Here is a 211312-nt window from a genome sequence, read left to right as displayed (position 1 = left end):
ATGCCGAGCATCACGCCCACCGGTTCGCGCAGGGCCATGGCGATGGTGCCTTCGTGATCGGAGGGGATAACCTCGCCCGAAATCTGCGTGGTGATCGCTGCTGCTTCGCGGACCATCCCGGCGGCCAGGCCCAGGTTGAACATGGCCCAGCCCGCCGTCGCGCCGATTTCCCCCATCATCGCGGCGACGAAATCGTCCTTCTTCGCCATCAGCGCATCGGCGGCCTTGTTCAACACCGCGCGGTGGGCATTGGGGCCCAGCTTCGACCACTCGGCAAAACCGGCCTGCGCCCTGGCGGCGATTGCGGGAATATCGCCCGGCTGCATTGCCTCGGCACTGGAGGCGACATCGCCGGTCATCGGGTTCAGGCGGGTGAATTCCATGGGTGTGTTCCTCTCGCTTGTCGCTATTCCAGTATCCAGTGAGCGCTCAGCCCACTTGCTCCGGCTTCGTCTGCATTTCCCCGGATAACGGCTTTTTGCGGACCACTTCCAGTCCAAAACCAGCAAGACCGGTCAATTTCCTGCGTCGTTAGTAGCTCAGAGCTCGGCCAGTACCTGCGCGCCGGGACCGTGATCGGCGACTTCGCCAATGCATTGTTGCAGCAGCCCGGACCGGAGCCGGCCTGACCAGCGTGCTGCCCTTGTGGGTTGCCAGCGGAAAGGGCTCGGTGCGGTCGCTGCCACCAAGTCATGGTGAGCCTTCTTGAGCGACCACTCTCGGGAAAGGCCCGGCTTCGAAGCCGCTCAACAATTCCGCTCCACCAGTCCGTCAACGACTCTCCATAATCATCCTTCCAGACATATTAATGAGAATCAGTTGCATTAGCAATTCGATCTGTTAGAGCGCCGCTCGAATCAGATTGGAGATGCATCGATGGACCCGATTACCCACTTCCTTCTCGCCACCGCCGCCGCAGGTGCGGTCGCTGCCAGCGATGACCAGCCGCGTGACGAGATCGTGGTAACGGGCGTACGCTCGGAAGGGCGCGAGGATTATGGGGTAGAGGAACAGCGCACCGCCTTTCGCCTGCCGCTGAGCCAGAAGGAAACGCCGCAATCGGTCAGCGTCGTGACCCGCGCGCAGATCGAGGATTTCCAGCTCAACGACGTGAACCAGCTGCTGACCACCGTGCCTGGCGTCAGCGTTCTCGCCGCGGAAACCGACCGCGTCTATTACTCGGCGCGCGGCTTCGACATCCAGACCTTCCAGATCGACGGTGTAGGCCTGCCCTTCGCTTTCGGCATCCAGACCGGCTCGATCGACACCGCGATCTATGACCGCATCGAGGTTGTGCGCGGCGCGCCGGGACTGCTCTCGCCCACCGGCAACCCGTCGGCATTGGTCAACTTCGTGCGCAAGCGCCCCTATCGCGACTTCGATGCGGGTGCGGCCGCGCAATACGGATCCTTCGATCACTTGCGTTTCGACGCCGATGTCAGCGTGCCGATCACCTCGGACGGCAGCGTGCGTGCGCGCGGGGTCGGAGCTTATCTCGACACGGACAGCCATCTCGACCGCTACAAGCTCAAGCGCTGGACCGGCTACGGTATTGTCGAGGCCGACCTGGGCGAGGATACGGTGGTCAGCGTCGGCTATGCGCACCAGGACCACCAGAGCAGCGGCGCGCAATGGGGCGCCGTGCCGCTCACCTATACCGATGGCACGCGCGTCGAATTCGACCGCTCCGACAGCACCGGCCCCGAATGGGCGGGATGGGGCGTGATCGACCGGCAGATCTTCGGCGACATCACCCACGACATCGACGACAACTGGTTCGTGCGCGCCACCGTAATGCGCCGCGCCGCGAGCGAGGCCGACGAACTGTTCTACGTCTATGGCAATCCCGATCGCGAGACCGGGCTCGGCATCTTCAGCTACCCGGGCAAGTTCTCCGGCGAGACGCGCAACCTGACGTTCGACGCGCATATCGGCGGCAAAGTCACCGTGGGCGGGCGGGAGCATGACGTGATGCTGGGTGCGGTGCGCGGCGACCAGGAGTACGTGCAGTCATCGGCCTACGACTACTCGGTTGTCGGCCTCTCCGTGCCCCTGTCCGAACTGTTCGACGGCACTTTCCCGCGCCCCGACTTCCCGGAGCTTGAAGAAAGCCTCACCATCGATTCCGTGCGAGAGAGCATCTACGGTCTCGTCCGCCTCAATCCGGCGGACGCCTTCAAGATCATGGTCGGCGGCAGCTATTCGCATGCCAGCAGCGAAGGTGTGTCCTATGGCGCGCCGCAGGATTTCGACGAGAGCAAGTTCCTGCCCTTCATCGGCGCTACACTGGAACTGACGCCGTCGATTTCAGCCTACGCAAGCTATGCGACGATCTTCAACCCGCAGACCGAATTCGATGCCGACAATCAGTTGCTCGATCCGGTCACGGGCGACAATATCGAGGCGGGCTTGAAGGGCGAATGGATGGGTGGTCGTCTGTTTGCCAGCGCTGCCGTCTTCCGCGCCAACCAGAAGAACACCGCCGAAGCGGCGGGCTTCGATGCGGATCTCGGCCGCTCGATCTATGCCGGTGTCGATGCGAAGTCCGAAGGCGTCGAGTTCGAGATCGCCGGAAGCCCGGTCGAAGGCCTGCAGCTGACGGGCGGCTTCTCCGCCATGCGCGTCCGCGGTGAGGATGGGGAGCCGGCGCGCACCTTCGTTCCGCGCCGCACCGCTCGCTTCAACGCCGTGTGGTCGCCCCAAGCGCTCGCGGCGCTGAAGCTGGGCGCATCGCTGCAATATCAGAGCGACTTCTACTTCGAACCCGGCAGCGTGTCGGTGACGACCGGCGATCCAATCCGCATCGAGCAGGGCGGCTATGCGCTGCTCGACCTGATGGCGCGTTACGACGTGTCGGACAATATCGGGCTGTCCGTGAATGTGCGCAATGTGACCAATGCACGCTACCTGTCCTCGCTGACTTACGAGCAGAGCTATTACGGCGCGCCGCGTTCGATCATCGGTACGATCAGCGTCGGCTTCTGAGGTGATCGCGCTCCCCCTCTTGCTGCTCCTTCCCGCCGTGGCGCTGCTGCGCGCGGGCTGGGGCGGCGACCGCCGCCTGGCCTATGCCGGTTGGGCGCTGGGCGCGGTCTCGCTCGTCTGGTTGGGCGTGCTGGAGGGAGCCTGGGGCGTCGCGGTGGGTTTCACCCTCGCGATAGGTGCGGCGCTGGTGCCGGTGCTCTACGCCGCTGCCGTTTCTCCAGCGCGGGCGAGGCGCGATGCCAAGGACCCGGCGATTGCACTGACTTCTGACGGCGCAGCGATCGGACGCCGCCTGCTCGTCTTCCTGCTGGTGGTGCCGGTGTCCTTCCTCGCCGCACAATGGTTCGCCTTTACCCTGAACGCATTGATGAAGGGCGATGCGCCGCTGGAAGCCAATTCGGTCGCTACCGCTTTCATGGTGCAGCCGATCGTCTGGACGGGCCTGATGGCCTGGCAGATGTGCCAGCGCGGCCCGGTTGACATGATCAAACCGCCCTTGCTCATCGCGGCGCTGGGCGCATTGCTATGGATCTTCGCATGAGTGCTGCCGCCAAGGACCAGACCCTCGTCCAGCGCGCCTTGTCGGGTCACGCCGCGCTCGGCCTGCTGGCGGGTGCGCTGATCTATCTCATCGCGCTCACCGGAACGATGGTGGTCGTGCTGGAGAAGTGGCAGCGCTGGGAGCAGCCGAATATCGCCGAGAGCATCGTGCTCTCGCCCGAGGCGGCGCAGGCTTCCATCCCCAATGTGCTCGCACGAGAGAGCGAGGCCCCTGCGACCGAGCATCTCTATATCCGCATGCCGACCGAGGACCTGCCTCGCGCAGTCGTCACCACCGACAACAAGGCCTGGTATGTCGACGGTGAGGGCGAAGTGGTCGGCCGGGAGGCGCATACTTGGACCGAATTCGTCGCCGCGCTGCATATCAACCTGACGCTGCCGATCGTGTGGGGCATGATCCTGGTCGGCGTGCTGGGTGTGGTGCTTGCCGCCCTGCTGGTGACGGGCGTTCTGGCCCATCCGAAGATATTCAAGGACGCCTTCCGCCTCCGCTCGCGCCACGATCCGCAACTGGCGCGCGCGGACTGGCACAACCGGCTGGGCGTCTGGACGCTGCCTTTCGCGCTGGCGATCTCCCTGACAGGCGCTTTCATCGGCCTCAGCTATACTGGCGCTGGCACGCTGGCCTACGCCCATACGGATAGCGATCTCGATCGGGTCTACTCCACCATCTTCGGCGACGAGCCCGAGCACGATCCCACGTCTGCGCCGATGGCCAACATCGCCCGCGCAATGGAGACGGTGGCGGAGCGTTTCCCCGAAACCTTCCCGACCTATGTCGTGGTCCACGACCCGATGACCGAAGGCCAGTTCGTCCAGATCATCGCCGAACATCCGCGCCGCCTGATCTATGGCGAGGTCTACAGCTTCAACGGCGCGGGCGACTATCTCGGCAAGGTCGGCACTTCGGACGGCGAAATCGGGCGGCAGGCAGCTGCCTCGACCTACAACCTCCACTTCGGCAACTATGCCGGGCTTCCCGTGGAACTGGCCTATATCGCCTTCGGCCTGGCGCTGTGCGTCATCACCTCGACCGGCACGACGCTGTGGCTGCGCAAGCGCCGCCGCAAGGGCCTGCCGACCGAGCGGATGGCCGCAGCCTGGACGGTTACGATCTGGGGCATTCCGCTGGCATTGCTGGCCATGGCCTGGCTGCGCTTCCTTGGCGGGCCGGACGTGCCCTTGGTGGCCAGCTTCTGGGGGCTGTTGATCGCCGGCCTGCTTGTTGCTGTCCTGCGGCCTTCAAGCATGGCGGACGACTTGGTCCGCCGTGCTCTCGGCATTGCCATGTTGGTGAGCGCCCTTGTTCACGCCACATGGTTCTGGAACGCTCCGATAGAGAACCTCTTGCTCGATGTAGCGATAGCGATCATCGGCCTCATCATCTGGCGGCCGAAGTTGCGCGACACCGCTGCGCTCGCGGCCTAGCTGTTCTCCCAGCCGCCGCCCAGTGCCCGGAACAGGTCGATCTGCGCGCTGGAAACCGCAGCATCCTGCGCGGCGAGTTGCGCTGTGGCTTCGGCCAGTGTGCGTTCGGCGTCGAGCTGTTCGAGCGAGTTGATCGCGCCCTCGCGCTGTTGTGCCCGGGTGATGCGGGCGGCGCGCTCTGCCTGTTCGCGTGCGGAGGAAAGAACGCGGCGGCGTTCCAGCGCATTGCTGTAATTGGACAGCGCCGTCTCGGTCTCGCCCAAGGCGGACAGGACCGTGCCGTCAAAAGCGGCGAGCGCCTGCTGCGTCTCCGCCTCCGCCGCTGCAATGCGCGCGCGGGCGGGTTCCTGATTGGGGAAGGCCCAGTCGATCAGCGATCCCGCCAGCCAGCGCAGCGGACCGCCGGTGAAGAGGTCGCCCAGGCTCGGCCCGGTCGCGCCGATGGAAGCGCCTAGCGTGATGCGCGGATAGAGGTCAGCGGTGGCCACCCCTATCCGTGCCGTATTCGCCGCCAACTGCCTTTCGGCCGCGCGGATATCGGGCCGGCGGGCGAGCAGCTGCGCCCCGTCGCCGACGGGTATCGCTTGTTCCACCTCAAGCGCTATGCTGCGCTCCCCGGCAATGGCGGGCAGTTCCGACGGCGCGCGGCCGGTCAGCGTGGCAAGGCGGAAAAGCGCTGCATTGCGTCCGGCCTGTAGCGAAGGGATCTCCGCCGCGCGCTGGTCACGCAAAGCGGCGACGCGGGCCACGTCGAGCCCGCTCGAAAGCCCGGCATCGTGCCGCCTTTCGGTGAGGGCCAGCGAACGGTCGAGCAGGGCAACGATATCTTCGGCCACGCGCAAACGTGCCGCGCCCGATGCTGCATCGGCATAGGCGCGGGTGGTTTCCGCCACCACGATCACCCGCACCGCATCGGCATCGGCCTGACTGGCGGCAAGGTCGGCTCGTGCCGCTTCGATACCGCGCCCGACGCGGCCGAAGAGGTCCACTTCATAGGCGACGCTCAGCCCGGCATCATGCGTCCAGCCGTCGCGGTCGGCGCCCGGCGCGACCTGCGTTTCAGGAACGCGGCCATAATTCGATCCGGCGGAGATACCTGTCTGCGGCAGGCGCCCGGCATTCGCGCCGCGCAGGCCTGCGCGGGCGCGATCGATCCGGGCAAGGGCCTGGCGGATATCGGTATTGGCGGCCAGCGCCTCCTCCACCAGCCCGTCCAGCACGGGATCGTCATAGAGCCGCCACCAGTGGGCGGGCAGCGGCGCGGCGGCGAAGGCCGGGTCGTCTGCGGAAATGAAGGGGCCGGACGCCGTCGGGGGTGACGAGTGGGGGGTGACATAGTCCGGCCCCGCCGCGCACCCCGAAAGGGCGAGCGCGGAAAGCGATGAAAGGAGGATGCGGTTCGTGATCATGGCTGCACCTATTCCGCCGGCTGAAGCGCGGCATGGCTGTCATTGTCGCCGCTTCCACGCCGCCGCAGCTGCGCCAGGCGATCGCCCAATGCGCGGCTGACGACGTAGAAGGTGGGAGTGAAGATGAGGCCGAAGCCGGTCACACCCAGCATGCCGAAGCACACTGCCGTGCCCAGCGCCTGCCGCAGTTCCGCACCCGCGCCGGTCGCGATCACCAGCGGCACGGAGCCGAGGATGAAGGCGAAGCTGGTCATCAGGATTGGCCGCAGGCGGGCGCGGGCGGCATGGACCGCCGCCTCCGCCGGGCTCATTCCTTCCAGCTCGCCCTGCCGCGCGAACTCCACGATCAGGATCGCGTTCTTCGCCGCCAGCGCGATCAGCACGATCAGGCCGATCTGGGTGAGGACGTTGTTGTCCATCCCCATCAGGTTCACCCCGATCATCGCGGCGAGCAGGCACATCGGCACGATCAGGATGATCGATAGCGGCATGACCAGGCTTTCATATTGCGCCGCCAGCACCAGGAAGACGAGCAGCACGGCAAGGCCGAAGACCAGTGCGGCCGTATTGCCCGCCGTATCCTGCTGGTAGGCGATGCCGGTCCATTCGAAATCGTAGCCGCGCGGCAGCGTTTCGGCGGCGACATTCTCCATCGTCGTCAGTGACTGGCCGGTGGAGAAGCCGGGCGCGGTATCGCCGTCCACCGCTACGGCGGGGGCGAGGTTGTAGCGGGTGACGCGGTAGGGGCCGGTGGTGTCGCTCAGCGTCGCGATCGATCCGATCGGCACCATCGCACCGTTGTCCGAACGGGTCTGCAGATTGGCTATGTCCGCCGCGCTTTCACGGAAGGGCGCATCGGCCTGCGCGGTCACACGATAGGTGCGGCCCAGCAGGTTGAAGTCGTTGATGAAGGTGCTGCCGAGATAGACCTGCAGCGTCTCGAATACGCGCGAGGGCGGCACGCCGAGTATCTGCGCCTTGTCGCGGTCGATATCGGCGCGCACGCGCGGCGTCCCGGTATCGAAGAAGGTGTAGACCCCGGCCAGGCCCTGCTGCTGGTTCGCCTGGGCGATGGAGGCATTGGCCACTTGCTGCAGCGCGCGATAGCCTTCGCCATTCTTGTCCTCGATCATCATGCGGAAACCACCGGCCGAACCGATGCCGCGAATGATCGGCGGCTTGACGATCATCAGGCGCGCCTCGTTGATGTCGGCGGTGGCCGCCTGCGCTTCGGCGATCAGTGCATCGATGGTCTGGCCCTTGCCCGCACGTTCCTCGAAATCGTCGAGCACCCAGTATGCGGCGGCGGCGCTGGCGGACTGGGTCTCGGACGTCCCGTCAAAGCCGGAGAGCATGACGGAGCCGGTGATGCCCTCAATCGGGAGCATGCGTTCGGCCACTTCCTGCATCACCTCGTCGGTGCGCGAGGTTGCACTGCCCGGCGGGAGCTGGATCACGGTAAGGAAATAGCCCTGGTCCTGCTGCGGGATGAACCCCGTCGGCGTCGCGTAGAGTGCCGCGCCGGTCATGGCGATCAGGGCTGCATAGGCCAGCGTCAGCCGCCGGGGCATCGCCACCAGCCGCGCGGTCCAGCGGCCATAGCCGTCGCTGAAACGCTCGAAACCGCGATTGAAGCGGTCGCCCGCTTCCTCGATGACGCGACGCCAGCGCGGCGCATCCTCTCGCACATGCTCATGCGGGCGCAGCAGGATGGCGGAGAGGGCGGGCGACAGCGTGAGCGACACGATCAGCGAGATCACCGTCGCGGTCGAAATGGTGACGGCGAATTGCTGGTAGAAGGCGCCCGAGAGCCCACCGATGAACAGCGTGGGCACGAAGACGGCGCACAGCACCAGCACGATCGCGATCAGCGCGGCGCCGACTTCATCCATCGAAGTGCGCGCGGCCTCCAGCGGGGTCATGCCCTGCTCAAGGTTACGCTCGACATTCTCGACCACGACGATCGCGTCGTCCACCACGATGCCGATCGCCAGCACCAACCCGAACAGGGATAGGTTGTTGATCGAAAATCCCAGCATGGCAAGCACGGCGAAGGTCCCCACCAGCGACACGGGGATCGCCAGCACGGGAATGATCGAGGCGCGCCATTTCTGCAGGAACACAACGATCACCAGCACCACCAGGATGATGGCTTCGACCAGCGTCTTGATAACCTCGTCGATCGACTTCTGGATGAATTCGGTGGGGTTGTAGACGATGCGGTATTCGAGGCCGGCGGGGAAATCGGCGGAGAGTTCCTCCATCAGCGACTGGACTTCCCCGGCCGAGGCGAGCGCATTGGAGCCGGGCTCCTGCAGGACGGGGATGATTACCGATTCCTGGTCGCTGAGATAGGCGGAGGTGCTGTAATTGTCCGCGCCGATCTCCACGCGGGCAACGTCGCCCACGCGCACCTGCCGGCCATCGCTGTCGGTACGGATGACCACGTCGGCGAATTGCGATGGGTCGGTGAAGCGGCCCTGCGTCTCGACATTCAACTGGAAGGCGCTGCCCGGGCTGGGCGGCTGGCCCAACGTACCGGCGGCGACCTGCACATTCTGCGCGCGCAGGGCGGAGACGATATCGCCCGCCGTCAGGTCCAGCGCCGCCGCGCGGCCCGGATCGATCCATACGCGCATGGCAAGCTCACGCTGGCCGAACAGCTGCACGTCACCCACGCCTTCGATGCGTGCCAGCCGGTCCTGGATCCGCGTTTGCGCATAGTTCGACATATATTCGCGGCTGAGCGACTGGTCGGGCGAGATAAGGTTGATGACCAGCAGGAAGTCCGGCGTGGTCTTCAGCGTCACGATGCCGAGCCGCCGCACTTCTTCCGGCAGGCGCGGTTCGGCGATGGCGACACGGTTCTGTACCAGCACCTGCGCCTCGTCGAGGTCGGTGCCCGGCTCGAAAGTGACGGTGATCGTGACCCGCCCGTCGCCGGTGGACTGGCTGGAGAGATAGAGCATGCCGTCGACGCCGTTGATCTCCTGCTCGATCGGGTTGGCGACCGTATCGGCCACGGTTTCGGCCGATGCGCCGGGATAGACGGCGGAGACGGTCACCGTGGGGGGCACCACTTCGGGGTACTGGCTCACCGGCAGGAAGAAGTAGGAGATCGCGCCGACCAGCGTGATCACGATGGCGATCACGGCGGCGAAGATCGGCCGGTCGATGAAGAAGCGGGAAAGGCGCATCGGTTTTGTCCCTGTCTGGGGGTAAGGGGTGCGGCGCTCAGTTGCCGATGGTGATTGCGGAAGCGGGCAGCGGCTCGACATCGGGGCGTGCTGCCGCCTCCTGCGCGGGCGCGATGGTGCCCGGCCTGGTGGTGACCGTCGCGCCGGGGAAGGCGAGCTGCGTGCCGCTGATGATGACGCGGTCCGTCTTGGCAATGCCCGACCGGATCACGCGCAGCCCATCGGCCACCGGCCCGAGTTCGACTTCCTTGGTGGCAACCGTTCCTTCCTCGTCCACGACCAGCAGCAGCTTGCGCGTCTGGTCGGTGACGATGGCGGTATCGGGCACCAGCAGGGCCAGGGTGGTGCCACCGCTGGCAAGGCGCATATTGCCGAACATGCCGGGGGTCAGGAAACCTTCCGGATTGGCGATCACAGCGCGGGCGCGGATCGTGCCGGAGCGCGCGTCGAGGCCGTTATCGGTGAAGTCGAGCGTGCCGGTCCACTGGTAGTCGGCCTCGTCCTGCAGGCGGATCTGCACCTCGGTCCCACGATCCACGCCTTCGCGGCGCGCCTTGAGGAACAGGCCTTCCGAACCGTCGAAAGTGAAATAGAGCGGGTCGATCGCATTGATCGTGGTCAGCAGCGTCGAACCTGCCGCGACCTGGTTGCCCGGGTCGATCCGGCGGTCCGAGATGCGGCCGGATATCGGCGCGCGCACAGTGGTGAAACCGGCATCGAGCGAGCGCGAGGCAACGCGCGCCTGTGCCGCCGCAAGGCTGGCATTGGCGGCATTCACCCTTGCGCGCAGCGTGTCGATCTCGCTCTGCGCGACGGCGTCCTCTTCGACCAGGCGCAGCGCGCGGTCGAGGTCGCTCTGCGCCAGCGCGAGGTCGCTGCGTGCGGTGGCGACGCCCGCCTGCGCCTCGGCCAGCGCGGCGCGATAGGGGCGGGGGTCGATGGTGAAGAGCGGCTGGCCCTGGCGGACGAACTGGCCGTCGCGGAAATGGACCGCGGTGATCTCACCCGAAACGCGGGGTTTCAGCTCGACGCTGCGGCTTGCCTCGAAGCGGCCGATATAATCGTCCCACATCGTCACCTCGCGCTCGATCGGCGTGGCAATGGTCACCACGGGGGAGGGCAGTGCGGCGGCGGGGGCGTCGTCGCTGTTGAGAAGGAAAAAGGCAGCCCCGGCTGTGAGCAGCCCTGCCAGGATGGCCAGGACGGGCCTGCTGAGCCAATTGCGTCTTTGCGGGCGGTCGCCGACCTCGTGGTCCACATCGTCGGCAGTGATGGGCGTCATCTCCGTCATGGCATTTCCCTGCATGTTCCCGGCTCCGCGTCCGGATGATTGATCGAGGGCGTAGACCACCGTTCCCGGAAGCGTGGTGCTCCCGCGGCAGTTTGCGCGAATAGTGATGCTTCCTGGTCCTGCTCAGGCAGGCCAAGTACGCGAATGACCGATGGGACTCGTCCCCCTCAGCCTTCTGTACCGATAAGTATGTAATGTGAGGTTCAGGTCAAGCGATAATTTCATACCGCCCGATATATTTTTTTGCGGCGCAGCAAAATCAGCCGCTTGGAAGGCGAATTATTTGCTCGGCCACATTGCCAAAGCGGCCTTCGCGACCTCCTGCAGTTCTTCCACGCTCGCGCCGGCGCTTGCCTGGACCGACAGGCCCTGCATGACGGTGGTCATGTAGCGCGTGATCGCTTCCGCATCGACCGGGACCAGGAAGTCCCCCTCATCGATGGCGCGCTGCATGCGCTGCCGGATTGCGGCGCGCGATGATTCGGCGCGGGCGAGAACTTCGGCCCGGATCGGCGAATCCGGATTGCTGCAATTCACCGAAGCGATAACGCCAAGGCAGCCACGGCAGCTGCCACCGGCCACGTTGCCGATCGCACCTTCGAGGAACCGTTCGACCACGCCGCGCGCTGTCGGTGCTTCCAGCGCGCCCTTCACATAGCTCAGCTTCTCGCTCTCATAGAGGTCGAGCGCCTGCTTGAAGAGTTCTTCCTTGTTGCCGAACGCGGCATAGAGGCTGGGCCGGGTGATCCCCATCGCCTCGGTAAGATCGGTCAGCGACGCGCCTTCATATCCCTTGGTCCAGAACACGCTCAAAGCCGCCGCCAGCGCCTGGTCGACGTCGAATTCCCGGGGGCGTCCTCTCGTGGCAAGCTTTTCCATATCAAGCGGTATATAATGTGATGGAGGGGCCGGGTCCAGCCCTGCCATGTGATTTCTCGTCTTTGCTCCGAGACTTGCGTGACGGGAGGTAGCGTGCGGAGCACGAGGAACGACGGAACTGCTCGCCGCGGCAGAAAGGCGTCGAGGTCGTCCTCCCTATCCAGAAGGTCCAAATCGTCGAAGCCGCTCATGTCGATATCTCCTCCAGGTATTCACTGGCCAGCCGGACCCGGCCGTCCTCGAGGAGCATCGTCTCAATAAGGAAATGGGCGCGGATAGTCGCCCGCACGTAGTGGTCAGGCTGTGTTCCCCCGAACAAGCTACCCTGTCAGGGTGATGCAAGTGCCTGTTGGAGGGTGATAGGGAAGGGGCGCCGCCCGCGCATTACAGCGCTTGGGCGACGCCCTCATCCTCTCGCGTTCCTGTTGTGCAAAATCGGCGAATTCCGGCGGTATGGAGCTGGTCTTGCCGGCCTTGCCGCAGGCTTATTGCGGCAATGGGATCCGCTGCCGCATCACTCCGTCGCTCCCGTGGGATAGGCGATGCCCAGCTGTTCCAGATAGCTGTCATAGCGCTCGGGATCGTAGTAATATTCCTGCATTTGCGGCCGCATGCGCGCCATGATCTCGGTATTGAGATGGATGCCGGGCATGTCCTCCTCGCTCAGTACTGGGGCATAGGTGTCTTCGGCGAACTGCACTTCCTCCTGGTAGCGCTTGGCTTCGGCGAGCAGTTCGGGCGTGGTCAGTAGGTCGAGCGTGGTCAGCGCCACCGCCTTGGCTCCTGCCACAGCGCCCTTGTGCGCGATCGGGGTTGCCATCGCCATGGCGGCGGTGACGTTGTGGCCGATCATGCTGGGCACGTTGGAAGGGAAGCGGATGGTGATGGTGGGCACGGTCCACATGATGTCGCCGATATCGTCCGAGCCGCCGCCGGTGGGAGTGAACTCCTCATCCGCCTCCATCTCCTCGATCTCTGTGACGAGCGGCTCCACATCCAGTTCGTTGGTCTCCTGCAGCATGAGGGCGAAGGCCTGATCTTCCTCGGTCCACTCGGGCATGCCGACCGCCTGGATATTGGCGAAAGCGGCTTCTGCCATCGGCTTGTTTGCCCATTGCGGCGCGGCATAGCCGAGCGTGCGGCGTTCAACGGTGGTGCCGGTGGCGGCGGCGGCGGCCTCCGAAATCGTGTTGCCGATGTCGTAGAGCTCGCGGATCCCCTCGAACGTATGGTCGCGGAAATAGTACCAGACGGAAGCCTCGCCCGGCACGATGTTGGGCTGCCCGCCGCCATTGGTGATGACGTAGTGGGAGCGCTGCGTGATCGGCAGGTGTTCGCGCCGCATGTTCCACGCGATGTTCATCAGTTCCACCCCGTCGAGCGCGCTGCGCCCGGCCCAGGGCGCGCCTGCACCGTGGGAGGTCTTGCCGTGGAAAGTATATTCGACGGAGACCATGCCATTGCCGCGCCCGCGGCCATAGCTGGTGGAGAAATCCCGGCTGACATGGGTGAAGATGTTGGCATCCACCCCGTCGAACATGCCCTCACGCACGAAGAAGGCCTTGGTCGCCAGCAATTCCTCGGCAATGCCAGGCCAGATCATCAGCGTGCCGGGAATATCCTCTGCCTCCATGATGTCCTTCACCGCCAGCGCGGCGGCGACCATCACGGCCATGCCGGAATTATGACCTTCCCCATGACCAGGTGCACCGGGGATCTGGGGTGTGACTTCCCCTACACCGGGCACCTGGCTGAGGCCGAGCAGGGCGTCGACATCGCTGCCTAGCCCGATCTTGGGGCCACCTTGCCCATGCGTCCAGGTGGCTGTCCAAGCGCTCGGGATGCCTGCCGAACCAAGTTCGATGGTGAAGCCGTTGGCTTCGAGGATTTGCGTGACATAGGCCTGCGTCTGGAATTCCTGGAAGCCAGGTTCCGCGAAGCTGAAGATGGAATCGACCATCTCCTGGACCAGCTCGGCCCTGTCATCGACGCCGGTAATTGCTGCCGCGCGCATTTCCTCCGTAGGTTCGGCCGCCGCCGGAGCGGCGACCATCATGGCCAGTGCGGATGCGACCGGAAGGGCCCGTGAACTGAAGCGTTTCATCTGTTTTCGTTCCTTGTTCATCGCGTGAAGGGACCAGTTGGCCTGGTTCAGTAACGGACGTTCAGGCCGAGGCGGAACGTCCGGCCCAGCGTGTCGTAAAGTCCGCGAGAGGTTTGCGGATAGGCAGGGGTGTTGTTGCCACTCGGCCCGTTGCCCACCAGCACCGGATCGCGATCGAACACGTTCTTGACCGAGAACAGGGCCTGCGCTTCCACGCCGGCCAGCGTGAAGTCGTAAGTGAAGTTCGTATCGACATAGAGGATGCCGTCGATATCGTTCTCGTTGATCGTATGCGCGACCGGATCGTCTGCCGGGCACCCGCTGGCGCATTCGATGAAGTCGTTGTCATAGACGCCATCGCCGAAGCCACGGCCCACCAGGATGACCGAGAAGCCGCTCTCGAAGGCGTAGCCTGCCGAGACGCGGTAAACGAGGCTGGGGATGCCACTCCAGTTGACCCCGGCGCTGTCGTCGATGCCGCCTTCGAACCCGTTATCGGTAACGTTCTCGATAGTGTAGGTCGCCAGCCCACGCAGCGTCAGCATGCCCGGCCCGACTGGCGCACGATAGCTCGCCTCGAAATCGAAGCCGCGCGTCGTCTGGCTGGAGAAGTTCACCGGACTGAGATCGATCGTGTCGATATCGGTCGTGGATCCCGGCACGTAGTTGATGTTGTCGCAGAATTCCTGCTGGTTCAGGTCGAAGCACAGGTCGATCGTCTGCTGCGCGCTGACGAAGGAAATCGCGCCCGTGATGTCGATGTCGAAATAGTCGACAGAGGCCGTGAAGCCGGGCAGGAAATCGGGCGTGAAGATCACGCCGAGGCCCAGCGTCTCCGCCGTTTCGGGATCGAGCATGGTATTGCCCGTCAGGTTCTGGACGAACTGTTCCGCCCGCACACCGCCACCCGGAAGCGGGACGTTGACCGAGTTGGTACGGGCCGTACCCGCATCGAACAGCTCCAGCAGGTTGGGCGCGCGGATGTCGCGAGACAAGGTACCGCGCAATCGGATGTCGTCGATCGGCTGCCAGATCAGGCCGGCCTTCCACGTCGTGACCGTGCCCGAGAGGCTGTAGTCGGTCAGGCGCACCGCACCGTTGAACTCCAGACCCAGGCCTAGCGGCACCAGCGCTTCGGCATAGGCTTCCTTCACTTTCACGCCGCCGGTGGTGACGCGGTAATTGCCGTAGAGGAAGCGTTCGAAGTTGATCGGGTCGACATAGCCGTCGACCGAATCCTCGCGATATTCGCCGCCGATGGCGAAAGATACTGGGCCTGCCCAGGTGCTGAACAGGTCGTTGGTCGAGAAGTTGATCGCGAAGACGTCCTGCTTGATCTCCTGCTGGCGCGAGGGGAAAACCTCGAACAGGAAGTCGAGCGCTTCCTGCGTCACTCCGCCCACGCCGATGCGGTTGATCGGGATACAGCCCGGCAGGTCATTGCTGGGATCGGCATCCACATTCACGCGGCAGACGATATTCGCGCCGTCATAGACAGCGTCCGTCATCGCATCGATGCGGGCGACCTGCCAGGTGTTGACCAGCATTTCATCGGTGCTGGTTTCGCCATGCTGGAAATACAGGTCCCAGTCGACGTCCACGCCGCCAACGCCGAAGAACCCTTTGGCGCCGGCCACGAAGCGGGTCACTTCGCGCGTATTGCTGCCGCCTGCTGCGGAAACGCCGGCATTGGAGGTGCCGATCGTGATCGAGGTGATCGGATCCTCTCCCGGCCCAAGTCCGGCATTATAGGCATCGACCATGGCCACGAATTCGGGCGGCAGGAACGCATTGTCCATCTGGATGGTGTAATTGGTCGTCGGCGTCTGCTGGTAGAAGCTCTCGCCTTCGAACCGGTTGTAGGAGGCTTGCGCGAAGATCTCCAATGCCGGTGAGAACTCGTAGCTCGCCCGTCCGAAGATCCCGATACGCTCTTCGTCATTGGCGAGCGAGTTGGAACCGGCATGGCCAAGGCTGGCATATTCGTAATCGCCGCCGATCATCCACTGGCCGGATACCTGACCGTAATTGAGCTGGCCAAGTGATGCGAGGCCAGTGCCGAGGTCGGTCGTGCCGAAATAGGTGCCCTGGAACGGGCCGCTGACAATCAGGCCGCCCGGGGTGAAGTTCGAAGACCCGATTCCCGACTGGACGATGCGCGCCGGCAGCCCGTTGGTGGGCGTATAGGCCGGGTTTTCGATCTGGAAATAGCCGGACTGGTTCCAGTCCCGATCGTTGCGGGGTTCACCCGTTTGGTGGAAATATTCGCCGCTCACCACAATGTGGCCGCGACCGTCTGCGAAGTCGGTCCCGCCGGTCAGCTGCACCAGGTGGTTGGGAACGTCCGAATAGGTGGTGACGCCATATTCGTAGCTCGCCTCGACCCCGGTGAAATCCTTTTTGAGGATGAAGTTCACCACGCCGGCGACAGCATCGGAACCATAGACGGAGGACGCGCCCCCGGTGACGACCTCAACCCGCTCGATGAGTGCCTGCGGGAAGGTGTTGATGTCGACAAGCCCGCTGGAGGTCGATCCGACCGAGCGTTGTCCATCGAGCAGCACCAGCGTGCGGGCCTGGCCCAGGCTGCGCAGGTTGAGCGCGCTGATGCCCGATTGTCCGTTGGACAGGCTACCCGAGTTCGAGATGGGGGTCTGGCTGCCATTGACCGAGGGGAGCGTGTTCACGAAGTCGGCGATGTTCGCCGGCGCCTCGGCATTGATTTCCGCGCTGCTGATGACGCTGACCGGTGTGGGCGCTTCGGAACCGTCGCGAAGGATGCGCGAGCCGGTGATGAGGATCGTGTCCTCGTCGTCATCACTTTCGGCTGCGGCGGCGGGTGCCTCCTGCGCCATTGCGACGGTTGGAATGGCGGAAAAGGAACCGAGGAAGATGGCGGCTCCGGCCATCAGGCGGCGGCGATAGAAAGAGACGGCCTCCCCGCCGCCAAGCTGGTTTCGTGCTGTCGATTGCATGGATCAACCCCCTCATTTGCAGGTGTGTCGATCCTCCCCATCAAGAGGCATTCTTTCGGGGCAACCGCGATTTGCGACCGATGATTGCCCTTCCCGTGCCTTGAGAGAATTTATAGTTCAAATCGCACTTACATAATCACGAAACTTTGCCATCGATCTGTCGCATTTTGGCGATATCCAAACCATACTTCGCGATTGGTGCAGGATTTCAAACCTGAATGGCCGATGCGATCACGGAATCCTTACTGGCCAAGCCGATCTTCGAGGACAATGGGCGCGATTCGCCTCTGTGAGACTTCGCGCATCAGGAAGCTGCTGCGGATCTTGGCGACATAGGGAAGCTTGGAGAGCTCGCTGCGATAGACGGAATCGTAATGGTCGAACGATCGCACATTGATCATCATCATGAAGTCGTTCTCGCCCGAAATGAAGCTGCAGAATGACATGGAGGGGCAGGACAGCACCGCCTCCTCGAACTCGACCAGTTTACTTTCCTCTTGAGAACTGAGCTCGATCAGCACCAGCACGGTGATCGAATAGCCGAGCCGCGTCTGGTCGAGCTTGGCGCCATAGCCGGTGATGACCCCGGCCTCTTCCAGGATGCGGCGGCGCCGTGCCACGGCCGTGCTGGACAGGTTGACCTGCTCACCCAATGCCACGTCGGCGGCGCGTCCATTGTCGACCAGGGCGCGAAGGACTCGCAAATCGGTGCGATCCAGAGAGTGCACTTCTGATTTCAAACCTTTTCCCCTGATTTTTGCTGAAAAACGTCAATAGCTTCATGAATACGTTTCATGTTTCCCCGGAAATGAAAAGCCTTCGATGATATTCCAAAGTGGAAACGGAAATCGGAGCGGGGGCGTAGCATAATGACCACAGTGGGACGGGGTTCGCGGGCACTTGCTGCACTGACGATTTCGGTATGCTCCTTTGCTCTCTTGCCCACTACCGCATGGGCGCAGGGCGAGGCGGCGATGTTCGATGCGGAGGCCGATGCGAGCGCAGGCCAGGTCCATTTCACGCTCCCGCTCGCCGATGAAGACGGGAAGTTGGGCTGCTATATCTATGCCACCTCGCTGCGTAGCGGGCTGGGTTCGCCCAATATGCGCCTCGATCGCGGCATGCTGGGGAACGAGCAATTGCTCTGCTTCCGCCGCATTGGCCCCAACATTGCGGCGGTCTTCGAGAACCCCTCCTTCCGCGCCACCGGCGATGCCATGACCGAGACGGGTGGCAGGGAGAGCTTTCCCTTCACCGTCGCTGCCATGCTGCCGGTCCTCTCGGACGATGGCGCGGATGGGCTGGTGGTGGATATGACCCCGTTCCTGACACGGGACTCGATCGACATTGCGGGCGCACTCGACAGCGGCGGCGACTATCGCCACGATGCCGGCCTTTCGGGCGTCGATACCGCCTCGCTCCGCGCCTTTCCGCGCAATGTCGAAGTAGACGTTGTGCAGACCTTCACCACCGGCAATCCGGGCCGCGAGATATTCCAGCTGTCGACCGAACCGCGCCAGTTGAGCTTCATCGTCCACCAGAGCTTCATCGCGCTGCCCGAGGACGGCTTTGTCATGCGGCAAGTCGATCCCCGCGCGCCCGTCTCCGGCCCGGTGATCTACGATTTCGGCGCGGAGCTGGGCGAACCGGTGGCGGTCCAGCTCGCCTCGCGCTTCCGGCTTGAGAAGACCGACCCGCAGGCGGAGCGGTCGACCGTGCGCAACCCGATCGTCTTCTACATCGATCCCGCCGCGCCCGAGCCGGTGCGCACCGCGCTGATCGAAGGCGTCAATTTCTGGGCACCCGCCTTCGAACGCGCGGGCTTCATCGATGCCTTCCGCGCCGAGCTGCTGCCCGAGGGGGCGGACCCGCTCGACGTCCGCTACAATGTGGTCAACTGGACCAACCGGCTGACGCGCGGCTGGTCCTATGGCGGCGGCATTCGCGATCCGCGCACGGGGGAAATTCTCAAAGGTAATGTTGTGCTCGGTGCGCTGCGCGTGCGGCAGGATATCGCCATTTTCGAAGGACTTGTGGGAACAGCGCAGAACGGGACCGGTGACCCCAACGATCCGGTCGAGGCGGCGCTCGCGCGCATCCGCCAGCTGGCTGCGCATGAGGTGGGTCACGCGATCGGCTTCATGCACAATTTCGCCGGCAGCACGCAGGATCGCAGCACGGTGATGGATTACCCCGCCCCGCGCATCGGGCTGGTGGACGGACGGATCGACCTGTCCGACGCCTATGCCCCCGGCGGCGGGGCGTGGGACGATTTCTCGGTCGACTGGCTTTATGGCGATCCCGCCCCCGGTCTCGACCCCGAAGCCCATGCCGATGCCAAGGCGCTGGCGGCGGAGGAGGCGGGGCTCGCTTTCCTGAGCGATATCGACGGCCGCGATCCGGCCGACCCTGGCGCACTTGCCAGCATGTGGGATGACGGTCCGGAGCCTCTCGGCGCCCTCGAACATATCCTGGCGGTACGCGAAGTGGCGCTGGCCAATTTCGGCGAGCAGGTGCTGCTGCCGGGCGAGCCTCTGTCCAATCTACGGCGCAAATTCGTGCCGATCTGGCTGTTGCACCGCTACGATGTCGATGCGGCGGGCAAGCTGATCGGCGGGCTTGACTATGAGTACAAGGTGCGCGGCGACAACCACCCGCTGCCCGCGCCTTTCCCCGCAGCGACGCAGCGCGCCGCGATCGACCTGATGCTCGATACGCTGTCGGCCGAGCGACTGACCGTGCCCGACCGGCTGGTGCCGCTTCTCTCCGTCCCGGTGACGCGGCTGCCCGATCCGCAATTCAACACCGAAGTCTTCCGCAATGCCGGGGCCGCTGCCTTCGATCCGCTGGTCGCCGCCGATGTTGCCGCGCAGATCACGCTGGACTCGCTCCTTGCTCGCGACCGCCTGACGCGGCTGGAGGAACAGCACCGCCGCAATGCTGCGCTTCCCGGCGCGGCGGAGCTCGTGGACAGCCTGATCGAAAGCGCGATCCGCCAGCGGTCGGGGGAGGTCGGACGCCGGGTGGCCTGGCGCACGGTGATGGCCCTGGCAGAGACGCAGCGCAGCGAGGATATCTCTCCGGGGGTTGCCGCCATCCTCGACAGCCGCGTCTCCGCGTTGGGCGAAGAACTCGCCCGCGGCGGACGCGGCGCGGATGGCGACTGGGCCGCCTATGTCGGCGGGCTGCTGCTCGATCCGGACAAGCTCGCCCCGCTGCTCTCAGCTGATGAGGCGGTGCCGGAGATCCCTCCCGGAATGCCAATCGGCGGCTTCGGCGGCTGGTTCGATGACTGAGGGCGCGACGAAGGAACGGACAATGGCAGAACAGCCGCCCGCCGAAAGCCCCGTCAAGCTCCCGCTCGATAGTTGGCACATCGCCCTTGGCGCGCGCATGGTCCCCTTTGCGGGCTATTCCATGCCGATCCAGTACGAAGGCATCATGGCCGAGCACGAATGGACACGCAGCCATGCGGGCCTGTTCGACGTGAGCCATATGGGACAGGTCACCATCGCGGGCGAAGGCGCGCGCGAGGCGCTGGAAAGCCTGATCCCCGCCGATCTCGCCGCGCTGGCTCCGGGCCGCATGCGCTATTCTCTGCTGCTGGCGGAGGATGGCGGAATCCTCGACGATCTCATCGTGACAGCCCTGCCAACCGATGGGGGTGAGGCTTTCGGACTGGTCGTCAACGGTGCGATGAAGGGCGAGGATATCGCGCACTTGCGTGCATGTCTGCCGCAGGCCGTCGCCATAACATATCACCGCAATCTGGCGCTGCTGGCGCTGCAGGGCCCGGAAGCGGCGGCCGTGCTCGACGATGTACTGCCTGGTATCGACGCGCAGATCGGTTTCATGCAGTCCGTTCGGACCGAATGGCAAGGTGCGCCGCTACAGGTCGCCCGCTCGGGCTATACCGGAGAAGACGGGTTCGAGATTTCGCTGCCCGCCACCATGGCCGAAGCCTTGGCCGATGCGCTGGTGGCCGACGAGCGGGCTCGCCCCGTGGGATTGGGCGCGCGCGACAGCTTGCGGCTCGAGGCGGGCCTGCCGCTCTATGGCCATGACCTGACGACCAGGACCGATCCGGTCAGCGCGGGCCTCGCTTTCGCGATATCGAAACGGCGGCGCGCGGAAGGCGGTTTCCCCGGCCATGCCCGCATCATGCGATTGCTCGAAGAAGGGCCGCCCGCCTTGCGTGTCGGCCTGGCGCTGGAAGGGCGCATGCCCGCACGAGAGGGCTCGCCCGTCCTCAATAGCGATACCATAGTCGGCCAGGTCACCTCGGGCGGCTTTGCCCCTTCGCTCGGCCACCCGATCGCCATGGCCTATGTCGATGCCGCCCTCGCCGCACCCGGAACCGCGCTGGAAGTGGAAGTGCGCGGCCGCCGCCTGCCCGCGCGCGTCACCCCCATGCCTTTCGTCCCCCATAACTACCACCGCGCAGGAGCCGCTTGATGACTCGCTATTTCACCCAGGAACACGAATGGATCGAGGTGGAGGGGAGCCTCGCGACGGTCGGCATTACCGACCACGCCCAGTCCCAGCTCGGCGATATCGTGTTTGTCGAGGTGCCCGCTGTCGGCACTGAACTCGCCAAGGGGAAGGAGGCCGCGGTGGTGGAATCGGTGAAGGCGGCATCGGACGTCTACAGCCCGGTCTCGGGCACCGTCAGCGAAGCCAATAATGCGATCGAGGAGGACCCGGCGCTGGTCAACAGCGCAGCCGAGGGGGAGGGCTGGTTCTTCAAGGTCGAACTCGCCGATCCGGGCGAGCTCGAGGACATGATGGGCGAGGAGGAATACCGCGCCTTCGTCGCCGATCTCGGTTAGCTCCCAGCAGAAAGCCACCGCACGATGCGCTACCTCCCCCTCCATGACCGCGACCGTTCGGAGATGCTCGCTGCTATCGGCGCGCCTTCCGTGGATGCTCTGTTCAGCGACGTTCCCGCCGATGCGCTGCTGACCGAGCCGATTGCCGAGCTGCCGCCGCATGCCTCCGAACTCGCGGTCGAACGGCATATGCAGCGCCTTGCCGGGCGCAATGTCTCGGCCGGAAGCGTGCCCTTCTTCCTTGGCGCGGGGGCCTATCGCCACCATGTTCCCGCCAGCGTTGACCACCTGATCCAGCGCGGCGAATTCCTCACCGCCTATACGCCCTACCAGCCCGAAATCGCGCAGGGCACGCTGCAGATGCTGTTCGAATTCCAGACGCAGGTCGCGCGCCTGTTCGGCTGCGAGGTCGCCAATGCCTCCATGTATGACGGTTCGACCGCCGCGTGGGAGGCGGTGACCATGGCGCGCCGCATCACCAAGCGGAACAAGACGGTGATCGCGGACGGGCTGCACCCGCATTACGTCTCTTCCATCACCACCATGGCCCGCTTCACGCAGGACCGGATCGACTACGCGCCGCCCGCGCTCTCACCCGATTGCGCGATTGCGGAGCTCGCCGCGCGGATCGACGAGGAAACCAGCTGCGTACTGGTGCAGTATCCCGACATCCTAGGCCGCCTGCCGGATCTCGCTGCATTGGCCGAGGCAGCGCATGAGAAGGGCGCGATGCTTGTGGCTGTGGTGACCGAGCCGGTGGCGCTGGGTGCGATCGCGTCACCCGGAGAGCTGGGTGCTGATATCGTGGTGGGCGAGGGCCAGGCGCTCGGCGTCGGTCTGCAATTCGGCGGCCCCTATCTCGGCCTCTTCGCTTGCCGCGAGAAGCACTTGCGGCAAATGCCCGGGCGCGTCTGCGGGGAGACGGTGGATGCCGATGGCAAGCGCGGCTTCGTGCTCACCCTCTCGACGCGCGAACAGCATATCCGCCGCGAAAAAGCGACCAGCAATATCTGCACCAATTCGGGCCTCTGCGCGCTCGCCTTCTCGATCCACATGACCTTGCTGGGCGAGCGCGGGCTGCGGGCGCTGGCGGCGGAGAACCACCGGCTCGCCTGCATCGCTGCCGACCGGTTGGCGCAGGTGCCGGGCGTGAGCTTGCTGAACGAGAGCTTCTTCAATGAGTTCTGCCTCGTGCTCGACCGCAATGCGCGCCAGGTCGTGCGCGAGCTTGCCGCGAAGGACGTTCTGGCGGGCGTTTCGCTCGGGCGGCTCTATCCGGGTGACGATGCATTGTCGCGCGGCCTGCTGGTGGCGGTGACCGAGACGACGACGGAGGAGGATATCGAGGCGCTTGCCTCCGCGCTCGAGGAGATAGTGGCATGAACGCGAACCCTGCCGGCTGGCGTCCCTCCATGCCCGATCCCGGTCCCTGCGCCGAAGCGGGCGAAACCGTGACCGGCAATCGCGCGCTGATGCTGGAAGAGCGGCTGATCTTCGAGATCGGCGATGGCGAGACCTGCGGCGTCGACCTGCCCGATCCGGCCGCAGACGCCACCAACCGGCTGGGCGGTCTTGCTCGCACTTCGCCGATCGGCCTGCCCGGCCTGAGCGAACCCGAAACCGTCCGTCATTACACTCGCCTGAGCCGCCAGAACTACGCGATCGATTGCGGGATATTCCCGCTCGGCTCCTGCACGATGAAGCACAATCCGCGTCTGAATGAGAAGGTCGCGCGCCTGCCCGGCTTTGCCGACCTGCACCCGCTACAGCCAGAAACCACCGTACAGGGCGCGCTGGCGGTGATCGACGAGCTGGCCACCTGGCTCCTCACGCTAACCGGCATGCCCGCCGTGGCGATGAGCCCCAAGGCGGGCGCGCATGGTGAGTTGTGCGGTATCTTGTGCATTCGCGCCGCTTTGGAAGCGCGCGGGGAAAGCCGCGAGGTGATCCTCGTTCCCGAAAGCGCGCATGGCACCAATCCAGCGACCGCCGCCTTCGCCGGTTTCCGCGTCGAGGCGATACCGGCCGGTCCCGACGGGCGCATATCGCTCGAAGCGCTAACCGGGAGGCTCGGCCCCGATGTGGCGGGGCTGATGATCACCAACCCCAACACTTGCGGATTGTTCGAGCGCGATATCGCGACGATCTGCGATGCGTTGCATGATGCAGGCGGCTACGTCTATTGCGACGGCGCGAACTTCAACGCCATCGTCGGGCGGGTGAAGCCGGGCGAGCTTGGCGTCGATGCGATGCACATCAATCTGCACAAGACCTTCTCCACCCCGCATGGCGGCGGTGGCCCAGGCTCAGGCCCGGTGGTGCTGTCCGAAGCGCTCGCGCCTTTCGCCCCGCTGCCCATGGTGCTGCGCAATGAGGACGGCTCCTACCGGCTGGTCGAGGAGGAAAGCGCGGGTGACGACCTACCTGAGAGCTTCGGACGGATGAGCGCCTTCCACGGCCAGATGGGCATGTTCACCCGTGCGCTCGCTTACATGCTCAGCCACGGCGCGGATGGCTTGCGGCAGGTGTCGGGCGATGCGGTGCTCAATGCCAACTACGTGCTGCGCCAGCTGGAAGACGTGCTCGAAGCGCCTTTCGCCGCCTCGGGCCCCTGCATGCATGAGGCTTTGTTCGGCGACGGCACCTTGGCCAAGGGCGTCTCCACGCTCGACATCGCGAAGGCGCTGATCGACGAGGGCTTCCACCCGATGACCATGTATTTCCCGCTGGTGGTGCACGGCGCGATGCTGGTCGAGCCGACCGAATGCGAGAGCAAGGCGGGCCTCGACGAGTTCATCGCCGCGCTGCACAGTATCGCGGAACGGGCGGCGGCAGGCGACTTGTCGCTCACACAGGCCCCGCGCTACGCCCCGCGCAAGCGCCTCGACGAAGCCCGCGCCGCGCGCTCGCCCGTGCTGACGTGGCAGGAACCGGGGCAAGCGTAGACCGTCCACGGCATCGCCAGCGATTGCTTTCATCCGGGCAGGGCCATAGGCTGCGCGGGCTGCAATGGCAGGAGGGGCTGTGGCGCGCTTGGGGGCATTTCTGGAACGGTTGGGACCGGCACTTGCGGGCTTGGTCGCGCTGGGGCTGGTACTGCTCCTGTTAGCGATCGACCCGGTGCCGATGCAGCGCATGCAAATGCAGTTCTTCGACGCCTATCAGCGGGCGGCTCCCTGGGAAGGGAGTGAGGATGCCGGGGTCGCGGTGGTCGATATCGACGAGGAATCGATTGTCCGTCTCGGCCAGTGGCCCTGGCCGCGTACCGACCTCGCCACGCTGACGCGCCGCTTGGGCGAGGCTGGCGCCGCGGCAGTCGCCTATGACATCGTCTTTTCGGAAAGCGACCGGACGTCGCCCGAAGCACTGGCTCAGCGCTATTCCGGCAATGCGGTGGCGGAGGAATTGGCCGCCTTGCCGAGCCACGATGAGCTGTTCGCCGAAAGCTTTGCCGGGGTCCCGGTGGTGCTGGCCTATTTCCTCGAACGCGGGGAGATGGGGCGCGCTGTCGAGCCGCGCATGGGCATTGCGGTCAGCGGAGGCCCTCCGACCGGCTATGTCGAAACCTATCGCGGCGCCTTGCCGCCGGTGCCGGTTCTGGAGGAGGCCGCCGCAAGCACCGGCTTCGTCAGCCTCAATGCCGATGATGACGGGCTGGTTCGCCGCGTTCCGCTCGTCGCCTATTTCGGCGAGACGCTGGTTCCATCGCTGTCGCTGGAGGAAGTGCGCGTGGCGATTGGGGCGGGCTCTCCCAACCTGCTGACCAGCACAGGCAGCGGCGAGACGAGCTTTGCCGATAGTGCGGCGGCCGTTGCCATGAGGCTCGACAGTATCGAGATCCCGCTCAACAGTGCCGGCGAGATGTGGGTCCACTATCCCGCCGAGGGTTCGCGCGCCATGCTGCCGGCATGGCGGATCATTGGCGGAGACATGACCGACGCCGAACTGGCCGAGGCGGTGGAGGGGAGGATCGTTCTGGTCGGCGGCAGCGCCGTCGGGCTGCAGGATCTCATTTCGACCCCGCTCGCCGAACGAACCGCGGGGGTCAATGCCCATGCGGCGGCAATCGAGCAGATGCTGGCCGGACATTTCCTCGAACGTCCCGACTGGGCGCGCGCGCTGGAAGGGGCGCTTGTCATCTTGCTCGGTGTGATGCTGGCGCTGATCCTGCCAAGGCTGGGCGCCGCCCTGGGTGCACTGGCCGCGCTTGCGGGCGTTGGCGGGGTTATGGCGATGAGCTGGTTCGCCTTTACCAATGCACAGTACCTGCTCGATCCGACCTGGCCGCTACTGGCGATCGTCGCGGTCTATGCGGTGCAAACGGTGGCGGTCTTCTATCGCGAGGAGCGGCAGCGCAGCTATATCCACTCGGCCTTCGACCGCTATCTCTCGCCCGAACTGGTGCGTCAGATCGCCGCCGATCCGCACAAGCTGGAGCTGGGCGGGGAGGAGCGCGACATGAGCGTACTGATGTGCGACATTCGCGGCTTCAGCCGCATTTCCGAACGCTATTCACCGCATGAGGTGATCGACTTCCTGATCACCTTCCTCACCCCGCTCAGCGAGGCGCTGCTCGCCCGCAAGGCGACGCTCGACAAATATATGGGCGATGCGATCCTCGCTTTCTGGAACGCCCCGCTCGACGATCCCGACCATCCCGCCAATGCCGCTCGCGCGGCGCTGGAAATGATCGCGCTGACCGAAGAGTTGAACCGCACCATGCCGGAGAGCGAGGGTACGGTCTGGCCTGGCGAGGTGAAGATCGGCGTGGGCATCAATGCGGGGACCTGCTGCGTCGGCAATATGGGTTCGCGCAAGCGCCTCGCCTACACGCTGATCGGCGACACAGTGAATGTCGCATCGCGGCTGGAGGGGCTGACCAAGCTCTATGGCGTGCCGATCGCGGTGGGTGAGACGCTGACCGGGCGGCTGGAGGAATTTGCGCTGCTGGAGCTCGACCGCGTGCGCGTGGTCGGGCGCGACCGTCCGGCGACGATTTCCGCGCTGCTCGGCGATGAGGCCATGGCTTCGGGTGAGGACTTTCAGCGCCTGCGCAGCTCACACCTTGCCATGCTCGAAGCCTATCGCATGCAGGACTGGGATCGCGCGCTGGCGGCGCTGGAGGCGGGCAAGCAGGATTACGAGGGCTTCGGCATTCCGGGCCTCTACGCGCTGTTCAACGATCGCATCGCGGGGCTGCGCGCCGATCCGCCCGGCGAGGGGTGGGATGGCGTCTATCAGGCAACCAGCAAGTAATCACGCGGTCTGTCAGCAGTCGGTGACGCCGCCGTTCGCGTCGTAGCAAACCTCGTTCGGGCTGGGTGCAGGCACACTAAGGTTGATCCCATTGCCATTGCTTCCGGTGTTCGCAACGCTGCCGGTGGCGCCATTTCCGCCCGTGGCGTCACCGCCGCGATCGTTATTGTTGCGGCGCGTGCCGAGGATAATGCCGATCACTGCCGCTGCGGCCGCGCCGGCAACCACCTCGTCGGGAATGCCGCCATCGCGAAAGCTGCGCGCCCAGCGCGGGGCCATCTCATCCTGCACCTTGGCAAGGCCCGCATTGGAGATACGGAACGGCCCGATCGGGGCGGCGCCTTCGCGCGGGATATAGGCGGCCAGGCCCGGCTCATCGAGCACCACCGTCACCCCGGCGCCGGTCACTTCCGCCAGTCCGGGGGTGAGGCCGCTGAGCGTATTGGCACCCGGGCCGCGCAGGATCACCAGCGTCGCCTCGTCATCGTCGCTGCGTACGCTGCCGACGAAGTCTTCATCCTCGGCAATGTCCTCGGCCTCGCCGCCCACCAGCATGTCGATGGCGGTGCCGCGAATGCCGATACGGCCGGCAGGCGTAGTGACTTCCGCGCTATTCTCACCCTCATCGGCGCCGGAGAAGAAGCGTAGCGCGCCCTTGAAGAAGCTGGCGAGCACCGAGCGTCCCTCATTCGGGTCATAGACATATTCGTCGATCCGCACTTCCGAGCGTGCGCCGATCCCGAAGGTAGAACGATCGAGCAGCAGGATCTGCAATTGCGAATTACGCCCGGTCTCGATCAGATCGCCCCAGGCGATGCGCTGGCGGCGTTCGACGTCGATCGGCCGCCGCAGCTGGTCATTGTCGAGCGTGACATTGCCAACCACGCTGGCGGCATTGCCCACTTCCACACGTTGCGCCGCGACGGGCGTGGCCATGAGTGTGGAGGCCAGCAGGCTGGCGATGGTGAGCGAAGTGACAGTGCGTCCAGGGTTGCGCATGGCCTAGCTCTCCCTTGTGGCGGAGCGGCAATTGTCGCGCGCCTGTTGCAGCGCGCCGGGGGCGTAATCGTCCTCGTCCAGCCGCTCGAATTCGACTTCCGCGCCTTGCGGGTCGTCCACCCAGCACAGCAGCATGGCATGGTTGAAGCGTGCCTCATCCGATTCCGGATAGGCCGCCAGCACACGTTCGAGCGTCGCCAGCGCTTCCAGCAGCTCGCCGCGCGACGACTGCTCCTGCGCGAAGGCGATGCCGGCCGCTTCATCGGCGGACCGGTCGGACAAAGTGTCGAGCGCTTCGAGCGTCTGTGCAGCCAGCGGTGCGCCGGCGGCAAGCAGGACGATCGCCAGCGCGGTGTGGACAGGTCGAAGTGCCATGAGTTTTCCCCCTTTGCCATCTATTATGCCACATGCGCCCTCCACACGGCAAGGACACCACGCTTGCGCAGCCCCGGCGCAGCTTCCCGGGCGAAGAGAATCACCGGCTTCGGCCTCGCCGGGGTCCAGCTTGCTCTCTCCGGCAGGCTCTTGCCGCAGTCGTGTACCGGATCGCCCGATCTTGTTGCAGCGCAGCAACAGTTGCACTTGAAACGGTTTCATATGTCCGTAAAATGACCTCCCAGCCCAGCGCTGTCATTTACCTGCAACGAATCTGTCCTCATGCGCGGCTACCTCACGGTGATCGACTCCTCCGGGTGATCACGGCCCTCCAATCAGGGAACTCTGGACATGAAAATCAGGTATCTTCTTGCAGCCAGCGTCGCGAGCATCGCCGCCAGCGCCGCCATCCTTCCGCAAGCCGCCCAGGCGCAGCAGATTACGTCCGGTGTACAGGGCACGGTTGCCGATACGGACGGCAATGCACTGCCCGGCGCGACGGTAACCGTAATCGATACGCGCACCGGTTCCACCCGGACCCAGACCACCGGTGCGGACGGAACCTTCCGCGTCGGCTCGCTGGTTTCCGGCGGCCCCTACACCGTTACCGTGACGGTCCCGGGCTTCGAAGGCCAGTCGATTGAAGACCAGTACCTGAACATCTCGGGCAACACCGCCTATTCCTTCGAACTCACCGCCGCGGCCAATGCCGACGTCATCATCGTGTCGGGTACGCGCGTGAACGTTCAGCAGCTCGCCGTCGGTCCGGGCATCGCATTCGGACAGCAGACGCTGGAAGACTTCCCGTCGCTTTCCCGTGATATCCGCGACATCATCCGCATCGATCCGCGCGTCAGCCTCGACCGTGACAACGAAGTCGATCGTATTTCCTGCCTTGGCGGCAATGACCGCGGCAACACCTTCACCGTGGACGGCACGATCCAGGCCGACGTCTTCGGCCTCAACGGTACGCCTTTCGCCGCGCGCAACGCGCTGCCGTTGCCGTTCGACGTGGTTCGCGAAACCTCTGTCGAATTCGCCCCGTTCGACGTCGAATATTCCGACTTCACCGGCTGTCTCGTCAATGTCGTGACCAAGTCCGGCACCAACGAGTTCCACGGCAGCGCCTTCTTCAACTATCGCGACTCCGGCCTGCGCGGCGATTCGATCGACGGCGACGATTTCAGCGTCGACTCTTTCCAGGAGAAGCGCTGGGGCGCGACGCTAGGCGGCCCGATCATCCCCGATCGCCTGTTCTTCTATGCCGGCTATGAGGAAACCGATCTTGGCAGCGCCAACGATTTCGGTCCTTTCGGCGGCAACTTCCCCAACGAAGCCGAGTTCGTGACGGAGGAACAGTTCGAACAGTTCTCGCAGATCGCCAGCAGCGTCTACGGCCAGGAAACCGGCGGCTATCCCAGCACGCTGCCCGAATCCTCGGTCCGCTATTTCGGCCGTATCGACGCCTACATCACCGAAGACCACCGCTTCGAGGCGACCTATCAGCGTCTTGAGGAAACCAATGTCGAGAGCGATTTCGGCACCGACAACCTGACCGGGCTCAATTCCTTCGAGGATGAAGGCACGATTTCCGACTATTACGCGGCGCGCCTCTACTCGCAGTGGAACGACGTGATCTCGACCGAGATCCGCATCAGCCGTGCCGATGTGACCGACGTGCAGGGCCCTTTCGGTGGCGGTGAAGCGCAGTCGGATAACCCGATCGTGCGCCTCAATGTCGGCGTGACCGGCCCCGGCGAGGACGGCATCCTCGGTACTGCGGACGACCGCAACGGCATCCTTTCGACCGGCCCAGGCATCTTCCGCTCCGCCAACGAGCTCAACACCAATGTCGACCAGGCGAAGTTCCAGGTGAACCTCAACCTCGACCGGCACCAGGTGAAGGTCGGCGCCGAGGTGAACGACCTTGAAGTCTTCAACCTCTTCGCGGTCAATGCGACGGGTTCGCTCTACTTCTCCAGCCTGGACGACTTCGCCGAAGGCTTGCTGTCCGACGGTTCGGAGCTGTTCCCCGATGCCGACGACCTGGTTTCGGGCGCAGCCTATGGCGCGGATATCAACGCCACCCCGACCGGCGACATCAACGAAGCTGCCGCCAGCTTCAATCGCCGCATCTACTCGGTCTATGTGCAGGACGAGTTCCAGGTGACCCCGCAGCTGAACGTTGCCGCCGGCGTACGCCTGCAGGCCTATGAAGGCGATACGCCGCGCGAGAACCCGGAGTTCTTCAACCGCTATGGCTTCACCAATGCCAATTCCTTCAGCGATCTCGATCCGCTGATCCTGCCACGCCTTTCGGCAACCTATGACCTGGACAATGACGGCTTCTTCCATAACACCAGCGTGACCGGCGGTATCGGCCGCTTCGCCGGTGGCGACCCGGTGGTCTATTTCTCCAACGCCTTCTCCAACAACGGTTTCTCGACCGGGCTGGGTGCGCTCTCCTTCGGCTGCGACACGCCGAACGACAGCGTCCAGGTCGATGTCACGCCGTCGGGCAGCTTCACCGGCTTCCCGCAATGCGTGACCGATGTCGGTTCCGCAACGGCGGCCGCGGGCCTCGCCGATACGCAGTCGACTGATCCGACCTTCAAGATCCCGAGCGTGTGGCGAGCCAATTTCGGCATCTCCACCAATCTGGGAACGCAGGGCGGTTTCTTCAGCGACTGGAACCTGAAGCTCGACTACATCTACAGCCGATATGTCGACACGCTGAACTTCGTCGACCTCGCGCAGTCGCCCAACATCACGCGCGGTATCAATGGCTATACGGTCGATGGCCGCCCGATCTATTCGGCAATCGACCCCACCGATCCCGATGCTGCCGGATGCGACGCGACGCTGGTCTATCCGGGCGGTACCCCGCCGGTCTGGCAGAATGTCACCGCCGAATGCTTCAACCGCATCGGCCGCGATGACGAGATCCAGCTGACCAATGGCCCAAGCTATTCGAGCCACTCGGTTTCGGCGATCCTCTCCAAGGGATTCAATGGCGGCCTGTTCACCGAAACTGGCAGCGCGCGGCTGACCTTCGGCTATGCCTTCACGGACTCGAGCAACAACCGCAATGTCGGCTCCTCGACCGCGACGTCGTCTTATGACGTGACCGCGGCCTTCGACCGCCAGAACCCGGCTGTCTCGACCTCGAACTACGAAACCCGCCACAATATCACCGCGGCGATTTCGCTGACCGAGGAGTTCATCGAAGGTTATGACACCAATCTCGGGATCTTCTTCTCGGCGCGGTCGGGCCGTCCCTACAGCCTGACTTTCAATGGCGGCGGCGTGTTCAACGACAGCTCGTCGGGCAATGACAACGCGCTGGTTTATATCCCCACGGGCATGAGTGACCCGAACCTGTCGCCGCTGTCCGATTCGGATGCAGTGCAGTCACTGATCAGCTATGTCGATGCCAGCGGCTGCGGCTACACGCCGGGCGCCTCGATCGAACGTAACACCTGTCGCAATGACTGGTATTACGACCTCGACCTGCGCTTCAGCCAGGAACTGCCGTTCCTCGGTTCGGTCACCGGCCTGGTGGACGATCGCGTGGAGCTGTTCTTCGACTTCGACAACTTCCTGAACTTCCTCGACGATGGCTGGAACGTTTTCCGCCGTCGTGGCGGTGGCCAGCAGACTGTCGAACTGGTCGATGCAGCGGTGGATCCGGAAGGCCGCTACATCATCAGCAACTTCAACCCGAACGACCAGAACTTCATCACCACCTCCTCCTCGATCTGGAAGATCCAGCTGGGTGTGCGTTACGAATTCTGATCCGGGGCAGTCCGTCACGAGAAGGGGCGGCGGCGTTCAAGAGGACGCCGCCGCCTTTCTTTTTTCGCGCCTTGGATACCGGCTACCGTCGTACCGGAGAGGAAAACTAGCGCAGCGGCGGTTCGTCGAAGCTGCGCAGCTTGCGGCTATGCAGGCTGTCGCCTTCCTTGCGCAGCAGGCCGAGCGTCTCGATACCGATCCGCAGGTGCTGGCTGATCGATCGTTCATAAAAGGCGTTGGCCTGTCCCGGCAGCTTGATCTCGCCGTGAAGCGGTTTGTCGGAGACGCATAGCAAGGTCCCATAAGGCACGCGGAAGCGATAGCCTTGCGTCGCCACGGTTGCGGATTCCATGTCGATCGCTACCGCGCGGCTCTGGTTGAAGCGCAGGGCCGAGCGTGTGTAGTGCAACTCCCAGTTGCGGTCGTCGGTCGTCACCACCGTGCCGGTGCGCAGGCGGCGTTTTAGCACCTCGTCGGTGTCGCCGGTGACCTTGCGTGCGGCCTGGTACATGGCGGTCTGCACTTCGGCGATTGGCGGGATGGGGATTTCCGGCGGCAGGGCGGAATCGAGCACGTTGTCGTCGCGCAGATAGGCATGGGCAAGCACGTAATCGCCGATGGTCTGGCTCGGCCGCAACCCGCCGCAATGTCCGATCATCAGCCAGACCTCGGGCCGCAGCACGGCGATATGGTCGCAGATCGTCTTCGCATTGGAGGGCCCGACGCCGATATTGACCAGCGTGATCCCGGCATTGTCCGGCCCGACCAGGTGATAGGCGGGCATCTGGTGCTTGCGCCACGAGCCTTCCGCGATCCGCGTGCGCGCACCGTCCACCGTGCTTCTGTCGATTTCCGCGCCCGGGCAGATGAAACGCTCATAGGGGCTGTCCGGTTCGGCCAGGGCGGCCAGCGCATAGTCGATGAATTCCTCGACATAGCGGATATAGTTCGTGAACAGCACGTAGCGCTGGAAATGCCTGGGCGATGTGCCCGAATAATGCAGCAGGCGGGCAAGGCTGAAATCGGTGCGCAGCGCGTCGAACAGCGCCAGCGGGCGCGAGCCGCCGGGCGGGCTGGCCCAGACCCCGTCGACCACCTCGTCCCCGATATGCATGAGGTCGGAGGAGGGGAAGTGCCGCGTCAGCTCTGCGCTGCTCGCAAGCTCCATCCCCAGGCCCGCACCGCCGAGGACATATTGATAGGGTATCTCCTGCTGCGATTGCGAGACCTCCAGCGTCACCGCGTAATCGCGCACGAGGTGCCGCAGCTGCTCTTTCAGATAGGGGCGGAACAGCGCCGGATCGGCGATCGAACTGCGATAGGTGCCCGGCTGGTTGAGCCGCGCATAGGCGCGCGCCGGATAGGTTGCCGCCTCTTCCCCGGGATAGTGGAGCACCAGCTCGGGATAAGCGAATATCCCCTCGGCGCGCGCGGCGGGATCGGGCGGGGTCTGGTCACTGGCGTAGCGGCGTAGCGCCGCGATCAGGTTGGCGCGGGAAGCTTCCCAGTCCGCCTCCAGCTGGTCGAGGATGGTATCGATATCGACGCCCGTGCTTGCCACAAAAACTCCGTCTGCTTGATGCCTGTCTATCCGCCCTAGCCGATAACGGTGTCACAGAGGAGTGGCGAGTTTACGGCTCTTCGGCAAACACAAGGTCGAGATAGGCGGCAAGGCGAATGCCTGCCATGGCCAGCCGTTCCTCCACCACCGGCATCCATTCCCAGTGATAGCGGTATTGTAGCACGGCAGGCGCCTCGAACGTGCCCATGCCCGCTTCGCCGCCGGTCGCGGGATAGATGCGGTCGCGCAGAGCGGCGCTTTCGGTGATCCAGCTTTCGGGGCGCGGGTCCCACCAGGCGATGGTCTCCGCCGGACCGATCCGCCCTTCCAGCCGCTCGGCATATTCGGCGGCGGACAATTGCTGGCGCAGGATCATGCCCTCGTCCCACACCCAGTGCAGGTTGGTTGGTGTGTCGAACCAGCTCACGATGAAGTCATTGCCGCCGCGATCGGTGCCACTGCCGGCGTGGAGCGGCTGGTGGAGGTCGGCCACCAGATGGACGATAAAGCGCAAGGCCACCGCTTTGTCTTCCTGCGAGGCATTGTCGTCGCGCAGTGTCGCCGCGAAGCGGTCGAGCGCGGTCAGCGCATCGCCTTCGGGCGGATGCACGATGTCCTCGGCCACCTGCCCCGGCGGCAAGGTCACGTAATGGAAAGGCGAGGCGACCTCCTGCCAGAAGACATCGGGGTTCGACCGTTCCTCGTCGGGCGCGGTGCTCGCTTCGGGCAGGCCCTCATGCCCAAGGATCTCGGCGATCTTGGCGCGCGTGTGACCGCTGATATTGTTCTCGGCGATCTCTGCACTGGTGCGGTGGCCGATGGGCCCCCAGGCGAGCGCCGGTTGCGCGAGGAGCAAAGCGGCGAGGGCAGAGAGCAGTGCGGTGTGGCGTTTCATGCCGCAATCCTATGCATGCAAGATGTCACGGCTGTGAAGCGAAATCGCGCCCATCCGCCTCTGTCAGAGCCAGCAAGGGCTGGCCCATGCGCACCTTCTGACCCTCTTGCAGCGCCAGTGGGCGGCATTCAGGAGGGGCGAGCACGACGATGGTCGAGCCATGTTCGAACCAGCCCATCTCCTCACCCTTGGCAAAGCGCGCCGTTGAGCGGCGGACGCCTTCGCCGCCTTCGCGCACACCTGCCTCTGCATCGAGGAAGGGCAGGCGGATGCTCGCGACGAGCACGGCGGCGACCGGCACCAGCACCAGCCGCGCTCCCGATTGAACAAGGCGCACGGTGACCGGCGCGCGCTCATTCTTGCAGAACAACCGTTCGATCCGCTTCAGCGCGATCGGATTCACGTTCCACGTATCGCCGGAGATGTAGCGCACCTCTTCGACTGCAAGGTCGTGAGGCGCATGGAAGCGGTGATACATGCCCGCCGTCAGCCGCAGCGTGATAAACCAGCCATCGGCGAATTCGCGCGCCAGTTCGGCATCGTCCAGCAGGTCCGCGAGCTCATAGGGAAAGCCCTTGATCTGGAAGGCGCGGCCCTGCTCCACGCGCCCGAAGGCACCGACAATGCCATCACAGGGCGAAGAGACGGTTGCCGAATCCATCGCGATTTCGCGCGCACCGGGCCGCAAGGGGCGGATAAATGCAGCGTGCAGGCTGCGAAAACGCATTTTCGGGCTGTCTGTCGAATCTATGTCACAGAAGAAGCGCCATAGGGCGATCGAAGGTATCCGCACCAGCGGGTGCTCGATCTTGCTGAACCAGCCCATGAAGCGCGTCAGCGCGTGGCGGGGGATGCGGTTGGTCAGGAGGAAGTTGATGTCCTCCTGCGCCAGGAAACGCATGATGGCGGAACGGGCGCTCATGACTGTGCGCTCCCGCCGGGACGGGAGTGCTTAGAGTGAAACGAAGCAATTGGTTCCTGGCGGCCTGCGGCACTGCGGCAGGGCTCGTGAGTGCGCGGGCCGTGCGCCGCCGCGTGCAGCTTTCGCGCGCCAAGCACCGCTCGCTGGCGGGCCATTCGCGCATGGCGCGCCGCGCTGCGCGGCTGGTGCCGAGCTATTCCTTTGCGGAAGAGGAGTTCTTCGCCGCCGACGGCGCGCCCGATGCGATCGTGCAGCAGCGCCGCGCCGGGTTCGAACAGCTGGCTGCCATCTACCGGGAGCGCTTCGCAAAGACCGCCGCCTATACTGCCGAGATCGCCGACGGCATTCCCGATATCCGCTTCACCAGCACCTATCGCGTGCCCTTCCAGTTCAGTCCGATTGTGCGCGAGAACCTTTCCGCCGGGTCCTTCTACCAAGCGTCCTCCGGCGTCATGCTGACCGACCTCGACGGGAACGAGTTCTACGATCTCACCGGCTCCTACGGCGTGAACCTCTTGGGTGTGGACGCCTATCGCGAAACCATTGCCGAGGGCGCCGAAACGGCCGCCGACCTGGGCCCGACGCTGGCGGGACTTCATCCGGTGGTGGCCGACAATGTCCGCCGCCTGCAGGCGATCTCCGGCCTTGATGCGGTGTCCTTCCACATGTCGGGGACGGAGGCGGTTATGCAGGCCGTGCGGCTGGCGCGCTATCACACCGGGCGCACGCATCTGGTGCGCTTCGCCGGGGCCTATCACGGCTGGTGGGACGATGTGCAGCCGGGTGTTGGCAACCCGCTGCCGGCCGAACGGACCTATACGCTGGCCGATATGAGCGAGAAGACCCTCAAGGTACTGGCGAGCCGGAAGGATATCGCCTGCGTCCTCGTCAACCCGCTGCAGGCGCTGCACCCCAATGCCAATGCGCCGGGGGATTCTACGCTGATGGGCGCGCGCGAAAAGCCGCTGGCGGAACGGCAGGCCTATGCCGATTGGCTGGCACGGCTGGCGCAGACCTGCCGCGCCAACGGCATCGTGCTGATCATGGACGAGGTCTTCACCGGCTTCCGCCTCGCCGCGCGCGGCGCATGCGAATATTTCGGCGGGATCGAGCCCGACATGATCACATACGGCAAGACGCTGGGCGGCGGGCTGCCGGTCGGCGTGTTGTGCGGCAAGGCGGATCTGATGAAGCGCTTTCGCGAGGACCGACCAGCGGATATTTGCTTCGCCCGCGGTACCTTCAACTCGCATCCCTATGTGATGGGGGCGATGGATGCCTTCCTCCGCCGCATGGAAAGCGATCAGGGCAGGGTGCTCTATGACGGCCTGGACGAGAACTGGAACGCCCGCGCCGCCGCTCTCAACGAGCGGCTGAAGGCTGCGGGGCTGCCCTTGCGCGTGGCCAATCTCGGCACGATCTGGACCGTCCATTACCTGCAACCGGGACGCTATCACTGGATGCTCCAGTATTATTTGCGCGCCGAGGGGCTGGCGCTGAGCTGGGTTGGCACGGGCCGCTTCATCTTCAGCCTGGCCTATGGCGAGGCGGAGTTCGCCAAGGTTGCCGACCGCTTCATGGCGGCGGCTCAGGCGATGGACGATGACGGCTGGTGGTGGCTGCCCGAAGGCGATGCGCGCAAGGTTCTGCGCAAGCGCGTGGTGAGCGAAATGCTGCACCACGCGCTGCGCTAGGGAACCACTCAGCGCGCCCGCGCCGGGAGCCGCGCCAGCGCCCGGCGGGTCAGTTCCGCAGGGGCCTGGCGATAGAGCCGGAAGTCGTTGAATGGATCGGTCAGGATTTTCGTTGCCCAGACCAGCCCGGTATCGACATCGCGGATGAAGAACAGCTGCACCGTGCGGAAGACAAGGCCGCCGACACCCAGTACGAGCCACAATTTGCCGAGATGGTCGAGGAATTCGAGCACGCCAACATGTGGCACGAAGATGCCGAAGAAGGTGGGGTCCAGAAGCAGGACCAGCGGGATCGCCGCCCACAGCGCCATCAGGATGACCTTGCGCACCAGGTTGTAGCCGACCTTGATCTCTTCCTTGTGCTCATGCGTGCAATCGTTGACCTCGTCATAGCCGCGCGGCTCGAAAAAGAAGTGCCCCGCCTGGCGCGAGGTCATGGCGACGCCCCAGCCCAGCAGCGCGGCGATCGCGGGCTCCCGCCAGACGATCAGGTAGGCGACAATGAAAGTCACCGCGCTTACGAAGTGCAGGCTCTGATTGATCACGCTGTGATGGTAATAGCGGTGGTCGTCCCAGCGCTGTTCGTGCAACTGGCCGCGCAGCTCGGACAGCTTGGCGCGTGGTGCTGCGAATTTCTGTGTCATGCCGGTTTTCCTGCGAGTTTGCGGTAACGAACGAGTGAGAAGTGGCCGAGAGGCGCCAGCGGGCGCTGTTCGAGCAGAAGTGCCTGGGGATTGCGGGACGCCCAGTTTTCGTAGCGTGCCCAGGGAAAGTCGGTGCGGAATCCCAGCCTTGTAGTGAGCGGCATCAGCGCCTTTTCGATCTTTCCGCGCATGCCGTGGCCGGCCCCAACCCTGGTGGTGATGATGATCTCGCCACCCGGGCGCGTCACGCGCACCAGCTCATCCATCGCCTTTTCCGGATCGGGTACGGCGGTGATGACATATTGAGCGACCGCCACGTCGAATGTCTCGTCGCCATATTGCAGGTCCTCGGCATCCATCCGGGCAATTTCGCGCACGCTCGTGAGGCCAAGGCGCTCGACGCGCTCGCGGGCCTTGTCGAGCATGGCATCGGAGATATCGACACCGTAAACCTGGCTGTCCGCGCGGTAGAGCGGCAGTGAAATGCCGGTTCCTATGCCGATTTCCAGGATTGCGCCGCCAACGCGTTCGGCAGCGTCGATCGCTTCCCGGCGCCCGCCGGCGAAGACGTTTCCGAAAACCAGATCGTAGATCGGTGCCCACCTGTCGTAAGCGGTGGCTACCCCAGTAGTATGCATGTCAAATCCGTCATGCGATTTCCGTCGCAGCGGATTTGGGGCACAATTGTTGAACTAATGCGACACGTGGCAGGATTTGGTCACGAACCCGACACTGTTGGCTCGTGTTTGCCGGTCTGGCGATCGAGAAAGCTGTCGATCCGGTGCAGGCACTCATGGCGCGGTAGATCCTGCTCGCGCAGCAATTCGTGCCCGGCATTGTCGATCACGCCATAGTCCCAATGCGGGAGCTCCCGATGGGCGGCGCGGATCGACTGCAAGTCGATAACCGGGTCGCGGCGGGCGGAGAGGATGAGCCCCGGGACCTCCAGTCGGCGGGCGCGCAGGAGCGGATCGAGCGTCGCCATGGAGCGACCGGCGGCCGCCACCCATCCCCAGCTCGGGGCACCGCGCGCGAGGTCGGGGTGGTGCGCCTTCCACCACAGCTTTTCCGCGTGCCGGACCGGGCAGGAGGTTATGCGACCCGGCATGGGGCTGCCGCTTCCTTTCCACACCGGCCGGTGGCGCAGGCCCGGGACATTGCCGATCCGCGCGATCCGCCGGGCAAACTGCGCGCCGACAGGACCTGCCCGGATGCCGATCATGGGCGATAGCAGCACGATCCCATCGGGTGCGATCCTCTCCTCCGCCGCCGCGCGGAGGAGGATGTGCGCGCCCATGGAGTGGCCGATCGCGATATGCGGCCCGCTGGACGAGGAGCGCCAGTCGGCCCAGAAGTCGCCGAGATCGCCAAGGAATTGGGCAAAGTCGTCGATATGGCAGAGCCCTTCAGGATGCAGTCGTCCCGAACCGCCCTGCCCGCGCCAGTCGAAGCCGGCGACATTCCAGCCGCGTGTGGCCCAGTGCTCTATCGCCTCGACATATTTTTCGAAGAAATCGCCCCTGCCGCCAAGGAACAAAAGGCTTCCGGCCGCATGACCGTGGGCGGGGAGGGCGAAGGAGCGCAGCGGCCAGTCATCGGCGGCGGACCACTGCCCGATCGTCATGCCATTTGGAAGGCGGCAACGGGGTGAGCGCGATACTGTGTGATCGGTCATGGAGGCCATTGAAAATCGAGCTTCCTCTCGTCGTACCGCCAGCGCGACATGGCACGAGGTCCCAATTCGCCCAAGGATCGCTTGAACTTGTCACACAAGCAAGGAAATCACCTGCGCGAGCTCGTCCGGGTAAGCGGTCAGGCCTTGTCGGGCGCGGTAAACTGCTTTGCTTCGGCCAGCAGCTCGACCACTTCGGAATCCTCGACCTGGTCGAAATCGTCATAGCGCGCGCCGACGGCATAGAAGGGATCGGGCATGGTCAGGCACACGACCTCGTCGCACAGCTCTTTCATCTCGTTGATCGCGGAACGCGGGGCGACCGGGACGGCGAGCACGATATGCGCCGCGCCCGACTTGCGTAGCGCCTGTAGCGCCGCTTTCACCGTGCCTCCCGTGGCGATGCCGTCATCCACCACGATCACGTTGCGGCCCTTGGGCGAATTCGCCATGCTCGAGCCATAGGCGGCGCGGCGGCGCTCCACTTCGGCCAGCTGCCTCTGCACTTCTTCCTCGATATATTCGGGCGTGGCGCCGACCATTTCGGCGTGCTCCTCGTCGATCACCACTTGCGGGGAAGCGCCGTCCACCAGCGCCCCGATCCCGTATTCCTTGTGCCTGGGCGCGCCGATCTTGCGCACCAGCAGGATGTCGAGCGGGGCCTTGAGCACACGCGCCACCTGGAAACCGACCGGCACTCCGCCGCGCGGCAGGGCGAAGACGATCGGGTCCTCGATATCGAGTTCGGCCAGTGCGTCGGCCAGCTCGCGCCCGGCTTCGCGTCGATTGGCGAAAAACCTGCTCATGCCCTCTCTCCTTGAAGATGGTGAAGGAACCAAGCGGCGGCGAGTTGCACCACCTCGTCAAGCGTACCCGGCTCCTCGAACAGATGCCCCGCACCTTCGACGATCGCCAGCCGCTTCTCGCAATGCATGGCGCTGGCGGCATCGCGGTTGAGCTCGATCACGATGCCATCAAGGCTGCCGACGATCAGCAGCGTCGGCGTCTTGACCGTGGCCAGCGCATTGGCGCCGGCAAGGTCGGGCCTGCCGCCGCGCGAGACGATGGCGGCGATCCTCTCATCGCCTGCCGCCGCCCGGATCGCCGCGCCGCCGCCGGTGCTCGCTCCGAAATATGCGGGCCGCAAGTGCGCGATATCCTCCCGCTGCGCCGCCCAGTCGACCGCGAGGCGCAGGCGCGAGGCGAGCAGCGGGATATCGAAGACATTGCGCCGGTCGGCTTCCTCTGCAGGATTGAGCAGGTCGAGCAGCAAGGTCGCCAGCCCCGCCTCTCGCAGACGCCCGGCCACGTAATTGTTGCGCGGGCTCAGGCGTCCGCTGCCGCTGCCATGGGCGAAGATCACCAGCCCCTTCGCATCCTCCGGTACACCCAGATAGGCGCCCAGTTCCAGCGGCCCGCTCAGCGTGACCTCGCTGCATCCGGGAGGGGGTGCGGGCGCGCTCATAGCCCGAACGGCCAGGTATCGGCCGCCCCGCTCGGTTTTTCCGGCCCCAGTGGTGTCACCGCGCGGCTTTCCTCGAACCAGACGAAGGCATCGAACTGGTCGGCCATGACCGCTTCGAAATAATGGTTCGTGAGTTCTGAATGCGGGCGGTAGACGACGCCGATCGCCCGTTCGAGCAGCACTTCGGAGAGGGCGGAGACAAGCTCTGCATCCTTGCGGGTGCGCCAGTCGGTCAGCGATCGGGCGAGGCCGGTCAGGCGGAAGGCCTTCTCCCAGCTATCGTCGCGCGCCGGGCGGACTTTCATCACCTGCATGTGCTCGCCCCAGTCCGATGCTGCGGCCACTGTGCCGCGATCGGTGCCGAAGCCGATCAGCACCGCCTGGTCGCCATAGGACTTGCGGACCAGCTCTCCGATGTTGAATTCGCCCTGCCAACCCATCGCTGTCGCCGAGGCATTGCCGATATGCGAGTTATGCGCCCACACCACCGCGCGCGCTTCCTTGTGATGCGCCATCAGCTGCTGGAGCGTATCGAACATGTGCCGGTCGCGCAGGTTCCAGCTCTCCGTCGCGCCGCGATACATGGAGCGGTAATAGCGCTCCGCCGCGCGCACGATGCGGGCATTCTGTTCGGCATCGAAATAGCGCTCGCCATCCTCGGCGATGAATTCCATCCGCCGCTTGAGCATCTCGTCGAGCTGCGAGACGACGATGTCCTCGCACTCTGCAAGGCCCGAATATTTGACCGCGCGGCCATAGAATTGGGGCTCGTCCTGCCACGGGGTCAGGCAGCCATAGCGGCGGCGCGCCTCGGCGGCTTCATCGGCGCAATGCTCGTCGAGATAGGCGATCACAGAATGCATGGATTCGCGCAGGCTGTAGATGTCGAGGCCGCGCATGCAGGCGCGCTGCTCTTCGGGCAGCTCGGCATTGTGGCCGCGCAGCCAGTCGGCAAAGGCGAGCACTTCCTTGTTGCGCCACATCCATGTGGGGAAGCGGGCAAAGGGTTCCCCGGCGCGCGGGCGTGCGTCGCCATGCCGCACATATTCGTCGAGCCGGGCGATATCGGGCCAGTCGCCTTCGACCGCGATAATGTTGAAGCCGTGCTCCTCGATCAGACGCCGGGTGATCTGTGCCCGCGCGGTGTAGAACTCATGCGTGCCGTGAGTCGCCTCCCCCAAGAGCACGATCCGCGCATCGCCGAACCTGTCGAAAGCCTTGCCGAAATCGGGCGTGTCGGGGGAGGGGAGCAGCTCTGCCCGTGCCCGCAGCGTATCGGGCAGGTCGGATGCGATGGTCCGGATCGGGCTGTGGGCTGTCATGTCTCCGCTCCAAAGGCAGCGATTGCCAAGATTACGGATAGGGCCGCGCGATGGGTAGCGCATTGATCCGGGTCAACCACCTGTTCGCGTGCGGAGGCTTGACGCGCATCAAGGCTGTCGGGCGGATGCGGGCTTAGGCTTGTGTCGGAAATGGCGGCCTTTCACCACGGCTGCGCTGTGTTATCCTCGCCATTCGCAGGAGGCCCATCATGTATAGTCGCATCCTGATACCCGTCGACCTCGACGAGCCCAGTTCCTGGGGCAAGGCGGTGCCGGTTGCGCAGGCCATGGCCGCGTCCTTCGGTGCCTCCATCACCCTGTGCACGGTGGTGCCCGACAGCGTGGCGCGAATGGAAGCGCAGTGGTCGAGCCTCTCCTACAAGGCGCTGGTCGACAAGGCGGCGGCGCGGCTGCTGTTGCTGGCTGGCGAGTTGGGGGCAGAGGATGCGGCGACCGAAGTCGGCATGGGCAGCATTCCCGGCGGCATCCTCGATATCGCCGACCAGATCGATGCCGACCTTATCGTCCTTTCCTCGCACCGGCCCGAAATGAAGGACTGGCTGCTGGGCGCCAATGCTGCGCGCGTGGCCCGCCATGCGAAATGCTCGGTCCTGATCGTGCGCGATTGAGCGGGATGAAGCGCCCCGACCGCGATCTCGCCGACGAGCATACGCTCCACCGTATCCACAAGCGGCTGGAACGGCCGCGCGGCCAGAGCCCGCTTGCAGATTTCATGTTGGGCGGCGTCGACGGTGTCGTCACCACATTCGCCGTGATCGCGGGCAGCGCCGGCGGCCAGCTGACGGCGACCACCGTCATCATCCTCGGCGTCGCCAACCTGATCGCGGACGGCTTCAGCATGGCAGTGAGCAATTTTGCCGGGACCCGCGCGSGCCAGCAGGAGATCCGCCAGAGCCGGGCGGACGAGGAATGGCAGATCGAGGAATTCCCCGATGGCGAGAAGCGCGAGATCAGGGAGATTTTCGCGCGCAAGGGGCTGGAGGGCAGCACGCTCGACGAAGTCGTCGAGGTAATCACCTCGGACCGAGAGGTCTGGGTCGATACGATGATGAACGAGGAACTGCAGCTCAGCGCCGCCTCCGCCCGTCCGTTACGCGCGGCCGCGACCACCTTCACGGCCTTCACGCTGTGCGGGCTGATCCCGCTGCTCCCCTTCCTCTTCGCCATCGGCGATTTCGACACGATGTTCCTTGCCAGCACCGTGCTGGGCTCGACCGTCTTCTTCCTGCTGGGGACGGGGAAGGGGTGGGTGCTGGGTCTGTCGCCCGTGCTGTCGGGCCTGCAGACGCTGGCGATAGGTGCCGCCGCCGCTTCGCTGGCTTATTTCGCCGGCCACCTGCTCCATGCCACTTTCGCATCATGACAGGCGTGCCCGCCATGGTGAGCCCGCAACCTCATAGCGAGACCGTAGAACGCCTGCTCGCCTCGCATGAGGTGCGGATGGAAGGCGGGCTGGAGGAGGCGGAGGTGCGGCGCCGCGCGCAGCAATACGGCCCCAATCTGATCGATGCCCCGCGCAGCATGCCTGCGCTCACCATATTGCTGCACCAGCTGATCAATCCGGTCGTCTACCTGCTCACGGCCGCTGCGATTGTCGCCTTTGTCTTCGGGCAGGTTCTGGAGGGTTCTGCGGTCCTGTTCGTGCTGCTGGTCAACACCACCATCGGCTTCGTGGCGGAAAGCAAGGCCACGCGCTCGATGGAGGCGCTGCGCCTGCTCGGCCACCGCTCGGTGCGCGTGCTTCGCGAAGGACGACAGCGCATCCTTCCGGCAGAGCAGCTGGTGCCCGGCGATATCGTGCTGGTCGAGGCGGGCGACATGGTTTCCGCCGACTTGCGCATCATCGAGGCATCCAACCTCGCATGCGACGAATCCACTTTCACAGGGGAGTCGGCTCCGGTCGAGAAATCCGAGTCCCAGGTTCCGGCCGATGCGCGGCTGGCCGACCGCTCCAGCATGCTGTTCAAGGGCACCGCGGTTACGCGAGGGACCGCCACCGGCCTTGTCGTCGGCATCGGGCGTGATACCGAGCTGGGTGCGATCTCGCAATTGGTGCGGGAGGCTAGCCCGGCCCGCTCGCCGCTGGAGAAGCGGCTGGCTAAGACCGCCGGCCAGCTGGTCTGGCTCACGCTGGTGCTGGCGGGTGCGATCATCGTTGCCGGGCTGGTGCGCGATGTCGATCCCTTCCTGATGGTCACCACTGGCATTGCGCTGGCCGTCGCCGCCATTCCCGAAGGGCTGCCGGTCGTTGCGACGCTGGCGCTGGCGCAGGGCATGTGGCGCATGGCGAGGAAGAATGCGCTGCTGCGTCAGCTTTCCGCTGTCGAGACTTTCGGTTCGGTTTCGCTCATCCTGACCGACAAGACCGGCACGCTGACCGAGAACCGGATGGCGGTGGCCACGGTCTGCCTGCCTACCGCCACGCTGATGCCCAAGGATATCGTGGCCGGTGCGGCGAATGGAGCGGATGCACCGCTATTACAGGGCCTGCTGACGATCGGCGGGCTATGCTCGTCCAGCGACTATGACGCGCAGAAGGATGAAGGGGTGGGCGATCCGATGGAGATCGCTCTGCTGCGGGCGGCGGCCAATGCGGGCGTTCCGCGTGACCAGCTGTTGGCGGAGATGCCGCTGGAGCTGCAACACGCCTTCGATACCGAGACGCGCATGATGGCGACGGTCCACCGGCAGGCGGATGGCTTCCTCTATGCGGTGAAGGGGGCGCCCGAAGCCGTCTTCGCCCATTGCACGCTGGTTCACTTTCCCGATGGCGATGCGCCGATGGACGCGGAGGGGCGGGAGGATTGGCAGCAGCTTGTCCGGCGGCTGGCCGATGATGGGCTGCGTGTGATTGCGCTGGCGAGGAAGAGCGCCGCCACTTCCACCGAGGAGCCCTATGCTGAGCTGGTCCTGCTCGGCGTCGTGGGCCTGCGCGATCCGGCGCGCGCCGATGTGAAGGAGGCGATCGCGGCCTGCCGCAGCGCGGGGATCGAGGTGGCGATCGTGACCGGGGACCATGCCGTGACCGCGCTCAGCATCGGGCGGCAGGTGGGGCTGCCGGTCAACCAGTCCGGAGCACTGGAGGGCCACAGCCTCGCCCGCATGGACTTCGACGGCGCCCTGCTACGATCGACGACCGTCTTCGCTCGCGTCAATCCGACCGAGAAGCTGGGGCTGGTGCGCGCCTTCCAGGATGCGGGCGAGATCGTGGCGATGACCGGCGACGGGGTGAACGATGCACCCGCGCTGCGGCAGGCGGATATCGGCGTCGCCATGGGCAAGCGCGGAACCGATGTCGCGCGCGAGGCGGCAGCGATGGTGCTGCTCGACGATTCCTTCAGCACCATCGTGGCGGCCATTCGCGAAGGGAGGATCATCTTCGAGAATATCCGCCGCTTCGCCACCTACCTGCTCGCCTGCAATCTGAGCGAGGTGATGGTGATCGGCCTTGCCGTGCTGCTGGCCCTGCCGCTGCCCCTGCTGCCTTTGCAGATCCTGTTCCTCAACCTTGTCACCGACGTCTTCCCGGCCTTCGCGCTGGCGACGGCCAAGGGCGACGATACGATCATGCAGCGCCCGCCGCGTCCGGCGAGCGAAGCCATGCTGGGTTCACCGCAATGGAAGCGCATCATCCTCCACGGGTTGGCGCTGACCGGGGCGACCTTCGGCGCCATGGCCGTGGCCGGAGGGCCGCTCGGTCTTGAAGGTTCCACATTGGTGACGGTGACCTTCCTGACGCTGGCCTTTTCGCAATTGTGGCATGTCTTCAATTTGCGCCATCCGGACTCCGCCATGCTGCGTAACGAGATTACCGCCAACCGCTGGATCTGGGCGTCGATTGCGCTGTGCAGCGCGCTGCTCGTCCTCGCCGTCTATGTGCCGCAACTTGCCCATTTGCTCGGCCTCGTCCGGCCCGACATGATGATGTGGACGGTAGCGCTTTTGGCCAGCCTTGCGCCGCTGGTCGTGCTCCAGCTTGCCAGCCTGGTCCTGCGCGTTGCGAGGGGGAGGGCAGCGATATGATGGCCGCGCTGATCCCCTGGCTGCAACTTGCCGCCTGCGCACTGGCGATCGGCTTCGCGGGCGCGAAGCTGACGCGTTATGCGGCGGTGATCTCCGACCGGACAGGGCTGCCCAGTTCGTGGATCGGGCTGGTGCTGCTGTCGACCGCCACCTCGCTGCCAGAGCTGTTCACTGGCATCAGTTCGGTTGTCCTGTTCGATGCGCCCGATATCGCCATGGGCGATGCGCTGGGCAGCTGCATCCTCAATCTCGGCCTGCTGGTGGCGCTCGATGCGCTGAGCCGGGATGAATCGATCTATTGCCGGGTCGACCAGCGCCATGTCCTGACCGCCGGTTTCGGGCTGATCCTGATCGGTATCGTCGGCGCGACTATCCTGACGTCGGGCACCATGATCGGAGGCGCGCTCTATCACGTCAGCGTCTATTCGCCGCTCATCATCATGATCTACCTCGTGTCGGTTCGGGCGAGCTTCATCCATGAGCGGCGCCTTGCGATCACCTCGCCCACCGTGGGCGAGCCCGACCCGCTGACGTTGCGGCAAGCTGCGATGCGCTATTTGGCTGCTGCCGCGGTCGTCGCCATTGCGGGCAGCCTGCTCCCCTCTGTCGGCCTGCAGATCGTGGCCCTGACCGGCTGGCAAGTGAGCTTCGTCGGCACCTTGCTGGTGGCCATGGCGACATCGTTGCCCGAATTCGTGGTGATCGTCACCGCCCTGCGGCGCAATGCGGCGGACATGGCCATCGCGGCGCTGCTGGGCAGCAATCTGTTCGACATATTGGTGATCGCGCTCGACGATATCGCCTATAACAAGGGCAGCATCTTCGCGGCTGTCTCCCCCGCCAATGCCGCATCCGCCCTCGCCGCGGTGATCATGTACGGGATCTTCATCGTCGCCTTGCTCTACCGCCCGCGCAACCGGTTCTTCGGCACGCTGAGCTGGGCCAGCCTCTCCCTGCTGACGGTCTATTTCTTCAGCGCCTATTTCATCTATCTCTACGCTGCCTGAGCGAATTGATCTGAGACCCAATTGATTTGAGACAAGGCCAGCGGGGCCGTCTATTCCCTAGGGAAAGGCCGAGAACGACAATGGATGGGAAGAGAGACCAATGCTGCGCGTGAAGCGCCTCCCGATAGATACCTATCCCGACAACACGGCCTTCATCCTGCGCCGGAGCGACGGCTATTCGGCGGAACAGTTCCAGGCCCTGCGCAAGATTCGCGTCACTGGGGATAGCTGCGAAATCCTGGCGACGCTCGCCGTGGTCGATGACGACAAGATAATCGGCAATGGCGAGATCGGGCTGGGGGAACAGGCCTTCCGCCGGCTTGGCCTTCCTGAAGGTGCCGAAGTGGAAATCGCCCAGGCCCGGCGGCCCGCCAGCCTCGAATTCGTGCGCCGCAAGATCGATGGCGACAGCCTCGGCGAGGCGGAGATCGGCGCGGTGATCCGCGATATCGCCAATTACCGCTACTCGCCGATGGAGATCGGGGCCTTCCTCGTCGCCTGCGCCAGCTTCATGAGCACGCAGGAAACGCTGGCGCTGACCCGCGCCATGCTGGATGTCGGCAGCCGCCTCAGCTGGGATTCCCCGCTGGTGGTCGACAAGCATTGCATCGGCGGCATTCCCGGCAACCGGACGTCGATGATCGTGGTGCCCATCGTGGCCGCGCACGGGCTGATTTGCCCCAAGACCTCCTCACGCGCCATCACATCTCCCTGCGGCACGGCGGACGTGATGGAAGTGCTGGCGCAGGTGGACCTTTCCTCCGAGCAGATGTCTTCGATCGTGAAGAAGGAAAACGCCGTACTCGCATGGGGCGGGCGGATGAACCTGTCGCCTGCGGACGATGTACTGATCTCGGTCGAACGACCGCTGCGGCTCGACCAGTTCGAGCAGATGGTCGCCTCGATCATCTCAAAGAAGGTTGCCGCGGGTTCCACGCACCTCGTGATCGACATCCCGGTCGGCCCCACGGCCAAGGTGCGCACGCAGGGTGACGCGGTGCGCCTGCGCAAGCTGTTCGAATATGTCGCGCGGCATATGGGACTCGTCACCAAGATCGTCTTCACCGACGGTTCGCAGCCGGTCGGGCGCGGTGTCGGGCCGGTGCTGGAAGCGCGGGACGTGATGGCCGTTCTGCGCAACGAACCCGATGCGCCGGAAGATCTGCGCGACCATGCCGTGGCGCTGGCGGGCCATATGCTCGACTTCGATCCGGCGCTCGAAGGCGGCAAGGGCTATTCGCGCGCGCTCGAACTGCTCGCCTCGGGTGAGGCGCTGGCCGCGATGGAGCGCCTGATCGATGCGCAGGGACGCAACCCAGCCAAGCCCGAACTTGGCCGGCTGCGGCGTGAGGTCGAGGCCACGAAGGCAGGCACGGTCACATCGATCGATTGCGAAAGGATCGCGCGGATTGCCCGCCATGCTGGCGCGCCGATGGACCAGGGGGCGGGGATCGACCTGCTGCACAAGGTCGGCTCCACCGTGCGCGAGGGCGATGCGCTCTATCGCATCTATGCCAATTCGGCGACCGGCATGGGCTTCGCGTGCGAGTTCGCGGGTGAGGGCTCGGGCTACGAAATCGGCTGATGGCGGCAGTTCACGCCTTTCCCGAATGTATGGGACCAGCAACGCGCCTGGCCGGTGAGCTGGATGTGGAATGCCGCGCCGTGGAGGTGCATCGCTTTCCCGATGGCGAAAGCCGTGTGCAGGTGCAGCCCGGTGCGGGAGCCGCGATCCTCTACCGCTCGCTGAACGATCCAAACGCCAAGCTGGTGGAGCTGCTGCTCGCTGCCTCCACCCTGCGCGAGAACGGGGCGGAGCGCGTAGTGCTGGTAGCACCCTATCTCGGCTATATGCGGCAGGACATTGCCTTTGAGCCCGGACAAGCGGTGAGCCAGTGCGTTGTCGGCAAGCTGCTGGCCGAGCATTTCGACGCCGTGCTGACGGTCGATCCGCACCTCCACCGCATAAGCGCGCTCTCCGAAGTCATGCCCGGGTGCGATGCGGTGAGCATTTCCGCCGCGCCTGCGCTCGCCGGATTCATCGGGACCGAAGGCGACCCTGTGCTCGTCGGCCCCGATGCCGAATCCCGCCAATGGGTGGAGGGCATTGCCGGTCCGCTCGGCCTCACGGTCCTTATCGGTGAAAAGCGGCGGCTGGGGGACCGGAAGGTGGAACTCGGCTTTGCGGACCTCTCTTGCGTCGCGGGCCGTCGTGCGGTGCTGGTGGATGATGTAATCTCCAGTGGTCGCACACTGGAAGTCGCGGCGGCGCAACTGCTCGACGCAGGGGCGACAAGCGTAGAGGCGCTCACCGCTCATTGCCTCGCCAGCGATGAAGACCTCGAACGCCTGCGCGCGGCGGGCATTGGGAACATCCGTTCGACCGATTCCGTTGCCGGGCCGACAGTCGCCATCCCGCTCGCCGGATTGCTGGCCGATGCGATCATGGAGCGCGGCTGGCTGGAGGAGAAAGCATGAGCAAGGATTTGACGGTGCGCTTCCACGGCGCGGCGGGGACGGTGACCGGCTCCTGCATGGAATTCGCCTATGACCACCGCCACGTGCTGGTCGATTGCGGCATGTTCCAGGGCTCGCGCTCGCTCGAGCACCTGAACCTGGAGGAATTCGCCTTCGATCCCGCCCTGATCGACGCCGTGGTGCTGACCCATGCGCATATCGATCACAGCGGGTTGCTGCCCAAGCTGGTGAAGGACGGGTTCAAGGGGCAGATCCACTGCACCTTGCCCACCGCCGACCTTCTCGAACACATGCTGGCCGATTCCGGGCGTATCCAGGAGTACGAGGCCGAACGCCGCAACCGCCGCCGCGACCGGGCAGGCGAGGACCCCTTCGTCCCGGCCTATACCAGCGCCGATGCGCGCGATGCGTGGGAGCAGTGCCGCCCGGTCGAACTGGAGCAATGGTTCGCGCCCGCGGAGGGTTTCCGCGCGCGGCTGTGGAATGCGGGCCATATCCTCGGCTCAGCCTCGGTGGAGCTGGAGGTGGACGGCGTTCGCGTGATCTGTTCGGGCGATGTGGGGCCGGACAACAAGGCCTTCCAGCTCGACCCGGAAGGGCCATCGGGCTTCGACCATGTCGTGTGCGAGGCGACCTATGGCGACCGCGAGCGCGAGGCCGTGACCATCGCTGAGCGGCGCCTGCTGCTGCAATCGGAAGTGGAAGCGGCGATAACTCGGGGCGGTAACCTCGTCATCCCCGCCTTCGCCCTCGAACGCACGCAGGAACTGCTGCTGGACCTGCACCACCTGTTGCTGTCGGGTGCGATCCCGAATGTGCGGGTCTTCGTCGATTCACCGCTCGCCAACCGCGTGACCGAGGTGTTCGAACGCCATGCGAAGGAGCTGGAGGATACGGGCGAAACCAACATCTTCGACAATCCCTCCTTCCATTTCGTGACGGATGTTTCGCAATCGATCGCCCTCAATTCAGTCTCCGGCGCGATCATCCTGGCGGCCTCCGGCATGTGCGAGGGCGGGCGCATCCGGCACCATTTGATCCACAACCTCCACCGCAAGGATTCGACCGTCCTCTTCGTCGGCTTCCAGGCGCAGGGCACTTTGGGCCGCGTGATCCTGGAAGGCGCCGAGCGCGTGCGCATCAGCGGCAACGATGTGCGCGTGCGGGCGCAGATCCGCCACATCCACTCCTATTCCGCTCATGCCGATCAGCGCGAACTCCTCGAATGGGTCGAGGAACGGTCCCCCATTTCGGGCAGCCTGTTCCTGGACCATGGCGAGCCGGCGGCGCTGGAGGCGATGCGCCGCGAATTGCAGCGGCGGCAGCCGGACCTGAACGTCAAACTGCCGCAGATCGGGGAGAAGTACCTGCTGTCGCCCTCCGCACCCGCCAAGCGGCTTGAAACGGGCCGCTCCGACCTTACCGAGGTGCTGGGGCATGACTGGCAGAACACCTATGCCGACTTCGCGACCTCGCTGAAGGCTGATCTCGCGAAGCTGCGCAGCGACCGCCAGCGGCAGGAGGCGCTGGAGCAGATGCGCCGTGTGCTGGCATCCTATAATGCCCATATGGCGCGCAAGAACGGGCGCTAGCATCGTGCGGTAGTCGGCTTGATCCCAATCAAGGCGGTTTGGGTGGAAATCGCGAGGATGGCATTATGAGCAATCGCTTCGTCATTCCCTTCGAACAGGTAGGCATCGCCGATGTCCCCTCGGTCGGCGGCAAGAACGCCTCGCTGGGAGAGATGCTGCGCGAACTCGGCGCGAGCGGCGTGCGCGTGCCCGCCGGCTTTGCGACCACCGCGGAGGCCTATCGCCATTTCATTGCAGCCAATGCGATCGAGCCAGCCATGGCGGACTGCTTCAGCCGCTTCTGCTCGGGCGAGGCGAATTTGCAGGAAACCGGTGAGGCCATTCGCGAACTGGTTCTGGGCGGCACCATGCCGGAGGAGCTCTCCAAGGCCATCGCCGCTGCCTACGCCGAACTCGGCAAGCAATTGGGCAAGGCCGAGCCCGCCGTCGCTGTGCGCAGCAGCGCGACTGCCGAAGACTTGCCCGATGCGAGCTTTGCCGGGCAGCAGGAAACATTCCTCAACGTGCGCGGCCAGCGCGCGTTGGCCGATGCCTGCCTGCGCTGTTTCGCCTCGCTCTTCACCGACCGCGCCATCGCCTATCGCGAGGCCAAGGGCTTCGACCACCTCTCCATCGCGCTTTCCATCGGCGTGCAGCAAATGGTCCGCTCCGACCTTGCTGGGTCGGGCGTCGCCTTCACCATCGATACCGAAAGCGGCTTTCCGCATGTTGCCATCATCAGTGCCGCCTGGGGGCTGGGGGAGACGGTGGTGCAGGGCTCGGTCGATCCTGACCGCTACATGGTCTTCAAGCCGTTGCTGGAGGTGCCGGATGCCTGCCCCGTGATCGAGAAGACGCGCGGGGAGAAGGCGATCAAGATGGTCTATGCGGTGGGCGGCAGCAAGCGCACGCAGGTGGTTGAGACCGAACCGGCTGAGCGCGAGCGCTTCGTGCTCAGCGATGCCGAGATCGTCGAACTGGGCCGCTGGGCTGTCGCGGTCGAACGCCACTATGGCCGCCCGATGGACCTCGAATGGGCGAAGGACGGGGAGAGCGGGCTGCTCTACCTCGTGCAGGCGCGCCCCGAGACGGTGCAATCGCAGGAAAGCGGGTCGAGCTTTCGCAGCTGGCGGTTGAAGGAGGAGGGGACGCCGATCCTCTCCGGCAGCGCGATCGGAACCGCTATCGCTTCGAGCGAGGCCTGCATCATTCGCGATGCGGCGGATATCGCCAGCTTCCGCGACGGGGCGATCCTGGTGACGGGCAATACCGATCCCGACTGGGTGCCGGTGATGAAGCGCGCATCGGGCATCGTCACCGATCATGGCGGCAATACCAGCCACGCCGCCATCGTCAGCCGCGAGCTGGGCGTGCCCGCCGTGGTCGGCTGCGGCAATGCGACCGAAGTGCTGCGCGATGGGCAGGCAATCACCCTGTCCTGCGCGAAGGGCGAGGAGGGGATCATCTACGAAGGGCTGCTGCCATTCGAGAGTGAGGAGATCGACCTCGGCTCGCTGCCCGAAACGCGCACCCATGTGATGGTGAACATCGCCGAACCCTCCGCCGCCTTCAGCTGGTGGCGCCTACCCGCAAAGGGCGTCGGTCTCGCGCGGATGGAATTCATCATCAACAACCTCATCAAGGTGCATCCGATGGCGCTCCTCCACCCAGACAAGGTGAGCGCGGAGGATCGCAGCCGCATTCGCGAGCTGACGTGCGGCCATGCCTCGGCGGAGAACTATTTCGTTGAGCTGCTGGCGCGCGGCATCGCCAAGCTGGCCGCGCCTTACTACCCGCATCCCGCCATCGTGCGGCTGAGCGACTTCAAGACCAATGAATATGCCCATCTGATCGGCGGCGAGGCGTTCGAGCCGGAGGAAGAGAACCCGATGCTCGGCTTCCGCGGCGCATCGCGTTATTATGACGAGCGTTATGCCGAGGGCTTCGCGCTCGAATGCCGGGCGCTGAAGCGTGTGCGCGAGGAGCTGGGTTTCACCAACCTCGTGGTCATGGTGCCCTTCTGTCGCAGCCCTGCGGAAGCCGACCGCGTGCTCGAGGCGATGGAGAAGAACGGCCTAAGGCGTGGCGAGAACGGCCTACAAGTCTACATGATGTGCGAGATCCCCTCCAACGTCGTGCTGGCTGACCGCTTCGCCACCCGCTTCGATGGCTATTCGATCGGGTCGAACGATCTGACCCAGCTGGTGCTGGGGGTGGACCGGGATTCGGACCTGCTGGCCGGCCTGTTCGACGAGCGTGACGAGGCCGTGCAGCGCATGGTTGCGCAGGCGATCACGGGTGCGCATGAAGGCGGCATACCCATCGGAATTTGCGGTCAGGCGCCGAGCAACTATCCCGAATTCGCCGCTTTCCTTGTCGAGTGCGGGATCGATTCCATCTCGCTCAATCCCGACAGCTTCGTGCGCACGATCCATTCGATCGCGGAGGCCGAACGGCGGCAGTAGCTGCTTTCCGTTCAGTCGTCGTGGAGGTCGATAGCCAGCACTGCGTGGTCGCTCGCATGCGGGCGATGCTCGCCCACGCCGGGGAGGTGCCGTCCCTCGTATCGGGCGATGTCCCGCTCCAGCCCGCAGCGTAGGTAGAAGGGCTTGGCCGTGGCGTAGCGCGCGGCGAGGGCGGGGGAGGCGAGCATGGCATCGGGATGCGAGTATGCGCCGCTGCCCGGGTCCCGGAATGACCAGCGCTCCTCCCCTTTGAGTCGCCCGAGCAAATCGACCGAGAACGTAGGATCGGTCAGCGGGGCGATGGCCTCTTCGTCCCCCTCTCCGCCATCCGGCTCGTTGAGATCGCCCAGCACCAGCCACAGCGGGTTGTCCTCACCGGCTGAATAGCGCTCCACCAGCATCCGCACCGCCTGCGCCTCGCGCCGCCGCAGGAACCATGAGCGTTCGGCATCGGGGTAGGGCGCCTTGAAATGGCAGACGTAGAGCGTGATCCCGCCCACCGTCGCGACCAGGCAATCGCGCCGGAAGATGCGTTCATCGGGGCCATGTCCGGGCTGCGGCTCCAGCCCCAGCTCGCCGCAGGTCAGCTCCGCATGGCTGCGAATATCGCGCGGGGCCTCGCGGCTCATCAGCGCGACGTCGAAACCGCGCCCGTCATTTCCGGGCAGGCAAATGCGATGGGGCCAGGGTCGCAGATTTTCCGCCAGCAGGAAGTTGTCGTGGAAGTGATCCAGCGTCGCCTGGTCGAAGACTTCCTGCAGCGCCACCACATCGGCATCGAGTTCCGCCAGCACGCGCGCGGTCAGGACGCGGTCCATCCGGTCGAGCGCGGGGGTCTCACCCTCGCCTCCGGGCCGCCAGTCACCCTCGCGTGCGCCGTCCAGCCGCTCCCCGCCGTCGGTGCTTCGCAGCCGCATGCGCTGGACGTTGAAACTCGCAATCCGCATAATCGCATCATTGCATAGATGTCCTTGGCACAGTTTGACACGGGTCAGTGACCCATGCGCAGTGCGGGCTATCAGATATGCAGGTTCGAAGCCTTGGCCGCCGCTGGATGGAGGGAATTGTCGATGGAAGCGGGGCAGGCCGAACTGGCGTTCCGCGGGGTGGGCCTGCGCAAGATCTATGTCACCGGCGAGACGGAGGTCCATGCCCTGCGCGGTGTCGACCTTGCCATCCATCCCGGCGAAATCGTGGTCCTGCTCGGCCCCTCGGGCAGCGGCAAGTCGACGCTGCTCAACATCATTGGCGGGCTCGACCGGCCGACAGAGGGTGAGCTCTTTCATTTCGACACCCAGCTGACTGGCATCGCCGAAGCCGACCTCACCCGCTATCGCCGCGAGAATATCGGCTTCATCTTCCAGTTCTACAATCTCATCCCCAGCCTGACCGCGGAAGAGAACGTGAGGCTGGTGACCGACATCGCGCATGACCCGATGGAGGCGCGCGAAGCGTTGGCACTGGTAGGCCTGAGCGACCGGGCGGACCATTACCCGGCGCAGCTTTCCGGCGGCGAGCAGCAGCGCGTGGCGGTGGCTCGCGCCGTCGCCAAGCGGCCCGGCATCCTGCTGTGCGACGAGCCGACCGGCGCGCTGGATTCGCAGACCGGCGTGCGCGTGCTGGAAACGCTGGTGCGCGCCAATCGCGAGCTGGGAACGACAGTGCTCATCATCACCCATAATGTCGGTATCGCCGCCATTGCGCACCGGGTGCTGCATTTCCTCGACGGGCAGATCGCCCGGGTGGTGGAGAACGACACGCAGATCGAGCCGGTGGAGATCACCTGGTGAACGCGCTCGACCTCAAGCTGACGCGAAACCTGTGGCACATGCGCGGCCAGGTCTTCGCCATTGCGATGGTGCTGGCCGCCGCCACGGCGACCTTCGTGCTTTCCATGGGGACCTATCGTTCGCTGGTCGACACGCGCGATGCCTATTACGCGCAAAGCCACTTCGCCGATGTCTTCGCCTCCATGACCCGCGCACCGCGCTCCATAGTGGACACGGTCGGCCAGATCGAAGGCGTGCAGCGGGCCGAGGGGGTGATCCAGCAATATGCGACGCTCGATTTTCCGGACCGCAACATTCCGGTGCGCGGGCTAATCAATTCGGTCGACGAAAATGGACGGACTCGCCTCAACCAGATTGTGCTGCGCGAAGGCCGTATGCCGCGCGCGGGCGAGCCGGGCGAAGTGGTGGTGGACGAGCTTTTCGCCCTCGCCAACGGGTTGGGACCGGGGGACAGCGTGGAGGCGCTGATCTACGGCAGCAGGCAGCGGCTAGACATCGTGGGGACGGGGCTGGCCCCCAATTTCATCTATGCGCTTCCACCGGGCGACATCATCCCCGATGACGAGCGCTTCGGCATTTTCTGGATGGGGCGCAAGGCGCTGGAAGCAGCGACCGACCGGACCGAGGCGATCAACAGCATTTCGATCACGCTGGAACGCGGGGCTTCGGAACCGGAGATCATCCGTGCGCTCGACCGGATTCTCGAACCCTATGGCGGCCTTGGTGCCTATGGGCGCGAGGATCATCTGAGCCACGCCTTCCTCGACAATGAGCTGATGCAGCTCGATGCGATGACGCGGGTAATCCCGCCGGTCTTCCTGCTGGTGTCGGTCTTTCTGGTCTACATCGTGCTGGGCCGCATGATCCGGACCGAACGCACGCAGATCGGCCTGCTCAAGGCCTTTGGCTATTCGAGCCGGCAGGTCGGCATGCACTATTTCAAGTTCGCGCTTGTCATCGCCATGCTGGCGACGGTGCTAGGCTCGCTGGCAGGGATCTGGATGGGGCACGGGATGACCGAGCTTTATGCCTCCTACTACCGCTTCCCCTTCCTCAACTACAATATCTCTCCCGGTGTGTTCCTGGGCGCAGCGGCGCTGTCCACCGGATCGGCGGCGCTGGGCGCGCTGGCGGGGATGCGCTCTGCGATCAGGCTCGCGCCCGCCGTCGCCATGTCGCCGCCGCCACCGCCGGTCTATCGCGCGGGTATCGTCGAGAGGCTGGGGCAGCGGGCGGGCTTTTCCGCCATCGGCCACATGATCGTGCGCCACATCGCCCGCTGGCCCGGCCGCTCGGCCATGACGATACTGGGCGTCGCCCTCTCGCTCGGCCTGCTCTTCTCCACCGTCCAGTTCATCGATTCCAGCCGCAACATGCTCGATTCCTACTTCTTCCGCGCGCAGAAGCAGGACCTGAGCGTCAGCTTCACCGAAGCGCGCAATGAGGACGTGCTGTTCGAACTGGCGCAGATACCCGGCGTGCAGCGGGTGGAGGGAACACGGGCGATTGCCGCGCAGATGAGCAACGGGAACCTCACCGAGCGCACCGCGCTGGAGAGCGCGCCGGAGAACTCCATCCTCACCGCGCGCATCGATTCCAGCGGGGCCGAGATCGATATGCCGATCTCCGGCCTGATGCTGAGCCGCCAGCTAGCCGACCAGCTGAAGGTCGGGGCGGGGGATAGTGTCTATGTGGAAATGCTCGGTGGAAGGCGAACCGCGCGGATGATGCCGGTTGCCAGCATTGTCGACGAGTTCATCGGAGCGCGTGCCTATGCCGGACCTGCCACGCTGGAGGAGCTGGTGCGCGACCGGGCGCCTTTCGCCACGGCGCTGTTGCGGATCGATCCTCTCTTTCGCGATGACATTCTGACCGAGCTCAAGGAAATGCCGGTGGTACTCGGCGTAACCGAGCGCGATGCCGCGCTGGTCAAGTTCGAAGAGATGATCGACGACAACATCTTCACGATGATATTTTTTTACATTGCCTTTGCCTCGGCCATCGCGGTCGGCGTGGTCTATAACAGCGCGCGCATCCTCTTCTCCGAACGCGCGCATGAGCTCGCGACGCTGCGCGTGCTCGGCTATCACCGCACCGAAGTCGGCATTGTCCTGCTGGGCGAGCTGGCGCTGCTGGTGATCGCCGCCGTGCCGTTGGGCTGCGTCATCGGCTACTGGCTGGCGCAGCTGATGACGACGATGTTCAGTTCGGACCTCTTCCGCCTGCCGTTCGCGCCCAACCGCGCGACCTATGGCTATGCTTCGCTGATCGTCCTGTTCTCTGCCTTGGGTACCGCCGCGCTGGTGGCGCTGCGGGTCTTGCGGCTGGACATGGTTCGGGTACTCAAGGCGCACGACTGATGATGGATCTTGTGAAACGCTGGCGCTGGGCGCTTCTGGTCGCGGCCCTCCTTCTGCTGGGGCTGCTCTATGCCTTCTGGCCCGCTTCCACGCTGGTGGACATGGGCGAAGTCGATCGTGGCCCGATGGCGGTGGGCGTCACCGATGACGGCGTCACAAGGGCGGAAGAATACTATTCGGTCTCGGCCCCGGTGACCGGCTATCTCGACCGGATCGAGCTGGAAGCGGGGGACCAGGTCGAGCGCGGGATGCTGATCACCCGCATGCGTGGCCGCCCGGCAACGCCGCTCGACCGGCGTAGCCTGCAGGAATTGCGCGGTGCGCTCTCCTCAGCCGAAGCCGCTGCCGCTTCCGTCACCACTTCGCTGGAGCAATCGCGCCGCGACCTTGCACGGGCGGAGCAATTGTCGGAGCGTGGCTTCCTCGCCAGGGCGCAACTGGAAGCGGCGCAGACCCGCGTCGCCACTGGCGAGGCGAATTTGGCGCAGGCGCGGGCGGAGGCGGTGCGTATCCGTGCCCTGATGGCCCAGCCCGGCGGCGAGACGGGCGGCGCACCTGTTCCCGTGCGCGCTCCCGCGAGCGGATCGGTCATGTCGGTCATCACCGAAAGCGAAGGCGTGATCGCGGAGGGAACGCCGCTCATGACCATCGGCGATTCCGAGCAGATCGAAGTGGTCGTCGACCTCCTCTCGCGTGAGGCGGTGCGGGTCTCGCCCGGCGATCGCGTGGAAATCCACCAGTGGGGCGGGCCGGATGCGCTGATCGGGATTGTCGACCGGATCGAACCCTACGGCCGGCTGAAGATCTCGGCGCTCGGCATCGAGGAGCAGCGCGTCAATGTCATCATCCGCTTCGCGCCCGAAGCGCGGTCGGAAGCGGCGCGGCTGGGCCATGGCTACCAGCTCGATGCCACGATCGTGCTCGAACGGCGGGACGACGCGCTGCGCGTCCCGATCGGCGCGCTGTTCCGGGGCGGCGATGGCGGCTGGCGCGTCTTCGTCGACGATGGCGGCCGCGCGCGCGAAAGGGCGGTGTCGCTCGGCCTCATCAATGATGAGCATGCCGAGGTCCTCGACGGCTTGGCGCAAGGTGATACCGTGGTGCTCAATCCCGGCAACATGCTGGAAGACGGCATGCGCATCAGCCGGCGGTGAGGACGGGCGGGCCCCGCTCGCTCACCTGACAAGACGCCGCGCACGGCCTGTCGCTGTACTGGTGACAGCATGCGCTTCCGCGCTATCAGGCCCGCCATGCATATCTTTATCGTGACGCGCGGTTATCCCAGCGCAGAGCGTCTCTACAACCATGCTTTCGTCCATCGCCGCGTCCTCGCCTACAGGGAGCGCGGCCATCGGGTGACGGTGATCTGGCTGCATCGCCGTCCGCCGCAGGCCGAGTACGAATTCGATGGCGTGCCGGTGCTGATGCGCACCGCCGACGACTGCGTGGAGGTTATCCGCCAGCAGCGGCCCGATGTCGTGGCCTTGCATGCCCCGGCTGATGACTTTGCGCCGGTGATCGAGAATGTGCCTCTGGACATCCCGGTCAATGGCTGGATCTACGGCTCGGAAATCATGCCCTTCTACGAGGTTACCGAGAGGCGCGAACATAATGAGAAGCGCTGGCTGAAGGCGAAGGCCGTTTTCGAGCGCCGAATCGCCTATTGGCGGCGGCTCGCTGCGGACTGGCCCGCCAATTTCCGCATGGTCTTCGTCTCGCAATTCGCCGCCGACGAGGCGTTCCGGGCGGTGGGCCGCGAATTGCCGCGCTGGACGGTCTCGCCAAGCCCGGTCGATACGGAGCTGTTCCGCTACAGCGAGAAGCAGGCGGACGACCGCTTCAAGGTCCTCTCGATCCGCCCTTTCAGCGACTGGCGTTATGCGAATGACCTTTCGGTTGAGGCGATCCTGCTGCTGGCCGAAAAACCGGGCTTCGACCGCTTCCACTTCCATATTCTGGGCGAAGGCTACCTGTTCGAGGAAATACTCGCCCCGATCCGCCATCTGCCCAATGTGCGGGTCGAGCAGCGTTTCCTAACTCAATTTGACGTTGCAAAAATGCATCAGGCGGCCGGAATTTTTCTCTGCCCCACACGCAATGACGCCCAAGGTGTCACACGTGACGAAGCAATGAGCTCGGGCCTTGTGCCGGTGACCAACGCCGCTGGAGCCGTGCCTGAATTTGCTGATGAGAGTTGCGCCTGGCTCGCTCTGCCCGAGGAAAGCGGGACAATTGCCCGCGGGCTGCAGGCGCTTGCTGACGATCCAGCTCTCTTCCTTCGATTATCATCAGCGGCGGCGCGGCGAGTCCGGGCAAGGTTAAGTATTGGCAAGATCGTGGCGCATGAAGAAGTGTTGATGAAATCTTAGAGTGTGGGTGCTCAGCTTTGACATGGCCGCCGCCCATGGTAGGTGCCGATCATCCGATTGGTGGGGCTCAAACACCGGGCAAGTGGGTGCCGGGTGTCTTGCGTTGAATGCTTCAAGGGTCTTTTTGTTTTGCTCCAAACTGAATGTATTTGTGTGGTGGGCCTTGGTTATGTTGGCTTGCCGCTTGCCTATTCCTTTTCCCGCAAATTCGAGAATGTCGTGGGCTTGGATGTTTCCGCCAGGCGCGTGGAGGAGTTGAAGGCCGGTATTGACCGGACGGGCGAACTGTCCGCTGGGGAGCTGCGTGACATGCGGCTGCAGGTCACCTGCGACCCCAAGGTGATTGCCGATTGCGGTATCGTGGTCGTCACTGTGCCGACGCCGGTCGATGCAAACCGTGCACCCGATCTCTCCATACTAACCGGCGCATGTCAAACCATCGGTGAGCATCTTGCCAAGGGCGCAATCGTGATCTTCGAATCCACGGTATTCCCAGGTGCGACAGAGGAGATTTGCGCGCCCGTGATAGAGAGTGCCTCGGGCATGGTGGCGGGAACGGATTTCAAGCTTGCCTACAGTCCCGAGCGGATCAATCCGGGTGACAAGCAGCACCCGGTCGAAAAGATCACCAAGGTGGTCGCCGGTCAGGATGAGGAGACGCTCGAGAAGGTCGCCGCGCTTTACGGTGAGATCGTCGAGGCGGGCATCTACAAGGCCGCCTCGATCAAGGTCGCCGAAGCTGCCAAGGTGTTGGAGAACACCCAGCGCGACATTAACATCGCACTTATGAATGAAATGTCGAAGATCTGCCGCATGGCGGGTATCCGGACTGCCGACGTACTCGATGCGGCGGCGACCAAGTGGAATTTCATGCGCTTCACGCCGGGTCTCGTTGGAGGGCACTGCATTGGCGTTGACCCCTATTATCTCACCTCCAAGGCGGAGCAGCTGGGCTATCATCCGGAAGTGATCCTGTCGGGGCGTCGGATCAACGATTCCATGCCGCGCTACATCGCAACAGAGATCCTGCAAATGTTGGCGACTGGGGGCTACTTCATCCGCCGTTCACGCGTGGGGGTGTTGGGGGCAACATTCAAGGAGAACGTGCCTGATATCAGGAACAGCAAGGTGCTGGAAATGATTAGGGAGCTTGCAGGCTTTGGAATTCGCGCGGTGGTGCACGATCCCTTGGCCGACGCCGAAGAGGTCATGCAGGAATATGGCATTGCGCTGCAGGACAAGGCCGAATTGAAGGACCTGGACGCGCTGATCCTGGCGGTGCCGCATGAAGTTTACCGCGACGAGGTGGATACCTTCATCAAGGAGCACCTCAAGCCGGGAGGAGTGTTGGTGGACCTGAAGTCCGAGCTGGACCCGGTCCAATATCGTGAGAAGTACAAATATTGGTCATTGTAGGGTTTGCCGCAGGAACAAATGCTTACCATTTGCCCGATCGGAACATGCAGGATCCACACGCCTTTCCGGCGCGCGCGCGAAACGCACGAATTCGTTTTCATGAAGGCGCGCAACTACGGGTTCACGCACACTGCCTATGAGGCGGTCCAGCAGCTGCGCTTCATGCGTGGTGTGCTGGATGTTCCCGAGGCCGTCCGCGCGGTGATTTTTCGTCATGGTACACAGACTGACTTTGCCGATGAAACTTTCATCGAACCCGATCTCTATTTCGTTGAAGTTTCCTCGGCGAAGCTCATTAGGGTCGGCGAAGATGCGATCCAGATAAACTATCTGTATGCCCGCTATCCGGATTTCTTTGCCGATCATGATCGCAAAGTGAAATACTGGGACCTTGCGAGTCCGAGCAATGCGGCGGGCCTTGATCAGTGGCTGGAACAACAGCCTTCATTCGTCGCACTGGCGGAGTGCGACCGCGAGATTCTGCGCAACGCGCGGGTTACCGTCGAGAGTGCGCAGAACGTCGTCGACTCGCTGTCGCAGTTTGTCGACATGGTCGGTCGCGACAGAATGATCGTGACAACGCATGTCAATGCGCGCTCGCAGCTTGGTTCTACCCTTCCGCGTCGCGAGCAGCTGATTGCCGATGTAGAGGCGGCTTGCGAACAACTGGACTTGCGCTGCTACAATCCCACGGCACTGATGAACCAGCTGGGCCAGCATAAGGCGTTGAAGGATCAGGGGCGCGACCTGACCCATTTTACGGACAGCTTCTCCGACGCGTTATTTCGGGACTGGAATGCCCATTACTTCGCAGTTCCCGCGTTCGCGGTTGCCGACTTCGGGGATGGCTCGATCTTCGATCCTGCTCGCCTTGATGAACTGCTCAAGAAAGGCGCAAGACAGCAGGCCGTTGAATATCTGCGTGATGCGGTCGAGGTCTATCCGGCGAACGCGCGGTTGCAGCGCCAGCTGGCCAAGCTGGAGTTTGAGCAGGGCAGCCTCGACAAGGTTGCCGCCATCTTCGGTGCGACCGGAGCGGGCGAACAATTGGCCCAGAGCGATCCTGAAGCCTTTCTCCTCGCCACTTTCGCTGTGGGCGATCATGTCAGGGCGCTGGAGTATGGCGAAGGACTGCTGGCGGACGAGCTGGAAAGTCCAACGATCTACGCGGTCATGGTTCAATGTGCCGAAGCACTGGAGCTGGAGGACAAGGCGCTCGGCTATTGGAAGAAGCTCTTCTTCTTCGGTGGCGAACAGGCAGGCAAGGCCGTCAGCAAGGTCTTCGCCCTGCTCGATGCCACGGGCGCGGATCGGCAGGTGGTGCGCGAATGGGCCGAGCTAGTGCATGAACGCTATCCCGAACAGGAAGGTGCGCTGTTGGTGCTATGGCAGAATGCCATTGCCGACAAGGCCAGCGCGAAGTTGGTGGCGCTGCGCAAGCATTCGCGCAATCTCTCGGGCGAAAGCATGCGGGTTCTGGCGGAGGCCTGCGATGAAGCTGGATTTGAGGCGCTTGCGGCCGATCTGATGAGTGGAGGCGCGGACGAGACAGCGGCGAGTGGCAAGCGCCATTCCTGGCTCGCCGCCCATCGCGATGGCTGGCGCAGACGAGGTCTCGCGGCTTTGGAAAAGGGCGACAAGCCGCACTCCCTTCAATGTTTGCGCGCGGCTGAAATCGCTGGCGACCGCACTGTGCGCAGCCACCTTGCCAAGCTTGAAGAAGCTTACCTGGTCGATGCCCGCGCAGCCTATAAGGAACGCGATCTGGACCGCGTACTTGGTCTTTTCGACGAAGCTGATGGCAGCCTCGTCAGCTTCTACCAGATGGACCTACTGGCCGGACGTACGCATTACATTCTCGGGGATTTCGAGAAGGCGACCGATCACCTGCATGTGGAGGTCGAGAAGAGCGAGTTCGACATCCGGATTTCGCGCCAGCTGGCGCGCGCCGCGTTCCGCGCGGGCCGCTATGGCTTGGCCATCGACCAGTTCATGCTGGTGAGTGATCGGGCCGATGGCGATGAAGAGATTGTTGCTGACTGTAATGACAAGTTGCAGCGGCTTGTTGCCCGCAGCATCCGCCATGCACGCGACATGATCGACCGTGACCGCGTTGCCGAGGCTCAGGAACTACTGGTAAAGGTTGCCAGGATTGATGGTAGCGCAGCACGGCTGGAAAAGGAGTACGGGCGCCTTGCCTCGATACTGCGCAGGAAGATCAAGACCTTGTCCGCTAGCCAGGTGGAAGAACGCTTCGATCTCGGCAAGCGCCTGTTCGCACTCGATCCTGACTCCGCACTAGCAGCGAAGGCCGTGGCCGATGCGGCGATCCGGCTGGGGCTCTATGCAGAAGCGATCGAGTATTTCGAGGCCTTGCGTCCCCTTGCCGGGAATACGAGGCAGATCGATCGCCAGATCGAAATGTGCCGGTCGCGTTTGATGCAGGCTGCGGCATGACCGCATCGCCGCTCACTCTCCTTCCCCCAGTAACCCCTATCAAGAGTACCCCCCTATGAGCAGTCTTGCCCACAAAGCAGAGCCAGATCCCATCGATCCTGCAGAACTGATCGCAGCTCTTACCGAACTGTACGAGTTCTCCACCAAGCCCGGGCTGCGGCCAGCTCTCAAGGCAGCCGAGATGGCGCGCCGCTATGCGGATGACGTGGCCGGTGACTTGAAGGCCAGCATATTGCTGCTGCAGATCCTGGACAACGCGATGCTGGTCTCCGAGACCGCGCCGAAATGGGAAGCACTTTACCGCGCCAATCCCGACCACCCAAAGGTGATCCGCCACCTCGTCTCCTCCTTCTGGAAGCGCAGCATGAAGGACGAAGCGATGGCGATCATCGACCGGCATTATCCGGCCGATAGCGATGACCGCAGAGAGCTGGCGCGGCGCGCGGCACTTTACGATGCAATCTACCACTACGACGATTGCTTCGCACTTTTCCGGAAAATTCTCGCCGCGCATCCGGACTACCTGTCCGCGCGTCTGGATCTCGCCGTTCGCCTGGCCAAGGTGGGCTTCCTGGTCGATGCACTTGAAGTTCTGGAGCCGGCCGCTGACGAATTTGCGCCAGACAGCCGTGGGGGCCTGCTGCTGGTGCAAGTGCGCCACCAGGTTGAATGTCTCGAACGGCTCGCGCCGGGACGCGCAAAACACGGTGAGGACTGCCGCCTTCTTGCGCTCGAATGCCTGCTGCGATTCTTCGAGAACCGGCCGCTGCGTCCCACCAAGGACCCGCAAAAGATCTCGCTCGTTACCGGCGGTCTGGGTGCGGGCGGCGCGGAACGGCAATTGTCCAAACTCGCCTGCCTGCTGGCCGAAAATCTCGGTTCACCCGACCTCGTCAGCGTGGCGGTGAAGACGCTGGGCGTTGAACACAAGCCTAACGATCACTTCCTGCCCGACCTGCTGGACAACGGGATCGAAGTAGTGGAGCTGGAGGAAGTGACGCCCACGCCTGTGAGCGACCATCTCGACCTTGATCCGGACATGGCGACCTTGTGTACCATGCTCCCGCCACAGGTGAATTACGGTGCCACCCGCCTGACCTCCTATTTCCTCGACCGCGATTTCGACGTCGCCAGCATCTGGCAGGATGGCGCTACGCTTTATGGTGCACTGGCCGCACTGCTTGCGGGTGTGCCCAAGATCCACCTGGTTTTCCGCGGCCAGCCGCCCATCGTGCGCACCGATCGCAACCAGCCGGAATACGAAATTCTTTACCGCGCCATGGCGCGAATTCCGGGTGTCACACTGATCAGCAACTCCAGTCTCGTGGGTAATGTTTATGCGGATTGGCTCGACCTGCCTTCCGAGCGGGTAAGGACCCTCTACAATGCGGTTTCCCCCTGCGTGGAGCCGCCGCTGGAGGAGGAGATCGAACGCTGGGAACGCTTCGTGGCGCAGACCGCCGACGCCGAGACCACGATCGGCGGTGTTTTCCGCCTAGAACATGTGAAGCAGCCCCTGCCATGGGTAGAGTTGGCCGCAGTCTACAGCCAGCGCTACCCCGCCTCGCGCTTTGTACTCGTCGGCGACGGGCGCGCCCGCGGAGAGATCGAGGAACTGATCGCACACCACGGCCTGACCGACCGCGTACTGATGGTCGGCCGCTCGCGTAGCGTCGGATACTGGTATGAGAAGATGGATGTGAAGGTCCTGCTCTCGCGTTTCGAGGGCCTGCCCAACGTGCTCATCGAGGCGCAGGCCGCCGGCTTGCCGGTGGTCGCGACGCCTGCGGGCGGCTCGGTCGAATGCTTTATCGAGGGCGAGACCGGTCATGTGCTCGATTGCACCGAGAAGCCCGACCTCGTCGCCGCGAGCGAGAAAGTCCATCGCCTTGCCAAGCGCTTCCAGGCCGATCCCACGGCTAGCGACCGTGCGCGCGATTTCGTGGGCGAGCGTTTTTCGGACGAGCAGTCGCTGCGCACCTTCCTGCACATCTGCTCGACCTGATTTTGCTTCACCGGTCCCGGAAACTGGCATACTGATCGCAGCCCATGACCCCGTTTCGTATCCTGACTGCCGCCCTCCTTGCCTTTGTCACCTCCGCCTGCGCCCTGCCGCGCGGCGGACCTTCGACGGGCGAGGTGGTGGAGGCCGGCCAGTATGACGTTGAGGTGATGCCGCTTGCGCAATGGCAGGCCGAACCGATCGAGATGCCGGCGGCAGCCAGCGTGCCGGTGGAGTTCCTGTCCGGCCCATCGACCGATTTCGAGGAGCTACGCCGCGGCGACGTGCTGACTGTGACGCTGACCGAATCCGCTGGCAACGGCCGCTTCCCGGTCACCATTGCTTCGCCGGTCACCGTCCCTGCGGTCCAGATTGCCGAGGACGGTTCGATCATTTTGCCCTTCGCCGGGCGGGTGGAGGCCGTGGGCCTGACGACCGCAGAACTGACCGAGCGGATCCGCCAGAAGCTGGTGCGGCAGATCTACGGCCCCGAAGTGGTGGTGACTCGCACGGGGGCAACGCAGCGTTCGGTGACGGTGATGGGCGACGTCGCGCGCGGCGGTGCTGTCGAGCTGACCCCGCAATCCTCGCGTCTCGGCGCGGTGATCGGCGGGGCGGGCATCCAGCGTGAGCCGGGATCGGAGTATATCGTGCAGGTGCATCGCAACGGCGTGCTGGCGGAGATCGGCCTCGACCAGCTGTTCTCCGATGCCGCCTATGACATTGCCCTACAGCCCGGCGACATCATCTCGCTGCGCCGGGACGATCGCTACTATGTCATCATGGGTTCGGTGGGACGCCCGGCGCGTGTTCCGCTGCCGCGCAGCGAGTACATGTTGATTGACGCGTTGGGCAATGCCAGCGGGCTGGATGAGCGCACCGCCGATCCCACCGGCGTCTTCGTCTTCCGCCAGCGCGATGCAGGGCAGCGCGACGTGATCTATCGCATGGATATGAGCGATCCGGCCAACATCCTTATTGCTGGCGATTTCCCGCTGCTGCCAGGTGACGTGGTCTATGTCAGCTATGCGCCCTTCACCCAGACGCAGAAGGTGCTGCAGGCGATCGGTTCGGTCACGCGCCTTACCAGCGATATAGAGCGCATCAGCCGATGAATGATTGGCCTCCGGTCCGCGTGCTAGAGGCGGCGCCGCGCTGGCTGCGCAAGGTCAAGGCTATCATCCTGCGCGAGATCGGCTCGCGCTATACCGGGGATGCGCTCGGCTATCTCTGGGCCTACCTCGTGCCGTTGGCCTGGGTGCTGGCCGTTTACGTGATCTTCCTGCTGCTTGGCCGCCGGATACCGATTGATACCGATATCGGCAGCTTCATCTGTTCGGGTGTCGTGCCCTATGTCTGTTCGCGCTATGCTGTGAATGCGATCCTGCGTTCGAGAACCGCCTATCGCCACATCCTCTCCTTCCCGACAGTCAGCCCGAACCTGGTGGGCGGTGCGGTCTTTGCGCTGGAGATGGTCAACAGCCTGCTGATCTTCGGCTTCCTGCTGCTGCTCAATTATTCGGTCTTCGGCTTCTTCGAGATGCACGATCCGGTGCTGGCGTTGTGGGGCTACTTCCTCGCGGTGACTAGCGGCGGGGCCTTTGGATACCTGATGGCATCGCTATCCACCATTGTACCCGCCCTGTCGCGTGCGACGCCGATCTTCCTGCGTCCGTTGTTCTACATTTCAGGGGTCTTCTACACCGCCAACGAGCTGCCGCCCACGCTGCGCGACCTGTTCGTCTGGAACCCGCTCTTTCACGGGATCGAGATCCTCAGGAACGGTCTTTTCATCGGCTATGAATCGCTGTTCGCCATGGCTTGGGTGCCGATCACCTTCATCCTCGTCTGTGTCGCCACCGGCTATATCGTCCAGCGTCGCCGGCTGTCGGGCGCGCCGGTCGAGGGCGATGCCTCCTGGGCGATCTGATGATCGGTTTCGAACAATGCACCAAGCACTATGTGCTCGATGATGAGGAGCGCGTGATCCTCCGCGAAGCGACGCTGTTGTTCGAGCCTTGGGACCGCATCTGCATCCTAGCGCCGCCGGGCGTTGGCAAGACGACGATTGCGCACCTCTTGGCGGGCTTCACTCGGCCTACGGAGGGCAATGTCCACCGTAGCGGACGCATTTCCTGGCCGCTGGGCTTCACCGGCGCGCTGCATCCTTCGATGACGGGGGAGCGCAACGTCGAGATCATTGCAGACCTCGCCGAAGCGCCGCGTAACCGCGTAAGCGCCTATGTTGCGGAGTTTTCCGAGCTGGGCGAAGATTATCACCGCAAGGTGGAAACCTATTCCTCCAGCATGCGCGCACGGCTCGGTTTTGCGCTCAGCATGGCGATCCCGGCGGATACCTATGTCGCCGATGGCAATATCGGGACCGGCGCACCCTCCTTCCGCACGCGCTGCGAGGTGGCGCTGGAGCAGAAGCTGAACGAGGGTGCAGGCCTGTTCTTCCTCACTCATTCGCCGCGGCTGGCCGAGCGCTTCGGCCGTCGCTTCGCGGTGCTGCAAGGGGGCAAGTTCGTCCTCACCGCCGATGCCGAGGAGGCCAAGGGAATTTTCGAGACGCAGCTGGTCGAACAGGACAGTCTGCAGCAACTGGTGGAAGGATTTTCCAGTGAGTAGCGGCTGGGGCATGATACCGCTAGGTAGCCGATATGGATAACAAGCAACGCCTGCAGGCATGGCGCCGCTCACGCGCGTCCGGAAAGGGGGCGGACTATGTCACGCCCGATGCGGATACTAGCGCCAGCGAGGACGTGTCCGACCTGATCGGGGAGGGCGATGCCGAGGTAGACCTGCTGAAGGAGGCGACCGACAAGATGGCCGAGCAGGCGCGTGAGGCCGAGCTCGAAGCCGAGCTTGAGGCGGAGGCGAAAGCTTCTGCAGCCGTTGCTGGATCTGCCGCCGCTGCCCCAACCGCTCGCGCCTCCGCTTCCGGCACGCAGGTTCAGCACGCCGCGCGCTTGCGGGCCGCGCGCCGGGACGAGGAAGACCGGCGGCGAGAGATCGAGGCCCTGCTGCCCAGCGAGGCGGACATTTCCGCGCGTCTCGCCACGATCAACCAGCGCGACCATGAACGGCGCGTGCGAAGGCTACGCAACCTCGCGCTCTTCGCTTTCCTGCCGGTACTGTTGGCGCTCGGCTATTTCGCCTTCATCAAGTCCTATTACTACCAGACCGAAACCTCCTTCGCGATCACCACGGTCAGCCCCAGCGAGGGGATTTCGGGCGCGGCCATGCTGGGCGTGAGCACCGGCGGCGGCGGGATGACGGACGGTTACCGTGTGCGCGACTACCTGCTGTCGGAAGAAGTGCGCCGGATCATGCAGGGCGAACATGCCTATCTCTCGCATTTCGACGGGCAGGATATGCCGGGAGCTTCCGACGCGGGCAGGGGGCTCGGCTTCTATCGCGACCGCGTGCAGGTGATTGCCGACCAGCAGGAAGGCATCATGACGCTGCAGGTCGAGGGCGTCACGCCGGAGATGGCGGTGCGCTATGCCGAAATCCTCCTCGACCTCGGTAAGCAGAAGGTGCGCGATATCTCGCAGGCGATCGACGAGGACCAGATGGCAGACCTTGTGGTAGCCGAGCAGGAGGCGCGCGACCGGCTGGCGCAGGCACAGGGGCGCGTGGTCGAAGTACAGCAGCGCCAGGCAGAGCTCGATCCGCGCATGTCGGCGCAGGGCATTTACACGATCATCAACGGGCTGGAAGTCGAACTGGCCGAGTATGAGGCGCAGCGCAGCGCGCTGCTCGCCAACGGGCTTAGCGAAAGCGCCTTCCTGCCGCGTATCAATGCCCGCATCCAGGCGCTGGAGCGGCAGATCGCCCAGCAGCAGGAGCGGCTGGTCAGCTCGCGCGAGGACGGGACTGTCGGTCGCACGCTGGCGCAGTTCGAAGCCGCGATGGCCGAACGCGAGGCGGCGCAGGAAGAACTCGCCGCCGCGCGTACGACGCTCGAACAGGCACGGCTGCGCGGGTTGGAACAACGTAAGTACCTGGTCGTGATCTCGCGGCCGATGGAACCGCAATCGCGCAATGAGAGCCGTTTCCTCGGCATCCTGACGGCGCTGGCCATTGCGCTGGCCGCCGTGCTGGCGCTTGGCTGGCTTACGCTGCGACGCTCCGCCACAGAAGAGAACTAGTCTATGGAATTGAAGGCTATTGACCGGATCGCGGCGAAAATCCGCGCCGGGGCAGAGATTTCTGCAGGCGATCTCGACACGATCGACGTTACGGATGCGCTCGCCTGCGAGGAAGTGCGCTTCGCCATCCTGCGCCCTCTGGTCGATCGCGGCGAGGACCGGTTGGCTGCTGCCATCCTCGACCGGATGGTGCAGGGCCCGCACGCCACGCAGGCGGACCGCGTGTTACTCGCGCGGCTGGTGTGGGAATTCGATCCCGACCGCGCCCGCTCGACGTTCGACGATCTGATGAAGGATCACCGCGGCGATCCGCGCGGACTCTCCATGGTGCTCACCCGGTTGATGATGGCGGGCGAGGTCGACGCAGCTGCCGACTATGCCGAGAATTACGCCGACTGGCCTGCCGATGCGCGCCTGACGGGCCTCGCGCTCAAGGCGCTCACCCGCGCTGGGCGGGAGGATACCGCGATGGCGATGCTTGAAGCGCGCGACGCGGGCGCGGGCGAAGAACAACTGGAACAGCGCCTGCAAATGCTGAACGCGCGCGGTGAATTCGACAAGGCGATCGCAATCGCGCCCGCCACTACGGACGACACGATCACCAGCCCGGCGATCCATATCGAGGTGGGCGATGCCATGCTTGGCCGCCAACGCAGTGTGGAGGCGGTGGAGCATTATACCCGCGCGTTGGAGCTGGAACCGGGCAACCTCCGCGCCCTTCTGCGGCGCGGAGAGATCTTGCTCACCAAGGGTGACCACCAAAATGCACGGGCGGATTTGGAACAGGCGCTGGAACAGGCGCCGCACCTGCCGCATCTGCGCGTCTGGCTCGCGCGCGCGTTGAAGGCAACGGGTGAATATGATCGCGCGGCCGAGTTGATGACCGAGGCGTGCCTTGCCGATCCGGAGAACGAAACGCTGCGCCGTGCTGCCGCTTCCGCGCTCAACCAGGCCGGGCAGCAGGAAGCCGCGATCCGGCTCTACGACCACCTGATCGATGCACGCCGGCGCCGTCTGCCCAATGATTTCGAGAGCGGGCTCGATGCGCTGTGGGACCGGCTGGAGGATGCCAATATCCCCAAGGCGCGGTTCGATTGGGCCTGGCGTTTCCGCGATCCGGAAGTCTGGCCCGATTCTCGTCGCGCCGAGTGGGAAGACCGCGGCCGCTGGGGCCTGCTGGCTGACCGGCTGATCTATGATTGGCTGGAATGCCGCATGGACCAGGCCGAACAGCTGGTGGAGCGTGTCGCCGAGCTCGACCCGCTGGAAGCCATGGTCCGCCCGCTGGTGGAGCAGGGGCGGGGGCTGGTCTTCGCCTCTGCGCATATCGGGGCAATGTTCTCCGGCCCGCTGGCGCTCGAATTGCTAGGCTTAGAAAACCGCTGGCTCGCTTCGACGCCCGGCCTGCCGACGGTCGATTTCGCCCGCCAACTGATCAGCACTAGCGACCAGACGGAGGCCCAGGTAGCCCGCCAGGCCATGCGCGTGCTCGGTCAGGGTTGCACGCTGACCATTGCCATTGACGGGGCGATGAATGTTGCTGCGCCGCGTATTCCCTTCGAAGGGCAGGAAATCACCTATTCCAGCTTCGCCGCGCGGCTCGCCTACAAGCAGCGTGCGCCTTCGATCTTTGCAGTGCCGCAGTGGCATGGCAAGACGATCGAATTCCACCTGACGATCATGCCTTACCCTGAGGAGGGCGAGACGATGGAGCAGTATACAGCCCGCTGGCGTGAGGCTTACCTCGAGCAGTTGCGCATTGCCATTTCGGGCGCGCCGGAGAACCTGCGCCTCGCTGGTGGCATTTGGCGCCACATCCAACCGGGATAGCAAGACCGGTGGCCTCCACCGTACCGGTTTTGCGGGACCTGCGCTTCGCAGTTTCGGGTTTTGCCATCCTGCTCGGCCTTGCAGTAATCGCTGCCTGCGCGTCGGTGCCGCCGGGCACGTCACGAGCCGTAGAGCGCTGCGAGATTGGGCTCACCATTGCAGATGGCCGGGTCACTGCGGCGCGCTACATGGCGGCGATGGAGGGGTTTGCGCGGCAGGCCGGGACGACCGGCGGCGTCGGACAGCGCCTCTGGCGCGTCACCAATGCGAAGGACGACCGACGCTCACCACCGGAAGGATCGCTACGCCACGCTATCGCAGGCGCGCGTGCGGCGGGTGGGGGCTATATCCTCTTCGATCTGCCTGCGGATGAGCGCGAACTGGTGCTGGCAGCGCCGCTGCGGCCGGGCTCCAATGTCACGCTCGATGGCGGGTGCAGCCAGCCGCGTATCATCGATCCGAGCGCGGGGTCGGCCTTCTATCTCGCCGGTGTCGCCAACCTCGTCCTGACGGGCTTCGCGATCACGCAGACTGGTTTCGAGGACCTTGAGGAGAGCGGCGATTGCGTGACCGTGCGCGGCGGTGCTGACCGCATCTGGTTCGCCTTCATGGCGCTTTCGGCCTGCCGCGACGGGATGATCGACATCACTGGAAGTGAGGGAAGGGGGCAGGGACGTTTCACCATTTCCGACAGCCGCTTCAGCGAGCATGACAAGGTCATGCTGATCGATGGCGGTGGAGCGTCGGGCGAGAGCTGTTTCGCCCTGCCGGACAAGCCCCTCCAGGTGCAGCTTAGCGTGCTGCGCAACAGCTTCACCGAGGTCGCCCAGCGCATCCCGCGCGTATCGGGTAGCGCCTATGTCCACTTTTACGGAAATGACGTCGCCTTCGCGCCGCGCCAGCGGGCAAGCGGGGCATGGAGCGGTGCCTATGGCTCGCTGGTCACGCAGGGCGGGCGGTTGCTGGTCGAACGCAACCGCTATCGCAGCCCCGACAGCGCGCGCCGCTATCGCGCTACCGCTTCGCAGGCACTCGAGCGTGCCGATGCGCCCGGCTGTGCCGCCGATGGCGCGCTGCGCGGCGTGGCGAACGATGTGGGCGAGGGCCTGAGCGTGCAGGACATGCGTGTCGAGGAGGTGCCTTCGCCTACCTACACACTGGCGGAGAGCGCAACTGCGTGGGGCCGGGAGCGCGCCCCCGGCCACGCCTTGCGTGGCGGCCCCTTCATCCAGCCCTAGGGCTTACTTCCCCTTCGCGATCGCCGGATATTCGTTGACGTACCAGGGCATGGCCTTGGTCAGCCCTTCTGCAATCGTGTGCGTGGGTGCATAGCCGATCATATCGCGCGCCTTGTCGATCGCTGCGAGCGAATGGCGCACGTCGCCCTTGCGGAAATCGCCATGCACCGGATCGCGGTCGTAATGCACCTGGTAGCCTTCCAGCTCGCCGCGGATCATGGCGAACAGGTCATTGAGGCTGGTCTGCTGACCCACAGCGACGTTGAACACTTCGTTGCGACCTTCCAGCTCCGCCATCGCTGCGCGCAGATTGGCCTGCACGGCATTATCGACATAGCAGAAGTCACGGCTGGTAACGCCGTCGCCATTGATCATGATCTCCTTACCCTCGATCATCCGGTCGGTCCATTTGGGGATCACCGCGGCGTAGGCGCCCTGCGGGTCCTGTCGCGGGCCAAAGACGTTGAAATAGCGCAGGCCGACCGAGCCGAAATCATACACGCGGCGATAGATATCGGCATAGATCTCGTCGAACAGCTTAGTCGCTGCATAGGGCGACAGCGGGTTGCCGATGCGGTCCTCCACCTTGGGCAGGTTAGGCTCGTCGCCATAGGTGGAACTGGAGGCGGCGTAGACGAAGCTTTCGACACCCGCGAGCCTCGCGGCGTCGATGATGTTGAGGAAGCCCGTCACGTTCACGTCATGGCTGGTGCGCGGATCGTCGATCGAGCGCGGGACCGAGCCCAGCGCGGCCTGATGCAGCACGATCTGGACCCCGTCCATCGCTTCGGCGCAGGCATCACGGTCGCGGATATCGCCCTCAATTAGGCGGAAGTTCTGCCATTGCTCGCCCACACGGGCCGCCACATGGTCCAGGTTGAAGCGATGGCCGGTGGCGAAATTGTCGAAGCCCGTCACACTCTGGCCGAGGCGCAGGAGCGATTCCACCAGGTTGGACCCGATGAAGCCAGCCGCCCCTGTGACCAGCCAGTGGCGGGTTGTGGAGGTGATGCGGTTCTTGAGATAGGCCTGCTGCTGATCGTCGAACCAGAAAGTGTTGTCCATTGGTGGGTACCAGCTGTTTACATTGCGGCGCTGACGCGCCTTGCGGTCCCCTTGCCTTCGCGCGCGCAGTTGCGCAAGCAGGGGCAACCCTCAACGCACAGGCGCGCTCGCCAAAGCACCCTGCATGGCGGCCAGCATCGGCTTGGCGGCCAGCTGCTGGTCGAAGGGGTGGCCGCGCAAGGGCAGGCCGTCGGCCCGGCGGCGGCGGCGGGGATAGCTCCTGCGGTTCATGTAGCTCGGCCCGTCGGCCAGCGACCATACGAGTAACTCGCGCACATTGGTGAAGCTCAGCGTCAGGTCGAGATAGGCGCGCACATGCGCCGCGACTTCGGCATCGCGCTGCTCCCTGCTGCGCGCGGCAATGTTACGGTCGCTGCAATCGAATTCGGTCAGGATCACGTCGACCCCCATGCCCTCGACTTCCTCCAGGAAGCGCCGCCAGGCCCGCTCGTCACGCCTGCGGCCTAGCGTCTTGCCGATGTGGCTCTGGATTCCCAGCGCATGGATCGGCACGCCGCTGGCGAGCGCGCGTTCGAGCACGCGCAGCACCCCATCGCGGTGCGTGGGGTCTGCCTCCCAGCTCATCGTTTCATTGTAGACCAGGTTTGCGGAGGGAAGCCGCTCGGCCATGATGTGGAAGGAGAGGTCGACGTAATCTTCGCCCAGCAGGCGGGTGAATTCGGTTTCGCGCAGTTCCCCGGTCGTGGGATCGACCGCTTCGTTCATAGCATCCCAGCAGGCGATGTCCGGGAAGGTTCGCGCCAGGAACGCGCCATGGCGCCACATTTGCCGGGTCAGTTCGCCATGGTCGCGCGGGGCGAGACCGGCTGCCTTGTCGACCAGCCAGCGGGGCATGCGGTCATGATGGTTCCAGCAGAAGCAATGACCGCGCAATCGCTTGCCGCTGTTCTGCGCATAAGCCGCGATCCAGCGCGCTTCAGCGACCTCCCGCTGGTTCTCGCGCCGTTCCATATGGCGCCACTTGAAGGCATTTTCACCCACCAGCATGTCGCACTGGTGGTCTACCAGTTGCCGGTAGCTGCGATCGCCCAGCACGCGCTGCGATACAGCGCTGCCGAAGGAAATTCCCCGGCGCGCAGCGTGTTCCGCAAGGGGTATACTCGCTGGTGCTGCCGCATCTGCGGGAAAGGCCGCCGCTGCGATTCCGAAGCCGGCCAGACTGACGAATGCCCTTCTGTCCATATCAACAGACTCGCATTAATTTGCCCAATTCTCAAGTTTTTCAGTCGAATGACAATAGCACTTGGTAGAGCGGGAGGGCGCTTGGACGCGCGGGAGCCATCATTCGTCGCAAGCTATGGTGAATAATTTCTTTTCCGCATGGGTATTCGTCTAGAGTGCCGGGAGGGGGCCGAACAGTTATTGGATCGGCACATGAAAGTTATTGTTTTTGGCGGCGACGGCTTCTGCGGCTGGCCAACCGCATTGCACCTTTCCTCCCTTGGCCACGACGTCACGATTGTCGACAATCTCTCGCGGCGCCGCATCGACGATGAGTTGGGGCTCAAAAGCCTCACGCCGATTGCCAGCATGCCCGATCGCCTCCGTGCATGGCAGGAACTGCAGGGGCGCCCGATCGAATTCGTCGAAATGGACATGGCGCGCGACATTTCCGGCCTCGACCGGCTGCTGGGCGAAACGCAGCCCGATGCGGTGGTCCATTTTGCCGAACAGCGCGCCGCGCCCTATTCGATGCGCGGCCCGGAGGAGAAGCGCTACACGGTCGACAACAATATCAGCGCCACGCACCACTTGCTGGTTGCGCTGGTCGAGCGGTCTCCCGATACGCACCTTGTCCATCTCGGAACCATGGGCGTCTATGGCTATAGCGGGGGCGGTTTCTCCATCCCCGAAGGCTATCTCGATGTGGCCGTGCGCGACGAGGAGGGGGAGCTGCAGCAGCGCGAGATCCTGTTCCCCACCAGCCCGGGCAGCGTCTATCACATGACCAAGTCGCTCGATCAGCTGATGTTCCAGTTCTATGCCCGGAATGACAGGCTGAAGATCACCGATCTGCACCAGGGTATCGTCTGGGGTACGCAGACCGATCTCACCATGCGCGACGAGCGGCTCATCAACCGTTTCGATTATGACGGTGACTACGGCACCGTGCTCAACCGCTTCCTGGTGGAATCGGCAATCGGCTATCCGCTCACGGTCCATGGCTCGGGCGGGCAGACGCGCGCCTTCATCAATATCGGCGATACGGTGCGTTGCGTTGCGCTGGCGATCGAGAACCCGCCCGAGCGCGGGGAGCGGGTGAACATCCTCAACCAGGTGGCAGAGACCTTGCGCGTCATCGACCTTGCCGAGCTGGTCTCGAAGCGAACGGGCGCAGAGATCGCCCATGTGCCCAATCCGCGCGCCGAAGCGGACGAGAACGAACTGGTCGTCAGCAATGAAGGGTTCCGCTCGCTGGGCCTTGATCCGATCCTGCTCGATTCCAGCCTGCTGCAGGACACGATCGACCTGTCGCGCCGCTATCGCGACCGGATCGACCGCGAGAAGATCCCTGCGCGTTCGGCCTGGAACGCCGAACGCCAGCGCGAAATTGACGGGGACATGGCCATCGCCTGACCGGCGGCGCGAAATTAGGGGGCACAGATGCGCATAATCGGAATCGGCCTGCTGGCACTGCTGCTGATCGGGACACTGGTGGTACTCGGCCAGCGCGGCGCGTTCGACGATGCCTGGCAGCGCGTGACGGGCGAAGAGGCACAGGAGTACCAGGATCAGGACCGGGCGGCGGCCGATAGTTTCGACACCAGCGGCCGCGACGTCTTCGCCGCGCCCGCCAGCGTGGATGGCCCGATCATCCTTTCCGGCTTGCCGTCCTTCGCCAATATGACCTTCCACATGCCGAGCGAGCAGCGGCCCGTTTCAGGGGCGCTGGAACTAGGTTTCTCCTCGCGCGTGGCGGACGGGGTCGAAGGCGCATTGCGGGTCACGGTCAACGGCTCGCGCCGCGCGGAGTACCTGTTGCGAGAAGGCTCGGCGACGGGCGAGCTGGTGATCGGGCTGACGGCGCAGGACCTCGCTTCTTCGGTGCTCGATATCGGCGTCAGCCTGCAGGGCAGGGGCGTGATCGCGGAATGTTCGAGCGATGACTCCATCGCGGCGGTGGTTGAGATCGAGCCGGCCACGGGCCTGCGCCTGAGGCTCACGGGCGAGCCGACATCGGTGGGTGACCGGCTGGCGCTGTGGGGCGGGCGCGTGCCGGTCGAATGGTCGGCAGGAATGGCGGATGGGGAGCGGACCAGCCGCATCCATCAGGCAGCCATATTGTTTGGCAAGGGCTATCGGCCGCTCTTCGTCGAAAGCGGCCTTGCCGGGGAAGAGCTGGACAATCTGGCAGGACAGGCCGGCACAAACCGCCTCTTCGCCTTCCCGGCGGACGCACCCGTGGTCTTGACCAGCGACCCGGCCAACAGGGGAGTGCGCCGGTTCGGTCGCCGTATCAACTGGCGTTACAGCTACAACGATGGCGAGCTGCCCGAAGGCATGGTTACCTCCGCGCTCGACCTGCGCCTGCTCGCCAGCCCCGCGCGCGGCGGCATGGACCGCGACTTGACGGTGACGCTGAACGACCGCCTGCTCCTGTCGCGCCGGGTGCCCGGCGACATGGAGCGGATCAATCAGTCGATCGTTATCCCGGCGGGACTTCATGGCTGGGACAATACGCTCGACATTACCCTGTCCGCCGATGACGGCGCGACCCAGCGTTGCGGTGAGGTTGCTCCGTCAAGTGCCGAACTCCTCCCCGAGACCGTGCTGCGGCTGCGGCCAGCGGCGGAGGGTGACTTGGGACCGCTGCTGCAATTGCGCCGGGCGCTGAGTGAAGCTGGGCAGATCACGCTGGAGGTGGATGAGCTGACCGCCGTCGACGCCGAAGCCGCAGCCCGCCTGCTGGCGCGGGTGGGCGCGGCGGACTGGGTCGCTGCAGCGAGCGGCGGGGAGGCGCGCGTGCACATCCTTTCCGGCGCCGATGTATCCGCCACTGTGTCCTCTGGTGGCGATGCCACGGGCCGGCAATGGCTGGTCTATCTTGAAGCTGGTAGCAACGGCACTGTGATCGCGCGGCGGCTCGACAACCCGCCGCTGGGCCAGCCGCCAGCCCTTGCGCTGCTGGTCACGCTTCCATCTGCCTTGGCCGGGCCGCAGCTACAGACGGGTCAGTCAGCCCCGTGAGCCCGTCGCACGACATCGATACGCGGCAAACGGTCAATTTCCGGTCCGTCGACAGCCAGCCGCGCGGCCTTTCGGCGCCGGTTTCGCGCCTGCGCGCGCCGGCTCTCTTGCTCACCTTCTGCATCCTGGCGCTGATCCAGCTGGCGGTGTTCAGCACCGGCAGTCTCGACTGGCTGTTCCCCCAGCGCGACTATGTCTTCACGCCCTATGTTGGCGAGCATTCGATTGCGGTGAGGACCTATATCGTCTCCTTCTACGTCGCCTATTCGATCTACGGCTCGGGCTCGGCCACGGCGCGCGCACTGTTCGCGCTGGAGCTGGTTTTCCTTTTCCTCACCATCTGCGCGCTGCTCGATGTCGCCAACACGCTGTTCCTGGTGCTGTTCGGTTCGCCCTATCCGCTCACTTTCGTGCAGATCCTGGCCGGGCTGATCGGGTTCGGCTTGTTTTCGTTGATGCTGGTACAGCGCGGGGTCATGCCGCCCACCAAGCCGGTGGAGACGGGCGAGCAGCACAATCTGCGCATGCTGTTGCGCATCGTGGCAGTCGCGACCACGGCCGGGGCCGCTTCTGCATATGTCGGCTTGCAGGACTGGCGCCTGATCGAAGGCATGCGCGAGCTGACCCTGCTGGGCGGCATCGGGCCGGGCATCCTGCTGTTCCTGCCGACCTTCTTCCTGCAGCTCTATATCATCGGCCTTCTCGAGCGGCGCCTATCGGCGGCCAGCGGCCACGCCGAGCCGATCAGCGTGATCGTGCCGGCGCATAACGAGGCTCCGATCATTGCCGAGACCATTCGCCACATCGACGAGGCAGCGCAGCAATTTGCCGCAGAAGTGGAGCTGATCGTGCTCGACAACAATTCAAGCGATGACACCGCCGAAATCGCGCGCACGGCGATTGCCGAGGGGAGCGCAATCACGGGGAGGGTGGTCGCCGTCCCCCGCCCGGGCAAGGCGCATGCGCTCAATCGCGGGATCGAGGAGGCGAAGCACGCGCTGGTCCTGCGCATCGATGCCGACACGCAGATCGGACCGGACAATATCAGGCTTGCCGTGCAGAACTTCCACGAACCGCATATCGGCGTGGTCGGCGGCGTTCCCCTGCCGCCCGGCGGCGGGATGTTCGATCGCGCGCGGCTGGTCGAAGTGCTGGTCAAGCACGGCTATTACTCGCCCGCGCTCAGCGCTTTCTGGGGCCTGATCGGCGTGCCCGGCATGTTCGCCATCTACCGCGCTGAGGCGCTGCGCAAGGCAGGCCGCATCGCAACCGGCATGAATGGCGAGGATACAGACATGTCCTTCCGCATTTCCGAGCTCGGCTATCACTGCATCGTCGACTATCGCGTCAGCTATGTTTCGGAGGTGCCCGCCACCTTCGCCCATATGCGCGAACAGCGCATGCGCTGGTTCCGCTCGGTCTATCACGTATCGGCGCGCGGGCGTTCGGCGATCCTGTCCAATTCGACCACTATCAGGGGAAAGCTCGTCCTGCCTTATATGCTGCTCAATTCCGGTCGCCGGGCGATGATGGTGCCGATCCTGTTCTTCGGCCTGCTGCAACTGCTCACCGCCAGCGGCACGGACAATGTACTGGTGTGGCAATCGATCATCGCCGTGCTGGTGGGCGCGCCTGCGCTGGTGGCTGTCGGGGCGATCCTGCTCAACCGCCACCCGGCTGCGCTGCTGGCGATGCCCGAATACCTTGCCTTCCGTGCGCTGCGTTCCTGGTACACGCTGGAATCGGTTCTCTCGATCCAGATTTCGCGCCGGTCACGGCGCTATAGCGAGATGATGGAGCGGGTGGCATGAGGACGCGGTGGATCGCTGGCCTGCTGGCATTGCTCGCCCCGGCTCAGGCGCGGCCACAGGATGATCCGGCGGAGCTTACCCTGGAGGTCTTCGGAGGGGCCGATGTCGTCCCGCCCGACGTCGTCGAGAGCGGCATTGCGCAGGACCGCATCGAGGGCGTCCTGGGCGCCAATGCGTTGGTGACCTATTCCATTGGCGACACGCGCATCGTGGTCGGGGCGGGGACGGAGATCTATCCTGTCGACGGGCGCTTCGATCGTCACACGATCGGCGCGGCGCTGCGTCATGACATCCGCCTGTCATCTGACGGACGCACGAGCCTGCGCCTGGGAGCTGGCTACGATTACGTCTTCGGAGAGGACGGGCGCGTGTTCGACCGCGTGGAGGGTGAGGTCCAGCTGATCCGCCGCCACAGTCGCGAACATGCCACGACAGCCCGCATACGCTACGGCTATCGTAACCAGAGCGAGGAGCGCTTCACGGGCTTCGACCAGGACGAGCTGCTGGTCGAGCTGCGGCACAACTGGCGGCCGGGCGGCGGGCGCGCCGCCTTCAATGGCTCGCTGATCTGGCTGGAGCACGATGCCGAGGCGGAGCGGTTCAGCTACAGCGGCTATGGCGCGCGGCTGACCGGGCGGTTCGAATTCTCTGACAATCTCGCACTCTATGGCCGGGCATCCTGGGTGGTCCGCGACTACAAGGCACCGTTTAGCGCGCAGTTCCCGGTCGAGCGTGAGGATGAGCGCATCCAGCTGAGCGCGGGCGTTGAAGCGGGCGTAGCCCCGGGCCTGCAACTGTTCGGAGAAGCGGGCTATGTCGGCAATCCCTCCAACATCCCGGTGCGCGATTTCTCGGGCGTGACTGGCCGTGGGGGACTGCGTGCCGCTTTGTGAGTGCGTCGCGGCACGGCGGCGATCCTGCAAATACCGCGAAACGCTGCCTTCTCTCGTAATCGCGCGATTGGCGCTTGCCGAAAGGTTAACGACGTGCGCCGGTCCGCGCCGTTCATGACCTCTTTTTGACTGAATATTCTATGCTCGTGCAATTGGCCAGAATGTGTTGCATTGTCGCATCACCCCACTGAATATGGCGTTTGCCGCGCAGCATTCCCGTGGGCTCGCGGCGGCCCTTGGCGTTGAGCTTGTGAACACCTTGTCAAAGGACCCATGCGGCCACGCCGGAATTGGCAATTCTTGTATGAATGCGACAGGCAGCTTGTATGAATGCGACATGTCGATTGCGTGCTCCCCTCGGTGGAGCCTGTTTGGCCAATTGCGCGACAAAAATCGCCTCCGGGATCGAAAAACATCGTTCGGGCCAGTTCCCGCTTTGCTTTTGCAGGATGCAAAAGTGGCACTTTTTGCCATCGGCAAAACGGACCTGTTGAGCGCTGGCAATAGTAAAGAGCATGTTAGGTTTTTGACCTGCTTGCGGCTTTAGGTCCGAAAACCTCTTTGTCCGGATGTGGAACACATTGTTCGCGGGTTGACCGGCGTTGCAGATTCGGCAATTACCGCCCCAAACAAGCTTTTGTTTGAGGAGGTAATTCACGTGAGGAATTCGAAAGGCGCTCTAACTATAGGCGTTTCGGCGATTGCCTTGGCAGTCGCCGTTCCGGCCATTGGCCAGACAGAGCCCGGCATCGACCAGGTAAACACCAATGCGGACATCAACGCCACGCTGACCATCAGTCAGGTGGACAATGACTTCGAATTTGGTGTTACGGATGAGGGGGCTACCGCTACCGCGAATGTCATCTCTGTCCCGACCGGCCAAGTGCTCCAGAGCGCAAATGCCACCGGCACTGCCACCGGTGAAGGCGATGCCAATATCACCCTCTTCAATGAAGGTTCGGTCGCTGTGCAGGCGATCGCCACCGGCACCAACGGTGGGGCAAATGCCGCGATCGATTCCGACGCTGGCCTGCGCCAGACCGGTATCGCGACTTCGGACGCCGATCTGCTGCTGGACAATACCGGCAACCTCGAAATCAACGCGATTGCCAATGCCGCTTCGGGCACTGCCAATGCATATGTCAGCCAGGGTGTAGTCCAGTCTGCGGATGCGGTTGGTAATGCCAATGTGACGCTTGCGAATACGGCAACCGGGGCCTTGGCTGTTTCGGCGCGTGCTAACACCACCGGTGAAGATTCCGCCGCTTACGCGCAAATCAGCGACGGCATTATCATTAACGCTTCTTCGGACGAGGGCGAGGCAAATGCCACGCTCGCCAATGATGGTGCTCTGTCCGTGCTGGCGGAAGCCGATGCCGTGGCAACCGATGGCTCGGCCTATGCTTCTGCGTATCTCGGCAATGGCATCTCTGTTGGGGCCAGTGTTGAGGTTCTTGGTGATGCTGTGGCGACCGTGGCCAACACCTCCACGCTGTCGGTCGCGGTTGACGCCAATGCCGGCGCCACGGAAAGTGGCTGGGGCTATGCTTCCATGCAGAACGGCTTGCTGATCGGTGCTGGTGCCGCTGACGGTTCCGCGACAGCCAGCCTTACCAATTCGGTTGATGGCGTTCTTTCGATTTCCGCCACTGCCGTGGGTGCAGGTGACACCGGACAGGCTTATGCTGACATCGTGCAAGGTGCCTACATGAGTGCGGGCGCTAGCGGCGAGGGTAACACTGCTTCGGTCACTGCGACCAATGACGGTGTGCTGTCGGTGACTGCTTTGGCCGATGCGGATGGCGCGTCGAGCGGGGCAAATGCTCAGGCCCGTGTCGATGGCATCAGCCAGCAGGCCTATGGCTATGCCGGCGCCGATGCCATCTCTTCGGTTGCCAACTCGAATTCGATCGTGGTTTCCGCTACGGCTGATGCTGCGGCCGTTGCTCCGCCCGCCTCTGAGGGGGATGAGCCTACGCCGACCGGAGAGGCCATTGCAGATGTCAATGTTACTGATGGCATCTATGGCTATGCGAGCGCCGTAGACGGCGGCGATGCTACTGCCGCTATCACCAATGATGCTACGATCGACGTCATGGCCAATGCGTCGGCTGCGGGTACGGAAGCGGAAGGCGAGGCTGACCTGTATCGCGGGATCGCTGGTTATGCCAATGTCGGGCTGAGCACGCTGACCGCGTCTGAAGGCGCGCCCGGCATTGCCTCTGTCGTCTTTACCAACAGCGCTACGGGCACGGTGGACGTCGGTGTCGACGTCACCGCTCTGGGGACTGGTACTGCCGATGCCTTGGCGGTCCAGGGTTCGGCCATCTGGCAGGTTGCGCAAGGCAACCAGGGTGGTGATGCGACCGTGCAGGTGGACAATTCCGGCACGATCAACTTGCATTCCGCCGCCTCCGCTGAGGCGACCGATGGTGATGCATATGCCGACAGCAGGCTGTTCAATGGCGTTTTTCAGTCAGCCAATACCAATGGCGGCGGTGATGCTACGGCCGCTGTCGTCAATGGTGGCCTCATCGACGTCCTTTCATCCGCTAACGCAGAAGGTGCCGGTTCCGGCGCGGCGTTTGCCTATGTGGGCCGTGTCGTAGAGCAGAATGCGAATGCATACCCCGCCAGTTCGCTTGAATCGGGCGATGCTTCGGTTTCCTTCGCCAATGCGTCTGAGGGTGTGCTTTCGGTTACTGCCGATGCCAATGCGCTCGCAGGTGGAACCAGTGCCTCCTTCTCCTTCGTCGGAGAGGCCGATGCCTCCGTTCACGTTGTCGACCAGTATGCATTCTCCGTCGACGGCTCTGCTGCGGCTAATGTAACCAATGACGGCGCCATGAGCGTTATGGCCACTGCCGCGGTGACGGCACACAATACCTCTTCTTCCGCGGACTACGCCCGGGGCGAAGCGGATATTGATGTTGTCCGTCAGTATGCGCAGACCGCCAATGGCGGTGACGCTTCGGCCGACTTTGCCAATAATGGCAGCCTGGACGTTGTTGCCAGCGCCGATGCTGTGTCGGACACCATTGCCTTGGGTGAGGCTGACGTCGACCTTGTCGTCGAACAGGATGCCTATGCCAGTAATGGCGGCAACGCCTCGGCAGGCGTCAACAATGCTGGGGCGATCGCCGTAACCGGTGCGACTACCGCTTCCGGTGCCAGCGCCCAGGCTCTGGCTGGAAGTTCGTTCTTCTCTTCGGGTGGCGCGATCATCGATCAGGATGTGTTTGCCTATGGTTCCACCAGTGCTACGACATCGGCCGTTGGTGGTATTGCATCGGCGAACGTGACGAACGCCTCGAGCGGCGTCATCGATGTCAATCTCAGTGCTACTGCCGAAGCCTCTGAGATGGTCGGTGTTGCGATCGCCAATGCTACTCTTGTCGATCAGTACGCATATTCCGAAGCTGGCGACGCTTCCGCAGTGCTGCAGAATGACGGCTCCCTTGCACTTACCGGAAGCGCGACCGCCGATGGTGGCGTGTTTGGCGAGGCCGATGTTGGCCTGACTGGTATTGAGCAGTATGCGTCGGCCCCCGACGGTGCCGCTCTTGCATCGGTGACCAATGCCGGATCGATCAGCGTTACCGGCTCGGCATCGGCTTCGGGTGCCCTCCCGACCGGCACGACCACGATAATGGCCCCGCCTTTCGCGTTTGCCTTCGCGGAAGTCGCTGGCGCATACCAGGATGGCTATGGCGTTGCCGTGGAGTTCACGAACTCCGGTTCGATGACTGTCAGCGGTTCGGCTACGGCCACCCAAGATGAAATCGCCGTGGCCTATGCTTCTGCGCTTGGTGTGGGGCAGGATGTTGGAGAGGACGACCTTTCGGCGACCTTCGTCAATGACGGCTCCTTCAGCGTTTCCGCGGATGCCAGTGCCGTTGCAGGTGAAGGTGATGTTACTGCACGCGCCCAGGGCGTCTACCAGTACAACAGCATCACTTCGGAAGGTTCGAGCACTTTCAGCAATACCGGGGACTTCTCGGTCACTGCGACGGGTACGACGACCTTCGATGATCCGGTTGTCGGCACGAGCGTGTCTGCGCCTCCGGCGCCGGTGGACCTCTACGTCATGGCTGGCGGCTATCATCTTGATGACTACGGCAGCTCGCCCTTCGATGCCTCCAACTCGGGCACGATGGACGTGACTGCGGTTGCATCGGGCGGTGGCGTGGCCCTTGCTCGCGGCATCTCGATCTACGACTCCAACGGTTCGCCTTCGGCTACGGCTGAGGCCGTGCCCAGCCTGAACGGCACGGTGGCGAACAGCGGTACGCTCAACGTTGCAGCCGTCGCGACCGGCGGTACGGCTGATGTCGCTTCCGCCATTGGTGTCCTCGTGGAAAGCTACGAGACCACGGGTACCACGGTCACGAACAGCGGCACGATCAATGTCATGGCCACGACGGTTGACGGTGACTCGTCCGCTACCGGTATCCTGGTCACCGCACCGGGAGTATTGATGGTGCCAGGGCCGGGTCCGGTCTCGATCTTGGCACTCGATCCGGCTGACTCGATGGTCATCAATAATGACGGCGGCACCATCTTCGCCGGCGTTAGCACCGATGGCGGTGCAACGACGACCTGGGGCACTGCGATCGATGTCACTACGGCGCCCGAACCGGTGCAGATCAACCTGACCAATGGCGGGTCGATCTACGGTAACATTCTCCTGTCGGACAATGGTGCCGAAGAGCCTGACACCATCAGCGTCTTCGATGGTGAGACCGCCTTCGACGGTACGGTCAATCCGGGAACCGCTGGTGCCATGATCGGTGTGCTCGAGATTCTCGATGGCGGCACGTTCTACATGCTGACCGATCCGACGAGCCCGAACTACTCGGGTCCGTCGCAGGTCTACGTCGATGACTTCCTCGTCGCGCCCGGCGGTACGCTTGCGATGCAGGTTCCGGCTAGCCCCACGCTGGTTGGTACCTACCCGCAGGTCTTCGCCAACACGGCAGACATTACGGACGCGACCCTGCTGGTCCGTCCGATGTCGGAAAGCGGTCTCTTCGTGGAAATCTACACCGCGCAAGACATCATCGATGCGGAAGACCTGACCGGTACCTTCGGTTCGGTTGCGGTTGACTCGCCCACGCCGTTCCTGGTTGCCTCGGCGACCTACGACAATGCGGACAATGTCGACCTGACGATCCAGCGTCTGGCGTTCAACTCGCTGCCTGGCATGACGGTCAACCAGACTGCCGTGGCTACCGATATCGAGCGGACCTACTCGCCGACCATGACCGGCCCCTATGCCGCCATGGTGGCTGACCTGTTCACGCTCGATGCGGCAGGCTATATCGGCGCGATCGACCAGCTGACTGGTGCTGACTATGCGAGCTACATGCAGAGCCTGCGTAACAACAGCATGCAGGTGAACTCGCTGATCTCCGACCAGATCGATTGTGCGATCTCGATCGAGGGCGTCCAGAAGTGCGGTGAGCGCGACGGCGAAGTCCGTCTGTGGGCACACGGCACCTATAACGACGTCGAGGTCGATACGGACATCAATGCCGCCGGTTACGACGGTAAGGGTCTGAGTCTGCTGGCTGGTGTCGATTATACCTTCGGTCAGTTCACCGTCGGCCTGTTCGGTGGCTATCGCGAGATGGAAACCGAATTCGACCGCTACGGTTCGGAGATCGAAGGTGACGGTTGGCAGATCGGTGGTCTGGCCGCTTATGATACGGGTGACTACTACGTCCGTGCCATCGGCAGCATCTCCGACATGTCGGCCGATGCGATCCGTCAAGTGAACTTTGCCAACACCGTGGGCACGATCACCGCATCGCCCGATGCCGACATCACCTCGCTTTACGGTGAAATCGGTGCCCGCCTGGGCTTCGGTGGCAGCGCATGGTTCACGCCGTTCGTCGCGATCGACTACACCGATGTGAACTACGATGCCTTCGATGAGACCGGCCTGCCGGGCGCCAACCTGGCGCTGGGTGACCAGGGCTTCGATCAGACGGCCCTGCTGGGTGGTATCAAGTTCGCCGGCACCATGGGCAGCATCATTCCGGAAGCGAAGGTCGCGTATCGTTACGACCTCGATGATGAGCCGTTCTCGGTTCTCGCGAGCTTCATCGGTGCACCGGCGGGCAGCAACTTCCGCGTCTATGCTCCGGAAACGGATCGTGGGTCGCTGGTTGCGGGCCTGAGCCTCGCGGCTCTGCTGGGTGAACAGATCACCGGCCGGCTCGGCTATCAGGGTCGTTACAACGACCAGGTTGAGGATCACGCTATCTACGGTAGCCTGACCTACACCTTCGGTGGACGTGAAGCGGCCGCGCCGCCTCCGCCTCCGCCGCCGCCGCCGCCTCCCCCGCCGCCCCCGCCGCCTCCGCCCCCGCCGCCGCCGCCTCCGCAGGCAGTGTGCAACGAGGGTCCGTACATCGTGTTCTTCGACTGGGATCAGTCGGACATCACGCCGGAAGCGGCCACGGTTCTGGACTCGGCGATCACCGCCTACGGTGATTGCGGCTCGGCAGCGATCATGCTGGCAGGCCACGCCGACCGCTCCGGTACGGTGACCTACAATATCGGCCTGTCCGAGCGTCGTAACGAATCGGTCCAGGGTTACCTGACCGAACGTGGTATCCCCCAGGCCCGCATCTCGAGCGAAGCCTTCGGCGAAAGCATGCCCCGCGTGCCGACCGCCGACGGTGTGCGCGAGCTGCAGAACCGCCGCGTGGAAATCACCTACGGCCCCGGCTCCGGCAACTAAGACCGGGCCCAGACCGAAACTGATAAAGGGGAGGAGCAATCCTCCCCTTTATTGCTTTTGATGACCTGAAATTTTTCGCTAATGGATCTGGAATGGCACTGAAGAACAAGACCGAAGCGACCGAGGAAATGATCAAGCGGGTCCAGAAGGGCTCGCAGAAGATGACCGAGCCGCAGGCGCTGGACATGGCCGGCAAGCTGTATGGACGGGGTCAATTTCAGCAGGCCGAACGGGTCTGCCGCCAGATCATCCAGCACAAGCCGTCTCTGGCCGATGCGCACAATATCCTCGGCGTGGTTCTCAACGCCCTGGGCAAGCGCGACGAAGGGATCGCCAGCCTCCGCAAGGCGATCGAACTGTCGCCCCGCAATGCCAATTACCATTCCAATCTCGGCGAAATCCTGCGGATGGGCGGTGACCTGGAGGAAGCGCGCAAGGCGCTTGAGATTTCGCTCAAGCTCAATCCGGACAACCCGCAGGCGCTCAACAACCTTGGCATCGTCCATTACGAGAACAAGGAATATGAGGAGGCGACCGGGCTCTATCGCAAGGCGCTGAAGTTCAATCCCTCTTTTGCCGAAGCTTACAACAATCTCGGCAATGCGCTGCGCCTGATCGATGAGCGTGACGAGGCGCGCAAGGCCTATCAGGAAGCGCTCGCCATCCGCGAGACCTATCCCGAGGCATATAACAACCTTGGCACGCTTTTGCGTGAAGAGCGCAAGGTCGACCAGGCCGAACATGCGATCCGAAAGGCGATCCAGCAGAAGCCGAATTACATCGACGCCTACAACAACCTGGCCACGCTGCTGCATATCGAGGGACAGGATGTTGAAGCTCTGCGGCAGATGACCGAGGCGCTGAAGATCGAACCGCGCAACTCCAAGTCATTGCTACTCACCGCCCGCATCCAGCTCAAGCGCGGTAACCACGAAGCGGTCGAGAAGGCCTGCAAGATGGTGCTGCATGACGATGCGGACAACGCGGAGGCGCGGCACGTGCTCGCCCAGCTGGCCCATGAGCGCGACCATTTCGATGCCGCGGTCAAGCTGATGGAAAGAGCAGTTGAGCTGTCGCCCGAAAATCCCGAACTGCGCAACTTCTATGGTGTCACCCTGAAGTCGGTCGGCCGCCTCGACGAGGCGCGGGACCAATTGCGCAAGGCGATCGAGCTCGAGCCGAACAATTACGGTAGCTATTCCACGCTGAACGATCTCGTCGACTTCTCCGAGGAGAAGGAGCTCTACGAGAAGCTCCAGGAACTGATGAAGGATATCGATCCCGAAACACCCGAACGCAACATCCCGCTTTATTACGCCTATGCCAAGGCGCTGGATGACAACGGCAAGAAGGCCGAGGCGCTGAAATACTACATTTCCGGCGGCAAGATGAAGCGCGAGCAGCTCGCCTATGATGAGGCGGAATCGGCCAAGTTCTTCGACGATATCAAGAAGGCCTTTCCGGCCAAGCTGTTCAAGAACCGCCCCTTTGCCGGTAACGACATCGATCGCCCGGTCTTTATCGTCGGCATGCCGCGTTCAGGCTCCACGCTGGCGGAGCAGATCATCTCGGCCCATCCCGAGGTCCATGGCGCGGGCGAGGTGAAGCATTTCAGCAAGGCCGTGCACCAGCTGCGCGACCGTTTCCCTTCTCTCTCCGCATATCCCGCGATCATGGGTGAGATGGACGAGCGGCAATATGCCTTGCTTGCAGACACTTATCTCAAGGCCATTTCGCAAGGAGCGGGCAATTGCTCGCGGGTGACCGACAAGCTGCTGACGAACTACTTCTTCTGTGGCCTGATCAACATCCTGTATCCCAACGCCAAGATCATCAACACGCGGCGCAACCCGGTGGACACCTGCCTGTCGGCCTTCACCAAGCTGTTCAAGGACGACATGCCGCACAGCTATGATCTCGGCGAGCTGGGCCAATACTACCAGCGCTATGCAGCCCTGATGGACCATTGGCAGAAGGTCCTGCCCAAGGGCGCGATGATGACTGTGCAGTATGAGGACGTTGTTGCCGATACCGAGGCGAAGGCCCGCGAGATCATCGATTTCATCGGGCTGGAATGGGATCCTGCATGTCTGGAATTCCACACTTCGAAACGCCCGGTGAAGACGGCCAGCGTCGCGCAGGTACGTAAGCCGATCTACAAGACGGCCGTCGAACGCTGGCGCAAATATGGCAATGGGCTGAAGCCGCTGATCGATATCGTCGGATAGCGTAACGGTCCTCTGAGACAACAAGGCGGCCGCGCGGAAAGGTATCCTGCGCGGCCGTTTTCTTGTCCGGCTATCTAGCGAGTGCCTTAGCTGCCCACATCGCCGGAAAAGGCGAAGGGCATGCCGCTATCGCGGAAACGCGCAGGCAGCAGCTCGCGCCCGATCGGCGGGGCGGAGCGCGCGACGCAATTCGGCCGGTGGCAGATGCGGCAGGAAATGCCGATAGGCGTCGGCTCTCTGTCGGTCAGGGCATCGCCATAGACCAGTTCGCCCATGCGATCGGCCGAGCAGACCAGCGCAATGGCGCGCATCGCATTGGGCGCACCAAAGGCGCGTGGACCAGCCGTGACCGTACGCACCACCGACAGGAAATGCTCACCGTCGGGCAGGGAGATCAGCTGCGCCTGTGGTTCGCCTGGCGTGGCGAAGACAGTGTGGATGTTCCACAGCGGGCAGCCGCCGGCATGGCGGGCGAAAGGGAAGCCCGCTCCATCGAGCCGCTTGGAGACATTGCCCGCTTGGTCCACGCGGAGGAAGAAGAAGGGTACGCCCTCCGCGCCCGGCTTCTGCAGGGTGGTGAGGCGATGCGCGGCCTGTTCGAAGCTGACCGAGAAGCGCGCAGCGAGGAGCTCCACGTCATAGCGCAACTCGATGGCCGCCTTGCGGAAGGCATCATAAGGCATCAGCAGCGCAGCGGCCCAATAGGCCTGCAGCCCGCGCAGGACCAGCGCCCGCGCATCTTCGCTGGCGAAGCGCCCTTGGTCGAGCAGTGCTTCTATCGCGCCGCCCTGCTCGAGCAAGGCCAGTTGCAGGCCAAGCTGGAAGCGCCTGCCTGAATGATCGAGCCATTCGCCGATTGTGATGCGGCCGCGGTGAAAATCGTACCAGCGCACCGCTCCGGCGAGCAGCTTCGCGTCTGAATAGCGGACCTCCAGCCCGTGCTTTTCCGCGATCCGCGCTTCCATATCGACGAGCGATGCGACCTTGCGCGCCAGTACGCCGGCGCTGTCCTCCAGCGTGGGGAAGAAATTGCGACGCGCGGCCAGGAAGGCGCGCGCTTCTGCCACAGGATCGGCGGGGCCGTCCGTGCTTGCAACGGTACCTTCCGCCGCGCGATCGGCCAGCGCCATCCGCTCTTCGCTGAAGGCGGTGTGCAGGCGGATCATCGCCTCCGCCATACCGGGGAAACTGTTGGCGATATCGGCCTGGTCGAGTGTGGGCAGGTCGATATCGGCAAAGAGAGGGTCATTCATGACACCCTGCAGCCGTGACGCCAGTTCGTCACCGTCGGAGGAGGCAAGATCCGCGATGTCCACGTCATAGGTGGTCGCCAGCTTCATCAGCAGCTCGGCTGTGACGGGCCGCTGGTTGCGCTCCATCAGCGCGATATAGGATGGCGAAATCTCCAGGTCGGCGGCCATATTCGCCTGTGTCAGACCCAATTCGCGCCGCATCGCCTTGAGGCGGGGGCCAAGATAGAGCGCCTTGCGCGCCATGGGAATCTCCCTCGTCAATCGGCGTTCGTGAACCTCCTTACAACATTACAACCAATAATTGTAAAGTTTGACAACATTACACCAGGCGCCATTCCGCGCGCAGGGCTCCGGTGCGAAAAGGTGGGCATCACCCATCTCACTCAATTTTGCACCGGGACACTGCCTGAATGACCTATTTCTCCGAAATCCACCGCCAGACCGCCATCCGCAAGGAACATGGCGGTAACTGGAAAGCTATCGACTCCGAATTTGCCGCGCGCCTGCGTGTGCAGAACCGCTTCGCCACGGGCCTCGACATTGCCCGCTACACCGCGAAGATCATGCGCGCCGACATGGCGGCCTATGATGCGGACCCGGCGGCCTACACCCAGTCGCTCGGTTGCTGGCACGGCTTCATCGGCCAGCAGAAGATGATCAGCATTAAGAAGCATTTCGGCAGCACCAAGAGCCGCTACCTCTACCTCTCAGGCTGGATGATCGCCGCCCTGCGCAGCGAATTCGGGCCGTTGCCTGACCAGTCCATGCATGAGAAGACCAGCGTTCCCGCGCTGATCGAGGAACTCTACACCTTCCTGCGCCAGGCCGATGCGCGCGAGCTGGGTATGCTGTTCCGCGATTTCGACAAGGCCCGCGAGGCTGGCGACGAGCTGGAGGCCCAGCGCATCCAGCAGGCGATCGACAGCCACGAAACGCATGTGGTGCCGATCATTGCCGATATCGATGCCGGTTTCGGCAATGCGGAGGCGACCTACCTCCTCGCCAAGAAGATGATTGAAGCGGGCGCTTGCGCTCTCCAGATCGAGAACCAGGTGTCGGACGAGAAGCAGTGCGGCCACCAGGACGGCAAGGTCACCGTGCCGCATGAGGACTTCCTGCAGAAGATCCGCGCGATCCGCTATGCCTTCCTCGAACTGGGCGTTCCGGAAGGCGTGATCGTTGCGCGCACCGACTCGCTCGGCGCGGGCCTGACCAAGCAGATCGCCTTCTCGAAGGAGCCGGGCGACCTGGGCGACCAGTACAACAGCTTCCTCGATTGCGAGGAAGTGGACGCCTCGCAGATCGGGAATGGCCCGAATGCAAATGGACAGGTGCTTATCACCCGCAACGGCAAGCTGATGCGCCCCAAGCGCCTGCCGTCCAACCTCTACCAGTTCCGCAGCGGAACGGGCGAGGATCGGTGTGTGCTCGACTGCATCACATCGCTGCAGAACGGCGCCGACCTGCTGTGGATCGAAACCGAAAAGCCGCATATCGAACAGATCGCCGGCATGGTCGATCGCATCCGCGAAGTCGTTCCCAATGCCAAGCTGGTTTACAACAACTCGCCCAGTTTCAACTGGACGCTGAACTTCCGCCAGCAGGTCTTCGATGCCTGGGAAGCCGAAGGCCGCGACCTGTCGGCATACGACCGGGCGAAGCTGATGAGTGCCGATTATGACGGCAGCGAGCTGGCCGATGTGGCGGATGAGAAGATCCGCACCTTCCAGCGCGATGCCGCGGCCCGCGCCGGCATCTTCCACCACCTGATCACGCTGCCGACCTATCACACGGCCGCGCTCAGCACCGACAATCTCGCCCGCGAATATTTCGGCGAGCAGGGCATGCTGGGTTACGTCAAGAACGTCCAGCGCCGCGAGATCCGCGAAGGCATCGCCTGCGTGAAGCACCAGAACATGGCCGGTTCCGATATCGGCGATGATCACAAGGACGCCTTTGCCGGTGAAGCCGCGCTGAAGGCCGGTGGTGCCGACAACACCATGAATCAATTCGCCGCATAATAATTAGAATTGCAACTATTCACAGGAGAAGTATCATGTCCGAACCAAGGAGTGCTCGTCCGGTTTTCTCGACCGAGGATTTCCGTCTGGTCCGGCGCGCGGTGGCCGATTTCATCCGCATGCATCAGGACGATCCGGAGGCGAGCAAATATGTCAGCCTGCACCACCGCCTGGGCCGGTTGGGGTAAACAATGGCCAGCCTGCCCACGGAGGATGAGACGGCGATGACCGGCGATGCGATGATCGAACGAAAGGGTCTCCAAATCGCCGCGAGCCTTGCCGCGCTGGTGGAGGATGACATCCTCCCCGGCACCGGCATCGCGCCCGATCACTTCTGGGGCGGGCTGGCCAGGCTGGCTGCACGCTTCACCGGGCGCAACCGCGAGCTGCTTGCCGAACGCGAGCGCTTGCAGGCTGAGATCGATAGCTGGTTCGCCGCGCAAGCCCGGGGAACGCAAATGCCCGAAAGCGTGCTGCGCGATATCGGTTACCTGGTCGATGAGCCGGCACCTTTCACCATCGGCACCAGCAATGCCGATGCGGAAATCGCCACGATGTTCGGCCCGCAGCTGGTGGTGCCCGTGCTCAATGCGCGCTTCCTGCTCAATGCCGCCAATGCGCGCTGGGGCAGCCTCTATGATGCGCTCTACGGCACCGATGCGCTGGACGGCTCGCAGCCGCCAGCCGGGCCGCTCGATTCCGCCCGCGCTGCCAAGGTCGTTGCCTGGGGCCGCGACTTCCTCGACGAGGTGGCTCCGCTCGCCGATGGCAGCTGGCACAGCTGGCAGGGCGGCATGCCGGTGCTCGCCGATACCTCGCAGCCGGTCGGCTGGGCGGGGGACAATATCCTCCTGCGGCACAATGGCCTGCATATCGAGATCCTCGTGGATCGCGCGCATCCGGTGGGGCGCACCGATCCGGCGGGGGTAGCCGATATCCTGCTCGAAGCCGCGCTGACGACCATCGTCGATTTCGAGGATTCGGTTGCCGCTGTCGATGCCGAGGACAAGGTCGCGGCCTATCGCAACTGGCTTGGCCTGATGCGGGGCGACCTGCAGGCGAGCTTCATCAAGGGCGGGCACGAGATGACCCGCGCGCTGGAAGAGGACCGCATTTACAGCGGGCGCGACGGGCAGGAACTTGTCCTGCCTGGCCGTAGCGTGCTGCTGGTGCGCAATGTCGGCCACCTGATGACCAATCCCGCGATCCGGCTGCCCGATGGCAGCGAGATTCCCGAAGGCATCATGGATGCGGCAATCACATCCGCAATCGCTTTGCACGACCTCAGGGGCATCGGCCGCTTCAGGAACAGCCGCGCGGGCTCGGTCTATATCGTGAAGCCCAAGATGCACGGCCCCGCCGAATGCGCTTTCACCAACGATCTGTTCGATGCCGTGGAGGATATGCTCGGCCTCGCGCGTCACACGATCAAGGTGGGCGTGATGGACGAGGAGCGGCGCACCAGCGCCAACCTTGCCGCCTGCATCCACGCCGTGAAGGACCGCATCTTCTTCATCAATACCGGCTTCCTCGACCGTACGGGGGACGAGATCCATACGGCGATGGAAGCAGGCCCGGTGCTGCGCAAGGGCGATATCAAGCAGACCGGCTGGATCGCCGCCTATGAGGATCGCAACGTCCAGATCGGTCTCGCCTGCGGCTTTGCCGGGCGCGCGCAGATCGGCAAGGGCATGTGGCCCGCGCCCGACCGGATGCAGCAGATGCTCACCGAGAAGATCGGCCATCCGATGAGTGCGGCAAGCACCGCCTGGGTCCCGTCACCCACCGCCGCCGTGCTCCATGCGACGCATTACCACCGCTGCGACGTGGCGGAACGCCAGCGTTTGCGCGCGGCAGAGCCGGTCGAGGGCCTCGACCGGCTGCTCACCGCGCCGCTTGCACCCGCCGCCGACTGGAGCGCGGAAGATATCCGCGCCGAGGTCGACAACAATGTGCAGGGCCTGCTCGGCTATGTGGTGCGCTGGATCGATATGGGTGTGGGCTGTTCCAAGGTTCCCGATATCAGCGATGTCGGCCTGATGGAGGATCGCGCGACCTTGCGCATCTCCAGCCAGCACCTCGCCAACTGGCTACGTCATGGCGTCATTGATGAAAGCATGCTTGACGCCGCTCTGGAGCGGATGGCGAAAGTGGTCGACGCGCAGAATGCGGGCGATCCGTCATATCGCCCGATGGCAGGGCGCAATGATCCATGCCTGCCGCTGGAGGCTGCGCGCGCGCTGGTGGTGGAAGGGACGAAGCAGCCGAGCGGCTATACCGAACCGCTGCTCCATGCCTTCCGCCAGCGCGCCAAGCTCAGTAGCCGAGGATAGCCTTGGTCTCGAGGTAATCCTCGAGGCCATAGACCCCGTATTCGCGGCCATTGCCCGACTGCTTGTAGCCGCCAAAGGGGGCGAAGCCGCTCCATGCCGGATAGTTGATATGTACCTGCCCGGCGCGGATGCGCCCAGCCACGCGGCGCGCGGCCTCCTGGTCTGCCGACTGGACGTGGCTTGAGAGGCCATAGACAGTGTCATTGGCGATGCGGATCGCGTCTTCCTCATCCTTGTAGGGCATGATGCAGAGGACGGGGCCGAAGATCTCCTCCTGCGCGATGCGCATGTCCGGGGTTACTTCGGAGAAGACGGTCGGCTTGACGAAATAGCCTGCGTTGAGCCCGTTCGGACGGCCCGTGCCGCCGCAGACCAGCTTCGCGCCGCCATCGATGCCCGCCTGGATCAGGTCCTGCACCTTGGCGAATTGCGGGCCGTTGGCGAGCGGGCCGAGCACAGCCTTCTCGTCCAGCGGGTTGGCAACCACGACGCCCTCTGCCGCTTCCGCCGCCAGCAGCTCGACATCGGCGAGCCGGTCGGCGGGAACCAGCATGCGCGTGGGCGCCGCGCAGGACTGGCCGCAATTGCGCATCGCGCCGAGCACGCCCTTGCCGACCGCTTCTTCGAAATTCGCATCGGGCAGGAAGATATTGGGCGACTTGCCGCCCAGTTCCTGTACCACGCGCTTGACCGTGGGCGCGGCGGCCTTCGCCACGAGCACGCCCGCGCGGGTGGAGCCGGTGAAGCTCACCATCTCGACATCCTTGTGCGCGGACATCGCCTCGCCCACTTCCTCGCCCGTGCCGTGCACCAGGTTGAACACGCCTGCGGGCGTTCCCGCGTCATGCATCACCTGCGCGAAAAGCTGCGCGGTGAAGGGCGACATCTCACTCGGCTTCAGCACCACGGTGCAGCCCGCGGCGATGGCGGGCGCGACCTTGGCGGTAATCTGGTAGAGCGGCCAGTTCCACGGGGTGATCATGGCGACCACGCCGATCGGCTCTTTGCGCACGGTGATGCCATTGACCTCGCTCCGGAAGGCGAAGTCCTCCAGCACCTTGATGGCGACGCGCACATGCTCGATGCCGAAATAGACCTGGCCCGCGCGGGCAAAGCTGATCGCCGCGCCCATTTCCTTGACCACGGATTGCGCGAATTCCTCTGCGCGCTCCTCCAGCAAGTCCCGGATACGCTTCAGCAGCGCGAGCCGCTCTTCCACCGGTGAATAGCCGAAGCCGTCAAAAGCGCGCCGGGCGGCGGCGACCGCGAGATCGACATCGGCAGAGGTCCCGGCGGCGATCTGGCCAAAGACCTGTTCGCTCGCTGGATCGATGACGTCGATCAGCTTTGCGTCGGGCCGGTCGGTCCATGCGCCGTCGATGTAGAAACGCGTGTCTTTTTGCACTGGCTGAAGTCCTCTCCTTATGTGCCGCCATACCTGCGGATGGGGAGCCACGCGGTCAAGGTCGCTTCGTCGATAATCATGGGCCATTGCCCGATGGCGGGGGGCGGTGTTAGCTTCCCCGCCAGAGGCCGAAAATGGCCCAGCCTCTTGGGAGAGGGACACTATGGCATACCAGACCCGCACGGGTTCGCTCGACGCTTACGAAAAGGGCGTGATCGAGCTCGACGACGACCTCAGGAAATACGCCTTTTCCAATATCTTCGAGGTGGCCAACGCCTCGCAGCCCTTCGAGCGTGTGGCGGTGGTGCAGAACCTCGAATACACCGCCGAAGTGGTACGCAGCGAAGGCGAATCCGGCTGGTACGCCGCCCCGCATGACGAATTCGCCATTGTGATGGACGGGGAGATCACCTTCCATTTCGTGAAGCTGGAGGATGACCAGGTCCCCTCGCACGAAGGCGGCGCGGTACGGCTGGGTGCCAAGCCCAATGGGCCGAACATGGGCCGGGTAACCGCGCGGCGCGGACACCAGGTGCTGCTGCCCAAGGGCGCGGCCTACCAGATCACTTCCGCCAGCCCGGCGGTCGCCATCCTGCAGACCTGCGACGGGCCGGAAACGGTGAAGCGGTGGTCCGAAATCTGCGTGACGGGAAAGGAGAAGGCGTGATGAGCAATGTCCTTGAAGCGAAGGTCGCCAAGGTCGGGACCGATGAGGTCACCGGCTATTCCAGCTACCAGCTGGGCAGCTTCACTTTCCGCCGCGACGAATATTTCGCCCATGTGAGCTGGCCCAAGGGCAGCCATATCATGGAGGTGGACCGCTTCCTGCGCGCGATGGTGCGCGATATCGGCTGGGGCTTCTTCTACGGCTGGATCTTCTTCGACGATATCTTCGGCACCACCAACCATTACGGCACGGTCGATATCTTCGCCGGCTCCTACGACCGGGGCTGCAAGGAAGCGGGGATCGACTTCCTCGAGACCTTCAAGGCGGAAGCCGTCTCCGAGGCCTTCGAGACGATCAGCCGCGACTGGATCAGCGAGGGCTATGACCCGCTCAACGCGCCGCTCGAAACCGGCACGCCGATCGGGCCCAAGGGCAAGGAGCGGACCGACCCGCTGCTGCGGGCCTTCATCGCGGCGGAGCGCATGCTCGGCCTGGAAGGCGATACGCCGCTGCGGTCAGAAGGGGCGGGGCAGGGCATCAATCGCGCCTTCGCCGATCTGGAAATGAGTGAGCCGGATATCGAATGCGAACCGGGCTTCGAAGGCCAGCTGCATGCGATCAACCTGTTCGACCATATCGCCCGCTCGGACGTCACCTGGAACCCGTCCATCAGCGCGGTGACGCGCGCGAATATCTGCTGCGTCACCAGTGAAGAGCACATGCTGCCGGTGATCCACGGCAATGACCGTAACGAGTGGTTCATCCAGCTCACCGACGAGATCCACTGGAATATCGCCGACAAGGAAAGCGGCGCGCCGCGCGGTCGCGTGGTGATGAAGGCGGGGGACGTCTGCGCCATGCCTGCCGATATTCGCCACCAGGGCTTCTCGCCCAAACGGTCCATGCTGATGGTGATGGAGAACGGCACGCCCGACCTCGAGAAGCGCTATGCCAGCGGAGAGCTGAAGCCCTATCCGGTCGATTTCGGCTGACCGAACGCGCGAGTCCCGATCCGGATGATGGCAGCCTGTTCGTCGAAGTGACGGCAGTTGGCCTCGATGGCACCACCGGCCTGCCCGAAACGCTGACCCTGTCCGATTGCCGCGATGCTGGCAGAAAGGCACGGGCTGGAGCTGGAATTGCTCCCGCGCGGATCTCCCGGCACTTCGATCGCGCTAGTCATCGGGCGCCGCAAACCTGTTACAATTGAGCATATTGATTAACTTGCATTGGCAGGCTTGCGCTGGCGATATGCTTCGCGGCAAATTGAGAAGAAGGTACAACACTCTTGAGCACCGCAGGCGAGCAGACCCGTGCCAGGCTTCTGGCAGCAGCGGAAAGCATACTCGTCCGGCACGGTATGACCGCGCTGTCGGTGCGCAAGGTGGGAGAAGTAGCCGGTCTCAACCCCACGCTGGTCACCTATCATTTCGGCAGTATCGGCAGGTTGCTCGAAGAGCTGTGCCAGAGCAATCTCGACATCCTGCAATCGGGCTGGGACGGCTTGGAAGAGCAGGACAATCTCGACGACATCCTGCGGACCTGGCTGGAGCCCATGTTCCTGCCGGCCGCCTTCACCTCAGAAGGTCGTGCGCTACTGGTACTCGATGAGATCGGCGCACATGGTGAAGGGGCGTTGCGGCAGATTGTGCTCGATACCACTCTCGCTCTCGCCCACCGACTGGTTGCCCTGGTGAAGCCCTATTGCCCTCATCTGGAGGAGGTCGAAGTGATCGCGCGCCTGCGCCTGATCGCCGGGGCAGTCCTCGGCCCTCCGCCTCGGAATCGTGGCGAGCCGCTGATGCAGGATGGCACATCGCTGGTGGACATGCGCTTCGTCCTGCCCTTCGCCCGCGCCGCGCTGGGGTGCTGACCGGCTGAGCCAGCGAGTGGTTGCGTAAACGGCTTGGTAGCGCAATCTATTCGTCAGTCAGCAGGATTGCCGGGGATAAGGAGTACATGTGAACATTCCGGCGCCGCCTCCCGATGCCCGACCCGATGTTCCTGGCTATCGTATAGAGCGACAGCTTGGCAGCGGGGCGAATGCGGCTGTGTTTCTTGCTCTGGACAGGCAGCAGCAGGTCGCAGTCAAGATCGTGCGGCCGAGGATTGCGGACAAGCACCTCCATGATCGCCTGCGCGATGAAGTCGCCGTGCTGCGCCGGCTGCAACATCCCGCGATCATTCGCCTTGTCGACAGTGTGGAACTGGCCGACGGCCAGCCTGCCGCGATCCTCGAATATGTCGGCGAAACCGACTTGCGCAGCTGGCTGAAGCGCGAGCGGCCCGGCCTCAAACGGCGCCTGCGGCTATTCGCGCAAATCGCCGATGCGCTCTCCCACGCCCATGCGCGCGGGGTGCAGCATGGCGACCTTGCGGCGAGCAATATTCTCGTCGACGGGGACGACCGTGTGACCGTGATCGATTTCAGCCTCTCGCGCGCCTTGAGGCCCGGACACGACATTCCGCGGGCGGACATCTTCGCGCTTGGCGGCATGCTGGACTTGCTGGAGCAGGACGCTGGCAAGCCGGAGCTTCGCGCCATTATCGAGCGGGCAAGGTCAGGCGGCGAGGGACTTGAATTCACGAGGATCGAGGCGCTGGCGCAGGAAGTCCTGCGCTTCCGCAAGGGCAAGCCGGTGGATAGCTATTCCACGCGTTTCTTCTATCGCCTGCGCAAGCATCTCTGGCGCCTCAAATGGTGGCTTCTGGGGCTGGCGGCTTTGGTTTTTGCAAGCGAGGGGCTGGCGCTGCTGGAGGCCCTCAGTCCAGCGCCCGAGACGCCAGTATCAGCGCGCCGGTGATCCCGGCATCGTCGCCCAGCTGCGGCAAGCAGATTATGCCGGTGAGGTCGCGATCATAGGCGGGGATGTAGCCCGCCAGCTTCTCGCGGGTGAGGCGGCGTATCGCCTCGATCAAGCCCCGCGCCTTGCTCACGCCGCCACCGAAGATCATCACTTCGGGCATATGCGTGAGCGCCAAGGTCATCGCATATTCGGCGAGGTAGGAGGCGACGAGTTCCACCTCCTCCACGCTCGCGCTCGACAGGTTGTGTCCCCAGCGCGCGGCAATGGCGGGGCCGCTGGCGAGGCCTTCGAGGCAGTCGCCGTGATAGGGGCAATGACCCGGCCAGTCGTCGCCTGTGGGGCGGGCAGGGCGGATATGGCCGGCTTCGAGATGACCGATGCCGCCCAGCGTGCGGCCATCGCTGATCACGCCTGCGCCGATGCCGGTGCCGACAGTCGTGTAGGCCACGCAGCTCTTGCCTGCTCCTGCGCCGGCCTTCCATTCGCCCAGCGCGGCGCCGTTCACGTCGCTGTCAATGGTGACGGGCACATTCAGTGGAGCGAGCGCCTCGCGCCATGAAAAGCCGCTCCAGCCCGGCTTGGGCGTGGTCGTGATCGTGCCATAGGCTGGCGAGGCGGGATTGGTGTCGAGCGGGCCGAAGCTGGCGACGCCGAGGGCCGAGATCGCGCCTTGTGCCGCGAACCAGTCCCGAATGTCCGCCAGTGTCTCCGCTGGATCGCGCGTGGCAATGCGCTGGCGGGCGAGGATCGTCCCGTCCTTCCCCGCCAGCGCCAGGATCATTTTGGTGCCGCCCGCCTCGATGGCACCGATCAGCATCGCTCGCGCCTCAATGCGCCGTTGTCGCTTCGGCCACGCGCACAGGGTTCGCCTTGCGTGCCGCATAGGCAAAGACGCACAGCAGCGCATAGCAGGCCGCGGGCAGCACCAGCGCGGTGACGAGGCCCAGCGCGTCGGACAACATGCCTGTCAGAAGCGGGATGAAGGCGCCGCCGACGATGGCGGTGCATAGCAGGCCCGATGTCGCCTGCTCGCTGGCGGTCGAGCGCTCCAGCGTCAGGGTGAAGATCACCGGGAACATGATCGAGTTGAACAGGCCGATCGACAGCGCGACATAACCCGCGCTCACGCCGCCGACGGAAACGACATAGAGGACCATGGCGCATGCGATCGCGGTGAACAGCATGAGCAGCTTCGCCGCATCGAAACGCGCAAGCAGCAGCGACCCCACCGCGCGGCCCACCATGGCGCCGCCCCAGTAGAAGGAGACGGCCTTCCCCGCTTCTTCCAGCGGGACGCCCCAGATGCCGTCGGAATTGAGGAACAGCGCCATCTGCGTGCCGATGGCGACTTCCGCGCCGACATAGAGGAAGATGGCCGCTCCGCCGAGCAGGCACCATTTCGAGGAGAAGGCATCGGCGATCATCGCGCCGACGCCCTTCGCCGGCGCAGGTTCGGGCGCGGCGGCAGCGACCGTTCGGCGCGAAAGGAAGAAGAAGGCGAGGAGCAGCAAAAGCAGACCGCAAATCCAGAAATAGGCCTTGTCGATACCGAGCAGCGCGTTCTGCCGCACCTCCTCGGTCACCACCGTGCCTTCCGCGACTTCGAGGCCGCCGAGGAACAGTACCGCGCCAAGATACGGGCCGATGAAAGTGCCGAAGCTGTTGAAGGTCTGCGCCAGCGTCAGGCGGAAATGGCTGCCCTTGGGATCACCCAGGGCGGCGGCGAGCGGGTTGGCCGCGACCTGCAGCACTGTGATGCCGCTCGCCAGCACGAACAGGCCCAGCAGCACTATCGAATAGTCGGCGATGTTGGCCGCGCCCAGCATGATCAGGCAGGCCACGATCATCATGCCCAGCGCGACCAGGATCGATGGTACTGCCTTCCACCGCGCAATCAGCACCGCCGCCGGGAAGGACACCACGCCATAGGCGATGAAGAAGGCGAAAGCGGAAAGCTGCGCCTCGGTATTGCTGAGCGTGAAGATGCCCTTCACCGCCGCCACCAGCGGGTCGATCAGCGAGGTGATGAAACCCCATGCGAAAAACAGCGTGGTGACGGCAATGAAGGCGGCTTTCACGCTGCCGCTTTGCGGTTGGCTGGCCAATCTCGATCCCCTCTCAAATCCCTTGGTGCGCGGGTCGTTTCGTTCGACCTATGGTAGCGCTCCCATGCGGCATGCAGGAGGAGCGCGGACGTGCCGGAAAGTCAATCCCCCAAGCGGCGGGCGATGGCAAGGGGGTGTGGGTTCAGCGTACGGTTCGCACGAACTGGAGGGCGACGCCGCTCGCGAGCGCCAGCGCCGCGCAGATCATGAAAAGCGCGCTCAATTGCTGCTGCAGGGCGGCTTGCTGGTAGGCGACCAGCGTTAGCCCCGGTGCGATCATCGAAGGCAGCGTGTTGGTGAGGTTCATGATGCCGAGCAGGGCGCCGCGATTGGGATTGCCGGATACCAGTTGCGCCACCAGCGCCGCCTCGATCGAGAGGAAGGTGGAAAGGCCGGCGGAAAAGGCGATATAGCCCGCCATCAGCATCGCGAGGCCGTCAGCCTGGGCAAGGGCTGCGAGCCCGGCAGCGACCGCCAGCGACGCGGCCAGCAGCGGCAGGCGGCGCAGTCCCATCCGGTCCGACACGACGCCGCAGGCCAGCGTGATGACGATCGCGATCACCGCTGCCGGACCGGTAATGGTAGACAGCAATCCGGTCGATGTCCGGTCCGGCAAGCTCCCGCCATTCGCCGCCACCTCGACCAGCAGGGCTCCAAGATAGAGGTAGATATAGCCATGCACGAAGGCTGCCCCCAGCTGCATGGCAAGGCGAGCGGACCAGCAGATTGCGAAGTCGCGACTGGCGTGGCGGGGCTTTTCTGCGGGCGGGACTCGCTCCGTCACATCGGCCTGCTGCAAGGCACCCATGTCCCAGCGCATCAGCAGCGGGAGGAAGCAGGCGATCGCCAGCGCCCCGGCGAAGAGGAAGGCGCTCGCGCTGTCTTGCGGGAAGAGCCAAGCGATGAACACGACCGAGAGGTTGGATGCCGGCAACGCAGCGAAAATTGCGCTGCCCATGCGGCCTTTCTGCTCATTGCGGAAATGGTCGGAGAGCAATGCGGCCAGCGGAGCGAAAGCGATATTGAGCGCCACCTGGAAGACCAGGATCGCCGCCAGCGTCTGCCAATAGGTGACGGTAATGGCCAGCAGCACATAGCTTGCCGCCAGTGCGCCTACCCCGACGGCGATCAATCCGCGCCGGTTGCCATGCCTTGCCAGCCAGCGATCGCTCATATGGCCGGCATAGATATTGGATGCGGCGGCAACCACCGCGCCCAGCAGCAGCAGCCAGCTCAGCAGCTCCGCGGCGGAGGCAGGCGCGAACCCCTCTATCCGGCGCGGGACCAGCAGTACCAGCAGGGGCATGAAGCCGAGGTGCACGCCCAGGTAAGCCAGGCAATATTGCGCCATGGCAACACGGGGCAGCGGACCTGGCATGGCTAGATGCCGGATCCGGTCATTAACGGCGCGCCTCGATCCGGTCCGTCGCCTCGGCCTCGATCTGGCGCAATTCGCGCATGGTCTCTTCCAGCGCCGCCTTCTGCGCGCGCAGTTCGGCCAGCTTCTCGCGCACCTGTCCGCGCAAGTGTTCCATCTGCTCGATGTGGCTGGGATCGGAATCGTAGAGGTCGAGGAATTCGCCGATCTCGCGCAGAGAGAATCCCAGCCGCTTGCCGCGCAGGATCAGCTGCATGCGCCCGATATCGCGCTTGGAATAGATGCGCGTGCTGCCGACGCGCTGCGGGCTGATAAGGCCGTTATCCTCGTAGAAGCGCAGCGTGCGATGGGTAACGCCCAGCATCGCGGCGACTTCCTTGATTCCCTTGTGATCGCCCGAAGCGTTGTCGTCATTCGCGGCGGCGGGAGAAACGGCAGGTGCGTTGTCGGCGTCAGCCATTGCGTTTTGCTTCCTCCTCCTCGACCAGTTCCTTCTTCGACAGCTTGCCGACCATGGTCTTGGGCAGGCTGTCGCGGAATTCTATTTCCTCAGGCATTTCGATCTTGTTGAGACGGATCTTGAGGAATTCTTCCAGAGCCTCGGGCGTGAGGTCGGAATCGCCGCTGATGGCGACGAACAGCTTGGGTGCCTGTCCGCGATATTCGTCGGGAATACCGATGGCGATCGCCTCCTTCACATCGGGATGCTGGTAGGCGGCATCCTCGATTACGCGCGGATAGACATTGTATCCGCTGCACAGGATCAGGTCCTTGATGCGGTCGACGAGGAAGAGATAACCGTCCTCGTCCAGGTAGCCGATATCGGCGGTGCGCAGCGCGCCCTTGTAGAAGGTCTTCTCGGTCGCTTCGGGATTGTTCCAATATCCCTTCATCAGCTGCGGCCCGCGCGCCATCACTTCGCCGCGCTCTCCCTGCTTGCACAGATGCTCCGGGTTTTCAGGATCGCGGATCTCGATCGTGGTGCCGGGGAAGCGGGGACCGGCGCTGTTGTTTTTCACCTGGCCGAATAGCGGGTTGCAGGTGATGATCGGACTAGCTTCGGACAGGCCATAGCCTTCCACCACGCGCGTGCCCGAACGCTCCTCGAACGCCTGGCGCACTTCCAGCGGCAGTGGCGCGCCGCCCGAAATGCAGCATTGTACGCTGGACAGGTCGGGCATCTGGCCCTTGGGCAGGTTGTTGAAGGCGCTCCAGATCGTCGGCACGCCATAGACCTGCGTCGGCGGCTTGCGCTTGATGGTGGCGAGCACCTGCTTCATCTCGAAACGCGGCAGCAGCACCAGTTCCCCGCCCATCTCGATCGCGAAATTGAGCACGGAGGTGAGGGCGAAGACGTGAAACATCGGCAACACGCCAAGCGTGCGCTGCTGTTCCTCCACCATGCCGCCGAAATGCGCCAGCATCTGCCCGCAATTGGCGGCCAGGCTGGCATGGGTCAGCATCGCGCCCTTGGGAATGCCGGTAGTGCCGCCGGTATATTGCAGCACGGCCACGTCATCGGGATCCATCTGGACCGGATCGGGCTTGCCGCCATTGGCGATGAGGTCCGCCATCTCCAGCGTGATCTCCGGATCGGATATCTGGATATGGTCGGCGCGGCGGAACAGGCGGAAGCCGATGTTCTTGGCGAAGGGCAGCATGTCCTTCATCCGGCACACCAGTACCTTTTCGACGCCCGCCTTGCGCGCGGCATGCTCCACCTTCTCATGCACGAAGCGCACTTCGGGCACGGCGACGATCTTCATGCCCGCATCGCGGAACAGGTGGTCGAGCTCATATTCGGTGTAGAGCGGATTGAGGTTCACGACGATACCGCCGACCTTCAGCACCGCGAAATAGAGCACCACGTGATAGGGCGAATTGCCCAGGCACAGGCCCAGCCTGTCGCCCTTGCCGAAGCCGCGATCCTGCAACCCGCGCGCGGCCTTGTCGACCAGCTCGCCCAGCTCCGCATAGGTCCAGCAGCGGCCGAAATAATCGATCGCCGGCCGCTCGGGCCAGCGCGTCACCGCATTGTCGATCAGCGAGGTCAGGAGGCGCGGCGGGAAAACATATTCGCCCGCATCGTCCACGTAATAGGGCAGCGGATAATCGGGGATCGGCGTCGCCTCGCGCGCGAAAATCATCTCACCCGGTGGATTGACCTTCCAGGCCAGCGCCTGATCCATCGAACCTCTCTCCTTTGTCACGGCCCGGTCTTGCGGGTCCGTCATCATCACTGCGACTTGCCGGAACTTTCTCCCGTCCGGCTCGCTTCTCGACTCATAGAAAGCACAAAAATCAGTTGACGTATAGGGAAATTTGGTCACCATTAGGGAAACGAAACGCCGAGGACCCGATTCCCGGCATTATGGAGAGGCAGATTCATGCGCGAAGTCGTTATCGCGGGCTATGCCCGGTCCCCCTTCCACCTCGCACACAAGGGCGCTCTGGCCCGTGTTCGCCCGGATGACATGGCAGCGCAAGTTATTCGTGGCCTTGTCGAACGCACTGGGGTGAAGGCGGAGGATGTCGAGGACCTGCTGATGGGCTGCGCCTTTCCCGAAGGCGAGCAGGGTTTCAACATCGCGCGCCTCGTCGTCCTGCTGGCCGACCTGCCGATCTCCATCGGCGGAATGACGATCAACCGCTTCTGCGGTTCGTCGATGAGCGGCATTCACTATGCAGCCGGCCAGATTCAGATGGGCGCGGGCGAGGTGTTCATCTGCGCTGGCGTAGAGTCCATGAGCCGCGTGCCGATGACCGGCTTCAACCCGATGCCGAACCCCAAGCTCGCCGAAAAGAGCGCCGCCTATATCTCCATGGGCGACACGGCGGAAAACGTCGCCAAGAAGTACGGCCTCAGCCGCGAGGAGCAGGAAGCTTTCGCCGTGCTGAGCCAGCAGAAGACCGCCGCCGCCGTGCAGGCGGGTAGGCTGAAGGACGAGATCGTGCCGATCGATACGGGCAAGGGTGTGGTGGATGCAGACGGAACGCCGCGTCCGGACACTACGGCTGAAACACTCGCCGGGCTCAAGACTGCTTTCCAGGCCGATGGCACGGTGACCGCGGGCACCTCCTCCCCGCTGACCGATGGCGCGACCGCCGTGCTGGTTTGCAGCGCGGAATATGCCGCGGCCAACAATCTCGAAGTGATGGCCAAGATCAAGTCGGTCGCAATCTCCGGCTGCCTGCCCGAAATCATGGGCATCGGCCCAGTCGGCGCATCCGAAAAGGCGCTGTCGCGCGCGGGCATCAAGGCGGCCGACATCGACGTGGTCGAACTGAACGAGGCCTTTGCCAGCCAGTCGATCGCCACGATCCGCGACCTCGGCCTCGACATGGACAAGGTGAACATCGATGGCGGTGCGATCGCCATCGGCCACCCGCTGGGCGCCACCGGCGCGCGCATCGTGGGTAAGGCTGCTGCGCTGCTGAAGCGTGACGGCGGTAAATATGCGCTCGCCACCCAGTGCATTGGCGGCGGGCAGGGCATCGCCACCGTGCTGGAGGCCGCATAATGAGCGGCGACATCAAAAAGGTCTGCGTTATCGGCGCGGGCACCATGGGTGCGGGCATTGCGGCGCAGGTCGCCAATGCCGGCGTGCCCGTGCTGCTGCTCGATATCGTGCGCGACCCGGAAAACCGCAATGCGGTGGCTGAAGGCGCCGTTGCCAAGATGCTCAAGACCGATCCCGCGCCCTTCATGTCGAAGGCGGCGGCGAAGCTGGTCGAGACCGGCAATATCGAGGATGACCTGGGCAAGGTCGCCGAATGCGACTGGGTGGTGGAAGCCATCATCGAGCGGCTCGACATCAAGCAGGATCTCTACGCCAAGCTGGAAGCGGTGCGGAAGGACGGCACGGCCGTTTCCTCCAACACCTCCACCATCCCGCTGGCGCAGCTGACCGATGGCCGGTCCGACGCGTTCAAGCGCGACTTCCTGATCACCCATTTCTTCAATCCGCCGCGCTACATGCGGCTGATCGAGATCGTCTCCGGCCCGCAAAGCGACAAGGCGACGGTTGCCAAGGTCACCGAATTCGTCGACCGCAAGCTGGGCAAGACCCCGGTCGATGCCGAGGATTCCCCCGGCTTCATCGCAAACCGTATCGGCACATTCTGGCTGCAAGTTGCAACCAATTCGGCTGTCGACATGGGCGTGACCGTGGAAGAGGCCGATGCGATTGCGGGCAAGCCGATGGGCGTGCCGAAGACCGGCATTTTCGGCCTGATCGACCTCGTCGGCATCGACCTGATGCCTTACCTGCAGAAAAGCCTCACCGGCACGCTGCCCAAGGACGATCCCTACCAGGCGATCGCCCGCAGTGAGCCGCTGATCGAGAAGATGATTGCCGAGGGCTATACCGGCCGCAAGGGCAAGGGCGGTTTCTATCGCCTCAACCGCGAAGGCGGGCAGAAGGTCAAGGAGGCTATCGACCTCAAGACTGGCGAATATGCTCCCGCCGCCAAGCCTCCGCGTATTCCGGGTGCGGCCGCCAAGGGTGACCTTGGCGCGCTGATCGAGCTGAAGGGCAAGATCGGCGAATATGCCTGGGCGATCCTGGGGCCGACGCTGTCCTATTCCGCCAGCATCGTTCCCGAAGCGACGGCGACGATCCTGGGCGTCGATGACGCGATGAAGCTCGGCTACAACTGGAAAGCCGGCCCGTTCGAGATGATCGACAAGATCGGCCCGGCCAAGCTGCGGTCTAAGCTGGCCGAGAGCGGCCTACCGGTACCCGAGCTGCTGGAGAAGGTCGGCGAAGGTACCTTCTACCGCGTCGAAAACGGCAAGCGGCAGTATTTCGGCCTCGACGGCCAGTATCACGATGTGGAGCGCGCCGATGGCGTGCTGCTGCTGGAGGATATCAAGCTCAATTCCGAGCCGCTGCTGAAGAACGCTTCTGCCGCGCTGTGGGATGTGGGCGATGGCATCGCCTGCCTCGAATTCACCGGCAAGATGAACGCGCTCGACACCGACGTGATGAAGCTGATCGGCGATGCGATTCCGCTGGTGGCCGAAAAGTACAAGGGCCTCGTCGTCTATAACGAAGGTTCGAACTTCTCCGCCGGCGCCAATCTCGGCCTTGCAATTTTCGCGGTGAACATCGCTGCATGGAGCGAGATCGAAAAGCTGATCAAGGGTGGTCAGGATGCCTACAAGGCGCTGAAATACGCGCCTTTCCCGGTCATTGGTGCACCCTCCGGACTGGCGCTGGGCGGCGGCTGCGAAGTCCTGCTCAATTCCGATGCCGTGCAGGCGCATGCCGAAAGCTATATCGGCCTTGTCGAATGCGGCGTGGGCCTGATCCCCGGCTGGGGTGGCTGCGGCGAAATGATCGAGCGTTGGCGTGACATGCCCCGCCAGCCGCAGGGTCCGATGCCCGCCGTCGCCAAGGCGTTCGAGATCATCTCCACCGCTACAGTGGCGAAATCGGCGGCCGAAGCGAAGCAATACGGCTTCCTGCGCGCCAGCGACGGTGTGACCATGAACCGCGACCGGCTCCTCTCCGATGCCAAGGCAAAGGCGCTGGAGCTGGCCGATGGCTATACTCCGCCCGAACCGCCCGAATTCCGCCTGCCTGGCCCCGCCGGCATGGCTGCGTTGCAGCTGGCGATCGACGGCTTCCGCGCACGCGGCCTCGCCACCGAATATGACGAGGTGGTCTCCGGCCGCCTTGGCAAGGTGCTGACCGGGGGCGACACCGATCCGACCGAGGTCATGACCGAGGAAGAACTGCTCGAACTCGAACGGACCGAATTCATGCAACTCGTGCGCGACCCGCGTACGCAGGCACGGATCGAACACATGCTGGAAACCGGCAAGCCGCTGCGCAACTGATCGCAGCGTAACAAGAATACAACTCGCGACCGGCCGCCTCCTCCCCCCTCTCTCAAGCGGCCGGTCGCAACCTAAGGAGTGGATGCGACATGCAGGTCTATGAAGCCCCCTTGCGCGATATGCGTTTCGTGCTGGACGAGCTGTGGGAAGAAGACGGCTTCGGCAAGCTGGAAGCGCTGGAGGAATTCGATTCCGACCTGACCAGCGCGATCCTGGAAGAAGCGGCCAAGTTCAGCCGCGAAGTGCTGCTGCCGCTCAACCGCTCCGGCGATGAGGAAGGCTGCACGCTCGAAAACGGCGTGGTGCGGACGCCCGAAGGCTTCAAGGACGCTTACAAGCAGTTCACCGAAAGCGGCTGGTCCGCGCTCGCTTCCGATCCCGAATATGGCGGGCAGGGCCTGCCCGAACGGGTGAACAAGCTGGTCGAGGAGATGACCTGCTCCACCAACCTCTCCTTCGGCCTCTATCCGGGCCTGACGCATGGCGGCTCCATCGCGATCGAGGCGCATGCGACCGAGGATTTGAAGAACTTCTACCTGCCCAAGATGATCAGCGGCGAATGGTCGGGCACCATGTGCCTGACCGAAGCGCATTGCGGCACCGATCTGGGCCTGCTGCGCACCAAGGCCGATCCGCAAGACGATGGCAGCTACAAGATCAGCGGAGCCAAGATCTTCATCTCCGCCGGCGACCACGACTTGTCGGACAACATCATCCACCTGGTGCTGGCCCGCCTGCCCGATGCGCCCAAGGGCGTGAAGGGCATCTCGCTGTTCCTGGTGCCCAAGTTCCTGCCCAAGGACGATGGCTCCGTCGGGCCGTCGAATGGCGTGACCTGCACGGCCATCGAACACAAGATGGGCATCAAGGCCTCCGCCACCTGCCAGATGCAGTTCGAGGAATCGACCGGCTGGCTGGTCGGCGAACCGCACAAGGGCATGGCGGCCATGTTCACCATGATGAATGCCGAGCGCCTGTCGGTCGGTATCCAGGGTCTGGGCATTGGCGAAGCCGCCTATCAGTCCGCCGTCTGGTACGCGAAGGATCGCCTGCAGGGCCGCTCGCTTTCGGGTGCCAAGCACCCGGACAAGCCGGCCGATCCGATCATCGTCCATCCCGATGTGCGCCGCATGCTGATGACCATGCGGGCCAATAATGAGGGCTGCCGCATGCTCGGCGCATGGGTTGCCCGTGCGCTGGATGCGGAAAAGCATGCGACGGACCCCGAAGTGCGTCAGCGCGCTTCCGATTTCGTCGCACTGATGACGCCGGTGGTGAAGGCGCTCTTCACCGATCTCGGCCATGAAAACGCGAACCTCGCTGTGCAGGTCTATGGCGGCCACGGCTACATCCGCGAAAGCGGCGTGGAGCAATATGCCCGCGATGCCCGCATCGCGATGATCTATGAAGGTACCAATGGCATCCAGGCACTGGACCTCGTCGGCCGCAAGCTGGGCGCGCATACGGGACGTTACCTGCGCAGCTTCTTCCACCCGGTCTCCGACTTCATCGAAGCGAGCAAGGGCGACGGGCCGATGAAGCCGATGATAGAAGGGCTGGAAAAGGCCTTCGGCGCGCTGCAGCTCTCCACCGCGACCATCGCCCAGCGCGGGCTGAAGGATCCGGAAGAGGCGGGCGCCGCCGCGACCGAATATCTGCGCCTGATGGGCCTTGTCGCCATGGGCTACTGCTTCGCCCGCGCGACGATGATCTCTGGCATGAAGCTCGCCTTCGGGACCGAGGAGAAGGAATTCTACGACGCCAAGATCAAGACGGCGACCTTCTACTTCGAGCGTATCCTGCCGCAGGTTTCCGCGCACTTCCTGTCGATCAAGGCCGGCAAGAAGTCGATGATGGCGCTTGAGGAACACGCGTTTTGAGCAAGGCGAACGCCCTGTTCGAAGAGCTGGCGATCCCCGCGATCGTCGCGCCCATGTTCCTGGTTTCGGGGACGGAGCTGGTGGTGGCCTGTTCATCGAACGGGCTGCTCGGCACTTTCCCGACGCTCAATGCGCGCACGACCGAGGACCTCGATGCGTGGTTCGGCGAGATGAGGGAGCGGCTGGACGGCAAGCCCTTCGGCGCCAACCTGATCGTGCACAAGAGCAACCCGCGGCTGGAGGAAGACCTGGCGCTGGTGGTGAAGCACAAGGTGCCGCTGGTCATCACCTCGCTGGGCGCGGTGCCCGATCTGATCGAGGCGGTGCATTCCTATGGCGGCGTTGTGATGCATGACGTGATCGGTATCCGCCATGCCAAGAAGGCTATCGGTGCCGGGGCGGACGGCCTCATCGCCGTGGCGGCGGGCGCGGGCGGCCATGCCGGCACGCTCAGCCCCTTTGCGCTGACCAGCGAGATCCGCGAATTCTTCGACGGGCCGCTGGCCCTGTCAGGCTGCATCACCCATGGCCGCCAGGTGCTGGCCGCCAAGGCGATGGGGGCGGATTTCGCCTATGTCGGCTCCCACTTCATCCCCACCGTCGAAAGCATGGCCTCCGATCCGCAGAAGCAGATGATGATCGAGGCGAAGGCGACGGATATCGTCTACACCGACAAGGTCACCGGCGTCGGCGCCAATTTCATGCGCGCCAGCCTGGAAGCCGCCAGCCTGCCCGATGGCGGCCACGGCGAAATGGCCTTGTCTGACGAAGCGAAGGCATGGAAGAATATCTGGTCCGCCGGCCATGGCGTTGGCGCGACCCATGCGATACGGCCTGCCGCGGAAATCTGCAGCGAGTTGATCGCACAATATAACGAAGCCCTGAAGGAACTGACCGCATGAAGATCCTTGTCCCCGTAAAGCGGGTCATCGACTACAACTTGAAGCCGCGCATCAAGGCGGATGGCTCGGGTGTGGACCTCGCCAATATCAAGATGAGCATGAACCCGTTCGACGAGATCGCACTTGAGGAAGCCGTGCGAATCAAGGAGGCAGGTAAGGCCGAGGAAGTCGTCGCCGTCTCCATCGGCCCGGCGAAGGCAGGTAGCGATACGCTCAAGAGTGCCCGCGCCATAGGTGCCGACCGTGCGATCCATGTCGAGACAGACGAGGAGGTTGAGCCACTTGCGGTCGCCAAGATCCTTAAGGCCATTGTGGACGAGGAGCAGCCGCAACTCGTCATTATGGGCAAGCAAGCCATCGATGACGACAACAACCAGACCGGCCAGATGCTCGCCGCGCTCTTGGGGCGGCCACAGGGCACTTTCGCCAGCAAGGTGGAGATCGACGGCGACCATGTGGCAGTTACACGTGAGGTCGATGGCGGCCTTGAGACGGTGCGGCTGGCTCTGCCCGCCGTGGTCACCACCGACCTGCGGCTGAACGAACCCCGCTTTCCTGCGCTGCCTAACATCATAAAGGCGGCTAAGAAGCCAATGTCTACCAAGAGCCCCGCCGATTACGGTGTCGATACCGCACCCCGCCTGAAGACGCTGAAAGTGGCCGAGCCGCCCGTGCGCCAGGCGGGCGAGATCGTGCCCGATGTCGATACGCTGGTCGCCAAGCTCAAGGCCATGGGCGCCGTCTGAGCGCCGCCTTCACCCGTAGAAATCTGATTTTGGAAGAATGACATGACTTCACTGGTTCTCGCAGATCATGAAGGCGGCACGCTGAACCCCGCCACGCTCGCCACTGTTACCGCCGCTGCCGCGCTGGGCGGTCCCGTGCATGTGCTGGTGGCAGGGGGCGGTGATGCCACCGCCGCAGCCGATGCCGCGGCCAAGGTCGCCGGCGTCGAAAAGGTGCTGCTGGCGTCCGACGCTGCCTACGCTCACCAGCTGGCCGAGAATGTCGCGCCGCTCGTGGCGGGGCTGATGGATGGCTATGATGCCTTCCTCGCTTCGGCCACCACCACCGGCAAGAACATCGCCCCGCGCGTTGCCGCGCTGATGGACGTGATGCAGGTCTCCGACATTATCGGCGTGGAAGGCCCCAAGACCTTCACCCGCCCGATCTATGCCGGCAATGCCATCGCGACGGTCGAAAGCTCCGACGCCAAGCTCGTCATCACTGTGCGTGGCACCGCCTTCGACAAGGCTGCCGCAGAGGGCGGTTCGGCTGCGGTCGAGAATGTCTCCGGTGCGGGCGATGCGGGGCTTTCCAGCTTCGTCGGCCTCGAAGCTGTGAAGAGCGACCGGCCCGAACTGACCAGCGCAGGCACGATCGTATCCGGTGGTCGTGCGCTGAAGGACGGCCCGACTTTCGAGCAGGTCATCACCCCGCTCGCCGACAAGCTGGGCGCCGCCATCGGCGCATCGCGCGCCGCGGTCGATGCGGGCTATGTGCCCAATGACTACCAGGTCGGTCAGACGGGCAAGATCGTCGCGCCTGAGCTTTACATCGCCGTCGGCATTTCCGGCGCGATCCAGCATCTGGCGGGCATGAAGGATTCCAAGGTGATCGTCGCGATCAACAAGGACCCCGACGCGCCGATCTTCCAGGTCGCCGATCTCGGCCTTGTAGCGGACCTGTTCCAGGCCGTGCCGGAACTCACGGAGAAGCTGTGACAACCGCCATCGTAACCGGCCTCGACAAGCTGAAGGCCGGTATGGACAGGGAACAGCCCCACGGCCTGACCAAGTTGCTCGGCATCGAGCTGGTGGAGGCGGAAGAGGGCTATGTCGTGCTCACCGGCACGGCGACGCCCGACGTCTACAACATGCTTGGCATTGCCCATGGCGGTTTCGCCGCAACGCTGCTCGATTCCGCCTGCGGCCTCGCGGCGACGTCGGCGCTGCCCGATGCTTCGCATTGCGTCACGCTGGAAGTGAAAGTCGCCTATCACGCGGCGATCACGGAGGATGCGGGCGAATTGCGCGCGATCGGGAACGTGCTGTCGCTAACCAGGCGCACCGCCTATGCCGAGGCCAAGCTGGTCGATGCGAATGGCAAGCTTTACGGCTCCGCGACGTCCACGCTCTACATCGCCCCGCAGCGGACATAAGAGCCACCGGGCATGCCAGCGTCGGTAGCCCGCTAGCGGCCCGACGTCCTGCCCCGCATCGCATCGCGCCGCCATTGCGCGGGCGAGGAACCGCATTTGCGGGTGAAGAAGCGCGAGAAATAGGCCGGGTCGCCAATGCCCACCGCCTCGCCGATTTCGGCAATGCTCATCGCCGAAAAAGCGAGCAGGCGCTGCGATTCCAGGATCGCGCGCTGGTCACGCATGGCGATGGGGGGCTGGCCCATGGCGGCGCAAGCCTCTCGCAAGGCGGTCTGGCTCACGCCCAGCTCGCGCGCATAGGTATCGACCGGCTCGCGCTGGCGATAGCGCTTTTCGAGCAGCTGGCGGAAGCGCGCCACGATGTCGCGCTGGCGCGTGGTCCCCTGGATCTCACCCTCGACATGCTGCAGCCGCCTTGCCGCCTGCACCATCACCATCAGCAAGCCGGCCTGCAGGGCTGCGGATTGTCCAAGACCTTTCCATGACAGCTCGCGCGCAATCAGCGTCATGCTGTCATCGATCGCCTCGCATTCCCCGGGCTCGAGGGCGATGCAGCGCGATGTCTCGAACAGCTTGGCGAACTCGCCATGTTCGGAGCACAGCTGCTGCAATTGCACATCGGCGATGGTCAGGACCTGCCCGCCGGATTCGGTGTGCCATTCGAAGCCGTGGATGGCCCCGGCCGGGACGACCAGCAGGGCCGGGGCAATAAATTCCGAAAAATCAGATTCATACTGGATCACGCCGCCGCCGCTGGAAATCAGGATCAGGTGGTTGAGATCGGCATGTTTGTGCGGCGAGATGCTCCAGCCGCTGGGGCGCGAACGCGCGGCTAGGTCCTCGATATGGACGAAGTCGGGATTAGCGACCTGCTCGGCTTCGCCATAGAGGAAGAAACTGGGTGGAAGCTGCGTGGCCATGCATTCCCTATAGCATCAGGCTTGGCGAAAAAGCCAAGTCCTGCGTTGGGATTGCCATTGGGTATGCGCGCGCGCGTTCCTAATGTGCTTGCGAAATCGAACGATCCGGGACGCCCATGACAACACAGGTTTGCATTATCGGGGCAGGGCCTGCGGGCCTGCTGCTGGGCCATTTGCTGAAGGCCGAGGGCGTGGACTGCGTGGTGCTGGAGCGGCGCGCGCCCGACTACATCCTCTCGCGCATTCGCGCCGGCGTTTTGGAGACGATCACGGTCGAGCTGATGGAGCGGCTTGGCCTCGACGCCCGGATGAAGTCCGAGGGTCTGTGGCATGACGGTTTCAACCTCGCCGATGGCGACCGGCTGATCCGCATCGACATGGCGGACCTCGTGGGCAGCCGTGTGATGGTCTATGGCCAGACCGAGATTACCAAGGACCTGATGGATGCCTGCGACGAGCGCGGACTTGAAGTCGTCTACGAGGCCGAAGACGTGGCGCTGCATGATGTGGAGGGCGATGCTCCTTACGTCACGTATAGCAAGGACGGCGCCGAGCACCGCGTGGATTGCCGCTTCGTTGCCGGTTGCGACGGCTTCCATGGCCCCAGCCGCAAGGCCATCCCGGCCAGTGTCGGTAAGGAGTTCGAGCGCGTCTATCCCTTCGGCTGGCTCGGCATCCTTGCTGATGTGCCGCCCTGCAATCACGAGCTGATCTACGCCAACCATGAGCGTGGCTTCGGGCTTGCCTCCATGCGCAGCGAGACGCGCAGCCGCTATTACGTGGACGTGCCGCTGACCGATGCGGTGGAGGATTGGGGCGACGAGCGGTTGTGGGATGAGCTCGCCATCCGCCTCGGTCCTGAGGCTGCCGCGAACATCACCCGCGGCCCGGCGCTGGAGAAGAGCATCGCCCCGCTTCGCAGCTATGTCTTCGCGCCGATGCGGCACGGCAGGCTGCTGCTATGCGGTGACAGCGCGCATATCGTCCCGCCGACCGGTGCCAAGGGGCTGAACCTCGCCGCATCGGATGTGCATTATGCCTCGGCCGCGCTGGCGGCGTTCTTCAAGGCGAACGATCATGATGCGATCGCTGGCTATTCGGACAAGGCGCTCGCCCGCGTGTGGAAATCGGAGCGCTTCAGCTGGTCGCTGACCAAGCTGATGCACCGCTTCCCGGAGGACGGCCCCTTCGAACGCGCCATGCAGGTGGCGGAGCTCGACTACATCGCCTCCAGCCGCGCGGCCCAGACCAGCATTGCCGAGAATTACGTCGGCCTGCCGGTCTGATTCTGGCCGGTCTGACCGCTAGGCCTCAGCGCGGGCGCATGCCGTAGGGCAACTCGCTGGTGAAAGCCTCCACCCGCGTCACTCGCCCATCCTCGAACCGGTAGAGTTCGATGACCTGGTAAGTGAGCGGATAGCCCTCTCCGCCCGCGGCAGGCAGGTCCTCGAAGAACTTCACCACGGCAAGCCCGCGCTCCTCGTCAATGGCGAGAATCTCGCGGTCGCGCGTGCGCTCCACGCGGGCGAGGATCGGGCCGCCAAAGGGGGAGGTGCAATCGCCGACCGGCTGTCCGTTGACGAACCACTGGCAGTCATCCGCCGCCGCCTCTGGAGCAGGGCCATTGTCGCTGATCGCAGCCATGAAAGCGCCGGCAGCCTGCACCATCGCCTCGCGCGGGGTGCGGCGATTGGCGGGCAGCACGCTGAAGTCGCTGGCCGAGACCGGCTCCGCCCAGGGCGCGCCATATTCGCTGCGGCGGATCGTCGCATCGACGCTGCCGACCGCATCGCCATCGGCGGACACGGTGAAGGCCGCCCAGGCGGGCTGGCCGTGTTCTTCGATCCGGCCGATCCACACGCCCTTGCCGGTTGCCGCATCGGCGACGACCAGCGGCGCGCTGTCGATCGCGGTCACGGTCCGCCAGATGCTCTCGCCCACGCGGATGCCGACGCTGTTCTCGGTGTATCCGACCTGCTCGCCCCAGTTCACCGATTGCCAGTCATCCCCGACCATGCCCTGCGGCACCGAATTGGTGAGGCCGGTCAGGCAGGCACTGTCGCAGGCATCCGCATCGGGTGCGAAACGCGGCATGGGCGCGGCCTCGCTCCAGAACGGATTGTGCATGAAATAGGGGACGTAGGTGAACGTCGCCTCGATCCGCTGGATCTCCGCATCGCGAATGCGGAAGGCTTCGATCAGCGTGATGGAATTGGGCCATTTCAGCGCGGTGCGCATCTCGCGCCCATTGGTGAGGAGATAGCGGTCGAATTCGTTCGCATGGTCGAAGAAGCCGGTGCCGACGACCACACCGCGCCGCTCGTCCACCAGCGGCAGGTCGCGGCGGATGCGCTTGTTGATGCGGTAGAGGCCCAGCTCGAACTGCGCGCGGCAGCCCGAAGCTATGGAAGCGGCGCTTTGCTGTTCGCCGGGTCGCGGAGCCGTGGTGGTGATGCCGTTTTCGAGCCGGCTGCAATCCTCGCTGAAGGGCGCGAAGACCTGCCCGTCATTCAGTTCCACCGTGTCGAAATAGGCGTCCGCAATCGCCAGCATCCGCTCGCGCGGGCGGCGCTCTTCCTCTGGCAGCACTTCGTAGAATTCGGCGAAATGCTCCATGTTCTCCCAGTCGCCGAAGGGCGCGGGCAGGCCGGTGCGGCGGTGGACCACGGTCTCGATCTCGTCGATCAGCCCGTCCGAGACATGGATGCGCAGGGCGTAGAAGGCGGCGGTGCCGTTCTCCCGCACCGATCCGAACCATGCGGCATGGCCGGTGCTCTCATCCGCCACGGCGAGGCCATTGTCATCGACCTCGTCCACCGTGCGCCACAGGCCCTGGCCGATTTTCAGCGGGACATTGTTCTCGGTGAACATGACATCGGTAGCGAGCGGGAGGCTGCCATAATTGCGGCTCTCCAGCGCCGCCATATGCGCGCGGACCGTCTCGATCAGGCAGTCATACTGGCAGCTGGTGTCGGGTACCGCGCTGTCCTCTCCCGGTGCCTGCGCCAGCGCGGGCATGGCCAAAGACAGGGACGTTGTGGCGGCCAGCGCCAGTGCGGCGGCGGATGTCAGCAGTTTCATGTGGTTGTCTCTCCCCTTGTGCCCCGCGCCCTTACGGATGGGCGGCGTCGGCATAATCCTCATTCGCGCGGGCGATCAGGAAGGCGTGGATGGCACTCGCATCCTCTTCCGACAGCACGTCGCCAAAGCCGATCATCCCGCGATCGGCATAGATGCCGCGCAGCACGATATCGTTGAACTGGGCGCGGGTTTCCTGCGTCATCCAGCGCAAGTCCTTCATCCCGCCTACGGCGTTCTCGCCATGGCAGCGTACGCAGCTATCGCCATAGAGCGCGCGGCCGCGCTCCACCTGGTCCTCGGTGGCGGTCAGCCAGGGCGGGCGCGGCAGGTCGCTCGGCGGCGGGGGCGGGGGCAGTTCCACGCCCGTCGCGCCGAGGCGGAAGACCAGCAGCTTCGCGCTCGAGGTGCTGAACGGGCCGAGATTATAGACCGGCGATCCGCCCCAGCCGGCATTGATGGCGATATATTGCACGCCGTCGACCATATAGGTGATCGGCCCGGCGACCGGCGCCTGGTCGATATCCATCTCCCACAGCTTCGCCCCCGTATCGGCGGCATAGATCGCCAGCGTCTTGTCGATCGTTCCCTGCACCAGCAAATTGCCCGCTGTGGCCAACACGCCGCCGCTGCCCGGCACGCGATAGGGCACGCGCCATGCCTCGCTCTGCGTCACAGGGTTCCATGCGAGGAGGTAGCCCTTCTCGGCCGCGTTGATCTCTTCCTGCAGCTGCGCGCGCAGTTCGGGCATGTTGGTGCGCTGCATGCCGGAATTGCTGCGGTGGCGCACGAAGGTGAACTCGCCATCCTCGGCATTGGCATAGACCGATCCCTGCTCCTGCGCGGAGAGATAGACGAGGCCGGTATCCGGGCTATAGCTCATCGGGTGCCAGGTATGCGCGGCGAGCCAGCTGGGATTCATGATGTGCGGCGTGGTGGTGTTATGCGCGCCCGGCTGCAACACGGGGCGGCCCGTCGCCATGTCCACATGGCTCGCCCAGGTATTGACCGAGACATAGCTCTCCGCGCTCACCAGTTCGCCCGTGGCGCGGTCGATCACGTAGAAGAAGCCGTTCTTTGGTGCCTGCATCAACACCTGCCGCGTCTCGCCGCCTATCTCGAGGTCGGCGGTCACGATCGGCTGGGTGCATGTGTAGTCCCAGTCCTCCTCGGGTACCATCTGGTAGTGCCACTTGTATTCGCCCGTCGTCGCATCGACCGCAACGATCGAGCATAGGAAGAGGTTGTCGCCCCTTCCGTCGCTGCGGAAATGCCACATCTGGGGCGAGCCATTGCCGGTGCCGATATAGACGAGGTTGAGGTCCGGGTCGTAGGCAAAGCTGTCCCACGCCGTGCCGCCGCCGCCATAGCGCCACCATTCCCCATGCCAGGTGGGCATGGCGATTTCCATCGCGCTGTCCGACGCCTCGCCATCGGGGCCATCCGCCGGATTGCCAGGGACCAGGAAGAATTTCCACAGCTGCTCGCCGGTCTCGGCATCAAAGGCCGAGACAAAGCCGCGCACGCCGTAATCCGCGCCGCCATTGCCGATCACCACCTTGCCGTCATAGACGCGCGGCGCGCCGGTGATCGAATAGGCGCCCAGCAGGCCTTCGGTGCTGAAGGTCTGGGTGGTCCAGACTTCCTCGCCTGTAGCCGCGTCCACGGCGATCAGCCGCCCGTCGAGCGCGCCGATAATGATCTTGCCGTTCCACGCCGCGATCCCGCGAGAGGAGGGTCCGCAACAGGCCAGCCGCGCCCATTCGGGGCCGACTTGCGGGTCGTAGGTCCACAGCTTTGCGCCCGTCGCCGCGTCATAGGCGGTGACGATGTTGTAGATGCTTTCGTTGTAGAGCACCCCGTCAATCACCAGCGGCGTCGCCTGCACGCCGCGTGTGGTGGCGAGATCGTCATACCAGGCGAGGCCGAGCTCGCCGACATTGCCGTCATTGATCTGGTCGAGCGGGCTGAAGCGATCCTCGCCCCAGGTGCGGCCGTGGCTCATCCAGTTGCCGATGTCGGCGGTGCTTTCGGTGGCGAGCATGCGCGCGGTATTGACCGCAGCGGGACCGGCAGGTGCGCTTGCCTGCTGCGCGACCTCCACCGGCGGCGCCGACATTGTGCAAGAAGCCAAGGCCAGCGCGGCCCCGGCGGACAACAGATGCATGTGACGCATGATGATGCGGCTCTCCCCTCCCAAATCCCTCAACTCCCTCGCTAACGCGAAACCATGGGCGGGGACAAGGGCAAGCTGCCAACGCCCCGCCAATCATGCGGCTGAGAGGCGACATGGCCCATGCACGGTTGATTTTGTTCGGTCGAACGAATATCGACCCGAATCATGAGGGAAAAGCTCATCCACGTGGCGATCGAGAAGTTCGGCAAGCGCGGTTTTGACGCGGTTGGCACGCGTGAGATCGCGGCGGCAGTGGACACGCCCATGTCCTCCATCACCTATCATTTCGGAGGCAAGGAAGGCCTCTATCTCGCTGCGGCCGAACATATTTTCGATCATTTGAAGACCCATGTCGCTCCCCCGGTAGAAGACCTGCCGTCAGAAGGAGCTTCAGATGAAGAGCGGGTGGTTGCCATTTGCGATGCACTGCGCCGGATTGGCGGCTTCATGCTCAGCGATGAAAGTGCCCCCTTTGCGCTCTTTATCGGACGCGAACAGCAGGATCCGACACCGGGCGTGCTTGAGTTGAAGCGCGAACGGATCATGCCGATCATGATCCATCTCGCGGCGCAGGTACGCGTCCTGCGTCCTGAACTCTCGGAAGAAGAAGCGAAAGCCGTGGCCGTCTATCTCTTCGGCATGGCGATCACATTGCGTCACGCCCGCGCCTCGCTCGGCATGCTGCTGGAAAAGGAGACGCTGGACGATGCGACCAAAGCCATGTTGCTAGACCAGCTCGAACAGTCTGCCCGCGCGGTGCTGGCGGGGAACGGCAAATGAGCGCGCGCTACTTCGCCATCCCGGCCATGGCGCTGCTCGTTTCCGGCTGTATCTCCATGGCGCCCGAGGCGCAGGTTTCGCCGCAAGTGGAGGCGATGCCGCAGGCCTTCGACATGGCCGAGGTGGAGGGCGATTACCGCCCCGCCGCCTGGTGGAGCCACTTCGAGGACCCGGTGCTTGATGCGCTGGTGGACCGTGCACTCGACGCCAATCTCGATATCGCGCAGGCCGCAGCCCGCGCCGAACGCGCCGCTGCGCAGGCCCGTGTCAGCCGCGCGGGCCTCTTGCCTGCGCTCGAAGCCACGGCAGGCGCGAGCTATTCGGACACGCCGCTTTCGGGCGGGGCCTTCAGCAATTTCCCCGGCGCGCCCACGCGGCTGTCGAACGAGACCTATTCGCTGGGCCTCGGCGCCTCCTACGAACTCGACCTGTTTGGCCGTGTACGCAACGATTACGCCGCCGCACGTTCCGATGCGCTGGCGGCTGAGCAGGATTTTCGCGCCACCCGCCTTGCCACGGCGGCGGAGACCATCTCCGCCTATTTCGACGTGGTCGATGCGCGCTACCAGATCGCCAACAGCTTGCAGTCGCTCGACGTGCTGAGCGACCGCGTGGCGCGCACGGACGAGCGCTATCGCCGAGGCCTCGCCCAGAGTTTCGAGCTCTACCAGGTGCGCCAGGAACTGCGCGGGCTGGAAGCGAGCCTGCCGCAGCGCGAAACCGCGCTTGCGGCGGCGGAAGGGCGGCTGGCGCTGCTGCTTGCGGACTATCCGCAAGGTGTGGATGCGCTGCTTTCCGAACCTCTGCAACCGCGCCTCACTTTCGATCCGGTGCCCATGGGCCTGCCGGTCGAACTGCTTGCGCAGCGCCCCGATGTTGCTGCTTCGTGGGAGCGGCTGGAGGCGGCGCGGCTCAGGATTGGCGCACGCCGCGCCGAACGTTTCCCCGCGCTGCGCCTGTCGGCCTCCACCGGTACGCAGGGCGGTGCGGTGGACGATGTGCTGGACCTTGGCCAGAACTGGCTGCTGCAGCTCGCCGCCAATGTCACCGCGCCCATCTTCGATGGCGGGCGTATTTCCGCCAATATCCGCGCCGCGCGTGCGACTTATGACGAGGCCGCTGCCGCCTATGGCCAGAGCGTGCTCAATGCCTGGCGCGAAGTGGATCTTGCCGCGACCGATTACGAGGAACAGCGCCAGCGCTATCGCCTGATCGCCGCGCAGCTGGCCGAAGTACAGGCCAATGCCGATTTGCAGGCCGAACGCTATCGCGCGGGCGTGGCCGATTACACCGCCTATCTCGATGCGCTTCGGGCGCTCTACCAGGTTGAAAGCTCGCTCTCCTCCGCCGGGCGCGACGTGGCGCTGGCTCGCTTGGGCCTGCACCGTGCGCTGGGCGGCGATTGGGACAATGAAGGGAATACGCCATGAACCGTCAGTTGCTCTGGGTCATCGGCCTGCTGCTGGGGGCGGTTGCCATTGCGGCGATCATGATCGGCCTGCGGCCGGAGCCGGAGGAGCAGGAACTGGTGGCGACCGTACCGCTGGTGGAAGTGCAGCCCTATCAGGTCCAGTCGGGCGCGCTGGAGATCCTCGGCACCGGCACGGTCGGCCCGCGCGAGGAAGTCTCGCTCGGCGCGGAAATTGCCGGGCGGCTGGTCTGGGTCAATCCTGCCTTCCGGGAAGGCGGAACGGTGGGGCAAGGGCAGGTGCTCTTCCGCATCGATGCCAGCGACTACCGGAACCGCGTGCGCAGCGCGCAGGCCGATGTGGCGGCGCAGGACGTTGCCGTGCTGCAGGCACAGGAAGAGGTCGCGATCGCGCAGGCAGAACTGGAGCGCTTCGCCAATCGTGAGAGCGCCCGCAGCGCGCTGGGCCGGGCATTGGATAGCAGCGACTACGCCGCGCGCATCCTGCCGCCCGATGGGCTGGACGTTGCCACCGCACCTCCAGGCACGACCGTCGAACCCAACATCCTCGCCACGCGTGAGCCGCAATTGCGCTCTGCCAGAGCAGCGCAGGAGCGGGCGCAGGCGCAGCTCGCAGACGCGCAGCTGGCCCTGAGCCGCACGGCGGTTCGCGCGCCGTTCAGCGGGCTGGTCCGCAGCGAAAGCGCCTCGGTCGGAACGTTGGTGCAGCCGGGGCAGGCGCTTGGCTCGGTGGTGGCGACCAGCGCTTACGAGGTGCGGGTCTCACTCTCTGAACAGGAGGCGGCTTTGATCCCCGGCCTGTTCCGCGTGGGTGGAGCCAACATCCCGGCGAGCGTGGAAATGGAATATGGCGGCAGGATGTGGCGCTGGTCCGCCGTGGTGGACCGGGCCGATGCGATCCTCGATCCCGAAACGCGGACGATCGACGTCTTCCTGCGCGTGCCCAACCCGCTGCGCGGCGGCGTGGCCGTGGACGATGCCGCAGCAGGTGCGGCGCCTCCACTGCTGTTGGGCAGTTTCGTTAGTGCCAGTATCACCTCGGGCGCGGCGCAGCCCTATGCGACCATCCCGCTCGAAGCATTGCGCGAGGGGGATACCGTCTGGCTGCTGGCACAGGGCAAACTGCGGATTGTTCCGGTCAACGTGATTCAGCGCACCGACCGGCTTGCTTTCGTCTCCGGCGAAGGGCTGGGCGAGGGCGGCCATGTGATCACCAGCGGCCTGCGCACCCCGGTCGAAAGAATGGACCTGCGCAGCGAAGCCGCCAATGGAGGCAATGCGGGTGAGTGACGAGGCCACTCCCGACGCTCCCGAAGGCGACGGCGCCGCGCTCGACCGCTTCGGCAAGCCTGCCGACCGGGCGCGCGACCGCAAGGGCGTGATCGCCTTCATGGCGCGCAATGGCGTTGCCGCAAACCTGCTGATGCTGTTCATGATCGCCGCCGGGATCGCGTCCTATGGCAGCATCGTGCAGGAGGTGTTTCCCGAAACCAGCCTCGATGCGGTCACCGTCTCCGTCGCCTATCCGGGCGCCACGCCGGAAGAGGTGGAGGAATCCATCGTCCAGAAGGTGGAAGAGGCGGTCCAGTCCATAGAGGGCGTCAAGCGCATCACCGGCACCGCCTCCGAAGGCCAGGGCAGCGTGCGGGTTGAGTTGGAGCTTGGTGAGGATCTCGACAAGGCGCTCGACGATGTGAAGGGCGAGGTCGACCAGATCCAGACCTTCCCGCTCGATGCCGAGGAACCTTCCATCACCGAGGCGACCACGCGGCAGAGCGTGATGCGTATCGCGCTGTTCGGCGATGTGCCGGAACGCACGCTGAAGGAAAGCGCCTATGCGCTGGAGGATGCGCTGAGCGCGATCCCGGAGATCAGCTATGTCGATAGCAGCGCGGTCAGGCAGTACCAGGTCTTCATCGACGTGCCGCAGGAACGGCTGCAGGCGCTGGGGCTGTCGCTCACCGATATCTCGCGCATCGTCGGGCAGAGCAGCCTCGACAGTCCGGCCGGCTCGATCGAGACCGACCGCGAGCAGATACGCGTGCGCACGGTGGGGCAGAATTACAGCCAGCACGATTTCGAGAATATCGTCCTGCGCACGCGGCCGGATGGCACGATCCTGCGGCTGGGCGATATCGCCACCGTCACCGACGGCTTCGAGGATTCAGACCTCATCACCCGCTTCAACGGCAAGCCTGTCGCCTTCGTCGATGTCTATCGCACCAGTGACGAGCGTGTGCTCGACGTGGCCGATGCGGCATTCGCCTTCCTTGACGAGAATGCTGCCAACATCCTGCCTCCCGGGATCGAATATGCGATCTGGGACGATACGTCCGAATTGTTCGACGATCGCCTGTCCATGCTGCTGAAAAACGCCGTGATCGGCCTCATCCTGGTGCTGGCGGCGCTGACCCTGTTCCTCGACGTGCGGCTGGCCTTCTGGACCGCTGCGGGCATCGGCGCGACCTTTATCGGCGCGATTTACGTGGTCGAATTGTTTGGCTCCTCGATCAACATGATGTCGCTCTTCGGCTTCATCATCGCGCTGGGCCTGGTGGTCGATGATGCGGTGGTCGTGGGCGAGAATATCTATGCCGAGCGAGAGCGCGGGCGCAGCGGCACGGGCGCCTCCATCGCCGGCGCGCAACGCGTGGTGGTGCCGGTGATCTTCGCCGTGGCGACCACCGTTGTCGCCTTCTCTCCGCTGCTGGCCGTGGGCGGCACGATCGGCAAGGTGCTGGCGGATATCCCCATCGTGGTGATCGCCGTTCTCGGCCTCTCGCTGGTCGAGGCGCTGCTGATCCTGCCCTACCACCTCAGCCACCTGCCCGCCGCCGGGGCGCATACCAAGAACCGCATCTTGCAGCAGTTCGAGCGGGTGCAGCGCGGTTTCGACAAGCGCTTGCAGGCCTTTATCGACGGGCCGCTGGATCGCGGGCTGAAATTCGCCGTGACCATGCCCTATGTCGTGGTCGCCGCAGGCATGGCGCTGCTGATCGTGATGGTCGCCATGATCCCGGGCGGTCTGATCAAGACTGAATTCTTCCCCGAGATCGAGGCTGACGTGGTCTCCGCCACGCTTGAAATGCCTTCCGGCACTTCGGTCGAGCGTACGGCTGCCGTGGCCGGACGGATCGAGGATGCGGGTGCGCGCGCGGCTGCGCGTTTCGACGAAGGCCTGCCCGAGGACGAGAGCTATCTCGAGGCGAGTTACACCACAGTTGGCCTGCAACAGGGCAACCAGGGCCCGCTGGGCGGCAATGACCGCCTGCAGCCCAATATCGCCAGCGTGCAGTTCAGCTTCATCAGCTCCGCCGAGCGTGATTTCTCCGCCGGTGACTTCGAGCAGGCCTGGCGCGAGGAACTGGGCGAGCTGGGCGAGGTTCGCTCCTTCTCGATCAGCGCCAGCCTTGTTTCCGCAGGTGACCCGATCAATGTGCGCCTGTCGCATCCGGACGAGGAGGTGCTGCATGGCAGCGCGCAGCGGATGATCGAGGCGCTATCCCGTGTCACCGGCGTCTACGATGTCGAGAGCGACCAGGATGAGGGCGTGCGGCAGGTGGACCTGACGCTCAAGCCCTCGGCCCGAACGCTCGGCATCACGCTGCAGGACCTCGCCGGACAGGTCCGCGCGGCCTTTTTCGGCGCCGAAGCCGTACGCGTGCAGCGCGGGCGCGAAGATGTGCGCGTCTATGTCCGCCTGCCCGAGGACCAGCGCGATTCCGTGACCGATATCGGCGATTACCGCGTTCGCGTGCCGGGCGGTCAGGTCCCGCTGTCCAGCCTCGCCAATATCGCCATCAGCAATGCGCCAACCGCGATCAATCGTGAGGATGGCTTCCGCATCGAGACGGTGACCGCCGATGTCGATACCGATGTGATCACCAGCCAGGAAGCGGCGAACCTGATCTCCGGCGAGATCATGCCCGCGATCCAGGCCGATTATCCCGCGCTGGTATACGAATTCGGCGGTGAGCAGGAACAGCAGCAGGAAAGCTTCGGCGATATCGGCACCGCCTTCTTGCTGGCGCTGGCGGCGATCTATGCGCTGCTGGCGATACCTTTCCGGTCATACATCCAGCCGATGATCATCATGGCGGCGATCCCCTTCGGCATGATCGGTGCGCTGATGGGGCATTTGCTGCTCGGCATATCGATCGGCATCGTTTCCATGTTCGGGATCATCGCGCTATCGGGCGTGGTGATCAACGGCGCGCTGGTGCTGATCGACTTCATGAACGAGAACCTCGCCAACGGCATGGCGCGCGAGGATGCGATCATCGATGCTGCCAAGTCGCGTTTCCGCCCGATCATCCTGACTGCTATCACCACTTTCCTGGGCGTCGCCCCGATCACTTTCGAGACGAACCTGCAGGCGCAGTTCCTCATCCCCATGTCGGCGAGCCTGGGCTTCGGCATCCTGTTCGGCACGGCAATGCAGCAATTGCTGATCCCTTCGCTGGCGATCCTGCAGATGCGCGCGGTCGACCGGATCAAGGGCTGGCTGGGCCGTGACAGCGGGGAAGCGGAACCGGCGGAAACGGCCTTGCCGGCGGAGTAACTGCTTACCGCTCGAGAGTTGCCATCATCGCATCGATCAGGCGGTGCATCTCGGCCATGTCCTCATCCGACAGATTGCCGAGGAAGCTCGTGCGCGTTTGGTCGTAGATGGTGAAAATCTCGCGCAGCGCCTTTTCGCCCTCCGGCGTGATGGAGAGCAACTTCACGCGCTTGTCGTCCGGGTTGGGCTTGCGTTTCACCAGCCCCTCGCGGCTCAATATATCGACCATGCGGGTTACCGTTGCGCCTTCCACACGCAGCCGCTTGGCGATGTCGCTCTGCGACTTCGGGTCGGGCATGTTCATGATCGCGCCCAGCGTTTCCATGCGGCTGACGCTCTGGCCGATCTTGCGCAAGCGCTCGTCCAGCAGGCCGCGAAAGCTGCGCACGGCCAGCACCATCTTGATCATCAGGCTGATATCGGGCGTCGTACCGCCACGGCGGTAGATCTCGAAATTGCCGCCGTCGGTGCCCATCAGCGGCCGTCCTCACCCTCGACACAGGCTGCAATCGCGCGTTCAAGCGCGGCAATCAGCTGCGCATAGTCTTCCTTGCCCAGTGCCTCCCGGATCGGTGTTTCAATGGCGTCGACGGCGGTAAACAGCCGTTCGCTCATCGCCTTGCCCTCATCGGTCAGTACCAGCATGTTGCGCCGCCTGTCGGTGGGGGAGCGTTCGCGCCGGACCAGCCCGCGCTTTTCCAGTTCATCCAGTATGCCAACCAGGCTGGGCCCCGTGATGCCGGCTTGGGTGGCCAGCGCGGCTTGCGAGCTGCCGGGATTGGCTTCCACCAGCGCCATGACGGTGAGCGATCCTGTGGGCAGGCCAAAGGGCTCCGACACATTGATCGAACCTGCCGCCAGAAGGTTTCGCAAGAGGCGGATACGCGGCCCCACCGAATCGTCGAGTTTACCCCAGTCCAGCGTCCCATCTCCCGGTTTACAAAATGTGTCCTTCCCCTTTGGTCACCAGAAAAGGCCGGAGGATGCAAGCATTTGGCGAGCGACCTTCAACCTGTGGGCACTTCCCGCAGCGCTTCAATGCGGTATGATCGCTTGCGAGAAGGCGCGCGGAGAGATGCGCCGGGGAGAGGGGAGAGATAATGGCAAGCGAAGCCTTGCAGGAAATCATTGCGGGCATGCGCGCAGGCGGACCCGACTTTTCAGGCGATCCGATCAAGGCGCGCGGCGACCTGGAGGAATTGCTGGCGACCATGCCGGCTGATCCGGCGCTGACCTACAGCCAGGTGGACCTTGGCGGCGTGCCGACGCTCGCCATCGATAGCGGCCCTGCCAATGCGGGCGCACTGCTTTACCTCCATGGCGGGGCCTATGTCGCGGGCAGCCCGCAGGGCTATCGCGGGCTGGTGGCGGAGATCGGCAAGGTGGCGGGCCTGCCTGCCTTTGCGCCCGATTACCGGCTCGCCCCCGAACACGTCTTCCCCGCTGCCGTAGAGGATGCGGTGGCCGTCTATCGCGCGTTGCTGGCGAAGGGCGTTCCGGCCAATCGCATAGTCATCGCGGGCGATAGCGCCGGTGGCGGGTTGACGCTGGCGGTGCTGGTGAAGCTGCGGCAGGAGGGCGATCAGCTCCCGGCCGCCGGCTATCTGCTTTCGCCATGGGCGGACCTTGGCTGCACGGTTGCTTCGATGGAGAGCAAGGCGGCGGCCGATCCCTCGCTCGACCCGCCCAGCCTTAAAGCGATGGCGGCGCTCTACCTCGCGGGACAGGATGGCGCGCATCCGCTTGCCTCCCCGGTTAATGCCGACCTGACTGGCCTGCCGCCGCTGCTGGTGCAGGTGGGCTCCTCGGAAATCCTGCTCGACGATGCACTTGTCGTCGCCGCGCGGGCAGGCGCCGCCGAAGTGCATGTGCAGCTGGAGGTCTGGCCGGAGATGATCCACGTTTTCCAGAGCTTCCATTTCCTGCTGGAGGAAGGCCGCGCCGCGCTCGACGGGGCGGGGGCATTCCTGCGCGCGCAGCTGGGTAAGGGATGATGGTGCGCAAGCTGGACGCGCTGGTGGTTGGCGCGGGGTTTGCCGGGCTCTACATGCTGATCAAGCTGCGCGAGGAGGGCTTTTCCGCGCAGGGCGTGGAGGCCGGATCGGGCGTGGGCGGTACGTGGTACTGGAACCGCTATCCCGGCGCGCGCTGCGACATTCCCAGCATGGAATATTCCTACTCGTTCGATCCCGAGCTGGAGCAAGAATGGGAATGGACCGAACGCTACGCCGCGCAAGGAGAAATCCTTTCTTATCTCGACCATGTGGCGGAGCGATACGATCTGAAGCGCGACATCGCCTTCGATACCAAGGTCACTTCGGCGCACTGGGACGAGGCGATGGGCCGCTGGCTGGTGGAGACCGACAAGGGCGAGAGCTTCGACGTGCAGTTCCTGATCCTCGCGACGGGCGCGCTGTCCGAACCCAAGCTGCCCGACTTGCCCAATCTCGATGCCTTCGAAGGCCAGGTGCTATTCACCGCCAAGTGGGATGACAGCGCGGACCTTGCCGGAAAGGCGATCTGCCATTTCGGTACTGGCTCCAGCGGCATCCAGGCGGTCGCGGCGATGAGCGAATATGCCGGGCAACTGACCGTGTTCCAGCGCACCCCCAGCTATGCAGTGCCCGCCAACAACCGCCCGCTGCTGCCGGGCGAGCAGGAGGAGCAGAAGGCACGTTACCGCGAAATGCGGGAGGCGGCGAAGCATTCGCCATTGGGCTTCGCTGCCCCGCCGCGCCCCGGCAAGGCGAAGGAGTTCGCGCCTGCCGACCGGCACAAGCGGCTGGAAGAGGCGTGGAATGCCGGGACCACCGGCCTGCTCAACGCTTTCGAGGACTTGCTGTTCGACGAGACCTCCAACGAATTCGCCGCCATCTTCGCCCGCGACAAGATTGCCGCCTCGGTTGACGATAAGGAAATGGCCCGCAAGCTGACGCCCGACTATCCGCTCGGCTCGCGCCGCATGTGCGCGGAGATCGGCTTCTACGATGCGCTCAACAAGCCGAATGTCGCGCTTGTCGATGTGCGCGAGGAGCCGGTGGTGGAGATCACCGCGAACGAAGTCGTGACCGAGAAAGGCCGCTACCCCGCCGATGCGATCACCATTGCCACCGGCTTCGATGCCTGCACCGGCGCGATCAAGGCGATCGACCTGGTCGGCCGCGACGGCCAGCGGATCGGGGAGGAATGGGCGGACGGGCCGCGCGCCTATCTCGGGCTGACCGTCTCCGGCTTTCCCAACATGTTCGCGATCACCGGTCCCGGTAGCCCCTCGGTGTTGTCCAACGTGGTCGTTTCCATCGAACAGCATGTCGAATGGGTGGCCCGCTGCCTTGCCGACTTACGGACAAGTGGCAAGGCGGTGATCGAGGCCGATGCAGAGGCCGAACAGGCATGGATGCGCCATGTCGACGAAGTCGCGCAGGCCACGCTCTTTCCCCGTGCCGACAGCTGGTACAAGGGCCGCACGCGCGACGGGGGAGAGGTTTTCATGCCCTATGTCGGCGGGGTCGGCGCCTATCGCGCCAAATGTGACGAAGTGGCCGCGAAAGGCTATCAAGGTTTCAGCTTGGGAGAAGCTTCATGACGTTCCGCAAATCACTGCTCACCGCCGCTGCCGTGCTGGCGCTGGCGACGCCCGCCACGGCGCAGGACGATCCGCGCGGTATGGCAATCAATGCCGGGGCCAGCGTGGGCGAGGCCGGCTGGCAGGCGCCGCGCACGCCATGGGGCGATCCGGACCTGCGCGGCACCTGGCCGCTCGACCGTGTGGGCCGCACGCCCACCGAACGGCCCGCGCAGCTGGGCGACAAGGCCTATCTCACTGACGAGGAATATGCCGAGGCGATGGCGCAGGCGGATGCGGTGGCCGCGAACTACGAGGAAGAGGATGCCAAGGACGAGATTGGCTCCGGCCACTGGTTCGAATGGGGCACGCCGCTGAAGCAGACCAGCCTGATCATGGCGCCTGCCAATGGCCGCATCCCGCCCTTGACGGAGCAGGGGGAGGCGATGTCCGCCGCCATGCGCTCCAGCTGGAACGTCACGCAGTTCGATGCGATCGCCGATTTCAACACGCTGGACCGCTGCATGTCGCGCGGGCTTCCCAGCTCGATGACGCCGTTCCCCTACAATAACGGCATCCGCGTATTCCAGGCGCCGGGCTATGTCGTGCTGAACCTCGAGCTGGTGCACGAGACGCGCATCATCCCGATCGCCGACGGGCAGGATTTGCCCGGTCACATGCGGCAATATCTCGGCTCGTCCTGGGGCGAGTGGGACGGCGATACGCTGGTGATCCACACCACCAATTTGACGGGCGAAACGCCGATGAACATCGTCGGCCCCGGCAACAAGCCGATCCCGACCAGCCGGCAGCAAACCGTGGTGGAGCGCCTGACGCCGGTGGGTCCGGACACGATCTTCTACGAAGCGACAGTGAGCGATCCGGTGGTGCTGACGGAGCCGTTCAAGCTCGCATTCCCATGGACGCGGGATGACGGGTACGAGATGTTCGAATATGCCTGCCACGAGGGCAATACGGTGGTGAGGAACTACATCCAGACGACCAGCCCGCGTTTCGTGGGCGAGCTTGAGGATCCCTCCGACCCGGCGGAATGGGTGCGCGATACGGTGGAGCGCTGAGGCAGCGCGGGCGCGCCTGCCTGTCCGACCTTACTGCGTGTTCATCGCGAAGATGGCGACTGCGCCGGCGAGGCCCAGCAATGCCAGAATGATGCGCTCGCGGTCGAACCGGCTGCGGCGCTCCTCCTCTCCATCGGGCGACATCTCGCGCCAGGCGCGGCGATCCCTCATTGTTTTTCTCCCGTCTCCGAAGCGGCGAGACTGCCACATGCGGCCCGCGAGTCAAGCCGGGGTGCGGACCTAGGGCCATGCTTGTCCCGGCAGCGGCACTCCCTATCTCGGTCGCGAAAGGAGCCTATCCCATGATCGAAGTCCGTCCGTTCGATAGCCTGGGCAAGGCCGACCACGGCTGGCTCAAGGCCAATTTCCACTTCTCCTTCGCCGGCTATTTCGACCAGCGCCGCATGCACTGGGGCAAGCTGCGCGTGTGGAATGATGACATCATCGCAGGCAAGAGCGGCTTTCCCCCGCATCCGCATGAGGACATGGAGATCATCACCTATGTCCGCAAAGGCGCGATCAGCCACAAGGACTCGCTCGGAAACGAGGGGACCACCGTGGCGGGCGATGTGCAGGTGATGAGCGCCGGGACCGGCATCGTCCATGCCGAGTACAACCTCGCCGAGGAGGAGCTGCAGAGCTTCCAGTTGTGGATCATGTCCGATCGGAAGGGCCTGCCGCCCAGCTGGGGCACCAAGCCTTTCCCCAAGGAGGCGCGCGAGGGCCAGTTTGCCGTGCTCGCGAGCGGTCGCGAGGAGGCGATGGATGAAGATGCGCTGCGCATCAGCGCTGATGCCCGCGTGCTGGGCGCAACGGTCAAGGCGGGCGAGAGCGTGCGCTACGACCTCGGCGGCCGCAAGGGCTATCTTGTGCCTGCGTCAGGCAAGATCGAAATCGCAGGCGAGAGAGCCAATGCGCGCGACGGTGTGGCTATCGCTGATCTCGATGTGCTGGAGGTCACCGCGCTGGAGGATGCCGAGCTGGTGCTGGTGGATAGCGCGTAATTCTTTCTTGCCTCAAGCGCCGACGGGGCCATCCGGCCAGTTCGGGAATGATCCTTCGAGGTCGTCATTGCGAGCAAAGCGACGCAATCCAGGGCGGGGTGGCTCAGCGCTGGATTGCCGCGTCGCTACGCTCCTCGCAATGACGAGGGAATAGCCCGAGGACGCATCCGCGGATGCGGATGCGAAAGACTATTCGTGCCGCAGCGCCTCGATCGGGTCGAGCTGGCTGGCGCGTCTTGCCGGGAAATACCCGAACAAGATGCCGATCAGCGCCGAGATCACGAAGCTGAGGATGTTGATGAAGGGATCGAAGATGAAGGGGAAGCCCAGCGCTCCGGCCAGGCTGTAGCTGAACACGAAGCCGAGGATCATACCCACAAGCCCGCCGAAGCAGCATAGCACCACCGCCTCTGTCAGGAATTGCAGCCGCACCTCTTTCGCCAAGGCGCCGATGGCGAGGCGTATGCCGATCTCGCGCGTTCGCTCCGTCACGCTCACCAGCATGATATTCATGATGCCGACGCCGCCCACCACGAGGCTGATCGCGGCGATGGCGGCGACCATGATCGTCATCGTGCCGACCGTGCTTTGCACCGTTTCGTTGATCTGCGCGGTATCGACGATGTCGAAATCGTTGGCCTGGCCTTCCAGCAGCACCCGCCGCTCGCGCATCAGGTCTACCAGCGCATTGGTCATGGTGGCGCTGTCATAGGCGCTGTCATAGCTCACCGCCATGTAGCCGATATTGTCATTGCCGGTGAAACGGCGCTGGACGTTGGTGAGCGGCATGAATACCGAATTGTCTTCATCCCCGCCGCCGCCTACGCTGCCGCGCGAAGCGAATACGCCGATCACCTGGCAGCTGACATTGTTGAGGCGCATGCGTTCGCCGATCGGGCTCTCGCCAGTGAGGAACAGTTCTTCCTGCACGGTCGGGCCGATGATGCAGACATTGGCGCCGGAGGTTTCCTCCGCTTCAGTGAAGCGGCGGCCGACATCCATTTCGATCCCGCGCGCATCCATGAATTCGCCGGAAACGCCCTCGACCGTCGTTTCCCAGTCCTGCCCGTTATAGATGGCAACGACATTGCTATCGACCTGGCCGGCGGCGGATTTCACCCCGGCGATCTGCTCGCGCACGGCGGTCACGTCATCCTCGTCGAACGGGCGGAACTGGCCGCGCTCGCCCTGGATGGGGAAGACGAAGAAGACGTTGGAGCCCAAGGAGCTGATCTGCTCCTCGATATCGGCGGTCACCCCGCGGCCCAGCGTCACCATGGTGATGACGGCGGAGACGCCGATGATGATGCCCAGCGTCGTCAGGAAGCTGCGCATCAAATGGCGGCGGATCTCGCGAAAGGCGAGCATGAGGGTGGTGCCGAACATTAGCCGTTCACCCCGCTGCCTGCATGCGCATGGTTGCGCGCGCCGTTTTCGATGCGTTCGACCAGCCCGTCCTTGAAATGGACGATGGTCTTGGCGAATTCGGCCATTTCCGGCTCATGCGTCACCATCAGGATGGTGATGCCCTGCCCGTTCAGCTCGGAGAGGAATTCCATGATTTCGATCGAGCGTTCGGAATCGAGATTACCGGTCGGTTCGTCCGCCAGCAGCACTTCGGGATCGGTCACCAGCGCGCGGGCGATGGCAACGCGCTGCTGCTGACCGCCCGACAGTTCCGCCGGTGTGTGGTCCGCCCAGGGCCGCAGCCCCACACGGTCGAGCGCGCGCAAGGCTGCCTCGCGGCGCTCCGCCTTGTGTTCGCCGCGATAGAGCAGCGGCAGTTCGACATTCTCCACCGCCGTGGTGCGCGCCAGCAGGTTGAAGCCTTGAAACACGAAGCCGAGATAGCGCCGGCGCAGCAGGCTGCGCTGGTCCTTGTTCAGCGATTGCACCTCGGTGCCGAGGAACTTGAACACGCCCGAGGTCGGCACGTCGAGGCAGCCGAGGATGTTCATCGTGGTCGATTTGCCTGAGCCCGAAGGCCCCATCACCGCGACGAAATCGCCGCGCTTGATGGAAAGGTCCACCCCCTTCAGCGCCTGGAACGCGGCCGCGCCCTCGCCAAAGGTCTTGGTGATGCCCTTCAGTTCGATGATCGGCTGTTCGCTCACCTGCTCAGTGCTCACTGGTTCCCGGCGCGGATGGCGGTGACCACCTGCATGCCCGGCTGCAATTCGTCCGAGCTCACGATGGTATGCCGCCCGTCGGAAAGGCCGGTGGTGACGATGATCGGGCGCAGCTCGTTCTCCTCGCCCAGCACATAGACCGTCTGGCGGCTGCCCGCGCCGATGGTGGCACGCTCTTCCTCGCGCGCGAGGCCGAAGTCATCGCCGCCAAGGTTCACGCCGCCGGCTTCCTCTTCCTGCGGCGGTTCGAAGCGCAGCGCGCCATTGGGCACCACCATTTGCGCGGCGGTGTTCTCGGTTTCGACATTGGCGGTTGCGGTCATGCCGGGGCGGAGCAGGCCGCTGGCATTGTCGACCGTCAGCCGTGCCTCATATTCCACCACATTGCTGCTGCCCTGCGTCTGGCTGGCAGTGGAGATATTGCCCGAGGCAAGGTCCACCCGTTCCACCGAGGCGGGGAATTCGCGGCCTGGATAGGCGTCCACGGTAAAGGTCGCGGTCTGGCCCGCTTCCACCTGTCCGACATCGGCTTCGTCCACCTTCACCCGCAACTGCATGACCGAGAGGTCCTCGGCGAGGATGAACAGGGTCGGCGTGTTGAAGCTGGCGGCCACGGTCTGGCCCGGCTCCACCTGCCGCGCGAGCACCACACCCGATACGGGCGAGCGGATCACCGCGCGATCGCGATTGGTCTGGGCGCTTGAGAGCGAGGCCTGCGCGCTCGTCACATTGGCTCTGGCAGAGGCGAGCGCCGCCTGGTCGCGCCGCACGGCGCCTTCCGCGGCCTGCATCTCCTGCTGCGAGGGAACGCGGCCGTCGGAAAGGCGATAGACTTCCTGCAAGCGCGCCAGCTGCGCTTCGTCCACTTCGAGAGTGGCTTGCGCCTGCTGCACTGCGGCGCGCATGGCGTTGAGGTTAGCGCGGCCTTGCGTGATCTGGTCGTCGATCACATCGGTATTAATCAGCGCCAGCACCTGTCCGCGGCGGACCACGTCGTTCACGTCCACCAGCACCTCGTCGATGCGGCCCGACACTTCGGAGCCGACCTCGACCTGGTTTGTCGGGCGCAGATTGCCGGTGGCAGTCACCACCAGGTCCAGCGAGCGGGTTTCCACCTCCTCGGTGATATAGTCGACCTGGTCGTCTCCGCCGCCGAAGATCGACCACAGAAGCAGCAGGGCAAGCACCACCAGCGCCGGGATCCAGACGATCTTGCGCTTCCAGAAGGGCTTCTTCTTCTCGCCCAGGAAGTCTTCGATATCCTGCATATTATCCATCGTCTGGTTCATCATTGCGTCCTGTCACTGGCAGGAAGGGGAAAATCCTCTGCGCTCCAGCCGCCGCCCAGCGCCTGTGTCAGGCGGACGAAGGCGCTGGCCCGGTCCGCCTCGGCGGAAACGAGCTGGTTGCGTGCCGACAGCAGGCTGTTTTCCGCTGTCAGCAGGGTACGAAAATCGGCGAGACCGGCCTGGTACTGGCTGCGCGCGAGGATGGCGGAATTGGTCGCCGCATCCACCGCTTCCTCGGTAATGGCCACCCGCTGGCGGGCGCTGCGCTGGTCCACCGCGGCGCTTTCGACATCTTCGAGAGCGTTCAGCACCGACTGTTCCCAGGCGGCATAGGCGGCGCGTGCGCCGGCCTCCGCACTATCCACCTGCGCCTGCGTGCGCCCGCCGTCGAAGATCAGCTGGCTGACCGAGGCGAAGACGCTGCCGGTGACGATATCGAACAGATCGTCGATGCCTAGCGAGCTGGTGCCCACTGAACCGGTCAGCCGCAGCAGCGGGAACAATTGCGCCCGCGCCACGCCAATGCGCGCGCTGGCGGAATAGAGGCTTGCCTCCGCACCGCGTACGTCGGGGCGGCGGCGGAGCACTTCGGCCGGAGCTTCGAAACCTGCCAGCGCGACCGGCTGCGGGATTTCCTCGGGCGCCATGAAGGCATTGCGCACGCGGCCCGGCGGTTCGCCGATCAGCGTGGAAATCGAATTGGCCGTCGCGGCAAGGCTGCTTTCCAGCGCCGGGATGGTCGCCGCGGTCTGTGCGCGTTGCGTGCGCGCCTGCTCGACATCGAGGCTGGAGACGAGCCCCGCCTGGTTGCGCCAGCGCGCGATCTGCAGGTTGTCCTCCTGGTAGGCGAGCGTGTTCTTCGCGATCTCCAGCTGCTGCGAAAGCGAGCGGGCATTGATCGCGGAAATCGCCACCTGCCCCACGATCAGGCGCTGCAAATCGGCAAGACTGTATCCGGCGGCGGTGTAGTCGGCGCGGGCGGCAGCGACATTGCCGCTGATCTGGCCGAACAGGTCCATTTCCCAGCTGGCGTCGGCGCCAAGGTCGAAAGTGAAATCGCCCGGGTCGTTGTCGAGGAAGCTGCGCCCCGCACCGCCGCTGGCGGTCAAGGTGGGGAACCAGCTGGAACGTGCCTGCACCAGTTGCGCGCGCGACTGGTCCAGCCGTGCTACGCTCTGTTCAAGGTCGAGATTGTTGGCAATTGCCGCCTCGACCAGTTCGCTCAGCAGCGGATCGTCCAGCAGCGTCCAGTATTCGGTAATGTCGAGCGTGATCGGCGCAGGATCGCTCTCGGCCCAGTCCTGCGGGATGTCGAAGCTCGCTTGCGGAGGCGCGATATCGGGCCGCGCGCAACCGGCCAGCCCCAGCGCGAGCGCCAGCGGCAGGGCGGTTCTACGCAGAACGCGTGCAGTCTTTTGGCAAGTCGACCCCAAGATCACCCCTCTCGATTCAGCAAAACTCACTTGTGCTGCCTATCCCCCGATAGAACGGCATCCAATTGCAGGCTTGTATCAAAGGGTAATAGGCTCGATAGCCGCATTATCCACTGCATGCCGTTCTTCATGAAACTTTCTGTCTTACCTGTCCCGTCGCTGCAACGCCGCTTGCTTGGCATTCTTGCCATGCTGGCGGTGCTGATTCTCCTCACCTTTCCGGCGAATGCCCATCCTGCCCCCTTCAGCTATCTCGACCTCCAGCTGGAGGAGGAGGGGATCGAAGGCACTGTCACCGTGCATGTCATCGACCTTGCGCATGAACTCCAATTGGACGAACCGGCGATATTGCTCGACGAAGGTGTATTAGAAGCGCAACACAGCAAAATTTCCCAGCTTTTGCAACAACGTTTCCGCATTGGCGAGGCCGGAGAGCTTCCCGATCCCGTTTGGCGGGACATCACTGTGGTTCCGGATGACGATGCGGTGCGCCTCAACTTCACCATCCCCTCCGCTCCGCCTTCCGCGCTGGAAGTGGAGGCTCAGCTGTTTACCTACGACCCGATCCACCAGACCTTCGTTAACGTGTGGGAGGGTGGCGAAATCCGCCAGCAATGGATCCTTGGCGTCGGAGCCGGACCGCGCACCCATTTCGCAGGGACCACGGCGGGGGTCTTCGCCGTGCTGGGGACCTTCATCCCTTCCGGCATCCACCACATCGCGATCGGTCCCGACCATATCCTTTTCATCATCGGGCTGATCCTGTTGGGCGGCAGCTGGCAGCGGCTGGCGATCATCGTGACCAGCTTCACCATCGGCCATTCGGTTACCCTCTCGCTCGCCGCGCTCGATATCGTGATGGTGCCCGCCCATGTGATCGAGCCGCTGATCGCGCTGTCCATCGTGGTGGTCGGCGCTGACAACTTGATGCGCGGGGAGGGGAAGGACTTTCGCGCCGTGATCGCCTTCGTCTTCGGGCTGATCCACGGCTTCGGCTTTGCCTATGTGCTGAAGGAATTCGGCCTGCCCGATGCGCAGCTTGCCTGGAGCCTGTTCGCCTTCAATTTCGGCGTGGAAATCGGCCAGCTCCTCATCGTTCTGGTGGTTACTTTCGCGCTCCACCTCGTCCGCCAGAGGTCCGAAAAGCTGGCGCGACGGATTGCGACAATTGGTTCGCTTGCGGTGATCGCGGCCGGTGCCTATTGGTTCATAGACAGAGTATTCCTATCGGGAGCGGGATGATGAAAAGAATTGCGGTGCTGGGCGCACTGGTCGTGAGCGGCTTGGCCGCGGTTGGCGTTACGGCGCAGGGCCTTCCGGGCATTACCGAGATCGAGCAGGTCAACGGCAATGTTTACAAGATCTGGGGCGCGGGCGGGAACACTACCGTGTTCGTGCGCGAAAACGACGTCGTTCTGATCGACACCAAGCTGCCCAATAGCGGCGAGGCGATCCTGGCCGAGGTGCGCAAGGTGACCGACCTGCCGATCGGCATGATCATCAACACCCATTCGCATCCCGACCACATGGGGTCGAACAATGAGCTGTCGGGCGACAGCGTGGAAGTGGTTGCCCATCTCAACTCGAAGAACCGCATGGAAGCGGAGGGCGGGCCCTTTGGCGTTTCTGAAGTCGACACCGCATTCTCCACTTTCATGGAAATTGGCGAAGGCGACGATCGGATCGAGCTTTACCACTTCGGCGCCGGCCATACCGATGGCGATGCCTTCGTGGTCTTCCCGAACGATCGCACCATGGCCGCTGGCGACATCTATGCCTGGCATATGAGCCCGCTGATCGATCCCGGCTCGGGCGGCTCCATGCTGGCTCTGCCGACCACGCTGACCGCCGCCTATTATGGCATCGACGGGGTCGATCACGTGATCCAGGGCCATGGTGACGTCTCCAGCTGGGAGGAATTCGGCAGCTTCGTTCAGTTCAACCGCGCGCTGGTGCAGACGGCCGAACAGACGCTGCAGTTTGGCGGGGACGAGCGCGCCGCGCTCGATGCGCTGGACGACAATCCGGGCTGGGCGATCTTCCTCGGCACCGAGGTGAAGCCGGGCCTCGAATATGGCGGCAGCCCGAAATCGCGCGCGCTGATCAACATCATGGTGGCCTTTGCCGAATTGCGCGGCGAGGAAGCGCCGCTGATCATGGGCCTGCCGCGGGAAGAATGGCCTGAATAGGGCAACCTCCACCGGCTTGCTGGCAAGCGATCATGACGCCCTGCGTGCGGCCTGCACGCAGGGCGTCGGCTTGTGCACCATAACCGGCATCGAAGGCAGCTTCTCGCGCCGTCTGGGCGCGCAGCTGGCGGTATCGCCCGATGGAAGCGTGACCGGCAGCCTGGCAGACGGGTGCCTGGAAAAGCAGCTGGCGACCGAGATCGCCTCTGGCGGCGAGCGGCGCGTGATGCGTTTCGGCGCGGGCTCGCCTCTCATCGATTTCCGCCTTCCGTGTGGCAGCGGGCTCGATATCCTTGTCGATCCTGCGCCCGACCATGTGGCCTGCCGCGAAGTGTTGGCCAAGCTGGAGGCGCGAGAAGAAGCGAGCCTCTCGCTGCCGCTCGGACCGCTGGCGGAGCGGCATTATGTCCCTTCGCTCAGGCTGGTGCTGTTCGGCGAGGGGCCAGAGCTGGATGCGCTTGCGCTGCTCGGCCGTTCGGCGGGGCTGGAGGTGGAGACCTTCAGCAAGGACGGATCGGACGGGTTGTCGCTCGGCAAGGCACCGGGCGGTGTGTCGGTCGATCGCTGGACCGGTGTGGTGCTGCTCTTCCACGATCACGAATGGGAGCAGGCGATCCTGCAATGGGCGCTCCAAACGCCTGCCTTCTTCATCGGCGCGCAGGGCGGCAGGTCGGCGCGTGAGGAGCGGGCCGAGCGGTTACTGGCCGCAGGCGTGAACGAAGATGCACTCGCCCGCGTCGCCAGCCCGATCGGCGTAGTGCAGCACAGCCGCGAGCCGATGGCGCTGGCGCTCTCCATCCTCGCCAGCGTCGTGGGCGAATATGAGGCGATCCATCCGCATCACGGGGTGAGCCGTGGCTGAGGGCGGCCTGCTGGTCGCGGTGCTGGCGGCAGGTGAGGCTGCGCGCTTCGGCGGCGGCAAACTTGACGCAGCGGTAGCAGGCAAGCGGCTGGCCCAATGGGTGCTCGATGCCGTTGCAGGTGCGGACCTCGATCCGGGTATCATCGTCGTGGGGGACAAGGTGCCCACGTTCGCCGCGGAATCCGGCTGGGAACTCTGCGTGAATGCCAAGGCGGCGGAAGGTCTGGGCACTTCGCTGGCCCTTGCCGCGCGCGAGGCACAGGCACGCGGCAGCGCTCTGCTGGTGGTGCTGGCGGACATGCCGCTGCTCGACCCCGACCACCTGGCCGAGCTGGCCGAGGTGGATGGCCTTGCCGCGACCACCTGGCCCGGCCACAGGCTGGGTGTCCCCGCGCTGTTCCCGGCAGATGAATTGCACGCGCTGATCAAGCTCAAGGGCGACCAGGGCGCGGCCGCGCTGCTCGCCGCGCGCGAGGATGTGCAGGCGATCCCGCCGCCGCCGCTGATGTGCCTGGATGTCGATACGCCCGACGACCTTGCGCGGGCCGAAGCGCTGCTCAGCCGGCGCGGGTGAAGACCGGCTCCCCGCCGCGCCGCGTGCGGATGTGGCAGATATATCCGTCGCGCAAAGTGTAGCTGGCAAGGATGGGGACATCGACCCAGTCCCCTTTGGCGAGCGCGCCGACCACGAAATCGGGCGCATCCTCAACAGCGGTAAAGCGGCTGGTGCAATCGACCTCGATCCTCTCGTCGCTCGCCTCGATCGAGTGGATCGTAAGCGTCTCGCGCACGCTCTTGAACATCGTGTCGTAGAATTCGGCAATGCCCTGAGCGGTCGCGATGGGAGGCAGGCTGGAGAGGTCAAGCACCACGTCGTCGGTATAGAAGCGCGTGAAGCGCTCCGCATCGCCATTGGAAAAGGCGGCGGCGTAGGCGTGATAGGCGGCAAGCTGGCTGGGATGCCCGCCCAATGGGGAAAGCTTCGTCACCTCCTGTTCGGGTGGCCACGCGGCGGTGACCAGTTTCGTGATCTTTCCTTCACCATTCAGGTCATATCGAGCGAGAAACTTAACCGTTTTGGTATCACCCGGATGCATCTCGCCGAAAGGGAAGTTGGGGCGATGCTCGGTCGCATGGAAGTCCATGTCGATATCGGCAAACACCACGTCCGCTTCCTGCACATAGCGCTGGATGCGCGGGCATTCGCGCACACCGTCATGCGCCCAGGCGAGGAATTCACGCATGCCCTGCTTCCCGCGCCTGACGCCGGAGCCGGAATGCATCTCGCAATCCTCGGCAAAGAAGCGCTCGACCAGCACCTCGTCATCGCCGGTCAGGAAACAGTCGATATAGGCCTCGTAGTCGAAGCTCACAGGGTGGCGAGCGCCGCGTCGATATCGGCGATGATATCGTCGATATGCTCGATGCCGACTGAGACGCGCACCACGTCGGGCCCAGCACCCGCGGCCACCAGTTCCTCGCCTTCCAGCTGGCTATGCGTGGTGGAGGCAGGGTGGATGATCAGGCTGCGCGTGTCGCCGATATTGGCAAGGTGGCTGAACAGCTTGACGCTGGAAACCAGCTTCACGCCAGCCTCGAACCCGCCCTTCACACCGAAGGTGAATACCGCGCCGCCCTTGCCGCCAAGATACTGCTTCGCCAGCGCATTGTAGTCGTTGGACTCGAGGCCGGAGTAGAACACCCAGTCGATCTTCGGATGCGCCTCAAGGTGTTTCGCCAGCGCCAGCGCGTTCGCACAATGCCGTTCCATCCGCAGCGCCAGCGTCTCCATGCCGGTGAGGGCAAGGAAGGCGTTCATCGGCGCCATGGCGGGGCCGAGGTCGCGCAGGCCCAACACGCGGCAGCCTATGATGAAGGCGATGGGACCGACTGGCGCCAGCGCATCGACCAGCACCGCGCCGTGATAGGAGCCGTTGGGCTGGGTCAGGCTGGGGAACTTGTCACCTTGCGCCTTCCAGTCGAACTTGCCGCTATCGACGATCAGCCCACCAATGGAATTGCCGTGGCCGTTGAGAAACTTGGTCGCCGAGTGCACCACGATATCCGCGCCATGTTCGATCGGGCGGCACAGCGCCGGTGTAGCCATGGTATTGTCCACGATCAGCGGCACGCCCGCATCATGCGCGACCTTGGCGATGGCGGCGATATCGCTGACCACGCCGCCCGGATTGGCGAGACTTTCGATAAAGACGCAGCGCGTCTTGTCATCAATGGCAGCGGCGACATTGGCTGCATCGTCCGCATCGACAAAGCGCGTTTCCCAGGCGAATTTCTTGAAGCTCTCACCCATCTGGTTGAGCGAGCCGCCATAGAGCTTCTTCGCCGCGACGATATTACAGCCCGGCTCCATCAGCGTGTGAAAGGCGATCAACTGCGCCGCATGGCCCGATGCCACGCCCAGCGCGCCGACACCGCCTTCGAGCGCCGCGATCTTCTTCTCCAGCGCATCAGTGGTGGGGTTCATGATGCGGCTGTAGATGTTGCCGAATTCCTGCAGGCCGAACAGCCGCGCGGCATGGTCCGCATCGTCAAACACATAGCTGGCCGTCTGGTAAATTGGCGTGATCCGCGCATTGGTCGTCGGATCAGGCTCACACCCGGCGTGAATAGTGAGTGTTTCGAGCTTCTGATCGGTCATGGGTTCTTCTCCGCTTGCGAAATGGACAGGGGGTCTGTTTCTGAAAGCCCTCCTGGAGCTGCGAGCCTTCTAAGATAGCTCTCTATATGAACAACGCGCTCCGCGTTCATCCGCGCGCGGCACGCGAGAAAGGCAAGCCGCGAGTCTATTTCTTGCAATATCGTCTCGAAGCGGCAGCTGGCGTTGCGGCTGTCGATCCATGCCGAGGCGGAATCGATAAACGCCTCCTGCGCTGCATTTTCGGAATCGGTTCCGTCCGGCTGGCCAGTCCCGTCCCATTCGCCCAGCACATTCACTAGTTCGAAATTGCGTGCGCCCATTGCCTCCCCGGTGCTGCCCTCCACACTGTAAACACATTCGAGAGCGGCCAGATCGTCAGGTAGCGCAATGCAGCGCTCAAGCTCGGTTGCGACGGCCTGTGCATATGCGAGGGAGGCAATCAGAAACATCATTGCGCCTTCTCCACAGCCTTGCACGCCCGAGCGGGTTCTTCGCCTTCGAGCGGCTTCATGCCGAGGCGCGCGAGCATGGCCGCATCCTCGTCGTCACCCGCATTGGGCGCGGTCAGCAGCTTGTCGCCGGTGAAGATCGAGTTCGCGCCCGCCATGAAGCACATGGCCTGCGTCGCTTCGGACATGCTCTCGCGCCCGGCTGAAAGGCGCACCATGCTCATCGGCATGGCGATGCGCGCAACGGCCACGGTGCGCACGAATTCGATATCGTCGATCTTCGCAAGCGGCGTATCGGCCAGCATGTCGCCCAGCACGGTGCCTTTCACGGGCACCAGCGCATTCACCGGCACGCTTTCGGGGTGCCGCTCCAGCGTGGCGAGCGTGTGGACGAAGCCCACCCGGTCCTCGCGCGTTTCGCCCATGCCGACGATGCCGCCCGAGCAGACATTGATGCCCGCCTGGCGGACATTGGCAAGCGTATCGAGCCGGTCTTCATAGGATCGCGTCGAGATCACGCGCTCGTAATATTCGGGCCCCGTGTCGACATTGTGATTGTAATAATCGAGGCCCGCTTCGGCGAGTTGCTTGGCCTGATGCGGCTCCAGCATGCCCAGCGTCATGCAGGTTTCCATGCCCATGGCGGAGACGCCTTTCACGATCTCGACGATCCTGGGCATGTCGCGATCCTTGGGATTGCGCCATGCGGCGCCCATGCAGAAGCGCTGCGATCCGGCATCGCGGGCCTGCGCCGCGCGCTGCAGCACCTCGCGCACATCCATCAGCTTGGTCGCCTCGACCCCGCTATCGGCCTTCACGCTTTGCGAGCAATAGCCGCAATCCTCCGGGCAACCGCCGGTCTTGATCGAGAGCAGCGTGCACAGCTGCACCTCGTCCGGCCGGTGGTGCTGGCGATGCACTTCTGCGGCGCGGAATAGCAATTCGGTAAAGGGCAAATTGAACAGCGCGGCGATTTCCTCGCGCGTCCAGTCGGTGCGGATGGTCTCGGTCATGCGCGCGGTGTTAGCCCAGTCCGCAGGCCTCCACCAGTTCGCCGATATTGGCGATCACCAGATGCGGTGTCTTTTCGGGCGGCTGCGAGCCGCCGCCGCGCGCGGGACCATTTCGTTGATGGAATAGCAGAGGGTCAATCCACACCTTCGCCGAGTTCGTCCTCGGTCATGTTCTTTCGGGCGATGCCAAAGCGGCGCAACTCGATCTCGCCCGTATGTTTGACGTGGCATGCCTGGATCAGTGCCCACATCGGCGTCTCTTGGTCGTAATATTCCCAGACATTGCAGTGATAGGATGAATTCTGGAGCAGGAACTCCTCACGGCCTGGCAGGGAGGCGATGAAGCCCGCCTCTTCGAGCTCAGCCACGAACAGGTCGGCATCACTGCTCAGATAGGTAAGCCTGTCGAAGTAGGCATCAATCAATTCATCGCCGGAGAGGTCCGATGCGAGGACATCCTCCAGTGGAATCGTTTCCCTGGATGCGCAGGCGGCAAGCGATAGCAGCACTAAGGTGGGCACAACAAGGCGCACAACTGCGTTCATGCCGCTGGCTTAACCCAGTCCGCAGGCCTCCACCAGTTCGCCGATATTGGCGATCACCAGATGCGGTGTCTTTTCGGGCGGCTGGGCGGCCCATTCCTCGGCGCTGGTGGAGCCTGAGGTGACGGCGATGCCGATCGCGCCAGCCTCACGCGCCATCAGCATTTCCGCCGTCGCATCGTCGCCCACCACGCCGACATCTTCCTTGGCGATGCCTAGCGTGTCGGCGATCACTTCCATTGCGTGTGCGGAGGGCTTGCCGGTCGGTTCCGGCTCTACCCCGGTCACGCGGTTGATCGCGCCGTTGATCGCGCAGGAATAGCCGAAGCTGCGGCCTTCCTTGGTGGCGAAGAAGGGCACGTCGCTGGCGGATAGGAAGGCGGCGCCGTCCATCACCCGCTCGCAGCCGAGGTGGATGTGGTCCATCACGCAATCGGGATGCCAGGCGACATAGACGGCGTCGGCATGCTTCGCGTCGTCATCGCCGAGCATCGAGCAGGAGACGCCCATTTCGGTGAGCGCCTCCGCCACGCTTTCGAGGCCGAGCACGAGGACGTTGGAATAGCCGCGATCGGCGATCACTTTGGCCGCTACGGAGTTAGGCGTGAACAGCTTCTCGTCCGGCACGGGCACGCCCGCATCGCGCAGGCGCGGGCCTTGCACGCGGGACGGATAGGCGCTGCCATTGGTCAGCGCGAGCCATGGGATGCCGAGCCGGTCCAGCTCGCCCAAGGCCTCCGCCGCGCCTTCGATGGGGTCATAGCTGCCCAGCTTGCGGTTGGAGAGGATCAGTGTCCCGTCGAGATCGAACATGAAGCCTTTCGGCTTGCGGATGGTCATGCAGTGTCTTCCCAATTCGTCATTGCGAGGAGCCGCAGGCGACGCGGCAATCCGGGGCGTCGCGCGCAACCACTCTGGATTGGTTGCCTACGGCGAGCTTCGCCGCCGCCGTTTCACTCCACACAATGACGGGAGTGGTGGGTCTCACGCGGAGACCTCAAGTTTGAAGTCCTCTTTCTCCAGCCCAAAGCTGTCGACATCGCGGCGGGAGAGGACGGTGCGCAGCAGTTCCATCACCGCCACCGTATCGGGATCGTATTCGCGTGGGGCAGGACCGGCGTCCTGCATGGCGTTCACTAGCTCAGCAGGCATGGTGGCGCGCAGCAGGAATTCTTCGTCGGACAGGGTCTCGCCGATCTTCTTCCTGAGCGTCTTCAAGTCCGCCATGCCTGTTTCGGCTTCCAGCTCCTTGGTGCGCGGATTAGACATGATGCGGTCCATCACGTCGGGATCGACGGGCGCATTGGGGCGGCCGAACTTGCCGATGGCGAAGCGGATGATCTCGTCCGGGATAATCTCCCAGCGTCCCTTGCCGGTCACGTTCATCATCGCCTGCGTCTGCAGCATCTGGGCGAAGGGCGTCATCACGATGGGCCAGCCAAGCTCCTGCCGAACGCGGCCCATCTCCTCGATCACCGCCTGTTCCAGATGCGGCACATTCTGGTCGGCGAGGTGGCGGCGCATGGTGCCGACCATTCCGCCGGGCAGGTTGTGCTGGAAATAGGCGGCATCGAAAGCCATCGGGCTGCCGGTGGGCAGGCCTTCCGCCTCAGCCGCAGCGGTCCAGAAGTCGGCGACTTCCTGCGCTGCCTCGTCGTCGATTTCCACCTCATGGCCTTGCGCGCGCAGGTTGCGGATCATGCGCATGATCGGCGGGTTGCTGGTCCCGTCCGCCGCGCCGCCGCTGGCGCATTGCATCGCCGCCACGCCGAGGTCCGCCGCCTCGAGGCAAGCCGGTTCGGCAAGGCCGATGGTGCAGTGATTGTGCAGTTCGAGCGGCTTGTCACCGATCTCGGCCAGGATCGCAGGGATCAGCGTCTGCGCGCGCTTGGGCGTCAGCAGGCCGCCGGGGTCCTTGATGTAGAGCGCGTCGATATCGGGGCTGGCGGCCATGATGCGGGCCGCCTCGGCATAATGCGCATCGTCATGGATCGGGCTGATCGAATAGACGAGCGCCCCCACCACCTGATCGCCGCCCGCGCGCTTGACCATCTTGGCGACGTCGGCGTTCGCCTGCGCATCGTTCATCGGGTCCGCCAGTGCGAAGCGGCGAATGCCGTTGGTGGCGAGCGTGCGGAAGGCCAGCTCCATGAATTCGGGCGTCGCCGTTTCCCATGCGATGAAGCGGAAGCCGGTGGAGAGGAACTGCAAGGGCGTGTCCTTGCAGATCTCCGCCATGCCGCGGATCCGCTCCCACGGGTCCTCCTGCTTGTAGCGCACCGCCACGCCCATATGAGTGGAGGTGGTGAAATCGATAGCGCGATAGCCTGCTCGCTCCATCGCAGGCGCGATGGTCAGCGTCTTGGCGGTATCCACACCCAGCGCGCCCCACAGGCACTGGTTACCGTCTCGCAGCGACGTTTCAACGATGCCAATCTTAGCCATGGCGCGAGTACCTTTCCGACCCGTTCGTCATCCCCGCGAAGGCGGGGATCCAGCGCGGAGCCACGAGCGCCTCAATCTGGATTCCCGCCTTCGCGGGAATGACGAGGAAAGAAACAATCGCCATCAGCCGTCCACCTTCACGCGGATGAGCGCCTGGCCTTCCTCCACCGCCGTGCCGTTTTCGGCGAGGAGTGCGGTGATCGTGCCCGCAACGCCCGCGCGGATCGGGTTCATCAGCTTCATGACTTCGATAATGCCGATGGTGGTGTCGGGGCCGACCTTGTCCCCCACGGCCACGAAGGGCGGTTCGCCCGGACGCGGCGCGGCGTAGAAATTGCCGAGCAGCGGGGCGGGGACGTCAACCTCGTCGCTGGCCGCAGCAGCGGGTGCAGCGGCAGAAGGTGCAGGCGAGGGAGCAGGCGCGGGAGCCGCTTCCACCTCGTCCACCTCGCGCTCGGACCAGCCGCCACCGCCGCCGCCATCGCGGCGGATGCGCAGCTTGAACTCGCCCATCTGCAAGTCGAGCGAGGTGAAGTGGCTCTCGTCGAGCAGCTTGGCGATTTCGGCAATGTCCTTGCCGGACAGACGGCTCACTTGCGCCCTCCGAAGATGTTCATCACATGCGCCATCGGATTGTCGACTGGCGCCGCGACGGGCTTGGCCTCGGCATCTTTCATCGACCATACGGTCTCCGGGCGGGATTGCAGCAGCAGGATGTTGCCCTCTTTGTCGAGAGCCCATTCGATATCCTGCGGCTTGCCGTAATGCCGCTCGATCCTGCGACCCACTTCGCGCAGGCCCATCAGCTCATCGTCGGTGAGGCAGGGCGCCTTGCGCATGTCCTCGTCATTCTCCAGCTCGACAATTCCGCCACTGTCGGCGGGTACCTGCCGCGCATGCTTGTCGGAGATGTCGCGCTGGCTGATCTCGCCGGTGATCTTGCCGAGCACCCATTTGTCCGGCGTCACCTCGCCCGAGACGACAGAGGAGCCGAGGCCCCATGCACCCTCGATAGTGATGACAGACTTGTCGCCCGTGGTGGGTGAACGAGTGAACATCACGCCAGCGCATCTGGCATCGACCATCTGCTGCACAACCACGGCCATCGCCACCTGGTCTTCAGGGAAGCCCTGCTTGCGGCGATAGGTCATGCTCTCGACCGAATAGAGGCTGCCCCAGCATTCGCGCACCTTGTGCGCCATGTCCTTCGGCGTCAGCACCCACAGGAACGTGTCCTGCAGGCCGGCAAAGCTCGCATCTTCGGCATCTTCCGTGGTGGCGGAGGAGCGCACGGCCACCGGCTCGCCATCCGGGCAGAGCTGGCGCATGGCATCGGTGATCGCCTGCTCGACTTGTGCCGGCATTGGCTCTTCCATCACGCGGGCGCGCAATAGTTCGGACAGCTTGGTCGCCGCGCCATGGTCCTGCGGGTCGAGCGCTTCCACCAGCGGGCGGATCGGCTCACGCGCTTCGAGAGCCGCAAGGAAAGTTTCGAAGGCTGAAGTGGTCACCACGAAGCCGGGCGGCACGGCAATGCCCGCGCTGGTCAATTCGCCCAGCGAACCGCCCTTGCCGCCCACGGTAGGGCGATCGGCAATGCCGACATCGGCAAACCAGGCGACGGCGTTGAAACTGCTCACAGCAACGACCTCAACCAATAGAACGCCCCATAGACCAGAGCAATCACTGTGCCGAACGCAATCAACCAGCCGACCCCTTCTATTAATGCGGTTAGATAGAGCGGAAAAACCCGTCCTCGAAATGCCCTAACCAAGTTGAAAAGGTTTATCGAAGCATGAAAGCGAAAGCCTCGATCCACCGGCGTTACAGCGTAAGCGTGAACTGGAATCACGGGCAGCCACAACGCAGTCAAAAAATATAACTTCACATGGCCGGCTGGAATTCTCGCATCATGGAGCCAGCCGTATAGTCCCCCTCCGAAACCCATCACCCTAAACAGCGGCGGCGGCGTTGAGACGGACGAGAAGAATCGAACGACATCAGGAGCCGATCCTCGAAGGGCAATCGAAGGGTTTCCCCTTCTCGAATCAACTTCGGTTCGAGAGCTGACCTTCCGCATCTGCCGTTCGGACCAGCCAGCCCCATCAGACGAGTCCTCGTCGCGTGTCATCACGCGTCCTCCAGCACCGGCTCATTATCGAGGATGCTTACCGTGCCCTTACCGCCATCGACACGGATGCGCGCGCCGTCCTTGATCTTGAGCGTGGCGGAGCCGGTGCCAACCACGGCGGGCAGGCCATATTCGCGCGCGACGATGGCCATGTGGCTCATCGATCCGCCGATATCGGAAACCGCCGCGCTGATCTTCTGGAACAGTGGTGACCAGGTGGGATTGGTGACCTGGCAGACGAGGATATCTCCCTGCTGGATACGGCTGATTTCAGCGACGGACTTGATCACGCGCGCCGTGCCTTCGACCACGCCGGAGCAGGCGGCAAAGCCCTTCAGCTCGTTGGGATCGCTTGTCCCATCGGACAGCCAGCTGTCGAGATTCTCGCGGGTGATGCCCCACAGCATTACGATGGCCGGATCGTCGATCACGTCGGGCACATGGCCCAGCGCCGGGGGCACGGTGTGTTCTGCCCAGGTGGCGATGGCTGCTTTCCGCTGTTCGACGATCGCGGGCCAGCGCTGCGGGCCGATCGGAGCGGAGCCGGAGGACCAGCTCAGCATCAGATCCACAATCGCGCTTTCGAGCTCGTAATGGGTGAGGTGGAACACGTCCTCCTCGCGAGCGAAGAAGCCGTGTTCCACCAACAGGGCACCGAATTCCCTGATCTTGTTGAAGAACAGGTTCGTGTACCAATGTTCGCAATAGAACTTGTGACCCTCGACATAGGGGAAGACGCGGTGCGCGAGCTCGATCAGCTGGTCATAGGTCGCCCTGTCCTCATCGGTATCGAGGAGTTCGCGATAGTCGGCGACGAGCTGCTCGCGCTCCTCCACCAGCCTGTCCATCGGGCGTTCGATATTCTCGCCCGCCTTGATCTTCTCGATATAGCCGGGAAGCGCCGCGAAAGGCATGGAGAGGTCATCGTTCCAGCTGCGGTGATAGTGGTAGAAACCATCGCCGACATTGACGTTGAACCACGGGTTGCGGCTGGTCTCCAGCTCGCCCAGCCATTCCTTGCCGCTGTTTCCAACCGCATCCAGATCGGCCAGCACCTTGTCGATATCCATGTCATCGGTGAAATGCTGATCCACGCCCAGTTCCACGGCGCGGCGGGCGAGGCGTTTCACTTCCTCGTCCGGCTTGAATATCTCGGCTTCCATACCGGCGACCATGCGGCTGATCGCCTGGTCGGAAATCTCCGGGAAGGCCTTCTTGCAGAAATCGAAGAAGGTCAGATAGGCGCCATATCCGAGCAGCAGGAACTCGAAATGGTGGTGCCACATGCGGAAGTAGCCTTCGAGCGTCTTCCGGTATGTGTCGATCAGCTCGTGATTGGCGGCCACGCCCTTGCCGGTATGGGTGGTTTCGATGGGCTCGAGATCGGGTAGATGCGGCGTCGGAAGCGCCTGCGCATCGGCGATCAGCGCCTTCATCTTGTCCTTCCACTGGTCGTAGAGCTTCTCCCAGTGCTCGTAATAATAGAAGGCGCGCTGCTGGAATTCGGCCGTGCGTGCCTCGATCTCGGCCGGATCGGTTACCGGCACGCCGCCGATAAAGACGCGGCCGTTGATGACGCGATGATCGATGCCCTTGGTGGTGGGCAGCACGTGTACACGGGTGTTGAAGCTCCCCAGCGCGCAATAGGCGGCTTCCGCCGTGATCATGTCGAAATGATGCATCGGCTCGGGGAAATGCATCGAATTGTAGAACCAGAAGCGCTCGTCATCGCCGGGCTGGAACTGGGTGTAATAGGGGTAGGCGGCCTGCGCCTCCTCCGTACCGGGGACGACCTTCACCGAGCTGGGAAGCGGGAATCCCTTTTGCGCATCGCTCATGCTGATACCTTTCAGACGGGTTTTGACGCGCCGCCCCGTCTCTGATGGACGGTGGCGGCGCGTGCAGGCTCCTCTCCAAGCCTTTTACTTATTGCGCTTCACGACCCGAAGCGCACGCGGACACGTTGTACTTGCCAGCAGAATACCGCGCTCTTCACGCCGCCCAAAGGATTCGGGCGCATGGCAAATGGGACAAAAGCGCATGATGTTTTGTCTTGTTTCTTCCGAAACAACATTGTTTCCAGCTAACCGACGGGGCCGGATCGACATTGCGTCCGCATTTGATTAGCCTTGCTAACGGTTTTTCGGGAGAGGGAAAATGCGATTCTGGAAGGATGCACGGCGTCTTGCCGCAGGGGTAGTGGCGGGTTTTCTGGGGGCTTTTGCCATGGCCCCCGCAGCACAGGCGCAGGATTGTGACAGGGCCTGCCTGTCGAACCATATTACGGCGTTTGCAGAGGCACTTGAGGCGCGTGACCCCTCGCGCCTGCCGGTAACCGATGACGTCCGCATTACCGAGAATTCGCGCCTCGTCGAACTGGGTGAAGGCGCTTGGGAGATCGTGACCGAACGGCTGGATTTCCGCCACGATTACATCGACACCGCCCACCAGGTCGCCGCCGCCCACCTCGCCTATCGCGATGGCGATGTGCCCGTGCTGGTCACCGTGGTGCTGCGCGCGGAAGGCGACATGCTCTCCGGCATCGAGACGCAGGTGCATCGCGTGACGCCCGACTCGCCTTTCCAGCCCAACCAGCTGCACACGCCCGTGCGCGGCATGGACCGGGCCGTGCCCGAAGGCGAGCGCATGTCGCGCGAGGACATGGTGGCGATGGCGCTGCTCTACACCGAGGGGCTGCGCATCGGCAACTTCACCGATGCCGGCGTGCCCTTTGCTCCGGAAACCTATCGCGTCGAGAACGGCGTGATCACCGCGGGCGAGGGCTGCGGCTGGGGCAATTGCGGCATGTATGAAGGGCGCATCATGTTGCACCCGGAGATCATCCCCAGCGTGGTCGCGGTGGATGAGGAGTACGGCACCGTCCTCCTCTGGATGAATTTCGGCGACACCGGCTCCTATGGCGAGGATATCGCTCTCATCACCTATGAGGCGTTCAAGATCTGGGGGGACGAGATCCACGCGATCAACGCCTTCTTCGATTTCCAGGCGTCGAGCACGCCGCGCTTCTGGGCCAGCGAGGATCCCGTCGCGCGGCGGTAATTCCGGACACGGCCGCGCATGAGGCCATGACGCCGGGAAAGGGCGATTTCCCTGCTTCCCATCGCCGGGTTTCTGGCGCATCTGCGCATGTCGGCCCGGTTGTTCGCAACCGGCGCTGCATGGGGAGAGTGGCTGACGCCGATGCCAAATACCGTCGAGACGTTTCTCGTCGCCCTGCTGGTGATTTTCGCGGTTCCGTGGAGCCTGTGGCGTTTCTTCAGGACGGACTATTTCGCGCCCCTCGTCGTGGTCCAGATCCTTGTCGGCATTCTGCTGGGACCGGGGGCGCTGGGGGCAGTCTATCCCGCATATTACCAGGCGATCTTCACGCCCGATGTGGTGACCGCGCTCAACGGCATTGCCTGGTGGGCCGTGATGCTGTTCGTCTTCGTTGCCGGGATCGAGCTGGACCTGAAAGCCGCGCTCGACGGCTGGCGCGACACGGCGGTCACCGCGGGCTTCGCACTTGCCACGCCCTTCCTGTTCGGCGCCCTTGCGGCGGCCGCCATCCTGCAGGCGCCCGGCTGGCTGGGAAGCGATGGCAGCTATGTGCAGGGAGTGGCGGGTATCGGGATGGCCTGCGCGGTAACGGCATTGCCGATCCTGGTGCTGCTGATGGAGCGGATGGGCATCTTTCGCCAGCCCCTCGGCCAGCGCCTGCTGCGCTATGCCAGCCTCGATGACATAGCGATCTGGGCGGTGCTGGCCCTCATCCTTCTCGACGGGGAGCGGATCGCGCGGCAGGCCGCATTCCTGCTGGTGTTCGCCTTGCTGGCATGGGCCTTGCGCCAGCTCATGCGCCGCGTGGCGGAAAGCGACCGCTGGTATCTCGGCCTGGTATGGCTGGCATTATGCAGCCTGGCAGCCGACTGGGCCGGGCTGCATTTCATGGTCGGCGCTTTCCTTTCGGGCTGCGTGCTGGAATCCGACTGGTTCGACCGCCGCAAGCTCGATGGTTTTCGCGAGATCGTCCTTCTCACCATCATGCCCGTCTTCTTTCTCAGCACTGGCCTCAGGACCGATTGGAGCGGTGGCGGATGGGCAGTCGCCGGTGTCGCGGCCATGCTGCTGGTCGCGGCAGTAGCGGGCAAGCTGGCTGGGGTTCACATCGCCGGAAGGGTGCTGGGCTGGCGTTCCGGTGAGGCATGGGTCATCGGCTGGATGTTGCAGACCAAGGCGCTGATCATGATCATCTTCGCCAACGTCCTGCTCGATCGCGCGATCATCGCCCCGCAGACATTCACCGCCCTGTTGCTGATGGCCATCGCCAGCACCATGCTGACCGTCCCGATGGTGACGCCCCGCCTGGCGCGGCTGGGGCAAGGCTAGCCAGCTCTAGCTCCTCGGCGCATTACCCGCGCGGAACTCGCGGGGGGTGATGCCGAAGCGCTTGCGGAACAGGCGGGTGAAATATCCCGGATCGAGGAAGCCGGTGCGAAAGGCGATATCGGCAATCGCCAACCCCACCGCGCGCGGGTCGGCCAGCAGCTCGCTCGCCCGGTCGAGCCGCGTGGCGTTGAGTTCCTGCACGAAGCTGGTGCCGCTCGCCGCCAGCAGCGTCTGGAGGTAGCGCTTGGAAATCCCCACCTGGCGCGCGACCAGTTCAGGCGAAAGGTCCGGGTCGGCATAGTCGCTTTCGATCCGCCGCAGGATGCGCGCGGCCAGCTGGTTCCTGTGCCGGGGAGCCTTGTCCGTTTCCTCCATGCCCGTCGCGAGCGCCAGCAGGCTGCCGAACTGCTCGGCAATCAGCGGGCGGGGCAGGGGGGCATCGTCCAGCCCGCCGTCGAGGATCGTCTCGATCAAGGCACCCAAGGGTGCACCCCATCCGGCGCTGGCGGAAACCGGCCTGGCAAGCAGGGTGGAGGGGTCGGGCAAGTATTTCTCCAGCCAGCCCTGCGGCATCATCAGGTCGATGCATTCGTGTTCGGTGGACATTTCCATCTGGTAGAAGCGGGTGTTGTCGAGCAGCACGAATTGCCCTGGCGCCACGTCGAACGTACGCCCGGCCATGGTGGTGCGCAGCACGCCGTGGCGCGCATAGACCAGCTGGATCGATGGGGAGGCGCGCATTGGTGCGCCTTCCTCGCCAATATGGGTGACGCGCTGCGCGGGTGCATTGATATGCAGCAGGCGCAGCTGGCCGATCCCGTGGCTGACCCATTGCGCCGCAAAGGCATTGGGGTCGAACAGCTCCACCTCGATCGGGGCGATCGTGCTCGCCGCCCAGTCACGCCAGGCGCTGATCGCATCGCGTTGGGCGAGCCCTTTCGAGCTCCAGCTTTCGTCCTTGGTCACGGCGGCGGGGCGGTTCATGCAGGCAAGGCTAGGCCGGGCGGAGGAACGGGGCAAGGTGTCACCGCCGGGGACCATTGCCTCGCCACTGCAAGGCGCTAATCTGCCGGACGGGGAGAAGAGGATATGGCCACCGCATCCACAGCCGGTGCCGCGCAGGATAAGTCCGTGCGGCGAGGTTTTCGACGGAGCTTCCACTTCTGGATGGTCCTGCTGATGTGCGCCTTCGTCTTCGCGGGCTTCGGCATGAGCTATCTCTACCCGACGGCCGTGGGAACGCGATCGGGCGATCCGCCTGTCGTCCACCTGCACGGGCTGGTCTTTTTCGCCTGGATGGTGCTGCTGCTTGTCCAGTCCGCACTGGTGAATGCGAAGAATTTGAAGCTGCACCGGTCGCTGGGCACTTTCGGCATCTCGATCGCCACGCTGGTCGTGGTCATGGGCGCGATGATCACGATCGTGGGAGCATCGGGCGCCATGGTGACGCGGTCGCTGGATGATCCGACCACCGCCAAGGTGTTCTTCCTGTCGGTCGTCGCGCCGCCCAGCTTCGCCGCCATCTTCGTCATGGCCATCCGAGCCGTGAAACGAAACATCGCCGAACACCGAAACCTTGTCCTGATCGCGACGATTGCCGTGCTGATGCCGGGGATCAACCGCACATATATGCACGGGCTGGGTGCCGAAGGCGTGCCTGTCTTCGCGACCTATATGACGATGAATGCGATGCTGGCCGCCGTGCTGTTTCGCGAATGGCGGGCATCGGGAAAGGTCGGCATTGCCAGCTGGATCGCAGCGGCCATCGTGGTCATCCCGCAGCCGGTCAACTGGCTGGTTTCCTCCACGCCGCAGTTTCACGAATTCGTCTACTGGCTCGGATCGCTGGTCTATTATCGCTAGGCCCCGCAGGTCAGCTGACGGGTAGCGGGGCGTCGCCGAAGCGGAAGCTGGAAGCGGTGATCGCCCCGAAGAAATCTTCCTGGTGGTAGGAGAGGTGCGCCTCCTCCTCCATCGCCGCGCCGACAGCCGCGTGAAGCGGCATCAGGTGATCCTCGCGCGGGTGGACATGGCGGGCGGCAGGGGCCTTTTCCCAGTCTAACAAGTTGCTGGCGCGCGGCTCACCCGTCGCGCCCAGCAGCGCTTGCTGCAACCAGCCGTCGAATGCGCGCGAGGCATCGCGACCCACCGGCCCCATGGCGCGCAGGTTGTGGAAGCTCAAACCGCTGCCAACAACCAGCACGCCCTCGTCGCGTAAGGGTGCCAGCAGCTTTCCGGCTTCGACATGCAGCGCCGGATCGAAGTCCTTGCGGATCGACATCTGCACGATCGGCATCGCGGCTTCCGGATAGATCGCCTGCATCAGGCTGAAGGTGCCGTGGTCGAAACCTCGCGCCGCGTCGATATTCGCGGTCATCCCGCCATCGCGCAGCAGGCCGGCTGCACGCGCGGCGAGCGAGGGCAGGCCCGGGGCCGGATAGGTGATCTCGTAGGTCTCCGGCGGGAAGCCGTAGTAATCGTAGATCATGCCCGGCCGCTCGGCGGCGGAGAAGGTAAAGTCCTCCGTCTCCCAATGCGCCGTCACCACCAGCACCGCCCGCGGTTTCTCGTCCAGTTCGCGGCGCAGCGCCTTCAGCGAAGCGTCGAGCACGGCATAGGCCGGAGCCATATTGGGCATCCACGGCCATGGTCCGCCGCCATGGCTGAGATAGTATGTCGGGAGCGTAGAGGCGGTCGTCGTTTCGGTCATGGAATGCAAATGGTGAGGCTGGCCGCATCCGGCAATACAGGAGGACTTTGGCGCACCCCACGAAAATGTTTGCGGCAGACCCATGCTCCGCCTTAGGCTCGCGCAAAAGAGGAGGGGGAGAGTTTAATGGGAAGCAAGTGCCGTCTGATCGCATGCGAGGAAGCATGGTCGATCCCCGAAGTCGCAGAGGAATTGCGCAAGGTTGCGCGCGGCCCCTCGCAAAGCTCTGACAAGCTGCTGGTGGGCGGGATCTACGACGCGGACCATGACACCACCGGTTATGGCAAGATGAACTTCCTCGAAGGCCTGAAGGACATCGAGAATCAGCGCCTGCCGCAAATGGACGAGTATGGCGTGGACATGCACCTGCTGACGCTGACGGCGCCGGGGGTGCAGATGTTCGATGCGGATACCGCCACGGAGCTTGCGGCGCTCAGCAATGACCGGATGGCGGAAATCTGCCGCAAATATCCGTCGCGTTTCGCCGGCCTTGCCAGCTTCGCCCCGCATTCGCCCAAGCGCGCCGCCAAGGAGGTTGAGCGCGCGATGACGGAGCTGAATCTCAACGGCCTGGTCGTGAACAGCCACACCAATGGCGAATATTTCGATGATCCCAAGTTCTGGCCGATCTTCGAAGCGGCAGAGGCGCACAATGCCACGATCTATATCCACCCGCGCGGCCCGTCAGACACGCTGAAGGGTCCGCTTATGGACTATGCGATGGATTCAGCCATGTGGGCATACGGCGTCGAAGTCGGCACCAATATGCTCCGCATGATGGCAGGCGGCGTGTTCGATCACTTCCCGAACCTGAAGATCTGCGTCGGGCATATGGGCGAGATGGTGCCCTTCTTCATTTGGCGCATCAATTTCATGAATTCCCGCGCGCAGGAAGTTGGCCGTGCCCCCAAGACGAAGCGCAGCATGGAAGAGTATTTCAAGGATAATTTCGTCTTCACCACCAGCGGCGTGGAAGACCCGCTGGCCCTGCGCTATGCGATTGACCGCATGGGCGTGGAGAACGTGATCTGGGCGATCGACTATCCCTACCAGCCGATGAAGCCGGCCGTCGATTTCATCAATGATTTCGAATGCACCGATGACGAAAGGCACGCCCTGTGTCATGGAAATGCCGAAAGGGTGTTCCATATAAATCCCGAATAGGGAGGTCCGTATGGTTGCATTTCTGGGTTTCGTGGCGGCGATTACGCTGGTGATGTGGCTCGCGCCGCAATCGCCGGCGGCCAAGGCGCTGAACGAGCAGCTGGTGGCACGGCCGCTTGCCGCGCTCGAAAAGGTCGAGCGGCATCACCTGCTCTATGCCGTGTTCCTGGGTGTGCTGATGCTGGGCGGCGGCGAGATGCTGGTCATCTTCGGGCCGGAATTCATCGCCGCCTATGCGATGGAAATGGCGATTTATTTCGATGCGGTGATCGTCACCTATGCGCTGTCGGCATGGGCAGAGATGCGCAAGGGCTTCGGCTATCTTTCGCGGCCCATGGCGGGCCTTTCCCGGTCGATCCGGCCACGCCGCAAGCGCACTGCGCGCAAGCCTGCGGGTGTGCGCAAGGCCTCCAATGACGATGACCCCGCGCCTGTGGAGATTGCAGCGTGAGCGGCGGCGAACCCCCTCTGAAAGGCATCAAGGTCGTCGAACTGGCGCGCATCCTTGCCGGGCCATGGGCGGGCCAGATCTTCGCCGACCTTGGCGCGGAGGTGATCAAGGTGGAAAGCCCCGAAGGCGACGATACGCGCCGCTGGGGGCCACCCTTCGTCGTCAATGCCGATGGCAGCAAGGAAGCCGCCTATTTCCACGCGGCCAATCGCGGCAAGACCTCCATCGTCGCCGATTTCAAGGATGCGGACGACCGGGCGAAGGTGCTCGACCTCATCCGCGAGGCGGACGTGGTGATCGAGAATTTCAAGACCGGCGGCCTTGCCAAATACGGCCTCGATTACGAGAGCTGCGCGAAGATCAATCCGCGCCTCGTCTATTGCTCGATCACCGGCTTCGGCCACACCGGCCCTTATGCGCCTTTCGCGGGCTACGATTTCATCGTGCAGGGCATGAGCGGGATCATGGACCTGACGGGCGAGAAGGACGGGCCGCCGACCAAGATCGGTATGGCCTATGCCGATATCATGACCGGGCTTTACGGCGTGATCGGCATCCAGGCCGCTTTGCACCAGCGGGAGAAAACCGGGCGCGGGCAGCATATCGACATGGCGCTGCTCGATACGATGGTGGGCACGCTCGCCAACCAGGCAATGAACTACCTCATCGGCGGGATGGTGCCGCACCGCATGGGCAATGCCCACCCCAATATCGTCCCTTACGAGGCTTTCCCAACCTCCGACGGCTGGCTGATCATTGCAGTCGGTAATGACCGGCAATTCGGCCGTCTGGCGGAACTGCTGCAACTGGTCCTCGAACCCGGATGGGAAAGCAATGAGGGCAGGGTGACCGACCGCGAGGACGTCTCCGCCGAAATCGCCTCCAAGACCCGCCGCTGGGAACGCGACAAGCTGCTCGTCCTGCTGGAGGAGCATGGCATTCCCGCAGGGCCGATCAACGATGTGGCAGAGGCGCTGAACGATCCGCAAGTGCAGGCGCGCGGCATGGTGATCGACATGGAACGGCGGGACGGGACCAAGGTGAAGGGCATTCGCACGCCGATCACCTTCTCCGATGCGGAGCTGGCATTGGGAACGCCATCGCCGCGCATGCCGAAACGCGGTGAATAGGCGCTAGCGTTTCGCCAGTGCCTCTCGCGCGGCCTCGACCAGCCAGGCAGGAGCACTGACGCCCGGTCGATCGGGGAGACAGATGAGGTCGATCGGGCCGTCCAGCTCCAGCTCCTGCCACTTGCCGGTCGCAATGCTCGCCGCGCGGCGGTAGTCCTTCCCGTCGGGACCGCGATAGGTGAATGCGATGCGTTTGCCGCTGGGGACGCCGCCCGTGCTGCCGGTGCGGAACTTCTTCACCACCGTGCCCGTCACCGGAACGCCGCGCCGGGCAAGCTCGCCGAACTGGCGCCCGCGCCACACCACGACCGCGATGATCGCGGCGAGGATGAGGGCAATGGGGAGGATGACGCTCATGCCCCCTCATAACTTCCGGAGCGGCAACTGGCGAGGCGCTTCACCGCCTGTCCTTCGCCGTTGGCGAAACCGCCCGGCCCCGCTAGGACATCGGGCAAGAGAGGGACAGGCATGGCTGGCCACACCAATATCCTGGGCGCAGAGTCCCGCCCCCGCTTTTTCGCGGTGGCTGGCGGTACGGCGAAGCTGTCCCCGCCGCCCAACCGCAAGGGCATTGCCGTGCGCTTTGCTGCCCGTTCGCTCTCCGTGATGCAGAAGGAAGGGCTGGTCGCCTCTAGCAATGGCGACACGGTCTGGCGGCTGGTTTCGGACGAGGGTGCCTATCTCGACGGTTTCGATGAGGCGCCTTGTCCGCTGTCGTTCCTCACCACCGGCATGGTCTCAAGCTACATGACCGAACTGCTGGCGCTGGCCGAACAGCGCGGGATCGCCATTCGGGATGTCACGCTGGTGCAGGACAATTTCTACACGATGAAAGGCTCCGCCCTCAAAGGCACGATGACGGGCGGGGCGAAGGATATCGAGCTGGAAGCGCGGATCGATAGCGATGCCGATGCCGAGGCCTTGCGCGCTCTGGTCTGCGATGCGGTAGCCGCTTCTCCGCTCAACGGCCTGATGCGCGGAGAGAAGGAGAGCCTCTTCACGCTCACGCACCACGGCAGGCGGGTAGTCCCCGACAAGGCGAAGCCGGTGATCGGTGATGTGCCCGATGATCCGGCAAAGCTGATCGAGGGCGTGGAGCCCGCCACAAACACTGAGTTGATCCGCCGCGCCGGCATGAGCCCGCTGACCGAGGAGGCGACCAGCTCGCAAGGTTCGTCGCTTGCTGAGGAGCAGGACCGCGTGCTGCATATTCGCGGCATCTGCACATTGCGCGATGACGGGGTGAAGAGGATCGAACAGCAGCTGTTCAACCCGCACGGTTCGATCTTCCATTACCTCTGCGACGAGCATGGCCGCGCGCCCGATGCGGCAAGCTATATCGCTGCTGGCATCGGCTTCTGCTTTATGACCCAGCTGGGCCGCTATGCGAAGATCGCGAAGAAGGACCTGGCGGCCTACAACATCGTGCAGGACGTTCACTTCTCGCTGGGCGGCGCGAGCGGCGGCACCGGACAGGCGGGAAGCGCCGATCCGGTGGAAACGCATGTCTATTTGCATTCATCCGAGGATGACGAATTCGCCCGCGCCGCGCTCGACATGGGGGAGCAGACCTGCTTCCTTCATGCCTTCTGCCGCACCGATCTGAAGGCGAAAGTGCGGGTGGTGAAGGCCTGAACTGGTCGGGTCGCGCAGGGGAGGGGCACAATTCGCAATCCGGCCAACCTGCTGACGGCCTATCGCATCGCCGCCGCCCCGGTCATCGCGGTGATGGCGCTTGCTGGATATCGCGACGCCTTCTTCATCCTGCTGATCGTCAGCTACATCACCGACCTGATCGACGGGCCGATCGCCCGACGTATGGGGCTGGCTTCGGACAAGGGTGCCAAGCGCGATTCCTTCGCTGACGGATCGACCGTTCTGGCGGGGCTACTGGGCCTGTGGCTCTTCGAATGGGAGACGGTGCGAGGCGAGCTGGCGTGGATCCTCTCCTTCCTTGCGATCTATGCGACCTCCGCGGGGTTCGGCTTGGCGAAATTCCGCGTCCTGCCCGCCTACCACCTCTATTTGTCGAAGATCGCTGCGAGCGGCGCGGGCCTGTTCGTCGCCTCGCTCTATCTCTTCGGATATTCGCGGATTTTCTTCATTGCAGCGCTGGTCCTCGGCATGCTGGCCAATCTGGAGACGATCCTCGTCACGCTCAGGCTCAAGACCTTCCGTGCCGATATCGGTAGCATCTTCCGGCTTCGCGAGGGCGAATAGGCGCCGCCGTCACCCGATCGCGCGGCGATAGAGGTGCCATGAGGCATGGCCCAGCACGGGCAGCACCACCAGCAGGCCAAGGAAGGCGGGAATGCTGGCGAGGAACAGCGCCACCGCGATCAGCAATGCCCAGCCGAGCATCACGGGCTTGTTAAAGCCGACCGTCTTCCAGCTCGCGATCATCGCGGTGATCAGGTCCACGTCGCGGTCGATTAGCGTCGGCAGGCTCATGACCGTCAGGCAGAAGGTGAACAGGGCAATCGCCGCGCCAACCGCTCCGCCGACCACCAGCATCGTCATCCCGGCAGGCGTCCAGAGCATCGCGAGCGATTCCGTGGTCAGCCCGGCCTGCGCCAGGAAGATGTAGAAAATACCGTGCGCCAGGATCACCCAGAAGGCCACGATCACGAAGATGATGACGCCAAGGCCCATGATCTGGTCATCCCCGCGCCCGCGCAGCGCGCCCAGCACATGGATCCAGCCGATGGGCAGTCCCGCCTCACGCCTGCGGCTGACCTCGTAGATCCCGACAGCGGTGAAGGGCGCGATCAGCGGGAAACATGCGACGGCCGGGACCAGCCACACCACCTGCCCATGCGTGACCAGCGCATAGGCGATGCCGATCCCCGCCAACACGTAGACCGCAGAAATCGCCAGCGCATATTGCGGACAGGCGGCGAAATCGCGCCAGCCAGCGGCGAGCGCGGTCGTAATATCCGACCATGCCAGGTCGCGTGCGATGGTGACGGGCTGTTTCGCCCGCTCGCTGTTTTCCATGACACCTCTCCCCCAAAGCGAAGTGCTCCAGTCTTGCCGACTACCCGGCAAGTCCCATGCAGAGAATGATCTGGCGCAAAATCGCGCACATTGCTTTGACTCGTGCCGGAAAGCGGCGATCATGCGGGCGTGCATCTTCTTGGGGAGGATCGATCATGTTGAGAATGGCTTTCGCGCTCGCGCTGTCCACCTGCCTTGCCACCCCGCTGGCGGCCGCTTCGGTGGAGGACCTGCCGATCAAGTCCTCCGTCATGGGGAGGGGCGAGACGGTGATCTTCGTCCATGGCTGGACTTGCGACGAGACCGCATGGGATGCGCAGGTCGAGTATTTCAGCGAGAATTACCGCGTGGTGACGCTCGACCTTCCGGGCCACGGCATCAGCGCCTCCCCCGCCAAGGAGGACTTCTCCATGGACCTCTTCGCCGCCGCCGTGGAAGCGGTGCGCAATGAAGTGGGGGCGGACAAGGTCGTGCTCGTCGGCCATTCCATGGGCGGCGCGGTGATCCGACAATATGCGGTGAACTATCCCGACCACGTGGCAGGGCTGGTCGCCGTCGATGGCCCGCTCGACATGCGCACCATGGCGGGCGTGAATTTCGGCGAGCTGACGCTGGAGCAGCGTGGCCAGTTCGTCGACAGCATGTTCGTGGAAGGCACCAGCGAGGAATTGCGCGCCGAAATCCGCGGCGTGATGCTCTCCGCCCCCGCCGACACCGCACATGGCGCGATGAATGCGATGCTCGATCCTTCGCTGCAGACCGACGATGTGATCGCCGCGCCCGCGCTGACCGTGCTGGCGGGCCAGACCAATTTCCCCATCGATGACAGCCAGCGCGAAGTCCTCACCGACTGGCAGCACACCAGCGTGCCCGGCACAGGCCACTTCCTGATGATGGAGAAGCCGGACGAGTTCAACGCGCTGCTGGAAAGCTTCCTGACCGAGCGCGCACAGTTCTGAAGGCGCGGGTGCGGATTACGCACCCGCGCCTTCAGTCGTATCAGCGGCTGGCGATGCGCACGCCGTCATGTTCGGCGCGGGCAATGGCGGTGAGCAGCGGGCTGTCGATCGCCGCGACATATTGCTGCACCAGGTTCCGCGCGCATTCGTGCTCCATGCGGATTTCCCAAACGGTGCGCGAGGGGTTGGCGCAATTGCGGCGGCTGTGCAGCTCGATCCGCTCGAACAGGGCCTGCGCCGCATCGGGCGTCGCCAGCTCTGCCTCGTGATAGCGGAAGCCGACTTCGACCTCCGAACCGGCCGAAACAGGAGTGGCCGCCACGAAAAAGGCCACTCCGGCCAGGGTAATAAGGGTACGCATTTATTCCTCCATCAATCTGTCTTGATGGAGCGCGAACTGGCTGTCTCTCGTGGTAGCTGCAGTGGTAACTATCGTGGAAAGGCCGCCAGCCAGCGTGGTATTTGCGTGGGATTGTGGGGGCTGGGCCTAACTCCGCGCCTCATAGACCACATGGCCCACTGCCGTATTGCTGGCGGGCACGCGGTAGAAGCGGTGCTTCTCTTCGACACCATAGCCGAGCGCGGCGCGCATGATCAGCCACATGATCAGCTCGATCCCCTCGGTGCCGGTCTCGCGCAGATATTCGAGGCGGGTGATATATTTCAGCTCCTCCGGCTCATGCGCGAGCAGGTCGATGAAGCGCTGGTCGAATTCGGCGTTGATCAGGCCGGCGCGCGTTCCCTGCAGCTGGTGGCTCATGCCGCCAGTACCCCAGACCTGCACGTCGAGGTCTTCGGGGAAGGTCTTCACCGCATTGCGGATCGCCTCGCCCAGCTTCCAGCAGCGCTCGCCACTGGGCGTCGGGAACTGCGTGACATTGACCGCGAGCGGGATGACCTTGCAGGGCCATTCCTCCGGTTGGCCGAAGACCAGGCTGAGCGGCACGGTCAGGCCGTGATCCACGTCCATCTCGTTGATCAGCGTGATGTCGAATTCGTCGATCACCAGCTGTTCGGCGATATGGGCGGCGAGGTCGAGGTGGTTCTTCACAACCGGCACGGGGCGGCGGCCCCAGCCTTCGTCGGCGCTCAGGAATTCTTCCGCAAAACCGATTGCGAAGGTCGGCACGATGTCGAGCATCAGCGCGGAGGCATGATCGTTATAGGCCAGGATCACCACGTCGGGCATGTTGTCCTTCACCCATTCCTTGACGAATTCATATCCGTCGAAAACGGGCTTCCAATAGGGATCCTGCGTCTTGCCAAGGTCGATGGCTGCACCGATGGCGGGGACGTGGCTGGTGGCGATACCGGCGGTGATACGGGCCATTTACTTGGCTTCCTTCTTGGAGCGGAGGCCTTCGGGCGAGCGGCCGCCTTCGAGCATCATTTGCGCATATTCGTCGGCCGACATGCCGGACATGGAGCTGACCGCCTTCTGCGCGCTCCAGCCGTCGGTGCTGGCGATCTTGACGAGGAAATACATGTTGCCGCCCAGCTCGATCAGCTTGGCGAGGTCGCGGTCGAGCACGGCCTGCTTCTGGTCCTCGGTCATCTTGAACTGGTCGAGATAGGTGCGTTCGTCCGCCTTGAACGCCTCGCGGTTCTCCGCTTTCATCAGGCTCATGCAGAACTTGTGCAGGTGATAGGCTTCGCGGCTGCGGCGCGCGTTGAACACCTTGGTGCCGGGAATGTCATCGAGCTCATCGAGCGAATAGAGCCTGGTGCGGGGCATGGGACGACCTCTTGTAGTTGGGCGCCCGCCCGTATCAGCCGGCGCGAGATACCTCCATATACGCGAAGTTGCGAAGATTGCATAAGCGCGTGCAAAAAACGCTGCCGGTTTTCGGGCAGTTAGATCTGGCGAGAGTTCAGGTACCAGTCGCGCGCGGCGCTGAAGGCGGCCTGCCGGGTGTGTTCCACCTGGCCGCTGTCGATGATCTGGCGGGTGCCGGTGACCACTTCTGGATCGAGCGGTTCGTCGAACTCAACCCCAGCCTGTTTCCCCAATGTCCAGACGACGCGTCCGAAGGCTTCGAATTCGAGCCAATTGAGCACGACGTCCTCACCCCTGACGAGCGCTTCGTCGCATTCGATATGCGCGCCCGTGCGCGACAGGTCGCGCAGGTTCATGCGGGGATTGGCACGCAGCGTGATAAGCTGGGCCGGGATCTCCGTGTGCAGGCGCGAATTGGTTCGCCTGCCGGTAGGGATGATGCGATCGTCCGCCATGGCCGGCCTGTATCGCCGGCCATGGGGAAACGTGGCGCGATGATGGAACTCGGTATTCCTACCTAACCTCCGCCGCTATTCGCTCAATCGGCGTTCGGATCCCTCCCGATCGGTGCGCCGCGCTCATCCACCTGCGGTCCCGGAATGGCGGTCAGCGTGTGGATCTGGCGGAACTTGCCGTCGATATAGCGGAAGGTGTGCACATCCGGACCGCCTGATTCCGAGCTGCCGAAACGCATGAACACGTTGATGACGCCCTTTTCCTCATCGATCAGGTAATCGCGATTGGTGAGGTAGAGGACGCCCGGCGGCATGCCCAGCTCGCAGGAGGCATGCGGATCGCCCGAGCGATTGGTGTAGGCACCGCCTTCCAGGCGCGCGCAGGGCGTGCCCCAGGGAATGTCCGTGAACTTGTCCATGAAGCCGTCGAGATAGGCGTTGGCGCCGCGGATCATCTCGGCCGGATCGGTCAGCTGGTACTTGAACAGGTCGGTCCAGTCTTCCTGCTGCGTGTAATAGAGATAGGCATCGGCGTTGAAGAGCCAGTCGCCTTCCTTGGTCACGATGGAATCGACCCGATAGACATCGCCTTCGTTCACGAACAGCCGGGTCCCGATCACATAAGGGACCGGGCCGGTGACGATGATTTCGGTGAAGGTCTTGCAGCGAACCGGGTCGTGGAAACTCATCGCATGGTCGATTTCCAGCGCCGTGTTCCACAGGCCTGCCGACGCATCCACCGTCTCCATATTCTCTAGGTAATGCGCATTGGAGACCAGCGGCAGGCCCGACAGGCTGCCGGAGCGCTGACCTTCGACATAGGCATCGGTCAGCGCCTTGAGCTCATCCTTCGTGCAGGTCGGCCGATCGACGCGCGTGGCGAGGCCTTCCACGCCGGGGCGCGCCTGTGCGAGCGCCGGACTTGCGGTGATCATCGTGCCGATGGCGGCGGCGGCGAGGGTAATTGCTTTCAGCATCGGTTTCTCTCCTCTCATCAGGTGTCAGCGCACGTCCATCGGTTCTTCGCTGCGGCACTGTTCGTAAGTGCTCCAGCCCGAGCAGATGCCGTAGGGACCGCGGATGAAGATCGCCTCGATCCGGCTGATGTCGCCATTCTCCACCTTGAACAGCTCGCCCAGCTGCCAGCTCCAGTTGATCGGGCGATGGTCGAAGAAGGCGAAGGCGAAGACCACGCCGCGTTCGACATCGACGGCAACGATGCGGCGGTCGCGGATCGAGGTGACCGCGCCGATCAGCGTGGTCTGCAGCTGCTCGCGGCAGCCCGCGCGCGCGCCCGATCCTTCGGGGCCAGCTGTGATGATGCCGTTTTCATAACGCAGGCAATCGTCGGTGAAGGGGTAGTAGTCATTGCCCGTATTGCGCTCCACCGCCTCGAAATAGGCGCTGGCGACTTCGACCAGTTCGGCGCGCGTGTGGCGTTCGGCTTCGGGCACGGCTTCGAGATAGCCGGGCCAGGGGCTGCCGAGTGCTTCCACAGCCTCGCCCGTTGCGGGGAAGGGGCTGGAGGGCGGGCCGGCATTGGGGCCAAGCGGGCGTTCGGGCCGCGCGGCGATCTGCTCGACTTCGGAGATCTTGCCATCGGTATCGATGCGCAGGCGCAAGGAAATGCCGACCGGATCGGATTCGAGCGTGGGCCCGGTGGCGGAGCTTCCCGCAGCCTCCTGCACGGTGACTAGCGCGGCGACCTGTCCGGTCACCACATCGGGCACGATCAGGCGATAGCCTTGGGGAGAGGACGTGGTTGCCCACAGCCCCTCATCGCCAAGCGGCATTTGCACGCCGTTTTCGGTGAAGCGGACGTTGCGGGCGAAGAGGTCGTCCGACACCTCGCCATCGCTCATCGCCTGCAGGTAACGCTCGACATAGCTTTCAAGGCAGGCGCGGTCACAAGACCGCGGTTCCATGTCGAGCGGTACGCCCGCCACCTGCGCGGCGGCCGGTGCGGCGAAAGCCGTGGTGGCGGCCATGACGGCGAGCGCACTCGCCAGACGAATCTGTCGGATCATCAATCCCCTCCCTATTTCCCGGGAGCGAATAGACCATGCGATCCGCGCTTAGGCCAGAGTGTTAATTGTAATGTAATGTGCCAGCGAGGCGCGCCTCACGCAGCCTGCGTGCGCTTGAAGGCAGGCCGCGCCTGCAGCCGCTGCCAATAGGCCGCGACATGGGCAGGCAGCGCCACTTCGCACTTCGTGAACTCGGCCAGCAGGAAGGCATAGCCGATCGAGATATCGGCGATGGTGAAGCGCTCCCCCGTTACCCATTCGCGCCCGTCGGCGAGGTGCCTGTCGAGAAAGGCGAGGCGCTTTTCTAGCTGGGACAACTGGTCCGCAATCGTGTTGTTGGTCTGCTCCCCAGTGAAGATGCGCGTGCGGAAAATCGTGCCCACGGGCGTCGCCAAATCCGCCTCCCCGAAATGCAGGAATTGCAGGTGTTCGGCATAGGCGGCGGGATCGGGCAGCGGGCCGGTGGTGAGCGCTATCGCCGCCTCGTTGCCCGCCACCAGCCTGCGCCCGGTGAGATATTGCAGGATCGCCAGGCTCTCGAACTGCGTGATCGGTGCATCGGCATCGTCGTCCACGATGGTGGGGACAGAGCCGAGCGGGTTCACCTTCAGGAAATCCTCCGGCACCGGAATGCCGAAGGTCTCGAGTTTATAGGACTCGCCCATCTCCTCCATCAGCCAGACCACGCGCTGGCTGCGCGAATTGGGCACGTGGTAGATCGTGATCATCGGCTGCAGTCCCTATTCGACCGGAAGCAGCTTGCCCGTTCCGCAATCGTAGATGAAGCCCCAGACCGGCACGTCCTTGGGCGCGAGCGGATGGTTGCGAATGCGTTCCACATCGTCGCGCACGCTCTGTGCCAGGTCGGTGAAGGTGAGCCATGCCATGTGATGGCCTTCGGGCGATCCGCCCTCTTCCTTCTGGTTGGCCCATTTCGTACCGTCGAAAGTCGCGGTGGCGCGGCTCTTTTCGAGCAATCCGGCCATCGTGTTCCCGTCGAACAGCAGCATGCCGCAATCGGTGTGGTGGATCACGAACCATTCCTTCGTGCCCAGCAGCTTGTGGCTGATCACGAGCGAACGGATCGCATCGTCGCTGGCACGGCCGCCGGCATTGCGGATCACATGCGCATCGCCTTCTGCGAGGCCTGCATATTTCGCCGGGTCGAGCCGGGCGTCCATGCAGGTGAGGATGGCAAAGCCGCGCGCGGGGGGCAGGGCAAGGTCACCCTTGTCGCCGAAGCTGGTGGCATAGTCGGAATTGGCCGACATCACCTCGTCATAGGTGGCGGTCGGCTTCGGTTCGCTGTGACGGTCGGACATGTTCTCTCTCTCCCTCGGGATCGGTCATAGCCGTTTGCACTTCGGGTGGCGAGCGTTGCGGACAGTTCCTAGCCTGCACCCTCTTCGTAGCAGGCGAGGTCATCGTCGATGGTGTCCCAGGCGGCTTTCGAGCCAGTCCAGACATGGGCGGTGATTTCCGCCTGCGCGCCGCGTTCCAAAGTGCCAAGCCGGACGCGGATGTGGTCCTTGTCCCGCTCGACGTCCGCATAGGCAGGAGACCCGCAAGTGCCGCAGAAGACTCTCCACGCACCCGGCGAGGATTCGTAGCGGCGCAGAGTGCCTTCATCCTTGGTTATGCAGAACATTTCGCGCGGGACCCTGCAGTTTGCCGAATAGGCGCTTCCGTTTGCCTTGCGGCAGAGGTCGCAATGGCACAGGCGGACATTGGTGAGCGGGCCCTCCACCTCGAACTGGAAGGCTCCGCAGAGGCAACCGCCCGCATATGTGCGGCCCTGTCCCATCACCCTTTCGCGTGCGGGCTGTTCGCCAGCAAATCGTCCACCACGCTCGGATCGGCCAGCGTCGACGTATCGCCAAGGTTGCCCGTGTCGTTCTCGGCGATCTTGCGCAGGATACGGCGCATGATCTTGCCGCTGCGGGTCTTGGGCAGGCCGGGGGCGAATTGGACGACGTCCGGCGTGGCGATGGGGCCGATTTCCTTGCGGACCCACTGGATCAGCTCCTTGCGCAGCTCCTCGGTATTCTCGACGCCTTCCATCGTGGTGACATAGGCGTAGATGCCCTGTCCCTTCACGTCATGGGGCATGCCGACCACGGCGGCCTCTGCCACGGCGTCATGGTCCACCAGCGCGCTTTCGACTTCGGCCGTGCCCATGCGGTGGCCGGAGACGTTGATCACGTCGTCGATGCGGCCGGTGATCCAGTAATAGCCGTCCTCGTCCCGACGGCAGCCATCGCCGGTGAAATACTTGCCCGGATATTGCGAGAAGTAGGTCTGGATGAAGCGGTCATGGTCGCCATAGACGGTGCGCATCTGGCCGGGCCAGCTGTCGAGAATGACGAGCGCGCCTTCGGTCGCGCCTTCGAGCACATGGCCGTCCGCCGGATCGACCACGGCAGGCTGCACGCCGAACATGGGGAAGCTGGCGCTGCCGGGCTTCAGCGCATGCGCGCCGGGAAGCGGCGTGATCATGTGGCCGCCAGTCTCAGTCTGCCACCACGTATCGACGATCGGGCAGCGTTTGTCGCCCACCACGTCATAGTACCAGTCCCATGCCTCGGGATTGATCGGCTCGCCCACGCTGCCGAGCACTTTCAGGCTCTTGCGGCTGGTCTTCTTCACCCATTCATCGCCCTCGCGCATCAGCGCACGCAAGGCGGTGGGGGCGGCATAGAATTGCTCGACCTCGTACTTGTCGACCACCTGCCAGAAGCGGGAGAAATCCGGGTAATTGGGCACGCCTTCGAACATCAGCGTGGTCGCGCCGTTCATCAGCGGGCCGTAGACGACGTAGCTGTGCCCGGTGACCCAGCCGATATCCGCCGCGCACCAGTAGATCTGGCCGGGCCGGTAATCGAAAGTGTATTCATGCGTCATGCTGGCCCACACGGCATAGCCGCCGGTGGTATGCAGCACGCCCTTGGGCTTGCCGGTGGAGCCTGAGGTGTAAAGGATGAAAAGCGGGTCTTCGGCGTTCATTTCCTCGGGTTCGCAATGGGCTGACATGCCAGCTACCGCCTCCGCCCAGTCCACATCGCGGCCTTCCACGAAGGGCACATCCGCGCCGGTGTGGCGCAGCATGATGACCGTATCGACCTTGGCCTTGGCACATGCCGCATCGACATTGGCCTTCAGCGGAACCTTCTTGCCGCCGCGCAGCCCCTCGTCGGAGGTTAGTACGATCGTGCTCTCGCAATCGGTGATCCGCTGGGCGAGGGCGTCGGGAGAGAAGCCCGCAAATACGATCGAATGCACCGCGCCGATCCGTGCGCAGGCGAGCATGGCCACCGCCGCTTCCGGCACCATGGGCAGGTAGATCGTCACGCGGTCGCCGCGCTTGACGCCCTTGTCCTTCAGCAGGTTTGCGAACCTGCACGTTGCCTCGTGAAGCTCGCGATAGGTCAGCTGGCGGTTCGGCGTATCGGGATGGTCGGGCTCCCACAGGATCGCCACATCGTCGCCGCGCGTGGCAAGATGCCGGTCAAGACAATTGGCGGCGAGGTTGAGCGTGCCGTCCTCGAACCACTTGATGCGGAAATTGTCCGTGTCGAAGCACGTATCCTTGATCTTGGTGGGTGCGCGCATCCAGTCGATCCGCTGCGCCTCTCCCAGCCAGAAGCTGTCCGGATCGTCCACGCTGGCGCGATATTTCAGCGCATAGGCGTCGGCATCGATCTTGGCATTGGCGGCCCATTCGGCCGGGACCGGATGGGTGACGTGCTCGTGCATTTTAAACGCTCTCCCCAATTCGTCGTCATTGCGAGCGGAGCGAAGCAATCCAGAGCGGTTCGCGGTAACGCCCTGGATTGCCACGGCGACTTCGTCGCCTCGCAATGACGAGGGTTAGAGAAGCGCGAGGCCTAGCGCCAGAGGGCATTCAATGCGGGCAGCAGGTGATCGCGATGTTCGGGCGGAATACGCTCGAGCAGTTCGGCCTCGAAAGCCTCGATGATGTCGCGCGCCTCGCGCGTCTTGGCCTCGCCGCTTTCGGTCAGCGCCAGGCCCTGCGACTTGCCGTCCAGCGGCTCGCGGAAAATCCACCCCTCATCCTCCAGCCGTTTCAGCAGCGGGACCATGTTCGCACGCTGGATATCGAGCTGGCGGCCGAGCGCGCTGGCGGTGACGTCGCGGTTTTCGCCGACAAGGATCAGGATCGAGGCATCGACCTGCTTGAGGCCGATATCCGACAGGCGCGAAGCCAGCTCCCCCGCCGTCGCATTGGCGGCACGGCGTAGCGAATAGCCGGGAAAGGCGGGAAGCGGATCACGCATGAATGATTCCTAGCGATTGTTGTTGTCTATAGCAATGCATATCGCTATGCGCGATAGCAATTCAAACGCGCGCGCGACTCGTGCGCCCAATTGTGGAGAGCCCCCATGGCCATGCCGTCCAAGCCCGATCCCCGTCCGCAGGAAGAAACCGTCAAATACGAGATCGTCGATGGCGTCGCCTGGGTCTCGCTCAACCGTCCCGACAAGAAGAACTGCCAGAGCCCGAAGCTCAACCGCCAGATGAAGGTGGTGCTGGACGAGCTGGAATTCCGTGACGACGTGCAGGTGCTGGTCCTTACCGGCGAAGGCGATGCCTGGTCTGCCGGCATGGACCTGCTCGAATATTTCCGTCACGCCGAGCAGGAAGGCCTGCACAAGGTCCGCCAGCACCAGCGTGAGGCCTATGCCTGGTGGGAACGCCTGCGCTGGTACGAAAAGGCGACTGTCGGCATGATCAATGGCTGGTGCTTTGGCGGTGCCTATGGCCCGCTCTTCGCCTGCGATATCGCCATTGCTTCCGACAAGGCGCAGTTCGGCCTGTCCGAAATCAACTGGGCGATCCTGCCCGGCGGCGGCGCCTCCAAGGTCGCGGCCGACCTCATGCCCTATCGCAAGGCCATGTATCACGCGATGATGGGTGAGAACCTGACCGGCAAGCAGGCCGAAGAGCAGGGCCTCGTCACCGAATGCGTGCCGCATGACCAGTTGAAGGCGCGCGTGCAGGAAGTGGCCGACAAGCTGAAGGCCAAGGACAGCCAGGCCCTGCGCGCCACCAAGTGGGCGATGCGCCGGGTCATGGAAATGACCTATGACAATGCCGAGGATTACCTGATCCGCACGCAGGAAGCGCTCAACGACTTCGGCGGCTGGGAAACCCGCAAGGAAGCTACCAAGCAGTTCCTTGACGAGAAGACCTTCAAGCCCGGCCTTGGCGCTTTCGACAAGAGCAAGGTCCAGAAGGACGATTGATCCAAATTATCGAAGCGGCGCGGGCAGTCTTGTTCGCGCCGCTTCTTCTTTCTAGGCACACTGGCAAAAGAACCGCCCCGGTCCCGCCGGGGCTTCGCATGTCCGAGGGGATGACAGCATGACCACCCGCCGCTTCACCAATGAACAGATCGACCGCCTGTTGCGGCCCAAATCCGTCGCCGTCATCGGCGCATCGGATCGCCATGGCGCGCTGGGCTGCACGCTGCTCAACAACCTCGTGCAGTACAAGTTCAAGGGCGACATCTACCCGGTGAACCCCAAGCGGGACGAGCTGCAGGGGCTGAAGGTCTATAAGGGCCCGCAGGAACTGCCGCACGGCGTCGATTGCGCGGTGCTGGCGATCCCGCGTCCTTTCGTGGTCGATACCGTCCGCGCGCTGGCAGAGAATGGCTGCGGCGCGGTGGTGATCTATGCCGCCGGCTTCTCCGAAGCGGGTGAGGAAGGCGCGAAGGACCAGGCCGAACTGGCGCGCATTTCCGAAGAACACGGCATCATCATCGAAGGCCCGAACTGCCTCGGCTGCACCAACTATGTCGAAGGCATCCCGCTGACCTTCGTCGAAACCAACATGAAGCAGCCCGGCCCGAACGACCGCGCCGTGGGCGTTGCCAGCCAGTCCGGCGCGCTCGCCGCCGTGCTCGCCACCACGCTGCATCCGCGCGGCTGCTATGTCTCGACCTCGGTTTCCACCGGTAACGAGGCGGCATCGGGCGTGGAGGACTATGTCGAATGGCTGGTCGACGATCCGGCCACCCATGTCATCGCCATGTATGTCGAGAACCTGCGCAATCCGCAGGCCTTCATCGCCGCCGCTCGCCGTGCGCGCGCGGCCGGCAAGCCCATCGTCATGCTGCACCCGGGCAAGAGCGACAAGGCGCAGGAAAGCGCCGCCACGCATACCGGCGCGATGGCGGGCGACTATGCGCTGATGAAGGCGAAGCTCAGCCGTGAAGGCATCATCTTTGCCGATACGCTGGAAGAGCTGGCCGATATCGCCACCATAGCGGTGACCTGCGAAAGCCTGCCCGGTGCCAACATGGCGGTGCTGGGTGAAAGCGGCGCGCTGCGCGGTCTTGCCTTCGACATTGCCGAGGATATCGGCCTCGACCTCATCGACCTCAATGACGAGAACAGCCCGAAGATCCGCGCTGTGCTGCCCGATTTCGTGCCGGTGTCGAACCCCACGGACATCACCGCGATCGGCCTGTCCGAACCGGAAATCTACACCAACCTCCTGCGCGCGCTGCTGGAGGATGACCGGATCGGCAGCGTCGTCGCCTCGATCATCCAGTCGGACCCGATCACTTCGAAGATCAAGTTCCCGCCGATCCAGAAGGCGCTGGAAGGCGGCGACCTCGGCAAGCCGCTGGTGTTTGCCGGCGTGGATGAAGGCGCGAATGTGCCGCAGGAATATATCGATGGCCTGGCCTCTGCCGGTATCCCCTATTTCCGTTCGACCGAGCGCGCCTATCGCGCCATCGCGCGGCTGGCGGACCTCTCCAAGCGCGACCTGAGCGACAACTCGGTTGCGCCGGTGACGCTGGCAGGCCTGTCCGATGAAAGCGGTGTGATCCCCGAATACAAGGCCAAGGCGCTGCTCGCCCCCGCCGGGATCGCTTTCCCCGAAAGCAAGTTCGCCGCCACCGCCGAGGAAGCCGCCTCTGCGGCCGAGGCCATCGGTTATCCGGTGGTGATGAAGGCGCAGGCCGCCGCGCTCGGCCACAAGAGTGATGCGGGCGGGGTGATCCTGAACCTCAAGAGCCGCGAGGACGTGGCCGAGGCCTTCGAGCGGATGTTCCAGAACGTCGCCAATTACGATGCCTCCATCGCGCTCGACGGCGTGCTGGTGGAGAAGATGGGCCGCATGGGCACCGAGATGATCGTCGGCGCCAAGTCCGATCCCCAGTGGGGCCCGGTCGTGCTGGCAGGCTTCGGCGGCGTGACCGCGGAAATCCTCAAGGACGTGAAGCTGTTCACGCCCGACATGGGCAAGGAGCAGGTCGTTGCCGGCCTGCTCTCGCTGAAGCAGGCGCCGATCCTCAAGGGCTATCGCGGCAGCCCCGCGCTGGACGTGGAGGCGCTGGCCGACCTGATCGTGCAGATGGGCGCGGTGATGACCGGCAATCCCGGAATTCGCGAGATCGACCTCAACCCGGTGATCGTCCATCCCAAGGGCGAGGGTGTGGTTGCGCTCGATGCGCTGATGCTGGTCGACTGAACGGTGACAGGAATATGACCGGCAAATGTGACCGGCATGGCAGAGTCTCCGAACTGTAACATTGACTGACCAGACCCTGTCCTTCGCCCGCATGGGCAAGGGGCAGGGAATGGAAGAGACAATCGATTCGCCAGACTGGGTGATGCAGGCTCACGGGCTGAGCGACGACGTCACCAGCGATGAAGCCGAATTGCTGGCGGAGCTTGCGGGCGTGGTCGACAGCTGGCCGGCCCGCAATATCGTCACCCGCAGGGCCCTGCACGAAGCGGCGATGGCGCTGCTTAACCTCGCATCGGAGAATGGCCAGCCGGCGGCCTGACGCTCCCGCCCGAAAGCCTAGGATCGGCCGTAGCTGATCCGGATGCGCACCCATGACCCGACCAGCGTTTCCCCGCCGCGCCGGGGCGGTCGGACCTGGAACTGCCATGCCGCTGCCAGCACCGCATTCATGATGTTGGAGCTGGCCGGATATTGGTCGATCGGGACGCAATCGACCACTGCCCAGCGCGGCGCCGTCTTGCAGGCGATCAAGGCCCATGCCGGGGCCTCTACGGTGGAAAGATAGCCCGACATTTCCTGCCGCGTGGGCTTGCGGAACCATTGCGCGGCATAGAGCGGCTCACCATCCGGCGCGGTGCCGACGATCTCGCTGTCCCCGCTTCTGCTGCGGCCACCGGTGTCGGGCGGGCCATAGGTGCGGTCTGCGCGGATGACGGCACGCGGCCGGTCGTCGGGCGGGGTGTCCACCGGTTCGGGGATCGGCGGCTGCACCGGTATGGGCCGCAACACTGGGCGCGGCAGCGGAACGATGTCGAGCGGGGTCGGACGGACCGGCGCAGGCCGGACTTCTGCAGGCTGCGGCTGTTCCTGCGCCGCATCGGGAGGCGTCTCGCCGCTATCCTCCTCCGCCGGAGCGGGTGATTGTGACGTGTCGAAGGTGGTGATCCGGCTCGCAGGCTGCACTTCCGGTGCATCGCGATACATGCCGAGCGAGAGCAGCACCGCCAGGAAAAGCAGCTCCAGCGCTATCGTGGCGACAAGTGCGAAGGTGCGCTCGCCCAGGCGGTCCCCCAGCCGCTCGCGCCACGCTCGGGTGACGCGGACAAGTGAAGGTAACGCGCTGCGAATGGAATCGGCCCCTGCGGTATCCGGCCGGTCGCGGTTCGCAGAAAGACTTGTAACGCCAGCTGAACGAGAAAGGGCGGCAGGTTTCCCTGCCGCCCTCTTCATTCCGGGATGCTGCGGCCGGTTGATCAGAGGCCGACCACGCCTCCCGTGTCCTTGGTCACCACGACCACGCCCGAACGCGGGCGGCCGGTGGCATTGCCCTCCTGGCTCTGCGGCCAGTTGCTGGTGATGTTTGCGGGATCGCCATTCTCGCCCGGATGCTGGATGCCCACGAACAGCGTGCGGCCGTCGGGAGTAGTGTCGACGCCGGTGATCTCGCATTCGAGCGGCCCGGTGAGGAAGCGCTTGAGGTTGGCGCTCGTCGCCGGCTGACCGGCAAAGGTCGCTTGCTGCGCAGTGCTGGTGTCCGCGGCGACATTGGTGATCGTCTTCGCCTCGCCATCGCCGACAAAGCCCGGCAGCGCGGCCAGCATCTGGTTGTTGGTGCGATCGGTGAAGGCGCCATCGTCGGTCTGGATCCACAGCAGCGGGTTGATCTGCCCGGCCGGGTTCTGTTCGCGGCTGAACCACAACCCGTCGGGAGACGAGAAGTCGTTATCCGCATCGAGGCCGGAGATGTTGACCGATGCGCCGGCATCGATCGAGTCCGCGCCGAACAGGTAGATGTCCCACAGGAAGGACGTGGCGGCACTGTTGTCACCCCCTTCGCGCAGGCGCAGGATATGGCCGTTCGGATTGCCCGTAGTCGTGCCGCTTCCGCGGGGTTCGACATAGTGGCGCGGATTGGCCGCATCGGTGCCGTCGATCGGGCGGTTGGATGCGTTGTTGTTGGTCAGCGTGAGATAGATCTCGCCGGTGACCGGGTTGAGCGCGGTCCATTCCGGACGGTCCATCGGCGTCGCGCCCACCGCATCGGCGGCGAGGCGGGTGTTGACGAGGATGTCGGCCTGGTCGGCAAAGACATATTCGGGCTCGCTGCCGACTGCCGGGCGGTTGGGGACCGAGCCGAAGACCAGCGGCAGCCAGGTGCCGCTGCCATCGGCGTTGAAGCGCGCGACATAGAGCGTACCGCTGTCGAGATATTTGTCGCCCACGGCCAGGCGGTCGGTACGGTGCGCGTCGGCCGGATCCCATGCCGCATCGGAGACGAACTTGTACATATATTCGCGGCGCGAATCGTCGCCCATATAGACGGCGACCTTCTGGCCGGAGACCAGCTTGCCCAGCCATGCACCCTCATGGCCCATGCGGCCCAGCGCCGTGCGTTTGCGCGGGGTGGAGGCCGGGTCGTAGGGATCGATTTCGACCACCCAGCCGAACTGGTTCATCTCGTTGCGATAGTCATCGGTTGCCGATGCGCCGGTTGCGCGGGCATCCCAGCGGCGGAAGATGTCCTGCGAGGGTTCGGCGCTCGACCAGGCATAATTGCCGGTGGAGGAGCGGACGCCGTAGCGGCGCAGCGCCGTCAGCTCGCGGGCGGTGCGGTTGGCGTTGTCGCTGCCGGGGCCATCGTCGTCGCGGCGGAAATAGCCCGCCCAGTTTTCCTCGCAAGTCAGCAGCGTGCCCCATGCGGCATAGCCATTGGCGCAATTGTTGATCGTGCCCCGGCCATCGGTACCGTTGGTGGAATACTGGGTGGCCAGCATTGCGCTGCCGCGAACCGGTCCGTTGATGGCCATCGGTGTCATCGGCGTGATGCGGCGGTTGAAGGCCGAGTTCTGGACATATTCCCAGTCGCGCGCGCCGGTGGTGTCCTGCACCTCGACCACGCTCAGGCCATGCGCTTCGATCTCCTTCAGGGCCTCGGCAGCGGGGCGCGGTCCATCGGAAACATTGGTCGGGCCGGCGGGGTGCAGGTACTGCTCGTTGAGGTTCTCGTGGTTCTGCACCAGCAGCCCGCGAACGGAGCTGTTGTCATCGCGCGAACCTCCCGCGTCGAGGCCGAAGTAATAGAGCGCATCGCCATGATCGCCGATGCGGGTGGCGAAATTCGCGTCGCTGCCATCGTTCACATAGTCGGGCGTGGCCGCATCGATCGGGTCGCCGAGGCGAGTGAGCACGGTGACCGAGTATCCGGCGGGGACGGTGACGATATCGTCCAGGTTCTTGGGCACGGCGCTGAAGGTGAGCGCAGCCGGATTGACCGTGATGACCGTCGAATCCGACACGCCGCCAGCGGTCAGGGTGAAGGTGAGGGCGGTGGGAGCGGCAACGGCTGGCGCGATGAACGTCGCCGTGTTGCCGGACCCCGTGGTCAGTTCCACTGCAGGCCCACCGGTTTGCGCGAAGCTGGCCGGGTTGATTGCACCCTGCGTGGCCGATCCCTGCAGGGTCACGAAAGCGCCGGTGGATACGGTCGCATCCGTGCCGGCATCGACCACCGGGTCGCCAACGACAACGTCGTCATCGTCACATGCCGCCAGCATGCTGGTGCCGACAAAGGCCAGCGCACTGGCGCGCAGGCCGCCAAGGATCGTCTGGCGGCGGTTGGCGACCAGCACGTTGAGGGAAGGGTTGTCGGTATGGTTGGTGTCGATATCCCCGTCGGAATATCCATTGAATGCGCGGTCCATGAGGGCCCCCGAGGGTGAGTGTTGTCTGAGGCCTCGCTGGATAGGTGGGGATCGTGACAGCGCCGGGTATGCGGTGCGACCGGGTCGGGTCTGACTTGTGTCAGTCAGAGCTGCCTTTTCGGACTGGCGCGTGCCGGATGTCACAAGGTTTCAATCGCAAGACAGCCGGTGCGACCGCGAATCTCCCAGTGTGTCGCTCATCTAATACAGTCATCCGCTCGTCTATCGCCGCTCGACCGGCACGGCGGCCCGTTCCAGCTTCCCGGCAGTGGGAGGTGAGGAGATGATGACATGGACAGGATGGCAAGGGGCGGGATCAGCCGCCGCACGTTCACAACCGGGGCAGCACTCGGCGCCATGGCCGCACCCGCAATGGCGCGCGCACAAATGAGCGGTTCCGTGGCGACCAATCCTGCTGCGGCGACCGTGCTCGACGCGCTGCTGGACGAACATCCAATCCCCGCCATTTCCGGCGCGGTCGTTCGCGATGGAGAGCTGGTCTGGGCCGAGGCGCGCGGTATGGCGGATCTCGAGCACGAAGTGGGCGCGACGCCGGAGACGATCTTCCGGCTCGGCAGCGTCTCCAAGGTCGTCACCGCCGCCATCGGCGCGCGGCTGGCGGCGGCGGGCGTAGTCGATCTCGACGCGCCGATCGGTACTTTGCGGCCCGAATTGCCCGAACATCATCGCGCCACCACGCTACGCCAGCTCTACAGCCATCAGGGCGGCGTGCGGCATTACACCGCGCTCGACCTCAGCCCCATGTCGCCCACCGGCAGCGTCGATGCGAAGATCTTTCCCAGGACGGAGGACGCGCTGGCGATCTTCATCGCGGATCCGCTGGTGGCCGAACCGGGGACTTCGGTGAACTACTCCACCTTCGGCTACACGCTGATCAGCGCGCTGCTCGAAAGCGCCAGCGGGGCGAGCTTCGTCGAACTGATCCGGCGCGAGGTTGCCGCGCCCCTGGGCCTTGCCACGCTGGCGGCGGAGGACGGGTTTGCCATCGTGTCCGACAGGGTCAGCTTCTACGATCCCGCCGCCATGTATCGCGCGGTGGTGCCCGACCTGCCGCTGCCCGAGGATGCCACGGTGATCAATTCGCTGCCGAGCATGGCGAGCTACAAATATGCAGGTGGCGGGATGCAGGCGACTGCCGCCGACGTCGCCAGCTTCGGCGCTGCGCAGCTGGCGGGAAGTTTTCTTGGCGATGGCGCGCGCGACACGCTGTTCACTGCGGTGACCGAGGCCGACGACCGCATGCCCGCATTGGGCCTCGGCTGGCGGATCGACAGCCACGACATGCTCGGCCGCCGCTTCCACCATGCCGGCAATATGCAGGGCTGCCGGGCGCAGCTGGCGCTCTACCCGGACCACGGCCTGTCGGTGGCGCTGATGAGCAACCTTGGCGGAACGCCGGGCCCGATCCTCAACTACACGGACCGGATCGCGGCGGGCTTCATCGCCTGATCAGAAAGCCGCAATCCCGGTGATCGCGCGGCCGAGGATGAGGGCGTGCACGTCATGCGCGCCTTCATAGGTGTTGACCGTCTCCAGGTTCAGCATGTGGCGCATCACCTGGTATTCCTCGGAAATGCCGTTGCCGCCGTGCATGTCGCGCGCGAGCCGCGCAGCATCCAATGCCTTGCCGACATTGTTGCGCTTGACGATGGAAACCATCTCGGGCGCGAACCGCCCTTCGTCCATCAGGCGACCGACACGCAGGCTGCCCTGCAGGCCCAGCGCAATCTCGCTCATCATGTCGGCGAGCTTCTTCTGGTAGAGCTGGTTGGCGGCGAGCGGCCTGCCGAACTGCTTGCGTTCCAGGCCATATTCGCGCGCGGCGTGGAGGCAAAACTCGGCCGCGCCCATCGCACCCCAGCTGATGCCGTAGCGCGCGCGATTGAGGCAGCCGAAGGGGCCCTTGATCCCCTCGACATTGGGCAGCAGCGCATCGCCGGGCACGGCAACCTCGTCCATCATGATCATGCCGGTGGTGCTGGCGCGCAGGGACAGCTTGCCGCCGATCTTGGGCGCTTCCAGCCCCGCCATGCCCTTGTCCAGCACGAAGCCGCGCACCTTGCCGCCATGCGCCTCGGACTTGGCCCAGACCACGAAGACATCGGCGAAAGGGGAGTTGGAAATCCACGTCTTGGAGCCTGACAGCTTGAAGCCGTCGCCATCCTTCTTCGCGACCGTGCGCATGCCGGCGGGGTCAGAGCCTGCATCGGGTTCGGTCAAGCCGAAGCAGCCGATCAGTTCGCCGCTGGCAAGGCCGGGAAGGTACTTCTGCTTCTGCTCCTCCGAGCCATAGGCAAGGATCGGATACATGACGAGGCTGGACTGGACCGAGGCCATGGAGCGGTAGCCCGAATCCACCCGCTCGATCTCGCGCGCGACCAGGCCATAGGCGACATAGCTTGCGCCCGCGCCGCCATATTCTTCCGGCACGGTCACGCCCAGAAGGCCCGCTTCGCCCATCATCGGGAACAGCTCGCTGGCGTCGCGCTCCTCGCGGAAATCGTCGATCACGCGCGGTTGCAGCACGCCTTGCGCAAAGCCATGCGCGGCATCGCGCACCATGCGTTCCTCATCGGTCAGCTGGTCGTCGAGATTGAAGGGATCCGCCCAGTCGAAAGGCACCATTCCGGCCATGAAAGAAGTCTCCTTTGAAACCGCCTTAGCGATCTCAAGGAGACTAGCCAATGGGAGTTCTAATGGTAGCCATTAAGGGCTGCCGGACGCTTCAATGTGTGGTGCCGATAGCTTTCCGGATCATGTCGATCAGTTCGCTGGGCGGGCATGGCTTGGACGCAGCCTGCGCATTTGGATAGCGTTCGCGCACCTCGGCGGGGGGCACATGACCCGAATGGAACACGATCGGGACGCCAGCCGCGGTCAGCGCGTCGGCCAGCGGATAGACCTCGCCATCGTCGGTGAAAATGTCGAGAATGGCGAAATCGGGCATATGCTCGCCGATGGCGCGAAAGGCGCCTTTGTTGCCGCTATGCGGGCCGTCTACCTTATAGCCCAGATCGCTCACCGTTTCGGCGAGGTCGAGGCCGATGATGAACTCGTCTTCCACAACAAGCACGCGCGGGTGCTCGTTCGGCGGGTGTTCTGTCTGTGCTTGCGTTGCCACGGGCGGCTCTCCTGCGTCTTGTGATTCTTTCGTTCGTCTACACCAGGTAAACGAGCGAAAGCGTCTGCAGGTTCCCGGCAGGCGCTCAGCTGCGGCCAAACTGGCTTTCATAGGCAGCACGATCACCGGCGGCGAGCAGGCGCGCCTGTTCCACCCAGTTGTCGCGCCGGATGCGGCCCTGGAAGCGGCCCAGCTGCGCATCGACACGGTCGATCTCCGCATCGTCCCAGGCAGCGATCTGGGCGAAGCTGGTCACGCCCATTTCCGCCAGCTGCATCTTCAGCTTGGGGCCCAGGCCCTTGATCTGGGTGAGATCGTCCGCGCCGGAAGGGGCAGGAGCGGGGGCGGGAGCTGGTGCAGGAGCAGGTGCCGGGGCGGGAGCGGGTTCCGCCACGGGCGGGGCAGGGGGTGGCGGGGCCCTGTCTGCAGCTGGCGTGGCGTCGATCAGCGCCTGGTTGCGCTTGGCCACCGCGGCATCCTCGTCCTTCGGTTCGAGCTCCACGGTAGTCTTGCGATTGGCGGCGAAGATCCACCAGGCGACCAGAATGCCGATCGCCAGCGCGATAACGATGAAGATCCAGTTGTCCTGCAGCAGTTCAGCCATGTCCCTATCCCGATAATTCGCGTGTCAGTTGCGGCCCCATATGGCCCAGCCAATGCCGATGCCGATCGCATAGGCGATCAGCAGGAGGACAAGCAGTTCGAGCCAGATGGGCATGGGCGCTCTCTAATCGCGGGTGGGGGTTATTGGCAATGGCGCTAGTCTGTGTGACCTAGCGCGGACCCGGCGTATCGACCGGTGTCGGCATGATCGGTTCGGTTTCGAGCACGGTGAACTCGATCCGGCGATTGGCGGGATCGGCGGGGTCGAGCCCTTCCACCGGCAATCGCGAGCCCACACCGCGTATCCGCAAGCCGTCAGCCGGGATGCCGCGCTCCACCAGCTCGTTGCGCACGGCGGCGGCGCGTTCGCGCGAGAGCGAGAGGTTGCCCGGCTCGGTGCCCGAACTGTCCGTATGGCCGGTGATTTCAATGATCGCGCCGAGGCAGGGGCGCAAGGCGGTCGCCACCTCGTCGACCAGCGGCTCGCTGCCGGGAACAAGGCGATCGGAACCTTCCTCGAAGCGGATCGAGCGGGCGCGCAGCAGCGCCTGCACGTCCTCCTGGCAATGCAGCGGCCTGAGAGGCGGTGCCTCGCCCTCGCTCAGCATGGTGCCATCGGCCCAGCGGATACCGCCGACGCCGGGAATGGCGGCCACAGCGCGGGCGATGCGGGCGCGGGTGGAATCGTCCAGCCCCTCGCCGCCCACCAGCAGCGGATGGCGGCTGGCAAGGCCGTTGGGAGAGCGGAACTGCGCTTCCACCGCGTTGCCGCCGCCGGCTTCGGCCACCACGGGCACGGTGCGCTCGGCCAGCCTGTCCGCCAGCGCGGGCCCGGTCATATTGCCGCCGATAATTGCCAGCGCGACCATGGCGGCGGCTCCGGCGGCAAGGGCGATGCGGGGGTTCTTGAGGATCCTCATCCCGCCCCCTTAGCGCGGCTTAGCGCCGTCCGTCGAGGGCATCTGCCAGCTGTGCGAGCTGGACGAATTCCTCGCGCCAATAGCCATCCTGCCGCCCGGCCAGCTCCACCGTATCGTCAAAGCCGAAGCCGTTGAGCAGCGTGTCACCCCGCAGGATCTGGCCATAGGCGGCCACCGCGCTGGCAAAGGCCATGTCGCCGCGGGCCGTACCGGCACGATCCATCAGCGAGGCGGAAACCGGCTGCTGCAACAGGATCGAGCTGTCGCGGCCCGGCAGCTTGTAGCGCAGCTGGACGAAGGCGACTTCGTCCGCCGACTGGCCGTTAGCGGTATTGGCAGGCGCGCTGTAGCGGCGGCCCTGCATCCAGCCGGAGGCCCCGGCAGGCACGATCTCATAGAGTGCAGTGACCTGGTGCCCCGCGCCGATCTCGCCGGCATCGACCGCGTCATTGTCGAAATCCTCTTCGCGAAGCGCGCGGTTCTCATAGCCGATCAGGCGGTACTGGCTGACCTTGGCGGGGTTGAATTCGACCTGGATCTTCACGTCATGCGCGATGGTGAACAGCGTCGATGCCATCTCCTCGGAGAGCACCTTGCGCGCTTCCATCGCGCTGTCGATATAGGCGTAATTGCCGTTCCCGTGATCGGCGATCTGCTCCATCATCGCATCGTTGAGATTGCCGGTGCCGAAGCCCAACGTGGTGAGCGTGACGCCCGAGCGCCGCTCCTTCTCGATCAGCTCCACCAGCGCGTCATGGTCGCTGACGCCGACGTTGAAATCGCCATCGGTGCACAGGATTACGCGGTTCACGCCGCCTTCGATGAAGCTGCCGCGCGCCACGTCATAGGCGAGGCGGATGCCCGCTCCGCCTGCCGTCGAGCCGCCCGCGCGCAGCGATTCGATCGCGCGCCGGATGTCGCATTCGTCATTGGTCGGCTCCAGCACAACGCCCGCCGCACCGGCATAGACGACGATGGAGACGCGGTCCTCGTCGCCCAACTCGCCCGCCAGCATGTGCATGGCCGTCTGCACCAGCGGCAGCTTGTCGCGGCTATGCATCGAGCCTGATACGTCGAGCAGGAAGACGAGGTTCGCTGCAGGGCGTTCCGCACGCGGCAGGTCGTAACCGCGCAAGCCGATGCGCAGCAGGCGCGTATCCTCGTTCCACGGCGTTACCGCCATGTCGGTGGTGACCGAGAAGGGCGCTTCGTCGTCTGCGGGCTCCGGATAGTCGTAACGGAAATAGTTGATCAGTTCCTCGGTCCGCACGGCGGCCTGCGGAGGCAGGTTGCCGTCCGACAGGAAGCGGCGGACATTGGCATAGGCGGCCGTGTCGACATCGACGGAGAAGGTCGAGACCGGCTCCTCATGCGCCCACAGCGCTGGCGCGACGTTCTCGCCTTCATAACGCTCGCGGCCCGGGTCGATGGCGGGGCGCACGGCGGGAATGAAAGTGGGGCCGGGACCGGCGACTCGCGCACCCGTGACGACGATGCTTTGTTCTGCAGAAGAAGCAGGCGGGGGCGGAGGTGCGGGCGGGTTCGGCCCGCTACCCGGCCTCCTTGCATAGGCCACAACGGGAGGGGGGCGGGTTTCGTCGGTCTGGGTCAAGGGCGATGGCCCGCAACGCTCGGGCCAAGCCGGTGCGGCGAGCGGCGCGCGTTCGAGATTGGCCAGCGCCGGTTGCGCAGGCGCGCTGCACAGAGCCGCTGCCAGCAGCGCGGTGGTGATCTTGCGATGTGTCGATGTCGGCATGCCTCTTCCCCCTCAAGACTCATGTAACACTGTCACGCGATCCTGCGCGAAAGCCGTGAACCGATTGTGAACGGGGGATTTGGGTGACGTTTAGCCAGCTATGAAGCAGGCGGCGTACCGGCGGCCTGCGCCTGCTTGTCCTTCTTGCTCATGCCGCGGAACAGCACGCGATCTTCCTCGCCAAAGCCGCGCGTCCAGATGACCCAGCCATAGACGGCGAGGATGGCGGGAACGCCGAAGGCCAGCTCCATCCATTCGGGCAGCATGATCGCGATCTGGCCGACGATCACCGCCGCGCCGATCGCCCAGACCAGCGCCCAGCGCCAGTTGTTGATCGAATGGCCGAGGATGCGGGACAGCATGACCGCCTTCACCACCGATGCCGCGCCCAGCGCCAGCATCAGCGCGCCCGCAGCGGCTGCGGCGCGGAAATAGTCGGCACGTTCCGGATCGGCGAAGTCGAGCTCTTCGATGCCGATCATCACCGCCACCGTCAGCAGCGCCTGCAGGCCGATCGTGCCTATCGAGATCCACAAATTGCGAACGCGGGCGACATAGATCAGCGCCGCCTCGGAAACGACTGCCGTGGCCGCCACAACCTCTGCCGCCAGCAGGAAGGCGAGCGCGCCCGTGCCGGGGACGAACTCGCCCCCGTCGCCGAACAGGCCCATCAGCGCTTCGCCCGGTATGCCCAGCGCCAGCGCGATGCCTGCCTGCATGGCGATGATCCAGAAGCCCACCTGGCACACCTGCCGGGCTATCGCGGCATAGTCCTTTTCCTTGAGCTTGGCGGTGATGACCGGGCCCAGGATCGGCTCGAAACTGGTCTTCAGCTTCTGCGGCAGGCTGGCGACCTGCTGCGCCATGTAATAGATGCCCACCGCCACTGGACCTGCAAAAAAGCCGAGGATGAACAGGTCGATGCGCCGCGTGCCCCATTCGATCGCATCGGCCACCGCCAGCGGCAATGCGCGCACCACCATCCGCCCGATACGGGCCGGGTTTGGCACCCAGCCATTGGGCAGGCCATAGGTTCGCATGAACGGGATGAGCGCGGTGGCAAGCCCGGCATAGATCGAGGCGAGATAGGCCATCGCAAGGCCCGATTCGGATATGGCGGGCACGAAATAGAAAGCACCGGCCAGGATGGAGATCGTCCACGGCTCCACCACCGCCCTTGCGCGCACGGTGGTGGCGATATCGAATTTATAGGCTTGGGCCGCCAGCACTATCTCGGTCAGCGCGTAGCCGGGGATGGCGAGCACGATCCAGCGGTCGAGCGGGCCGTCCATGCCATTGGGGAAGAGCGGTGCGGGCCAGATATAGAGTATCGCGGCGACGGCGGATGAGAACACCAGCGCCACCAGCATGGAATCGGCGATCAGCGGCGCCTGCTCGCCATCGCCATCGGTCAGCCGCTGCGCCAGCCCGCGCTTCTCACCGATCGAGCAGACCAGCGCTGTGAGCTCCACCACGACCAGCGCATAGGCATAGATGCCGACGCTCTCGGCGCCATAGAGCTGGCCAGCGATGAACAGGAAGGGCAGGCGCGCCAGCAGGCGCAGCAGGAAGCCGAAGAAATTCGTGCGCCCACCCTTGGCGAGCGCGGCCATGTCGCTGCCGGCGTCCTCGGGTGGTGCTGGGGTGCTCAACTGGGCGGCCCTTCGGCTTTCAGCGGGCGGGTGAGCAGGTCCTGCGCCACCGCGGCGACGTCGCCGCCTTCCAGCAGGGTGCAGACCGCATCGACAATGGGCATGTCCACGCCGTGCTTCGCGGCGAGTTCGCGCAGCACGGGCGCGGTATGCGCGCCTTCGGCCACGGTGCGCCGGTCGGTCATCAGCGCGGCGGCGCTCTGCCCTTCGCCCAGCGCCTTGCCGAGCGAGAAATTGCGGCTGGAAGTGGAGGAGCAGGTGAGCACGAGGTCGCCCAGGCCGCACAGCCCCGCCAGCGTATCGCGCTTGGCGCCGAGCGCCTCGCCGAAACGCAGCATTTCGGCATAGCCGCGGCTGATCAGCGCGCAGCGGGCATTGAAGCCGAGGCGCAAGCCGTCGACCACGCCGCAGGCTATGGCGAGCACGTTCTTCACCGCGCCGCCCACTTCGGCGCCGACAAGATCGTCGGAATAATAGGGGCGGAAGGTCGGCCGGGCGATTTCGCCAACCAGCCGGTGCCACTGTTCCTCACCGCCGCCACAGGCCAGCGTTACGGCGGCGGGAAGACCCGCTGCCACTTCATGCGCGAAGGTCGGGCCGGAGAGCACGGCGATATCGGAGCCGGGCGCAATCTCGCGCGCGACATCGTGCATCATCCGTCCGGTCGAAGCCTCGATCCCCTTGGAACAGAGCACGAGGTCGCGCGGGTGGGACGGCATTTGCCGCATCACGGTGCCCAGGTGCTGTGCCGGGGTGACCAGCAGCAACATGTCGAGCGCGGCCATTTCGGAAAGGTCGCTGGTCGCGCGGATCGAGGGCGCGAGCTCGGCGGAGGGGAGGTAGAGATCGTTGCGGTGCGTGGCGTTGATCGCGGTGACCAGCTCCTCCTCCAGCACCCAGAGCAGCACGTCGCGCCCGTCGCTGGCGAGCATTTGCGCGAGCGCGGTGCCCCAGGCGCCTGCCCCCACGACGCCTACTTTTGCCCCCTCACTCATGCCTTCACTCCTGCCCCGCGAACGGGTGCTGCATCGGGATCGAGCGGCCAGCGCGGGCGGGCCGAAATGTCGAGCGGGTCCGCGCTGCCGCCAGCCGCCAGCCGCTCTATACCCGCCCAGGCGATCATCGCCGCATTGTCTGTGCAGAGCGGCAAAGGCGGGGCGGTGAAGGCGAGGCCGTGCTCGGTGGCCAGCTCCTCCAGCGCGGCGCGGATGGCCTTGTTGGCGGCGACACCGCCCGCGACGACCAGCGCATTGACCGGGCCCATATTGCGAAGCGCGATCCGCATCCGGTCGAGAATGCAGTCGACGGCGGCCTGCTGGAAACTCGCGGCGATATCGGCGGGCTTGTGCTCCCCGCTCTCCGCCGCGCGCAGCACCGCGCTTTTGAGGCCCGCAAAGGAGAAATGTGGTTCGCCGCTGCCCACCAGCGGGCGGGGCAGGGGAACGGCCTCAGGATCGCCTTCCAGCGCCAGCTTCTCCATCGCCGGACCGCCGGGATATCCGAGACCGAGGATCTTGGCGCTCTTGTCGAAAGCTTCACCCAAAGCATCGTCGATCGTAGTGGCGAGGCGCTGGTACTTGCCGACGCCTTCGACGCGCAGGATCTGGCAATGCCCGCCGCTCACCAGCAGCAGGGCATAGGGAAACTCAAGCGAGGCATCGGCCAGCCGCGGGCTCAGCGCATGGCCTTCAAGATGGTTGATTGCGAGCAGCGGCGTGTCGCTTGCCATGGCGAGCGCCTTGGCGGAAACGAGGCCGACCATGACCCCGCCGATCAGACCCGGCCCGGCGGTCGCAGCTATCGCGTCGACCTCCTTCAACCCCAGCTCGGCCTCTTTCAGCACCTTCTCGATCAGCGGCGCCATGCGTGTCGCATGGGCGCGTGCGGCGATTTCCGGCACCACGCCGCCATAGGGGGCGTGCTCGGCCTCCTGGCTGGCGATGGCCTGCGCCAATATGCGCCTGTCCCCGTCCACCAGCGCGGCGGCGGTTTCGTCGCAGGAACTCTCTATGCCCAAGACAATGGTCATTGCGCGGCTTCCACTGGACGCAATTGCCATCTAGGGCAAGCGCCACGCTTATGAATACAACTGTCAAATTGAAGCTCGGGACCCGCCGTTCGCCGCTCGCCATGGCGCAGGCGGAGGAGACGCGCGCCCGGCTGTGCAAGGCGCATGGCTGGGATGAAAGCGCCGTGGAACTCGTCCCCGTGATCGCCAGCGGGGACAAGGTGCAGGACCGCCCTCTGTCCGAAATCGGCGGCAAGGCGCTGTGGACCAAGGAGCTCGACCAGTGGCTGGCCGAAGGCGCGATTGATGCCTCCGTCCATTCGCTGAAGGACGTGGAGACGGTGCGCCCCGAAGCTTTTACGCTGGCTGCAATCCTGCCGCGCGCGGACAAGCGTGACCGGCTGGTGGGGGCAAGCTCGATCTCGCAGCTGAAGCCCGGCGCGGTGGTCGGCACCAGCGCCCCGCGCCGCGCCGCGCAATTGCTGCACCAGCGGCCCGATTGTTCGGTGGTGATGTTCCGCGGCAATGTCGCCACGCGCCTGTCCAAGCTGGCGGCGGGCGAGGCCGATGCGACATTCCTCGCCGCCGCCGGGCTGGAGCGGCTGGGCGAGCATGGCGTGGGTCACGCGCTCGATCCCGCCGGCTGGCTCCCTGCGCCCGCGCAAGGGGCGATTGCGGTGGAATGCCGCGCCAATGATGCGGAGACGCGCGAATTGCTCGCCGCCATCGACCACGAGCCGAGCCGGGCGGAGGTGACGGCCGAACGCGCGCTGCTGCTGGCGCTGGGCGGCAATTGCCACTCGGCCATCGCGGTGCGTTGTGACTGGGAGGAGGGCGAGCTGGCGATGGAGGCCGCGCTCTACAGCCCGGACGGAACGCAGATGGTGCAAGGTGAGGCGCGCTTCACAGCCGAGGATACGGAAGCTCCCGCAAGGCTTGCGCATGACCTCCTCTCGCGCGCCAGCACCGCGATCCGCAGCCATTTTGCAGGCGAATAAGCGATGCACGTCATTACCATCCGCCCTGAACCCGCAAGCAGCGAGACGGTCGCCAATGGCGCCGCACAAGGCCTCGCAATCAGCGCATTCCCGCTCTCGAGCATTGAACCGCGCGCATGGCAGGGACCCGATCCCGCCGAAGTGGACGGGCTTCTCGCCGGCAGCATGAACGCCTTCCGCCATGGCGGCGAGGAACTCGCTCGCTACCACGGCAAGCCCGTGCTGGCGGTGGGCCCGACCACCGCCAAGGCGGCGCGCGAGGCGGGCTTCGAAGTGGAACTGGTGGGCGAGGGCGGCTTGCAGAAGCTGCTGGACCAGATGGATGAGCGCCCCTTGCGGCTGCTGCGGCTGGCCGGGGAGCGGCATGTCGATCTTGCTCCGCCCGACGGCGTGACGGTCGAAATGTGCATAACCTATGCTGCCTGCGACTGCGAAATGCCGCCAAAACTGGTCGAGACACTGCAGGCGGGCGATGCGCTGGTGCTGCTCCACTCGGCAGGGGCGGCCACGCATTTTCGCAATGAATGCGAGCGTTTAGGGATAGAAAAGGGCGGTATTGCCCTCGCTGCGCTGGGGCCGAGGATTGCCGATGCGGCCGGTTCAGGCTGGGGAAAGCTCCGATCCGCCCAACGTCCCGCTGCGGGCGCATTGTTGGCCTTGGCGAAGGAGATGTGCCAAAAGGCTGACTGAACCCGGAAGCGAGAGGCGCTGACAAGGTGCCCGTGAATGGATGGTCGGCGGGCTCGCAAAGGATAGTATGGACGAAGGTTACACCTTTCCCACGCAGGACAAGATGCGCCGCGGCATCGGCATGCGCGCGCTGGTAATCGCGGTTCTGGCCGCTTTCCTGCTTGGCGTATTGGCCGTGATGCTCTTCTCGCGCGGGGATGGCCTGGGCGTGGGCGACATGTTCCGCCTGCGCAGCGATACCGCGCCAGAAGCCACCATGCCGCTGGGCGCCATCGGCGATCCCCAACCTGTTACCGTGCCTGCAGGAGCCGCCGAAGTGGTGGTGCAGGAAGCGCGTGCGGCGGTGGAACGCGTCGAGCAGGTGGAAGTGCAGGCGGGCGGCATCGACCAGCGCGTTGCGGCCATGGAACAGCGGCTCACCAGGCTCGACCTGCAATCGCAGGCCGCCGCCGGCAATGCCGCGCGCGCCGAAGGCATGCTGATCGCCTTCGCCTCGCGCCGGGCTCTGGAACGCGGCCAGCCGCTGGGCTTCCTGGAGGACCAGCTGCGCCTGCGTTTTGGCGATGCGCGGCCCAATGCGGTGCAGACGATCGTCAACGCCTCGCAGGACCCGGTCACGCTGGACCAGCTTATCGTGCGTCTGGATGGCCTCGCGCCCGAACTCACCGATATTCCCGAGGGGCAAGGGATGATGACGCGGCTGGGGCATGAGCTGTCGCAGCTCTTCTCCATCCGTACCGACGATACGCCTTCGCCCGTCGCCGAGCGGCGGCTGGAACGCGCACGCATCGCGCTCGAAAGCGGGCGCACCGAACGCGCGATTGCCGAGGTGTCCGCGCTCCCCAATCCGGCGGCGGCGGCGGACTGGCTGGCAGATGCCGAACGCTATCGCGCCGCGCAGGCCGCGCTGGAAGTGCTGGAGACAGCTTCCGTGCTGGAACCGCGCGAGTTGCGTGACGCGGAAGGCCAGCGGGTGGAACAGCCGAGCCCCGCGAACTGATCTGGCGGCAAGGGCCTCAGCCCTTCAGCAGTTCGGGAACCTCGCCGCTCACGCCGCGCGCCTCATCCATGAACCAGCGCTTCAGCGGTGGTGTGCGCTGGACCATGCCCATGCCGAGGCGGCGGATCGCGCTGGGTAGCTTGCCGGGAATGCCGAACAGGCGGGTCAGCCCGTCGGTCGCGCCCATCACCATCAGCGAATCGAGCGCGCGCCACTTCTGATAGCGGGCGAGCATCTGCGCATCGCCGAAATCGAGGCCGAGCCGCGCGGCTTCGCTCATGACTTCCACCAGTGCACCGACATCGCGCAGGCCCAGGTTCAGGCCCTGTCCGGCAATCGGGTGCATGCCGTGCGCGGCATCGCCCACCAGCGCCAGGCGGTCGCCGGTGATCTGCACCGTATGCTGGAAGGAGAGCGGGTAGGCGCTGATATCGCCCTGCAATTCGATCTCGCCCAGCACGCCATGCATGCGCTTGGCTACTTCGGCGCGGAACATCGAACGCGGCATGGCGAGCACGCCGGCGGCATCCTTTTCCGCCACCGTCCACACCAGTGCGCTGCGATGCGAGCCGTCCTCGTCATCGAGCAGCGGCAGCAGGGCGAAAGGCCCGGCGGGATAGAAGATCTCCCACGCGACATTCTCATGCGGCTTGGAGTGCGTGAGGCCGACGATCATCGCACGGTGCGAATAATCCCAATGCGCCATGGTGATGCCCGCTTCCTCGCGTGTCGGGGAAAGACGGCCTTCCGCGCCGACCATCAGCGAGGCTTCCAGCACCGTCTCATCCGCCAGCATGGCCGTGACGCCATGGTCGCCGCGATGGCGCGTCAGCACATTGGTCTTCGGGCGATAGGAGATGAGGTCCTCGCCCTGCGCCGCCTCGAACAGGGCGAGGCGCAGGCGGCGGTTGGGGAACATGCGGCCAAGCGTGCCTTCATGCTCCTCGGGCTGGAAATCGATCCGGCCCGGCTTCATCCCGTCGGTCACCGCGATGCTGGCGATGGGGCAGCCGAACGGCTCCAGCGCATCGGCAATGTCGATATTGCGGAACAGGTTCCAGCTGGCCGTGGAAATGGCCGAGGCGCGCCCGTCAAAGCCCTCCGCAGTCAGTTCCGCCGGGTCGGCCCGGTCCACCACATGGCTGGAAATGCCCTTCTTCGCCGCTGCTATGGCCAGCGTCATGCCAACCAGGCCGCCGCCGAGGATCAGGAGATCGCGCTTGTCGCTCATGTCTGAGGCTCCTAGATCGTGCGCCATCATGCGCGCAAGAGTGATGGACCATTTCCGGTATCTGCTGGCCGTAATGCTGCTGGCCGCCGCGCTGCCCGCGCAGGCACAGCAGCAGAACCATATCGCGGCCGACCTCGTGGCGGAAGCTGCACCCGTGGCTGGCGAGGCGATGCAGGTCGCCTTCCTCTTCCGGCCGGAAGAGGGCTGGCACGGATACTGGTCGAACCCCGGCGATGCGGGGCTGGGCATGCGGCTCGACTGGAACCTGCCTGAGGGCTGGGAAGCGGGCGAGCCGCAATATCCGGTGCCGCAACAGCTGGTGATCGCCGGGCTGATGAATCATGTCTACGAGCATGATTACGCCGTGCTGGTGCCGATAACGGTGCCGGAAGGTGCGGCACTGGCGAACTGGGCGCCGGTCACCGTCGATGCCGAATGGCTCGCCTGTACCGACCAGATCTGCGTGCCCGAAAGTGCTACGCTGACGCTGCGCGTGCCGCAGGTGGAAGGCGCTGCCGAGGCGTTCGACAGCTACCGCGCGGCGCTGCCTCCGCTGATCGACAGCGCGGCGAGCTTCGCGCTGGCGGGAGATACCCTGCGCATTGCCATCCCGCTGCCCGCCAGCATGGATATCGCCGCGCCGCATGTGTTTGTGGCGCAGGACCGCATCAGCGCGGACCGCCGCGTTGCCTATGCCGAGCCGCAAGTGTTTCGCCGCACTGGCGACATGCTGGTGGCCGAGGTGCCGCTTGCCGAGCTTATCCTGCCGCCGGGTTCCGAATTCTCCGCTTTCGATCCGCTGGAGGAAGTGACCGGCATCCTCGCCTTCGGAGAGGTGGGCAACGGCATCCGTTTCGAGGCGGTACCTGGTGAAGTCCCGGCCGGCGGCGAACTGATCGGAGGTGCTTCGGGCCGCACGATCCCGCCGCTCTGGTCGCTGCTGCTGGCGGCGCTGGCGGGCGGCTTGCTGCTCAATCTTATGCCATGCGTCTTCCCGATCCTCTCGCTGAAGGCGATGACGCTCGCCCGCGCAGGCGAGAGCGAGGCGCAGGCGAAGCGCGAGGCTTTGGCCTATACCGCCGGCGTGGTGCTCGCCTGCCTCGCGCTGGGCGGCTTGCTTCTGCTGCTCCGCGCCGGGGGAGAGCAGGTGGGCTGGGCCTTCCAGCTGCAGGAACCGGGTGTGGTGGTCGGCCTGCTGGTGCTTGCCGTGCTGATCACCGCCAACTTCGCCGGGGTTTTCGAGCTGCCATCGCTCGCGATCACGCGTAAGGGCGGACAGGCGTCCTCTTTTGCCACCGGCTTGCTCGCGGCATTCGTCGCGACGCCGTGCACGGGCCCCTTTATGGCCGCTGCATTGGGAGCCGCATTGCTGCTGCCTCCGCTTCCCGCGCTGGTGTTATTCGCCGCGTTGGGCTTGGGGCTGGCGCTGCCCTTCCTCCTGCTCGGTTTCGTCCCTGCGCTGAGGAACCGCCTGCCCAAGCCGGGACCGTGGATGGAGCGCTTCCGCAAGATCATGGCGATCCCGATGGGGCTGACCGCGCTGGCGCTGCTGTGGTTGCTGGTGCAGGTCGGCGGGCGGCCCTTTGCGCTCGTCGCGCTCGCGCTGGCGGCAGGTTTGGTGCTCGGCCTGATGATCACCGGCCGCCTGCAACGCGCAGGCAAGATGGCATGGCCTGCCTTTGCTCTCATCGCAGCGCCCTTTGGGATCTTCGCGGCCTTTGCCCTGCCAGCGACATTCGATAGCGCTTCGCGTTCCGCTGAAAGCCTTCTCTCGCCCATCGACTACAGCGAGGCGGCTCTCGCCGAAGCGCGCGCATCGGGCCAGCCGGTGTTCCTCTGGTTCACCGCGGACTGGTGCGTCACCTGCAAGGTCAATGAGGGCGTCGCTCTGGAACGCGAGGCGACGCGCGAGGCGTTTGAAGCAGCGGGCGTGATCGCCATGCGCGGCGACTGGACCGTGCGCGACGAGGAGATCACGCGTTTCCTCACCCAGCAAGGCGTGGCGGGTGTGCCTCTTTACATGTGGTATCCGGCAGGTGGCGTGGGCGAGCAATTGCCGCAGGTGCTGACGCCGGACATGCTGGTGGAGCTTGCCGCGCGCTAAGCTACTCTGCGTCCTCGCCCTCTTCCGCCTCCACCGCAACCGTCTCACCGCCCGCGCGGCACCAGGTCACGAATTCGCCGGGAATACGGCTGCCGCGAATTTCCAGCATTCCGCGCCCCGGCAGGGTGGCGGTCAGGGCGCGCGTGCCGGTGAAGACGTCGAGCTGCGGGTCGTCGGCAGGCAGCACGCCTTCCCAACGCCACTCATTCTCCTCCAGCACCGCATCGACCATGAAGCGGCTGCGCATGCCGTTGCCGATTACCGGGAACAGGGCGGAGAGGCCGGGGCGCGCGGCGGCATGGCGGATCACTGCCATTTGCGGTTCCTCCCCGCCGAGGCGGCAGGCGAGGGTGAGCAGCGGGCCCTCCCCCAGATTGCCGAACTCGATCGATTGCCCGTCCTCATCGACGCTCCACGTGGCTTCGGAGGTGTCGGGAGAGACCGCCATCACCTCGGGCGCGGCAGGACGCGGCTCGCCCAGATCGACCCGCTGCTGCGGTGCAGGCGCCTCCTCGCCACAGGCGGCGAGAACAAGAACGGCTAAAGCCAAGGGAATTGCCCGCACTACCGCTTCCACTTCTTCTGCACCTTGCCGTAGCGCGTCTTGCGCGTGCCCGGCTTGCCTTCGTTAGACCGCCCCACAAGCGGCGCCTTCTTCTCGCCGTCGGGCAAGCCCAGTTCCTCGTTCTCCAGCCGGCGGATCTCGTCGCGCAGCCTTCCGGCTTCCTCGAACTCAAGGTCTGCCGCGGCGTTGCGCATCTTCTTTTCCAGGTCCTCGATATAGGCGCGCAAATTGTGGCCGACGAGGTTGTTGCTGCCGTCTTCGGTCTCGATCTCCACGGTCACGCCATCACCGGCGGCGGAGTGGGCGACGATATCGGCGATGGCGCGCTTGATCGTGGTCGGCGTGATGCCGTGTTCTTCGTTATAGGCGCGCTGCTTTTCGCGGCGGCGTTCGGTCTCCGCCATCGCGCGTTCCATGCTGCCGGTGATACGGTCGGCATAGAGGATCACCTTGCCGTCCACGTTGCGGGCGGCGCGGCCGATGGTCTGGATCAGCGAGGTCTCGGAGCGCAGGAAGCCCTCCTTGTCGGCATCGAGGATCGCCACCAGCCCGCATTCGGGAATGTCGAGGCCTTCGCGCAGCAGGTTGATGCCGATCAGCACGTCATAGACGCCCATGCGCAGATCGCGGATCAGCTCGATACGTTCGAGCGTCTCGACGTCCGAATGCATGTAGCGAACGCGCACGCCCTGTTCATGCATGAACTCGGTGAGGTCCTCGGCCATGCGCTTGGTGAGCGTGGTGACGAGGGTGCGATAGCCCTTCTCCGCCACCGCCTTTGCCTCGGCAATGCAATCCTGCACCTGGTCTTCGGTCGGGCGAATTTCCACCGGCGGGTCGATCAGGCCGGTGGGGCGGATCACCTGTTCGGCGAACACGCCGGCGGTCTGTTCCATCTCCCAGCTGCCGGGAGTGGCGGACACCGCAAAGGTCTGCGGGCGCATCGCGTCCCACTCGTTGAAGCGTAGCGGGCGGTTGTCGATACAGCTGGGCAGGCGGAAGCCATATTCGGCCAGCGTCAGCTTGCGGCGATGGTCACCCTTGGCCATGGCGCCCACCTGCGGGATGGTCTGGTGGCTCTCGTCCACGAAGAGCAGCGCGTTTTCGGGGAGGTATTCGAACAGCGTTGGCGGCGGTTCGCCCGGCAGGCGGCCGGTGAGGAAGCGCGAATAGTTCTCGATCCCCGCGCAAGAGCCGGTGGCAGCGATCATCTCGAGGTCGAAATTGGTGCGCTGTTCCAGCCGCTGGGCTTCGAGCAGGCGGCCCTCGGCATGCAGCTCCTTCAGCCGCTCCTCCAGTTCGAACTTGATGGCCGCGCTGGCCTGCTTCATCGTCGGGCCGGGCGTCACATAGTGCGAATTCGCATAGATGCGCACCTTGTCGAGGCTCTGGCCCTTCTTGCCCGTCAGCGGGTCGAATTCGCTGATTTCCTCGATCTCGTCGCCGAAGAAGCTGACGCGCCAGGCCATGTCCTCATAGTGGCTGGGGAAGATTTCGAGATTGTCCCCGCGCACACGGAAATTGCCGCGCGCAAAGGCGGCATCGTTGCGCTTGTATTGCAGGGCGACGAGCTTGCGGATGATCTCGCGCTGGTCGACCGTCTCGTCCTTCTTGATGTCGAAGATCATCGCCGAATAGGTCTCGACTGATCCAATACCGTAGAGGCAGGAGACCGAGGCTACGATCAGCACATCGTCCCGCTCCAGCAAGGCACGTGTGGCCGAGTGGCGCATCCGGTCGATCGCCTCATTCACCGAGCTTTCCTTCTCGATGTAAGTGTCCGACCGGGGGACGTAGGCTTCGGGCTGGTAGTAGTCGTAATAGCTGACGAAATACTCGACCGCATTCTCCGGGAAGAAGCTCTTGAACTCGCCATAGAGCTGCGCGGCGAGGATCTTGTTGGGCGCGAGGATGAGGGCGGGGCGCTGCAATTGCTCCACCACCTTGGCCATGGTGAAGGTCTTGCCGCTGCCCGTCACGCCCAGCAGAACCTGCGTCTGTTCGCCATCCTTTGCGCCTGCCACCAGCTCGGCAATGGCGGTGGGCTGGTCGCCAGAGGGTTCGTAGTCGGAGACGAGCTTGAACGGCCTGCCCGGCATCGACTTTTCGGGCCGTTCGGGCTTGTGGGGCTTGAAGCTGTCGGAAGTATCGGGCTCTTCGAGTCCGCGTCTGATCACGAGTTCGGCCATGCGGGAACATATGGGGGACGAATGGCCTATGCGCAATCGCATTGGCACACGGGATAACGCCTGATAGTCTCGGCGCATCTTTCGGGGGCGCGTTCGCCCCCATTACTTTGGGGGAATTCCATGCGAAAGACGATTGCACTTGCCACGCTGGCCAGCCTGGCGCTCGCCGCCTGCGGCAATGACGCCGGCGACGGGGAAGCGATGACGGCGGACGAAATGGCCGATGCCGTGGAGGAGGGCGATATGCCCCAACCCGGCCTGTACAGTTCCACGCAGGAACTGATCGAGCTGAGCATGCCCGGCGTCGAGGACGACATGCTCAACATCCTGCGCTCCGCTTTCGAGGAAGGCGCGCAGGAGGAAAGTACCTATTGCCTGACGCCGGAAGAGGCCGCCAATGCGCGCGAGGAAATGCTCAAGGGCATGGCCGAAAGCGATTGCACTATCACCCGCATGAACATGTCCGGCGGCAATATCGATGCTGCCATGTCCTGCCCCACGGGTCAGGGCGTAACGGGCGATGTCACGCTGACCGGCACCATGGCGTCCGACGGGGCGGATATGGAGATGGCCTTCGTAAGCGAGCTTCCCGGCATGGGCGATGCCCGCATCCGCATGCGCGTGAAGACCGAGCGTATCGGCGAATGCTCATAAGCAGGCGGCGCCGATTGGCGATCGCTGCCCTGGCGGGGCTGGCCCTGGCCGGCCCCACCGGCGCGCAAGTCGAGGGTGAAGGGCTGTCGGATGCGGAGGTCCATGCGGCGCTTGCCGATGCGCCGTTCCCGCAGGCGGGACGCTATTCCGGGCAGGTGCGCGAAACCGGCATCCTGCTCGATAGTCTGAACCCTCGCGAGCCCGATCCCAAGGTGTCACAGGCCACCCGCCAGCTCGACGGTTTTTGCCTGACACCGGAAGAGGTGGAGGCCGACAGGGGCGTCTTTCTCGAGAAGATGCTCGAGAGCGAGTGCGACTATCGCGGCATTTCGATCGATGGCAACGACTTCACGGCACAGCTAAGCTGCCGCGCCGGGGGCGACATCGCCGCCATCAGCCTCGACGGGGAGCTCTTTGAAACCGGTTCGCGCGTGAACATGGACGTGCGGCTCGATAACGATGATAGCTACGCGCGCTTCAGCTATGACGTGATCCTTAAACGCGAAGGCGAATGTTCCTGAAAGCTGCGACGTACTGAGCGATCCGGGCGATAAGAGGCGGAAATATGACCGCCTGAACGCGTTGCTGGCACAACAAGTCAGTTGTGTTACAGTATCATTATGAACGTCGCGAAATTGAAATATACCACTCCCGCCCGGGCGCTGGCCGACAAGCTCGCGGCGCTGGGCGACGGCACGCGTCGCCGCGCGCAATTGCTGCGCAGCCAGGCGCCGTACAATGCGGCGCGGCCCCCGATTGGCCTGTTCCTGGCGGAATCGGGCGCATTTTTCGAGCCGATCCTGCGCCACACCCGCGCTCCGCTGCAGGTGCCGGCGGCCGCCACCCGCAAGGTGGTGATCCTGCTGCCGGGCTTTGCCACCCATCCGCTGCGCATGCGCTACATGGCGCGGAAGCTGGAGGAAGCGGGCCACAAGGTTAAGCGGTGGGGCATGGGCTATAATTTCGGCCCGACGGAGGAGAATTTCGAATTCCTCTCCCGCCGCGTCGCCGCGGTGCATGAACGCTATGGCCAGGAAGTCGTGCTGGTCGGCTGGAGCCTTGGTGGCATCTTCGCGCGCGAGATTGCCAAGCGCCATCCGCAGCTGGTGGAAAAGGTCGTGACCATGGGATCGCCCTTCAGCCACACGCCCTATTCGAACAATGTCTGGCGCATCTACCAGCTGATCACCGGCCATTCGGTGGAGAAGCCGCCGGTCGAAGCACGCCTCAACGAAAAACCGCCGGTGGAGACCGTGGCGCTGTGGAGCCCGCGCGACGGCGTGGTGGCGGCACGCAGCGCCTGCGGCTGTGTGGGCGAGCGCGACCGTGCGATCGCCCTGCGCTGTTCGCATATGGGCTTTTCCAACTCGGCCGAAGCTATTCTGGCGGTCGCGGCGGAACTCGAACGCTCCTGAACCTTTGGTATTGCAAACGGGGTTGGCGGGGCTTGCCAATCGTGCAATGTTGCACCGCAACACAAAGGTGACGATTGAGCAGCGCGACCAGCGACAAGTTTGACGAAATGCACCGGGCCGACGGAAGCGTCCGGCCGGCCTACCGCGGCTACCAGGAGTGGCTTGAGGAGCAGGATCCGGCGCTGATGCGGCGCAAGGATAGCGAGGCGGAGAGCTTCTTCCGCCGAACCGGCATCACCTTCAACGTCTATGGCGATGACGATGCCGAGGAGCGGCTGATCCCCTTCGACATGGTGCCGCGGATCATCACCGGCAGCGAATGGCGGCGGTTGTCGCGCGGGATCGAACAGCGGGTGAGGGCGCTCAACGCCTTCATGCACGATCTCTATCACCGGCAGGAAATCATCCGCTCTGGTCGGCTGCCGGAACGCCTGTTCCGCAACAATGCCGCCTGGCTGCCGGAAATGGTTGGCTTCAGCCCGCCCGGCGGCGTTTACACCCACATCACCGGTATCGATCTGGTCCGCACCGGTCCGGACGAGTTCATGGTGCTGGAAGACAATGCCCGCACGCCCAGCGGCGTTTCCTACATGCTGGAAAACCGCGAGACGATGATGGCCATGTTCCCCGAGCTGTTTACGCGCATAAAGGTTCAGCCGGTCTCCAACTACCCGCGCCGCCTTGCGACCAGCCTTGCGGCCTGCGCGCCGGAGGGAGCGGGCAGCAAGCCCAGCATCGCGGTGCTGACCCCTGGCATCTTCAATTCGGCCTATTTCGAACACGCCTTTCTCGCCGACCAGATGGGTGCCGAACTGGTCGAGGGTAGCGATCTGCGCGTGGTCGGCGGCAAGGTGCAGATGCGCACCACCGACGGCTTCCGCCCGATCGACGTGCTCTATCGCCGGGTGGACGACGAATATCTCGACCCGCTGACCTTCAACCCCGACAGCGTGCTGGGCATTCCCGGCATCATGGACGTCTATCGCGCGGGGAATATCACCATTGCCAATGCGCCTGGAACCGGTGTGGCGGACGACAAGGCGATCTATTCCTTCATGCCGGAGATCGTCGAATTCTATACCGGCGAGAAGGCGCTGCTGCCCAATGTGGACACCTGGCGCTGCGCCGATCCCGACAGCCTGAAATACGTCCTCGACAACCTTGAGGAGCTGGTGGTCAAGGAAGTCCACGGATCGGGCGGCTACGGCATGCTGATCGGCCCGACCGCCAGCAAGAAGGAAGTGCGTGCTTTTCGCGCAAAGCTGGAAGCGATGCCGGAAAACTATATCGCCCAGCCCACGCTTGCGCTCTCGACCTGTCCGATCTTCACCAGGGCCGGACTCGCGCCGCGCCATGTGGACCTCAGACCCTTCGTGCTCTGCTCGCCAGAGGGGATCGACATCACGCCTGGCGGGCTGACGCGAGTGGCGCTGAAGAAGGGATCGCTCGTGGTCAATTCCAGCCAGGGCGGCGGCACCAAGGATAGCTGGGTGCTCGATGACTGATCAGGATATCACCTTCGCCATCGAAAAGCCGATGCTGGGGCGCGTCGCCAACGGTATCTTCTGGATGTACCGCTATCTCGAGCGGGCCGAGAACACCGCGCGCCTGCTGGCTGCCGGGCATCGCATGGCGCTGACCCGCGGGGTGGATGAAGCGAGTGAGGAATGGCGCTCCGTTCTCACCACGCTCGGCCTGCGCACCGGCTATGACGAGCATTATGACGATTATACCGGCGCGCATGTGTGCGATTTCGTGCTGCGGTCGAAGAACAATCCGGAAAGCGTGCTGTCGATGTTCGAACGCGCGCGTACCAATGCCCGTGCCTGCCGATCGGCGATCACGCTGGAAGTGTGGGAAGCGATCAATGAAGGCTGGATGACGCTGTGCGACCTCCTCGCCCGTCCGGTGCGGGAGAGCAATCTCAACACCGCGCTTGGCGCGATCCGGCGCGAGAGCTCGCTGGCGCGCGGGGCCACCCATGGTTCAATGCTGCGCAACGAGACATACAGCTTCGCGCGCGCCGGCACTTTCCTGGAGCGGGCGGACAACACGGCGCGTATCCTCGATGTGAAGTATTATCTGCTGCTGCCTTCGCTCGCTTATGTCGGCACCGCGCTAGACACCGGGCAGTGGGACAATGTCCTGCGCTCGCTTTCGGCGGAGCGCGCTTATCGCTGGCTCAATGCCGGGCGCATGGATGCGCGATCGATCGCCGACTTCCTGATCCTCGACGAACGCTTCCCGCGCAGCCTCGCCTTCTGCTACTCCGCCATGCGCGAGAACCTCTCCGCGCTATCCCGCCTGCATGGCAAGGAAGGAAGTGCGCATGAAGCGATGCGCATCGCCGACCAGCAGCTGACGGGCAAGTCGGTGGAGGACATTTTCGACCAGGGCCTGCACGAATTCCTGCTCGATTTCATTGGCGGGAATGCGAGCATCGCCTCGGCCATTGCGGAGGATTACCGCTTCGTTTCCTGAAGCACTGGACACCTGATCATGCGCCTCTCCATTCGCCACACCACCCGCTACAAATTCGCCGAACCGGTCGCGCATGGCATCCAGCGCCTGCGCCTGGCGCCGAAGGAGACGCAGGGGCAGAAGGTCCTCGACTGGACGATGGAATATAAGGGCGCGCGCGAGGAGCTGTCCTATGATGACCAGAACGTCAATCACGTCACGCTGGTGTCGGTAGAGGAAGGCGTGAAGGAAGTCGTGGTTTCCTGCAAGGGGACCGTCGATACGGAGGATTATGCCGGGGTGATCGGCCATCATGCCGGGCACATGCCGCTCTGGGCCTTCCTTGGCACCACCAGGCTGACCGAACCGGGAGCGAATATTCGCGAACTGATCGGCAAGGTGGAGCGCAGCGATGAGGGCATGGTCGCCACGCTGCACCGGCTCTCCGCCGTTATCCGTGAGGCGGTGGATTACGATACCGACGTCACCCATGTGCATACCACCGCTGAAGAGGCGGTGGCCGATGGCGGCGGCGTGTGCCAGGACCATGCGCATATCTTCATCGCCGCTGCCCGCGCGCTGGAAATCCCCGCACGCTATGTCAGCGGCTATCTGATGATGAACGACCGGATAGAGCAGGAAGCGACGCATGCCTGGGCGGAAGCCTGGGTGCAGGGGCTGGGCTGGGTCGGTTTCGACATTTCCAACCAGATCAGCCCCGATCCGCGCTATGTGCGCGTTGCCACCGGCCGCGACTATCGCGATGCGGCGCCGATTACCGGAATCAGCTTCGGCGCCGTGACCGAGGACCTGCATGTCGATTTGGCGGTGGAACAGCAGATGGTGGAACAGTAAGGCCGCCCATGGCGCTCGCCGCTGCGAATCTTAACTCACTTGGGCTAACGAATACTCGATCATGACCTATTGCGTTGGAATGATGCTGGACAAGGGGCTGGTGTTGATGAGCGACACCCGCACAAATTCGGGCGTCGATAACATCTCCGTCTTCCGCAAGATGTTCCACTGGAGCATCCCGGGCAACCGCGTCATCTCGGTAATGACGGCGGGCAACCTTGCCACCACGCAGGCGGTGATCAGCAAGCTGGAGGAGCGCAACAAGGCGCCCAGCGAGCGCCAGAATTCGCTGCTGGAACTGCCCACCATGTTCCAGGTCGCGGTCGAAGTCGGCAAGCTGCTGCGCGAGACGGTGCAGGCGACGCAGGAAGACAATGGCCCCACCGCAAGCAACCGCTTCACCGCCAGCATCATCGTCGCCGGTCAGATCGCCGGAATGGAGCCGCGCCTGTTCCTGATCTACCCCGAAGGCAATTTCATCGAAGCGAGCTTCGACACGCCCTTCTTCCAGATCGGGGAGACCAAATACGGCCGCCCGATCCTGATCCGCGGCTACGACCGCCATATGAGTTTCGAGGATGCGGTGAAGCTGCTGATGGTCAGCTTCGATTCCACGCTGAAGGCGAACCTCTCGGTCGGCCTGCCGCTGGACCTGATGGTGATCGAGGCGGATACGTTCGAGCCCAAGCACGAACGACGGATCGAACATGCCGATCCCTATTTCGATTCCATCTCCTCAAGCTGGGGCGATGCGCTGAAGACGGCATTTCATTCGCTGCCCAATTACAGCTTCTACCAGAAGACGGACTGATCCTGCCTGGAGGGCGACTGGACCGTCGTCCGGCCAGCCGGCAGCCATGTTCGCGCGCCTTCTATCGAGTCGTGCCTACCTTATCCCATTGGGATATAGGTATTAATCCATAGGTATATGGTTACTAAGAGGTAACCACCTAAGGGCAAATCCTGAAGTTCACTCCGGTTTGGATGGAATTTCAGCATGGATTTCTGCGGGTCGCACCACAACTCCCACGTAAAATTGCTTGGTTTCGGTTCTTGTCCGGCTCGCGTCGCGATCCGCTTGGGTTCAGGAATCTGAGCCATGGAACAGCGCCTCAAACTTCACATCGCCGGTGGCGACAGCCGCCTCAGGGCCGAACAGGCCCGCCTTGCCTTCGATCTCGGTCATCATGCCGAAGTCTATTCCGACTTTGCCGAATTGCTGGCGGTCGGACCTTCAGACGGCGTGATCATCGCCTGCGGGGACGTGCTTGCCCTGGGCATGGACCGCCTGCTCGAACGGCTTAGCAATGCTGGTATATGGCTGCCCGTTGTGGCCGCCTCGCATACGCCGGACGTCGACGAGGTCGTGCAGGCGATCCGCGCCGGCGCGCTCGATTACCTGCGCCTCCCGCTGACGAAGGAAGAATTCGCCCGCATGGCCACCCGCGTGCTGGAAGATGCCGGCCGCCATGCAGAGGCGCGCCGCCGCCTTGTCGAAGCACGCCAGCGGATCGGCACCCTCTCTCGCCGCGAGCGCGAAGTGCTCGACTGGCTCAGCGAAGGCTGCTCGAACAAGGCAATAGCCCGGGCGCTGGAAATCAGCCCGCGCACGGTGGAAATCCACCGCGCCAACATGATGGACAAGCTGGGCGCCAGCCATGCCGCGGAGGCCGTGCGCCTGCGGCTGGAAGCCGACTTTCGCGAAGAGCGTCCCCAGGTCGCGGACGAAGAAGATGCGCAAGATGTCCAGCGCATCGGACAAACTGGCGCTTGAGCGAGGCGAGTACGCCCGCAATCGCTAGCGGCAGAAGGAACTCCCCTCGATCACGCCTTCCAGGTGGAAATGGTCGCGATGGGCGGCATCGTATTCGGGTCCCAGTACCGTATCGAAGCGGCGGCATGCGCTGCGCTGGATAACCCGGAGGAATTCACGTTCCGCCGAATTGCCACCGTGCCAGCCCTCCGCCACCGACACGCGCCGCCCGTCCTCTAGAACGAAAGCGGCAATGTCGATTGCCCCGGCAGTGGCATGGGCGGACCGGCGTCCCGATCCCGCGACATTACGGCAGGCATAGCTGCCATAGGTTTCGATCCGCTGCAGCCGCGCGCCCAGATATTGCTGCGCCGCGCGGTCAACGCCGAAGCGCGCCCAGGCTGCGAAGGCGGCCCCCACGGCGCATTGCACCGGCCCGATATTGCTCACCGCCAGAGTCGAGCTGTCGCCGCGCAGCGCGCTCATCTGCACCGTGCCGATTGTGGAGCATCCCTCACCAGTATAGCTGTCAGGCACGGCGGAGAATTGCGCGCCCGCCTGTCCCAGCTCGGCCAGGCATTGGCCCGCCGCCGGTGACCGCGCGATGGGAGCCTGCGCCGCCGGGGCAGGGCTCGCGCTGCGCCGTTCCTGCGACTCGGGCAGGACCGAACAGCCGCTGGCCAGCAGCGATGCGATAAGGATGGCCGCGAAGCGTTTCATGGCGTGCAGTCTCACGCAAACATACTTAATATTTGCCGAACCCAAGGCGTAAACAGCCTGCCTCGTTTCAGCTGAAACTGCAAAGCTTCTTGACTAAGTCCGCCGCGCCACTAGTGCCGCCGGCGGGCCACGCGGTCCCAACGCCGCGCGTGCTCTCTGTAAGGAGAGAATACAGTATGACTACCGAACCTACGCTCCGTCCGGAGCGCCCTTTCTTTTCGTCCGGCCCCACCTGCAAGCCTCCGGGCTGGTCGCTCGAAAAGCTCGACATCAAAAGCCTCGGCCGTTCGCACCGCTCCAAATATGCCAAGGGGCGCCTGAAGTATGCGATCGACCTGACCAAGGAACTGCTCGGCATTCCCGACGATTACCTGGTCGGCATCATGCCGGGTTCCGATACGGGTGCCCTGGAATGCGCGATGTGGACCATGCTGGGCGCGCGCCCGGCCACCGTCGCTGCGTGGGAAAGCTTCGGTAACGTCTGGATCCAGGACGCGGTCAAGCAGCTGAAGCTGAAAGACCTGCAGGTGCTGGATGCCGGTTACGGCGAAATTCCCGATCTGACGCAGATCCCGCAGGAAAACGATGTCGTCTTCACCTGGAACGGCACGACCAGCGGCGCGAAGATCGCAAACACCGATTGGCTCGCACCGGGCCGTGAAGGCCTGGCCATCAACGACGCCACTTCCGCCGTCTTCGCGATGGAGATGGACTGGTCGAAGCTCGATGCCACCACCTATAGCTGGCAGAAGGTGCTGGGCGGCGAAGCGCAGCACGGCATGCTGATCCTCAGCCCCAAGGCGGTGGAACGCATCGAAAGCTACGATCCCGCATGGCCGCTGCCCAAGCTGTTCCGCCTGAAGAAGGGCGACAAGATCAACCGCGGCATCTTCGAAGGTGCCACGATCAACACGCCTTCCATGCTGGCGACCGAAGATTACATCGCGGCGCTGGAATGGGTGAAGTCGATCGGCGGTCGCCAGGCCATGTTCGATCGCGCCGATGCCAATGCCAAGATCGTCAAGGACTGGATCGAAGCGACGCCGTGGATGCGCAACATGGTTGCCGACCCGGCGCAGCAGACCAATACCGGCGTCTGCATGGTCTTCCAGGGCGAGTGGTATGACAGCCTGTCTGACGAGGACAAGGCAGCCGTTCCGAAGAAGATCGCTTCCAAGCTGGAAGAGATGGATATCGGCTACGATTTCAACGGTTATCGCGATGCCCCGCCGTCGCTGCGCATCTGGTGCGGCGGCTCGCTGGAAGCGGAAGATATCCGCCGCCTGCTGCCGTGGATCGAATGGGCTTACGAAGAGCTCAAGGCCGGCAATCTCTGATTGCCTGACAGCGTAGCCCCGCCGCCATGGCGGGGCGCGCAAGTCACCGACTTTTTTAAGAAACTTTAGCCGGTCGACGCCCGAAAACCATCTGCGCACCGGCACACCAAAGGGGAGAATTCCCATGACCAAGCCCAAAGTCCTCATCTCCGACAAGATGGACCCCAATGCCGCCCGCATTTTCGAAGAGCGCGGCTGCGACGTCGATGTGATCACCGGCGAAACGCCCGAACAGCTGAAGGCCCGCATCGGCGAATATGATGGCCTCGCGATCCGTTCCTCGACCACGGTGACGGCCGAGATCCTCGAAGCGGCGACCAATCTCAAGGTTATCGGCCGCGCCGGTATCGGCGTCGACAATGTCGATATCCCTGCCGCCTCCGGCAAGGGCGTGGTGGTGATGAACACGCCGTTCGGCAACTCGATCACCACCGCTGAACATGCCATCGCGCTGATCATGGCGGTTGCCCGCCAGATTCCGGCAGCCAATGCCCGCACGCAGGCTGGCGAATGGCCGAAGAGCGATTTCATGGGCGTGGAAGTCACCGGCAAGACGCTGGGCCTGATCGGTGCGGGCAATATCGGCTCGATCGTCGCATCGCGCGCGCTGGGCCTGAAGATGAAGGTCGTCGCCTTCGATCCGTTCCTGACTGAAGATCGCGCTGTCGAAATGGGCGTGGAAAAGGCCGATCTCGACACGCTGCTGTCGCGCGCCGACTTCATCACGCTGCACACACCGCTGACCGATGAGACGCGCAATATCCTCTCGGCCGAAAACCTCGCCAAGACCAAGAAGGGCGTGCGTATCGTCAACTGCGCACGTGGCGGCCTGATCGACGAGGCGGCGCTGAAGGAAGGCCTCGATTCCGGCCATATCGCCGGTGCCGCGCTGGACGTGTTCGCCAAGGAACCGGCCAAGGAAAGCCCGCTCTTCGGAACGCCGAACTTCATCTGTACGCCGCATCTTGGCGCATCGACCACCGAAGCGCAGGTCAATGTCGCGCTGCAGGTGGCCGAGCAGATGGCCGATTACCTCGTCAATGGCGGCGTCACCAATGCGCTCAACATGCCGTCGCTTTCGGCAGAGGAAGCGCCGAAGCTGAAGCCGTACATGGCGCTCGCCGAAAAGCTCGGCTCGCTGGTCAGCCAGCTGGCGCATGGCAACCTGACCGAGATCACCATCGAGCGTTCGGGCGCTGCCGCGGAACTCAACGGCAAGCCGATCGAAGGCGCTGTGCTGGCGGGCTTCATGCGCCGCTATTCGGACACGGTGAACATGGTCAACGCACCCTATCTCGCCAAGGAGCGCGGGCTGCAGGTGCGGTCGGTCCGCTTCGAGGGCGAGGGCGTCTACCACACGCTGCTGCGCGTCACCGTCGCCACCAGCGCCGGTCCGCGCTCGGTTGCCGGTACGCTGTTCGGCGAGAACGCGCCGCGCCTGGTGGAGATCTTCGGCATCGGCATCGAAGCCGATCTCGACGGCCACATGCTCTATGTCGTCAACCAGGATGCGCCTGGCTTCATCGGCCGCATGGGCGGCCTGCTGGGCCAGCATGACATCAATATCGGCACCTTCCATCTCGGCCGCCGCGAAGCCGGTGGCGAGGCGATCGTGCTGCTGTCCGTCGACCAGCCCATTCCCGCCGAGGTCATTGACCAGGCCGGCAAGCTGGAAGGCGTGAAGCTCGTGAAGGCGTTGTCTTTCTGACGCGTTAGGCGCTAGGGGCAGCATCGTTATGAGCGACCCGACTTCAGACCTGCTGCCCGAAGGGCTCGAAGACCGCCTGCCGCAAAGCGCGGCGGCGGCCGCCCGTATCGAACGCGATGCAATGGCGGTGATGGGCGCGCATGGTTTCGACCGTGTGCGCCCGCCGCTGATCGAGTTCGAGAAGAGCATGGCCACCCGCACCGACGGGCTGATGACGCGGCACATGTTCCGCTTCGTCGATCCCCGGAGCTTGCGCACGCTGGCCTTGCGCAGCGACATCACCGCGCAAGTCGGCCGCATTGCCGCCACCGGCCTCTCCGATGCGCCGCGCCCCTTGCGCCTATGCTATGCGGGGCAGGTCGTGCGGATCGCCGGCGACCAGCTGGAACCGCGCCGCGAGAACCTGCAGATCGGCGCCGAGCTGATCGGCAGTGACAGTGCTGCTGCTGCGGGCGAGATGGTGGAACTCGCGATCACCGCACTGGAAGCCGCGGGCGCGACGGGCATTTCGGTCGATTTCACGCTGCCCGACCTGGTGGACACTTTGGCCGCAGAGACTTTCCCGCTGGCCGAGGAAAAGCGCGATGCCGTTCGGCGCGAGCTCGATGCCAAGGATGCGGGCGGGCTGACCGATGCAGGCGGCGAGGCCTATATCCCGCTGCTCTTCGCCACCGGCCCGTTCGATGACGCGCTGGAGAAACTGCGCGCGATCGATGCGGGCGGGGCGCTCTCCAGCCGCCTTGAAGGTCTGCAGCAGATTGCCGACCGGGTGCGTGGCCGGGCGCGACTGACGCTCGATCCGTCCGAACGCCACGGTTTTGAATATCAGAGCTGGTTCGGCTTCACGATTTTCGCCGATGGCGTGCGCGGCGCGGTCGGTCGCGGCGGCACTTACCTGATCGGCGGGACGGGCGAGCCCGCCACCGGCTTCTCTCTCTACCCTGAAGAGCTGGTCGAAGCGGTCAAGGCGCAGGAGAGCCTGGGCAACAAGCTGTTCCTGCCGCTGGGTCACGACCGGTCGGCGGCAACGCGCCTACGCGGGCAGGGTTGGCGCACGGTTGAGGCATTGTCCGACGCCGACGATGCTGCGGCGCTGGGCTGCAGCCATTTGCTCGACGGCGGCGAGGCGAAACCGGTCTAGCCCCCCGGCACCCAGAGCGGGTGCTTGCGCATCACCTCGGCAAACAGGTCCGAGGCGAGATAGTCCGACAACCAGCGCTGCATATGCGGCCAGTCCTGTGCATCGAACCATTCCCGATCGGTATTGGCGAACTGCCGGACGAATGGCGCAATGGCCGCATCGGTGAAGCCGCGCGTCTGACCTGACAAGAAGGGCTGGGCGGCAAGGTGATTTTCCAGCCCTTGCAGGATTGCTGCACAAGCCGCGCGATGTTCCAGCGGGT

The 211312-nt window shown here is 64.3% G+C and carries 175 protein-coding genes (1 of these 175 running past the window's edge); 93 read left to right on the top strand and 82 right to left on the bottom strand.

What is annotated here, in order from left to right; genetic code table 11:
- The coding region (locus E5222_RS10915) for an aldehyde dehydrogenase family protein (protein ID WP_136693765.1) at positions 1–383 on the bottom strand (383 nt) is incomplete at its 3' end.
- Positions 384–876: 493 nt separating this feature from the next.
- Here E5222_RS10915 and E5222_RS10910 point away from each other — a divergent pair.
- Genes E5222_RS10910 through E5222_RS10900 form a run of 3 tightly spaced genes read left to right on the top strand, consistent with a single transcriptional unit; the run spans position 877 to position 4974 of the window.
- Entirely contained in the window at positions 877–2985 is a 2109-nt protein-coding gene (locus tag E5222_RS10910; RefSeq protein ID WP_136693764.1) for a TonB-dependent siderophore receptor, read from the top strand.
- Position 2986: 1 nt separating this feature from the next.
- A complete protein-coding gene (locus tag E5222_RS10905) occupies positions 2987–3526 on the top strand; it encodes a hypothetical protein (protein ID WP_136693763.1) in 540 nt (179 codons plus the stop codon).
- Positions 3523–4974, top strand: coding sequence for a PepSY-associated TM helix domain-containing protein (locus tag E5222_RS10900; protein ID WP_246021700.1), 1452 nt, complete (start codon positions 3523–3525; stop codon positions 4972–4974). The genes E5222_RS10905 and E5222_RS10900 overlap by 4 nt, the downstream gene beginning before the upstream one ends.
- Here the strand turns inward: E5222_RS10900 and E5222_RS10895 are convergent.
- The 7 genes from E5222_RS10895 to E5222_RS10865 all read right to left on the bottom strand — a co-directional run bounded on the left by E5222_RS10895 (position 4971) and on the right by E5222_RS10865 (position 17557).
- The gene (locus E5222_RS10895; protein ID WP_136693761.1) at positions 4971–6383 is read right to left on the bottom strand and encodes an efflux transporter outer membrane subunit; all 1413 of its coding nucleotides are present in this window, start codon (positions 6381–6383) and stop codon (positions 4971–4973) included. The genes E5222_RS10900 and E5222_RS10895 overlap by 4 nt on opposite strands.
- A gap of 8 nt (positions 6384–6391) precedes the next feature.
- Positions 6392–9580, bottom strand: a complete 3189-nt coding sequence (locus E5222_RS10890) for an efflux RND transporter permease subunit (RefSeq protein ID WP_136693760.1) — start codon at positions 9578–9580, stop codon at positions 6392–6394.
- 37 nt (positions 9581–9617) lie between these two features.
- Positions 9618–10871 (bottom strand): efflux RND transporter periplasmic adaptor subunit, encoded by a 1254-nt coding sequence (locus E5222_RS10885; RefSeq protein WP_425456248.1) that lies wholly within the window; start codon positions 10869–10871, stop codon positions 9618–9620.
- Positions 10872–11150: 279 nt separating this feature from the next.
- Complete coding sequence (locus E5222_RS10880) at positions 11151–11750, bottom strand: TetR/AcrR family transcriptional regulator (protein ID WP_246021697.1); 600 nt, start codon at positions 11748–11750, stop codon at positions 11151–11153.
- Between the two features lie 514 nt (positions 11751–12264).
- Complete coding sequence (locus E5222_RS10875; RefSeq protein ID WP_246021696.1) at positions 12265–13854, bottom strand: amidohydrolase; 1590 nt, start codon at positions 13852–13854, stop codon at positions 12265–12267.
- A gap of 47 nt (positions 13855–13901) precedes the next feature.
- Positions 13902–16829 (bottom strand): TonB-dependent receptor domain-containing protein, encoded by a 2928-nt coding sequence (locus tag E5222_RS10870; protein WP_246021694.1) that lies wholly within the window; start codon positions 16827–16829, stop codon positions 13902–13904.
- A gap of 242 nt (positions 16830–17071) precedes the next feature.
- Positions 17072–17557: an Lrp/AsnC family transcriptional regulator gene (locus tag E5222_RS10865; RefSeq protein ID WP_281276772.1), complete on the bottom strand. Its 486-nt coding sequence runs from the start codon at positions 17555–17557 to the stop codon at positions 17072–17074.
- A gap of 210 nt (positions 17558–17767) precedes the next feature.
- Between E5222_RS10865 and E5222_RS10860 the strand changes: the two genes are divergently transcribed.
- From E5222_RS10860 to E5222_RS10835, 6 genes are all read left to right on the top strand, one after another.
- A complete protein-coding gene (locus E5222_RS10860) occupies positions 17768–20125 on the top strand; it encodes a zinc-dependent metalloprotease (RefSeq protein ID WP_246021690.1) in 2358 nt (785 codons plus the stop codon).
- Between the two features lie 22 nt (positions 20126–20147).
- Positions 20148–21284 (top strand): glycine cleavage system aminomethyltransferase GcvT, encoded by a 1137-nt coding sequence (gene gcvT / locus E5222_RS10855; protein ID WP_136693756.1) that lies wholly within the window; start codon positions 20148–20150, stop codon positions 21282–21284.
- Positions 21284–21658 carry a glycine cleavage system protein GcvH gene (gcvH, locus tag E5222_RS10850; RefSeq protein WP_136693755.1) on the top strand — a complete coding sequence of 125 codons (375 nt, stop codon included), beginning with the start codon at positions 21284–21286 and terminating at the stop codon, positions 21656–21658. The genes gcvT and gcvH overlap by 1 nt, the downstream gene beginning before the upstream one ends.
- A 24-nt stretch (positions 21659–21682) precedes the next feature.
- Positions 21683–23041 carry an aminomethyl-transferring glycine dehydrogenase subunit GcvPA gene (gene gcvPA / locus E5222_RS10845; RefSeq protein ID WP_136693754.1) on the top strand — a complete coding sequence of 453 codons (1359 nt, stop codon included), beginning with the start codon at positions 21683–21685 and terminating at the stop codon, positions 23039–23041.
- Positions 23038–24603: an aminomethyl-transferring glycine dehydrogenase subunit GcvPB gene (gene gcvPB / locus E5222_RS10840; RefSeq protein ID WP_136693753.1), complete on the top strand. Its 1566-nt coding sequence runs from the start codon at positions 23038–23040 to the stop codon at positions 24601–24603. The genes gcvPA and gcvPB overlap by 4 nt, the downstream gene beginning before the upstream one ends.
- A 64-nt stretch (positions 24604–24667) precedes the next feature.
- On the top strand, positions 24668–26914 hold the full coding sequence (locus E5222_RS10835) for a CHASE2 domain-containing protein (RefSeq protein ID WP_136693752.1): 2247 nt from the start codon (positions 24668–24670) through the stop codon (positions 26912–26914).
- Between the two features lie 12 nt (positions 26915–26926).
- Here the strand turns inward: E5222_RS10835 and E5222_RS10830 are convergent, their stop codons facing one another.
- Positions 26927–27913 carry a FecR family protein gene (locus tag E5222_RS10830; RefSeq protein WP_136693751.1) on the bottom strand — a complete coding sequence of 329 codons (987 nt, stop codon included), beginning with the start codon at positions 27911–27913 and terminating at the stop codon, positions 26927–26929.
- A 3-nt stretch (positions 27914–27916) separates the two neighbouring features.
- Positions 27917–28288: a hypothetical protein gene (locus E5222_RS10825; RefSeq protein WP_136693750.1), complete on the bottom strand. Its 372-nt coding sequence runs from the start codon at positions 28286–28288 to the stop codon at positions 27917–27919.
- Between the two features lie 351 nt (positions 28289–28639).
- Here E5222_RS10825 and E5222_RS10820 point away from each other — a divergent pair, with 351 nt between their 5' ends.
- Positions 28640–32083 (top strand): TonB-dependent receptor, encoded by a 3444-nt coding sequence (locus E5222_RS10820; RefSeq protein ID WP_136693749.1) that lies wholly within the window; start codon positions 28640–28642, stop codon positions 32081–32083.
- A gap of 106 nt (positions 32084–32189) precedes the next feature.
- Here the strand turns inward: E5222_RS10820 and E5222_RS10815 are convergent, their stop codons facing one another.
- The 3 genes from E5222_RS10815 to asd form a co-directional block, all read right to left on the bottom strand.
- Positions 32190–33644: an AMP nucleosidase gene (locus E5222_RS10815; protein ID WP_136693748.1), complete on the bottom strand. Its 1455-nt coding sequence runs from the start codon at positions 33642–33644 to the stop codon at positions 32190–32192.
- Between the two features lie 70 nt (positions 33645–33714).
- A complete protein-coding gene (locus E5222_RS10810) occupies positions 33715–34539 on the bottom strand; it encodes a S1/P1 nuclease (protein WP_136693747.1) in 825 nt (274 codons plus the stop codon).
- Positions 34540–34564: 25 nt separating this feature from the next.
- The gene (gene asd, locus E5222_RS10805) at positions 34565–35461 is read right to left on the bottom strand and encodes an archaetidylserine decarboxylase (protein ID WP_136693746.1); all 897 of its coding nucleotides are present in this window, start codon (positions 35459–35461) and stop codon (positions 34565–34567) included.
- Positions 35462–35496: 35 nt separating this feature from the next.
- Here asd and E5222_RS10800 point away from each other — a divergent pair, with 35 nt between their 5' ends.
- Positions 35497–37155, top strand: a complete 1659-nt coding sequence (locus E5222_RS10800; RefSeq protein WP_246021688.1) for an aminotransferase class III-fold pyridoxal phosphate-dependent enzyme — start codon at positions 35497–35499, stop codon at positions 37153–37155.
- Between the two features lie 8 nt (positions 37156–37163).
- Here the strand turns inward: E5222_RS10800 and E5222_RS10795 are convergent, their stop codons facing one another.
- The 6 genes from E5222_RS10795 to E5222_RS10770 all read right to left on the bottom strand — a co-directional run bounded on the left by E5222_RS10795 (position 37164) and on the right by E5222_RS10770 (position 42258).
- Positions 37164–37799, bottom strand: a complete 636-nt coding sequence (locus tag E5222_RS10795) for a DUF962 domain-containing protein (RefSeq protein WP_211196130.1) — start codon at positions 37797–37799, stop codon at positions 37164–37166.
- Positions 37796–38437, bottom strand: a complete 642-nt coding sequence (locus tag E5222_RS10790; protein ID WP_136693745.1) for a class I SAM-dependent methyltransferase — start codon at positions 38435–38437, stop codon at positions 37796–37798. Before E5222_RS10790 ends, E5222_RS10795 begins: the two co-directional genes overlap by 4 nt.
- A gap of 80 nt (positions 38438–38517) precedes the next feature.
- Positions 38518–39423 carry an alpha/beta fold hydrolase gene (locus tag E5222_RS10785; protein ID WP_169053557.1) on the bottom strand — a complete coding sequence of 302 codons (906 nt, stop codon included), beginning with the start codon at positions 39421–39423 and terminating at the stop codon, positions 38518–38520.
- A 188-nt stretch (positions 39424–39611) separates the two neighbouring features.
- The gene (locus E5222_RS10780; RefSeq protein ID WP_136693743.1) at positions 39612–40277 is read right to left on the bottom strand and encodes a phosphoribosyltransferase; all 666 of its coding nucleotides are present in this window, start codon (positions 40275–40277) and stop codon (positions 39612–39614) included.
- Positions 40274–40936, bottom strand: coding sequence for a dienelactone hydrolase family protein (locus tag E5222_RS10775; RefSeq protein ID WP_136693742.1), 663 nt, complete (start codon positions 40934–40936; stop codon positions 40274–40276). The genes E5222_RS10780 and E5222_RS10775 overlap by 4 nt, the downstream gene beginning before the upstream one ends.
- Positions 40933–42258 carry an erythromycin esterase family protein gene (locus E5222_RS10770; RefSeq protein ID WP_136693741.1) on the bottom strand — a complete coding sequence of 442 codons (1326 nt, stop codon included), beginning with the start codon at positions 42256–42258 and terminating at the stop codon, positions 40933–40935. The genes E5222_RS10775 and E5222_RS10770 overlap by 4 nt, the downstream gene beginning before the upstream one ends.
- 209 nt (positions 42259–42467) lie before the next feature.
- On the opposite strand from E5222_RS10770, the gene E5222_RS10765 reads away from it, so the two are divergent.
- The 8 genes from E5222_RS10765 to ppsA all read left to right on the top strand — a co-directional run bounded on the left by E5222_RS10765 (position 42468) and on the right by ppsA (position 53823).
- On the top strand, positions 42468–42887 hold the full coding sequence (locus E5222_RS10765) for a universal stress protein (RefSeq protein WP_136693740.1): 420 nt from the start codon (positions 42468–42470) through the stop codon (positions 42885–42887).
- Positions 42888–42892: 5 nt separating this feature from the next.
- Positions 42893–43642, top strand: coding sequence for a VIT1/CCC1 transporter family protein (locus E5222_RS10760; RefSeq protein ID WP_136693835.1), 750 nt, complete (start codon positions 42893–42895; stop codon positions 43640–43642).
- Positions 43639–46302, top strand: coding sequence for a cation-translocating P-type ATPase (locus tag E5222_RS10755; protein WP_136693739.1), 2664 nt, complete (start codon positions 43639–43641; stop codon positions 46300–46302). Before E5222_RS10760 ends, E5222_RS10755 begins: the two co-directional genes overlap by 4 nt.
- A complete protein-coding gene (locus E5222_RS10750; RefSeq protein WP_136693834.1) occupies positions 46302–47309 on the top strand; it encodes a sodium:calcium antiporter in 1008 nt (335 codons plus the stop codon). Before E5222_RS10755 ends, E5222_RS10750 begins: the two co-directional genes overlap by 1 nt.
- A 100-nt stretch (positions 47310–47409) precedes the next feature.
- The gene (locus E5222_RS10745; RefSeq protein ID WP_136693738.1) at positions 47410–48894 is read left to right on the top strand and encodes a thymidine phosphorylase family protein; all 1485 of its coding nucleotides are present in this window, start codon (positions 47410–47412) and stop codon (positions 48892–48894) included.
- Entirely contained in the window at positions 48894–49787 is an 894-nt protein-coding gene (locus E5222_RS10740) for a ribose-phosphate diphosphokinase (RefSeq protein ID WP_136693737.1), read from the top strand. The genes E5222_RS10745 and E5222_RS10740 overlap by 1 nt, the downstream gene beginning before the upstream one ends.
- The gene (locus E5222_RS10735) at positions 49784–51379 is read left to right on the top strand and encodes an MBL fold metallo-hydrolase (RefSeq protein WP_136693736.1); all 1596 of its coding nucleotides are present in this window, start codon (positions 49784–49786) and stop codon (positions 51377–51379) included. Before E5222_RS10740 ends, E5222_RS10735 begins: the two co-directional genes overlap by 4 nt.
- Positions 51380–51444: 65 nt before the next feature.
- On the top strand, positions 51445–53823 hold the full coding sequence (gene ppsA / locus E5222_RS10730; protein WP_136693735.1) for a phosphoenolpyruvate synthase: 2379 nt from the start codon (positions 51445–51447) through the stop codon (positions 53821–53823).
- A gap of 11 nt (positions 53824–53834) precedes the next feature.
- On the opposite strand, the gene E5222_RS10725 is transcribed toward ppsA, so the two are convergent.
- On the bottom strand, positions 53835–54740 hold the full coding sequence (locus E5222_RS10725; protein ID WP_211196128.1) for an endonuclease/exonuclease/phosphatase family protein: 906 nt from the start codon (positions 54738–54740) through the stop codon (positions 53835–53837).
- Between the two features lie 123 nt (positions 54741–54863).
- On the opposite strand from E5222_RS10725, the gene E5222_RS10720 reads away from it, so the two are divergent.
- The 13 genes from E5222_RS10720 (at position 54864) to E5222_RS10660 (ending at position 73442) form a co-directional block, all read left to right on the top strand.
- Positions 54864–55613 carry an ABC transporter ATP-binding protein gene (locus E5222_RS10720; protein ID WP_246021684.1) on the top strand — a complete coding sequence of 250 codons (750 nt, stop codon included), beginning with the start codon at positions 54864–54866 and terminating at the stop codon, positions 55611–55613.
- Entirely contained in the window at positions 55610–57973 is a 2364-nt protein-coding gene (locus E5222_RS10715) for an ABC transporter permease (protein WP_136693732.1), read from the top strand. The genes E5222_RS10720 and E5222_RS10715 overlap by 4 nt, the downstream gene beginning before the upstream one ends.
- Complete coding sequence (locus E5222_RS10710) at positions 57973–59127, top strand: efflux RND transporter periplasmic adaptor subunit (RefSeq protein ID WP_136693731.1); 1155 nt, start codon at positions 57973–57975, stop codon at positions 59125–59127. The genes E5222_RS10715 and E5222_RS10710 overlap by 1 nt, the downstream gene beginning before the upstream one ends.
- A gap of 96 nt (positions 59128–59223) precedes the next feature.
- Entirely contained in the window at positions 59224–60342 is a 1119-nt protein-coding gene (locus tag E5222_RS10705) for a glycosyltransferase family 4 protein (protein WP_169053556.1), read from the top strand.
- Between the two features lie 60 nt (positions 60343–60402).
- On the top strand, positions 60403–61758 hold the full coding sequence (locus E5222_RS10700) for a nucleotide sugar dehydrogenase (RefSeq protein WP_425456254.1): 1356 nt from the start codon (positions 60403–60405) through the stop codon (positions 61756–61758).
- Positions 61759–61857: 99 nt separating this feature from the next.
- Positions 61858–64215, top strand: coding sequence for a hypothetical protein (locus E5222_RS10695; protein WP_136693729.1), 2358 nt, complete (start codon positions 61858–61860; stop codon positions 64213–64215).
- 55 nt (positions 64216–64270) lie between these two features.
- Positions 64271–66220, top strand: a complete 1950-nt coding sequence (locus tag E5222_RS10690; protein ID WP_136693728.1) for a glycosyltransferase — start codon at positions 64271–64273, stop codon at positions 66218–66220.
- A 44-nt stretch (positions 66221–66264) separates the two neighbouring features.
- On the top strand, positions 66265–67332 hold the full coding sequence (locus E5222_RS10685; RefSeq protein ID WP_136693727.1) for a polysaccharide biosynthesis/export family protein: 1068 nt from the start codon (positions 66265–66267) through the stop codon (positions 67330–67332).
- Entirely contained in the window at positions 67329–68147 is an 819-nt protein-coding gene (locus E5222_RS10680) for an ABC transporter permease (RefSeq protein WP_136693726.1), read from the top strand. The genes E5222_RS10685 and E5222_RS10680 overlap by 4 nt, the downstream gene beginning before the upstream one ends.
- Complete coding sequence (locus tag E5222_RS10675) at positions 68147–68848, top strand: ATP-binding cassette domain-containing protein (RefSeq protein WP_136693725.1); 702 nt, start codon at positions 68147–68149, stop codon at positions 68846–68848. The genes E5222_RS10680 and E5222_RS10675 overlap by 1 nt, the downstream gene beginning before the upstream one ends.
- Positions 68849–68880: 32 nt before the next feature.
- On the top strand, positions 68881–70374 hold the full coding sequence (locus tag E5222_RS10670; protein WP_136693724.1) for a KpsE/RkpR family capsule polysaccharide export protein: 1494 nt from the start codon (positions 68881–68883) through the stop codon (positions 70372–70374).
- Positions 70375–70377: 3 nt separating this feature from the next.
- Complete coding sequence (locus E5222_RS10665; RefSeq protein WP_136693723.1) at positions 70378–72204, top strand: tetratricopeptide repeat protein; 1827 nt, start codon at positions 70378–70380, stop codon at positions 72202–72204.
- Positions 72205–72212: 8 nt separating this feature from the next.
- Positions 72213–73442, top strand: coding sequence for a pectate lyase family protein (locus E5222_RS10660; protein ID WP_136693722.1), 1230 nt, complete (start codon positions 72213–72215; stop codon positions 73440–73442).
- 3 nt (positions 73443–73445) lie between these two features.
- Here E5222_RS10660 and E5222_RS10655 read toward each other — a convergent pair whose 3' ends face one another.
- Entirely contained in the window at positions 73446–74507 is a 1062-nt protein-coding gene (locus tag E5222_RS10655; RefSeq protein ID WP_136693721.1) for an SDR family oxidoreductase, read from the bottom strand.
- Positions 74508–74597: 90 nt separating this feature from the next.
- Positions 74598–75710, bottom strand: coding sequence for an endo-1,4-beta-xylanase (locus tag E5222_RS10650; protein ID WP_136693720.1), 1113 nt, complete (start codon positions 75708–75710; stop codon positions 74598–74600).
- Positions 75711–75902: 192 nt separating this feature from the next.
- Between E5222_RS10650 and E5222_RS10645 the strand changes: the two genes are divergently transcribed.
- From E5222_RS10645 to E5222_RS10630, 4 genes are read left to right on the top strand one after another with little or no spacing between them, the layout of a single operon-like run.
- Positions 75903–77105: an NAD-dependent epimerase/dehydratase family protein gene (locus E5222_RS10645; protein WP_136693719.1), complete on the top strand. Its 1203-nt coding sequence runs from the start codon at positions 75903–75905 to the stop codon at positions 77103–77105.
- Between the two features lie 27 nt (positions 77106–77132).
- Entirely contained in the window at positions 77133–78716 is a 1584-nt protein-coding gene (locus tag E5222_RS10640; RefSeq protein WP_136693718.1) for a cellulose biosynthesis cyclic di-GMP-binding regulatory protein BcsB, read from the top strand.
- Positions 78713–80527 carry a glycosyltransferase family 2 protein gene (locus E5222_RS10635; RefSeq protein WP_136693717.1) on the top strand — a complete coding sequence of 605 codons (1815 nt, stop codon included), beginning with the start codon at positions 78713–78715 and terminating at the stop codon, positions 80525–80527. The genes E5222_RS10640 and E5222_RS10635 overlap by 4 nt, the downstream gene beginning before the upstream one ends.
- Positions 80524–81420 carry a porin family protein gene (locus tag E5222_RS10630; RefSeq protein WP_136693716.1) on the top strand — a complete coding sequence of 299 codons (897 nt, stop codon included), beginning with the start codon at positions 80524–80526 and terminating at the stop codon, positions 81418–81420. The genes E5222_RS10635 and E5222_RS10630 overlap by 4 nt, the downstream gene beginning before the upstream one ends.
- A gap of 262 nt (positions 81421–81682) precedes the next feature.
- Here E5222_RS10630 and E5222_RS10625 read toward each other — a convergent pair whose 3' ends face one another.
- Complete coding sequence (locus E5222_RS10625) at positions 81683–82078, bottom strand: hypothetical protein (RefSeq protein ID WP_136693715.1); 396 nt, start codon at positions 82076–82078, stop codon at positions 81683–81685.
- Positions 82079–82972: 894 nt separating this feature from the next.
- Here E5222_RS10625 and E5222_RS16880 point away from each other — a divergent pair.
- A complete protein-coding gene (locus E5222_RS16880) occupies positions 82973–88168 on the top strand; it encodes an autotransporter domain-containing protein (protein ID WP_342773179.1) in 5196 nt (1731 codons plus the stop codon).
- 92 nt (positions 88169–88260) lie between these two features.
- Positions 88261–90396 carry a tetratricopeptide repeat-containing sulfotransferase family protein gene (locus E5222_RS10615; protein WP_136693713.1) on the top strand — a complete coding sequence of 712 codons (2136 nt, stop codon included), beginning with the start codon at positions 88261–88263 and terminating at the stop codon, positions 90394–90396.
- 86 nt (positions 90397–90482) lie between these two features.
- Here the strand turns inward: E5222_RS10615 and E5222_RS10610 are convergent, their stop codons facing one another.
- Positions 90483–91892 carry a helix-turn-helix domain-containing protein gene (locus tag E5222_RS10610; protein ID WP_136693712.1) on the bottom strand — a complete coding sequence of 470 codons (1410 nt, stop codon included), beginning with the start codon at positions 91890–91892 and terminating at the stop codon, positions 90483–90485.
- Between the two features lie 167 nt (positions 91893–92059).
- On the opposite strand from E5222_RS10610, the gene E5222_RS10605 reads away from it, so the two are divergent.
- From E5222_RS10605 to E5222_RS10600, 3 genes are read left to right on the top strand one after another with little or no spacing between them, the layout of a single operon-like run.
- Complete coding sequence (locus E5222_RS10605) at positions 92060–93670, top strand: isocitrate lyase (protein WP_136693711.1); 1611 nt, start codon at positions 92060–92062, stop codon at positions 93668–93670.
- A gap of 35 nt (positions 93671–93705) precedes the next feature.
- A complete protein-coding gene (locus E5222_RS16545; protein ID WP_169053555.1) occupies positions 93706–93858 on the top strand; it encodes a hypothetical protein in 153 nt (50 codons plus the stop codon).
- A 3-nt stretch (positions 93859–93861) separates the two neighbouring features.
- The gene (locus tag E5222_RS10600) at positions 93862–96003 is read left to right on the top strand and encodes a malate synthase G (protein WP_425456246.1); all 2142 of its coding nucleotides are present in this window, start codon (positions 93862–93864) and stop codon (positions 96001–96003) included.
- On the opposite strand, the gene E5222_RS10595 is transcribed toward E5222_RS10600, so the two are convergent.
- Positions 95987–97408, bottom strand: a complete 1422-nt coding sequence (locus tag E5222_RS10595; RefSeq protein WP_246021681.1) for an aldehyde dehydrogenase family protein — start codon at positions 97406–97408, stop codon at positions 95987–95989. The genes E5222_RS10600 and E5222_RS10595 overlap by 17 nt on opposite strands.
- Positions 97409–97571: 163 nt before the next feature.
- Between E5222_RS10595 and E5222_RS10590 the strand changes: the two genes are divergently transcribed.
- Together E5222_RS10590 and E5222_RS10585 are read left to right on the top strand one after the other, a co-directional pair.
- Positions 97572–98075, top strand: coding sequence for a cupin domain-containing protein (locus E5222_RS10590; RefSeq protein ID WP_136693709.1), 504 nt, complete (start codon positions 97572–97574; stop codon positions 98073–98075).
- Positions 98075–99067, top strand: a complete 993-nt coding sequence (locus tag E5222_RS10585) for a hydroxyquinol 1,2-dioxygenase (protein ID WP_136693708.1) — start codon at positions 98075–98077, stop codon at positions 99065–99067. The genes E5222_RS10590 and E5222_RS10585 overlap by 1 nt, the downstream gene beginning before the upstream one ends.
- Here E5222_RS10585 and E5222_RS10580 read toward each other — a convergent pair.
- On the bottom strand, positions 99046–99258 hold the full coding sequence (locus tag E5222_RS10580; RefSeq protein WP_136693707.1) for a hypothetical protein: 213 nt from the start codon (positions 99256–99258) through the stop codon (positions 99046–99048). The genes E5222_RS10585 and E5222_RS10580 overlap by 22 nt on opposite strands.
- A 105-nt stretch (positions 99259–99363) precedes the next feature.
- Between E5222_RS10580 and E5222_RS10575 the strand changes: the two genes are divergently transcribed.
- Positions 99364–99948, top strand: coding sequence for a TetR/AcrR family transcriptional regulator (locus E5222_RS10575; RefSeq protein WP_136693706.1), 585 nt, complete (start codon positions 99364–99366; stop codon positions 99946–99948).
- Positions 99949–100036: 88 nt separating this feature from the next.
- Positions 100037–100879 carry a protein kinase domain-containing protein gene (locus tag E5222_RS10570; RefSeq protein WP_136693705.1) on the top strand — a complete coding sequence of 281 codons (843 nt, stop codon included), beginning with the start codon at positions 100037–100039 and terminating at the stop codon, positions 100877–100879.
- Here E5222_RS10570 and E5222_RS10565 read toward each other — a convergent pair.
- From E5222_RS10565 to E5222_RS10545, 5 genes are all read right to left on the bottom strand, one after another.
- Complete coding sequence (locus E5222_RS10565) at positions 100839–101699, bottom strand: ROK family protein (RefSeq protein WP_246021677.1); 861 nt, start codon at positions 101697–101699, stop codon at positions 100839–100841. The genes E5222_RS10570 and E5222_RS10565 overlap by 41 nt on opposite strands.
- A gap of 10 nt (positions 101700–101709) precedes the next feature.
- On the bottom strand, positions 101710–102987 hold the full coding sequence (locus tag E5222_RS10560; RefSeq protein ID WP_136693704.1) for an MFS transporter: 1278 nt from the start codon (positions 102985–102987) through the stop codon (positions 101710–101712).
- A gap of 142 nt (positions 102988–103129) precedes the next feature.
- On the bottom strand, positions 103130–104365 hold the full coding sequence (locus E5222_RS10555; protein ID WP_136693703.1) for an MFS transporter: 1236 nt from the start codon (positions 104363–104365) through the stop codon (positions 103130–103132).
- Positions 104366–104387: 22 nt separating this feature from the next.
- On the bottom strand, positions 104388–104825 hold the full coding sequence (locus E5222_RS10550) for a MerR family transcriptional regulator (protein WP_136693702.1): 438 nt from the start codon (positions 104823–104825) through the stop codon (positions 104388–104390).
- Positions 104818–106554, bottom strand: a complete 1737-nt coding sequence (locus tag E5222_RS10545; protein ID WP_246021676.1) for a long-chain-fatty-acid--CoA ligase — start codon at positions 106552–106554, stop codon at positions 104818–104820. The genes E5222_RS10550 and E5222_RS10545 overlap by 8 nt, the downstream gene beginning before the upstream one ends.
- 198 nt (positions 106555–106752) lie before the next feature.
- Here E5222_RS10545 and E5222_RS10540 point away from each other — a divergent pair, with 198 nt between their 5' ends.
- From E5222_RS10540 to E5222_RS10510, 7 genes are all read left to right on the top strand, one after another.
- Positions 106753–107886, top strand: coding sequence for a thiolase family protein (locus E5222_RS10540; protein ID WP_136693701.1), 1134 nt, complete (start codon positions 106753–106755; stop codon positions 107884–107886).
- Complete coding sequence (locus E5222_RS10535; RefSeq protein ID WP_136693700.1) at positions 107886–110210, top strand: 3-hydroxyacyl-CoA dehydrogenase/enoyl-CoA hydratase family protein; 2325 nt, start codon at positions 107886–107888, stop codon at positions 110208–110210. The genes E5222_RS10540 and E5222_RS10535 overlap by 1 nt, the downstream gene beginning before the upstream one ends.
- A gap of 89 nt (positions 110211–110299) precedes the next feature.
- Positions 110300–112090 (top strand): acyl-CoA dehydrogenase C-terminal domain-containing protein, encoded by a 1791-nt coding sequence (locus E5222_RS10530; protein ID WP_136693699.1) that lies wholly within the window; start codon positions 110300–110302, stop codon positions 112088–112090.
- Complete coding sequence (locus tag E5222_RS10525) at positions 112087–112992, top strand: NAD(P)H-dependent flavin oxidoreductase (protein ID WP_136693698.1); 906 nt, start codon at positions 112087–112089, stop codon at positions 112990–112992. Before E5222_RS10530 ends, E5222_RS10525 begins: the two co-directional genes overlap by 4 nt.
- Complete coding sequence (locus E5222_RS10520) at positions 112989–113738, top strand: electron transfer flavoprotein subunit beta/FixA family protein (protein ID WP_136693697.1); 750 nt, start codon at positions 112989–112991, stop codon at positions 113736–113738. Before E5222_RS10525 ends, E5222_RS10520 begins: the two co-directional genes overlap by 4 nt.
- 42 nt (positions 113739–113780) lie before the next feature.
- A complete protein-coding gene (locus E5222_RS10515; RefSeq protein WP_136693696.1) occupies positions 113781–114716 on the top strand; it encodes an electron transfer flavoprotein subunit alpha/FixB family protein in 936 nt (311 codons plus the stop codon).
- Positions 114713–115153: a PaaI family thioesterase gene (locus tag E5222_RS10510; protein ID WP_246021675.1), complete on the top strand. Its 441-nt coding sequence runs from the start codon at positions 114713–114715 to the stop codon at positions 115151–115153. Before E5222_RS10515 ends, E5222_RS10510 begins: the two co-directional genes overlap by 4 nt.
- A 32-nt stretch (positions 115154–115185) precedes the next feature.
- Here the strand turns inward: E5222_RS10510 and E5222_RS10505 are convergent, their stop codons facing one another.
- Entirely contained in the window at positions 115186–116073 is an 888-nt protein-coding gene (locus E5222_RS10505) for a helix-turn-helix domain-containing protein (protein ID WP_136693695.1), read from the bottom strand.
- 116 nt (positions 116074–116189) lie between these two features.
- Between E5222_RS10505 and pobA the strand changes: the two genes are divergently transcribed.
- Positions 116190–117359 carry a 4-hydroxybenzoate 3-monooxygenase gene (gene pobA / locus E5222_RS10500; protein ID WP_136693694.1) on the top strand — a complete coding sequence of 390 codons (1170 nt, stop codon included), beginning with the start codon at positions 116190–116192 and terminating at the stop codon, positions 117357–117359.
- Positions 117360–117384: 25 nt separating this feature from the next.
- On the opposite strand, the gene E5222_RS10495 is transcribed toward pobA, so the two are convergent.
- Both E5222_RS10495 and E5222_RS10490 read right to left on the bottom strand, forming a co-directional pair.
- Positions 117385–119154 (bottom strand): DUF8021 domain-containing protein, encoded by a 1770-nt coding sequence (locus tag E5222_RS10495; protein ID WP_136693693.1) that lies wholly within the window; start codon positions 119152–119154, stop codon positions 117385–117387.
- A gap of 31 nt (positions 119155–119185) precedes the next feature.
- Complete coding sequence (locus E5222_RS10490) at positions 119186–121270, bottom strand: PQQ-dependent dehydrogenase, methanol/ethanol family (RefSeq protein WP_136693692.1); 2085 nt, start codon at positions 121268–121270, stop codon at positions 119186–119188.
- 222 nt (positions 121271–121492) lie between these two features.
- Between E5222_RS10490 and E5222_RS10485 the strand changes: the two genes are divergently transcribed.
- Genes E5222_RS10485 through E5222_RS10470 form a run of 4 tightly spaced genes read left to right on the top strand, consistent with a single transcriptional unit; the run spans position 121493 to position 128097 of the window.
- Positions 121493–122107: a CerR family C-terminal domain-containing protein gene (locus tag E5222_RS10485; RefSeq protein ID WP_136693691.1), complete on the top strand. Its 615-nt coding sequence runs from the start codon at positions 121493–121495 to the stop codon at positions 122105–122107.
- Positions 122104–123537 carry an efflux transporter outer membrane subunit gene (locus E5222_RS10480; RefSeq protein WP_136693690.1) on the top strand — a complete coding sequence of 478 codons (1434 nt, stop codon included), beginning with the start codon at positions 122104–122106 and terminating at the stop codon, positions 123535–123537. The genes E5222_RS10485 and E5222_RS10480 overlap by 4 nt, the downstream gene beginning before the upstream one ends.
- Positions 123534–124826 carry an efflux RND transporter periplasmic adaptor subunit gene (locus tag E5222_RS10475; protein ID WP_136693689.1) on the top strand — a complete coding sequence of 431 codons (1293 nt, stop codon included), beginning with the start codon at positions 123534–123536 and terminating at the stop codon, positions 124824–124826. Before E5222_RS10480 ends, E5222_RS10475 begins: the two co-directional genes overlap by 4 nt.
- Complete coding sequence (locus E5222_RS10470; RefSeq protein WP_246021674.1) at positions 124819–128097, top strand: efflux RND transporter permease subunit; 3279 nt, start codon at positions 124819–124821, stop codon at positions 128095–128097. Before E5222_RS10475 ends, E5222_RS10470 begins: the two co-directional genes overlap by 8 nt.
- 4 nt (positions 128098–128101) lie before the next feature.
- Here E5222_RS10470 and E5222_RS10465 read toward each other — a convergent pair whose 3' ends face one another.
- A complete protein-coding gene (locus tag E5222_RS10465) occupies positions 128102–128572 on the bottom strand; it encodes a MarR family winged helix-turn-helix transcriptional regulator (protein ID WP_136693688.1) in 471 nt (156 codons plus the stop codon).
- On the bottom strand, positions 128572–128970 hold the full coding sequence (locus tag E5222_RS10460; RefSeq protein ID WP_211196127.1) for a MarR family winged helix-turn-helix transcriptional regulator: 399 nt from the start codon (positions 128968–128970) through the stop codon (positions 128572–128574). Before E5222_RS10460 ends, E5222_RS10465 begins: the two co-directional genes overlap by 1 nt.
- Before the next feature lie 227 nt (positions 128971–129197).
- On the opposite strand from E5222_RS10460, the gene E5222_RS10455 reads away from it, so the two are divergent.
- From E5222_RS10455 to E5222_RS10445, 3 genes are read left to right on the top strand one after another with little or no spacing between them, the layout of a single operon-like run.
- On the top strand, positions 129198–130091 hold the full coding sequence (locus tag E5222_RS10455) for an alpha/beta hydrolase (RefSeq protein ID WP_136693686.1): 894 nt from the start codon (positions 129198–129200) through the stop codon (positions 130089–130091).
- The gene (locus E5222_RS10450; protein WP_246021672.1) at positions 130091–131683 is read left to right on the top strand and encodes a flavin-containing monooxygenase; all 1593 of its coding nucleotides are present in this window, start codon (positions 130091–130093) and stop codon (positions 131681–131683) included. The genes E5222_RS10455 and E5222_RS10450 overlap by 1 nt, the downstream gene beginning before the upstream one ends.
- A complete protein-coding gene (locus tag E5222_RS10445) occupies positions 131680–132741 on the top strand; it encodes a hypothetical protein (protein ID WP_136693684.1) in 1062 nt (353 codons plus the stop codon). The genes E5222_RS10450 and E5222_RS10445 overlap by 4 nt, the downstream gene beginning before the upstream one ends.
- A gap of 30 nt (positions 132742–132771) precedes the next feature.
- On the opposite strand, the gene E5222_RS16540 is transcribed toward E5222_RS10445, so the two are convergent.
- On the bottom strand, positions 132772–132912 hold the full coding sequence (locus E5222_RS16540; RefSeq protein ID WP_169053553.1) for a hypothetical protein: 141 nt from the start codon (positions 132910–132912) through the stop codon (positions 132772–132774).
- A gap of 131 nt (positions 132913–133043) precedes the next feature.
- Between E5222_RS16540 and E5222_RS10440 the strand changes: the two genes are divergently transcribed.
- Positions 133044–133745: a pirin family protein gene (locus E5222_RS10440; protein WP_136693683.1), complete on the top strand. Its 702-nt coding sequence runs from the start codon at positions 133044–133046 to the stop codon at positions 133743–133745.
- Positions 133746–133934: 189 nt separating this feature from the next.
- Here E5222_RS10440 and E5222_RS10435 read toward each other — a convergent pair whose 3' ends face one another.
- The 4 genes from E5222_RS10435 to E5222_RS10420 are packed head-to-tail and all read right to left on the bottom strand — an operon-like array spanning position 133935 to position 138596.
- On the bottom strand, positions 133935–135131 hold the full coding sequence (locus E5222_RS10435) for an ABC transporter permease (protein ID WP_136693682.1): 1197 nt from the start codon (positions 135129–135131) through the stop codon (positions 133935–133937).
- Complete coding sequence (locus E5222_RS10430; protein ID WP_136693827.1) at positions 135131–135859, bottom strand: ABC transporter ATP-binding protein; 729 nt, start codon at positions 135857–135859, stop codon at positions 135131–135133. Before E5222_RS10430 ends, E5222_RS10435 begins: the two co-directional genes overlap by 1 nt.
- An 11-nt stretch (positions 135860–135870) precedes the next feature.
- Positions 135871–137166, bottom strand: a complete 1296-nt coding sequence (locus E5222_RS10425; RefSeq protein WP_342773177.1) for an efflux RND transporter periplasmic adaptor subunit — start codon at positions 137164–137166, stop codon at positions 135871–135873.
- Entirely contained in the window at positions 137163–138596 is a 1434-nt protein-coding gene (locus tag E5222_RS10420; RefSeq protein WP_246021671.1) for an efflux transporter outer membrane subunit, read from the bottom strand. The genes E5222_RS10425 and E5222_RS10420 overlap by 4 nt, the downstream gene beginning before the upstream one ends.
- 129 nt (positions 138597–138725) lie before the next feature.
- Here E5222_RS10420 and E5222_RS10415 point away from each other — a divergent pair, with 129 nt between their 5' ends.
- From E5222_RS10415 to E5222_RS10400, 4 genes are read left to right on the top strand one after another with little or no spacing between them, the layout of a single operon-like run.
- Positions 138726–139838 (top strand): HupE/UreJ family protein, encoded by a 1113-nt coding sequence (locus E5222_RS10415; protein ID WP_169053552.1) that lies wholly within the window; start codon positions 138726–138728, stop codon positions 139836–139838.
- Positions 139838–140785 carry an MBL fold metallo-hydrolase gene (locus E5222_RS10410; RefSeq protein WP_169053551.1) on the top strand — a complete coding sequence of 316 codons (948 nt, stop codon included), beginning with the start codon at positions 139838–139840 and terminating at the stop codon, positions 140783–140785. The genes E5222_RS10415 and E5222_RS10410 overlap by 1 nt, the downstream gene beginning before the upstream one ends.
- 16 nt (positions 140786–140801) lie before the next feature.
- A complete protein-coding gene (locus E5222_RS10405; RefSeq protein ID WP_136693679.1) occupies positions 140802–141647 on the top strand; it encodes an XdhC family protein in 846 nt (281 codons plus the stop codon).
- Entirely contained in the window at positions 141640–142221 is a 582-nt protein-coding gene (locus tag E5222_RS10400) for a nucleotidyltransferase family protein (protein WP_136693678.1), read from the top strand. Before E5222_RS10405 ends, E5222_RS10400 begins: the two co-directional genes overlap by 8 nt.
- Here the strand turns inward: E5222_RS10400 and E5222_RS10395 are convergent.
- The 11 genes from E5222_RS10395 to E5222_RS10345 form a co-directional block, all read right to left on the bottom strand.
- Positions 142205–143020, bottom strand: a complete 816-nt coding sequence (locus E5222_RS10395; RefSeq protein ID WP_136693677.1) for a nuclear transport factor 2 family protein — start codon at positions 143018–143020, stop codon at positions 142205–142207. The genes E5222_RS10400 and E5222_RS10395 overlap by 17 nt on opposite strands.
- The gene (locus E5222_RS10390) at positions 143017–144306 is read right to left on the bottom strand and encodes an O-acetylhomoserine aminocarboxypropyltransferase (protein WP_136693676.1); all 1290 of its coding nucleotides are present in this window, start codon (positions 144304–144306) and stop codon (positions 143017–143019) included. Before E5222_RS10390 ends, E5222_RS10395 begins: the two co-directional genes overlap by 4 nt.
- Positions 144303–144758 carry a lysozyme inhibitor LprI family protein gene (locus tag E5222_RS10385; protein ID WP_136693675.1) on the bottom strand — a complete coding sequence of 152 codons (456 nt, stop codon included), beginning with the start codon at positions 144756–144758 and terminating at the stop codon, positions 144303–144305. Before E5222_RS10385 ends, E5222_RS10390 begins: the two co-directional genes overlap by 4 nt.
- Positions 144755–145768, bottom strand: coding sequence for a biotin synthase BioB (gene bioB, locus E5222_RS10380; RefSeq protein ID WP_136693674.1), 1014 nt, complete (start codon positions 145766–145768; stop codon positions 144755–144757). Before bioB ends, E5222_RS10385 begins: the two co-directional genes overlap by 4 nt.
- A gap of 134 nt (positions 145769–145902) precedes the next feature.
- Positions 145903–146313, bottom strand: coding sequence for a hypothetical protein (locus tag E5222_RS10375; RefSeq protein WP_136693673.1), 411 nt, complete (start codon positions 146311–146313; stop codon positions 145903–145905).
- Positions 146314–146322: 9 nt separating this feature from the next.
- The gene (locus E5222_RS10370; RefSeq protein ID WP_136693672.1) at positions 146323–147150 is read right to left on the bottom strand and encodes an HAD-IIA family hydrolase; all 828 of its coding nucleotides are present in this window, start codon (positions 147148–147150) and stop codon (positions 146323–146325) included.
- A gap of 144 nt (positions 147151–147294) precedes the next feature.
- Positions 147295–148755, bottom strand: coding sequence for a biotin carboxyl carrier protein (locus tag E5222_RS10365; RefSeq protein ID WP_136693671.1), 1461 nt, complete (start codon positions 148753–148755; stop codon positions 147295–147297).
- 123 nt (positions 148756–148878) lie between these two features.
- Positions 148879–149349, bottom strand: coding sequence for an acetyl-CoA carboxylase biotin carboxyl carrier protein (locus E5222_RS10360; protein WP_211196126.1), 471 nt, complete (start codon positions 149347–149349; stop codon positions 148879–148881).
- Positions 149346–150395, bottom strand: a complete 1050-nt coding sequence (locus tag E5222_RS10355) for a PEP/pyruvate-binding domain-containing protein (RefSeq protein WP_136693670.1) — start codon at positions 150393–150395, stop codon at positions 149346–149348. The genes E5222_RS10360 and E5222_RS10355 overlap by 4 nt, the downstream gene beginning before the upstream one ends.
- Positions 150392–150886: a hypothetical protein gene (locus E5222_RS10350; protein ID WP_136693669.1), complete on the bottom strand. Its 495-nt coding sequence runs from the start codon at positions 150884–150886 to the stop codon at positions 150392–150394. The genes E5222_RS10355 and E5222_RS10350 overlap by 4 nt, the downstream gene beginning before the upstream one ends.
- A complete protein-coding gene (locus E5222_RS10345; RefSeq protein WP_136693668.1) occupies positions 150886–152724 on the bottom strand; it encodes a PEP-utilizing enzyme in 1839 nt (612 codons plus the stop codon). The genes E5222_RS10350 and E5222_RS10345 overlap by 1 nt, the downstream gene beginning before the upstream one ends.
- A gap of 319 nt (positions 152725–153043) precedes the next feature.
- Here E5222_RS10345 and E5222_RS10340 point away from each other — a divergent pair, with 319 nt between their 5' ends.
- Together E5222_RS10340 and E5222_RS10335 are read left to right on the top strand one after the other, a co-directional pair.
- A complete protein-coding gene (locus tag E5222_RS10340) occupies positions 153044–153946 on the top strand; it encodes a DUF8021 domain-containing protein (protein ID WP_136693667.1) in 903 nt (300 codons plus the stop codon).
- 141 nt (positions 153947–154087) lie between these two features.
- Positions 154088–155275, top strand: coding sequence for a cation:proton antiporter (locus tag E5222_RS10335; RefSeq protein ID WP_136693666.1), 1188 nt, complete (start codon positions 154088–154090; stop codon positions 155273–155275).
- Between the two features lie 6 nt (positions 155276–155281).
- On the opposite strand, the gene E5222_RS10330 is transcribed toward E5222_RS10335, so the two are convergent.
- Entirely contained in the window at positions 155282–156259 is a 978-nt protein-coding gene (locus tag E5222_RS10330; RefSeq protein WP_169053550.1) for an AraC family transcriptional regulator, read from the bottom strand.
- A gap of 105 nt (positions 156260–156364) precedes the next feature.
- Between E5222_RS10330 and E5222_RS10325 the strand changes: the two genes are divergently transcribed.
- Positions 156365–157138 carry a hypothetical protein gene (locus E5222_RS10325; RefSeq protein WP_136693664.1) on the top strand — a complete coding sequence of 258 codons (774 nt, stop codon included), beginning with the start codon at positions 156365–156367 and terminating at the stop codon, positions 157136–157138.
- Between the two features lie 10 nt (positions 157139–157148).
- Here the strand turns inward: E5222_RS10325 and E5222_RS10320 are convergent, their stop codons facing one another.
- On the bottom strand, positions 157149–157985 hold the full coding sequence (locus tag E5222_RS10320) for a DODA-type extradiol aromatic ring-opening family dioxygenase (RefSeq protein WP_136693663.1): 837 nt from the start codon (positions 157983–157985) through the stop codon (positions 157149–157151).
- Between the two features lie 126 nt (positions 157986–158111).
- Between E5222_RS10320 and E5222_RS10315 the strand changes: the two genes are divergently transcribed.
- From E5222_RS10315 to E5222_RS10305, 3 genes are read left to right on the top strand one after another with little or no spacing between them, the layout of a single operon-like run.
- The gene (locus tag E5222_RS10315) at positions 158112–159149 is read left to right on the top strand and encodes an amidohydrolase family protein (protein WP_136693662.1); all 1038 of its coding nucleotides are present in this window, start codon (positions 158112–158114) and stop codon (positions 159147–159149) included.
- Positions 159150–159159: 10 nt separating this feature from the next.
- Positions 159160–159600: a hypothetical protein gene (locus E5222_RS10310; protein ID WP_136693661.1), complete on the top strand. Its 441-nt coding sequence runs from the start codon at positions 159160–159162 to the stop codon at positions 159598–159600.
- Positions 159597–160730 (top strand): CaiB/BaiF CoA transferase family protein, encoded by a 1134-nt coding sequence (locus E5222_RS10305; protein WP_136693660.1) that lies wholly within the window; start codon positions 159597–159599, stop codon positions 160728–160730. Before E5222_RS10310 ends, E5222_RS10305 begins: the two co-directional genes overlap by 4 nt.
- Positions 160731–160733: 3 nt before the next feature.
- Here the strand turns inward: E5222_RS10305 and E5222_RS10300 are convergent, their stop codons facing one another.
- The gene (locus E5222_RS10300; RefSeq protein WP_136693659.1) at positions 160734–161087 is read right to left on the bottom strand and encodes a hypothetical protein; all 354 of its coding nucleotides are present in this window, start codon (positions 161085–161087) and stop codon (positions 160734–160736) included.
- A gap of 111 nt (positions 161088–161198) precedes the next feature.
- Here E5222_RS10300 and E5222_RS10295 point away from each other — a divergent pair, with 111 nt between their 5' ends.
- Together E5222_RS10295 and E5222_RS10290 are read left to right on the top strand one after the other, a co-directional pair.
- The gene (locus E5222_RS10295) at positions 161199–162365 is read left to right on the top strand and encodes an OsmC family protein (RefSeq protein ID WP_136693658.1); all 1167 of its coding nucleotides are present in this window, start codon (positions 161199–161201) and stop codon (positions 162363–162365) included.
- A gap of 30 nt (positions 162366–162395) precedes the next feature.
- Positions 162396–162950, top strand: coding sequence for a CDP-alcohol phosphatidyltransferase family protein (locus E5222_RS10290; protein ID WP_136693657.1), 555 nt, complete (start codon positions 162396–162398; stop codon positions 162948–162950).
- A gap of 9 nt (positions 162951–162959) precedes the next feature.
- Here the strand turns inward: E5222_RS10290 and E5222_RS10285 are convergent, their stop codons facing one another.
- Positions 162960–163727 (bottom strand): DUF2189 domain-containing protein, encoded by a 768-nt coding sequence (locus tag E5222_RS10285; protein WP_136693656.1) that lies wholly within the window; start codon positions 163725–163727, stop codon positions 162960–162962.
- 164 nt (positions 163728–163891) lie between these two features.
- On the opposite strand from E5222_RS10285, the gene E5222_RS10280 reads away from it, so the two are divergent.
- Positions 163892–164686, top strand: coding sequence for an alpha/beta fold hydrolase (locus E5222_RS10280; protein WP_169053549.1), 795 nt, complete (start codon positions 163892–163894; stop codon positions 164684–164686).
- A gap of 40 nt (positions 164687–164726) precedes the next feature.
- On the opposite strand, the gene E5222_RS10275 is transcribed toward E5222_RS10280, so the two are convergent.
- From E5222_RS10275 to E5222_RS10225, 11 genes are all read right to left on the bottom strand, one after another.
- The gene (locus tag E5222_RS10275) at positions 164727–165047 is read right to left on the bottom strand and encodes a UrcA family protein (RefSeq protein WP_136693654.1); all 321 of its coding nucleotides are present in this window, start codon (positions 165045–165047) and stop codon (positions 164727–164729) included.
- Between the two features lie 126 nt (positions 165048–165173).
- A complete protein-coding gene (locus tag E5222_RS10270) occupies positions 165174–166016 on the bottom strand; it encodes a class III extradiol dioxygenase subunit beta (protein ID WP_136693653.1) in 843 nt (280 codons plus the stop codon).
- Positions 166017–166421: a protocatechuate 4,5-dioxygenase subunit alpha gene (ligA, locus tag E5222_RS10265; RefSeq protein WP_136693652.1), complete on the bottom strand. Its 405-nt coding sequence runs from the start codon at positions 166419–166421 to the stop codon at positions 166017–166019.
- 119 nt (positions 166422–166540) lie between these two features.
- Positions 166541–166918, bottom strand: a complete 378-nt coding sequence (locus tag E5222_RS10260) for a PilZ domain-containing protein (protein ID WP_136693651.1) — start codon at positions 166916–166918, stop codon at positions 166541–166543.
- 83 nt (positions 166919–167001) lie between these two features.
- Positions 167002–167895 (bottom strand): DUF8021 domain-containing protein, encoded by an 894-nt coding sequence (locus E5222_RS10255; RefSeq protein WP_136693650.1) that lies wholly within the window; start codon positions 167893–167895, stop codon positions 167002–167004.
- A gap of 24 nt (positions 167896–167919) precedes the next feature.
- Complete coding sequence (locus tag E5222_RS10250) at positions 167920–168945, bottom strand: DUF8021 domain-containing protein (RefSeq protein WP_136693649.1); 1026 nt, start codon at positions 168943–168945, stop codon at positions 167920–167922.
- A 95-nt stretch (positions 168946–169040) separates the two neighbouring features.
- Positions 169041–169673 carry a glutathione S-transferase family protein gene (locus tag E5222_RS10245; RefSeq protein WP_136693648.1) on the bottom strand — a complete coding sequence of 211 codons (633 nt, stop codon included), beginning with the start codon at positions 169671–169673 and terminating at the stop codon, positions 169041–169043.
- A gap of 12 nt (positions 169674–169685) precedes the next feature.
- Positions 169686–170267, bottom strand: coding sequence for a beta-class carbonic anhydrase (locus E5222_RS10240; protein ID WP_136693647.1), 582 nt, complete (start codon positions 170265–170267; stop codon positions 169686–169688).
- 68 nt (positions 170268–170335) lie between these two features.
- On the bottom strand, positions 170336–170749 hold the full coding sequence (locus E5222_RS10235; RefSeq protein WP_136693646.1) for a GFA family protein: 414 nt from the start codon (positions 170747–170749) through the stop codon (positions 170336–170338).
- Entirely contained in the window at positions 170749–172698 is a 1950-nt protein-coding gene (gene acs, locus E5222_RS10230) for an acetate--CoA ligase (RefSeq protein ID WP_136693645.1), read from the bottom strand. The genes E5222_RS10235 and acs overlap by 1 nt, the downstream gene beginning before the upstream one ends.
- Before the next feature lie 131 nt (positions 172699–172829).
- Positions 172830–173240, bottom strand: a complete 411-nt coding sequence (locus E5222_RS10225; protein WP_136693644.1) for a MarR family winged helix-turn-helix transcriptional regulator — start codon at positions 173238–173240, stop codon at positions 172830–172832.
- Positions 173241–173345: 105 nt separating this feature from the next.
- On the opposite strand from E5222_RS10225, the gene E5222_RS10220 reads away from it, so the two are divergent.
- From E5222_RS10220 to E5222_RS10210, 3 genes are all read left to right on the top strand, one after another.
- Positions 173346–174209, top strand: coding sequence for a p-hydroxycinnamoyl CoA hydratase/lyase (locus E5222_RS10220; protein ID WP_136693643.1), 864 nt, complete (start codon positions 173346–173348; stop codon positions 174207–174209).
- A 118-nt stretch (positions 174210–174327) separates the two neighbouring features.
- Positions 174328–176448, top strand: coding sequence for an acetate--CoA ligase family protein (locus E5222_RS10215; protein WP_136693642.1), 2121 nt, complete (start codon positions 174328–174330; stop codon positions 176446–176448).
- A gap of 61 nt (positions 176449–176509) precedes the next feature.
- Positions 176510–176767 carry a hypothetical protein gene (locus E5222_RS10210; protein ID WP_136693641.1) on the top strand — a complete coding sequence of 86 codons (258 nt, stop codon included), beginning with the start codon at positions 176510–176512 and terminating at the stop codon, positions 176765–176767.
- A 17-nt stretch (positions 176768–176784) separates the two neighbouring features.
- On the opposite strand, the gene E5222_RS10205 is transcribed toward E5222_RS10210, so the two are convergent.
- Together E5222_RS10205 and E5222_RS10200 are read right to left on the bottom strand one after the other, a co-directional pair.
- Positions 176785–177678, bottom strand: a complete 894-nt coding sequence (locus E5222_RS10205) for a hypothetical protein (protein WP_136693640.1) — start codon at positions 177676–177678, stop codon at positions 176785–176787.
- Between the two features lie 23 nt (positions 177679–177701).
- Positions 177702–180149: a PhoX family protein gene (locus tag E5222_RS10200; RefSeq protein ID WP_136693639.1), complete on the bottom strand. Its 2448-nt coding sequence runs from the start codon at positions 180147–180149 to the stop codon at positions 177702–177704.
- A gap of 291 nt (positions 180150–180440) precedes the next feature.
- On the opposite strand from E5222_RS10200, the gene E5222_RS10195 reads away from it, so the two are divergent.
- On the top strand, positions 180441–181619 hold the full coding sequence (locus tag E5222_RS10195; protein WP_136693638.1) for a serine hydrolase domain-containing protein: 1179 nt from the start codon (positions 180441–180443) through the stop codon (positions 181617–181619).
- Here E5222_RS10195 and E5222_RS10190 read toward each other — a convergent pair whose 3' ends face one another.
- The 8 genes from E5222_RS10190 to tsaD form a co-directional block, all read right to left on the bottom strand.
- Positions 181620–182804 carry an acyl-CoA dehydrogenase gene (locus E5222_RS10190; protein WP_136693637.1) on the bottom strand — a complete coding sequence of 395 codons (1185 nt, stop codon included), beginning with the start codon at positions 182802–182804 and terminating at the stop codon, positions 181620–181622.
- A 91-nt stretch (positions 182805–182895) separates the two neighbouring features.
- Positions 182896–183291 (bottom strand): response regulator, encoded by a 396-nt coding sequence (locus E5222_RS10185; protein WP_246021668.1) that lies wholly within the window; start codon positions 183289–183291, stop codon positions 182896–182898.
- Positions 183292–183376: 85 nt separating this feature from the next.
- Positions 183377–183895, bottom strand: coding sequence for a helix-hairpin-helix domain-containing protein (locus E5222_RS16535; RefSeq protein ID WP_169053548.1), 519 nt, complete (start codon positions 183893–183895; stop codon positions 183377–183379).
- Between the two features lie 169 nt (positions 183896–184064).
- Positions 184065–184814: an OmpA family protein gene (locus E5222_RS10170; protein WP_246021667.1), complete on the bottom strand. Its 750-nt coding sequence runs from the start codon at positions 184812–184814 to the stop codon at positions 184065–184067.
- A 19-nt stretch (positions 184815–184833) separates the two neighbouring features.
- Positions 184834–186570, bottom strand: coding sequence for a vWA domain-containing protein (locus tag E5222_RS10165; RefSeq protein WP_136693635.1), 1737 nt, complete (start codon positions 186568–186570; stop codon positions 184834–184836).
- A 98-nt stretch (positions 186571–186668) separates the two neighbouring features.
- On the bottom strand, positions 186669–188183 hold the full coding sequence (locus E5222_RS10160; RefSeq protein WP_136693821.1) for a lipopolysaccharide biosynthesis protein: 1515 nt from the start codon (positions 188181–188183) through the stop codon (positions 186669–186671).
- A gap of 35 nt (positions 188184–188218) precedes the next feature.
- Positions 188219–189217 carry an NAD(P)H-dependent glycerol-3-phosphate dehydrogenase gene (locus E5222_RS10155; protein ID WP_136693634.1) on the bottom strand — a complete coding sequence of 333 codons (999 nt, stop codon included), beginning with the start codon at positions 189215–189217 and terminating at the stop codon, positions 188219–188221.
- Entirely contained in the window at positions 189214–190251 is a 1038-nt protein-coding gene (gene tsaD, locus E5222_RS10150) for a tRNA (adenosine(37)-N6)-threonylcarbamoyltransferase complex transferase subunit TsaD (protein ID WP_136693633.1), read from the bottom strand. Before tsaD ends, E5222_RS10155 begins: the two co-directional genes overlap by 4 nt.
- A 50-nt stretch (positions 190252–190301) precedes the next feature.
- On the opposite strand from tsaD, the gene hemC reads away from it, so the two are divergent.
- The 3 genes from hemC to E5222_RS10135 all read left to right on the top strand — a co-directional run bounded on the left by hemC (position 190302) and on the right by E5222_RS10135 (position 192918).
- Positions 190302–191228 (top strand): hydroxymethylbilane synthase, encoded by a 927-nt coding sequence (hemC, locus tag E5222_RS10145; protein ID WP_136693632.1) that lies wholly within the window; start codon positions 190302–190304, stop codon positions 191226–191228.
- A gap of 3 nt (positions 191229–191231) precedes the next feature.
- A complete protein-coding gene (locus E5222_RS10140) occupies positions 191232–191918 on the top strand; it encodes a uroporphyrinogen-III synthase (RefSeq protein ID WP_136693631.1) in 687 nt (228 codons plus the stop codon).
- Between the two features lie 67 nt (positions 191919–191985).
- Positions 191986–192918 (top strand): hypothetical protein, encoded by a 933-nt coding sequence (locus E5222_RS10135; protein WP_246021666.1) that lies wholly within the window; start codon positions 191986–191988, stop codon positions 192916–192918.
- 16 nt (positions 192919–192934) lie between these two features.
- Here E5222_RS10135 and E5222_RS10130 read toward each other — a convergent pair whose 3' ends face one another.
- Positions 192935–194149, bottom strand: a complete 1215-nt coding sequence (locus E5222_RS10130; RefSeq protein WP_136693630.1) for an FAD-dependent monooxygenase — start codon at positions 194147–194149, stop codon at positions 192935–192937.
- A gap of 43 nt (positions 194150–194192) precedes the next feature.
- Here E5222_RS10130 and E5222_RS10125 point away from each other — a divergent pair, with 43 nt between their 5' ends.
- Complete coding sequence (locus tag E5222_RS10125; protein WP_136693629.1) at positions 194193–196253, top strand: protein-disulfide reductase DsbD family protein; 2061 nt, start codon at positions 194193–194195, stop codon at positions 196251–196253.
- 1 nt (position 196254) lies between these two features.
- Here the strand turns inward: E5222_RS10125 and E5222_RS10120 are convergent, their stop codons facing one another.
- Together E5222_RS10120 and uvrB are read right to left on the bottom strand one after the other, a co-directional pair.
- On the bottom strand, positions 196255–196803 hold the full coding sequence (locus E5222_RS10120; protein WP_136693628.1) for a hypothetical protein: 549 nt from the start codon (positions 196801–196803) through the stop codon (positions 196255–196257).
- A 14-nt stretch (positions 196804–196817) separates the two neighbouring features.
- Positions 196818–199007: an excinuclease ABC subunit UvrB gene (uvrB, locus tag E5222_RS10115; protein WP_136693627.1), complete on the bottom strand. Its 2190-nt coding sequence runs from the start codon at positions 199005–199007 to the stop codon at positions 196818–196820.
- 120 nt (positions 199008–199127) lie between these two features.
- Here uvrB and E5222_RS10110 point away from each other — a divergent pair, with 120 nt between their 5' ends.
- The 8 genes from E5222_RS10110 (at position 199128) to E5222_RS10075 (ending at position 206165) form a co-directional block, all read left to right on the top strand.
- Positions 199128–199661, top strand: a complete 534-nt coding sequence (locus tag E5222_RS10110; protein WP_136693626.1) for a DUF3617 domain-containing protein — start codon at positions 199128–199130, stop codon at positions 199659–199661.
- Between the two features lie 14 nt (positions 199662–199675).
- Positions 199676–200182 carry a DUF3617 domain-containing protein gene (locus tag E5222_RS10105; RefSeq protein ID WP_169053547.1) on the top strand — a complete coding sequence of 169 codons (507 nt, stop codon included), beginning with the start codon at positions 199676–199678 and terminating at the stop codon, positions 200180–200182.
- Positions 200183–200296: 114 nt separating this feature from the next.
- A complete protein-coding gene (locus E5222_RS10100; RefSeq protein ID WP_246021665.1) occupies positions 200297–201076 on the top strand; it encodes an esterase/lipase family protein in 780 nt (259 codons plus the stop codon).
- Between the two features lie 107 nt (positions 201077–201183).
- Positions 201184–202581 (top strand): circularly permuted type 2 ATP-grasp protein, encoded by a 1398-nt coding sequence (locus E5222_RS10095; RefSeq protein WP_211196141.1) that lies wholly within the window; start codon positions 201184–201186, stop codon positions 202579–202581.
- A gap of 31 nt (positions 202582–202612) precedes the next feature.
- Entirely contained in the window at positions 202613–203557 is a 945-nt protein-coding gene (locus tag E5222_RS10090) for an alpha-E domain-containing protein (protein ID WP_136693819.1), read from the top strand.
- A gap of 18 nt (positions 203558–203575) precedes the next feature.
- Positions 203576–204391 (top strand): transglutaminase family protein, encoded by an 816-nt coding sequence (locus E5222_RS10085; protein ID WP_136693622.1) that lies wholly within the window; start codon positions 203576–203578, stop codon positions 204389–204391.
- 61 nt (positions 204392–204452) lie between these two features.
- Positions 204453–205202, top strand: coding sequence for a proteasome-type protease (locus E5222_RS10080; RefSeq protein ID WP_136693621.1), 750 nt, complete (start codon positions 204453–204455; stop codon positions 205200–205202).
- Positions 205203–205490: 288 nt separating this feature from the next.
- The gene (locus E5222_RS10075) at positions 205491–206165 is read left to right on the top strand and encodes a response regulator transcription factor (protein WP_136693620.1); all 675 of its coding nucleotides are present in this window, start codon (positions 205491–205493) and stop codon (positions 206163–206165) included.
- 24 nt (positions 206166–206189) lie between these two features.
- Here the strand turns inward: E5222_RS10075 and E5222_RS10070 are convergent, their stop codons facing one another.
- Positions 206190–206864: an extensin family protein gene (locus E5222_RS10070; RefSeq protein ID WP_136693619.1), complete on the bottom strand. Its 675-nt coding sequence runs from the start codon at positions 206862–206864 to the stop codon at positions 206190–206192.
- A 176-nt stretch (positions 206865–207040) separates the two neighbouring features.
- On the opposite strand from E5222_RS10070, the gene E5222_RS10065 reads away from it, so the two are divergent.
- The 3 genes from E5222_RS10065 to E5222_RS10055 all read left to right on the top strand — a co-directional run bounded on the left by E5222_RS10065 (position 207041) and on the right by E5222_RS10055 (position 211050).
- A complete protein-coding gene (locus E5222_RS10065; protein WP_136693618.1) occupies positions 207041–208201 on the top strand; it encodes a phosphoserine transaminase in 1161 nt (386 codons plus the stop codon).
- Positions 208202–208325: 124 nt separating this feature from the next.
- The gene (gene serA / locus E5222_RS10060) at positions 208326–209909 is read left to right on the top strand and encodes a phosphoglycerate dehydrogenase (RefSeq protein ID WP_136693617.1); all 1584 of its coding nucleotides are present in this window, start codon (positions 208326–208328) and stop codon (positions 209907–209909) included.
- Between the two features lie 28 nt (positions 209910–209937).
- On the top strand, positions 209938–211050 hold the full coding sequence (locus E5222_RS10055) for an ATP phosphoribosyltransferase regulatory subunit (RefSeq protein WP_136693616.1): 1113 nt from the start codon (positions 209938–209940) through the stop codon (positions 211048–211050).
- Here E5222_RS10055 and E5222_RS10050 read toward each other — a convergent pair.
- A protein-coding gene (locus E5222_RS10050) for a glutathione S-transferase (RefSeq protein ID WP_136693615.1) crosses the window boundary here: on the bottom strand, positions 211047–211312 show its 3' end. The gene runs 343 nt beyond the window's last position; the window shows 266 of its 609 coding nt (coding positions 344–609); the start codon falls outside the window, past its right edge; it ends in the stop codon at positions 211047–211049. The two genes, E5222_RS10055 and E5222_RS10050, sit on opposite strands and share 4 nt — an antisense overlap.

This window comes from Alteraurantiacibacter aquimixticola (assembly GCF_004965515.1).
Lineage (GTDB): Bacteria > Pseudomonadota > Alphaproteobacteria > Sphingomonadales > Sphingomonadaceae > Alteraurantiacibacter > Alteraurantiacibacter aquimixticola.
This window is presented reverse-complemented; position numbering and strand designations above follow the sequence as displayed.

Excerpts from the sequence above, each read along its gene's own strand:
- E5222_RS10675 (WP_136693725.1), top strand. The coding sequence starts at position 68,147 with ATGATCGGTTTCGAACAATGCACCAAGCACTATGTGCTCGATGATGAG.
- E5222_RS10315 (WP_136693662.1), top strand. The coding sequence starts at position 158,112 with ATGGGAAGCAAGTGCCGTCTGATCGCATGCGAGGAAGCATGGTCGATC.
- E5222_RS10340 (WP_136693667.1), top strand. The coding sequence starts at position 153,044 with ATGCGATTCTGGAAGGATGCACGGCGTCTTGCCGCAGGGGTAGTGGCG.
- E5222_RS10295 (WP_136693658.1), top strand. The coding sequence starts at position 161,199 with ATGGCTGGCCACACCAATATCCTGGGCGCAGAGTCCCGCCCCCGCTTT.
- bioB (WP_136693674.1), bottom strand. The coding sequence starts at position 145,768 with ATGACCGAGACCATCCGCACCGACTGGACGCGCGAGGAAATCGCCGCG.
- E5222_RS10535 (WP_136693700.1), top strand. The coding sequence starts at position 107,886 with ATGAGCGGCGACATCAAAAAGGTCTGCGTTATCGGCGCGGGCACCATG.
- E5222_RS10450 (WP_246021672.1), top strand. The coding sequence starts at position 130,091 with ATGGTGCGCAAGCTGGACGCGCTGGTGGTTGGCGCGGGGTTTGCCGGG.
- hemC (WP_136693632.1), top strand. The coding sequence starts at position 190,302 with ATGAATACAACTGTCAAATTGAAGCTCGGGACCCGCCGTTCGCCGCTC.
- E5222_RS10155 (WP_136693634.1), bottom strand. The coding sequence starts at position 189,217 with ATGAGTGAGGGGGCAAAAGTAGGCGTCGTGGGGGCAGGCGCCTGGGGC.
- E5222_RS10065 (WP_136693618.1), top strand. The coding sequence starts at position 207,041 with ATGACTACCGAACCTACGCTCCGTCCGGAGCGCCCTTTCTTTTCGTCC.
- E5222_RS10190 (WP_136693637.1), bottom strand. The coding sequence starts at position 182,804 with ATGGCCGGAATGGTGCCTTTCGACTGGGCGGATCCCTTCAATCTCGAC.
- E5222_RS10680 (WP_136693726.1), top strand. The coding sequence starts at position 67,329 with ATGAATGATTGGCCTCCGGTCCGCGTGCTAGAGGCGGCGCCGCGCTGG.
- E5222_RS10320 (WP_136693663.1), bottom strand. The coding sequence starts at position 157,985 with ATGACCGAAACGACGACCGCCTCTACGCTCCCGACATACTATCTCAGC.
- E5222_RS10765 (WP_136693740.1), top strand. The coding sequence starts at position 42,468 with ATGTATAGTCGCATCCTGATACCCGTCGACCTCGACGAGCCCAGTTCC.
- E5222_RS10135 (WP_246021666.1), top strand. The coding sequence starts at position 191,986 with ATGGACGAAGGTTACACCTTTCCCACGCAGGACAAGATGCGCCGCGGC.
- E5222_RS10090 (WP_136693819.1), top strand. The coding sequence starts at position 202,613 with ATGCTGGGGCGCGTCGCCAACGGTATCTTCTGGATGTACCGCTATCTC.
- gcvH (WP_136693755.1), top strand. The coding sequence starts at position 21,284 with ATGACTCGCTATTTCACCCAGGAACACGAATGGATCGAGGTGGAGGGG.
- E5222_RS10650 (WP_136693720.1), bottom strand. The coding sequence starts at position 75,710 with ATGGACAGAAGGGCATTCGTCAGTCTGGCCGGCTTCGGAATCGCAGCG.
- E5222_RS10125 (WP_136693629.1), top strand. The coding sequence starts at position 194,193 with ATGGACCATTTCCGGTATCTGCTGGCCGTAATGCTGCTGGCCGCCGCG.
- E5222_RS10505 (WP_136693695.1), bottom strand. The coding sequence starts at position 116,073 with ATGGCCACGCAGCTTCCACCCAGTTTCTTCCTCTATGGCGAAGCCGAG.
- E5222_RS10530 (WP_136693699.1), top strand. The coding sequence starts at position 110,300 with ATGCAGGTCTATGAAGCCCCCTTGCGCGATATGCGTTTCGTGCTGGAC.
- E5222_RS10775 (WP_136693742.1), bottom strand. The coding sequence starts at position 40,936 with ATGAGCGCGCCCGCACCCCCTCCCGGATGCAGCGAGGTCACGCTGAGC.
- E5222_RS10110 (WP_136693626.1), top strand. The coding sequence starts at position 199,128 with ATGCGAAAGACGATTGCACTTGCCACGCTGGCCAGCCTGGCGCTCGCC.
- E5222_RS10880 (WP_246021697.1), bottom strand. The coding sequence starts at position 11,750 with ATGGAAAAGCTTGCCACGAGAGGACGCCCCCGGGAATTCGACGTCGAC.
- gcvPB (WP_136693753.1), top strand. The coding sequence starts at position 23,038 with ATGAACGCGAACCCTGCCGGCTGGCGTCCCTCCATGCCCGATCCCGGT.
- E5222_RS16535 (WP_169053548.1), bottom strand. The coding sequence starts at position 183,895 with ATGGCTGAACTGCTGCAGGACAACTGGATCTTCATCGTTATCGCGCTG.
- E5222_RS10095 (WP_211196141.1), top strand. The coding sequence starts at position 201,184 with ATGCACCGGGCCGACGGAAGCGTCCGGCCGGCCTACCGCGGCTACCAG.
- E5222_RS10465 (WP_136693688.1), bottom strand. The coding sequence starts at position 128,572 with ATGGGCACCGACGGCGGCAATTTCGAGATCTACCGCCGTGGCGGTACG.
- E5222_RS10375 (WP_136693673.1), bottom strand. The coding sequence starts at position 146,313 with ATGAACGCAGTTGTGCGCCTTGTTGTGCCCACCTTAGTGCTGCTATCG.
- E5222_RS10335 (WP_136693666.1), top strand. The coding sequence starts at position 154,088 with ATGCCAAATACCGTCGAGACGTTTCTCGTCGCCCTGCTGGTGATTTTC.
- E5222_RS10300 (WP_136693659.1), bottom strand. The coding sequence starts at position 161,087 with ATGAGCGTCATCCTCCCCATTGCCCTCATCCTCGCCGCGATCATCGCG.
- E5222_RS10795 (WP_211196130.1), bottom strand. The coding sequence starts at position 37,799 with ATGACACAGAAATTCGCAGCACCACGCGCCAAGCTGTCCGAGCTGCGC.
- E5222_RS10330 (WP_169053550.1), bottom strand. The coding sequence starts at position 156,259 with ATGAACCGCCCCGCCGCCGTGACCAAGGACGAAAGCTGGAGCTCGAAA.
- E5222_RS10555 (WP_136693703.1), bottom strand. The coding sequence starts at position 104,365 with ATGCCAGGTCCGCTGCCCCGTGTTGCCATGGCGCAATATTGCCTGGCT.
- E5222_RS10890 (WP_136693760.1), bottom strand. The coding sequence starts at position 9,580 with ATGCGCCTTTCCCGCTTCTTCATCGACCGGCCGATCTTCGCCGCCGTG.
- E5222_RS10200 (WP_136693639.1), bottom strand. The coding sequence starts at position 180,149 with ATGGACCGCGCATTCAATGGATATTCCGACGGGGATATCGACACCAAC.
- E5222_RS10585 (WP_136693708.1), top strand. The coding sequence starts at position 98,075 with ATGAGCAATGTCCTTGAAGCGAAGGTCGCCAAGGTCGGGACCGATGAG.
- E5222_RS10630 (WP_136693716.1), top strand. The coding sequence starts at position 80,524 with ATGAGGACGCGGTGGATCGCTGGCCTGCTGGCATTGCTCGCCCCGGCT.
- E5222_RS16540 (WP_169053553.1), bottom strand. The coding sequence starts at position 132,912 with ATGAGGGATCGCCGCGCCTGGCGCGAGATGTCGCCCGATGGAGAGGAG.
- E5222_RS10830 (WP_136693751.1), bottom strand. The coding sequence starts at position 27,913 with ATGCGCAACCCTGGACGCACTGTCACTTCGCTCACCATCGCCAGCCTG.
- ppsA (WP_136693735.1), top strand. The coding sequence starts at position 51,445 with ATGAGCAATCGCTTCGTCATTCCCTTCGAACAGGTAGGCATCGCCGAT.
- E5222_RS10285 (WP_136693656.1), bottom strand. The coding sequence starts at position 163,727 with ATGGAAAACAGCGAGCGGGCGAAACAGCCCGTCACCATCGCACGCGAC.
- E5222_RS10240 (WP_136693647.1), bottom strand. The coding sequence starts at position 170,267 with ATGTCCGACCGTCACAGCGAACCGAAGCCGACCGCCACCTATGACGAG.
- E5222_RS10220 (WP_136693643.1), top strand. The coding sequence starts at position 173,346 with ATGGCCATGCCGTCCAAGCCCGATCCCCGTCCGCAGGAAGAAACCGTC.
- E5222_RS10550 (WP_136693702.1), bottom strand. The coding sequence starts at position 104,825 with ATGGCTGACGCCGACAACGCACCTGCCGTTTCTCCCGCCGCCGCGAAT.
- tsaD (WP_136693633.1), bottom strand. The coding sequence starts at position 190,251 with ATGACCATTGTCTTGGGCATAGAGAGTTCCTGCGACGAAACCGCCGCC.
- E5222_RS16545 (WP_169053555.1), top strand. The coding sequence starts at position 93,706 with ATGTCCGAACCAAGGAGTGCTCGTCCGGTTTTCTCGACCGAGGATTTC.
- E5222_RS10440 (WP_136693683.1), top strand. The coding sequence starts at position 133,044 with ATGATCGAAGTCCGTCCGTTCGATAGCCTGGGCAAGGCCGACCACGGC.
- E5222_RS10160 (WP_136693821.1), bottom strand. The coding sequence starts at position 188,183 with ATGGCCGCGCTCGCCAAGGGTGGGCGCACGAATTTCTTCGGCTTCCTG.
- E5222_RS10055 (WP_136693616.1), top strand. The coding sequence starts at position 209,938 with ATGAGCGACCCGACTTCAGACCTGCTGCCCGAAGGGCTCGAAGACCGC.
- E5222_RS10225 (WP_136693644.1), bottom strand. The coding sequence starts at position 173,240 with ATGCGTGATCCGCTTCCCGCCTTTCCCGGCTATTCGCTACGCCGTGCC.
- E5222_RS10710 (WP_136693731.1), top strand. The coding sequence starts at position 57,973 with ATGATGGATCTTGTGAAACGCTGGCGCTGGGCGCTTCTGGTCGCGGCC.
- E5222_RS10725 (WP_211196128.1), bottom strand. The coding sequence starts at position 54,740 with ATGCGGCTGCGAAGCACCGACGGCGGGGAGCGGCTGGACGGCGCACGC.
- E5222_RS10215 (WP_136693642.1), top strand. The coding sequence starts at position 174,328 with ATGACCACCCGCCGCTTCACCAATGAACAGATCGACCGCCTGTTGCGG.
- E5222_RS10275 (WP_136693654.1), bottom strand. The coding sequence starts at position 165,047 with ATGCGTACCCTTATTACCCTGGCCGGAGTGGCCTTTTTCGTGGCGGCC.
- E5222_RS10870 (WP_246021694.1), bottom strand. The coding sequence starts at position 16,829 with ATGCAATCGACAGCACGAAACCAGCTTGGCGGCGGGGAGGCCGTCTCT.
- E5222_RS10350 (WP_136693669.1), bottom strand. The coding sequence starts at position 150,886 with ATGACACGCGACGAGGACTCGTCTGATGGGGCTGGCTGGTCCGAACGG.
- E5222_RS10250 (WP_136693649.1), bottom strand. The coding sequence starts at position 168,945 with ATGATCCGACAGATTCGTCTGGCGAGTGCGCTCGCCGTCATGGCCGCC.
- E5222_RS10195 (WP_136693638.1), top strand. The coding sequence starts at position 180,441 with ATGGACAGGATGGCAAGGGGCGGGATCAGCCGCCGCACGTTCACAACC.
- E5222_RS10670 (WP_136693724.1), top strand. The coding sequence starts at position 68,881 with ATGGATAACAAGCAACGCCTGCAGGCATGGCGCCGCTCACGCGCGTCC.
- E5222_RS10875 (WP_246021696.1), bottom strand. The coding sequence starts at position 13,854 with ATGAAACGCTTCAGTTCACGGGCCCTTCCGGTCGCATCCGCACTGGCC.
- E5222_RS10565 (WP_246021677.1), bottom strand. The coding sequence starts at position 101,699 with ATGCTGATCGGTGCCATCGAGGCGGGCGGCACCAAAATGATCCTGGCG.
- asd (WP_136693746.1), bottom strand. The coding sequence starts at position 35,461 with ATGAGCGCCCGTTCCGCCATCATGCGTTTCCTGGCGCAGGAGGACATC.
- E5222_RS10520 (WP_136693697.1), top strand. The coding sequence starts at position 112,989 with ATGAAGATCCTTGTCCCCGTAAAGCGGGTCATCGACTACAACTTGAAG.
- E5222_RS10655 (WP_136693721.1), bottom strand. The coding sequence starts at position 74,507 with ATGGACAACACTTTCTGGTTCGACGATCAGCAGCAGGCCTATCTCAAG.
- E5222_RS10780 (WP_136693743.1), bottom strand. The coding sequence starts at position 40,277 with ATGAGCAGGTTTTTCGCCAATCGACGCGAAGCCGGGCGCGAGCTGGCC.
- E5222_RS10475 (WP_136693689.1), top strand. The coding sequence starts at position 123,534 with ATGAACCGTCAGTTGCTCTGGGTCATCGGCCTGCTGCTGGGGGCGGTT.
- E5222_RS10425 (WP_342773177.1), bottom strand. The coding sequence starts at position 137,166 with ATGATGAACCAGACGATGGATAATATGCAGGATATCGAAGACTTCCTG.
- E5222_RS10615 (WP_136693713.1), top strand. The coding sequence starts at position 88,261 with ATGGCACTGAAGAACAAGACCGAAGCGACCGAGGAAATGATCAAGCGG.
- E5222_RS10410 (WP_169053551.1), top strand. The coding sequence starts at position 139,838 with ATGAAAAGAATTGCGGTGCTGGGCGCACTGGTCGTGAGCGGCTTGGCC.
- E5222_RS10270 (WP_136693653.1), bottom strand. The coding sequence starts at position 166,016 with ATGGCCCGTATCACCGCCGGTATCGCCACCAGCCACGTCCCCGCCATC.
- E5222_RS10485 (WP_136693691.1), top strand. The coding sequence starts at position 121,493 with ATGAGGGAAAAGCTCATCCACGTGGCGATCGAGAAGTTCGGCAAGCGC.
- E5222_RS10235 (WP_136693646.1), bottom strand. The coding sequence starts at position 170,749 with ATGGGACAGGGCCGCACATATGCGGGCGGTTGCCTCTGCGGAGCCTTC.
- E5222_RS10540 (WP_136693701.1), top strand. The coding sequence starts at position 106,753 with ATGCGCGAAGTCGTTATCGCGGGCTATGCCCGGTCCCCCTTCCACCTC.
- E5222_RS10770 (WP_136693741.1), bottom strand. The coding sequence starts at position 42,258 with ATGACAGCCCACAGCCCGATCCGGACCATCGCATCCGACCTGCCCGAT.
- E5222_RS10885 (WP_425456248.1), bottom strand. The coding sequence starts at position 10,871 with ATGACGGAGATGACGCCCATCACTGCCGACGATGTGGACCACGAGGTC.
- E5222_RS10750 (WP_136693834.1), top strand. The coding sequence starts at position 46,302 with ATGGCCGCGCTGATCCCCTGGCTGCAACTTGCCGCCTGCGCACTGGCG.
- E5222_RS10705 (WP_169053556.1), top strand. The coding sequence starts at position 59,224 with ATGCATATCTTTATCGTGACGCGCGGTTATCCCAGCGCAGAGCGTCTC.
- E5222_RS10820 (WP_136693749.1), top strand. The coding sequence starts at position 28,640 with ATGAAAATCAGGTATCTTCTTGCAGCCAGCGTCGCGAGCATCGCCGCC.
- E5222_RS10325 (WP_136693664.1), top strand. The coding sequence starts at position 156,365 with ATGGCCACCGCATCCACAGCCGGTGCCGCGCAGGATAAGTCCGTGCGG.
- E5222_RS10835 (WP_136693752.1), top strand. The coding sequence starts at position 24,668 with ATGGCAGGAGGGGCTGTGGCGCGCTTGGGGGCATTTCTGGAACGGTTG.
- E5222_RS10910 (WP_136693764.1), top strand. The coding sequence starts at position 877 with ATGGACCCGATTACCCACTTCCTTCTCGCCACCGCCGCCGCAGGTGCG.
- E5222_RS10310 (WP_136693661.1), top strand. The coding sequence starts at position 159,160 with ATGGTTGCATTTCTGGGTTTCGTGGCGGCGATTACGCTGGTGATGTGG.
- E5222_RS10590 (WP_136693709.1), top strand. The coding sequence starts at position 97,572 with ATGGCATACCAGACCCGCACGGGTTCGCTCGACGCTTACGAAAAGGGC.
- E5222_RS10415 (WP_169053552.1), top strand. The coding sequence starts at position 138,726 with ATGAAACTTTCTGTCTTACCTGTCCCGTCGCTGCAACGCCGCTTGCTT.
- E5222_RS10490 (WP_136693692.1), bottom strand. The coding sequence starts at position 121,270 with ATGTCGGCGCCGCCGGTGGAGGTCGCGCAGCAGGCAAGCGCACCTGCC.
- E5222_RS10170 (WP_246021667.1), bottom strand. The coding sequence starts at position 184,814 with ATGAGGATCCTCAAGAACCCCCGCATCGCCCTTGCCGCCGGAGCCGCC.
- E5222_RS10435 (WP_136693682.1), bottom strand. The coding sequence starts at position 135,131 with ATGTTCGGCACCACCCTCATGCTCGCCTTTCGCGAGATCCGCCGCCAT.
- E5222_RS10390 (WP_136693676.1), bottom strand. The coding sequence starts at position 144,306 with ATGACCGATCAGAAGCTCGAAACACTCACTATTCACGCCGGGTGTGAG.
- E5222_RS10345 (WP_136693668.1), bottom strand. The coding sequence starts at position 152,724 with ATGAGCGATGCGCAAAAGGGATTCCCGCTTCCCAGCTCGGTGAAGGTC.
- uvrB (WP_136693627.1), bottom strand. The coding sequence starts at position 199,007 with ATGGCCGAACTCGTGATCAGACGCGGACTCGAAGAGCCCGATACTTCC.
- E5222_RS10610 (WP_136693712.1), bottom strand. The coding sequence starts at position 91,892 with ATGGCGCGCAAGGCGCTCTATCTTGGCCCCCGCCTCAAGGCGATGCGG.
- E5222_RS10785 (WP_169053557.1), bottom strand. The coding sequence starts at position 39,423 with ATGACGATCGGGCAGTGGTCCGCCGCCGATGACTGGCCGCTGCGCTCC.
- E5222_RS10365 (WP_136693671.1), bottom strand. The coding sequence starts at position 148,755 with ATGGCTAAGATTGGCATCGTTGAAACGTCGCTGCGAGACGGTAACCAG.
- E5222_RS10545 (WP_246021676.1), bottom strand. The coding sequence starts at position 106,554 with ATGGATCAGGCGCTGGCCTGGAAGGTCAATCCACCGGGTGAGATGATT.
- E5222_RS10600 (WP_425456246.1), top strand. The coding sequence starts at position 93,862 with ATGGCCAGCCTGCCCACGGAGGATGAGACGGCGATGACCGGCGATGCG.
- E5222_RS10255 (WP_136693650.1), bottom strand. The coding sequence starts at position 167,895 with ATGCTGAAAGCAATTACCCTCGCCGCCGCCGCCATCGGCACGATGATC.
- E5222_RS10070 (WP_136693619.1), bottom strand. The coding sequence starts at position 206,864 with ATGAAACGCTTCGCGGCCATCCTTATCGCATCGCTGCTGGCCAGCGGC.
- E5222_RS10695 (WP_136693729.1), top strand. The coding sequence starts at position 61,858 with ATGAAGGCGCGCAACTACGGGTTCACGCACACTGCCTATGAGGCGGTC.
- ligA (WP_136693652.1), bottom strand. The coding sequence starts at position 166,421 with ATGCCCCGCACCAGGCTCTATTCGCTCGATGAGCTCGATGACATTCCC.
- E5222_RS10640 (WP_136693718.1), top strand. The coding sequence starts at position 77,133 with ATGCGCATAATCGGAATCGGCCTGCTGGCACTGCTGCTGATCGGGACA.
- E5222_RS10580 (WP_136693707.1), bottom strand. The coding sequence starts at position 99,258 with ATGACTAGCGCGATCGAAGTGCCGGGAGATCCGCGCGGGAGCAATTCC.
- E5222_RS10605 (WP_136693711.1), top strand. The coding sequence starts at position 92,060 with ATGACCTATTTCTCCGAAATCCACCGCCAGACCGCCATCCGCAAGGAA.
- E5222_RS10370 (WP_136693672.1), bottom strand. The coding sequence starts at position 147,150 with ATGACCATCCGCAAGCCGAAAGGCTTCATGTTCGATCTCGACGGGACA.
- E5222_RS10755 (WP_136693739.1), top strand. The coding sequence starts at position 43,639 with ATGACAGGCGTGCCCGCCATGGTGAGCCCGCAACCTCATAGCGAGACC.
- E5222_RS10165 (WP_136693635.1), bottom strand. The coding sequence starts at position 186,570 with ATGCCGACATCGACACATCGCAAGATCACCACCGCGCTGCTGGCAGCG.
- E5222_RS10085 (WP_136693622.1), top strand. The coding sequence starts at position 203,576 with ATGCGCCTCTCCATTCGCCACACCACCCGCTACAAATTCGCCGAACCG.
- E5222_RS10080 (WP_136693621.1), top strand. The coding sequence starts at position 204,453 with ATGACCTATTGCGTTGGAATGATGCTGGACAAGGGGCTGGTGTTGATG.
- E5222_RS10075 (WP_136693620.1), top strand. The coding sequence starts at position 205,491 with ATGGAACAGCGCCTCAAACTTCACATCGCCGGTGGCGACAGCCGCCTC.
- E5222_RS10455 (WP_136693686.1), top strand. The coding sequence starts at position 129,198 with ATGGCAAGCGAAGCCTTGCAGGAAATCATTGCGGGCATGCGCGCAGGC.
- E5222_RS10665 (WP_136693723.1), top strand. The coding sequence starts at position 70,378 with ATGGAATTGAAGGCTATTGACCGGATCGCGGCGAAAATCCGCGCCGGG.
- E5222_RS10480 (WP_136693690.1), top strand. The coding sequence starts at position 122,104 with ATGAGCGCGCGCTACTTCGCCATCCCGGCCATGGCGCTGCTCGTTTCC.
- E5222_RS10280 (WP_169053549.1), top strand. The coding sequence starts at position 163,892 with ATGGCTTTCGCGCTCGCGCTGTCCACCTGCCTTGCCACCCCGCTGGCG.
- E5222_RS10810 (WP_136693747.1), bottom strand. The coding sequence starts at position 34,539 with ATGAAACGCCACACCGCACTGCTCTCTGCCCTCGCCGCTTTGCTCCTC.
- gcvPA (WP_136693754.1), top strand. The coding sequence starts at position 21,683 with ATGCGCTACCTCCCCCTCCATGACCGCGACCGTTCGGAGATGCTCGCT.
- E5222_RS10745 (WP_136693738.1), top strand. The coding sequence starts at position 47,410 with ATGCTGCGCGTGAAGCGCCTCCCGATAGATACCTATCCCGACAACACG.
- E5222_RS10790 (WP_136693745.1), bottom strand. The coding sequence starts at position 38,437 with ATGCATACTACTGGGGTAGCCACCGCTTACGACAGGTGGGCACCGATC.
- E5222_RS10645 (WP_136693719.1), top strand. The coding sequence starts at position 75,903 with ATGAAAGTTATTGTTTTTGGCGGCGACGGCTTCTGCGGCTGGCCAACC.
- E5222_RS10690 (WP_136693728.1), top strand. The coding sequence starts at position 64,271 with ATGAGCAGTCTTGCCCACAAAGCAGAGCCAGATCCCATCGATCCTGCA.
- E5222_RS10740 (WP_136693737.1), top strand. The coding sequence starts at position 48,894 with ATGGCGGCAGTTCACGCCTTTCCCGAATGTATGGGACCAGCAACGCGC.
- E5222_RS10205 (WP_136693640.1), bottom strand. The coding sequence starts at position 177,678 with ATGAAGAGGGCGGCAGGGAAACCTGCCGCCCTTTCTCGTTCAGCTGGC.
- pobA (WP_136693694.1), top strand. The coding sequence starts at position 116,190 with ATGACAACACAGGTTTGCATTATCGGGGCAGGGCCTGCGGGCCTGCTG.
- E5222_RS10900 (WP_246021700.1), top strand. The coding sequence starts at position 3,523 with ATGAGTGCTGCCGCCAAGGACCAGACCCTCGTCCAGCGCGCCTTGTCG.
- E5222_RS10685 (WP_136693727.1), top strand. The coding sequence starts at position 66,265 with ATGACCCCGTTTCGTATCCTGACTGCCGCCCTCCTTGCCTTTGTCACC.
- E5222_RS10495 (WP_136693693.1), bottom strand. The coding sequence starts at position 119,154 with ATGAAACTGCTGACATCCGCCGCCGCACTGGCGCTGGCCGCCACAACG.
- E5222_RS10140 (WP_136693631.1), top strand. The coding sequence starts at position 191,232 with ATGCACGTCATTACCATCCGCCCTGAACCCGCAAGCAGCGAGACGGTC.
- E5222_RS10245 (WP_136693648.1), bottom strand. The coding sequence starts at position 169,673 with ATGATCACGATCTACCACGTGCCCAATTCGCGCAGCCAGCGCGTGGTC.
- E5222_RS10895 (WP_136693761.1), bottom strand. The coding sequence starts at position 6,383 with ATGATCACGAACCGCATCCTCCTTTCATCGCTTTCCGCGCTCGCCCTT.
- E5222_RS10825 (WP_136693750.1), bottom strand. The coding sequence starts at position 28,288 with ATGGCACTTCGACCTGTCCACACCGCGCTGGCGATCGTCCTGCTTGCC.
- E5222_RS16880 (WP_342773179.1), top strand. The coding sequence starts at position 82,973 with ATGCAGAACGGCTTGCTGATCGGTGCTGGTGCCGCTGACGGTTCCGCG.
- E5222_RS10445 (WP_136693684.1), top strand. The coding sequence starts at position 131,680 with ATGACGTTCCGCAAATCACTGCTCACCGCCGCTGCCGTGCTGGCGCTG.
- E5222_RS10130 (WP_136693630.1), bottom strand. The coding sequence starts at position 194,149 with ATGAGCGACAAGCGCGATCTCCTGATCCTCGGCGGCGGCCTGGTTGGC.
- serA (WP_136693617.1), top strand. The coding sequence starts at position 208,326 with ATGACCAAGCCCAAAGTCCTCATCTCCGACAAGATGGACCCCAATGCC.
- E5222_RS10260 (WP_136693651.1), bottom strand. The coding sequence starts at position 166,918 with ATGGCGGACGATCGCATCATCCCTACCGGCAGGCGAACCAATTCGCGC.
- E5222_RS10515 (WP_136693696.1), top strand. The coding sequence starts at position 113,781 with ATGACTTCACTGGTTCTCGCAGATCATGAAGGCGGCACGCTGAACCCC.
- gcvT (WP_136693756.1), top strand. The coding sequence starts at position 20,148 with ATGGCAGAACAGCCGCCCGCCGAAAGCCCCGTCAAGCTCCCGCTCGAT.
- E5222_RS10385 (WP_136693675.1), bottom strand. The coding sequence starts at position 144,758 with ATGATGTTTCTGATTGCCTCCCTCGCATATGCACAGGCCGTCGCAACC.
- acs (WP_136693645.1), bottom strand. The coding sequence starts at position 172,698 with ATGCACGAGCACGTCACCCATCCGGTCCCGGCCGAATGGGCCGCCAAT.
- E5222_RS10735 (WP_136693736.1), top strand. The coding sequence starts at position 49,784 with ATGAGCAAGGATTTGACGGTGCGCTTCCACGGCGCGGCGGGGACGGTG.